The sequence below is a fragment of the Acinetobacter sp. SW-226 genome, from assembly GCF_055632855.1.
Window position 1 is genome coordinate 229,668 of record NZ_CM145752.1, and the last position, 227,999, is coordinate 457,666.

The window sequence follows — 227,999 nt, forward strand, 5'->3', positions numbered from 1 at the left end:
AAATTTTCTAATGGAGTTTAAGCAGGAGTTAGTTCGATACTTTTGGAATTTCCACCAGTATGGAATTAAGCCGCATAACCCTGAGATATTTGAAAGTCTTGGCTATCAGCAACAACAGATTCATCAATGGATTACTAAGATACATATAGATTTTGTACCTGAAATTAGGCCAAGAGTTCAGAACTCAAAGTGTTTTGAAGATCATTACAACATTTATTCTTTTTTAGTTCCGGATCAATTTGAACAGATTTTTTTTAAGTATTATGAAATTTTAAAATTGTTTGAGGACCCGTCTATCACAGAGGATAAATGTTTGATTGCACTTAAATGTTTGATTCGTTTAATCCCTTACTTTTCTCCGTTTAGTATGCAATCGTTTACTGAATTGGAAAGTTATAGCGGGGAGCAATTTGGTAAAAAACTTTTCACTGTATGCAAGCTTAGGCGCTTATTTAATGTCGAAATGACCCAATTTGACCCAGTTACTCAATCAGTCACGTATCTTTCACTTGAGCATCAACCGATTACTTTGATTGATACTATCTTGCAATTCTTATTTAAGCATTTACATCATTTGGTTCACTGGCATTTTTTAAAATATCAGATGACTGGTTTACACTCGGCAGAGAGAATTCATCAAATAATCCAAAATGGAGGAGGGGAAAAGTTAGAGCAGTTTGAGCAAGTTGCAAGCTTATTAGAAGCAATGTTTACTGCATTGCCCAAGAACCAAAAAACAATTTATGATGTTGTAAAAAATGGTAAATCTACTGCTAGTATAATGAACAGTTTAATGCTATTTGATTTTGAGGTTAGATTTATTAAACAGCAAAAAATTAAATTGAAACAAGGCCTCCAAGATAATGTTGTAGTTGCACCTAAGTTTTTAAGAAAAGATAAAATAAAATTTAATGACGAATTTTTCACCTATTTGATTGCTGGTTTTGGAAATATTGGACTTTTAAAGAGTTATAAAAAGAGTGGAAAATTTGATACGTGGCGGCTTGAATTACATTTAAAAGAACAGTTAAGTATTAATGGAGAACTTATTCTGATCAACTCTATCAATGGAGGAAAGATTCGAGTCAATGCTATCAATCATAGGGGATTGTTGAATAAAAATAATATGTTGGAATAATTTCCACATGCTTATTTTTACTGTTTAATAACCCTGTATTACGCAATGTTTAGTGCATGACCTGAAAAATCATGCACTACCTATTAGCTAAACTTGTAGGTATAGGTGCCCGAATTGGTATTCACGCTCACTTCCCGAATATGTGCTGCATTACAACGCGGATAAGCCAGAGCAACTGAACCATAGTGCATATTGTGATGATCGTACAAACTAATCACCCGGCAATTGCCTCGATTGACCACGACACTTTTAATGGTCGTTGGGTGATCATTGAGCGAGAGAATGTCAATCTTATCAATATAGCCTGTCATGGTTGATTCCGTCATTTCTCGATAGGCTTTGAGTTCAAACTCTTCCTTCGGCTGAGGTGCTGCTTCGACTAAGTCCTCATCCACGGGTTCAGTTTCTTCAGGCATCCAGTGCTCTACGCTTGCCGGATCTATTTCACTGACTGGCGTGTTACGTACTGCTTCTAACTCGGGGTCAGAGGCAGTATGAGTATTGTTTGCTGAGCTCGGTTCAGCAGGTTTATCCTGACAAGCGCATAATGTGAATATGAGGCTTGCCAATAGACATGTTTTAAAAAGATGCATAGGACTGTCCAATATTCAAAAGTGAAGCTTCAAGCCCCAGACCTTTAAAAAGGATGTTTGGTCCGAGGCTGAGCTAAGATTATTTACAAGCACCTTTCTTTACGGCATTGACCATTTGAGGCGCATTTGAATAAGCATCGAGTTCTAAGCAAATTTTCTGTTTTGATTTCGCTGATTGCTGAATGAAAGCTTCACCTTTGATCGGGCTTTCACCGCCAGCGTTGTACACCATGTAGCGCTTGCCTGATTGAGCTTTAAAGGTAAAGGCATCGCCTGATTCCCCAAAACCTTCAATCTTCTGAACGACGACGGTGACTTGGGTTGTTTTCGCTAACGTAAGTGGGGCGAAAGCTACAAGGCTAAGTGCCAGAATGATTTTTTTCATGTCGTGTCCTCTTATTTTTTATTTTCTAGATAAAGTAAAACCGCTAAGCCTTGCGCAAAGATGCGTTCGTCCGCTGCAGAGTTTCTCCCACCACTGTAAAACACTGCATCACCTGCCTCGGATAAGTCTATAGAACGGTTACTTTTCAGCGTAAAACCTTTCCAAAGTCCATAACCATCGCCTGATTTGGCATAAGGCTTGAGCTTGATCCCACTGATTTTGAAATTCTCAGGAATGGATTGCCATTGCTTAGAAAGGGCATAAAAGGCATTGCAGTTTTGATTGCCTTTACAGCGCTGAACTTTTGGAGCGCTTTGTGGGTGGTTATACATTTGCGTCATGCTTTTTACGTTGGCATGACTTAGGCTTGTGGTGAATAAGCAGACCGATATGGCACTGCTGTGTAAAACTGTTTTTATCAAAGTGTTCATATTAAAAAATCCCCAGATTGTTTTAAAAATAGTGGGTGGTGGATGACAACTTAAACTCAGTTGAACATCGAGATCGGCCAAACCACAGCCTTGCCTAAGTTGTAGGCATAGCTTTGATGTGCGGTGTCACTGCATCCTTTTAAGTAGAAAGAAAACAGCAGGGCAATCGCGATATAGCCCCCAATCACATAATGTTTAATTTGCATATTCTTTCCTTTAGCGAGATTGGCAGTACTGTGCAGCAAGCGCCATGTTTTCAATGAAGTCCTGTGGAAGATCAAAATTGCTGAGGTTTTGTTTGCCAAGCTTTTCCATGACCGCAGGTGAGTATTGGCCTTCGAGTTGGTCGTAGACACAGGAACAGGTTGAGCGATCTGTACCACCTGATTGGCAGCCAGCATTGAACTCACGTTTAGATTTGCTTTCACAACCTGCCAAGGAAACAGCAAGCAGCATGGCACTGCCCAGAATAGGCATTGCAGATAAAATAGACATGATGATTCTCGTATGAGTAGAGGATGATCAGTGCCTGATTCGCAACAAAAATTGGAGTGAAGTGATTTTTAGCGACGCGGTGGATTGTCCCAACCTGCGAATGAAACCAATAGCCAAAAGATCATCATGATCAAGACAAAGCCAATCACAGCAGGGCCTAGCCAGATCAATACTCCAAAGATAAGAATCAGACGTGCAAGAATCTTCATTGCTTAAGCAAAGAAGGATGATCCTTTAGCTCAGAGAGAGACGATGTGATGGGAATATGGTTTTTGATAAGAAAATTGAAAACAGTCATGATTGACTCCTTGGAATTATAAGAAGTTCTACCGAATCACTGTCAATTGATTATGGTGGCAGAACGAGAAGGGGTTGACAGACTGGGATCCAAGGAACCAGCACGCACAGGGCGTCCCCCTCCCGTCCTACCGCAACAAAAGGGGGACGCAAGGGTTCTAACGACTTATAGATGATCTATAACCCGCCATGGATCTATGGTCTGTCAAAACCAACCGGCAATGTAGGCCAGCACGCTCATCATAATGCGAAGTATGGATGGGGTCAATTTGATTTCAGTTCGACATAAGCTCAAAACTCTAAAAATTAATCAGCGATCAGATTGCAAATAATTTCAGATATATAACACCTGAATGAAGCAGAAACAGGGCATCCGTTTAATCAAGCGGATGCTCTGTATATGCACCTATATCTTTTCAGGAGTTTAGTTATGCCGTTTCGAGATTTTGATCAAGACGAAGATTTGATGTTCACACGACCTGAGGCGGTAAAGCCCATGATTCAGAACTTGGGTTTAAGTAACTCTCCAACGACTTTAGCAGTATTGGGCATGTCACTGGCTAAGTCATTGGGCTATTCACCGTTTATTGGTGGGGTCGCAGGCGCGATGCTCGGCGGAGTGATTCTGGTGATTGCTGATCAAACCCGACCACCTTTTAGTAAGTCGTAAACGTAGTCTTTACAACACTTTGTATATCAAAAACATATTCATGATTTAAATAAGGACATCTTTTATGGCACATCAAATTGAACACATGGCTTATGTCGGTGAAACCCCTTGGCATGGCTTAGGTAATCCGCTCACACAGAATCAACCGATTGAAGTCTGGGCACAGCAAGCGGGCATGGACTGGCGCATCGAATCTTCTAATGTCAGCTATATGGCTAAAAATGATCGTGGGCAAAGCATCATCATGCCCTATGAGGAACAGCGGGTATTATATCGCTCTGATACCCATGCACCTTTATCTGTGGTCAGTCAGCGTTATCAGGAAGTTCAACCCAAACAGATCTTAGAGTTTTATCGTGACTTAACTGAACAATCAGGATTTGAGTTAGAAACAGCAGGGGTACTGAAAGGTGGTAAGAAATTCTGGGCATTGGCACGAACAGGGCAGACTTCAGCACTCAAGGGTAAAGATGTCAGTAATGGCTACATCCTCTTAGCTACGGCTTGTGATGGCACCTTAGCCACCACCGCTCAATTCACCTCGATCCGTGTGGTGTGCAACAACACCTTGGCGATTGCCTTAAAAGGTCAGAATCAAAGTGCAGGCGTAGTCAAAGTGCCACACAGCACAAAGTTCGACGCACAGAATATTAAACAACAACTCGGTATTTCAGTGCGTACATGGGAGGATCACATGTATGAAATGAAGCAACTCAGCCAACGTAAAGTCACCCAGACTGAAGCAGCAGCTTACTTTGATGCGGTATTTAACAACACTAGCCTAAGCAATGTGGAGCAAGACGAGGGCATTATTCAGTTCTACCGTAATGTCGCCACCCAAGCCAACCACACAAATAGAGCTGAAAACAAGACCGAACCGAATGGACGAGCGATGTCTAAAGTCATGACTATGTTTAATGGGCATGGTTGTGGGGCAGAACTCAGTTCAGCCAAAGACACCGCTTATGGCTTACTGTGTTCGATTACTGAATTTGCAGATCACGAACGTCGTGCCATGAGTCAGGACCACCGTTTGGATTCTGCATGGTTCGGTGCAGGCGCGGGCTTAAAGCAACGTGGACTCGAACAAGCACTGCGTTTAGTTGTTTAAGCTTCAATTCAGATTCAGGTTTTAAGATCAGGACATGAGATCAAGATGATCCTGTCGGTCTTATTCAATTTGAACACCTCTTTGCCACATCACCAGATGTGGCTTTTTTTATGCCCAAAATTTAACAATGACAGGAATTCTCTATGAACTCAGCCGTGATTCATCCAAATAATAGCAAACCCAATATTCATGCCGACCGTCCAAAACTGTTTACCGCAAAGCGCTTTGTCGATACCAAAAACCTCAGTCAAGCTGAATGGTTGGAAGTCAGACGCAAGGGTATTGGTAGCAGTGATTGTGCTGCAGCCTGTGGTCTGAATCCATATATGTCGATGCTTGAACTGTGGATGATCAAGACAGGACGGATTCAACAAAACATTAAAGAGGAAAGCGAAGGTCATGCACCTTTGTACTGGGGCAAAAGACTTGAACCCTTAGTGGCTGAATACTACAGCATGCACACCCAGCATAAGGTCCGTCGCGTTAATGCAGTACTTCAGCACCCTGACCCTGATAAACATTTCATGTTAGCCAACTTGGATTACTCCGTAGTCGGTCATGCAGAGGTGCAAATACTGGAGTGTAAAACCGCAGGGGAATATGGGGCCAAGCTGTGGCGAGAGGGTGTGCCTCTTTATGTGCTGTGCCAAGTGCAACATCAATTGGCAGTCACAGGTAAACAAGCCGCGCATATTTGTGTGCTGATCTGTGGGCATGAAACCCGCATCTTTAAAGTCACCCGATCAGAGTCGGTGATTCAACATATCGTCAATGCGGAACGTTACTTCTGGGACTGTGTGGAAAAGGATACCCCACCAGAAGCGGATGCCAGTGAATCGGCAGCCAAAGCACTACAACTGCTTTATCCAGAACATGTACCACTCAGTACTACAGACCTGAGTGAAGACGAACAAGCCAATCAACAGTTTGAACAACTGATTCGAGTGCGTAACCAAGTTGAGAAATATCAACAGCAATTTGACCTGCTCAAACACCAATTGCAAGGCCAGATGCAAGAGGCCGAACGCGCCACCTTTAAAACGGGTTCAGTCACGTGGAAGAAGTCGAAAGACTCAATCAGTTTAGACACGAAGGCCTTGCTTAAGTCACACCCTGAATATCTCAGCCAGTATCCACAAAACAAGCAGGGTACACGGCGCTTCAATATTTACTGCAATGATGAATAAGCCTATTTATTCAATAAGTACATATCTGCAAAAAAGCGCAAAACAGCCCTCGTTCCCTGTAAGCACCGAAGTACTTACAGGGAACAAAATGGACTGATTTGCGAAGATTTTTATACATCTGAAAAATAAATGATTTCTACATATTAACCAGACAATAGTCAGAAATAACTTGAGGGCATTAACATGATTAAAGGTTTAGCAATTACACCACCGATATTAGGTCGCATTAGTATCGGAAAAATGGTTGAGAAGAATGGTAAACGTGTCCCTGAAAAAGATGATCAATTTACCTTAACTTCCCAAACCCAAAATAAAGAGGGTTGGGTGAAACATCCACTCGATGAACAGCTCCGTGCCAAAGCACCCAATCAAAAACTCCGTTCAATCCCAGTCCGTATGATCTTCAATGGTCCTGAACTGAATCTGCGTGCAGAGTACAGCTTATTTGATCGACAGACAGGGCGTCCAGTCTGCATCGGCAATGGTGCAACTTGTCAGCGTTTAACCAATCAAGGCGTTGAGCATCATCCATGTCCATCTCCTGATTTATGCCCATTGGCACAAGGTGGGCTATGTAAACCATATGGCAGGCTTTATGTGAATCTTGATGAGTCAGATGAGTTCGGGACTTTCGTTTTTAGAACCACGGGTTTTAACAGCATTCGCACCTTAGCCGCACGACTCAGCTACTACCATGCAGCATCGAATGGTTTACTGTCATGTCTGCCTTTACAGCTGACCTTAAGAGGCAAGAGTACCACTCAAAGCTATCGAACACCTGTGTACTACGTCGATTTAACGCTACGAGATGGAATTCATTTGCAAGAGGCCATACACACCGCCAAAGAAATTGATCAGAAGAGTAAGCTGTCGGGTTTTAATCAAGCTGCTTTGGATCAAACAGCTTTGCAGGGTTTTGCTAATGCACAATTTGAAGTGGATGGGGATGAAATTGTTGAGGAATTATATGCTGAGAGCAATCAACAGCAGGACCAAAAACAGATGCATGACTTCACGCAAGTGCAGAATGTGCAGAAAGATTTGAAACAGTCTGTTAGCGCATTGAATTGAAACTTAAGCAAGACCTGAAAGTTGATTTTTTCGAATCGCTCAATCATTTGAGCGAATTGCTACCTACATTAAAGATGAAAAGTAAAAAAATACGGATGTGGATACAAGTTATATGTCTTAGATAGATTGATGTATTAAATAGTTATGAAGCCTGAATGTTATTTATTTTTTTAGGCAGAATTGATACTATACACATTTGTTATAATACAGTATTTTGTCAAGTAGTTTATTAGTGCTTTTTGTATTATGTTTTTTAAATTAAAAGAATAGGGGGCATCATGGATTTGGTACAGTTTAATGTGTCTGCAAGGGCGGCGATACTTATTGGTCGTGAGAATATTGCTAACGCAGAAGGGGCGGTGATAGAGTTAGTTAAAAACTGTTATGATGCTGACTCCGACTTTGTTTTTATTTTAATTAATAATGATTTTACCTCTTTACCAGAAAAGATAAGCCTAAGTGATTATGAATACATAACGAATTTTGACTCCAACATAGAAGAAGATATTCTTTTAAAAATATATGAAAAGAAGGGATCTGACTATATATTTACTAATAAAAAATTAACTGATAAAGCTGAAATATTGGAGTTGGAAAAGGAGTTTATTAATAGATTGAAGGCACTATCGTCTATATACCTTATAGATAATGGTTCAGGTATGTCCATGAAAACTATTAAAGACAATTGGATGACAATAGGAACTGCAAATAAGCGTGATTATGCAATAACAGATAGTAAAAAACGTGTTAAATCTGGTGCTAAAGGGATAGGTCGCTTTGCTTTAGATAAGTTAGGCGGTAAATGTGAACTTATTAGTATTAATAGTGACGAAACTAATTCAGCAGTATATTGGTCAGTTGATTGGACACAGTTTGAAAATCCTAGTGCAACAATTGATCAAGTGAAAGCAGAGTTACTGAATATTCCTCTTCCAAGCTTAAAAGATGGGCTTGATTATCTTAGTCATAATACAATACACCCTATATCTTTCAATGAAATTATAAGTAAGATTAAATCTAGTTCCACAACAAAATTTTCATGGAAAAATTTAATTAATTTTTCAACTGGAACAATAATTAAAGTATCTAATTTACATGAGTTATGGAATAACAGAGCTGTAAGTAATCTTTTTAATAAGTTAGAAGTATTGGTTCCTCCAGCAGAAATTAATGATTTTAGCATACATATTTTGCCTGAAAAAAACAGCCAAGATTATGGTGAGGTTTTAACAAGTTATTGTGATGACTATGACTATAAAATGGTGGCGATTGGGGATGATAATGGGAAGGTAGAAGTAACCATCCATAGGGAGGAGTATGATATTGAAATTATTCCTGATGAATTCTTTACGCGACCAAGATTAATAGAATCAAAGTATCACAATAAAGAAATATGTTTAGAAAAAAATATACAAGAACTATTAATATTAAGGACCACTTAGGTAAAAAAGTAGATGATGAAACTTTAAAGAAATTAGGAAATTTTGAATTTATTTTATATTTTCAAAAAAAACAAGCAACCTCACAAAATGAAAAAATATTTTTCTACAAAAAATTTGACTCAAGAAGCCGGAAACAGTGGTTAGATAGTTTTGCTGGTATTAAAATTTATCGTGATGGATTTAGAGTTCGTCCGTATGGTGAAGTGTCTGGTCCAGCATTCGATTGGCTTGGTTTAGGGCAAAGAAAAGCATCAAGCCCAGCGAGTGTGGCAAAACCGGAAGGTGGATATAGAATTGAGCCTGAAAATATTTCAGGGGTAGTTAAAATTTCACGATTAAATAATCCAGACTTTCAGGATAAATCAAGCCGTGAAGGCTTACAAGAAAGTGAAAGTTTCACGATTTTTCAAAATTTACTTATTGAAATAATCTCGATACTTGAAAAAGATAGAGCTTTTATGTCATCTGAGTTAAAGAAATTTGATGATGATAGATTTAGAGAAAAAAGAGAGCTAGAAAAAGCTTGGAAACTTGCGGAAGAATTAAATAAGAAAAAAAGAGATCAAGATTCTTCAAAACAAAACATAGATGGAAGTAGTGGTTCTGAGAAAAATGTTAACCCTCAAGCACAGATTCTAGCCAGTTTGGTTGATAAGCAAAATGAGGAAATAGAACAGCTAAAAGATGAGCAAAAAATGTTGAGAGCAATGGCTAGTAGTGGAATTGTGTCAGCAGCTTTGAGTCATGATGTCGAAAAAATTAGAGGTAGATTAATACATTATGCTGATGATTTAAAAGAAAATATAGCAGATTTTGTTAGTGAAAATCATGATTTTATAGATAATGTATTTAATCCTTATTATACTTTAGAGAAATTAAAGAAAGATAATAATAAGATTTTTACTTGGCTGGGATTTTCTTTAGAATTTATAAAAAAAGATAAAAGAAAAAGAAAATTGTTAAATTTAAAAAGCTATTTTGAAAGGTTGAATGAAAGTTGGAGTTCTACATTTCAGTCAAGGAATATTAAATTTGTTTTAGATATATCTGATAGCTTGGAAATTAAAGCATTCGAAGTTGATTTTGATAGTATTTTTATTAATTTGTTTACAAACACAATAGAAGCATTTGATGGACCTAATTCTAATAATGTTAGAGAGATTCAAATTACAGCATCAGAAATATCATCGTCATTGCAAATAACTTATAAGGGGCGAATTCAAACATGAGGTGCGACAGTTTCAAAAGCCATATGATAATCAACAAGCTGAGCAAATTTCTCTAATGGTGTAAGCCAATCTAACGCCTTTCTAGGACGAGTATTCAGTGACATGGCAACTTGATTTAAATAATGCTGATCTGCCTGATTTAAATCAATCCCTTTAGGTAAATATTGCCTAATTAAACCATTCATATTTTCGCATGTGCCTTTTTGCCAGGGTGAATGTGGGTCACAGAAATATACATCTATGCCTAAATCTTCTTCGAGTATTTTATGTTCTGACATCTCACGTCCACGGTCATAGGTCAACGTTTTACGCAGTTCTGCAGGTAAATATTTCAGAGCTTCAGTTAAAGCCTTGCGCACTGATTCTGCCTTTGCATCAGGTAATGTTGCCAAGATACAGAGCCGTGTATTTCGTTCAATAAGTGTTGCTATCGAACTTTTATTGTCTTTACCTTTAATTAAATCAGCTTCCCAATGACCCGGTATTTTTCTTTCTTGAACTTCGGCTGGGCGCTCATGAATAGTTTTAATATCCTGTAATATAGAATCTTTTTTAGGTTCACCGTTAGCTTTTCGCTTTTTATTTTCATGACGTAGACAGGATAATAAGTCTTTTTTCAACTCACCCTTGGGTAATGCTCGTATCGTTGAATAAATCGTTGTATGGCTTACATTCATTGTTTGATCCAAATCAGGAAATGTCTTTAAACGCTTTGCTATTTGCTGAGGAGACCATAAACAACGGATCGCTTCAACAATAAATTTCCAGAGGATTGAATCGATTTTGAGTTTTCTGTGACCACGTCTACGTCTAGCAAAAGTGTTATCAGAAGCATATTGAGCTTGATAAACGTCATTGATGCTATTTCTTTTAAGCTCACGATAGATCGTACTAGGATGTCTTTTAATAAGTTCAGCAAATTTTCTGGCTGAAAAGCCTTCTTTTCTTGACTCAAGCATTAATGCAGTACGATCTTCAAAGTTAAGATGATGGTATGACAATTTTATATACTCCATAAACCCTTTAAATTAATTAGGTGGTTTATGTCGCACTTCAAGTTTTACTCTGCCAGGATACTGGACCTGGTTTAAGTTCATCTATTTTAGATCCAGAGGAAATATTTAACCCTCAAGTTACTACAAAAAAGGATGAATATGGTTCAGTTGTTGGTACAGGATTAGGTATGTGGATTATAAAGAAGACGATTGAAGAGTATAAGGGAAATATTGTTTTAATTAACAATCACAGCCATTCTGGATTCGGAATTCGTCTAAGTTTTCCATTAAAGTCTAAATAAGGGGGTCGGAAATGAAAATAGTTTATGTGGATGAAGAAAGTGATCAGCATGACGAGTTTAAAAGAAGGTTAAAACCTCATATTCGTGCAAGAGAAGTTGAGGTCATAGCTATATTTCCATGTGAGGATATAAATAAAACTATTGATGAAATTATTATTAAAATGCCTGATGTTTTGGTGTGTGATTGGCAGCTAAATGCTATTAAAGAAAATGTCAAGGTTTCAATACCATATTCTGGATCTGAACTAATAGACGAGTTTTTGAAAATTAGACCAGATTTTCCAGTATATCTAAATACTGCTTTAATTAATGATGGATTGGGTGATGAATATACTAAGGATGTGAATATAGTATTTCAAAAATCTGAAAGCATGTTTGATGAAACGAGTGGAAATAATATTTCTATGTTTAAGAAAATGCAAATACAATCAAGTAAGTATAAGAAGCAAATTCTACAATGGGAAAGTGAGCTTTTAGCATTAATCAAAAAAGATCAAAGTGGGGATACCTTAAGTTATCAGGAGGAAGATAAATTAATTGAGCTAGATAGCAAATTAGAGAGTGTATTAGATAATAGATCAAAAGCACCATCTAATCTTAAGTTGAAGAAGAATGCAGAATTATTAAATCAACTAATAGTGCGGACAGAAGAGCTGTTAACTAGGGTTAAGAAAAATGATGGATAATTTAAAAGTTGTTTATCCTTTTCGTAAGTTAGAGCCTAAAAGAACATGCACAAAAATTTATAGTGATTATAGGTCATACAAGCCATATATTGTTCAGGATTTTAATCAACGATGCGCATACACTGATTGTCCAGATAGCTTCTTTGGTGGTGCAAGAAACTTTCATATTGATCATATAAAGCCAAAGAAGAAATTTCCCAAATTAAGCAATGATTATAAAAATTTAGCTTATTCATGCTCTTATGTAAATATAAGAAAGTCAGATGCTGAGTTTGAGATGCTTGATCCATGTGATATTGATTGGAATCTTCACTTTGGTAGAGATTGTTATGGTAATATTTTGCCTATTCCAGAATCGAATCATGCAGAGCAAATTTATCAGTCTTTATCTTTGTATTTAAAAAGGTATGGAATTGTTTGGATGCTTGAGAAATTGAGAGAATTGAAAAAGCAAATCCATGACTATTGCAAGTCACAAGGTGGCTATGCCAATGTTGATAAGGATATTTTAATGTTATTAGCCGAATTAGATGGTGTTTATTGTGAATATGAAAGATATTTAGGGATTGAACTCTAAATATGAATATACGCTTAACTGGATCTTTTTATACTCCTTCAGTAATTTCAGATTTTATTTGTAAAATTATTTTTTCTAGAATTGAGTTTAATAGCGTCAAAGTATTAGAACCAAGTGCTGGCGATGGTAGTTTTGTTTTTTCAATGGAGAAGGTGAATGCTGAAAAGTTCAAAAAGCTTTCTGTAACAGCAGTTGATATTGATGGAAATGAGTTAAATAAAATCTCAGTTCAAGATAAGAATATTAGCTTAAAAATAGTTAAATCTGATTTTTTATCTTATCAAGTTAATGATAAGGAAAAATATGATCTTATTATTGGAAATCCTCCTTATATAAAAAGGAGTTTGTTGAGTGATTTTCAAATTAACCTATGTAATGAGCTGAATAAAGAGTTTGATCTAGATAATAAAACTATAAAAAATATTTGGCCATATTTTTTGCTATCAAGTATAAAATTGCTGAGTGATAAGGGAATATTTGCTTTCGTTTTGCCAGCTGAAATACTGCAGGTTAAATATGCACAGCCAATAAGGGAAATACTTACAAAATGTTTTGATAGAGTAGAAATAATAACTTTCAATGAGCTTCTTTTTAAGGCATGCAAGGGACAGGATACTGTCATTGTAATTGGGGAAAAAGTGATAAAAAACAAGGATAGACATGGTGTATATTTTTATAATGTAAATGATGTTCATTCTTTGAATAATGTTGAACCTTCTTTTGAGAAGCATAATGTTGATAGTAATTTAAAATGGACAAGCCATATACTTAATTCTGATGAGCTTGATTTTTTACAATTATTGGTAAAAAAAATCCCAATAATGTCTGATGTCTGTACATCAAAAACAGGAATTGTATCAGCAGCAAATAATTTTTTTATTATTCCAGAAGAGTTAAAACTTTTTTTAGATGTTCCTGATATGCTATTTAAGCCTATTATTCAAAAATCTTCTTTTTAAAAAAAGATATAATTATTGATGATGTTTTTTTTAGTGAATTAATTTCAAAAGGAATGAATTGCTATCTTTTGGATTTAAATGGTGTGGAAATACATTCTTACCCTAGATTGATGGAATATATAAAAAAAGGTGAGTTAGATAAACTGAATTTAAGATATAAGATGTTAAACAGACATATATGGTATAATATACCTCATATTGGTTTTCCTGCGCCTCTTCTTTTTTTTAAGCGTTCGCATCTTTACCCTAGACTAATAAAGAATGATGCACTAATTTATGCGACAGATAGTGCTTATTATGTTACTCCAAGAGCCTCTTTTTCAGAAAATGGTATTGTCTCATCATTTTATAACTCATTAACTCTAATTATGGCAGAAATCCAAGGTAGGTATTATGGTGGGGGTGTTTTAGAGTTAACTCCTAATGAGTTTAAGTCATTGCCAATACCTTATCTTGAAGCTGATGAAAGTGAATTATATTTATTAAATAAAATGTTTGTCGATAATTTAAATATAGAAGCAATATGCTCTTATAATGATAAAAGGCTTTTAGAGAAATATTTTTCAGATTTGTCAGATAGGGATTATAATAGGCTTGGGCTAATTAGGAAAAAACTTGTGGATAGAAGGCATAAGTTGTAGGTTTAACTTCTATTATCTGCAAATTTTAATAAATCAATATATTAATGTTTAATTTAAATTGCCTTTATGTTTTATAAAATAGTATTTTTATCTCGTAGACGATCAATAAAATCAGACCATTCCTGCATCATCTTGATTCGATATTCTAAGTGCTGGGCATGGTTGTACGCCTGAGATACAGCATTACCAACAGTGTGCGCTAGTTGTATTTCAATAGCATCATGCATATAGCCTTGCTCATGTAGAGTGGTAGATGCGAGTCCACGAAATCCATGTCCTGTCATTTTACCTGTATAGCCCATAGTACGAATGGCACTTAAAAGAGCATTGTTACTTAAAGGCTTTGCAGTACTGTGATTATAAAAAACAAATTGTTTGTTACCTGTAAGAGGTTTTAGGTCTTTGATGAGTGCAATAGCTTGTCTTGATAAAGGAACAATATGGGGTAGAGCCATTTTCATTTTATAGGCAGGGATACGCCATAATTTGTTTTCAAAATCAATTTCATCCCATTCCATGTTTATGAGTTCTGCCGTCCTCACAAAAGTTAAAGTCATAAACTGTAAGGCTGTTTTAACTAAGATATTACCGTGATAGTGATCCATCCGTTCTAGGAAAGGTGGAAATTCAGAAATATCTAGGCGAGCCATGTGCTTCACTTTACGAGGCTTTAGGGCTTCCTGAAGGTGGGGTGTTGGGTCATTCTCGATCAGACCTTTGCGAATCGCAAAACGAAAAATACGACCAGCTAAAGGAATTGAGCGTTTAGCCATTTCTTGAGCCCCACGGGCTTCAATCTGTTTAGCGCAAGCAAGGATATCTTTACCCTTAATTTGATCAATAGGCATATGTCCTAATGCAGGGAAAAGATCTTTTTCTAATACAGACAAGTCGCGTAAATATGTACCTTCTTTAATAACAGACTTTCGATCTTCCATCCATTCCATAGCTAAAGATTTGAAAAGAGTGCTTTCATCTATTTGTTGTAAGCGTTCATTTTTTATAACATTAGGGTCAATATTATTGTAAAGCTGAATACGTGCTTCATCTCGTGCACGGCGAGCTTGAGCAAGGGTGATCTCTGGATAGCTCCCAATAGTTAGGGTGCTTTCTCGGCTATTAAATCTATATTTTAAACGCCAGAACCTTCCACCTGAAGGTGTAACCTCCAGATATAGTCCTTTTTCGTCAGAATAGCGCTTTTTTTTATCAAGTGGCTTTATTTTTCTAACTTGAGCATCAGTAAGTATTTTTAATGATATCCGTGCAAATTGGGGGACGAAAAGTAACTCAGAAAGTCTGTCCCCCAATTATCCCCCACGATATGGGGGATTGCAATGGATGAGTTAGGATTTCACAAAACAATAAAAAAGGCTTAAACCATAGTGGTTTAAGCCTTTCAGCACCCTATTGGATGCTACAGGAAGTTAATTTGGCGGTGAAAGAGGGATTCGAACCCTCGAAACGCTATAAACGTTTACACACTTTCCAGGCGTGCTCCTTCAGCCACTCGGACACTTCACCATGGCGGAGGATAATATCGAAAAACAGGGCTATCGACAAGGTGAAACAATTGAATTCGAGCAAAAGTTTTAGCTCAATGATATGATTCGCAAAAATAGTGTCGATAATTGAAGACAAGATTATGCAAAGTACTGCAAAAAAAGCCGCACTGCCTGCGATTACCTTGGCAGCTTTAGGGGTTGTGTTTGGGGATATTGGAACCAGCCCACTCTATGCATTGAAAGAATCATTTCATGCTGCACATGGTCTAGGAATTAACCCAGAGAATGTTTTGGGTATTCTGTCGATTATTTTTTGGACTATGACGATGGTCATTACCATTAAATATGCTGCGATTGTGATGCGTGCAGACAACAATGGTGAGGGTGGCATCATGGCATTGCTTGCACTCAATTTACGCAATACGAATTTTAGTGATCGTAGAAAATTGCTTTTAATTTCGATTGGTTTTATTGGGGCTTCACTATTCTTTGGGGATGGTATTATCACCCCAGCTATTTCAGTCTTATCTGCTGTAGAAGGCTTATCCATCGCAACAGATGCTCTAGACCCTTATATTGTGCCGATTGCAATTAGTGTGGTCACAGCTTTGTTTGTGATGCAAAAATATGGAACCGCTTTTGTCGGTAAATTCTTTGGGCCTATCACTTTATTATGGTTTTTTTCCCTCGGCATACTTGGAATTTCGAGCATTATTCAAACGCCTTTGGTTTTAGGCATGCTCAGTCCGCATTGGGCCATTCAATTTATTGTGACCCATCCTTTAATGACGTTTTTTATTATGGGAGCCGTGGTACTGACAGTAACGGGTGGTGAAGCACTGTATGCAGATATGGGACATTTTGGACCAGTACCGATTCGCTTGGCATGGTTTATTGTGGTTTTACCTTGTTTATTGCTCAATTATGCAGGGCAAGGGGCTTTATTACTTCGCGATCCAACAGCAATTGAAAACCCGTTCTATCTTTTAGTGCCAGAGTGGGCTTTGTACCCTATGATCTTCTTGGCTACTATGGCTGCGGTCATTGCTTCTCAGGCCGTGATTTCAGGGGTATTCTCTTTGGCTCGTCAAGCGATTCAATTGGGTTATTTGCCACGTTTGAATATTAAACATACGTCAGATTTAGAGCAGGGGCAGATTTATGTTCCTTTGCTGAATTGGGTCTTGTTAGCGTCAATTATTATTCTGATTCTGATTTTCCAAACCAGCTCGCAGCTTTCTCATGCCTATGGTTTAGCCGTGACGATGACTATGTTGTGTGACACTTTGTTGATTGCTGTATTTATTCGTTATACATGGAAATGGAGCATGCCAAAATTGGTACTGCTGATTATTCCATTCTTAACTTTAGATTTGGTCTTGGTCAGTGCAACCTCACTTAAAGTGCTTTCAGGTGGTTGGGTCCCTTTGCTGATTGGTGGTATTGCTTTCTTATTATTAATGACGTGGAAGCAAGGTCGAGAATTAACTTTTGCTAAACTTCAGCAAGATACTCTACCGCTGGATTTATTTGTACAAAGTATTGGTGAACAGGCCAACTGGGTTGAAGGTGAGGCTGTTTTCCTAACTGGAACACCGACTGTTGTACCGCATGCGATGCTACACAATATGAAGCACAATAAAGTGTTACATCAAAAGAACATCATTTTGACAGTCAAAATTCAGGATGTGCCGTATGTAGAGGAACAAAATCGTTTCCATGTTGAAACCATGAATCCACATTTCTATCGCGTTGAATTGTATTATGGTTTTAAAGACGAAATGAACATTCCTTATGCACTTGAAGCCGTTTATCAAGCGATTGAGCTTGAATATAACCTGATGCAAATCAGTTTCTTCGTTTCACGTGAGCGGATCATCAGTACGGTGGGTGAGGGCATGATGCCGTGGCGTGAGAAATTATTTATTTCGATGCAAAGAAATACCAGTCCGGTGAGTGACTTCTACCAAATCCCGCCGAACCGTGTGGTTGAGTTAGGTAGTCAAATCGAGATTTAAACTTTAAAAAAACCAGCGTTTACGCTGGTTTTTTTGGAGGATAAATGAATTGTGATCTTAGTTCATTGGGTCATTGACTGGTGCTTCAGGCATCGCTTGCATGGGTTGTTCCATTGAAGCATCTGGCAAAGCTTGAGCGGGTGCATCAGGTGACGGCAATGAGTCAGATTCAACTTCATTTACAGGTGCTTCAGCCGAAGAATCGAGCTGAGGTGTAGCCGCTGGTGCAGTGTTCATATCTGCATTTGCTGCAGGTGCGACAGCATCATTAAGTGCTGCTTCAGCTTGTTGTACTGAGAGTGCGGCATTCGGTGCTAGAGGGTGTTGTTCAGTAGGCGTGGCGGCGATTTCTTGTGGAGCTGATGCATCAGGCATCACTTGTTGTACGGGCGCCTCAGTCTGAGTTGTAGTTGGCATCATAGCTTGGTCATTTGGCGTACCCTGAGTAGCTTGATTCACAGGAGCGGGAACATTTGCAACATTCGGTTTAAGTAATTTAATTTGCCCTGAATTTACGAGTTCTTGAATTGAGCCTGGTTGACCGTTCACTGTTGTGGTTATTTTGGCTTGAGATAGACTTTCCAAAGTATCGCCGGGTTGAATAGGTGGTTCAGCAAAAGCAGAAGCACTGACCAGTGTACCGATTAAACCAATTGACATTAAAATTTTAGAATGCATAAGAACTCCGTAAAAGGCATGTATTATTTGTTCGATTCCTTTTTACCTTGGCATATAATTTGAAGTGACAGCAATGAAAGATACGCAATCGCATCACGTTGCCGTAGAAAAACTCTACAAAAAAGACATTTTGTTACATGCAAAATCATCTAAATTTGCAGTTTTGTTTAATTGTTATGCGAATAGCTTTAGAGCGATATACTTCGTATACGCTGATTGTTAAGCTCGTGAAAAATAGATGTTTATGTAGTTGTGATGGCGAAGAAGAAAAGCGGTTCAGGTCAGTCTGTATCTAAAATGTTTAATCAAAATGGGCTGAAATTCATCTTGGGATTAGTGGCAACAGGAAGTTTTGCAATTGCCTTTGGTCAGGAAAAAATTCAGCAATACGTCTCTTTAAGTCCAAGTTCCAATGCAGCCTGTTTAGAGCAGTTTTACCGAGAAACTCCGCCCTATTTGTTGAAAGATAGTTTGAGCAAACACAGTTATGCACTGTGCTTTAATGGTTTTAATGTCATGTATTCGGGTGTTTCAAAAACACCACTGTGGGTAGCAGAAGCGTTGACGCCACAACGTCTGAGTCAGAAAATCCCGCGCGAGGATAATTTCCATGAGGAATCAAATGTTGCGGTAACCCATCGCGCGACATTGTCCGACTATCGAGGCTCAGGCTATGACCGTGGACACATGGCGCCTAATGCCGATATGCCGAATAAAGATGCACAATTTGACAGTTTTTCTTTGGCCAATATGGTACCGCAAGCCCCTAAAAATAATCAGCAGGTCTGGCGTGAACTAGAAGAGGCGACGCGCGCAATTGTGACCAAACAAAAGCTTGATGTTTTTGTAGTGACTGGACCTGTATTTCAGGGCAAGAAGCTTAAAACCATTGGACAGGGAGTGATTGTTCCGAGTGCGGTTTATAAGGCTGTGTATATGCCAAAAACAGGGGCGATTGGGGCGTATTATGCACCGAATGATAATTCACAGCAGGTAAAAGTTGTCAGTGTTTGCTATTTGGAAGAGCAGTTGGGAATGAATCTGTTTCCGCAACTGACAGAAGAACAAAAGCGCAATACCTACAAGCTCCCGCTGACAGCAAATGCTGTCAAAGCTCAACATGCCATTCAATATTCGCATTGGGATGCAGAAAGCCAGTGTGCGGAAGATGTTTCATCAGAGCAGCTCAAAGCGTTACAAAAAGATTTCAAGTCGGGGTCGAGTCAGTCGAGTGCAAAAAGCACAGATCAGACCAACAGTACAGGCATTGATTCGGCTACACAGGATGCTATTGTGAAGCAATTGATTGACGTATTGTTGCAATATATTTTGCAGCTGTTACGTTAAAGTTCTAAGCAGCTGGATGTGTATAGGTTCAGCTGCTTTATTCGATGACTGAAGCATAAATAAGAGTAAAAATAATATGTTTAAACCTTTTATACAGGGAGCGGAGTCACATGCCATTCATGACTTGACTCTTGATAATGACGTGGACTGTGTCAGTATTTATGGCAATTTACAACTCACCAAAGACCAAGTGGGTTTAGCCGCAGCCAAAGCATTACAGAGCTATATCAATGCCATCGTGCAACAGCTAGAAAGCGAGGTTCAACTTCCTGAAAAAATTCAGCGTTCAGAGACAGGGGAAATTGATAACCCTTTTTTATAAGTTCTAAGCATGTTCCATGTGGAACATTTAAAAAGCCCACATTCGTGGGCGTTATGCTGGTAGGGAATGGGAACAGCGTCTAAGCCTTTCTTTCCAAAATTTTATAAATGATGGCACCGATAATTGCGCCAATAATAGGTGCCACCCAAAATAACCAAAGTTGGCTTAACGCAGCGGTTTCGGCAAAGAGGGCAACACCTGTACTACGGGCTGGATTGACCGAAGTGTTGGTGACAGGAATACTAATCAAGTGAATAAGTGTCAGAGCCAGACCAATCGCGATTGGGGCAAAACCAGAAGGTGCAAGTTTATCGGTCGCACCCATAATGATAATTAAAAACATTGCTGTTAGGACAATTTCAATAATTAAAGCTGAGATTAAAGAATACTGACCAGGAGAGAGCTCGGCATAACCATTGCTGGCAAATCCTCCTGTGCCAACAAACCCGGCTTGCCCTTGTACAATCAAATACAAAACCCAAGCTGCTAAAATTGCACCAATAACTTGAGAAATAATATAGGGAATCAGATCTTTGCTCTCAAAGCGACCACCGACCCATAAACCGATACTGACGGCAGGGTTAAAGTGTCCACCTGAGATGTGTCCGAGTGCAAAAGCACCCGTTAAAACGGTTAAACCAAAGGCAAGAGCAACGCCTAGAAAGCCGATGCCCAATTCAGGGAAAGCTGCAGCAAAAATAGCACTGCCACAACCTCCGAAGACCAACCAAAATGTTCCGATGAACTCAGCAAGATATTTATTCATAATGCGCCTTTTGTAGTTATTGATGTTTTATTTGTTTACAACGTATATTTAACGAGAAAGCGATCGTTTTTCAATCAATTTTAACAAAAAAAGGGTGACATCTTGATGACCTTAGAAAATTCGAGGATTGTTAGTCAACGTGTTGTAGTCGCCATTGTTGCGGGGTGAGCTCAGTCCATTGTTTAAAGGCACGCTGAAAAGCACTTTGTTCAGAATAACTGAGCAAGAGGGCAATTTCCTGTAAGCTCAAGTGTGGATCTTTTAAATATTGTTCTGCCAAGACACGTCTTACTTCTTGCATTCTGTGTTGATAAGTCGTGCCTTGTTGTTGTAAGTGGCGCTGTAGTTGTCGTACTGAAAAGCTCAATTGCTTCGCAATATGCTCAATTTGATATTGGTTTTTTTGGAGTCCTGTCAAAATAGCATGTTGTAGCCGTTGGTCAATGTGAGTGGAATTGGGCAATTTTTCCAGTAGGGCTTCGGCTTGCTGTAACAGTAGTTTTTGTAAGGTTTGATCGCCTTGTTGAAAAGGCATAGATAATTCACGCAGTGGAATCATCATCATCGGTCGACTTTGGGAAAAGCGAACGCGACAATTAAAATATTGTTCATACTGTAGGGTATTTTTAGGGGTAGGATGCGTGAAGTGCACTTCATAAAGCTGAATATCTTCATGGGCGACAAAGTGCTTCATAAATTGAATCATCAGTGCCATTGCCACTTCATTACTCAGTTGTGTGGTGAGTTCAATCGGCATTTCCACCCAACCAAAACATAGGTTTTCACCTTCAACGGCAACATATAATGAGCTACCATCATAAATCAGCCGATGAAAGTCATGGTAACGGGTCAGTGCTTCACCAAGCGTCTCACAGGATAGTGCAATATAGGCCAAGATACCTAAATGCTTAGGTTGTACATATTGAGCAATGTCGAGTCCGAGAGCCGGCGTTTGTAGATGGCTGTCGAGATCATTCAACAACGCTAACCACAGAGCATAATCAAAACGTTCTAGATTCTGAACTTTCTCAAGTTTTTCAGAAATTGGATAGCCCACCGCTTGGCAATAGGCATAAAGTAAATGACCTAGTCCGCCGTATACTGAACCTGTGTAGTCTTTGAAATGTTGCATTTATTCGCTCTATTGTTCTTGTCGTGATTTGTCAATGAATTGGAATGCTAGGGTCAATATTTAGCATAGTTTCCACATTATATTCAATCTGAAAACAGGAGGGATTTGACATGTGGAAGGGTTTTGTCGCGGGATTGGTGGTGGCCAATGCCTTTGAGTGGGTGGCACATAAATATATTTTGCATGGTACACACCGTGCGGGTAAGCCACGCTACAGCCCTGTGCCTGACAGCATGAAGTCACATTGGGAGCATCACCGAGAAGTACGTAAAACGGCGTTTCACGACCACGGGTATGTTGAAGGCTGGAGTAACTGGCGTACTAAAAATGAGATCATTTCACTGGCTGTAGTCGCGGGTGTATTTGGAACATTATTTTATCCAGTGTCCAAAGGGATGACTTTATCTGTGCTGTATTCTGCTGGAAACTATTATTATATTCACCGCCGTGCGCACTTAGAACCTGACTGGGCAATGCGTAAAATTCCGTGGCACTATGACCACCACATGAACTCTAATCAGGATGCCAACTGGTGTGTGACTAAGCCGTGGTTTGACTATATTTTAGGGACTCGCGTGATTTCATCATTGGACTTGCAAGAACAAAATCCATTGGGCATTACCTTGCCTCAAGGCGTGTCTGAGCGTTTAACTCAATGGGTAAATCAGGTCTTTCCTGCAAAATGGGTTAAGGCACCAGAAGCTGTTGAGAGTAAGCCTAGGCAGATGACAGAAACTATCGCTGGATAATAGGGTTAATGTGAGAGTTGTCGTGATTTGTCAATAAAATTGGTATGTATTGTCAATATTTCATCATTTGAACATCTTATAGTAAAGCTGTTGATGAGGTGATTTCACTTCATGAGCTTAGTACGTCATTTTTCATTTTCCAGTTTAACAGAGCAATATAGTCGTTATTCTAGGTTTATAGGGAGTCGCAAGACTCCCTTTTTTTATCTCAAAAATTGAGAGTGTAGGTTCGAACAAGATCCAGAGAGCATTCTAAGCTTTAACATCTGCTGCATAATTGAGGCAATGGCACTAGCTGTGAATGAGTACAGTGGAATTGAGCTTTTTAATTTATCTGTTTTTTAAAGCCCGTTAAAATATAGCGATCCATTTCGTCCTTATACTGTGGAGAAAACTGGAAGCAAATGGGGTCATTCACTTTTAATGTGTTCAGCTCTGGAAAGCGTTGTCTGGCTTGTAGACTGTTGGTAAATATGAACCCTTGTCGATCATTTTGAAAATAAAAGGCTTTTTCAATGCTGACGTTGTGTCGGTTTTGCTGTCTGATTTCTACCCATTGATGAAAAGTTCCGCAATAACGAATTTGCTCAGGAGCGGTAAAGGCTTTTTTATAATACTGTGTGAGTTGGTATTCTGAGAACATTACATAACTAAACATGCACAAGCCTAAGAAGGGAATCATGGCGAACATGGTAAAAGGATGATCTGTGTATTTTCTTAATAGGTACAGTAATAGAAATAAGAAAGCGATGCCAAAGATAAGAAAAATAACCTGTAAGTCTTGCACTGTTTGATCTCTAATTGTTGTTCTAAATAGTTATAAAAAACTGAAGTCATAAAAAAAGAGCATCTTTCGATACTCTTTTAATCATTTCAGAATGATGTTGTCAATTATAAACGCATTTCAATGCCTTGTTCCGCAAGGTATTTCTTCGCTTCAGGAATGGTGTGTTGCCCAAAGTGGAAAATTGAAGCAGCCAGTACAGCGTCGGCTCCACCTTTTAAAATACCATCGGCCAAGTGCTGTAAGTTGCCAACACCACCCGAAGCAATGGTTGGAATAGTGACACGGTCATTGATTTGGCGCATCAGCTCGAGGTCATATCCTGCTTTGGTGCCATCGGCATCCATCGAGGTAATCAATAGTTCACCTGCGCCAAAGTTAGCCATTTTCACTGACCACTCAATGGCATCAATGCCTGTTGGTTTACGTCCACCATGAGTGAAAATTTCCCATTTATTTTCACCCGTTTTTTTTGCATCAATAGCAACCACAATACACTGTGCGCCAAAGCGTTGCGATGCTTCTTGGACAAATTCAGGATTAAATACCGCTGCTGAGTTAATGCTCACTTTGTCTGCACCAGCATTGAGTAAGAGACGAATGTCTTCAACTTTACGTACCCCACCACCGACGGTTAAGGGAACAAAAACCGTTTCAGCCATACGTTCAACGGTACGGTAGGTTGTGTCGCGGCCATTTGAGGTTGCTGTAATATCTAAGAAGGTAATTTCATCAGCACCTTGCTCGTTATATCGGCGTGCTACTTCTACTGGGTCACCTGCATCACGAATATCAAGGAATTGAACACCTTTCACTACACGACCGTTGTCTACGTCGAGGCAAGGAATAATACGTTTAGCTAGCATAATTTTTTCCAAAAATAACAGCCGATTATGAAACTTCGCGACTTAGATGCTACACCTTAATAGTCGGAGCAGGTATTCTATCAAACTTATGTAAGTTTTTTCGCAGGTTTTATATGTCGGTTTATACCACTTTGACTTTACAGGAAGTTCAGGCGTTTGCAGCACCTTATGGACTAGAGGTGATGGATCTGATCCCGATTCAAGGCGGTATTCAAAATACGAACTATTTTATTGTGTGTGAAAATGCTGTGCAGTACGTGTTAACTGTATTTGAAGAGATGGATGAACAAGGCGCAGGCGAGTTGGTTCCTGTACTTGAGCATTTGGGCCAAGCAGGTTTAACGGTACCCGTGCCATTAAGTCATTCAGGTAAAGCCATTCATAGCTTAAAAGAGAAGCCGGCACAAATTGCCCCACGGATGATGGGCAAACACCCTATGCCTGCGACCCTTGAGCAAACTGAGGCAATTGCCGTTGCACAAGCGAAAATGCATGTAGCACTGCAAGATTTTCCACTGAAACGTGCAGAATACCGTGACCATGATTACTGGCTGGCGGTGGCATTAGACATGAAACCGACTTTAACTGAAGCGGATCAAGCATTATTGAGCAAATTATTGGGTCTATACGATGCATTGTCGGCAGTTTATCCGAATCGTCCAAAAGGTTTTATTCATTCGGACTTATTTCGAGACAACACTTTGTTTGAGGGCAATCAGCTCAAGGGCATTTTAGACTTTTATGAACTGAATAAAGATGAGTTCTTGTTCGATATTGCGATTACGCTGAATGACTTCTGCACCGAATATCCAAGTGTACATTTAAATGAAGCCAAGGCCATCGCATTTTTAAACGCCTATGAAAGCATTCGTCCTTTAACTGCTGATGAAAAATCTTGCCTAGAGTTGTATCTCGCAATGGCTGCTGCACGTTTTTGGATGATGCGTTTACAAGTGGCACAAAAAAATGCAGAACAAGGCCGTACTGGGGAGGATATTTTGCAGAAAAATCCTGTCGAAATGCGTAATATGGTGATTGACCGCTTAAAGTTTGTAACTACTTAAATAGGAAAGAAAAATGCGTGACCAAGGACGACTCATTGAATGGTTTGATGATAAGGGCTACGGCTTTATTCAGCCTAACGATGACAGCAAAGATCGCGTGTTTTTACATATCAAGGACTTTGCGCGGCAAGGTCCTCGCCCCATAGTAGGATGTGCATTGGAATATAATGCGATTTTAGATGCGCAAGGGCGTTATCGTGCACAGCAAGTTAGCTATTTAAAAGCATCACAAACCCAAAATAATCGGACTCAAAAGAAGCCCCTGAAAAAGACCGTACAAGGCCAAAATTTGCGTCCAATGCAAATCGCTTCGGTGGCGTACATTGTTGTTTTAGCGCTGTTGGTGCTGCTGGGACGTTTAAGTGGGTTGGTGTTGCTCTTTATTAGTTTAATGAATGCAGCCAGTTATTGGTTCTATGCACAAGACAAAGAAGCGGCGCAAAATGGGCAGCACCGCGTACCTGAAAATACGTTGCATCTGCTTTCATTTTTAGGCGGATGGCCTGCCGCATGGCTGGCACAGCAAAAACTACGTCATAAAACACAAAAACAACCCTTTAGAAAGATTTACTTTTGTACAATCTTTTTCAATATTCTTTTAATTTTATGGCTTATTTCTCCTTTCAATAGTTTGCCTATTTAAAGTCAAAAGCCCACTTTATGAGGGACAATATGAATTATTCAGTCGATCAAGATCCGAATCGTAGCCTGACCTTTATTCTTTATATTTTGTATATTGTTGCGATTTTTTCCGCAGGAATTTTAGCAGTGATCGCTTTAGTCATTAATTACATCAAGCGCGATGCAGTCCGTGGTTCTATTTTTGAGAGCCATTTTACATGGCAGATTCGCACGTTTTGGTGGTATTTAATTTGGAACGTAATTGCCTTTGTGCCGTTTCTTTTCTTACTCTTTACAGGTGAAAATGCCACGGCATTTGCAGGTGTAGCACTAGGCGCTTCAACCTTCTGCGTCGCCGTGATTGTACTGTCATGGGTGTGGATTGTATATCGTGCCATTAAAGGCATCATTCGTTTAAATGATAATGAGCCGATGTATCAATAAGACCAGATGACTTTAAAAGGGCAGTTTGCCCTTTTTTTAGGTCTGTATCTTTTGAGATGGGATTTATGCACTGAGATGAAACCATATAATGCAGCAGTTTCACTATTTTTGCGCAGGCTTTAAAAAAGCACTGTACCAAATTAAATTTTATGTTTTACATTTTTGTTCAATAAATCTTACATTTTTAATATTTATAATTTACATTTTTATTTAATATATTTTACATATTTAATAATTTAAATTTACTTTTTTAATAAAATAACTATACATTAATGTACAGTTATTTATATAAAAATATGTTCGATATTGATTATAAAAAAATAGCATGATTCTGGCTAGGCATAGAATCTTCCACGACGACGACGCAAGCCTAAAACATGAATGGCACGAACCAGTACGGCATAAGAAACCGAATAGCCAAAGTGCTGTTCAAAAAGTGGAACTAAATCGCTAATATTTTGAAATTTTGTATTTTTAACAAATACTTGGAATTCATTCCAGTCTTTAATGTGGCTAGGTGCTCCACGATTACTAACTGCTTTTGGAGATAAATCTCCAGTTTCTTCCTCTAGCTTAATCCATGCATCGAGGGTCACACGTGAGATGTTGAATTCTTTGCAAACAGCAACCTTATAATCAGTGAGTTTATAGCGTTGAATTGCTGCTTTTCGAGTTTCTAAATCGTATTTAGGCATTTTATTAAATATTCTTAAAATACAGAAGATGCTATTATATGGCATAGTTGTTGCAAAAACCAAAATCACTAGATTGAAAAATGAAAGATGGTGATTTCGGTGAAAAATGCAGATTTTTCTTTAAAGAAAATGTCACTATGGCAAGTGGTCATTATTGGTGTGGCCTACATGACCCCAATGGTGGTGTTCGATACTTTTGGTATCGTGTCTGGGATCACCGATGGTCGTGTGCCATTGGCGTATATTCTGGCGTTGTTTGCAATGCTATTAACGGCATTTAGTTATGCACGTTTTAGTCGGGTCAGCGGTGACTCAGGCTCTGCTTATAACTACACCGCACAGTCCTGTGGAGCTAAAGCGGGCTTTTTTGTTGGTTGGTGTTCACTGCTCGATTATATTTTACTGCCTTTAGTTAATGCTTTACTGGCGGGTATTTATTTGGAAGCGGTCATTCCGAGCGTGCCGTATTGGGTCTGGGTGGTTTTATTTACAGGTTTAGTCACCCTAATCAACTGCTTCAGAATCAATATTTTAGCGAACTTGAGTTTGGTGTTTGTGCTTTTGCCCTTACTGTTGATGGTTCTGTTTATTTATTTGGTCATTCAAGGGGTGGGGTCAGAGCAAGGTTATGATCATGTACTGACTTTAGCGCCATTGTTTAATGGGGACAGCTCTGTTTTACCTTTGATTGCGGGCGCCTCCATTTTATGTTTTTCATTTTTGGGTTTTGATGCAGTTACGACCATGTCGCATGAGACCAAAGATCCGCAAAAGAACATTCCGCGCGCGGTTTTACTTACCACATTGGCTGGGGGGGCCATCTTTATCACAGCATCATGGTTTATTCAGTTGTACTTCCCAACGAATGTTCGTTTTAACAAACCTGATGAAGCTTTACCTGAGATTGTTCTCTATGTCGGAGGGGCATTGTTCCAAGCTGTATTTCTGTGTGCTCAAATCATGAATACCTTTGCTTCAGGTCTGGCGACTCATGCGAGTGCTTCACGCCTAATTCATATTATGGCGAAAGATGGCATTTTCCCCAAAGCAACCTTTGGGCAATTACATGCAAGACTGGGTACCCCCTTGTACGCGGTATTGAGCATTGGCTTGATCTCATTGTCTGCCATTTTCTTAGATCTTGCGACCGTGGTCAGCATGATTAGCTTTGGTGCATTGATTGCCTTTACGGCGGTGAACTTCTCGGTTTTTGTGAAGTTTTATCTGTTGGAAAAACAAACTCAAGGCGTCAAAAACAAATGTCTCAATTTGATCCTGCCTCTGTTATCCGTATTGGTGATGCTTTGCCTGTGGGTCAACTTAGAACGAAATGCCCTGATTTTTGGGTGCTCTTGGCTAGCAATTGGTATTGGGCTATTTATTTATAAGAAATTGAAAAAGCAAAACATTGTAATTGGAAATGCATACTAAACCCTGCATGAAAATGAAAGTAATATTGAGTGTAAATGAAATGAATATGAATAAACCGACATTTGTAGATGACGTTGAATACAAAGCCAGTTTTGCTGTACAAAGCGGCAAAGAGTGGAATTGGTTAAACCCGCAACATGGTGCGTTTGATCATCCTGCTAATTACTATGAAAGTTCAATGCATGTATGGCATGAGTTTGATGCTTTAAATGCAGATATCGAATGTGATGTCGTAGTGATAGGTGGTGGCTTACTGGGAACCTCGGCAGCACTGCATTTGTCGGAGCAGGGTGTAGATACGGTCTTGGTTGAAAAGAACCGAGTGGGCAGTGCTGCCTCAGGGCGCAATGGTGGGCAACTCACACCGGGATTGGCACGTTGGGAAGCCGAAACCATGATCGAGCACTTCAGCTTTGAAGAGGCAAAAAAGTTATGGCACTTTACCTCAACTGAAGCCATGACTTTGATTGATGACATTACTGAAAAATATGATTTAGATTTACAACGTAAACGTGGACATCTAACGGCCGCAGTACACCCAGGGCATTTAGATGCCTTGCGTGAAGGCATGCAAGCACGTCAGTACTTAGATGAAAAAAATACCTCAATGCTGACCCAAGAGGAATTACGAGAGCATGTGCAATCGGATAACTATTTTGGCGGCTTATTGGATCATCTAGGTGGACATATTCATCCTTTAGCATTGACACGTGGTTTGGCGTATGGCTTTTGCCAAAAGGGTGGTAGCATCTATGAGCAAACAGAAGTGCAGTCGATTCAGGAACGTGCCGATGGTATTTATGTGACCACAGCGCAAGGGGTGATTAAAGCACGTAAAAGCGTGGTGATGGCTGTACACCATGCTTCATTTAAACTATTAGAAGAACGTAATCAAACTACGATTCCTTTTTATACTTACGTGTGTACCACAGCACCTTTAGCATTAGATTTGAAAGAGCTATTGCCGACGGATCTGCCTGTATACGATACGCAATTTCAAATTGATTACTACCGTGGCGTTTCAAAAAACCGATTGTTATTTGGGGGCGAAGGCACTGGCTCGTGTTGGAGTCCTGAACAAACCCATGACTATTTGCTGGGACGTATTCAGCATGTATTTCCTCAGCTAGAGCAGGTGGCACTTGACTTTGTGTGGAGTGGAACGACAGATTTAACCGTTAATGGTGCGGCAGACAGTCGAAAATTTGGTCATCAATATCCCATTTATGCCGTACAGGGCTGGAGTGGGCATGGTGTTGCGCAAACGGTACGTATTGGTAAAGCCATTGCCGATGATTTCTGTGGTCAATGTGATGATTTTAATATGTTGACCCGAATTCAACATCAGAACATTCCTTTTGGTCGGGCATTGGCACCGTTAGTGATTCCAATTGCCAAAAGTATGTATGGTTTAGGAGCAATGATTAATCCGGGTAAGATGGTATCGTTCTAAACATGAACTTGTGCTGCTGAATCTATACAATTTATGTTTAGACTCAGCAGACACCGCATTTGAATGTTAAATTAGCGCTGTTCAGCTTCTTTTTTGATTTCAACAGTTTAGGTTTCCATTCACTCATCATAATGCCAAACACCACCAAGAGGCCGCCCAACAAAGCCAGTGGTGCTAAACGTTCTCCTGCAAGGCGCCCAAATAGTGCTGCCCACACAGGCTCTCCTGCGTAAATAATCGCTGCTTGTGATGGGTTGACTGAGCGCTGTGCCCAATTCATGACATATTGAATCACAGCACTGGCAAGCCCCAATCCAAAAGCAATGCCTAATAATGGCCATGAAAAAGCAGGTAGTTGTTGCTCACCAGCCAGTGGCATGGATGCAAAAGCGAGCACAGAGGCAACCGCCAGTTGAATGACCGTCACCCGACCAATATCAACTTTTGGGGCAAAATAACCAATCAGAATAATTTCCATTGCTATAGCAATTGCACCGAGCAGGGTTAAGGTCTGGCCAAAATTCAATGAGATTGAGTTCAGACTATTGCCTGTGAGCAGGACTAAGCCTATAAACGCACAGAGTGCACCAATCCAAATCATAAAATGGGGCACTTTACGAAAGATCAACCACAATAGTAGGGGGACTAGGGGGACATACAGTGCCGTTAAAAAGGCAGATTCACTGCTACTGACTGTTTGTAGTCCGACCGTTTGTGTGCCATAGCCAATCGTGACCATACAGCCAATGAGTGCACCTGCCCACAAGTCCTGTCGGGTGATGTGCTTTAAATGCTGATAGGAAAATAAGCCAATAATGGTCGCAGCGCAGGCGAAACGACAACCGACAAAGAACATGGGGGAGCTAAAATTTAAGGCATATTTCACGGCCAAGAAGGTGCCGCCCCAAATAAAAGTAATGAGAATCAGCGCAATCACAGGCGCTTTAGAACCGAGCTGAGTATTCAACATAAAAGAATTAATGTGCAATATATTGCACATAGCTTGTCATGCTTTGTTTTTGTGTGCAATATATTGCTCAATATTTTTTTTGATTTATCTGTATGAACTCTCCTGCGGTGCTACAACACGTCAGTCAAAATGTGCGTCATTATCGAAGTTTAAAAGGCCTGAGTCAGCAGCAACTCGCTGATTTAGCTGGATTAAGCCGTCGTATGGTAGCTGGGGTTGAATCTGGGCAGGACAATATTAGTCTGGCAAAGCTCAGCTTGATAGCCGATGTGCTTGAGGTCGATTTTGTACAAATTATTGCTGCGCCTGAACAGCAAGGGCAAGCGGTGGTGAACGTTTTGGCTTGGCAGGGCACACAAGCACACAGTGAAGCAAAATTAATGGCTTCAGCGGCAGCGACACAAAAAGTAGAGCTATGGACATGGGTACTTGCTCCAAATGAATACTATAGTGCTGAACCTGACCCAGAAGGCTGGCGTGAGATGCTCTATGTGATGGAGGGTGAACTAACTTTGGATTTGGCAGGCGACATGAAAGTCTTGGGTGTAGGAGAGTCGATCGTTTTTTCGAGTGCCATTGAATACCAATATATCAACCGTGGCAATGTATCGTTAAAGTTTATTCGTAATGCAATTTATTAAGAAGCAGATCTTCAAACTAATATTTAATGCATAAAAAAGAGGTCAATAGACCTCTTTTTTAAATTCTACAGTTAGAGCGATTGTTCATCTAATAGCAATTGTGCTTCACGTAGGTTTAAACTGCCTTCGTAAATCGCACGACCAGTAATTGCACCTAAAATACCAGGTTGACCTTTGAGGTTACGTACGTCATCAAGGTTGGTCACACCACCTGATGCAATCACAGGTAGGCCAGAGTATTGTGCCAGTTGAACAGTTTGTTCAACATTGACCCCTTGCATCATGCCGTCACGTGCAATGTCGGTATAGACAATGCTTGATACGCCTGCATCGGCAAAACGTTTGGCCAAATCAGTTGCCTTCACATCGGTCACATTGGCCCAACCATCGGTGGCCACCATGCCATTCATGGCATCAATCCCGACAATGATATGACCTGCAAATTTCTTACAAGCTTCTTCAACAAACTCAGGTTCTTGAACTGCTTTGGTGCCAATAATGACAAAAGATACACCCGCTTCTAGGTAGTGTTCGATGGTTTCTAGTGAGCGAATACCGCCGCCGATTTGAATGGGCAGTTCAGGTTGTGCGCGAGCAATCGCTTCAACCACAGGTTTATGAATTGGCGTACCCGCGAAAGCACCATTTAAATCGACCAAATGTAAGCGACGCGCGCCTTCATTTACCCAGTGCTGTGCAGTTGCAACAGGATCATCAGAAAAAACCGTATCGTCTTCCATACGACCTTGTTTTAAACGAACACATTTGCCATCTTTCAGGTCAATTGCAGGGATGATCAGCATGCTTTCGCTCCTAGCCAAATCTTAAATAAAATCAATGTCAGTCATCTTAGCAAAGTATTGGCAATTTTCTAAGCACCTGTTACAGCTTTTCATGACGAGGAGGTTTTATGATATTTTCCAGTTTTTGCAAAATCTCTTTCGGTAGTTGTTCCAAATGCCGCAATTCTTCAAAAACCAACAGGGCGGCGTAGGCATCGGCGGCAGCATAGTTAATTTGTTCAGGCGTAAGGACTTTCCTTGCCCAATTTGACGTGCTGACTTTTTTGCTTTTCGGGAAGTTGAGTTGAAACAGCAGGGCGATGGCATTTTTAATGCCAACAGGGTTGCTCAACCCAAAGCTTGCAAAGCATTTTGACAGCTCAACGATACCATTTAACTCAAAGCCTTTTTTACGGAACAGATGAGCATCATTTTTTAAACCAAAACCCACTTTGAGCTGGTCTGGATTCGCCAAAAATGGCGCAAGGAAGCTCCAAATGGGAGGGCTCATTTGAAACAAATAAGCACGCTCGACGCTGGCCAGTTGAATGAGATGTGGCCCAGTAGAGACTTCTCCCACTTGAAAGGTCGGTTTGGACTCGCTATCAAAACCGAAGATGGCAATCTGTTCCAGTTCAGTGCGAATGGCTTCACACTGTTCTACGTTCTGAATGACATGAATCGCTTGCATTGGCAAATTTTGAAAACGAGGCAAAATTTGAATGTGTTCTTTGTTGGGGATAGGGAGACTGGGTAGGGAATTATTCATGTTATATCTGAGGCATGCTTTTATCTCAGACTAGTGGTTTTTGATTTTAAAGGCAAAATAAAACCTGCAAGAAGCAGGTTTTAAGTACAATCCAAGATAACAGAATGCATTTTTATTGCTGTTGCATTTCGATCTGTGATTGATTGGCACGCAGTATATAGCTTTGATAAGAAGGCAAAGCAATTGCTGCTAAAATACCAACGACAAATAGCAGGATATAAATCCACGCTAGAATTGTTTCCCAACCTGCGGTTGGGCGTGGCGAACCATAGCTATTGCTACGATCATCACCTGGTGCAAAAATCAGGTAAAGCATTAAGATCACGTTAGCAAGAGGTACCAGCATTAACAGCGATAACCAGCCCGTATGGTTGCGGTCATGTAGGCGACGAATGGTAAATACGAAGGTGAAATAGAAAATTGCTATATAAATCACAGCAAGAAAAATCATGCCACCACCAAAGTTGCCTGTTTCCATGTTGATGAAAGTCGTTGGAAAAATCACGGCAAAAATACCAATGATAATCACAGCGACGATGGCAAGGAGGCAGTTCCATGCGAGATATGAAAAACGTCCGAAGCGACCTGCGGCGTTCAGCGCAGATTCTTGTACATATTGAGTCATAGTGACTTACCTTATCGTTGTAAATTAAATTTTTTATAAATAAAAATGTCTAAAAAGCAGGCAAATCATAATCAAATTTGGTGACAATGGAAAGGCATTGTAATTATTTGGTGTGTAGTAGTGTGCTGTAAAACAAAAACTTTCTATCAATATTAAATTAGTACCCGATTACTAGAATTCCTTTTAATGGAAGAATAATACGCTGTGACGTGTAAAGCGTATCTAAAAATTGATATACCTTTTGAAAATCATCTGATTGGCGGTAAGTATTTCGCACAGCTAAAACTAGATAGTCGATATTAACCATCATACTGGCTTGAAATACATCTTTTAAAAACTGGTTATTGGCGACTGCGCGTCCAGCTTCGACTTCAATAACGATTTTTTGCTCGAAATGAATGGCATCGGCTAAGAAACTTTTAGAAGCTTGGTTGTTATAACCGAATAGGACTGGAACAAGGATTTTATCTTCGGAAGATTTACTTTTTTCAACTTTGAACCCGATTTTTTCAAGCCCAGTTGCAATAGTAAGAAGAACTTCATTGCTGGAAAGTTGATGTGTTTGTGAACTTATACCAGTAATGTGCTGCTTGAAGACTTCAGTAACCTCTAAAAGTTTTGGTGGTGTGGGGCAAGAGCGAGGAAAGAATTGGAATTGGAGCATTTTGTATATTTCTAAACTGTTATTTGTAGATAATAAGAGAAAAGCTCAACCGAAGTTGAGCTTTTTAAAATCAAACAGAGGCTGGAATGAATTAAATTTTCCATTCCACAAAGTTTTTTAGCAGTTGCAAACCTGCGGTATGACTTTTTTCAGGGTGGAACTGTGTTGCAAATAAATTTTCTTGATGAATCACGGTACAGAACTCTAAACCATAGTCACAAGTTGCAGCCACAATGTCGCTATTCTTCGGTTCAACATAGAAGCTGTGAACAAAGTAAAAACGTGCATCTTGTTCAATGTCTTTCCACATTGGGTGGCTTGGGTCAGCTTGATGAACTTGGTTCCAGCCCATGTGTGGCACTTTTAAGCCATCTACATCTGGAAAACGTCTTACCGTTCCTTCAAAAATACCGAGAGCATCGACACCGCCGTTTTCTTCAGAGCGTTGCATCAGCGCTTGCATGCCGACACAGATCGCCAAGACTGGCTTATTAAATGCCGCATGACGAACGACTTCATCAATCCCGGCTTCATGCATGCCTTGCATACAGTCACGCATGGCGCCTACGCCAGGGAAGACAATTTTATCGGCCTGAGCAATCAGTTTAGGATCATTGGTCACATCGACTGTTGCACCGACATGTTCAAGCGCTTTTGCTGCTGAGTGTAGGTTACCCATACCATAGTCAAGAAGGGCAATACGGGTCATTACAAGCTACCTTTGGTTGAAGCAATGGTGTTGGTTGCACGTGGGTCAATTTCACATGCCATACGAAGCGCACGGGCAAAAGCCTTGAACACACTTTCAATTTGGTGGTGGCTATTTTTCCCTTTGAGATTATCAATGTGCACTGTCATTAAAGCATGGTTCACAAAGCCTTGGAAAAACTCAGAGAATAAATCCACATCAAAACGACCAATCATGGCGCGGGTAAATGGAATATCCATAAACAAACCCGGACGGCCCGATAAGTCCACCACAGCACGGCTCAAGGATTCATCCAACGGTGCATAAAAATGACCATAACGGCGTAAACCTTTTTTGTCACCTAAAGCTTTGGCAAAAGCCTGTCCAAGCGTGATACCACAATCTTCAACCGTGTGGTGATCATCAATTTCCAAGTCGCCATCACATTCAATATCAATATCAAATAAGCCATGTCGCTTGATTTGATCAATCATATGATCTAAAAAGGGAATACCTGTGTTGAGCGTGCCTTGACCCGTACCATCGAGGTTTACACGAACTCGAATTTTGGTTTCGTTGGTATTTCTTACCACTTCACTGATACGTTCTGTCATAGACACGTTCCTCAAAGACGTCAAATAATTGATGTAAAATGTTTCGCCGTAACGAAGTCACCGCATATTAGATTGCTCAGGAGGGTTTATCAATGCCTATTACCGTACACGCTTATACTTCACTGGAAAAAGAAGAGTTGCGCAGCCAGCTAGAGCGACTGTACGACACCAGTCCTGAATTTGGCGATGGGCATGATGCCGTAGAACAACTTGAGCAAAATCTAGCTCAGTATACCTTACTTTACACTGCAGAATTTAATACTAAAGTCATTGGTGCACTTTGGTGTAGCGGGCAGGGTGAAAATAAAACGCTTGAATATATCGTGGTACATCCAGCAAATCGTGGGCGAGGGGTTGCGGAGCGACTGGTTGAAGAAACGTGTCGCATGGAAGAAAGTAAAGGTGTGAAAGTGTTTGAGCCAGGCTGTGGCGCGATTCATCGTTGCTTAGAGCACATTGGCAAAATTTAAGTTTTTTGAGGTCGTTTTAAGCTGCTTTTCTTCATGGAAAGTGATTGAGCCTTAGTTTAAGTACACAGGGTGAATCAAAAAATGTGCAAAGGGTGTTGAATATTGCTGTAAAAGTAAGCATTCAAAAGATTTTTGTGAAAACACACTTGACGCTACACGGCTTAAACTGTTTAATACGCGACATCGGCGTGATAGCTCAGTAGGTAGAGCAACGGATTGAAAATCCGTGTGTCCCCAGTTCGATCCTGGGTCTCGCCACCATATTTTAAATCTAATTTAAAGATTTCAATCCCTGATCCCATCAGGGATTTTTTTTGCCTGAAATTTATTCGATCAAATAAAAAAGTGATGATTTTTATTGACTATTCATCCGAGATACGGCTTAATACACGGCATCGGCGTGATAGCTCAGTAGGTAGAGCAACGGATTGAAAATCCGTGTGTCCCCAGTTCGATCCTGGGTCTCGCCACCATATTCAAAAAAGCCTCAAACATTGTTTGGGGCTTTTTTTCGTTTGAATAAAAATTCCATCTGATTGGATGTTGGACAAAATTATGCTTTTCGTGCTGGAGGGTGTGTTAATTTCGAATCAAAAATAAGATTGAGGGTGGCTTATGAAAGATTTATTTTCATCAGGAAGTTCGCTTTATCAATTGGCACGTCCGAGTTATCCAGCGAGTTTGATTCAAGAAATACTCAAGTATGTAGTTACTCCGCAATTTGCATGGGATTGTGGTGCGGGGTCGGGACAGCTGACTCAACTGTTGGCACCTTATTTTGATGCCGTGGTGGCGACAGATATCAGTACCCAGCAGTTACAGCATGCGCCATATTTTGAAAATGTCAGTTATCAAGTTCAGTCCGCAGAGCACACCAGCTTTGCTGAGCAGAGTTTTGATTTAATTACAGTGGCACAAGCCATTCACTGGTTTAATTTTGATCGGTTTTATGCAGAGGTGAATCGCACATTAAAATCAGATGGAGTTCTCGCTGTCATTGGCTATGGCCTCATTCAACTGCAACATCCTGAGTTACAAGCTTGTATCGAAAGACTCTATTTTAAAACATTGAAAGGCTATTGGGATGCTGAGCGATGTTATATCGACGAGGCCTATCAAACGATTCCCTTTCCCTATGAAGAAATTCCCATGCCTGAATTGTCGATGTCGTTTCAGTGGTCTGCTGACCAATTGTTGGATTATTTCAATACTTGGTCTGCGTTGAAGCATTATCGACTGAAAAATGCCGATGACCCTTTATACGAGTTAAAAGTATTTTTTGCGCTTGATGATCATGTGAGCCAAATCTTTGAACTTACATTTCCAATTTTTGTAAGATTGGGGCGTCTAGCGGTATCGGTGCATTAAATGTCTATGCTTAATCGGTAATCAAGCGTTTCCCAAAACAGACCACATCAATTTCTTCATAGCCCAGTTGTTCATAGAAGCTCTGCACGTCGATATTTTCTTTACGTACAAGCAACTGTAGTTTGGGGCAGCCCAAAGCAATCAGGCGCTTCTCTAGCTGCTGTATGAGTGCGGTTGCGACCCCATTACGTTGGAAGTGTGGATGTACCGCCAAATAATTAATCCAACCACGGTGACCGTCATAACCCCCCATCAAGGTTGCGATCAGTTGCTCATCTTTGACGGCCAATAAAAACAGACCATCTTTTTGTGCAGTCTTTCTAAAAATATCAATTTCAGGGTTGTTCCACGGGCGAGTGAGGTCACACACTTCCCAGAGGGCAATGACGTCTTCTAAATCGGTTTCGAAATAGGGGCGAATAATGAACATGAGCTTGGCATTTTTATTTTTTGGATGCCTTTAGATTAATTGAGTTTTTTTATTTTGATAAGTGTTTTATTACACTTTTCATCAGATATAAAAAAACGCCCAACTGGGCGTTTTTTAAAGCTTTGAATTAAGCCGATTTTGCTTCTGCTTGTACAGGAAGCATGTGACCTGTTTCTTCAAAGTTAGAATGCCAAGACAATGCTTCACGAAGGATATGAGGGGTATGACCGCCTTTCTCACATGAACGTGTGAAGTAGTCATTTAATGCATCACGGTAAAGTGGGTGAGCACAGTTGTCGATAATCGCACGTGCACGCTCACGTGGTGCTAAACCACGAAGGTCAGCCAAACCTTGTTCAGTGACTAGGATATCAACGTCATGTTCAGCATGGTCTACGTGAGAGGCGAATGGAACGATTGATGAAATATCACCGCCTTTTGCAATTGATTTGGTCACGAAAATTGCCAAGTGTGCATTACGGGCGAAGTCACCTGAACCACCAATACCGTTCATCATTTTCGTACCGCAAACGTGAGTTGAGTTTACGTTACCGTAAATGTCGAACTCAAGTGCAGTATTGATGCCGATAATGCCAAGACGACGAACCAATTCAGGGTGGTTTGAAATCTCTTGTGGGCGCAGTACTAACTTATCTTTGTATGCTTCAAGGTTATTAAATACTTTCTCGCCATATTTAGCAGAAAGGGTAATTGAAGAACCTGATGCAAATTTCATTTTACCCGCATCAATCAATTCAAAGGTACAGTCTTGGAGTACTTCTGAGTACATGACCAGGTCTTCGAAGTTTGAATCTTTAAGGCCTGTAAGTACAGCATTGGCAATTGAGCCAATCCCTGCTTGTAATGGGCCTAAGTTTTTAGGTAAGCGATTTTCAGCTACTTCTTTTTCAAAGAAAGCAATGAGGTGATCTGCAATACCTTGAGTTTCATCATCTGGTGCCGTTACGGTAGATGGAGAGTCGTGTAAGTCGTTGTTGATGACGATACCGACAATTTTTGCAGGGTCGATATTGATTGCATGTGTACCAATACGCTCATCGACTTGAGTTAGTGGAATCGGTTGGCGTGTTGGACGGTAAGTTGGAATATAAATATCGTGTAAGCCTTCAAAAGCAGGGCTTAAGTTGGTGTTGATTTCAACAATGACTTTTTCAGCAAAAATGGCGAAGCTTGCAGAGTTGCCGACAGACGTTGTAGGAATGATGCCTCCATCTTCAGTAATTGCGACTGCTTCAATCACAGCAATATCAGGTTTTTTCAACTGAAGGTTACGCATTTGTTCAACAGTTTCAGACAAGTGTTGGTCAATGAACATCACTTCGCCTTTGTTGATTGCTTTACGTAAAGTGTTGTCTACTTGGAACGGTAAACGACGTGCCAATACACCTGCTTCAGTCAATTGCTTGTCTAGGTCATTGCCTAAAGAAGCGCCTGTAATTAGTGTGATTTTTAAAGGATTTGTGTGCGCACGTTTAACCAATGCCAAAGGTACAGCTTTCGCTTCGCCTGCACGAGTGAAGCCACTCATCCCTACAGTCATGCCATCTTCAATAAAAGCAGACGCTTCTTCTGCACTGATGACTTTATCGTGAAGTGAAGCTAAACGGATACGATCTAAAGACATGGTTTACTCTCGTTAATATTCTGGATCTGGCACCGATTGTACCGATCAAGAACGACATTGTGCATACCTGTTAGGCTAAGGTCTAATTTTTGAAAAAATGTGGGTATAAGCTTTTCTGATGATTTGTAAGTATTTGAAATATATTTGGTAAAATTAAATTGTTGAATAGTTGAACAAAATCATTTGCTCAACTATTGTTCAATATCAAAAATGCTCTACTAGTGTTTGCTTGAGTTTTTCGAGCGGATTGTTGTTTGAAATTTCAACATCTTGCTGAGTATTTAAGGGGAGAGAAATAATTGCTTCGAGTCCACCTTGTTCACGATTATGAATAATCAATTCGCCTTGATGAATATCCACAATTCGCTTCACAATCGCGAGACCTAAGCCACTACCTTGTACGGTTCGGGCTTCATTACCACGGACAAAAGGTTGCATGAGCTCTTCAATTTGGTCTTCTGGGATCCCTTCGCCATGATCCGCTACGCTAATTAAAATGTGTTCATTTTCAAGTGTTGCGGAGAGTTCAATAGGTTCAGCACCATAACGTTTTGAATTATTGATGAGATTACCGATTAGGCGTTTGAGAGATAAACTGCGTGCTTGAATAATGGGGAGTTCTGTTGCGTCAAAACGAATATCTAGAGGTTTGAACTGCACCACCAATTCTTGTAACAACATATTTAAATCGGTGTCTTGGATTTCCTCATCTGAACCGTCGCGCATATAGGAAATGAACTGATTTAAGATCGCATCCATGTCCTCGACATCATAAATCAGACCTTCTTTTAAAAAATCATCATCAGGCATCATTTCTGCACTGAGTCGGATGCGGGTCAATGGTGTACGTAAGTCGTGGGAAATCCCTGCCAACATAATTCGACGGTCACGTTCAGTTTGATCTAAGGTATAGATCATGTGGTTAAAAGCCTGATTGACCTCACGGATTTCTTGTGGCCCATGGTTGGTCTCGAGATAAGGGGCTTTTCCTGTCTTACTGTAATTATTGGCAGCATTTTGCAGTCGACGTAGCGGGCGGTTAAGTTGGCGAACAAGGGTTAAAATAATGGCCGCTGCAATCAGGGGAACACCAAGTAACCAGCCAAAAATCAGCTCTGGACTATAGTTGGCATAGGTTTTGAGTGGTTCACGTACCCAGTTACCATTCATTTCTGGGGTTTGAATCCAAATCCGCGGACTGGGCTTAAATTGAAAATAAACTGTAGCATGTTCTACATTCAGCTCTTTGGCGAGCTTGGCTTCAATTTGGTTGGTAAAGAATTCAGCAATCACCTTGTCTTTGACATTTGGATATTCTTTGGGGTTGGTAACGTATTCAATGCCCACCCGACTTCTTAGCCAGTCATCGACATCAACTTCCGCATCTTTATGATAAATACGCAAATCAGGGTTGTTTAGTATTTCTAATTCAACCGCAAGATAGCGGGCGTGTTGTTGAATTTCAGGTAGATATAAAGTTCGCCAAAAGAACCACAAGGACATAAATAAGCTAAAGAACACCACAAACAACACCAGCACAGTGGTGCGCATGGCAGCAGAGCGTGGCTTAATTTTGTCGAGAAACCGTTCCCAACGCGTGCGCTTTCTCTCTGAGTAAGCTTCGTAATCTGTAAATTTTTGAGGGTCGATGGGTTCGAGTTTCACGTGATTTCCTGTTTCTATGTAAGTGACATAGTTCAATGGTGACAGGTATGCGATACGCGAAAAGTCATCTGCAATTGTTCGAGGCAGGAGCTCTGAATGTTATAAAGTTTCTGCGAGTATGATGTTGAAATGCAGAAATATGCCGAGTTTTGCAGATGGCAATGGTTTTGCTTACTTTTGTCGAAACAAAAGTAAGGCGAACCGCAGGTTAATCGATAAAGTTGAGCTTAATTTTAGGACTCCGTCGTGCCTATTATTGCTACTCAGCTTTAAAAGACCAAAGCCGTATTTTTCAGTTTTGAATTATTCCGCACCATCTGGAACAAAGACATAACCTACACCCCAAACCGTTTGAATATAACGTGCACGAGCAGGGTTTTCTTCTACAAGACGGCGTAGGCGCGATACTTGAACATCAATCGAACGTTCCATTGCACCCCATTCACGGCCACGCGCAAGGTTCATCAATTTGTCGCGAGTCAAAGGCTCACGTGGGTGTTGTACCAAGGCTTTTAGTACCGCAAACTCACCTGTAGTTAGGGTTACGACTTGACCTTCACGTGTTAAGGTGCGTGTTGATAAATCAAGTGACCATGGACCAAAGCTGACTACTTCCATTTGTTGGCTTGGTGCACCTGGAACTTCACGGACTTGGCGGCGCAGTACGGCGCGAATACGTGCTAACAACTCATTTGGATTAAATGGTTTTGGTAAATAGTCATCTGCACCCGCTTCTAGACCTGCAATACGGTCTGAGTCACTGCCACGTGCGGTAAGCATAATAATAGGGGTATCAATATTTGATTGGCGTAGACGACGGCAGATACTTAAGCCATCTTCAACAGGGAGCATGAAGTCGAGCACAATCAGTGAAAACAGTTCGCGTTGTAAGAGACGATCCATTTGGGTTGCATCATGCGCTGTTTTCACTACAAAGCCTTTATCTTCTAAAAAGCGTTGGAGTAGCGTACGTAAACGCACATCGTCATCTACCACTAAAATGCGTTCAACGCGATCTGCGTCGTTATGTACGGCATCTGTTTTTTCAGCAGGTACAACTAAACTCATTGAAGTGCTCCTTTATTCTTTATTGTCATCGTAAACAAAAGTCGGGATAGTCTTGAGTATACGACTCATTTGTATGTCTTTACTATGCTCTAAAGCAACAAATATTGCAGGTAAAATCAAGACATAGATACCAAATGTATACATCTTAGCCCATAGAAAAAAATGGCAAAGAATACCTAAAAATAAGATTTAACACTGAAAATAAGATGGATTTATGAAATTTGCCTGAAATATGTCACATTTAAGCCATTAAATTAATAAAAACAGTTGTGGATTTTATAGTCTTGGTCTTTATAATCATGGCTTTTAGTACATATCCTTGTGGGATCACATACGATGACTGACTTAGTTCAGCAGTTGGCAAAAGAAATTGCCGTACGTCCAAATCAAATCGAGGCTGCCATCAAGTTGATTGATGAAGGTGCTAGCGTTCCATTTATTGCGCGTTACCGTAAAGAAGTCACGCAAGGCTTAGATGATGCGCAGTTACGTCAGCTCGATACACGTTTGGCTTATTTACGTGACTTATTTGAACGTCGCGAAAAGGTAATCGAATCATTAAAAGAACAAGACAAATTGTCTGATGATTTATTGGCACGTGTAAATGCTGCTGAAACTAAAAATGCCTTAGAAGAAATTTACGCACCATACCGTCCAAAACGAACCAGTAAATCATTTAAAGCCAAAGAAGCAGGCTTGGGCCCGATTGCAGAAAAAATCTTTGCAGAAGCGGTTGATCCTGCTGAAGCATTGGCAGGCTTTAGTCATGAAGATTATCCAGATTTAGAAAGTCAGTTGGATGCGATTCAACATATTTTAATTGATGACTGGGCGCAGAATATTGCACTGACAACTGAACTTAAGGCCACGTTTGCAAAAACGGCCACTTTAAAAAGTTTAGTGGCAAGTGACGAGAAAAAAGAAGTTGGCAAAAAATTCCGCGATTACTTCGACTTTTCTGAAAATTTAAACAAAGTCCCGTCACACCGTTTATTGGCGATGTTACGTGGTCGTCAAGAAAACGTTTTAGGTTTAAAAGTTGATGGCGAAGATGATGCACCATTGGCGCGTATTGAAACTGAATACAGCCTTGAAACTGCACAGCCGCAAGCACGTCAAGACTATTTAAAACAAACGGCTAAATTGTTCTGGTTAGGCAAGGTTCGTCCAAGTATCGAACATTCGTTGCTTACTGAAAAACGTCTTGCAGCTGAATCTGAAGCCATGGATGTTTTTGCTGAAAACTTACGTCATTTATTGTTGTCTGCACCCGCAGGTGCACGTACAACCTTAGGTGTAGACCCTGGCATCCGTACAGGGGTGAAATTGGCTGTGGTGAATGCATCGGGTGATGTACTTGCACATAGCACGATTTATCCATTTGCTCCCAAAGACGATAAAGCGGGTTCAATTGCAGAACTGGCTCGTTTATGCCGTGAATTCAATGTTGACCTGATTGCCATTGGCAATGGTACAGCAAGCCGTGAAACAGAAAGCGTTGTAGCTGAAATGATGGCTGCAAACAGTGATTTAAAACTGACCCGTGTTTCAGTATCAGAAGCGGGTGCATCAGTTTATTCAGCATCTGAATTGGCATCTGCGGAGCTACCAGAGCTAGATGTGTCGATTCGTGGTGCTGTGTCGATTGCACGTCGTTTACAAGACCCATTGGCTGAGCTAGTAAAAATTGATCCAAAGTCGATTGGTGTAGGTCAATACCAACATGATGTGAACCAAACTGGTTTAGCAAAAACGCTTGAAGCGGTGGTTGAAGACTGTGTGAACTCGGTGGGGGTGGATGTTAATACTGCATCATCTGCTATTTTGGGTTATATCGCAGGTTTGAATAAGTCGATTGCACAGCAAATTGTCGATTTCCGCAAAGAAAATGGTCGTTTTGACAACCGCCAAGATTTGAAGAAAGTACCACGTTTAGGCGAGCGTACTTTTGAACAAGCGGCAGGTTTCTTACGTATTCAAGATGGTTCAGAGCCATTGGATGCTTCTGCTGTTCACCCAGAGTCTTATGCATTGGTTGCTAAAATTGTTGAAGCGAAAGCGACAACAGTGAAAGACATCATTGGTAACTCTGAAATTATTCGCCAAGTGAATGCAGAAGAATTTACAGATGAGAAATTTGGTCTACCAACCATTCAAGATGTACTGTATGAACTGGAAAAACCAGGTCGTGATCCGCGTCCAGAGTTCCGTACCGCAAAATTCCGTGAAGACATTACGGAAGTAGCGCAGCTAGCAGAAGGCATGCAGCTTGAAGGTGTTGTGACCAATGTGACGAACTTCGGTGCTTTTGTGGATGTGGGTGTACACCAAGACGGTTTGGTCCATATTTCAGAATTGGCGAATGAATTTGTTGCAGATCCGCATAAAGTGGCGAAACCAGGTCAAATTGTGCAAGTGCGTGTACTCAGTGTAGATGCGGAGCGTAATCGTGTGAATTTGTCGATGCGCCCTGAAGGTGCTGATGCGCCTAAAGCTCCACGTCAACCACGCCGTGAAAATGCAGAGCGTAGTGAACGTAAACCACAAGGTAAACGTCCACAACAAGCACGTCCGCAAGGCGAGCGCACTCAAACAAACAAGAAGCCACAAGAGACTAAACCTCAAGAAAATAAAATTGGTGGTTTAGGTACATTGTTGCTTCAAGCGGGGATTAAAGGTTCTAAATAATCTTTAATGTTTAAATAAAAAAACCTCCCAATTGGGAGGTTTTTTTATGGTTTCTTTTATCCGTTGATGATTGGCACGATCCAACTGGTGATGATTAGCATAATGCCAAAATGCCCTAGCTTTCGACATACTTTGACAAAAGTCGGTGCAGGTTGTTCTAGTCTCGTCGCATAATCTTTCAGGCTCATAGCTTGCGTGCTACGACTATGCCAAAGGAAAACAGCAAGGTCGATACAGATCAGAATTGTGCCGACATTGGCCACGACATCCATCATCACATAATCTTGTAAATACAGGCTGCTGCCTACGCGGTAGCTGAGGTAAATCGCAAAGGCGATACATACGTATTGCAGGACGAAAGAAAAAGTGCGCATAGACTCACAAAACAAAAAATGACGGCTGTTTATAACACAAAATGTGAGATTGCATCGTCATCTTTATTTTTGTCTATAAAAAATAGTGGGTCTCTAGTTTATTACACTTTGAGCAAGTAGCCCTGAAAGCGTCGATATCAGCCCTATTTTTAATAAAATATTGCTATATAAACGAGACGGTGGGGGAGTTTTTACTGGTGTAGAGTCTGTGTGATTTTTATTGTTTAAATGAGAGCTTGAGCATTGGGCAGTGAGTCGGCTACTGAAAGCAAATTCGATCAAAATTATCATTAGCCCACCATAAACCATAACTTGCCAAATTGAATGATCAGGAAGGCGAAGTTCTATATATAGATTAAAAACCATAAGTGAGGCAAAAATGAAACAAAAGAGTTTGAAAATATAAAGTGCCTGCATTTTTATCTCCTTTTCTTCTTATTTTTATATTGGATTTTATTTCTTAACGATCTGTTAAAACTTACAAAATGTGTAAACCCAGCCGTTCAATGAAAAGCTGGGTCATGATCAGGAAACTTACCAGTGTTCACCTGGGAATAAGCGTGCATACGCTTTTTGTACCCAGTTGAGTTTTTGTGGCTCACCTACCGATGCGCTAGAGCTAGGGAATAAGTTATAGCCAATCGACATGAGTTTGTTGTTGATGTCTGGTGCAATTGAATAAGTGATAGATGCCAAACGACCGAGGTTGGTTGCGACTTTCTTCGGACGCTTCACAATCGCGTACGCGACTAAATCTGCTGCTTGTTCAGGTGAAAGCGTGGGTACGTACTTATAAATTTTTGTTGGTGCAATCATCGGCGTGCGGACTAAAGGCATATACACTGACGTAATCGCAATTTTATGTGAATGTACTTCGGCTGAGAGACAACGGCTGAACGCATCCAAAGCAGCTTTAGATGCTACATACGCTGAGAAACGGGTAGCATTTGCCAATACACCAATTGAGCTAATGTTAATAATATGACCATCACGACGAATCATCATTTGTGGCAAGATGTTCATCACTAAACGCACGGCACCAAAGTAGTTGAGCTGCATGGTGCGTTCAAAATCATGAAAGCGCTCTGTTGACTCATGTACCGCGCGGCGAATTGAGCGTCCTGCGTTGTTAATCAAAATATCAATATGATCTACTGAAGCTAAAATTTGTTTAGAAACTTCATCAATGGAATCTAAATCATTTAAGTCACAAGGGAAAACCGTAGCTGAACCACCTTTGGCTTCGATATCTGCTTTGACTTCTTCTAAGGTTTCTTTGGTGCGTGAAACTAATAGTACATGTGCGCCTGCATCAGCCAGTTTATGTGCAACTGTTAAACCAATACCACTTGAAGCACCTGTAATTAAGACGGTTTTTCCGTTTACACGTTCTTTAAAAAGTCTATCAATTCTTGAATTCACTTTATCTTTCCTGATCTAAATAGAATATTTGAGGGTTATGGCTGTTTTTGTATTCGATTATTTATGCTGGATTTTTGGACCAATGCAGCTGCTTTCCTTAACAATATGATACCTAAACTGCTTCAAAATATCACGGCATAAGTTATTGAATTAATAAATAATTTTAGAGTAAAAACTCTATTTTGCTTATTCTAATAATTAACTTTTATCACGAATCAAAATGAAATTAAAGGGCTATAAATATAAAAGACAGCTGTATAAAAAACCTCAATCATGTGATTGAGGCTTTTATTTTGTAGGATGCATTTCAGACTTGGGCTAAGGCTTGCTCTAAATCTGCAATTAAATCATCAATATGTTCAATCCCTATGGATAGGCGCACCATATCGGTACTCACGCCTGCTGATAGCAGTTCCGCTTCATTCAACTGACGATGCGTGGTCGTTGCAGGGTGGCACGCTAAACTTTTGGCATCCCCAATATTAACTAAGCGTGTAAACAGTTGTAGGGCATCAATAAAACGTGTCCCACCTTCAAGGCCATCTTGTACCCCAAAAGATAAAATTGCGGAAGGCTGCCCTTTGACATATTTTTGTGCCAAGCCATGCTGAGGGTGATCTTTCAATCCAGCATAGTTAACCCATTTTACTTTGGGATGGGCTTGTAAATATTCTGCGACTTTCTGCGCATTGAAGATGTGACGTTCCATACGCAAGTTGAGTGTTTCTAAGCCTTGCAGAATCAGGAACACACTGAGTGGGCTAATCGCAGCACCAGTATTGCGCAATGGAACGACACGAGCGCGAGCAATATAGGCTGCTTCGCCCAAAGCTTCAACATAGTTCACGCCGTGATAACTTGGGTCGGGTGTATTCAGCACTTTAAAGCGCTCAGGATATTTGCCCCAAGGAAACTTGCCACTATCAACAATCGCACCGCCAATCGAATTGCCATGTCCACCAATATATTTAGTGAGCGAGTGAATCACGATGTCAGCACCATATTCAAACGGTTTAAGCAAAGCAGGGGTTGCAACCGTATTATCGACCACTACAGGTACTCCATATTCGTGGGCGATTTTGGCAATTGCTTCTAGGTCGATAATATTGCCCAGTGGATTACCAATGGATTCAACAAAAACCAACTTGGTTTTTTCATCAATTAAGCCACGTAGGGCTTCTGGATCTTGATAATCAAAGAAGCGTACCTCAATGCCTTGTTTCGGCAGAGTGTGGGCAAACAGGTTATAAGTGCCACCGTACAAGGTCGATACTGAAGCAATGTTGTCACCTGCTTCAGCAATGGTTTGAATAGCATAAGTAATGGCAGCCATGCCCGAAGCCAAAGCCAAAGCTCCAATACCTCCCTCGAGTGCAGCTAAACGCTGTTCGAGCACCGCAGTGGTTGGATTCATAATACGGGTATAAATATTGCCTTGGACTTTCAGGTCAAATAGGTCAGCGCCGTGTTGCGTATTATCAAAGGCATACGAGGTCGTTTGGTAAATCGGCACAGCCACAGCTTTAGTGGTGGCCTCAGGGCTATAACCAGCATGGATAGCCAAAGTTTCGTCTTTATAGGTCATGTGACTTCATCTGCGTGAGTTAAATATTACACAGTCTACCATTAATGAATATAAGTGAAATTGCAAAAAATATGAATGTTTATCTAAAATTTTCATAATGAAGTGTAAGTTTTAACTTGGTAAGCATATAAAAACTGCTGAAAACAAGCGTTTAAAAAACACTCGAACTGAAAGTTGTAACATTGCATTGAAGATCAGTTTAATGCCTTATTTTTTCAGCGCATTCATCGTATAATGCCCCAAAATATTTTTCGCTGTTTTGCGATTTTTTGGTTTTCTATTGAGGAGTCCTGCGTGGCCCAATATATTTATACGATGAACCGAGTGTCTAAGATGGTTCCGCCTAAGCGCGAAATCTTGAAAGACATCTCTTTGTCATTTTTCCCGGGTGCAAAAATTGGTGTGCTTGGTTTAAACGGTGCAGGTAAATCGACCTTGCTTCGTATTATGGCTGGCGTAGACAAAGATTTCTCTGGTGAAGCTCGTGCGCAACCGGGTATCAAAATCGGCTATTTAGAGCAAGAACCACCACTCGATCCAAATAAAGATGTTCGCGGTAACGTTGAAGATGGTTTACGTGAACCATTAGATGCTTTGGCACGCTTGGATGAAGTATTTGCTGAATATGCGGTTGAAGACGCAGACTTTGACAAATTGGCAAAAGAGCAAGAAAAATTAGAAGCGATTATTCACTCATGGGATGCACATAACCTGAGTAACCAAATGGATCAAGCTGCTGCAGCATTGAACCTTCCAGCTTGGGATGCAGACGTAACTTTACTATCAGGTGGTGAGCGTCGTCGTGTTGCATTATGTCGTTTGCTTTTATCTAAGCCAGACATGTTGCTTCTAGACGAGCCGACGAACCACTTGGATGCAGAGTCTGTATCTTGGTTAGAGCGTTTCTTGAAAGACTTCGCGGGCACGATTGTGGCGATTACGCACGACCGTTATTTCTTGGATAACGTCGCTGAATGGATTCTTGAGCTTGACCGCGGTATGGGCATTCCATATCAAGGCAACTATTCTGCTTGGTTAGAGCAAAAGAATGCACGTTTAGAGCAAGAACAGAAGCAAGAAGAATCTTTTGCTAAAGCATTGAAAAAAGAACTGGAATGGGTTCGTTCAAATGCTAAAGGTCAACAAAAGAAAAACAAAGCACGTATGGAGCGTTTTGAAGAACTTAACTCACGTGAGTTCCAACAGCGTAACGAAACGTCTGAAATCTATATTCCACCTGGTCCGCGTCTAGGCAATAAAGTGGTTGAAGTAGAAGGCATCAGTAAATCATTTGATGGTCGCGTACTCTACGAAAACTTAAGCTTTACCGTACCACCTACAGCAATTGTGGGTATTGTGGGACCAAACGGTGCAGGTAAAACCACACTATTCCGTATGATGACGGGTGAACAACAGCCTGATACAGGTACGGTGACACTAGGTGAGTCGGTTAAAGTCGCTTATGTGGGTCAGATCCGTGATACTTTGGATAACAACAAAACCGTTTGGGAAGAAGTTTCTGGCGGTTTGGATATCCTAAGAATTGGCGAATACGAAATTGCATCACGTGCTTATATTGGCCGTTTTAACTTTAAAGGCCAAGATCAGCAAAAACGTGTAGGTGAATTGTCAGGTGGTGAGCGTAACCGTTTACAACTGGCGAAAATCCTGCAAATGGGCGCTAATGTCATCTTACTGGATGAGCCATCGAACGATTTGGATATCGAAACTTTACGTGCACTTGAGGATGCAATTCTTGTATTCCCAGGCACGGTAATGGTGGTATCGCATGACCGTTGGTTCCTTGACCGTATTGCAACACATATCTTGTCGTTTGAGAACGAACAGCCTGAGTTTTATGAAGGCAACTATGCCGAGTATGAAGCATACCGCTTGGCTCGTTTAGGTGAAGATGCTGTACAAAAACGTACTAAATACAAGAAAATTGGCGGTTAATACTGTCGTTAGCCAATAAAAAAACCAGCCTTCGGGCTGGTTTTTTTATGTTTGTTAATTGTTTTCTAAGGTGTTTTAGAGGCATTCACTTGTAAGCTGATAATGCTGTAATACTGATTTTTAGGTTTTGCTTTGGCATCGACCTTTTCGCTCACTTCAATCAAGTATTGTCCAGCCTGTTCAAAAGTGAGCGTGGCATTGCCTTGTGCATCAACAGGTGTGCTTTTTGCTTGCTGTTCAAGCTCACCTTGAGCGCGAACCATAAGCTCTGCATGCGCAAGAGCTTTGCCTGCTTGCGTAATTTGCAGTTGTACAGGTTGTTGTACATTGATTTGGTTGGGATGGGTTTTAAAGCTGACTTGAATTGGGGCTGGTGTTATAGCGACAGGTGAGGTGCTGTCCTTGCTGACATAGCTTTGAATGCTCCATTCACGAACCGTAGAGACCTTGCTTGGCACTTTACCTTTAAAGTCACTTGGAATGACATAGTCACGCTCACTCAGAGCAGGAACTTTGTCTGCTGCTACATCGGCAAAAATTTTCCACTGACGATTGTGCTGTACGTAATCAATTGGATACGAAGTCTTTGCGAAAATGGTATAGGTACCCTTTTCAGGAAGTTTGAGATCAAACGTTGCTGCTGAGTCTAAATTTTTTACGGGTTGAACGGTACTTTGAGTTTGGTTGGGCTGAAAAACAGTGAAGGATGTATCTTTTAAAGCGTATTCAGGATGAAAAGCTTGTTCTGCATAAGCACTGAGAACAGGAACTTGGGTATTCTCTGTGAGATAGGCTAAGGGTGCGACATAGGGTTCATGGGCTTGAGTCGCAGTGCTTAGAGCAAGCGCACAAAAGAGCATATTTCTCATGGCAATAAAGTTCCGAATAAAATCAAAAAGTGGGTTGATTATATCGAGAAAAAATACCATTTGATAATAATTATTATTTATAATTTGCCTGAAGAAAAAGGAGAGCTTGGCCTCTCCTTGATCTGCTGATATTAAGAGGGGATTTAAATTTCCCACTCATGGTCGCATTCGCGGCATTTCCATTTTTTTTGGGATTGCATAAAGCCTTGCATCGAAATTTTAAAATCTGGAAGATCTCGGTAAAACAAGAAACCCGCAACTACACATACGATAAACACGACAACCGTTGCAATTTGAAGTGTTGAGCCCGCACCATCCCCAAAGATCCACATTGCAATGCTAATTAACACCAGAAGTAATAACACAAAGATAGCAGGGATTAGAAAAACTAAACTTTTAGGCACAACTGGACGTGCTGCTGGAGCGCCTGCTTGAGCAACAGGCATAATTTTTGGACTTTGGCATTGAGGACAGCGGTATTGCATGACGACTCCGAAATTCTAATCTATGTTGTATTCTAATCGGATTAGTACAGAAAGCCAAAAAAAGCGTTGGAATGGATGGCTAAGAAATTTCAGGCAATAAAAAACCCAAGTCATTATGCTTGGGTTTTTTATCAGATGTTGCCATCTTAAATATGGCGTCCCTACGGGGATTCGAACCCCGGTTACCGCCGTGAAAGGGCGATGTCCTAGGCCTCTAGACGATAGGGACTTATTGAGGCATCACGTTGAGTGGTTAACACCGTCTCTCTGTGTGAGCGCTATATTAGGGATATAACGTTCATGCGTCAACTAAAAAATCAATTAAGCGTTATCAACTGCATCATTTTTCGGCAATTTTAAGCTTTCATTCAGTTTTTCCCATACTTTTGCTTCTTTTTTGCTTGGACCGCCTACAATTTCAAGCGCATGACGTAAGCGCGCGAAGGTTAAGTCAGGACCGATGGTGACCATGGTTTGCATCACAGGGGTTGAAGCAGTCGAACCTGCAATCGCAATAAAGAACGCTGGCATAAAGTCACGCAGCTTAATCTCCATCTGGGTGGCTAAGTCCATCAATGTTTGGCTTACTGTATCATTGTTCCACGTAAACATGCTTTCTAAGCGCCAAATCGCAAATTGAAGGCTCTGACGAACTTGCTCTTCGGTCAACTTTTTGCTTTCAAACTGTTCTTTGCTCAGTGCGGGGAACTGATTAAAGTAGTGCGCAGACCAGTTTACGGCTTCTGAAAGTAAGTTGATCCGCGGTTGAATCGCTGCTGCGATGTCTTCGAGCATCTTGCGGTCAGATTTCCATGCCAGTAGTGTATCTAATAGTTCAGCTGGGCTTAAGCCTTTGATCCATTGACCATTGAGCCAATTGAGTTTTTCTACATCAAAAATTGGGCCACCTAAAGAAACACGGTGAATATCAAAATGCTCAATCATCTCAGCCAGATTGAACTTTTCACGTTCATCTGGCATTGACCAGCCCATACGACCTAAATAGTTCAATAGGGCTTCTGGCAAGACACCAATGTTTTTATAGTACGTGATTGATGTTGGATTTTTACGTTTTGACAATTTTGACTTGTCTGGGTTACGTAGCAAAGGCATATGACCCAGTACAGGCATTTCCCAGCCAAAATATTGGTAAAGGAGCTGGTGTTTCGGTGCAGAAGGCAACCATTCTTCACCGCGGAACACGTGAGTAATTTGCATGAGATGGTCATCGACCACATTGGCAAGGTGATAGGTTGGCAAGCCATCTGTTTTCAATAAAACTTGCATGTCCACTTGTGCCCAAGGAATTTCTACTTCACCACGTAGCAAGTCATTGACTGTACAAATCCCTTCTTCAGGTACTTTCATTCGAATCACATGTGGCTCACCTGCAGCAAGTCTGCTTTGAACTTCTTCGGCAGATAGTTTTAAACCACGACCATCATACTTTGGTGTTTCACCACGGGCTTGCTGTTCAGCACGCATTTGATCAAGTTCTTCGCTTGTTGCAAAGCAGTAAAATGCATGACCTTTCTCAACCAAATCAAGAGCATATTGTTTATAGATATGCATTCGCTCAGACTGGCGATATGGTGCATGTGGACCACCGATGTCTGGACCTTCTGACCAATTCAGGCCTAACCAACGAAGAGAGTCTAAAATCATTTTTTCAGATTCAGGTGTTGAACGCAGTTGGTCGGTATCTTCGATACGTAGAATAAATTCACCACCGTGTTGCTTGGCATAGCATAAGTTAAATAATGCGATATACGCTGTGCCCACATGTGGGAAGCCTGTTGGAGAGGGAGCAATACGAGTACGAACAGTCATGGCCAATAATGATTCAGAATGTAAATTGAGGTCTATTATAACGAAAAAGCCCGACCACTTAATGCTTAATTCAACATTCCGTGATCAGACTTTTAATCGGCAACATCATCGCTTGAGAGAGGCGCTGATGTGATGCTTTTTTATTTAGAGGAAGAGCGATTGCACAAAACGACTGAAGCGTTGGTTTTGTGTAGCAAAGAAATTTTGTGTCGGTGCAACTTTAATTGAGGTCATGATTTTTAAATCAGTATCCGTCAATGTGTTTTTTTCACCACTTTTTTGTTGGCTGAGCGCTTTCTCAATCAACGATGTTTTTTCAGCAGGCATTGCAACTTTATCGTTGTTTTGAATTGCGGCACTGTGTCCTATTTGGCTCATACATGCCAAGCCGATACTTAAAGTAACGCTGTGTAAAAATGTTGCTTTCATGTCCTTATTCCCCCTCTCAACATGGTATTAGAACAGATTTTTATTAAAAGTCTTTTTCAATCTAGTTTCAATTTAACCAGTTTTACCAATAAAAAAGTGTAACTGTGTCACAAAATTTACAAAAATATAAAGAAAGTTTGGTTAAATTGACATTTCTAAATAGAAAATACAAATCGTTTGGCTTTTTGTACCAAACAAGTGTGGAGATAACATGAAGATTTCAAAATTTTAAGTGCGTAAATCAGTGTTTGCTCCGCGATGATTATGAGAAAAAGTATAGAGCTTAGTCATTCAAAAGATATCTTTTTATTCGATTTTGAAGTCATAATTAATTATAACTAGATGATTGTATTGATTTTTTGTTGTTTATATAGTGGGAAAATTCACTAAGAGTATAAAGCAATGAAAAAAATATTAGCGACATCTGTTTTTGTGTTACTGGGGGGCTGGGCTGCAACGACGTATGCAGCAAAAGATTTCTTAAATGTGTCTTATGATCCGACTCGTGAGTTCTATCAAGAATATAACCAAGCTTTTGGGCAATATTGGAAAACCCGAACAGGTCAGGAGGTAAACTTTAAGCAGTCGCATGGTGGTTCTGGCAAGCAAGCACGGGCGGTTGCAACCGGGCTACAAGCTGATGTAGTGACTTTAGCATTGGCCAATGATATTGATGAAATCGTCAATACGGGACAAATTGATAAAAACTGGCAAAAAGAATTTCCAAATAACTCTGCTCCTTATACTTCAACCATTGTGTTTTTGGTACGTAAAGGTAATCCAAAGCACATTAAAGATTGGAATGATTTAACCAAGCCAGATGTTGAAATTATTACCCCTAATCCCAAAACGGGAGGGGCTCCACGCTGGATTTATTTATCAGCTTGGGGTTATGCATTGAAACAGCCAGGTGGAAATGATGCCAAAGCCAAAGAGTTGGTCAAAAAGCTGTATCAAAATGTCAAAGTACTGGATTCAGGCGCACGCGGTTCATTAACCACATTCGCTGAGCGGGGGATTGGCGATGTGCTTTTGTCTTGGGAAAATGAGGCTTTACTGGCAACGCAAGGTTTGGGTAAAGACAAATATGATATTGTTTACCCGTCTATTTCGATTCTTGCTGAGCCATCAGTTGCGATTGTGGACAAAACCGTCGACAAAAATGGCAATCGGAATTTGGCCAAAGGCTATTTAAATTATTTGTATTCGCCTAAAGGGCAAGAGTTGGCTGCGAAGCATTTTTTCCGCCCGCGAAATAAACAGGTCGCGAATAAATATATTGCACAATTTCCAAAACAAAAAACATTTAATATTAATGATGTCTTTGGTGGATGGGCTAAAGCGCAAAAGACTCATTTTGTGAATGGTGCGATTTTTGATCAAATTTATACTGAAAAATAAGTAGCTTAGCTTAATAAATGAATGTTTGATCAGTGAAAGTGAATAGTTATATATTCACTTTCTGCATATTTAAAGCATAAAAATCTATTTAATTGGAAGAAATAAAGAGCGGATTATTATTTTGAATAAAAACAGTGGATTAATCCTGTTTAAATTAAAGGTCGCAACAATTTAATCATGAAACACGAATTGTGGTTTGTGATTTTGTTTCATATATTTAGCATAATTTTAGATATTTAATTTAATGTTGCTATGAAAACCCATTTAAAATTTATTCTGACTGCTGCTTTATTTGCATCAGGCCTGACATTGAGTGTTACTTCAGCACAAGCTGCGGATCGTACTATGCTCAATGTATCTTATGATGCAACACGTGAGTTTTATGATGAATTTAATCAGTCTTTTGCTGCTTACTGGCAAAGTCGTACAGGACAAACGGTCGAGTTTAAACAGTCACATGGTGGTTCAGGTAAGCAAGCACGTTCGGTGGTGGATGGTTTAAAAGGCGATGTAGTGACTTTGGCTTTGGCCAATGATATTGATGAAATCGTGAAGTCTGGTCAAATTCAACCAGGCTGGCAAAAAGAGTTTCCAAATAACTCGGCACCTTATACATCGACCATTGTATTTATGGTGCGTAAAGGTAACCCGAAAAAAATTAAAGACTGGTCTGATTTAACCAAACCGGGTGTACAAATTATTACGCCAAATCCAAAAACAGGCGGATTGCCACGGTGGGTGTATTTGTCCGCTTGGGGTTATGCATTGAAACAACCTGGTGGTAATGACACCAAAGCGAAAGAGTTTGTCAGTAAAATGTACCGTAATGTAAAAGTCATGGATTCTGCAGCACGTGCTTCAATGACGACATTTGCGGAACGTCGCATAGGTGATGTGTTATTGACGTGGGAAAATGAAGCCTTAGTGACACAAAAAACATTAGGTAAAGACCAATCCGAGATTATTTATCCTTCGATCTCGATTTTAACTGAGCCTTCTGTCGCAATCGTAGATAAGACCGTTGAGAAAAATGGCAATAAGTGGTTAGCCAAAGGTTATATTAACTATTTATATTCACCGATCGGTCAGGAAATGGCTGCGAAATATTTTTACCGTCCGCGTAATGCTGCGATTTTAGAAAAATATAAAGCGCAATTCCCACCCTTACAAACTTTCACCATTGATGAGGTCTTTGGGGGCTGGGCGAAAGCGCAACAGACTCACTTTGTGAATGGGGCAATTTACGATCAGATCTCAAATAACCGTAAATGAGTTAGGCTCGCTTTGCCGATGCTGTTTAAAAAGTCTCCTACGGGAGGCTTTTTTTATGACGGTGGCTGTTTTAAAACGGTTTTGTCTATGAAAAGTAATATTTCCGTACAAAAAGTCGTTTGGAGCTTTGTTAAAACAAGGTAATAATGTGCAGTTACATTTTTCCTTCCGATCGTATTGAGTCTTTATGTCGCATATTTCTGTATTACTTCACGAAACTGTTGATGCTTTGGTAGCAGATCGCAATACAGGAATTTTCATTGATGGCACGTTTGGTCGTGGCGGACATACCCGTTTATTGTTATCTAAACTGGATGAAAATGCGCGTGTCTATGGCTTTGATAAAGACCCACAAGCACTGGAAACAGCGGCTATTTTAGAACAAGAAGATCCACGTTTTAAAATTATTCATGCCAGCTTTGCTGACCTGAAATATGAGCTGGAAGCACGTGGGATTGGCTTGGTTGATGGAGTCATGGCAGATTTGGGTGTGTCTTCACCGCAGCTCGATCAGGCGGAGCGTGGCTTTAGTTTTATGAAAGATGGTCCGCTTGATATGCGTATGGACAACTCGCAAGGTCCAACGGCAGCGCAGTGGTTAGTGGATATTGAAGAAGAAGCCTTAGCCAATGTTATTTTCCAATATGGCGAAGAGCGTTATAGCCGGCGTATTGCGAAAGCTATCAAGGCTGCAGGGTTGATTGAAACCACAGCTCAACTGGCCGAGATTGTGAAAGTGGCACACCCGAAATGGGAAAAAAATAAACATGCTGCAACCCGAACTTTTCAGGCCATTCGTATTGCCATTAATAAAGAATTAGAAGATATTGAAGTTTTTCTACCACAGGCGGTAGATGTTTTAAAGCCGAATGGTCGTTTGGCGGTCATTAGCTTCCATTCACTAGAAGATCGCTTAATTAAACAATTTATTCAAAAAGAGTCGACACTTGAAGAAGATTTGGGCTGGGGCATGCCACAACAACGCGCAGATACGCGTCGTTTAAAGAAAGTATCACGTGTGAAAGCAAGTGATGCCGAAGTGAAAGCCAACCCACGTTCACGTAGTGCATGGCTTAGAGTTGCAGAACGCTTAGTAGCAAAAGGCGAATAATGAAAACTGAAGTCGTTGAAAAAACTCCAACAAAGTTAAAGTTTAAGAAGTTCATTGCTTATGCCATTTTATTGGTGCTGGTGTTTATCAGTGCCATGATGGTGGTCTTACAAGTTTTTGAATATCGACATGACTATCGTGAAATGAGCTCTTTTATGCGAGAGCGCGATGACCTGAATGCAGAATGGGGGCGTTTGTTGATTGAACAGCAAACCTTTGGCGCAACTGCACAAATTGGAACGCGCGCAGTGACACAACTTCGAATGTATTCACCTCCTGCGGCACAAACCGTAGTAATTTCTTTACCCACGACTTCAGAAAATAAAAAATAAGGCCGCTGCAACATGGTAGAAAAGCGTAAACCCACCCGTAAAAAACAGCAAGCGGTGACTGAAAAATCAGCGTTACAGGTTGAGATGTGGCGTTTTTATCTGATGTGGGCAGTGGTTTTAGCCTGCTTCTTTGCTTTGGTCGGACGTGCTTTTTATGTTCAGGTGATTAATACTGAATTTTTACAAAACAAAGCCAATGCCAATATTTTAAGAACTGAAAAAATTAAGGCCATGCGTGGCGTAATTTATGACCGTCATGGTGTACCTTTGGCGATCAGTACACCAATTATGAAAGTGGTGATTGATCCTCGTGATTATTTTGATAATAAAAAGTTATTTGATGAAATCACCGCTGAATTAGCCAATGATCCGCATAATCGTAAATTGAAACGTCAATTGCCTGATAAAAATTTAAATTTAGATGAGTTGGCTGATGCTGTTGGCATGGATCGGGCCGAGTTAAAGCAAAAGTTGAACGAGCGCCCTCGTTCACGGTATTTGGTTTTGCAAAAAGAAGTCCCGCCACAGCAGGCAGAGCTGATTATGAAGCGAGGCTTCCAAGGGGTGTATACCGAAAAGAACTACAAGCGCTATTATCCTCAGCCCCAGCCGAATGCACAGATTATTGGTTTGACCAACAGTGAAGGTTCAGGCATTGAAGGTCTGGAAATGCAGCTCAATCAACGTCTTTCAGGTATTGATGGTGAACAGCAAGTCGTTCGTGACAAAAAAGGCAATCGCTTTAAAGATCCAGAAGTAATCAAAGAAGTTGAGCCAGGGGAAAATATTACCCTCAGTATAGATTCGCGTTTGCAGTACATCATGTACCGTGAGTTGACTGCTGCGGGTGTAGCGAACAATGCCCGTTCTGCAACAGCCATCGCGGTGGATGTAAAAACGGGTGAAATTTTAGCGATGACATCATGGCCATCGTATAACCCGAATGATAAAAATAGTTTATCGAATAAAGATGCCATGCGTAACCGTGGAGCGGTTGACTCTTTTGAACCAGGTTCAACCATGAAACCTTTAACCATTTCTATGGCTTTGGAAAGTGGAAAATATCAACCTAATACCGTGGTGAATACTACTCCAGGTTCGATGCGGGTCGGCAACCATACCATTCGTGATACGCATAACTATGGCCCATTGACTTTGGGTGGCATTATTCAAAAGTCCTCGAACGTCGGTGTGGCAAAAATTGCGCTTTCACTCCCTTATTCAACTTTGCCAACGTTTTATAAGCGTTTGGGCTTTGGTCAACGTTCGGCAGTGAAATTTCCGGGTGAAAGTGGTGGTCTAATCTTACCACCAAGTAAATGGAATGTTTCTGAAGTTGCAACAATGGCTTATGGCTATGGCTTGAATGCCACTGTGCTGCAAATGGTGGATGCTTATGCCATGTTGGCAAACAAAGGGGTAAAAATGCCTTTGAGTTTGTATAAGTTGGATGCACCACCTCAAGGTGAGCAAATGATTGATCCAAAAATTGCGGATCAAGTCTTGCTGATGATGGAAACTGCAACCTTGCCAGGTGGTACAGCGACTCGTGCGACCATTCCGGGCTACCGTGTAGGTGGTAAAACAGGTACAGCACATAAATTACGTGCTGACCGTAAAGGTTACTCAACCAACGAATATCGTGCGCTTTTTGCTGGCGTTGCACCTGTGAGTGATCCGCGTTTGGCGATGGTGGTCGTGGTTGAAAACCCACAAGGCACTTACTATGGTGGTACTGTATCGGCACCTGTGTTTGCCCGTGTTATGCAAGAATCCTTGCGTTTAATGAACGTTCCTTTAGATAAACCCTTAGATTCTCCCGAAATCAAGAGATAGGTGATGAATGTCTATTACATTTCAACAACTCTACACCGTTAACTCAACTGCTGAATGGATGACGCAGCCATTTCAGGGTTTTGTTCTTGATAGTCGTAAAGTACAGGCAGGACAAATCTTTATTGCCCTGACCTCGTTCTCACAACCTGAAAAGACAGCTCAATTTGCACAAACGGCCTTAGACAAAGGTGCCTTGGCGGTGGTGAGTGAAATTGAACTCGGGCTTGAAAACAGCATTGTAGTGCCGAATGTGCGTCACCTCATGGGAGAGTGGCAGAAACGATATTTGTTGACGTGTCATCCTTTTACGCCTGCGCGGATTTTAGCGGTCACGGGAACCAATGGTAAAACCACGATTTCTCGTTTGGTTGCAGAACTGTTGATGCTCCAAGGCAAATCATGTGCGGTGATGGGAACCACAGGCAATGGTATTTTGCCGAATCTAGAAGCCTCTTCACATACCACATTAGATGCTGTGCATTTACAAAATGCGCTATATACCTATGCGACTCAAGGTGCGGAATTTGCTTCTATTGAGGCTTCTTCACATGGTTTAGAGCAAGGCCGTTTAGCGGGTTGTGAAATTGAAATTGCAGCCTATAGCAATTTAAGTCGTGACCATTTGGACTATCACGGCACACTTGAGGCTTATGCCGAAGCCAAATCTCGCTTGTTTCAATTTCCATCATTGAAGGTCGCTGTGATCAATCTGGATGATGAGCACGCTGGGGTCATGATGCAAGCCGCACAAAATAATCCAGCTCAACCAAAAATATTGACTTACTCAACTACCCAGCCTGCCGATTATCAGGTGAAGAATATTCAATATAGCCTGACAGGTGCAAATTTTAGCTTGTGTACGGAATATGCTGAATATCACATACAAAACTCATTACTCGGTCATTTTAATATTGAAAATTTGGTCGCAAGTTTAATTGTGGTGGAACAAGCAGGGTTCGATCTGACCACTGTTGTTGCAACAACAGCACAGCTCGAAGGTGCACCAGGCCGTATGCAAGTGATTCGAGATGATGAGCGTTTGTTCGTGGTTGATTATGCACATACGCCTGATGCTCTGGTGCAAGTTTTAAGCACGTTGAAGCGTCATGTAGAACACCAGCTTTGGGCCGTATTTGGCTGTGGTGGAGACCGTGATCGCGGTAAACGCCCACTCATGACCCAAGCTGCATTAAATGGGGCAGATGTGGTGATGTTAACTTCAGATAATCCACGTACCGAAGATCCTGAGCAAATTTTTTCAGATATGAAAGCAGGCATTGATTTTGCAGATCGCGTGGTGCATGAAATCCGTGATCGTCGTGAGGCAATTAAATTTGCCGTTCAGCATGCCAAAGCGGGTGATATTGTGGTTATTGCAGGCAAGGGTCATGAAAATTATCAAGAAATAGAGGGGGTACGCCATTGGTTTGATGATGTCGTTGAAGTCCAGTCAGCCATTGATACCCAAACCCACACTACAGATTCTGCTTACCCTGCACACTAAGGAAGTCGTATGCATACCTCTACAACAAGCACAGTGCCTTTAATGCCATGGACAGCAGCACAATTGGTCGAAGCAACCCAAGGTTATTGGTTGAACGACAAAGCACCCAATACGGAGATTAAGCGTATTTTGACGGATTCACGTCATGCAGAAGTGGGTGATGCATTTTTGGCACTCAAAGGTGAGCGTTTTGATGCGCATACTTTTATTGCACATGTTACTGAACAAGGTTGCCAAGTTGCCATTGTGAGCCAGCCTATTGATGCAGAGATTTGCCAGTTGGTGGTACCTGATACGCGTTTGGCACTGGGGCAGCTAGGAGCTTACCGCCGTGCACAGTATCCACAGTTAAAAGTGATTGCGCTGACGGGCAGTAGTGGTAAGACCACCACCAAAGAAATGCTAGGCAGTATTTTGTCACGTATAGCACCCACCTTGGTGACACGAGGCAATCTGAATAATGACTTGGGTGTACCAGTCATGTTGCTTGAGCTTCGCCCTGAACATCAATATGCGGTGATGGAGCTAGGGGCAAGTCATCAAGGTGAAATTGATTATACTTCGAACTTGGTCCAACCTTTGGTTGCAGGCATTATCAATATTGGTACAGCACACTTGGGTGAATTCGGTGGACGCGATGGTATCTGCCGTGCCAAGTCTGAGATTTATGCGCATATTACTGCAAATGGTACAGCGATTGTTCCTGCGGCCGATGACTTTGCCGATAGCATTCGCCAAGCTGTACAAACTGAACAGGTGCTCAGTTTTGGTCAAGGTGGTGACATTTTTGCCACTGAGATTGAATTACATGCACAATCGGCAACCTTTAGCCTAAACACACCTCAAGGGGTGCGTCAGGTGGATTTGCCGTTTGCTGGGGAACATAATGTTCAAAATGCAACTGCTGCGGCCGCTTTTGCCTTGGCAATTGGTATTGCTTTAGATGATATTGTACTGGGTTTAGAGCAAGCGGTCGGGGCGAAGGGGCGTTTAAACTTTATTCAACAGGGTGCGCATCTGTTTATTGATGATACCTATAATGCCAATCCAACCTCTATGCGTGCTGCTGCCGAAGTACTTGCACAGCAAGATGGTATTCGTGTGATGGTGACGGGTGATATCGGTGAGCTAGGCAGTGCTGCGGCACAGCAACACTATATGTTGGGACGTGATTTGGTTTCGGTGAAAGGGCTGAATTTCGTCGTTGCTGTAGGTGAGTTTGCACCTGCTGCACAAGAAGGTGCACGCAGCACTCAATATGGTAAAAAAATGCAGGCTTTTTTAACTCAAGAGCAGGCATTGCCTTTTTTACATAGTTTAATTGAAACACATCAACCCCAGTCAATGAGTTTCCTCTTTAAAGGTTCTCGTTATACCCATATGGAAACGTTGATGGCTGATTTGATGGAGAAACTCTAAATGTTGTTATGGTTATTTGAACAACTGGCGGGCTACCATAGCTCGTTTCAGGTGGTTCGTTATTTGACATTGCGTTCTTTGCTCAGTGTTTTAACCGCACTGACCATTGGTCTAGTGCTCGGTCCTGTGATGATTCGCAAGTTGCAAGCACTCAAATATGGTCAAGCCGTGAGTTCATATGCTCCTGAAAATCATGCCAAAAAAATGGGCACACCAACTATGGGTGGTGTGTTGATTTTAATGTCGATTGGTATTTCAACACTGTTGTGGGCAGATTTATCCAATCCGTATGTGTGGATCGTCTTGGCAGTGATGGTGATTTTTGGTGCCGTGGGTTGGGCCGATGACTGGATCAAGATTCGCTATAAAGACAATGCGGGTTTACCTGCACGTAAAAAATTCTTTTGGACATCAGTTGCGTCATTAGGGGCAGGTATTGCACTGTATGTGATTGCACAGCAACAGACCAATCCTGTGCATACTGCAAATATGCTGGATTTGCTGATCCCGTTTTTTAAAGATTTAAGTATTCCTTTGTCGGTGATTCCACTGGGGATTGGTTTTATCATTTTCACCTATTTGGTGATTAATGGTGCTTCTAATGCTGTAAACCTCACTGATGGTTTGGACGGTTTAGCAATTATGCCCGTGGTGTTGGTTGCTGCGGGTCTGGGGGTATTTGCTTATTTGGCTGGCGATGTGCGGTTTGCCAATTATTTACATATTCCTTATGTGCGCTTTGCTTCAGAGTTGGTAGTGATTTGTGCTGCGATGATTGGTGCAGGTTTAGCTTTCCTTTGGTTTAATGCACATCCTGCACAGGTCTTCATGGGTGATGTGGGTGCATTATCATTGGGTGCAATGCTCGGTACAATCGCTGTAATGGTTCGTCAGGAAATTGTCTTTGCCATTATGGCTGGTGTGTTCTTGGTGGAAGCCATTTCAGTCTTCTTACAAATTGGTTCACTCAGAATGCGCAATAAGCGGGTATTTCTGATGGCACCTTTACACCATCATTATGAGAAAAAAGGCTGGCGTGAAACTCAAGTGGTGATTCGCTTCTGGATTATCACAATTATGCTGGTAGTTTTAGGGCTAATGACCTTAAAATTGCGCTAAGCAAAAGGATGAAAACAGTCGGCATTTGCCGGCTTTTTTTATGCCTGAGGTAATGTCTTGGAGAAAATAATGAATCTGCTCATGTGTCCTGTGTGTCGTGAGGCTTTAACTTTAAACGAAAGAACATGGCGCTGTGCGAATTCACATAGTTATGATGTGGCAAAACAAGGCTACGTCAATCTGCATGTCGTACAACACAAGCACAGTAAGAACCCGGGGGATACACCAGCGTCTGTACAAGCACGCCGTGCATTTTTAAGTGCAGGGTATTATGCACCTTTACAGCAAGCCGTGGTGAACAAAGTACGCGAGCTTCGGATTGAAAACTTACTGGATATTGGTTGTGGTGAAGGTTATTACACAGACGCGATGCAGGCAGAAGTGCTGCAATGTGTTGGTGTTGATATTGCGAAAAATGCAGTGCAAGTGGCTGCGAAAATCAATAAAAATATCACGTGGGTGGTGGGTACTGGGGCGACCTTACCTGTACTGGATCAGTCAATTGATTTATGTAGCAGTTTATTTAGTCCGATTCCAAAACAGGAAATTTTAAGGGTGCTCAAGCCACAAGGATACTTGTTGGTGGTGACGCCTGCGTCTCAGCATCTATATGCAATGCGTGAGGCCTTGTTTGAAGAGGTCAAGCCGCATGAACCAAGCAAATTTGTAGAACAGTTGAGTGATGTGTTTGACTTGGTGAGTGATGATGTGGTTGATGCTGAATTTAAGCTTAATCAGCAGGACTTAAAAAACCTGATTGCGATGACGCCTTATGCCTATAAGGCAAAATCAGAGCGCCGTGAAGCTTTGGAGGCGCAAACAGCTTTTGAGTTACACGCCCAGTATCAAATTTTACTGTTTCAGAAAAAAGCATGAGTATAAAAAAGCCCGCAATCTAATCTGCGGGCATTTTTATTATTGGACTTGATCAATCAAATGATCGAGTGCATCGGCTTTCGGTTTGGGTTGTTCTTTGGGTGGCGTTTGCATGGTTGGCGGAGCACTGTTCTGTGGAACCAGTGTTTCCTCTTCACCCGGTAAATCATCAAAGTCTCGTTCAGGAGAACGCGGCACCACCACTGGTGCAGGTCGATACAAGGGCTGTGCTAAAGGCGGGGTCGGGCCTAAATTACTTTGAACAGCTCCTTTTTGATGGCGCTGAACTGGTGCTTTGGCTTTGGCGTCCAGTTGAACCCAAGAAGAAGGTGTACCTTGTAAGGCTTTAGCCATAAAGTCTGTCCAAATTGGCAAGGCAGCTACACCACCGTATTCACGGCGTCCTAAAGTCGTCGGTTGATCGAAACCGACCCATGCCACAGTTACCAATTTACTATTAAAGCCTGCAAACCAAGCATCTTTCGCATCATTGGTGGTTCCTGTTTTCCCCCTAAATCATCCCGCCCAATGCGTAGAGCAGCACGACCTGTACCATGTTGAATCACGTCTTTTAAAATATTGGCCATATCATAAGCAGAGCTGGATTTTAAAATACGTTGTGCTTGGCGATAGTCACTATTGATCTCCACTGGATTCGCTGATTTTTCAGCAGAGTTTAGATCTTGGTTGGTGACTTCAATCACTTCATCATCAGGTGTTATGGTCTCAGCAGATTGAGGGTTTGATTCTTGTTGAGAAATACAACTGATACATGCATATTCAGGGTTGTTCTGATAAATGATTTTGCCATAAGCATCTTCAATACGATTGATGAAGTGTGGTTGAATGCGATAACCACCATTGGCAAAGGTTGAGTAACCTGTAGCCATTTGAATTGGTAAAACCTGAGGTGTTCCGAGTGCAATTGTATAGTTGCGTGGAATCTGTTCATCGGTTAAGCCGAAGTCCATGAATAATTGGCGTGTCCGCTCAATCCCCACTGTTTGTAAGAGTCGAACAGAAACGGTATTCCGCGATAAATACAATGCACGACGCAGGGGAATCATACCCAAATAGCGACCATCAGCATTACGCGGTGACCATTTCCCGATAGTGATCGGACTGTCATTGACCATGCTATACGGTGTCATACCGCGTTCTAAAGCGAGTGCGTAAACAAAGGGTTTAATAATTGAACCGGGTTGGCGCCAACCTTGTGTGGTTCGGTTAAATTTAGACTGATAAAAGTTATAACCACCGACCAGCGCTTCTACAGCCCCATTGTTTGGGTTCAGTGCAATCAGCTGGCCCTGAACTTTAGGTAGTTGCACCAAAGCCCATGAGGTTTTGTTGTCATTGGGGCGCAGGCGTACAATGTCTTTCACTTGAACAATTTGGGATGCTCTTGATGGTGCACCACCTACCGCATTCGCATTGCGATAAGGGCGTGTCCAAGACATACCAGACCATGGCACTGTTACTGTTGAGCCATCTTGCATTAAGGCATCAAAACTATTTTGATTGACACGGGTGACTTCGGCAGGGAAGGTGTTGGCAAACGCACTAAAGTTACTTAAAGGTTTGTCATGAGCTTCTGCACCACGCCAGCCATGACGACGGTCATAGGCTTCTAAACCATCTTGCACCGCTTGTTCAGCATAGGCTTGGCGTTCACTGTTGATGGTGGTGTAAACCTTATAACCAGAGTCAATGGCATGCTCGCCAAACTTTTCAATCAGTTCGCTACGGACCATTTCACCGATGTAGGGAAATCGGTTACTTACCCCGCGATCAGGCATATCGAGGTTAATCGGTTCTGCAATGCCTTTTTCATATTGGCTTTGATTGATGTAGCCGAGTTGGAGCATGCGACCCAAAATCCAGTTACGACGTTCTAAAGCACGTTCTGGGTTGACCACTGGATTGTATTTCGAGGGCGCTTTAGGCAGACCTGCAATCATCGCCATTTGTGCGATGCTAAGCTCATCTAAGTTTTTGTTGTAGTAAATTTTAGCTGCCGCTGCGATACCGTAGGCATTTTTACCCAAGAAAATTTTGTTGACATAGAGGGTTAAGATTTCCTCTTTCGTCAAATTCTGTTCAATTTTTCGTGCCAGAAAAACCTCAGTCAATTTACGTTTTAATGTGCGCTCGGGACTGAGATAATAGTTTTTCGCTACTTGCATGGTGATGGTCGAACCACCCGTTTGTACATTTGAGCCTGTAATGCTCTCACTCACAGCACGGCCTAAACCTTTAAAGCTAATGCCACTATGTTCAAAAAAGGAAGAATCTTCCGCCGCTAAAAAGGCATGAATAAAACTTTGTGGGATCTGATCGTAATCAACGGGTACAGATAGCTTGCCACCATATTCCGAAATGAGTTGGTTATCCGCACTATAAACCTGTAAAGGTTTTAGTAATGGTGCCTTTTTTAGAGTTGTCATTTGCGGCAAAGATGGGGCAATATAGAGATACATGCCATAAAAACCCATTGGAATTGAGACCAACATTATAATAATGATCAAAAAAAATGGATGAACACGGCCCGAACAAGATAGCTTTTTCATAACAAGTAAGTTTTAATAAGAGCTAATGGCAAACTAATTAGCGGTCAGTATATCCTGTACACATACGGAATGTTAGATGAGTTATTGTATCCGTATAAAAATATAGACGTAGACTAATTAGTGGGTTACTTTTTTGGGGATAAAAAAATAATAGGAATGATATTGTGCTCAGGTTATATCGTAAGCCAAGTAAGGGGTTAATAGGAGTAGATATTAGTTCGACTTCTGTTAAGGTTTTGGAACTTTCTGTTAAAAACAATCGGTATTGGGTGGAGAGCTATGCGCTTGTCCCTTTACCAGAAGGAAGTGTGGTCGAAAAAAATATATTGAATCCAGAAGCAGTTGGTGATGCCCTTGAGCGTGCGGTAAATTTGGCCAATGTCCAATCCACTGATGTCGCGTTGGCTGTTCCGACCTCCATGGTGATTACTAAAATCATTGAAATGGATGCCGATATGAACGATGACGAACGTGAAATTCAGATTCGTGATGATGCTGAGCAATATATTCCATTCCCATTAGATGAAGCGAGTTTGGACTTTGAAGTTCTTCCAGACCGTTTGGCCAATCCCAATCGTGTCAATGTACTCCTTGTTGCAACACGCATTGAGAATGTTGAAGCACGTGCTGAAGCATTAGAGCTTGCGGGTTTGACACCGAAGATTGCCGATGTTGAAAGTTTTGCCATAGAAAATGCATTTAAGGTCTTTTCTGACACTCTACCGATGGGTGTGAATACAGTTGGTATTTTAGATATTGGTCACACCATGACCACTCTCTCTGTCATGCGAAACAATAAAGTGATTTATACACGTGAGCAGGTCTTCGGGGGGAAACAATTGACCCAAGAAATTCAAAACCGTTATGGTTTGTCTTTTGAAGAAGCTGGGCGCGCCAAAAAAAGTCGTACATTACCTGATGATTATGACATTGAAGTACTTGAGCCTTTTCTTGAGGCTGTGGTACAGCAAGCTGCACGTTCTTTACAGTTCTTCTTTTCATCTTCTCAATTCAATGAGATCGACCATATTTTATTGGCAGGGGGGAATGCCAATATCCCAGGACTGGCGAAATTATTACAACAAAAATTAGGTTATCGGGTCACCATTGCCAACCCATTTTTACGAGATGGGCTTTTCTCCACAAATCGACATTAAAAAAATTGAAAATGATGCTTCATCACTCATGGTGGCATGTGGATTGGCATTGAGGAGTTTTGATTAATGGCAAAAATAAATTTACTCCCTTGGCGTGATGCGTTAAGAGAGAAACGAAAAAAAGAATTTATTGCTTACTGTATTGGGGCCGCATTTGTTGGGGTTTTAGCCGTTGCCTTAGCTTGGTTTTATTATGGTCAAAAACTTGAAGACCAAGAGCAAGCCAATCAGTTGGTGATGAGTACTAATCAAAACTTAGATGTGCAATTAAAGTCATTGGAAGGTCTACAAGAACAGCGTAATGCAATTGTAGAGCGAATGAAGTTGATTCAAGGTTTACAAGGTCAACGCCCTGTAGCAGTTCGCTTAGTCGATGAAATGGTACGTGTCACCCCAAGTAATATGTATATTACTAAATTTTCTCGTACTGGGGATAAATTCACCATTGAGGGCAAGGCTGAAAGTCCAAATACGGTGGCTGAATTCTTACGTAACCTAGAGGCGTCTGCTTGGTATCGAAATGCATTCATGAATTCGTTCTTGGCTGTTGATGAGAAGAAAGATAAGGCGCCAAGTTCAATTGTGCCACGTGTGGAAGAGGGGTATGGCACATTTGTGGTTACAGCAGATTTGGGTGAGATTGCTCAGCCAGTTGCAACCGATGAAACCGCACCAGAACAGGCAAATGCAGTGAATAATTCAACAGCGGGGGCAGCACAATGAGTCGCGATGAATTTGAAGAATTAACACCAGAAAGCCATGCTGCGCCAAAGAAAAAGATGACTGTTGATAAGTTTTTTCAGCAGTTTAACACGCTGGATCCGAATAATTATGGAAGTTGGCCATTCTCAGTCAAGCTGACTTGCTGGATTTTTATTATTTTACTGATTTGTGCTTTTGGTTATTTTGTTGCGATCAAGCCTAAACTTGATGCAATATCTAATGCGCGAGCACAAGAGCAAAATTTACTGAATGAATTTCGCGAAAAAGATTCAAAATTACGTAATTTACAACAATATCAAGCACAGCTTCAGGAGATGGAAGCGAATTTCAATCAGCAGTTAGAACAACTGCCGAAAGAAACCGAAATCCCAGGTTTGGTTGAAGATATTAATGTCAGTGGTGTAAATTCAGGTCTTAAATTTAAAAATATTCGTTTAGAGCCTGAAGTTCGCCAAGAATTCTTTATAGAACAACCGATCTCAATTGAAGCGACGGGTGATTATCATTCCTTTGGCTCATTTGTTAGTGGGATCGCTGCTTTACCTCGTATTGTGACTTTGCATGATTTTGATATCTCGGCATCAAGTGTTAATGATAAAAAGACCGATATTCCGCAAATTTCATATAGTGTAAAAGCTAAAACCTATCGTTATGTAGGAGCGACAGAAACTACAGATGTAGATGTAAAGGCTAAAAAAAATGATAAGAAAGTAGCAAAGAATGATGCGAAAGCTGACGCAGGAGGTACTAAGTAATGAAATATCAAAAACTCTTCCTGAGTCTCTGCATAGGGCTATTTGTTGTTGGTTGTGACTCACGTATCGATGCGGTCAATATGCAAATGGCAGAAATTCGCAATCAACCTCCTTTAGCGATTGATCCTGCGCCAAGCTTTCCTCCAGTGCCTACGTTTAATTATGCTGCACATCAATTAAAGAGTCCATTTATGCCAAGCTCTTTGGCCGCTGAATTGAAAATTATGGCTGGAAAGCGGGTTTATCCAAATTTGTCTCGTCAATTACAGCCTTTAGAAAGTTATGCGATTGAAACGCTCAATATGAAGGGAAGTATGCGTGGTCAAAATGGACAAATTTTGGCGCTGATTCAAACGCCAGATGGGGAAATTGAGCGTGTACAACGTGGAAGTTATTTGGGGATGAATCATGGTCGCGTGATCAATATCACCGCAACGCAGATTGATTTGGTTGAAATTATTCCAGATGGGCGTGAGGGTTATGTCGAGCGCCCAAGAAGCCTAGTGTTAATTGGGCCGACGCCTTAAAAAAGGAAAAGGAATAAAAATGAAAAATAGTGTTAGAGATTCTATATTTGGGGATGGCAATACGATGAACCATATGTTCCGTCAGTTTTCAATGGGTGCAATTGCAATAGCGGTCATGCAGGTTGCAAATGCGCAAGTGAGTATTACCAATATTGTCCCGATGCAAATTCCAGGACAGGGAACCGAAATTCGTGTCATGTTTAACGGATTGCCACCCCAACCACAAGCATATCAACTAGAACAGCCATCTCGACTGGTATTAGACTTTGATAAAGCACAACAAAATTTGAAGCAAGGTAGCATTGCAGTTGCAACGACTGAGGCAAGTTCAGTAGATGTAACTTCAGATGCGCAACGTTCGCGTTTAACAGTGAACTTGGCAGATGCGGGTGCATTTACGACACGAGTTGAAGGTAATACTTTTATTTTAAAGATTAATTCGGCAAATCCGACTGCAGCAACGCCTATAGCAGCACCACGCTATGAACAAGGGATTTCAAATATTGGCTTTCAACGCGGTTCAGACGGTGAAGGTCAAGTTGTTATTGATTTAAAAGGTAATAACACTCCTGTCGATGTGAAGCAACAAGGCAGTAAAATTGTGGTGCGCGTTTTAGGGAATAAAATTCCTGCGCATTTATCACGTCGTTTGAATGTGAACGATTTTGCAACGCCTGTCTCAACGATTGATGCTCAAAATGATGGTTCAAATGGATTGATTACGATTCAATCTAATGGCAGTTTTGAATATATGGCTTATCAAGCAGAAGATAAGCTTACGATTAGTTTGAAGCGTCCTGAAGATAAGAACCCTCTGAAACCGAAAGCGCCAAGTGCATATACAGGTAAAAAGATCTCTTTAGATTTTCAAGATATTGAAGTGCGACGTGTGCTACAGCTATTGGCTGATTTTACGGGCATTAATATGGTGGCCTCGGATACGGTACAAGGCAATATTACCTTACGCCTGAAGGATGTACCTTGGGATCAGGCACTTGACATCATTATGAAAACCAAGAATTTGGATAAGCGACGTAATGGTAATGTAATTTGGATTGCGCCTGTAGCCGAATTGATTAAATCTGAGGAAGATGAAGCGAAAGCCATTGCACAGAACCTTAAACTTGCACCGATTCAAACAGATTATATTCAACTAAGCTATGCAAAAGCAGCAGATGTGTTGAAGCTGTTAGAAGATTCTCGTGATGGCAAAGGAAGCGTAGCAAACCATGCGGCAGGCACAGATTCTTTGGCGTTGGAAAGTTTGTTAAGTGCTCGTGGTAGTGCTGTTTCTGATTCTCGTACCAACACTTTAATTATCAATGATACGCAACAGAATATTGATAAAATTCGCCGTATGATTGATTTGCTTGATGTGGCGGTAAAGCAGGTGATGGTGGAAGCCCGTATTGTGACTGCGACTACAGATTTTTCTCGTGAGTTGGGGATTAAGTGGAGTGCAGAGAAGCTTGGTACTACAACTTGGGGCGGAGATTATCAGCCAAGTTTTGATTTAGGTGTAGATTTAACAACATCAACAGCTGGAACTTTTAGCTTTGGTCTATTAAAAATTTCTGATTATATGTTGAATCTCGAATTAACGGCACTACAGGCAGATGGACATGGTGAGGTTTTGTCTGCACCGAAAGTACTGACAGGGGATAAACAAAAAGCCTATATTTTAAGGGGTACAGAAATTCCATATCAAACGTGGAGTGCAACTGAAGGATTGGTAACTGAGTTCCGCGCAGCTAATTTAAAATTAGAAGTTACGCCAAGTATTACCCCTGATGGTAAAGTTCGAGATGGCATTGTTGGTGGAAAAAGACTCGGTTGGTGATATTACCAACGACGGTCTTGCAATTGACACCAGTGAATTGCAAACTAACGTACTTGTAGATGATGGCGAAACTGTAGTGCTTGGTGGTATTTTTGATGACACAAAGCGTAGTGACTATCAAAAAGTGCCATTCTTTGGGGATTTACCAGTAGTGGGTAATTTATTCAAGAGTAGTACTAAAACCACGATACAAACTGAGCTATTGATTTTTGTGACACCACGAATTGTTAATGACACTGTTTCAAGAAATCATTAATATATTTTCAATTTGAACAAATCTAAAAGGTGACTCCTTGCCAAGCAAAGAGTTTGAAACCCTACCAAATATTTATTTGGTAGGGCCTATGGGGGCAGGAAAAACAACTGTAGGACGACATTTAGCTGAACTGTTAGGGCGAGAGTTTCTTGATAGTGATCATGAGATTGAACGCAAAACAGGGGCAACGATTCCATGGATCTTTGAAAAAGAAGGTGAACTGGGTTTTCGTAGTCGTGAAACAGTTGTTATAGATGAGTTAACGTCTCGACCTAATTTGGTCTTGGCCACAGGGGGTGGGGCAGTAACTCAGGCTTCCAATCGCGCATTTTTAAAACAACGTGGTATTGTTGTTTATCTTTATACTCCTGTAGAAATTCAACTGCAACGAACCTATCGTGATAAAAATCGCCCACTGCTTCAAGTGGAGAATCCAGAACAAAAGTTACGTGACTTGTTGAACGTTCGTGATCCTTTATACCGTGAAGTTGCACACTATATTATAGAGACTAATCAAGGGGCTGCTCGTGATCTTGCGCAGCGTATTTTAAGCTTGATTCTTGTAAAGTAATTTTGATTCAGTTTTGAAGTGATTTGATCCATGCAAACCTTATATGTTGAACTTGGCGAACGCCGTTATCCGATTTTTATTGGTAGTGATCTAGATCCGAAAGCCTTGCTTGAGCCTTATATTCACGGTCGACAAGTGATGATTGTGAGTAATGAGACTGTTGCGCCGTTATATTTAGACCGTTATGTTACAGCGATTGAAGCGTTGGGAAAAACAGTAGCAACCTGTATTTTGCCTGATGGTGAAAAATATAAGAACATTGAGCACTTGAACCTGATTTTTGATGCATTACTAGAGTCAGGCTTTAATCGTGATTGTACGGTTTTAGCTTTGGGTGGCGGTGTGATCGGGGATATGGCTGGTTTTGCGTCGGCATGTTTTCAGCGCGGAGTTTACTTTATTCAGGTGCCAACCACACTTCTTTCGCAAGTCGATTCCAGTGTGGGTGGAAAAACAGGGATTAATCATCCACTCGGTAAAAATATGATTGGGGCTTTCCAACAGCCCCAAGTGGTTTTGGCAGATATGTCTCAGCTTAAAACATTACCACCACGTGAGTTATCTGCGGGTTTGGCTGAAGTCATTAAGTATGCGCTTTTAGGGGATGCTGATTTTCTCATCTGGCTAGAACAGCATATGGATGCGTTGGTGCAGGGCGATGAAGCTGCACTGGCAGAAGCTGTGTATCGTTCTTGCGCGCATAAAGCCCGTATCGTTGCAAATGATGAAAAAGAGCAAGGCGAAAGAGCTTTATTGAACCTAGGGCACACCTTTGGTCATGCGATTGAATCTTATCTGGGCTATGGTGAATGGTTACATGGTGAGGCGGTTGCGACAGGTATGGTGATGGCGGCGGATCTCTCTCAGCGTATGGGTTGGATCAGTGCTGAAGATGTACTACGTACAAAAAATATCATTCAACGTGCAAATTTACCGATAGTATGTCCGCAGATTCCCCTTGATGACTTCTTGGCATATATGGCACATGACAAAAAAGTACTTAATGGGCAACTTCGCTTAGTCTTGATGCAAGCTGTTGGACAGGCCATCATTACGAGAGCGTTTGATGTAGAATTGATGGAACAGGCGATTTTAGCCAACCAAGAACAGGCATAACCTTACTATGGCAACAACCCTTCGAACCAAGTGGCAGACAAAGCAAAATTATATTTGGCTTGCATTCGGAGGAGCGTGCTTGTTTGGCGCTTTGGTTTTTTGGGCAATCACAGATCAAAAAACTGTGGTTGAGGTGGAGAAGAAAGCAGAATCAGAAGTTGAGCTGCAAATTCAACCAGAGAAAGTCGCGACAACCGCACATTTAGGCTCATTCATTGATGAAGTAAAGCCTTTGGATATGACTACCCGTGTAGCCGTAGTTGCACAACATGAGGCTGAATTTCGTGGCAGCAAATTCATTCAGGAAAATAAAAAGAACAGCACAATTGAACTGTTTCGAGTATCAGAAGAAGCGATTATTAAGCGTTTTTTGCAAAGGCAATCTGATCGTCAAGCTTTTAGTTACTTAAGGTTGACGGGTGAAAACCAGATCGAACAATATGTTCTGCTCTATGGAGTTTATAAAAATGTGAGCGAAGCGAAAAATGCGCTGAGCGAATTAAAGCTAATTTTACCAAAATCGGTACAACCCAAAGTCGAAAAAATTGAAAGCTATGCAGAGTATGTCAATGACATGGGGGCTGATGAGCTTGGATTGAGTAATAAACTCTATGCAGTACAATTGAAACCAGCCGCTGTACCTGTAATTGATGAAGCAACCATAGCAGCACGTCAACAGGCAGCACGTGTTGCTACGCAAAATAACCAGTCTACCACCACAACGACGGTTACTCGTCGAGATGCAGAAGGCAATGTGGTTGATGTGCAGAAGTCGCAAAGTGCGGTGGATGGTGCGTCGCAAAATAAAACAATTGAGCCAGAAGTGACCGATCCATTTAATTAAAATTGGGTCATTATGGAGCAAAAAAGTTTCGCAACCCTTATATTGCATTAATTTGGTGCGATTAATTAGCCAAATCTTGAGCTTAATTTACAGTAAAAAACATAAACCTAAGAAAACTAAGGTGTTTAATGCTTGTATTAAATTATTGGCATAAAATTTGCTTTAATGGTGCATGAATTGAGTTGATGTCACTGTTTTGGCGCAAAAAAGATTCGATTTATGAGCGAAATAGTAGCGATCAAGCGCCTTAAAAAAGTGCGTGACTGTTGCATACATTTTTTCAATTAAGACATGCATAAAGATGAAAATCAGTCTATCTTGGGTATGAGGAAAAAATGCTGTACTTCAATCAGAATCTGAATATGAGTCAATTGAACGAATCGGCAAGAAGTAATTAGATTGTTAGACGCCCGACAGGGCCTGTAGAAAGAAGGGTACGCTATGCACATGCCATCGCCTAATACTGTAGCTCCCGCTCAAGGTTTATACCAACCGGATGAGTTTAAAGATAACTGTGGTTTTGGTTTAATTGCCCATATGCAGGGTGATGCAAGCCATGACCTTGTGAAGACTGCTATGCATAGTCTGAGCTGTATGACCCACCGTGGTGGTATTGCTGCAGATGGTAAGACAGGGGATGGTTGCGGTTTACTCTTAGCAATGCCAAAACAATTTTTCCGCGAAGAAGCGAAAAAACTCAGTGATATTACACTCAGTGAAGTTTTTGCTGTCGGTACGGTGTTTTTAAGCCTCGATCCAGCAATTGCAGCACATGCGAAACAAATTCTAAATAAAGAAATTGAATCTGAAGGCTGTCGAGTCTTGGCGTGGCGTGTAGTCCCGACCAATAACGATGCTTTGGGTTCGATTGCGATGCAGTCACTTCCTGCATTTGAACAAATTATTGTGAACTGCCCAATGGGTGTCTCTGAAGTTGAGTTTAACCGTAAACTCTTCTTGGCTCGTCGCCGTGCAGAACAGCAGCTAAGCAATGACCCATCATTTTATGTGACTACATTATGTTCAACAGTGATTAGCTATAAAGGCTTGATGATGCCTGAAGCGATTGCTGACTTCTATACAGATTTGGCAGATCCACGTCTTGAGTCGCATATTGTGGTGTTCCACCAACGTTTCTCGACCAATACTTTACCGCGTTGGCCTCTGGCTCAGCCATTCCGTTATCTGGCGCATAATGGTGAAATTAATACCATTACTGCGAACCGTAACTGGGCGATGGCGCGTACGCCGAAGTTTGAAAACCCATTATTGCCAGGTTTAACTGAACTCAACCCAATTGTGAACCGTACTGGTTCAGATTCTTCAAGCTTAGATAACATGCTTGAAATTCTTGTGGGTGGCGGTATGGACTTGTTCCGTGCATTGCGTATGTTGGTTCCGCCAGCATGGCAGAACGTTGAAACTTTAGATGCCGATTTACGTGCATTCTATGAGTTTAACTCGAAGCACATGGAAGCGTGGGATGGTCCTGCTGGTCTCGTGATCCAAGATGGTCGTCATGCAATTTGTATGTTGGACCGTAATGGTTTACGTCCAGCACGTTGGGTGATTACCAAAAATGGTTACATCACACTGGCATCTGAAATTGGTGTATGGGGTTACGAGCCTGAAGATGTGATTTCTAAAGGTCGTGTTGGTCCAGGTCAAATCTTAGTGATTGATACCTTCACAGGTAAAATGCTCGATACTAAAGATGTCAGCACGCATTTGAAAAAAATGCGTCCATATCGTGAATGGTTACGTGAAAACTCAGTTCGTGTACAAGGTAGTCCAGAGCTAGAAGAATATTTATGTGATCAAGGCTTAAAAGGTGATGACCTGAAAGCATCACAAAAAATGTTTATGGTGACCTTTGAAGAGCGTGACCAATTGCTTCGTCCAATCGCTGAAAGCGGTCAGGAAGCAGTGGGTTCAATGGGTGATGATACGCCAATGGCAGTTTTGTCTCGCCAAGTACGTCATGTGTCGGACTACTTCCGTCAACAGTTTGCTCAGGTCACCAACCCACCAATCGACCCATTGCGTGAATCAATTGTGATGTCATTGGAAACTTGTTTGGGGCGTGAACAGAACGTCTTTGAACAAGGTCCTGAGCATGCAGATCGTTTGATTATTTCAAGTCCAGTGTTGTCAAATTCGAAAATGCATCAAATCCGTACGTTAGGTCGTACAGGCTATGAAATTGCAGATATTGATTTAAATTATGCTGAATCTGAAGGTCTAGAAGCAGCGATTGCGCGTATCTGTGAAGAAGCAGCACAGGCAATTCGTGACGGTAAAACCTTATTGGTGTTGTCTGACAAGAAAATCCGCCAAGGTTTCTTACCTGCAAATGCGTTAATGGCAACAGGTGCTGTGCATCACTACTTAATTAATGTCGGTTTGCGTACGGATGCCAATATTATTGTTGAAACAGCATTGGCACGTGATCCGCATCAATTTGCGGTTATTCTAGGCTTTGGTGCGACAGCAATTTATCCTTACCTTGCTTATGATGTGATCAATGACTTGGTTGCAAAAGGTGAGCTATTGGGTGACCCAATCCAAGCACAAGTGAATTTCCGTAAAGGCATTGAAAAGGGCTTGTTAAAAGTGCTTTCAAAAATGGGGATTTCTACGGTTGCCTCTTACCGTGGTGGTCAACTATTTGAAGCGGTGGGTCTGTCTGAAGAAGTGGTTTCAAAATGCTTCACTGGTGTACCGAGCCGTATCAAAGGTGCAACCTTTGTTGATCTGGAAAATGATCAGAAGAAATTGGCTGAAACTGCATGGAAAACACGTAAACCAATTGATCAAGGTGGTTTGCTGAAATTTGTCTTTGACAAGGAATACCATGCATTCAACCCAGATGTGATCAATGCTTTGCATAAATCAGTGCGTTCTGGTCAATATGCAGATTTTAAAGAATATGCTGAATTGGTGAATAATCGCCCAGTGGCGACAATTCGCGATTTGTTAAAGTTAAAAACAGACAACTCGATTGCTCTAGATCAAGTCGAGTCTGTAGAAGCGATTTTACCGCGCTTTGACTCTGCTGGCATGTCTTTGGGGGCATTGTCTCCAGAAGCACACGAAGCGATAGCGATAGCGATGAATACCATTGGTGGTCGTTCAAACTCTGGTGAGGGCGGTGAAGATCCAGCGCGTTATGGCACCATTCGTAACTCGAAAATCAAACAGATTGCTTCAGGTCGTTTTGGTGTAACGCCTGCGTATTTAACCTCTGCTGAAGTCTTGCAGATTAAAGTAGCGCAAGGGGCGAAACCGGGTGAAGGTGGTCAATTGCCAGGGGGTAAAGTGAATGGCTTAATTGCACGTTTACGTTATTCGGTACCGGGTGTGACCTTAATTTCTCCTCCGCCGCACCATGATATTTATTCAATTGAAGATTTGTCGCAATTGATCTTTGACTTAAAACAAGTCAATCCTCAAGCGATGGTCTCAGTGAAATTAGTATCTGAGCCGGGTGTGGGTACTATTGCTGCAGGTGTGGCAAAAGCTTATGCCGACTTCATTACTATTTCAGGTTATGACGGTGGTACAGCAGCATCGCCATTGTCTTCAATTCACCATGCGGGTTCTCCTTGGGAGTTGGGGCTTTCTGAAGCGCATCAAGCACTTCGTGTCAATGACCTACGTGGTAAAGTCCGTGTTCAAACGGATGGTGGTTTGAAAACAGGTCTGGATGTGGTGAAAGCAGCTATTTTAGGTGCAGAAAGCTTTGGTTTTGGTTCAACGCCAATGATTGCTTTAGGTTGTAAATACCTGCGTATTTGTCACCTGAATAACTGTGCAACAGGTGTTGCAACTCAACAAGATCATTTACGCCAAGAACATTATATTGGTGAGCCACAAATGCTCATTAATTTCTTCACGTTTATTGCTGAAGAAACACGTGAGTGGTTGGCAGCGTTGGGTGTTTCGAGCTTAAAAGACTTGATTGGTCGTACAGATTTGCTTGAAATGCTTCCAGGTGAAACTGAAAAGCATGCACACCTTGATTTGAGCGCATTACTGGAGTCGCATCCTTCTGCACAAGGTAAGGCTCAGTACTGTGAAGTTGAAGGTAATGCACCGTTTGACAAAGGTTTACTGGCTGAGCAAATGATTGCTGAAATGTTGCCAGCCATTGAAGCAGGAACCACAGGTGAATATCATTTCAGCATTGGTAACTGTGATCGTTCAATTGGAGCACGTATTTCAGGTGAGATTGCGCGTCGTTATGGCAACCTCAGCATGGAAGCACATCCTGTTAAGCTGAATTTAGTGGGTACTGCGGGCCAATCTCTTGGCGTTTGGAATGCGGGTGGTTTGCACATTCGTTTAGAGGGTGATGCGAACGACTACGTGGGCAAAGGCATGGCGGGTGGTCGTGTGTCGATTTTCCCACCAAAAGGTTCACCTTTCCAAACCCAAGAAACAGCAATCATTGGTAATACCTGTTTGTATGGTGCAACGGGTGGTAAGTTGTTCGCGGCGGGTACGGCAGGTGAACGTTTCGCAGTGCGTAACTCAGGTGCCTTTGCTGTGATTGAAGGTGCGGGCGATCACTGCTGTGAATATATGACAGGTGGTATCGTGACTGTACTTGGTAAAGTAGGTCACAACTTCGGTGCAGGGATGACAGGTGGTTTTGCTTACGTTCTTGACCTTGATAATGACTTCGTTGATCATTACAACCACGAGCTGATTGAGCTGAATCGTATCTCGACTGAGTCGATGGAAGAACATAAAGAGTTCTTAAGCCGTATCTTAGATGAACACATTGCTGAGACTGGTAGTGCTTGGGCGTACAAGATCCGTAACGAGTTTGATTTCTACAGTCGTAAATTCTGGTTGGTGAAACCAAAAGCTGCCAACTTACAGACGTTGTTGAAAACGACTCAAGCTGATCCACAATAATTCCACTACTGCTGATACATAGGCAGGTGCAGACGATAGATAAACGGGCTGCACCTACCCACGGAGAGAGACATGGCAGAGCGCCTAAACAATGACTTTCAATTTCTGGATGTAGCACGCCAAGATCCAGAGAAAAAAGAGATTCAGGTCCGCAAAGCAGAGTTTGTGGAAATTTATAAACCTTTTACAGCGGAAGTGGCAGCAAACCAAACTCACCGTTGTTTAGGGTGTGGTAACCCGTATTGTGAATGGAAATGCCCAGTACATAACTACATTCCAAACTGGTTAAAGTTAATTGCTGAAGGTCGTATTTTCCAAGCTGCAGAATTGTGTCACCAAACCAACACGCTACCAGAAGTGTGTGGTCGCGTATGCCCGCAAGACCGTTTATGTGAAGGGGCTTGTACCTTAAATGATGGTTTTGGCGCAGTAACGATTGGTAATGCTGAAAAATACATCAATGACACCGCTTTTGCACTCGGCTGGCGTCCAGATATGTCAAATGTAAAGTGGACTGATAAAAAAGTCGCGATCATTGGCGCGGGCCCCGCGGGTCTAGGCTGTGCTGATATTTTGGTGCGTAACGGGGTGAAACCTGTTGTATTCGACAAACGCCCTGAAATTGGTGGTCTATTAACCTTTGGTATTCCAGAATTTAAAATGGAAAAAGATGTAATGAAGCGGCGCCGTGAAATTTTCACAGGCATGGGCGTGGAATTCCGCTTAAATACTGAAATTGGTACAGATGTCACTATTGATCAACTGCTTGCAGAATATGATGCGGTGTTCATGGGTATGGGTACTTATACCTACATGAAAGGTGGCTTCGCAGGTGAGGACCTTGATGGTGTTTACGATGCACTCGATTTCTTGATTGCCAATGTCAACCGTACTCAAGGTTGGGAAAAAGACCCAAGCGAGTACATCAGTGTTGAAGGTAAAAAGGTGATTGTTCTTGGTGGTGGTGACACTGCAATGGACTGTAACCGTACTTCGATCCGTCAGGGTGCAGAAGTGGTGAGCTGTGCATACCGTCGTGATGAAGAAAACATGCCAGGTTCACGTCGTGAAGTGCAAAATGCCAAAGAAGAAGGTGTAAACTTCTTGTTTAACCGCCAGCCGATTGAGGTTGTAGGCGAAAACGGTAAAGTTACAGGTGTTAAGGTGGTTACGACTCAACTTGGCGAGCCTGATAGCCGTGGTCGTCGCAGCCCAGAACCAATTCCAGGTTCAGAAGAAATTTTACCTGCAGATGCAGTTTTATTGGCATTTGGTTTCCGTACCAGCCCTGCGGATTGGTTTACAAATGTGAATATTAACCTTGATGGTTCGGGTCGTGTAGTTGCGGCTGAACAGCAAACCTATAAATTCCAAACCTCAAACCCGAAAATATTTGCAGGTGGTGATATGGTTCGCGGTTCAGACCTTGTTGTCACAGCGATTTGGGAAGGTCGTCAAGCGGCTGAAGGTATTTTGGATTATTTAGACGTTTAATCTAAATCGTTCAACATAAAAACCCGCTACGGCGGGTTTTATTATTATTACTAGTTGCCTGATATGATATGAATGAGGTGGTTCGGGATAAATCGAAAAAGATCTGGTCGAGAGTCCGATAAAAATGGATGAATTTGCAAATGTACTAAGCATTTTTGCCATATGTGTCGCATTGATAAATTCAGATACTGAAGATCGCTCGGTTAAATGTTAGGAAAGAGACATGACTCAAGTGACGACAGAAAAATTATATCAACATCGTCCAAAAGCTCAGGGTATTACAATTCGACGTTTGCAATTCAACCCCAAAGCCATTCGCCGACATTATTTTGCCAATTCACCAGTCATGTCGCATTTGCTGACAGCATTGTCTTCGACCTTTCCCATCGGTGAGCAGTTCTTTGTGCATAGTGTGCGCAATGTCCGTGATCAAGTGAAGGATGAAAATCTGCAAGCGCAGATTGCGGCATTTATTGGTCAAGAGGCGATGCATTCTCAAGCACACACGGCATTTAACGCTGCTTGGCGCCGTGATGATTATAATCTCGATCGTTTTCAGGCGTGGTTGGTGCGTAAAGATGATTATGTGAAAAACCTGCATCCTAAAATTCAGCTCGCGATCACCTGTGCTTTTGAGCATTTTACCGCACTTTTAGGTGGCTATATTTTAAGGCATCCTGAGGTATTGAGTACCTTGGATGATGATGCCGTTAAACTCTGGGTTTGGCATGCTATTGAAGAAATTGAGCATCGTGCGGTTGCATTTGATGTTTATCAAGATGTCTATGGCGATGACAAGATTCGTCGTTTAATCATGCGCAGTGTAACGACAGGTTTTGCCAGTTTAACGTTTTACTCGGCTAGTCGATTATTTTTACAAGACCGTAAAAAGAGTATGCCGAAATTGGGTGGGAATCTCTTTGGATTGTATTTATTGGTGAAGATGTTTGTGCAATTGCTGCCTGAATATCTGTCTTACTACAAAAGTAATTTTCATCCCTCTTACATTGATTACACCCAACTGTTGAAATACTGGAAAACCCGTTTGGCAGAAGACTATCAACTAGAAGGTTTTCAGCAGGAGTTGCATGCGGTTGTTTAGTTTAAGTTTAAAAAACGAATAATCAAAACCGAGTCAAGATCACTCGGTTTTTCATTTTTAAAAGCTTTAACTAAATGCAACAAAAGGATATTCAAATGTGTTTACAATCAGGTTATTGCAATAAATACAAAAGAAAGAGGATAGCTGAATGAATTTTATGAAAAAAACTGCTGTCGTTGTTGCCCTTGCGAGCACCTTAACCCTATCGGGCTGTGGTTATAATACCTTGCAGGTCAAAGATGAGGCAGTTACAGCAGCATGGTCAGAAGTACAAAACCAATATCAACGCCGTGCAGATTTGGTGCCGAACTTGGTGAATGTGGTAAAGGGCTATGCCAAACATGAAGAACAAGTCCTAACCGAAGTCACACAGGCTCGTGCCAATGTTGCAGGTTTAAAAGTCGATAAAGAGGTATTAGAAGACCCTGCATTATTCCAAAAATATCAAGAAGCGCAGGCGCAAATGACAGGCGCATTGTCGCGTTTAATTGCAGTCTCAGAAAACTATCCTGACTTAAAAGCCAATGAGCAATTCCGTGATTTACAGGTTCAACTCGAAGGTACCGAAAACCGTATTGCTGTCGCGCGTAATCGCTATATTACTACGGTGCAAGACTTTAACTCCTATTCACGCCAGTTCCCACAAGTCATGACCGCGAAGGTGATTGGTATGGACACCAAACCGAACTTTAGTGCGGAGCAAAGTGCACAAAAAGCACCAACGGTATCATTTAACTAAGTCGGGTTTCTTGTCGTTATGAATAGAGGGTGAATGAATGAAGGGAGCACAACAGGGGAAACGGTTTCCGTATCAATGGATGGTTGCATTCATTTTATCAGGACTGTTGTGTCTAAGTTCATTAACGTGGGCGGAGGTTGCGACTGCAACAGATAGTGCGACTGAAACAGTCATCGCTGGAAAGATGATTCAAGATCAGCAAGCAGAGACCTCTAATAACGTGACTTCTAAAAGCGCTGATGCTGTATCTCAACCTCAACCGCCTGTTGCGAATGATATGGCAGAGGGCGAGTCGATACGGGCCTTACCGACTTTAAATGCGCCAGTAATCGACCAAGCTCACGTCCTCAGTGTTGAAGAACAACAAGCGATTGGTCAAAAAATTCGTGCTTTACATGATACAGGAAAGGCACAAATAGGCGTAGTGATAGTTCCGAGCACAGGGCAAGAGGATATTTTCAGTTTTGCCATGCGTATTGCAGATCAATGGCAACTTGGTTCGGCCAAGCAGGACAATGGTTTATTGATTGCAATTGCTATTAATGATCGGCGCATTCAGATTCTTACAGGCTATGGCTTGGAAGGGGTCATTCCTGACATTATTGCGAACCGTATTATTAACCAACAAATCACCCCCTATTTTAAACAAGGTCAGTATGCCCAAGGGATTAACGCAGGACTGACTGAAATTGAACGTATTTTAAATCTTGACCCTGAAGTTGCAGCTCAAGCAGCGCAAGAGCTACAACAACGTCAAGACCAAGCCAATCGGGAACAAGAAGCCAAAAGTAAAACGTTGAGTACTGCTTTATTTATTCTCATTGCAGGGGCAATTGGATCTTTGGTGGTGGGGAAGCGTTTAAGTGCGTCAACTGCTGCAGTTGCAGGAATAGTTGCAGGTTTAGTGAATGGAGCAGGCTTAATCACCAGCTTACTGATTGGTGGAGGGATTTTCTTTCTACTCATCACCACCTTAGCCCAAACAATTTTTCAGCTTTTTCTCTCCTCTGGCGGTGGAGGTGGGCGTGGAGGTCGTGGTGGCGGTGGTTTTGGCGGAGGTGGATATAGTGGCGGGGGCGGCGGCTTCGGCGGTGGAGGAGCATCAGGGTCATGGTAACAACAACAGAAACGACGGAAATCGTCACTGAACCAAAGTTAGATGAAGCAATACAACCCAGTTTTAAACGGTGGTTAAAGCATTTATTGCATCTGCCTGCGAGTAAACGTTTTTTTAATCAGCAAGATCAACATGCAATTGCGCAAGCCGTGGTAAATGCTGAACAGGGCCATGTTGGGGAGATTCAAGTGGTGATCGAAGGGCACATGCCTGCTCGAGAGGCTTATTATCTAGACACACGTGGACGTGCCAAACAGCTTTTTGCTGAGCTTGGAGTGTGGGATACTGAGTTTAACAGTGGGATTTTGTTATACCTTAATTTGTGTGAGCGTAAGGTTGAAATTGTTATAGATCGTGGCATACAACAAGCCACGACACAGCTGGTATGGGATGAGGTTTGTCAGTCCATTATTGCGAAAATGGCACAACAGCAGTATCGACAGGCTTTGCTTGATGGTGTAATTCAAATTGGGGTAATTTTGGATCGGTTTTATGCCAACAAAATACAGGACCAAAACGATGAACTTGAGAACGCCCCAATCATGCTGAACTAAAATGTGATAAAGTTGACATTCTTTGTCACTTTGTCACATAAAAAAACAAAGCACAAAAAATAATTTTTTAAATAGTGAAATAAAGTGCTGTTTTTTATTTGAAAATAAATATAATAAAAGTTGGCATAATACATGCTAATTACAAAGTAGCCTTAAAAGCTTATAAGAAATTAACAAAACATTTGTGGAGAATGTTATGAAATCAGTTCAAAAGGGTTTCACCCTTATCGAATTAATGATCGTAGTTGCGATTATCGGTATTCTTGCTGCGATCGCGATTCCTGCGTATCAAAGCTATACAGTACGTACTAAAATTACTGAAGGTTTAACACTTGCAAATGCTGCAAAAACAGCGGTAGCGGAAACTTTCTCTACACGTAATAATGGTAAGATTGTTAAATATGATGGTACTGGTACATCTAAGGCAGGTTCGTATGGCTATGAATATACAGCTGGCGAAAATGTAAAATCTATTGCAATTGCTGCGATTGATGATGTAACTGCTCCAGTAATCAGTTCATCTGGCGTTATTACAATTACTTATGATGGTCAATTGGCAACATCATTAGGTTCAGCACTTCGTTTAGTGCCAGGTAGTGGTAAAGTTTTAAGTGACACAACTGGCTTACCTGATACAGCTTTAGCTCAAGGTGCACCAGTGGTTTGGGGCTGTACTTTAGCAAAAGGTGCTGAAGCAGCATTTAAATATGTACCTTCAAACTGCCGTTATGCTAATGACTAATATATAGTTCAATTATAAAAAACGCATCTTTAGATGCGTTTTTTATTTCTTGCTGCTTTATAAGCTGAGTCAATAAATTGTGAATTGTTGACAAAAAATGTTAGTTAAAACTTTATGTCTTACCTCAAGTTATTGTTATATATGTAAAAAAATAGTTGGCATTAAAATTGTAGTAATAGAATAAGAATATGAAGCTAAGGGAGAAATATCATGCGTAGAATGCAAGGTTTTACTTTGATTGAATTAATGATTGTTGTTGCAATCATTGGGGTTTTAGCCGCCATTGCTATCCCTGCATATCAAAATTACACAATACGAAGCAAGGTTTCAGAAGGGCTTGTTCTATCAAGTGAAGCAAAGTTGGCAGTAGTCGAAATGCTTGGTTATATGATCAGTGGAACTATTACACCCTATAGCGGTACAGGTCCCAATGTTGCTGGTTCGTATTCTTTTCAATTTACCCCAACTGAAAATGTTAGCAGTATGAGTATTGCTGGTATTGCGAATTTAGCTGCGCCAGTTATGGATGAGGGGCAAATTGAAATTGAGTATGATGGTGTAATTAATACAGTCTTGGAATCTAATATTGTTCTAACACCAGGTTCTGGGGATGTAAGTTCAGCCCGTCCAAGTGCTGCCATAATTCCTGGACAGCCTATAGTGTGGGGGTGTGGGGTAAGATCAACTGCAGCCTATAAGTACATACCTAGCAATTGCCGTTATATGCTTTAAAGCATAAAATAGGCGCTCTTAATTGGGGGCGGGATATACATATGTCGGCACGTATAAAAGCATTTTTGGTTCATGGTTTGGTCTCAATCATTATTGCTTTATTATCTATGGGCTTGGTTTATTTCATTTGGTATCCAGCACCTTTGGCGGTGGCCACAGGTGTAATGCATATCTTTCTTCTGATGCTCTGTATAGATGTGGTAATAGGTCCACTTTTAACATTACTCGTTTATAAAACAGGTAAAAAAACCCTAAAGCTTGACTTAACAATTATTTGCTTATTACAGTTAGCCGCATTAACTTATGGACTTTTTACAGTCTATCAAGGAAAGCCTGCATGGTTGGTTTATAATGCGGATCGCTTTGACCTTGTGCGTATTAATGAGATAGATTTGCGTAAGGTTGAAAAAGCTCTTCCTAAGTACCAAAATGTAAGTTTTTTATTTCCTAATTGGGTTGCAGCAGTTCCGCCTAAAAATGTGAATGAAAGAAATGCGATTACTTTTGAGGCTGTTTTTTCAGGTGTGGATGTTGCACAAAGGCCTGAGCTTTATGTGGACTTAGGGCAAGCAAAAAAGCAGATACAAAGTCATGTTATTGCGTTAAAAGAATTGGATAAATACAATGCAAAAATGGATGTAACGCAAATATTGGCTCAGTATCCTGAAGCAACGGGTTTTGTTCCGCTTAAAGCCAATGCTGTTGATATGGTTGTTTTGATTAATAAAGAGAAAGGTGAGGTGGTTAAAATTGTTGATCTCCGCCCTTGGAAATAAATTTTGAAAATAATAAAAAACCTGCGTGAAGCAGGTTTTTTTATTGATAAAAATTTACATCTGGCTCTGAATATAATTCTCAATACCCACAGTTTCAACCAAATCAAGCTGTGTGGTTGTCCAGTCTAACCATTCTTCTTCTTTTTCTAAGATTTCTTGCACAAGATCACGAGTGACATAGTCGAGCTGTTCCTCAGCGAGCTTCACAGCAGCTTGAATGGCTTCAATGTTCTCATTGACCTTACGTACATCACAGTTCAGTACTTCAACCGTGTGTTGCCCGATATAAAGTTTGCCTAAGTGTTGTAAGTTTGGTAAGCCTTCTAAAAAAAGAATACGCTCAATGATTTTATCGGCATGTTTCATTTGACGAATAGATTCTTTATATTCGGCAGAGCCAAGTTGCTCAATACCCCAGTCATTAAACATGCGCGAGTGAAGAAAATACTGGTTAATTGCAGTTAAATGATGATAAAGCACCTGATTTAACTGATTAATTACATCACGATTGCCTTTCATGAGGAAGCTCCATTCAAACTGCTGCTAAAAAAATAATATCAATAACTTATGAGAAATATCTTAAACAACAATGCGATCTTTGGCGAGTAATTTATAGAACAGCAAATGAAAATCGCAATCAAAAGCATGCGGAATGAGAGTTGAATTTTCTGGTTACTTCAAGAAAAGAAAACCCGCCTAGAGTCATAAGCGGGGGAGGAGTTACTCATAAAGAGTAATTTTATAATTATGATTATTCTAAAATATGAAACAAATACTTATTTATGCCGCAATCGCCAAACGTGAGGCAATCGCTGATACTTCAGCGCTAATGATCGAACGTGCTTCTGGTGCACAGCGCCCACAGCATGTGCCGAGGTCTAGCATCTCGCGGACTTCACGATAGCTTCCCGCACCATTTTCAACGGCATCTTTAATATCTTGATCTGTAATACCACGGCATAAGCACACGTACATTTCAGCAAGCCACATGAAATAAATAAGATAAGTGATATTATTGATAATTGTTATCGTTTGTCAATAAAAATCATTTGGAATTCCATTCGTTTTTATTGAGATTTTGGATAAAAAAAAGCCACTTGATCGGTGGCTTTTTTTTGAAATCATAACTTATTGATTAATAATTACAATGCCATCCATTTCAACGAGTGCATTTTTAGGTAAGCTCGCCACGCCGAGTGCAGCACGTGCAGGATAGGGCTGTGCAAAATATTCGCCCATAATTTGGTTAACGAGTTGGAAATTAGAGAGATCGGTTAAAAAAATATTTAATTTAGCGATATCAGCCAGAGTTCCACCTGCTGCTTCACATACGGCTTTTAGGTTGTCAAAAACACGACGAATTTGCGCTTCAATGCCTTCAACCAATTCCATACTATACGGATCTAAACCAATCTGACCAGAAAGATAAAGTGTATTGCCGACTAGAATCGCTTGTGAGTAAGTGCCGATTGCAGCAGGGGCATTTTCAGTATGAATTACTTGGCGGGACATCGTGTTCTCCTATTATCATTCACCATCAATCATAGCTTAGATTGGCATTAAAATGTGCAGATTTAAATAATTAACTCGCAACTGAGGTTTCAGAAAGGCTGACAGGTTGAGCCAGTCGACTGATGCGTGGGAAGCCAAAATGCATGCGTAAATCGCGGATAATTTTGGCAATTTGCTTGCGGTTATGCACGACCACATTGACATAGGTTTTATCATCTTGGTTGCGAACCATCTCTACCCCGATTTTTTCTTTACGACATTGGTAGATTAGATCGGAAATTTGCTCATCATCCATTGCCATATTAATGAGTAAATATGCAGTGAAACTAATTTCTTCTTCGTTTTCATTCGTCCATTGTAATGGCATGATGTTTTCAGGGTGCAGATGTTGTTCATGTAAGAGGTTGTGGCAACGTGCTCGATGGACAATCAGACCACGACGGGATAAGTGTCCTTGAATTGGGTCACCGAGTACAGGATTGCAGCAATGTGCATATTTAACATCGACTCCCTCAGTACCTTGGATCAGTCGATCAGACTCTTGTTGCCCTTGATCATGTGCAAATAAATGATTCGCAACTAGTTGTGGTAATAAATCACCTACGGCAATTTGCTCAAACAGTTGGTCTTTAGTTTCGATATGACGCCATTGTAGAAGCTCTAACCAGTCGGCTTCAGTTAAGTCTTTGATGGAGACATTAAATAGCTTTAAGGCACGATTTAAAGCTTGTTGACCCACCAAGCGTTGTTCTTCGATATCTTGATCGCGCAAAATATTTTGCAAAGCACGACGGGCTTTTTGCGTGTTGACAAAACTCAGCCAGTCAGGGTTTGGGGTGGCTAAGACATCGGTGATCACTTCAATCACCTGGCCACTGTGCAATGGTGTAGAAAGGGGCTTGGTTTCCCCATTAATTTTTGCACCTACTGCATGGTTACCTAAAAATAAGCTGGCAGAGTAAGCAAAATCGACTACTGTTGCTCCTTGTGGTAATTCATGTAAATGACCTTGTGGAGTGTAGACCCATATTTTCTCTTGATGTAGATAGTCGAGTAATTCACTAAAGGTGGTCTTGGCACAGGCACCATCAATTAAGACATTTAAGTTCTGCATTGAGGCTTGAATTGCAGAGCGGCAAGCTTGTGGTGCACTGTCACCAAGCACCACGCCAAAACGCGCAGCTTTACGCATCAGTTCTGTTTGAATGGTTACTGATAGTGTCGTATTTTCACCTTTCAAACGTAGTAGTAATGATTGGTTACCACCAGGGAGCGGTTTGCGAATATGGTCTGCAAAATGCAAAACTTGAAAACTCTCGCGTAATACCTCGGCTAAGCGGTCACAGTCTGCAATGCTATTTAAAATGATTTCAAAGGCATGGCTGTGGGTGAGTTCATGTAGATCAATGTCATTTTTGACAAAGTGGCGCAGTAGTTCAATATTGTTATTTTTCTTTTTAATACGACCTGAAATTTGATGGGTTTTCAGTAATTCGGTTAGATTATGTTCCCATTTACTTTGATATTCACAGCGTTTGGGTTTGGTTTGTAATAAAGCCTCTTGGACATTGTTATACATATCGAGATCGAGGTTTTGATAACACAAATGTTCAAGGTTATCGCCCATCTCATTCATACCAACAATACGTGCCATTGGAACAAAAATATCAAAGGTTTCTTGGGCAATACGTGCGCGTTTGTCGGGGCGCAGTGCATCCAAGGTGGTCATGTTATGATAACGGTCAGCCAGTTTAATAATAATGACACGAGGATCTTGTAGTGTTGCTTGCAGAATTTTACGGAATGAAGCTGCTTTATTATATTCTTTATCGCTCGACTGGCTGAGCTTAGTGACGCCATCGACAAGCTCTGAGACGGTTTTGCCGAATTTTTCAGCAATATCTTCTTTGCTAAAGTCAGTGTCTTCAATGACATCATGCAAAAGTGCGGCCATGAGTGTCTCTGCGTCTAGACGCATATGCGCTAAAATACAACTTACAGCTATCGGATGTAAAATATACGGTTCGCCACTTTTACGGGTAATACCATCATGGGCAATATCCGCATAATCACAGGCCGCAAGCACACGCTCGACATCGCTTTCAGTTAAGTAAGCATCGATAATAGTTTTGAGCTGTTGTTTAGCTTGGCTGACCATTGGGCCTGGCATAAAACACCTTTAAGACGTAGCAATTACAAGAAAATTTTACTGATCATCTAATGAAAAACATATTGCATGAGTTGTCAATTTTTTCATTGGAATAAAAGCAAAAAAGATACACCTAAACCACGATGAATCTTATCTTCTAGTTATAACGTGTATTGCAGAAATATAAAAGTTATCCAATAAAAAAGCCTAGTTAAAAACTAGGCTTTTAAACGATAAATTTTTCTTATTGGAAAGAAAAACCATCTAAATTCAAATTGTTTGCAGAAAGGGCAAGATCAAGACTCGAAGTTTGGTAGTCTTGCTCACGTTGTTTCAAAATATCTTTAGAAACATGACCTACTGCGATTTCACGTAATGCAACAACAGTCGGTTTGTCATTGTCCCACTCAACAGTAGGTTCAATGCCTTGACGTGCCAATTGACGCGCGCGTTTGCTTGCCACTAGTACAAGCTCAAAGCGGTTGTCTACATGGTCTAAACAATCTTCAACGGTTACGCGTGCCATAAGAGTTCTCGTTATGAATGGGAAAATAAAACAGACTGTGCAGTATAAGGCGCTTTGTCTGTAGACTCAAGTTTTAATCACTTCTCTACAGGGGTGATCAGTTCAGAAATCATTTTTTGATGACGATTGGCTTGCTGAGAAAGAACAAGACGATTGGCAATAATCACAGACTCAAGATCGTGCAAGGCTTTATTAAAGTCATCATTAATAATCACATAGTCGAAGTTGACATATTGTTGCATATCTTCAACCGCACAGCCTAAACGACGCTCAATCACTTCAACCGAGTCTGTGCCACGGTTCGATAGGCGTTGACGTAAGTCAAATTGGCTTGGTGGTAAAATGAAAATTTGTTTAGATTCAGGAAAAAGTTTACGAACTTGCTGTGCACCTTGCCAGTCAATTTCCAGTAGGACGTCATGACCTTTGGCCAATTGTTCTTTCACAGTGGCTTGTGCTGTGCCGTAGTAATTACCAAAGACTTCAGCGTATTCAATAAATCCACCTTGTTCAACCAATGCTAAAAAGTTGTCTTTTTCGGTAAAGTGGTAGTGAACACCATCAAGTTCGCCGGGACGTTGCCCACGTGTAGTATGAGAAACAGAAACGTGAAGATTCGTTACACGGTCAAGGAGGGCTTTTACGAGGGATGTTTTGCCTGTTCCTGAAGCTGCAGAAACGACAAACAAGAGACCCGACATGATATTTTTCCTGATATGATAAAATATCTTCTCTATTTTAGAGCAGACAAGGTTTAAACGAAATAGCTAGGCGTCACTTTGTTTGCATTTATTTTATTAGTTTCCGCTGATTGAAAAGTGGTATCGAGGAACATATGGAAATTGTATTGGCCAATCCACGTGGTTTTTGTGCAGGTGTTGACCGTGCGATTGCCATCGTCAATCGTGCACTTGAATGCTTTAATCCGCCCATTTATGTCCGTCATGAAGTGGTTCATAACAAATTCGTTGTGGATGATTTACGTCAACGTGGTGCAATTTTTGTTGATGAGCTAGATGAAGTACCAGACGACAATATTGTGATTTTTAGTGCGCATGGTGTTTCGAAAGCAGTACAGATTGAAGCTGAGCGCCGGGGTTTAAAAGTTTTTGATGCAACGTGCCCATTGGTGACCAAGGTTCATATTGAGGTGACCAAATATGCCCGTGAGGGTGTGGAGGCCATTTTAATCGGCCATGAAGGTCACCCTGAAGTTGAGGGAACCATGGGTCAATACGACCTAAAAAATGGTGGTGCAATTTATTTGGTGGAAGATGAAGAGGATGTCGCTGAGCTTCAAGTTAAACACCCTGAGCATGTGGCTTTTGTGACACAAACCACGCTGTCGATTGATGATACTGCTAAAGTGATTGATGCTTTGCGTAAAAAATTTCCTGAGATTCAAGGACCACGTAAAGATGATATTTGTTATGCGACTCAAAATCGCCAAGATGCGGTGCGTGATTTAGCGACCCAATGTGATGTGGTACTCGTGGTTGGCTCACCAAATTCGTCAAACTCGAACCGCCTGCGTGAGCTTGCAGAGCGTATGGGTAAATCGGCTTATTTGGTTGATAATGCAGACGAACTCCAACAAGCATGGTTTGAAAATATTGCTAAAGTTGGGGTTACAGCGGGCGCATCCGCACCTGAGATTTTAATTAAACAAGTCATCCAACGGTTACAGGATTGGGGTGCAACCCCACCGCAAGAGTTGGCTGGACGTGAAGAAAATATTACTTTTAGTTTGCCAAAAGAGTTACGTATTGCGGTAACTCAAGCTTAAAAGGTGTATTAGTTAACATTCTAATTTTATTGATAAATTGACAGATGATTGTAAATTGGCAATCATCTGTTTTTTTATGCCTTTTATCCTGTATTGTGTTGGTTGTGTAAAGAATTAGAATATGATTTTAAATAGGGTAAAGTTTTGTTGCCTTGGGGAGGGAGTATGCAAAAGAGATATAAAGGGTTCACCTTAATTGAATTGATGGTGACAATTGCGATTATGGTAATTATCGCGATGATGGCTGCACCTTCTTTTGCGGATATGCTTGCGAAACAAAGATTAAACTCTACGACAAAAGAATTAATGGAAACCCTAACGAAAGCTAGAAATCAGGCAGTGTTATTGAGAACAACAACAACAGTCAATCTAAATACAACGGGTACGAATACTTCAATTGTTTACTTCTGGTCTCCTGCGGAAAACACGAATTTGACAAGTCCGACCAGTCTCAGTTCTATTAATTTTAGGAGTGATGGGACAACGAGTAGTATTGCAAGCGACACATCATTTGTTGTTTGTAGTTCTAGTTCGCTTACCACGAAAACATTTTCACTTTCGGTTGTTGGAAATACCTATGTAACACCACAAAATGATGGGGATTGTTCATGAGAATAAGGAATCAAACTGGTGTTGGTATGATGGAAGTATTAGTCGCGTTACTTTTACTGTCTCTTGCTGTCTTAGGTTTTGCAGCTTTGCAATTACGTGCTGTTGAAGCAACGGCAGAAGGTGGAAATCGTATTCAAGCGATGAATATTGCCAGAGATTTGGCAGAAAAAATAAGAATGAACAGTAGCAATGCAGCATTAAGTGTATACCAAGCAAATTTGGCAGATGAAGATAAACAGTCAGCGAGTGTTTCAAGTTGTTATAGTGGTACGTGTACTCCTGCAACCAAAGCTGCCTTTGATGTAAATGAAGCTTATTTAAAGGCTCAAAGTGTAGGTATGGTTCTGAATATGATGGACTGCCCAGGTACAGCAAATGGTAGGACGTGTATTTATGTTGCTTGGAATAAGACTGATGCAACAGATAATACTACGTCTAAAGATGGACAAATTGCATGTACTGAAAGCCAAAATTCGACTTTTTCATATCAAGATAATTCCACATGTGTAGTGATGGAGGCATTTTAATATGAAAAGTTCTCAACAAACAGGTTTTACCTTAATCGAGTTGATGATTTCCTTAGTAATCGGTTTGATTATTGTTGCGGCAGCACTCGTATTATTCCTTGCGGGGCAAAAGAGTGTTGCTATACAACAAGGCGCATCAGATTTACAGGATAATTCTAATTTTGCTCTCAATTATATTACCAAAGACATTCGCTTTGCCCATTTAGGAAATGCGACGGCTGCTATGACTGGCAGTGTTGTACATGGTGGGATTGTACTTACAAGTACTAACCTATCGGCAACAGATAGTACTGAGACAAAATACTTTTCGAGAAGTGCTGTAGATGGAAGTTCGAATGTTGATATAGAGAGTGACCAATTGGTTATTCAGTATTTACCCATAGCGACAGGCGGTTTTGATTGTGAAGGGAATACCATCAACAGTACCTCTGAATATGTGATACAGCGGTATTTTGTGAGAAAAGATACTAACTTTAATGATTCAGAGACCGCTAATACGGCATTGGCATTGGCTTGTGATGCGGGTAGATATAGTGGGGATACGGCAACTAATTTTGGCGATGATGGTCAAATCATTATGAAACGCGTTGACTATTTTCATGTCTTGTTAGTGACAGAGAATAGTGCGGGGAATTTTCGAGATATGACGATAGCCAACTATTTAGCATCGGGAACTGAGCCAAGAATATTGGGTGTTAAAATTGGGGTTTTAGCTCGTTCTAGTCAAACGGTTGGTCCAGAATCTATTATTGATAATTCAAGAGAATTTGATGTTTTAGATAAAACTGTTTCTTTAAAAAGTTCAATTCAAAGTGCCTCATCAAGAAATCTGAGAGAAGTGATTACCCAAACTGTTGCGATTCGTAATGCACTTGGAGATCGCGCATCATGATAAATAAACAATCACAACAAGGTGCAACCTTAATCGTTGTTCTGGTAGTCGTATTGCTACTTATTGTTATTAGTACTCTAGCTATACGTCAAGGTGTCTTGTCTTTAAATATTGCAACAAATGCTCAGGCACAACAGTTAATGAATCAGAATTCTGATGCGGCAATCTTTAATGCAGAGGATGCGGATCAGCTTGCAGTGCAGTTAGCAGCAAATGGTATGTTTGGTTATATTCGAACCGCTAATAATAAAGGCAAAGAGTTGGTTTTTTGCTATAGAGGAACGAATACCAGTTTCTTTAGTTTAAACAATGCAAGTGTTTCAACCTGGGAAGATAGTAAAACGAAACCTACAAATAATGAGTTAGGGACCGCAGGGTATTGTTCTTTGAGTAATAGCAATGATTATACCAGTGGGCGAAGTGCTGTGATGACCCAAGTTACAGTCCAGTTTGTCGAGTCGTCCTCTAGTAGTGATGAGGCTTTTGTTGGTTATGTTACAGGTACAGATGTTGATGCGGCAAAAGTCATTAGCCCTGAGATGGCAATTATTACGGCTGTGTCGTTAATGCCAACATTATCAACAGCTTCGAATGCACAAATTAATTCATGTTTATCAACGCACATGACAAATCCAACGGCTTCAATTCCAACAGGTGTAACAGTTGCAACGGATAGTGTTACGAGTACATCTTTCAGAGCAAGTGTGTCTGAGTGCTTATCTAGCCTAAATGTGCCTTATACAACCTATGTCACCGTTTACAACTTGACGCAATCGGTTGTTGGTAGCTAAAAATAGAGGATAAAGTGATGAAAAGAAATACAACACAAAAATTGGTATTTTTAGCTTCCCTGCTGATGACAAATCTAGTTTGTACCAGTGTGACTCAAGCCAGTGATATTAGTATTTATCGTGCTGCACAGACTGGAAATATTACCCTGATGTTTATGTTAGATAACTCGGGCAGTATGGGAAGTACGGATAGCACAGGTGTCAGTCGACTTGAGCGAGTTCGTAGTGGGATGATTGATGTTTTGGCTGGTGGTAGCGGTGTTTCTGCGCTCAGTGATGATAAAATCATTGGTTTATCCTCTTTTTATAACAGCTCATCTGGTTATGTTCTGGTGCCTGCTCGAGCATTAAGTACAGGGATTACGGATGGTGGGGCTTATACAGCTAAAAAGCCAGTTTATAAGTCTTATTATGCAAGCAGTAAGGCCAATACTTTATCCTATAGTTCTTGTACAGCTTGGACTAGCTATGAAACTTGTACGACATGGGGCGCCGCAACAACAAGTCCGTCAAGTAGTGCAAGTTATTATGAAGCCTGTCCTTATGTAAATGGTCGTGCATGTAGACTATATTATAACAACGCTACCATTAGTGTTACTGACCAACGGACGTTGTTGCTGAAGGAGATGAGTACGTGGACGGGAAACTATAGTACGCCAACTGGTGAAGCCTATGCAGAAGTTGCTGCTTATATGTTGGGAACAAGTACCACAAGTACTGTTACTGCAGATATCCCGATGTATTTTAAATATTCAGTATCAACAACGACAAAAACATACTCTTATCGTAAGAATGGTTCTACATACTATAGTTGTACAGCTGGCACAACATCTGCATCTACAAGTAATTGTGCTACAAAATTAAGTACAGCTCCAACATTAACTGGTTATACCGCCGAGACTAGCGGAAACAATACATATTACTATCAAAGTAACACAACAAGCACAACAAATTATAAGAGTTGTACAGCATACACAGCAAGCGGCTGTACAACATGGGGAACAGCAAGTACAACCAACCCAACCACATCCAGCTATTCAACTTCATGTACGGTTAGTGGTACAAGTGGTGCATGTGTATATGAAACAAAACAAATAACGACTATACCATCGGGCAGTGGCTTTTCTTATTCGGTAAGTACCTCTAAAAATGATAGTCAAACAGCCTATACATCTCCTTTAACGACAGATAATGCTGAATGTAGCGGGCAAGGCATCTATCTTTTAACGGATGGTGAGCCAAATGGTGCGAGTAATTCCGTTGTGCAAACCTTGATGCAGAATGCGCTGACGAGTAGTTATAGTAGTAATTTGACTTGTTCAGGCACTTTATTTAATGGTACAGGTGCACGATACACAGGAAATGGCTGGAACTGTATTAGTGATCTTTCTCAATTATTGCTTAACAGAAGTATTGATGGGACGACGTCAACCTCACAGCTGAATCCTAAAAATTTAGTCATTAAAACAGCAGTGGTTGGGTTTGGTAGTGATTTTAATGGATTGACTTCATATAACAGCGCATTGTCACAGGCACAAAACTTAGCCAATATTGATTCATCTTCTGCAAGTGTCGATGTTAAAAATGCTGCGAAGTGGGGCGTATATGGACAAGGCGGTTGGTACTCGGGTTCAAGCTCTGCAGATGTCGTTGAGAGTGTGAACAGTTTTATTAGTTCACTGGCAACAGATATTCCTTCTGTCACAACGGGTTCATCTTATATTCCTGATGACCAACTAAATCCGACTGTAGTACAAAATTATACCTATTCATCACAATTCCAGCCAACACCAGATGCGACATATCAACTGTGGGCGGGTAACCTTAAAAAATATCAAGTTTTAGATGGTTATATTAAAGATGTGAACGGTGATGCTATTACCAACTCTAGCGGTAAAATTGTAGATAATTATGATTATTGGTCACAGTATGTTTCAAGTAGCGCAACGAATAGTGCTGCTTTAAAGTTAGTGGGTGGTGTAAAAGCAAATTTACCAATGGGAATGACGACAGCATTTGTTGCGAATCGTAAGCTGTTGATGAATCGAGACACTAGCGGGGCAGCAACAGCCACTCAATTAAACCAAATTAGTTCTAGTTATGTGACGAATACAACTGATAGTAGTCGTGGCTACTTATTGTCTTTACTTGGTTATATTATTAATACGCCTGCAGATACAACAAGTTTACCGACTACAACTACAGCATTGGGTCAATTAAACGAATTAAGGCAAGTTGGTGCAGTGATGCATTCAAGTCCAGTATTGTTGACACAATCGGGAACGATTGGAAGTTCTGATGGTACTGTGACGACATCGAATCGCGATGACTATATCTTGTTTGGTACGACTCAAGGGGTTTTATCTGTAGTAGATGCTACGACGGGGAAAGAGAAATTTGCTTTTGTACCAAATGAAATGGTTGCTTCGCAGAAAAAGGCTTTTCTTGAATACACGACTACAAGTGGTTTTAGTACCTCAACATATCAACCTTTCTACTATGGTGTTGATGCACCTTGGACACAATACTCGGAATATGTAGTGCAATCTGATGGGACTATGACTGTTGGTTCTGGGATTGGAACATCTACGGGTGTGCAAATGGCCTATGGTGGTTTGCGTATGGGGGGGCGGAGTTATTATGCCTTGAATTTACAAGATATGAATGCCCCTAAGTTAGCATTCCGTATCGACCCAAACACAAGTGCTGTTTACTATAATGGCAGTTCTACATCATACAATGAATTATCCTATATGGGGCAAAGTTGGTCTAAACCGACGATTGGCTTTGTTAAATGGAATGGTAAAAAAACGCGAGTGATGTTTGTTGGTGGTGGTTATGATGCTGGTGGCACTAATGGCGACGGATCATTTGATAGTACAACAGGCGAAAGAACTGGTTTTAGTGGCTATGAAGGAAGCAGTTATACACAAACCAATAATATTGGGGCCGGCGTATATATGTTTAATGCTGAAACAGGTGCTTTGCTATGGTGGACCGGTGCAAATGCGACGAATGCAAATACGACAAGTGGTGTAGGCTATAGTACAGCGTCAAATATGCAATTTAGTATCTCTAGTCAAATTAAGGGAATAGATAGAAACTCTGATGGTTTAATTGATCATCTTTACTTTGGTGATTTAGGTGGGCAATTTTGGCGAGTAGATTTAAACAATAACCTGTCATCTTTTGATAAGGATTCATTTTCTAAAACTCCAGTTCGTCTACTGAATTTGCATAATGGTATATATAGTCCTCGTTTTTATGAAATGCCAGCATTTTCAACCTATAGTAATAGCGGGACCACTTTTGGTGTAGCCTCTATTGGTAGTGGTAATAGAAGTTTACCTCGTTTTAATTCATCATCTACAAGTTATAAAAATGATGCTATTTATAATATTTATGACAAAGATGTAGCGCGTTCAGATTTGTACAGTATGACTAATGCGACCTATCAGGTTTGTGCAGCTCAGAATACTGGCTCTACTGTTGATTGTAAGGGGGCAGCTCTTAATACTCAAAATGCAACACTCTCAACCCTTGGTCAGCTCACAACAAATGCAAATACGACTGCAGTCGCGCCATATAGTACAACAAATGGTTGGTACTATTACTTCACTTCACAACTGATTCAGGATGCAAAAGTATTAAGTACGCCAATTGTTCTAGATTCAGACATGTACGTGACAACTTTTGATGGTAGTAAAGATGGTTTGTCGGGAGATTGTGGAGCGGGTGTGAAAGGCGAAAGTTATGTGTATCAATTCTGTATGCCTTATGGTGTATGTACGGCAGCACAAATTACTGCATCAACATTCTTAAATGGTTCTGGTTTAGGTGCTGGTATTGTTTCACCAGCGGTAGGGTCAAATAATAACAATGGCTCAAACCGTGCACTGATCTCAACTACAGGTTCTTTAGCTGGTGGTGCATCAAAAGATTATTCAACTCCGCTATCCCTTGTTCCAATTCGTTGGTATGAGACCGGAAAATAGACGGGATAAATAATGAAATACTCTTCTAAAATAAAAAGTAGTCAAGGTTTTACTTTGATTGAGGTTATGGTTGTTGTTGTGATTGTTGCAATTTTTGCAGCAATCGCAATTCCTTCATATCTAGAGTATGCGCGCCGTGCGACAGCGTCTCAGGCACAACAAGAAATTCAGCGATTAGCTGTGCTATTAGATCGTCATAAGGCGCGTAATTTTAATTACAGAGGTTTTTCGATATCATCGACAACAGTGGCTCAGGATTCTAGTTTTCCATATACCATTTCAATAGTTGATAATTCTACGAGTAATCCTGCATTGAATGCTAACTCCGCAATAGGACAAGGATGGGCGATTAAAGCTGAGACTTCTGACCCGAAAAATTATACTTTCTTGCAGACAAGTACTGGACTTAAATGTAAGAACAAAACATCAGCAGTCGTTACATTTGATTCTTGTAGCACAACAGACAATGGATCTGAAGAATGGTAATTCAAAAGTATAAGGGTTTTACTTTAATCGAACTCATGATTGTGGTTGCTATTATAGCTATATTAGCTGCGATAGCTTATCCTTCCTATACACAGTATAAAATTCGGACTAATCGTGCAGATTTGCAAGTAGAGTTGATTCGTATAGCACAACGTTTGCAAGCATATCAATTGGTCAATCACACTTATTCTGGTGCAACTTTAGCGGGTATCGGCGGTTCATCTACTTACCCAGTTACAGATGATGCAGTATATGCGATTGATTTAGCAATAGATGGTGATAATTTAGGTTACGTTTTGACCGCAACTCCTATTGCAACATCAATTCAAGCAGATAATGGTGTTCTTTGTTTAAATCAAGAAACCCAAAAATACTGGGAGAAAGGTGCGACGGCTTGTGCATTATCCTCAACGTCAAGTTGGGACGGTAGATAAAATCCAAATTCAAAATTGTGGATAAACAAATTTTGATCTTTCTTTCGCTCTAAAGATAACGTAAAATACTGCCCTCTATGAAAGGGGTTTGAAATGTATCGGTGGTCGATACAGGGATAATCCGTAAAAACTATAAGGTTGTATCATGGTAGTTATTCGCCTAGCACGCGGTGGTGCTAAAAAACGTCCGTTCTATCAAGTTATTGTAACTGATAGCCGTAATGCACGTGACGGTCGTTTCATCGAACGTATTGGTTTCTTCAACCCAACAGCTCAAGGTAAAGCAGAAAAACTTCGTTTAGATGCTGACCGTTTTGCGCACTGGGTTGCTCAAGGTGCTCAACCATCTGAACGTGTTGCTTCTTTAGCTGCTCAAGCTAAGAAAGCTGCAGCTACTGCATAATTTTTGATTAAGTAGTAGGTAGCCCATGACACCAACACAGAATGTTCCTGAAGATCGTATTCAGATTGGACAGTTGCGTTCAGCATATGGATTAAATGGGTGGCTCTGGATCTATTCCAATACAGAACCTATGAGCAACATTTTTGACTATCTTCCTTGGTATATTGAGACCAAAGAAGGTTGGCAAACAGTTGATGTAAAACGTTGGAAACCACATGGCAAAGGCTTGGTTGTTGCGTTGAAAGGTGTGATTGATCGCACTGCAGCAGATAACCTAGTTGGTGCAAATGTATGGATTTCAAAAGCGCAATTACCTCAAGCGGGTGTGGATGAGTTTTACTGGTCTGATTTGAAAGGCCTAACAGTGTTAGGTTTGGATGATGAGGAACAAGAAGTAAATCTCGGTAAAATCCATGAGCTGTTTGAGACTGGAGCGAATGATGTCATGGTGGTTCACGCAACACCAGACAGCATTGATCGCGAAGAGCGCATGATCCCATGGCATAAAGATGTGGTACAACGCGTTGATCTCGAAGCTGGTCGTATCTACGTTAATTGGGGCGTGGATTACTAACTATTTTTGGAAATACGGGGGTCTGCGATGTTTTTTGCAGTCATTACGCTTTTTCCTGAAATGTTTGAAGCGATTACAGCCTACGGTATTAGCGGGCGTGCAGCAAAAAGTGATTTAGTACAAGTGACTTGTATTAATCCTCGTGATTATGCTGAGGGCAACTACAAACGAGTGGATGAACGTCCCTTTGGTGGTGGTCCAGGTATGGTGATGATGGCTGAGCCTTTGGCGAAAGCGATTCAACATGCCAAAGAGCTTGCAGTGCAAGCAGGTGCAGTTCATGTTCCTGTGGTGTATATGTCACCGCAAGGAAACACCTTAAATGAGCATGCGGTACAACAGTTTGTCGACTATGATGGATTGATTGTGTTGTGTGGTCGTTACGAAGGGGTTGATGAGCGTCTGATCCAAAAATATGTAGATCAGGAATGGTCTATAGGGGATTACGTTTTGTCAGGTGGAGAGCTTCCTGCGATGGTTTTATTGGACAGTATTATTCGGAGACTTCCGGGTGCAATGTCTGATGAACAGTCTCATGTGCAAGACTCATTTGTGGATGGTCTTTTGGATTGCCCACAATATACCAAGCCAGACCATTTTGAAGGTTTGGATGTCCCTGAAGTCTTAAAGTCGGGACATCATGCCAATATTGAGAAATGGCGGTTTTTGCAGCGTTATCAACGAACCAAAGCACGCCGACCTGAGTTGGTGGAGAATGTTGAGTTGAGCAAGCAGCAAAAGAAATGGCTAAAAGATTTGGATACTCAATAAAAGTATCCTTTTAATAGGCTCTTTATGCATTGAAGTGGTCAGGCATAAAGAGAAAGCTAATCGGGTCTATGCGTTTTAGCCTCTATACCCAGTGGATCTCAGACCTCTTCTGACCCACACATATTGGAGATACCCCATGAGCGGTAAGCATCCTTTAGTACAAGCTGTAGAAAATGCACAGCTTAAACAAGACATCCCAGCTTTTGCACCAGGCGATACAGTAATCGTTCAGGTTAAAGTAAAAGAGGGTGACCGTGAGCGTCTTCAGGCATTTGAAGGTGTTGTAATTGCGAAGAAAAATCGTGGTTTGAACTCTGCGTTCACAGTACGTAAAATTTCAAGCGGTGTTGGTGTTGAGCGTGTATTCCAAACTCACTCTCCAATCGTTGCTAAAATCGAAGTGAAACGTCGTGGTGACGTTCGCCGTGCTAAACTTTACTACCTACGTGAGTTGTCTGGTAAAGCTGCACGTATTCGTGAAAAGTTACCAGCACGTAAACAAGGTTAATTTTAACTTTGCTTATTTGCTAAAAAATGCGCCATTAGGCGCATTTTTTATGTTTAAGTTTTACAGCCCTTGAAGTTTTAAGCGATTAGCATGTTGACGATAGACATCAACAGGGTCTGGAGCAAAAATAGAACGTAAACCAAAGAACTGGTTAATGACATCTAAATGGTTCCAGTTATAGTTATCGCGAACTGTTTTGCCATACTTTGCACTACAGCGTGAGACCAAGCCATCGTTATCATTTGGTGTTTGCATGAGTAAACCTGTTGCACCTAATAATGAGTCTGGATCAAGAATGTTGGTTAATGTTGAGTTCCCCGAAAAAGAATAGAAGTAAATTCCTTTCTCCATGGCCGTACCTTCGCCACAGCTTGTTTTTGGCATACCTAAAGCATATTTTTGTGAAAATGCTTTTGATCCTGCTTGACTTAAACTTTTTCCTGCACCAAGTGCGTCATGTGGTAGAGAGTTAGGGTCTTGCTGCTGTGCCCATACAATCGCCTTAGATCCAAAATTAATCAGCGCCACCAATGGCTGTTCCAATGGGGTTCCTTGTGCAGAAATAATCAGATCTGCAACAGGAGAGCCTTTTAAAGGGCTGGAAATAGCCGTTGCTGAAGCAATTTTATTGGAAGCAACATTGGAGACATAGGCAATGCTATGCCCACCATGGCTATGACCAAGCAAATTAACTTTAGCGGCGCCTGTAATGGCTAAAACTTCATCAACTTGTTGTAGTAGTTGCTCGCCACGAACCTCAGACGTGTTAAATGGAGAAACCCGTGTTGCCCATACATTTGCACCGTTACGGGCTAGGTCAGGCAAGATTTGATACCAATAATCCACACCCAGCTCATCCGTACCTGCACGAATCCAACCTCCCATGCCATGTGCAAAGACTAAAGGATATTTGGTCTTTGCGTAGCTAGAGGCAACATAGTTTGATTTAATTTGCGAAGCAGCCGCATGAGTTTGTGTTGCGGTCAGTGCGCAGGTCGATAGCAGTCCAGCTATCAATAGTCCATATTTCATTGATCATCCTCATTTTTTATTTTTTTGGCGACAATTTAAGTTGTCAAGATGAGTATAAAATGTGCGCTGTCACAGCGAGAAGAAATCCGATTAAATTAAGTACAATTTGTAACTGGATAATTCATAAAGCGCTTCTCTTCAAAACGCATGGGGTTTGAAGAGAAGCATATAATTAAAGCCCTTGAAGTTTTAAACGATTGGCATGTTGACGGTAAACATCGACAGGGTCGGAGCTAAATAGACCGCGTAAACCCATCACTTGGTTGACTTCATCTAAATGATTCCAATCATAATCATCACGAATGACTTTACCAAAGTGTGTATTACAACGGGATACCAGCCCATCATTGTCTAAATTACCATATGCTAAAGGTCCTAATAGTGAGATTGCACTATCTGCGACATCTAAAATATTGGTGACTTGTGAAGTACCAGTCCAAGAGTAGTAATACACGCCATTACTTGAAGTTGCACCACTCTTATTACAGTCTGAGGCAAGCGCTGTGGTTGGGTATGTTTGATTAAAAGTACTAGACCCTTGTTCACTAATAGATGTCAGTGATGCGGTTAAGTTGCTTTTTAATGATGGATTGTTTTGACCATAGGCAATTAATGGGCCAATAATATAATCCGCAGCAAGACTGAGCAGTTGTGTTCCACCTTCATTGGCAAGAAGTTTATCTGCTACTTTCGAACCACGGAAAGTTGCTCCAACACCTGTAAGAGATGCTACATATTGCGGTTTGACTGCCTCAACATAGCGGATGGTAGGCCCACCATGACTATGCCCAATCAAATTAACCTTGTCTTTTCCAGTAATGGCAATCACTTCTTCAACTTGTTGTAGCAGTTGTTCACCACGTACTTCAGTCGATTCAAGCGGTGAAATTTGTGCAGCAAAAGTCGTTGCGCCATTTCGAGCTAAATCGGGTAAAATTTGATACCAATAATCAAGCCCAAATTCTGCAACGCCCACACGACTAAAACCAAACATCCCGTGAGTAAACAGGAGGGGATATTTTGTTTGTGCATAGGTACTTTTTACGGTTGCCGTTACCGTTTGTAGACCTGCGTTTGCTGTTGTTGAGCCGAGTCCAATACCTGCAACCAAGCTGAGTAGTGTCATTGTTTGTTTCATTATTTTCGTTTTAAACATTTTTTTTCATCCTGAAAAAAGTCGTGCCGTACAGATTTATTCTGCGTAAGGGAGTTTTCCCCCTGAATCATGAGTGGTTTCAAATGCTCCTAGTCGAAGTTGTTCTTGGGAATTGCTAAATTCTTGATCTCGAAGTTGTTGGATGGCTTGCTGTTGAGCACTTTGGCTCATGTTACTTTTTAAAATACCATCACGTTTTTCTAAGTAACTATTGACCCGAGATTTCCAGTTACCGCGATCTTGGTCAAGTTGCTCAAGCCGTCCTGTAGCTTCCACACCGACCAGATTGATGCGCATTTGACGTAGCTCTTCTACAGACCCGCCACGGGCTTTAATCTCTGAAGTGAGTTTGCGCAAATCTTCGAGTTTAGAAAGTTGTTCTAAATTCTCTTTCCAATCTTCTGGCAGCTGAGCAAATAATTCCTTCAGTTTTTGTGCTTTTTGTACTTCGTTTAATGATTTATCTGCCATGATGCTCATGCGATTTAAGGTGTACTCATGGTAGATATTTTCAGCACCAAATAAGCCTTCAATTTCATAGTCTGAAAAAAACTGGCTACGCAAGTTTTTCATGAGACCAAAAATCTTACGGTAATATTCAGGGTCTTCTTTACTTAGACTTGGTTCTTTTAAGCTACCCAGTTGCACACGGTAGTTTAGATAGCGGTTCCAGAGGTCTAAGATCTGTTTTAAAGCAGGTTCCTTATAGCCTTGCTCTATATAGGCTTTAAAATCTTGTTTAATTTGGTCAATATTTTTTTCACCGTACTGGGTAATAAAATATTCAAAGCAATTTCGTGTTTGCTCATTCACAATCAAATGATTACTTGGATCGAGTGCAAGTTGGCAATTCACTTCAGTGTCTTGCTGGCTATTGCTTACAAAAGGGAGTGCTGTGGAGGATTGTAATCCTGATTTGGTCAATGCTGCACTCATATCATGTCCTGATGAGCGCATGGTGCTTTGCTCGTTGCTTGAGCCATCTGTAGCATTTGGCGCAAGCCAAATTAAAAAGCCAAGCACGACAATAACGATGACTGCGAAGAGCAACCATAATTTCTTTTTTTGCATATCCTATGCCTAAACGTCCATATTGTATTTTTTATGATGTTCATATGACTGAACATGTTTTATTTTGCAATGAGAATGCAAATAAACAACAGAAAAGTTGTAAAAACTGATGAACGGTTGATAGTATGACGACAGCTTTAAGACATGTGTATGTTATGAAATCATCTACTTCAAAAATCCAGCGCCGTGCAGTCAATGGGGTATTTTTATTGAATAAACCTCTGGGGCTGAGTTCAAATGCGGCACTGCAAAAAGTACGTTGGTTGTACCGTGCGCAAAAGGCAGGGCATACAGGAGCACTTGATCCATTAGCATCGGGACTGTTGCCGATTTGTTTGGGTGAAGCAACCAAGTTTTCGCACTTTTTGTTGGACTCTGTGAAGCGCTATCAAACTACAATCCAACTAGGTCACAGTACCACCACAGGTGATGTGGAGGGCGAACGGCTGTTAGAGCAGGTTGTACCTGAGTTAAGCGAAGAGCTGATTGAAGCCATTTTGGCTCAATTTATGGGCGATATTCAGCAAGTACCACCGATGTATTCCGCTTTGAAGAAAGATGGGCGTCCTTTATATGAGTTAGCTCGTAAAGGAATTGAGATTGAGCGTGAGTCACGCCCGATTACGATTTATGCGATTGAGTTGCTTTCATTCACAGCAGAAAGCTTAACCCTTGATATTACTTGTTCCAAAGGCACATATATTCGTGTTTTAGGCGAAGATATTGCGAAAGCATTGGGTACTTATGGTCATTTGACTTATTTACACCGCATTAAAACGGGTCATTTTGATCTGATTCCAAGCTATAGCATCGAGTATTTAGAAAGTTTGTCTGAACAAGAGCGTGAAGCACTGTTGTTACCTGCGTATGCTCCTGTAGATCATTTTCCGAAAGTACAAGTTCCAGCAGGGCGCAGTGAATACTTCAGTCGCGGTATGGAAAGTAATATTGAGCATACAGCAGAAGCACAGGTCTTGGTTTTCGATGGAGAAAAATGCTTAGGTTTGGCTGAAATTACCGAGAAGAAAAGATTGGTTCCTAAACGTGTTTTAAATCTATAATCAAAATATATCACTTGGTAAAAAGGAAAGGGTGTGGATATTGACATTATTATCAGTCTGATCTTTTTTGCCTTTTGTGCAGGGGCAATTGATGCTGCTGTTGGTGGTGGCGGGCTGATCCAAATTCCAGCCCTGATGAATGCTTTTCCTTCTATGGCGCCTGCAACTTTATTTGGCACTAACAAATTGGCGGCAGTCGTGGGAACAGCGACTTCTGCAGTCTCTTTTGCACGTAAAGTCCGCTTTGAATGGAAACTTTTAGCAGTAGTCGCAGTTTGCGCAGCGATCAGCTCATTTGGTGGTGCTGCCAGTGTTGCGATGATTCCGAAAGAAATTTTACAGCCTTTTGTCTTGGTCATGCTGATTGTGATGGCGGTATATACCCTCATGAAAAAGCAATTTGGACAAGTCCATATGGCACAACAGGTTACACCGAAAATTTTGCTTTTAGCAGGTGTTGGTAGCCTAGCCATCGGTTTTTATGATGGCCTGTTTGGCCCTGGTACGGGTAGCTTCTTTATTTTCTATTTTATCCGATATTTACGGGTCGACTTTTTACATGCAGCAGCACTGGCTAAAATTGGTAACGTAATGACCAATTTAGCTGCTTTGAGCTTCTTTATTCCCTCGGGTCATGTGCTCTTTGTCGTTGGTGGTTTCATGGCGGTGGCGAATATGATCGGGTCAATTTGTGGCGTAAGAATGGCGCTGAAATATGGTAGTGGCTTTATCCGTATTTTATTCCTCATCTTAGTTACGATTCTGATTTTAAGGCTCAGCTATCAAATGTTCTTTATGTAAAGACACAGTAGATTCATTCAAACTTTTATTACAAAAAGCGTGCAGACCATGACCTGACTTTTCATCTTTTTTGTTTAATATCAATAGAGCGTGCTTAACGCTGTGTAGAGATTCTTTGCAAAAAAAAGAGATGTTTTAGCTTGAATTGGACTGGAGCATAGAATGAATATATTTGAAGCTTTAAGAGAAAGTCATGTCATACAACGTAATTTGGCAGAACAATTGTTAAGTACCTCGGGCGATACGCCAGAACGCCGTGAGCTATTTGAGCGCCTCAAAAATGAATTATTTGCTCATGCTGTTGCAGAAGATCGTTATTTTTATATTCCTTTAATGATGACCGATTCAGGCCTCAACATTACCCGTCATGCTTTGGCAGAGCACCATAAAATGGATGAGCTATTGGAACAACTGACCGAGATAGCATTCTCAAATCCAAGTTGGTTGGCAATTGCAAAAAAACTATCGGAAACTGTACATCATCACTTACAAGAAGAGGAACATGGTTTCTTTCAGCAAGCCGGAAAAATTTTAGCTGACACGCAGAAGATAACACTTGCGGAGCAATATCAGCGTGAATATAGAAAATATAAAAAAATCGACAAAGACAGCTTGGCCTAAGGCTGTTTTCAAATAAAGTACGATTGTGATCTTTGCTGATTTAGACGCTTTCATCTGTGTCAGATTTAGCTCTAAATGTCACGCCGACAGAGGCCACCATAATGCAAAGCAACGCTAAGGTTTGCCACAGGCTAATTTGTTCTTTGAGTAACAACCAACCAGCCAAAGCGGCTAAGGCCGGGGATAAACTGGAAAGAGTACCGTAGCTGAGTTTACTCAAGCGTTTTAAGGCCATGAGGTCTAGGGCGTAGGGAATTGCGGTTGCCAATAGGGCAATCAATAAGGCTTTGGGCCAATATTCGGTTTGCATCAAGGCTGTTGGATTATGTGAGGCACTGATGGGTAACAGCAATAAAGCTGACATCACAATTGCAATACTGAGAGCATGCATGCCGATATTTTGACGGACGACTTTTTGCCCAAAATAGATATACAGTGCCCAGCAGGCTCCTGCCGACACTGCAAATACTGCGCCTAAAAAAGAAAAATTACTGGCGTTGGCCTGATGCCACGGCACCATGAGTGTAATGCCTAAAATGGCCAATCCGACCCAAATATAATCACGCCGTTGCTTGATCGAGAGTAGTGCCAAAGTCAGAGGACCTAAGAACTCTAAACCGACGGCAATACCTTGAGGAAGTCTACCTAGCGAAGCGTAAAATAAAATATTCATGAGGCATAAAGCTGCTGTATAGCTGAGTAAATCTTTCCATTTTAAATGCGGTAGGCGTTTGATAATGCTCCATGAGCGGAACATCAGCACAATTAAAATTGCGGCAAAGCACAGTCTAAGGGTCACCACGGTGAGGGGATCCAGCACTGCAATCAACTGCTTGGCAAAAGAAGCACTGATTTGATAGGACAGCATGGACAAGACCATGAACATCACTGCCATCAGTTGAGAATTAGGCATCATGCATGCATCAGGTCATGGTGACCTGTTATTTTTAGAAGGTGGATTAGTATAGCGATTTCGCTCTGCATGGGGATGCGAAATCAGCTGAATTTTTTTAAATGCAACAACATGAATTTAAAAATAATGTCTACGCAGGCATGATGCTAATTTTTAAATTCAAATATCACTAAAGATCTTCACTGTGGGATTTGACGTGCTTTTTGCGCGGTATAAGTACAACCAATGGATGCCATGATAATGACACTCAAGGCAAGCCACTGAGACCACAGCAGTTTCTCACCTAAAAATACAAAACCAGATAGTGCTGCAATCGCAGGCTCTAGGCTCATGAGCGTGCCGAAGCTTAAAGCGGTTAAATTGCGCAGTGCAATCATTTCCAGACTAAACGGTAAGGCGCTGGCTAAAACAGCTAAGGCAATAAAATAAATTAGATTTGAGGGTTCAAATACATTTGCAGATAGACCGCTGAACAGTGCGAGAGGCATTAATATCAGCATACCGACAAACATGCCTAAGCATACGGTATGGTTGCCTGAAATACCCGATGGGCGCTGTCCCGCCACGATATACAGTGCCCAACATGCACCTGCACCTAGTGCAAATACAATCCCAAGAAGGTCTAAAGGTTGAGCTGCTTGGTCGAAAGGAAACAGTAAAACCAAGCCTAAAATAGCCAGCCCGACCCAAACAAAGTCAAAGCGTTGTTTGGCATAAAACAGCGCGACACTGAGTGGGCCAATAAACTCAAACGATACTGCAATGCCGAGCGGCAGGCGAGCAATGGATAAATAAAACAATAGGTTCATGCCTGCCAAAGCAAAACCATAGCTGATGATGGCCTTGTATTTAACTTGCTTAAAGTCAATCTGCCAAATTTTAAACAGTACGGCCAAGATGATTGATCCCAACAGCAAGCGCATAGCTGAAACGGTTAAAATGGGAAATTGATCGAACAAGACTTTGGCCAGTGAACCACTACTTTGCAAGCTGAGCATTGCAATTAGCAATAAAAAGGTCGCTTGGAGGTGGGGAGTGCTTTTTAGATTTGGCATTATTAGAATACTAGATAGGGAAGTGAATACTTGGAAAAAGTAGCGGAGTATGTGCTCAGATTACACATAAAATTTTAACAAGTATTCAAAAATAAAAAAACCACAGCTTGGCAGCTGTGGTTTTTAAATACAGTTGAATTAGAACAATACGCGAACGCGGATTGTGCCTTCAACGTCTTGTAGAGTATCTAACGCTTCTTGAGATGCAGTTGCGTCTACATCCATCACCAAGTAACCGACATCACCTTTGGTCATGAGAGACTGACCTGAGATGTTGATGCCGTGCTCAGCAAACAAGTTGTTGATTTTTGACAACACGCCTGGCACGTTTTTGTGGATGTGAAGTAAACGGTGTTTACCTTCAGTCAATGGTAAAGCGATTTCTGGGAAGTTTACTGCAGATAAAGTCATGCCTTTATCTGAATAAGAAACAAATTTCTCAGCCACTTCTAAACCAATGTTCGCTTGCGCTTCCATGGTTGAACCACCCACGTGAGGGGTTAAGATCACGTTTGGAATGTTACGTAGTGGAGAAACGAACTCTTCACCATTGGCTTTTGGTTCTTTCGGGAATACGTCAACCGCAGCACCAGCCACATGACCTGATTTCAAGGCATCTGCTAAATCTTCGATAAGTACGCATGTACCACGTGCAGCATTGATGAAGATTGAACCTTCTTTCATTTGTGCAAATTGGTCTTTACCGAAGAAGTTGCGTGTAGACGGAACGTCTGGTACGTGTAAAGAAACCACGTCAGCATTTGCAAGAAGTTCACCCATAGAACCGACTTGACGCGCATTACCCAAAGGCAACTTGGTCACTGTGTCGAAATAGATCACTTTCATACCCATGCTTTCAGCAAGCACAGAAAGTTGTGAACCGATTGAACCGTAACCGACGATCCCTAAAGTTTTACCACGCGTTTCAAACGAACCAACAGCTGATTTGTTCCAACCGCCTGCATGTGTATCTGTTGATTTTTCAGGTACACGACGAAGAAGAAGAATTGCTTCAGCAAGTACAAGTTCAGCCACTGAACGTGTATTTGAGTAAGGTGCGTTAAATACTGGAATACCACGAACCATCGCAGCATTTAAGTTCACTTGGTTGGTACCAATACAGAAACAACCGACCGCGATTAATTTATTCGCAGCTTCAAACACTTCTTCAGTGAGTTGTGTACGGGAACGAATACCAATGAAATGTGCATCTTTAACCGCTTCTTTCAACGCTTCACCCTCAAGCGCAGTTTTACGATAGTCGATGTTGGTGTATCCGGCAGCATTTAGTGTGTCGATTGCGTTTTGGTGAACGCCTTCTAACAACAAGAAACGAATTTTATCTTTAGGAAGTGAAAGATGTTGGCTCATTACGGCTCCGCTACAAAGGCCAAATTTAGTGGCGATATAATAGCACGTACCGCGCTCGATATACATTTCCTTTATACAGACTCTATTGGGTATTTTTAGTCGCTATAGTGCGTAAAAAAGGCTTTTTGGTCTAATTAAATTAATCATTTCAAAGGTATCCTGAATAAAACAGCTTTTTCTGCGGGAAACAGAAAAAATGCCTTATAATATGACTCCGTGAAAATAACTCAGTTGCGCACTGCTACTGAAATCCTCACGAACTGCCTAAGCTTTAGGGTATGCAAAGACTGAAATCAAACACTTTCCCTGCATAGAACCCTAGCGCCACAAACAACTTGTTTACTTCTTGCAAGGTCTGAAAACGATGAATGCTCCAGTCGCTTTAACCCCAGAGTTATTGACCCAATTGACAGCAATTGTAGGTGAAAACCGCATTAAAACCGATGCGGATAGCCTTGAAAATTGGGGACGCGATCATACCAAACATTTTGATCCAAACCCGTCAGTCATCGTTTTTCCATCGAGCACAGAACAAGTGCAAGCGGTTGTAAAACTTGCAAATGAGTTTAATGTTGCAATTACACCATCGGGTGGTCGTACTGGCTTATCTGCCGGTGCAGTCGCTGCCAATGGTGAAATTGTGGTGAGCATGGACAAGATGAACCATATCTTGGAATTCTTCCCAGCAGACCGTATGGTTCGTGTCCAAGCAGGTGTGGTGACTGAACAGCTACAAAACTATGCGGAAGAGCAAGGCATGTACTACCCAGTGGATTTTGCTTCTGCGGGTTCGAGTCAAATTGGTGGAAACATTGGCACCAATGCTGGCGGTATCAAAGTCATTAAATACGGCATGACGCGTAACTGGGTACTCGGTTTAACTGTAGTCACAGGTAAGGGTGATGTGCTGCGTCTAAACAAAGGCATGATCAAAAACGCAACGGGTTATGCACTACAACATTTGTTCATCGGTGGTGAAGGGACACTGGGCTTAGTGACTGAAGCAGAAATCAAACTGGAACGCCAACCGCAAGACCTTCAAGTAATGGTATTGGGTGTACCTGATTTTGATGCTGTAATGCCTGTATTGCATGCTTTCCAAGCCAAAATTGACCTGACTGCATTTGAGTTCTTTGGTGAACTGGCAATGCAAAAAGTGTTGGCAAATGGTCATGTGCAACGTCCATTCGAAACCGAATGTCCATTCTATGTATTGTTAGAATTTGAAGCGCCATTTGAGCCAATTATGGACAAGGCGATGGAAATTTTTGAGCACTGTATGGAACAAGGTTGGGTACTAGATGGCGTGTTGAGCCAAAGCCTCGATCAAGTGGAAAGCTTATGGCGTTTACGTGAAGACATTTCTGAGTCAATTGCACCATTTACACCATACAAAAATGACATTTCAGTGTTGATTACGCATGTTCCTGCATTCATTAAAGAAATTGATGCGATTGTGGCAAGCAACTATCCAGACTTTGAAATCTGTTGGTTCGGTCATATTGGTGACGGGAACTTACACTTAAATATTTTAAAACCAGCTGACTTAAGCAAAGATGAGTTCTTTGCCAAATGTCAGGTGGTGAATAAATATGTCTTTGAAACCGTGAAAAAATACGACGGTTCAATTTCTGCTGAGCACGGTGTCGGTATGACTAAAAAGCCATACCTTGACTACACCCGTTCGGCGGAAGAGATTGAATATATGAAAGCCTTGAAGCAAGTTTTCGATCCAAACGGCATTATGAACCCGGGTAAATTATTCGACCTTTAAGTTCGAATTGGGTTTCAAAAGCGCATCCATGGTGATGCGCTTTTTTTATGGTTGATGGGACTGAATTACATTTACTAAATAGTGTAATAGACCTAAAAAAGGCATGATGGACTGATAAATAATGAATTTTGGGTGGGATTTATGTTGCGTCTTATTTTAGCTTCAGCCGTATGTGTGGGATTATTGTCAGGTTGTGCGACGACCAAAGAGTTAGTAAATAAAGTCGGTTCGTCAGATACACCGTTGGCTCAGGTACTTAAAGAGCGTCCAGATTTGCGTAATGAGTTGGCTACGGTTGAAATCCGCCAATACTTTAATACGGTGGAATCCCCAACTGCGGCAGAAGTCAAAGTGACAGAAACAGGTTTGTTGGATGACTCAGTGAAGTCGGTGCGTACTGTGTATAACTTTAAGTTGGTTGGTGGTGACTGGGAAAAAACTGCGACGAAAACCTCTTACCAATGTGCGCGTGGTAAAAACACCAAGAACTTCCAAACAATGAAGTGTGCATAATAAATCTTTGATTTATGGTTGAAATGTAGGCGAGTCTACCTCATAAAAAGCGTATCGTTTGATGCGCTTTTTTGTTTTTGGGATTTTATAAAAATGAATATTTTGATTGTTGGGAACGGTTTTGATTTGTCGCACTACTTGCCGACGAAGTACGATCATTTTATGTTGGTGATGAAGGCTATTGAGAAAAAAGATTTAAATAAACCAATCAATGATGTTTTGTATTCTCCATTTGAACATCCGATACATCTTATAACCAAGTACTTCAAAATTACTCATGCACTTGATCAGAAGTCATATCAAATGAATTTTGAGCAATTATTTTCTGAATTTAAGCAGTCTAGGGACATGGAGTTTATTCATAAAACGAAGGGAAATTATGATGTATCAAGTATTTATTTAACAGCAGTACAAATTTATGAAATTCAAAACAAATTAAAGAAAAATGGTTGGTATCAATATTTTAAAAATCATGTTGAGGAAATAAAAACTTGGATTGATTTTGAACAGAAAATTGAAGAAGTACTGATTGTATTAGCAAAAAGTATAGTTCAAATTGAAAAAGTAGAAATGAATATAAATGATCAATTTGACTTGTTAGATATTCTAAGTAAAAAACATATTGATACGTTAAATTTTTTTGGTTTTTCAAATAATGTCGGAGGTACAGTCAAAATTGGAGGAAGAGTTACAAATATACAAAGAGAAGCTTATATAAGTGCGAAGTTTTGTCATGGGGAAAATATTGATAATGGGTTTAGTGCGACGGCATTCCTTGATTTTTTACAGCAAGAATTGGAAGATTTTATTCAAGTATTTAACTTATATCTTGAATTGATTGTGGATAAATTATCATCAATCAATAGTATTTCTCTTGAAACTGATGGATGGACTTATCCTGATAAAATTTTTTCATTCAATTATACTGATACTTATCAGCGCCTTCATAATTCTGTGAATGTGGAATATTTACATGGTAGTCATGGAGAAAATCAAAATATTGTTTTAGGTATTTCTGATTTAGATGATGTGTCTTTGAAGAAGCTTAAGGCATATGGTTTTACCAAATATCATCAGAAACTTTTTAAAGATACAGATTACATATTCTTAGATGAGTTCAAAAGAATAATAGAAGATGGTAAAAAGGAGTTTGATGCTGATCTTAAATTGATGAGCGCAAATGCATTAAGTGATATAAGAACAAGATCTATAAAGAGAGGGTTAGGTAGTAATGCTACTACTTTAGATTTGAACTTTATAATTTGGGGACATTCACTAGATGTCTCGGACAAGGATTATATTGTAGATCTATTTAGCTTAAATGATGATATAGATCGAAATGTTCGCATTACAGTCTATTACTTTGGTAAAACTGGAAAGTTTTCATTACTCAATAATTTGCTGGCTATTTTGGGTAAAGGTAAAGTTGAGCAATGGATGAAAAATAAATGGCTTTGCTTTAGGCCTAACCCAGAAATTAAATTTCTCGCTCAAGAGAGCCCAGATGTAGATCAGGCATCCTAAATTTAAAACACAATAACTCATCTAGCCTATCGAACAGGGTTGTTTGCTAGGCTATGATCAAATTATTCAAATGATAAGCAGAATAAAATGAAAACCCTTGCTTTTATTCACTCAGAAAGTACACGTTCTGCTGTAGGCGACTTTGCTCCAGTCATCTCCGTGTTTTCACACTATGAACTAGGGAATTCGGTCTCACCTTTTCTATTGCTGGATCATATCGGCCCGAGTTATTTACAGCCGACCCAGTTAAAAAAAGGCGTGAGTGAACATCCGCATCGTGGATTTGAAACGGTGACCATCGTTTATCAAGGTGAGCTTACCCATCAGGACTCTACAGGCGGTGGCGGTGTGATTGGCGCAGGGGATGTACAGTGGATGACAGCAGGGGCTGGAGTACTGCACGAAGAAATATTTAGTGAGGCATTTTCTAAAACAGGCGGGGCATTTGAAATGATCCAACTGTGGGTCAATTTGCCTGCAAAAGACAAAATGAATCCTGCACGTTATCAGCACTTGAGTCGTACCATGATTCCAGAACTGGAACTCGCGCAAGCTCAAGGAAAGGTCAGGGTGATTGCAGGGACGTATGAAAACCAGACAGGGCCTGCTCAAACACATAGCCCTATGACCGTGTTGGATGTGCAACTCACAGCAGGGATGAAAACGGTTTTACCCGCATTGGAAGGCGAAACGACACTGCTGTATATCCGTAGGGGTCGTCTTCAGCTCAATAGCGGAGAAATGATAGAAGCACAGCAGATGGCGGTCATGTCTAATCATGACGAGCACCTTGAAATACAAGCGGTACAAGACAGCGCTTTTTTATTACTCAGTGGGCAGCCTTTAAATGAACCGATTTATGGACGAGGTTATTTTGTCATGAACACCTTCACCGAAGTTTTACAGGCGTATGAGGACTTAAAACAAGGGCATTTTATCGCACCTCGTATAAAATCCAATGTGACAGATGAAACTTAAAAAAGTAACAATACAAACTGATGCAACACTGCTAAAATAGCTTAACTGAGCTTTGTCGGTGTCACCGCTCAGTCTATTTTAATAACACCTTTTCTAAAAACGCTTTGTGAATACAGCGTAAAACCAGTGTGCATTTCTCGCACCCATTACATTTTTTATTCAATTTTACAGTGCTTGCCATTGGGCTTAGTCGTCTCTCCCGCCAACGGACTTCGCTCAGGCTTGTACGCATTTTATATGTAGATAACAATGCAAAACGTACAAACTTTAAAGTTAAGCCGTGCCACATTGATGTTTCCTTTGGCATTGGTTTTATTCGAATTTTCAGTCTATATCGGTAATGATTTAGTCCAACCTGCCATGCTCGCCATTACCCAAGATTTTGGGGTCAGCAGTGCATGGGCACCATCGTCCATGTCTTTTTATTTATTGGGCGGTGCCTGTGTCGCATGGTTGCTTGGGCCGCTTTCAGACCGTTTAGGCCGCAAAAAAGTGCTGCTCTCGGGTGTGGCATTTTTTGTGCTGACCTGCCTTGCAATTTTACTCACTCAAAATATTGAGTCTTTTTTGGCACTCCGCTTTTTACAAGGTGTGGGGCTGTCGATGATTTCTGCGGTGGGTTATGCCGCAGTACAGGAAAGTTTTGAAGAGCGTGATGCTATTAAAGTCATGGCTCTTATGGCGAATATTTCTTTGCTAGCACCGTTACTTGGTCCTGTGGTCGGGGCATTTATGATTGACCATGTGTCATGGCATTGGGGTTTTATTGGCATCGCCTTTTTGGCTTTTTTAAGTTGGTTTGGTTTAAAAGCCAAAATGCCTGCGACACAGCACAGTATTCCTAAAAAGCCACTACGTTATATATGGGATGATTATAAAACGGTCTATAAAAATAAGACTTTTTTGGCGCTCACCTTTGGTTTGCCTATGGTGGCCATGCCATTGATGTTGTGGATTGCACTGTCACCCGTAATCTTGGTCGAGGAACTTGGCTTAAGCAGTATGCAATATGGCTTGGCGCAGTTCCCTGTCTTGGGTGGTCTCATTCTAGGTAATATTGTGCTGATTAAAGTCATCGACAAAATGGCACTGGGTAAAACCGTGTTACTCGGTTTGCCCTTGATGTTCATCGGTACGCTGTTGGTGGTGCTCGGCACGATTTTCCAAAGCTATTTCTTACCGTTATTGATTGTGGGGATGACTTTGGTGAGCTTTGGCGAAGGTATTAGTTTTTCAGTGTTATACCGCTTTGCGTTGATGTCATCTGAAGTGTCCAAAGGGACAGTTGCCGCAGCCGTTTCGGTCCTGATGATGTTTACGTTTTTCTTTGTGATTGAACTGGTGCGTATGGCGTATGTGGAATTTGGTCTTTGGGCTTATAGTTTGGTCTGCCTCATTTTAATTACCCTGTGGTTTAGTTTTCCTCGTGTGACCGTGAAGAAGTTGATACAAAGCCGTCTTGAGAGTGGTGTCTACTAAGATTTTATTTGTTGCATTCAGCTAAGTTCACATAATAAAAAAGCGCACATTCATTTGAATGGGCGCTTTTTTATTATGGCTTTAAAACATCCTTTTAAAGCCAGTATTTAAAAATGGTATTAAAACTCAGGCTTCCGCTTGCTCAGGTTCTAGTTTTTTAATTTTGGCATCAAATACAAAAGGCCCAAAGGGTAGAATGGATGCGATCAAACCTAGAATAAACATCTTCAAAGACCATTTTTGCTTTTCACAGACTACAAACAGCACGATGAGAAACAGGATAAATAATACGCCATGCCCCATACCCACGTATTTGACTAGGATCGGGTTATCAAAGATGTATTTCATTGGCATCGCAATAAATAACAACAGTAAAAAAGAAATCCCTTCTAAAAATCCTACAACACGTAATGTCTGAATGTTCATGGTCAAAAATCTATGAGAATGAAGCTCGAGTGTACTCAAGAATGAAAGAAAAATGAACTATTTAAGATACATAGCCAAGCTGAGCCATTTGGGCCAAATTGAAACACTTTGAGGGCTTCGGATGACATGGATTATTTAATGACTCATTTAATATCTCGGGTGAGTAGTTCGGTTTTCAATTTGAGCAATTCTGGTAGGGTTTCCAGTAGTAGGCTGATTTGTTTGAGGACCAAGTGCAAGTGCTGACTCATTGTTTCTTGTGTATTTAAGTGTTTGATCTCTGCCAATTTCTGTTGAATCTCTCGCTCGGGTAAGGTCTTATGCTGAAGTAGTACGTCATTCAGCGTGCTTTTACACCAGAGCATGAGTTCCAGTACTTGGTTGTCTTGTACCAGTTCACGATGGCTGCCCAAAGCAGAAATATAGCTGAGTTGACTGTGGCTATATACCAAGTAGCGAAAAGCATGGTGTATCAGTTCTGGGTTTGGATTCGGTTCAGTACTGAGACTAGAAATCATGCTTGCAAGTTCAGTTTGGGCATTGTGTGCAGCACGCCGTGCTCCGCGATAAGCCATGCTATTGTTTTTGCCCTGTTGGTACTGTTCACAAATGGCATCAAAATAGTTGAGGGTGCTATCAGAAGCTTTTTTTATGGTGTTGGAAATATTACGAAAGTCCCAATCAGGCCAGATGAAACTGACCGCGAACCACGCAATGGCGCAACCCATTAGAGTATCCATGATCCTCGGTAAAATAATGGCATAGCCTGCACCTTTTAAATTAAAAATCAGCAGTACCATGAGTGTTGCCATCAGGGTTGCCATGGCATATTTCTTGGAACTGAGATAGAAAAAGCACACCCCAAAAATAATGGTCAGCAGTAACTGTCCTTCAATACTTGGGACGAAATACAGCAGTGGAATCCCTAAAACAACGCCCAAAATAGTGCCTAAGGTTCGCATTTTTAAGCGGCTTTTGGTGGCAAAGTAACGCATTTGGCAAACAAATAAGCTGGTGAGCAAAATCCAATAGCCATGTTGGGCAAAAGGCAGAAGAGAAATGCCATAACCCACAGCAAAGACAAAGGCGATACGTACCGCATGTCGAAACAGTGCCGACTGCGGGGTGAGATGTTGGCTGAGTTTGAGCCACAGATCGTGCCAACCATGAATATCATCATCGTATAAGTTGAGGTTGTCGATGTGTTCTTGATAGCGTTGCTCTTGGCGTAATTGCAGTTCATTTAAGTGTTGAAAGCGTTCATGCACATTGTCTAAGTTATTTAAAATCAGTTGTAGATTTTTGACTTCAATATTATGTGGATTGTCTCGAATCCAGTCTTGCATCGAACTGTGTAAATTCAGCAATGCTTGATTCGTATTGGGATCTGACACATAGATTTGATTGCTGAGAATACAGCGTGCCAATGCCTGACAGGCAAGGGCCTGCAGCCGAATATTTTTTTGAATACGGAAAATAAGATCTGTACGGCTGAAGTTCTGATGTAGCTGTTCATAGTGTAAATAATTAGAGCTGGCTTGCTCATGAATGTCTTGAGCCAGAAAGTATAAATTCAGCCAATAAATCGTCTTTTGGTTGGCACGTGAGGCCTTTAGTCGAGTGAGCAGCGAACTTTTGGTGCTATTAAAGCTTTGAATAATTGTGCTGTTTTGTAAGGATAAGTCGTAGAGTAATGCTTCAACATTGTTTTGATTATCAGGGTCAAACAAACGTGCTTTGGCATTGAGTAAATCTGCAATTTGCTTAAAACAGTGTGCTAGATTGTCCTGAACGGCCAAAGTTGGCTTTAGCAGATAAAACACAATGGCGGTACAGCCATACCACAATGCGCCCAAGACAAAACAACTGGGTTGAAAGTACCAAACTGAATATTCTCCTAAGCCAAACATGCTGTATAAGGAGAGTAAAATGGTGCCAAAGCTCATCGCTGCATAGCGTTGTCCAAGTGCCCCCAGTAAGATAAAACAAGCACTAGAAAGTGATAAGTAAATGATGAATATGAATTTATAGGGATGCAGGAAATCTAAAATACTGCTGACACTAAAGAACAGCACGCAGACATAGACTAGGTTTCTGAGACGAATACTAAGTCGGTCATCGAAGTCTGTTAAGGCAGTTGCAATCGCACCTAAAGTCGTCGGTACGATCAGTTGTTCCAGTCCTAAAAAGTAGAGCCCTAAGGTTGTACCACTCAGCACGATAAAAATTTGCAGGCAATACATAAAAATTGCATTGGACTGAAAAGATTGAAACCACTGGCGAAAATTATTCACGATGTCATTGTCTAGGCTTGATTTTATTTTGCTTTTAGCCTGAACGTTTTTTAGCATACTGTCAATTTAATGCGATTGAACATCACATGAAAAAGAGAGTAAAAAGCGATAAAAACACAGCAGAAAATTCATCCGCTGTGCTATGTGTATAAGTCAGAACTTATCCACAGAAACGAAGATGAAGCACTTTTTGTTTACATGCTAAGGATGCGATAGATTTATTGAATTACACCACAGGCGATACGATCGCCACCACCACCGAGTGGTTTAGGACTATCTGAGTAGTTGTCGCCACCTGCATGCACCATCACCGCTAAACCTTGTATGTTTGCTAAACTCAAACGAGGTGCAAGTAAATTGACTTTCGCATTACCTGCTGAGTCGACATTCAAGATGGGTAAATCACCCAGATGACCGTTGAGCGGTGTACCGTGGTTGGGTGCTTTTTCGGGGTTAAAATGTCCGCCAGCAGCTAAAGCTGCAACTGGTTTCCCTTCTTTTTCAGCCACATCACATGAGCCTTTTTCATGGATGTGAAAACCATGTGGGCCCGGCGGAAGCTGGCTTAAATTGGTTTGAATAACTAGGCCAGCAGGGCTGTCAGTAAAACGAATGGTACCAATTTTTTGTCCCACACCTGCAGTTGAAACCGCATGAACATCGACATTTTTGACCATCGTGTTACTTTCAGTTGGAGTCGTGCTACATGCCACAGTCCCTAAACCAATCAACGCCATGAGCGTACTTAGTTTTAAAGTAGAAGACAACATATTAGATCCTTTTTCCTTAAAATTCAGAACCATTCAAACAAAGGCAAGGCTTGGGTTCAATGTTCTCCGTACAGTGTTTTTGTATCTGACATAAAAAAACGCATGCTCTCGGTGAAAGCATGCGTTTAAGTTATTTCACTAAAGTTATTTTTTTGGCGTGTCCAATGGCTCTTCAGGTGGATCATAAGCCAATGTCGCTTTCGGCATCATCAAGGGTTCATTGACCTGCTCATGCAACCATTCACGCCAAATAGCTAACAGCACGGCTAGGATCACAGGGCCAATAAATAAACCGATCATACCAAAGCTGGCTAAACCACCTAGCACACCAAACATGATGAGCAAGAATGGAATTTGAGTTGCACCTGAGATCACCAATGGGCGAATCACATTGTCCGCTGTACTCACGACACAAACACCCCAAGCCATCACACCTATAGCCTCAATGGTTTGACCTTGTGAGAACAACCACAGTGATACGGCACTATAAGCGACAGGAGGGCCAAATGGAATCAACGCAAATAAGAAGGTAACAATGGTGAGTACCATTGGATTTGGAACACCTGCAACAAAGTAACTAATGCCTGCCAAGAGTGCTTGAGCAACAGCTGTAAGCCCTACACCATACAGCACGGCGCGTGTTGTTTCAGAAATGGTATCTAAATAGTGATGAATACGTGGTCCAATCACCATTTCAAGTGCCTTGCTAACCTGACTTAAAATGGTTTGTCCATCACGGTAGAAAAAGAATAAAGACATGACTGCAAAGCAGAGTTTGAAAATATTTTTACTGATTTCACTGAGAACTAAACGACCATAGCTTAAGTGGCTTTGGAACCAACCTGAAACATTTTGTACGATGCTATTGGGGTCAGTATTGATTTCTTTTAAGGTCCGTGTGACTTCCTTACCGATAAAAGGTAAGTCACGGATAAATTGAGGCACATCTAAGTGACCAGAAAAGACCTGTTTTTGTAATTCGTAAAATAAGCTCCGACCTTCGTGTTGCAGCATAAAGATTGCAAAGGTCAATGGAATTCCGACTACCAATATAACCATGCTGATCATAATGGTTGCACTTAAAGTCGGACGCGGTCCACAGAGCTTCTGCACGGAGTGATATAAAGGCCATGTGATATAGGCAATAATCGCAGCCCAAAGCACAGGTACAATAAAGTATTTCAGGACTTGAAAGCTCAAATAGAACAGAATAAAAATCAGTCCAAATAACAATACTTTTTGTAAGGCTGGTGCGTATCGTTGCACGGTATTCACTGCTATATCTCTAAGGTCAAAGTCATATTAACTGAAAAAAATGCGAACGAGAATCTACCCTTGGTAAGTTCTCGTGAATTACAGAACATAAAAGCAGAGTTCATTGGCTTATCTTTATCTTCAATGCCTTAGAACCATGCACTTGGATCATCGACAATTGCATTGAGCAAAGGTTGCCATTGGCTTTGGATGGTTAAATAATTTTTTTGTGTTTTATCAAATATGCTTAAGCCTTGCATTGCCAATTGACCATACGCGGTACGCTCAGAAATCCATGCGATCGGTTGCTGTTCAATCTTTTCAAAAAAGTCTTGAATGTCTTTGGCACTGGCGCTGTTGGCTTTGACCCGATTGGCTAAAAGGAGAATTTGAACTTTACCTTTACGGATACGTTTAATCTCTTGCAAGTGTTTTAAAAAACGTCGTGTACTGTCAATATCAAAAAATGAAGGTTGCAGTGGGGTCACAATAGCATGTGCTTCACTCACCAGTTGTTCCGCATGTTCACCAGACAGTGCGCCTGGTGCATCAATAATTAAATATTCAATATTTTTAGGGACTTCACCAATTGATTTTTCATGACGCCAATCCAAACTTTCAATATGTGCTACGTGGTCAGGGCGTTGTTTTAACCACTGACGGGCAGACTTTTGATTATCAGCATCGGCCAATGCGACCTTATAACCTTTCTGTGCAAGTGCTGACGCTAAATTAATTGCGGTTATCGTTTTGCCACAGCCACCTTTTTGGTTTGCAATTAATATCGTTTTCATGACCTTAAATGATTTTATTCTGCTCATCCCTAGCATATCATTCTTTTGTGTGCTGGATATGACACATGACCAAAGTTATAAGCTTAAATCTTGCTAGCAGTAGCACAAAATTAGGAAAAAACCATGTCCATATGGATGGCAATGTTGATCGGTGCAGTAATTGGTGTGGTCTTGACCACCCTTATTTTAAGTCACAGCCGAAATGGACGCATCAAAGCAGAATATGAGCGCTACATTGCCGAATTAGAATTAGAGCATCAGCAGGCTTTGGCTCAAGCACAAAAGCGCAGTGTCAATACCAGTCGTGCAGTGTTGAAAGGCAAAATGGCAGAGCAACTGGCACCGATTATGCCACAGTTTGAATACTTACCCAGTGATGCTAAATTTTTGGGAGATCCTGTCGACTATGTGGTGTTTGATGGTTATACCGACCTGCGTGATGGTGAGGGGAGAGCGGAAGATATTGAAATTGTGCTTATTGATATTAAAAGCGGTGGGGCGAGGCTGACCAAAGGACAAGTGGCCATTGCGCAAGCGATTCAAGCAGGGCGAGTTCGTTTTGAAACGGTACGCATCGACTTTGATACGACGGAATAAGCCAAGTAGCAACAAACATGTCCATTCAATTGAACAACTTCAAATACAGCATGATATGAATATTGCGATTATCTTAATTGGGTTTTTGCGCACGAGCAAAGTACATCAGTTGTCCGAGTTTCGGGATTCCCTCAGCATAAAAGTAGTGTTGTTCTATCACATTAAATCCTGCTGCTTTTAAGGACTGTTCAATATTTCGATTGAGATGGCAGCCATCCGCTAAACGCTTTTGCACAGGCGTGAGTAAGTGTTGTAGGCGCTGAATATACAGATTATTGGTGTTTAACACATGCTCCACTACATGTAAGGCACCGCCGGGTTTGAGCACGCGTAATATTTCTAGCAAAGCCTGTTCTAGCTCTGCAATACTACACAGCGTCCACGTACTGACTACATGTTCAAGGCTGTGGTCAGCAAAAGGCAACTTTTCCGCACGGGCTTGTACATGATGCACTTCAAATGCTGCTGCTTGTACCCGCTCTACAGCCAAATGATAAATTTCAGGACTGGGTTCAAGGGCATAGAGCGTATCGACATTTTGATAAAAAGGCAGATTCAGCCCTGTACCAAAACCAATTTCCAATACATCTCCCTGAATCGGTAAAAGTAGTTCGCGGCGCTTATCCATTAAACTGGGCACTTGCATGACCTGATTTAATATATGTGGAAAAATGTGTTGTTGATAATATTTATAAAGCATGATTATTTTGGGGTGCTGGTCTTCAGCTCTAGCCTAACTGAAAAATGCTCTAGCTAAAAGTAGACTGCATAATTCGTGCACAATGTTACTAAGTTCATAAGCTTCTTTTCAGGAAACTCGACTAAGATGAAAATTGATTCATATTTTCCTAGGTTGATGGGAATGAGGTTTGCAATGAAATCTAAATTTATCTTACTCAGTTTACTCTCAAGTTTACTGTTGCCGATTAGTGCCAGTGCCACTGTAGATTACAACATTGCTAAAGGTCTTGCACCAGCTTCAAAGGATCAATCTATTTCTGTGTTGAAACCGTTTAAAGGGGATTTTCGAATTTTGGGTTCAAAGACCTATTCGGAAGATGAGCAAGCCAAATTTTCACCGATAGACTATGCAGTGAGTTGGGGGTTATTTGCTGAGCCTGAAATTGCACGACATATTACTGTGAACCAATACGACCGTTATCTCAATTGGAAAATTGATCGCCTGCCTGTACCTGCTGAGCAAGCGATGCAGATGGTTTCGAATATGCACATCATTCCAGCCAACCCTGAAATTGCGAAACAAATTAAACATGTAAAACGTGGTGACTTGGTTCGTTTAAAAGGTGATTTGGTTGAAATCAAAGATAAAGATCTGGTCTGGACGTCTTCTTTAACCCCAACCGACACTGGCGATGGCGCTTGTGAAGTCTTTCGTGTCAGCTCAATCCAATGGATTGAACGGGTGAAAGGATAAGCCATAAATCAGGTTAAACGAGTTCTTCAGACTATGCTGTTTGACAGTATTGCAGGGCGGAACAAACCATATCGTCTTGCTCCACGTGAAACTTATTTAACCCGAATCCTGTTTAAGCCAATGATTCCACAACCCGAATGATTGGCTTGTTTTGATGACATAATTGGTAAGCACATAAAGAGGCATAAATACCAGCTAAATAGCCTTCAACACTTCTCGCGTTACTTGTTACCAAATTATATTTCCCTTTGAGCAAACTAAATAACGTTTCTATTTTGTTGCGCTGCTTTAGATAATATTCATCTTCTTTTGACAATTGAACTGCCTGCATGTTTTTACGATGATATGTAATTAAATCAATATCTTGTTCTTTAAGCCTAGCTTTTAGTTCATGACTAATATAGCCACGATCAGCATAAAGCTTTACTTTTAATCCTTCTACCAACGGTTTAACCATTTTGATGTCTGCTGTATGTCCATTAGATAAAACTGAGTTCGCAATCTCACCTGATTGATTCATCAGTAAATGTAGCTTACAACCAAAGAACCATCCCATTGAGCTTTTACCACGCGTTGCAATTGATGATATGGATTTATGTCGCTGAATACGCTGATTTTTACAGACTGGCAAAGTAGTTGAATCAATCCATAAATACGAACTTTGATGATCTTTCATCACAGCGAAATGCAAGGCATGTAAAGCGAGTTGATGTGTATTCACTAAATAAATCATGCGCTGATAACAGGGTAAACTTTTAAATAAATGGCTTTTGTCTTGTTTCAACGATGAGAAGAATGCTTTGAAGTTATTAAAATGAGAACATTTATACCAAATCGCAATGAAGATGATTTCTGAAATACTCAGTTGAGCGGTTCGAATTCTTAGACAATGGTTACATTCTTTAAGAAATTTCCAGTAAGTCGCTTCAAATTTTAAGAAGAAATCATCAATTACACAAAATAATTCTGTACTATCGAACATAAGGACTAGAGTTGTGAGTTTGGTGTGGTAACTCAACTGATAGCTCTAGTCCTCTTATTTTTCAAGTCAATTTCTTATCCGCGATTCGGGTTATTTAATATATGCTGTAAATGCTTATAGATACGTAATTTTAAACTATTTTATTGATAAACCACGTTCAAATTGTTTGAACGTGGTTTTTTATCTTTATTTTGCGGTTAATGCCGTACCATCAAACGCAATACCATCCCAACCATTCAACATGAACTGACGAATATTTTGATGATCCGTTGCATCAGGTGTCGCTAAAACAGAGGCATAGTGTTCTGCAAATAAGCTTAAGGTTTGTGCTTGATCGAGCCCTTGAAGCTGTGCAAACGAAAACACTTTGGCACTGCCTTGGTTTTCAGTTGCCGCATTGTGTTGTAAACCATTTTTAAACGCAGTTGGCGTATGTGTATAAGCAGCTTCAATAAAAGCCAGTACATCTGAAAATTTTGCTTCGCCCGTTGCAAGCTGAGCCAATAAGACCTGTGCCATGTGTATATGTCCGATTAAATTTATGCTCACATCATACCCAAAAAGTGTAGGTTTGTGAGTTTTGCATTTGAGAAAACTTTTGAGCTTATTTTAAGAATCGGCTCAAGCTTGAAAAGCCTTGATGTCGATAGATTGATTCGGGTTTAATAGGTCTAGTATTGATGAACTGTGGATAACTTTGGACTTATCCATACAGCTTTTGCGAAAAATAGGGCACTTAAATGAATTGGATCTTGGTGGCTTTGGGCGGTGGAATAGGGGCCTGTTTACGCTATGGTGCAGGCTTATTGCTCTTCAAACCGAATATGAGCTTTCCATGGCCGACGTGGTGGATCAATATTATCGGTTGTTTTACTGCGGGACTATTTTTTGCGCTCAGTCAAAAATATCCAGTGCTTCAACAAGAAGCACGTTTATTTTTAATGGTGGGTGTATTGGGCGGTTTTACCACTTTCTCAAGTTTTGGTCTCGAAACGTTTCAATTACTGAGACAGGGGCAAATGCTACTCGCTTTGAGTTATGCATTGTCAAGTTTAGTGGTGGGTGTGATTGTACTGGGAATAGGATTCTATTTACTCGACAGCCTTTTTAAGCCTTAAATATTTTAGAGCGTCATTGTCGCAATTGAAGACATAAAAAAAGAAGCCTAAGCTGGAGGAGGTCTTAGGCTTCTTGATATCTTTACTATAACGCGTATAGCTTAAAGAAAAATGAAATTATTGTGAGCGTTTGAAACGCGCGAAACGTTTGTTGAAACTTGCAACACGACCTTCATTACTGGTTTGACGTTGCTCACCCGTATAAAACGGATGTGACGCACTTGAAATATCCAAACTGACATAAGGATACGTTTTACCTTCATACTCACGGGTTTGGTTACTTTGTAATGTACTACCGATAATGAAAAATGCATCGGCATTGGTGTCGTGAAATAGCACTTCGCGATACTCTGGATGAATATTGGCACGCATACGGCATCTCCTTAAATCTATTATTTTTGAAATGTTATAATATAACAATATTAAAGTCAAAATAAACCCAGTGACTTTATGTAACTGGGTTTATTGGAGTTGAATTGGTTTTGTTCTCAGCTATCGTCATTATTTAAGCTGTGGGCGGTACCAACTCTTCAAACAGATCGTTGAGGTTGTCGTGGACTTTGAGATGAATCAGGTTCCAGTAATGTCCAGACACCGTACGATTGACCATCAGCGTATCGGGGGAGGGTTTAAACACATCCCAATATTTCAGCGATGGTTTGACCAGTTCAATGCCATCATGATGCGCGGAGTTCTCAGCAAAGTCATACATGGTCGTAAGGGGGCGCATCAGCACCTCTAACCATGCTTCATACAGTTCGGCAGGAAATTTTCCTTGTTCAGACATGGAGTGCAAAGCAGTCAGTTGTTGCTCCATGGCCAAGATATTACTGTCACGCGCTGCTTGAATCAGCTGCTTAAAATGCATCACGATTTCAGTCGATAGGGTTTTGACACCGCCGTAGTCATACACGATCACGCTACCATCTTCACGAAAGGCAAAGTTGCCCGGATGGGGGTCACAGTGAAAGCGCTTTAAAAAGAAAATCTCACGACCAATGGCACGGAATAAACGACGTCCCAGTTCATTACGCGTGTCTTGTGACCACGTACTGGCAGTTTCAATGCTTTCACCTTGTTCCACGCTTAAGGTCAAAATATGCCGACTCGAATAATCTTTATAGACTTGAGGAATAATAATCTTAGGGTCTAGGGCCTGATGAAAGGTTCGTGCGACCTCTAAGTTTTGGGCTTCTATTTGATAGTTCAGTTCGTTATCCAAACTGTCCTGAATTTCTTTAAAGAGTTGATCTTGTAGCTTACGGTCAATTTTGAGCACACCCATTAAGCGTAGCGCTAAACGGACTTGTTTTAAGTCACTTTCACAGGCTTCTTCTACACCCGGATACTGAACTTTAACCACGACCTGTTCACCACTCGGCAAAGTGGCCTTGTGTACTTGGCCTATTGAGGCTGCGGCAAAGGGTTGTTCTTCAAAGGCTGTAAAAATTTGATTGAGCGGTTTGCCTAGTTCTTTTTCTACCTGCGCTTTGATTTCGCTAAAAGGCATCGCTGGCGCTTGGCGTTGTAATTTACTAATCGCGCGTGCCACTTCAGGCGGGAAAATGTCTTTGTATTGAGATGCAATTTGCCCGACTTTCATTACGGCACCTTTCATTTCACCTAAGGTATCTGCAATTTGAAGTCCAATGTCCTGAAAAAGCTGACTGCGCGCCGCATTTTTTTTATCTTCATCGGCATTGAAGTTTTTAATTGAATTGGTCACAGTCTTGGTTGCGATACTTGCCGTCATGCTGGCAAGTTTCATAAAGCGACGACCGGGCGTACGAGTCGTATTTGCCATGCGATATTCCTCGGGGCATCTTCATTACATCTCAGATTTGATCATAGGCGACAAATGCAAAACTGCCTACTTTAAATTGTTAAGCTGATGTTTCTATTTAAATAATAGTGGTCAATTGAGTGAATTGCACGCTGGATTTCGCTGCATTTAAAAATCGCGTTACACTGTGCGAAAAATGTTGAGTATGAAATAAATGAAAGTTTATCGTTATTTTACAGGCAAGGATGATGTGCAGTTTTGTGCACGTGTTACCAAAGCACTGAATGAAGGCTATAGCCTGTATGGTTCACCGACCATGACCTTTAATGGCAATGAAGTGATCGTAGGGCAGGTGGTGGTCAAAGAAGTTGAGGATGAAAGCGAAGTACCACAGGGTCTGAAAGATGCTTTGGCACAACTGTAAGAGAGAAATAGGAGAGTATTTAACCCTCCTATTCACCGCAAAGTTTTAGTGATAGTCCTGACTGAGACGTTTATTGTTGTTATAAAGTCGAAGCAAGAGTAGGGCACATGCTACGCTTAAACCAACAATCAACCCAATCCACACGCCTGCTGCACCTATGTTGGTATAACGTGCCAAATAAATGCTGACTGGAAAAGCCACAATCCAATAGGCAATCATGGTGATCCACATTGGACCTTTGGTGTCTTGCATACCACGTAAACAACCTGCGGCGCTAATTTGCCAAGCATCCATCAGTTGGTAGGCGAGTGCAAACAGTAGTAAATACATCGCAACTTTTGATACTTCATGGTCAGAGGTATAAATTGCCACAATTTCAGGACGGAACAGCGCAATCAGCAACATGGTCATCAGCGCCAAAATCGTACCCGTAGCGAGCCCGAGTTTTTGCACCTTTCGCATTGCGATCCAGTTTTTCTCGCCATAGTAAGTCCCAACACGAATGGTGAGGGCGATGGCAAGGGACATCGGAATCATAAATAACTGAGAGGTGACCGACATTGCAATCTGATGTGCTGCCACAATGGTTTCCCCCAGTGGGCTGAGAATAATTGCAGCGGTACTAAAAATACTGACTTCGAAGAAAATAGCTAAACCAATGGGTAGACCAAGTTTTAAAATACGCTCGATCCAATAGCGATCCATCTTCTCCCAAGTACCAAACACTTGAGTTTTTTGATACGCCGAGGCTTTAAAAATATAAGTGGCCAAAGTGACAAACATGATCCACTGTAAAATTGCAGTGGCAAATCCACAGCCTGCTGAACCCAACGCTGGAATCGGGCCGAAACCATACATAAAGACAAAGTTTAGGGGAACCAAAAGGACCAAAGCCGCTAAGCTAATCACGGTAACAGGACGTGGGTGGCCGAGCGCTTCTGAATATCCACGCAGTGCTGCATACATCGTTACCGCAGGCATACCAAAGCCAATCGCATGTAAAAATAAACTGGCTTTAGGCAGTAAGTTTGCAGGTACACCCATGAGGGGCAATAACAGTGGCATGGCTTGTAAAATTAAACCCGCAATACTGCCCAAAATAAAGGCCACCCAAAGGGATTGACGGGCAATGGTGGCGATTTTTTCAGGGGTACGTGCACCATTGGCTTCTGCCACCAACGGCGTTGTCGCAATCATGATGCCGCTGAACAGCAACATCACAGGGATCCATAAACCGACCCCGACAGCAATTGAGGCCAAATCAGTAGGAGATAAATGCCCCGCCATGATGGTATCAATTAACCCGAGACCCGCTTGAGAAAACTGCGTGATCAGGATGGGGAGCATTAACACCAATAACTTTTTTAATTCGAAACGATGGGAGGTGATTTTATTTGTAGTCGACACAAAAATTACTCATATTCATCATGTGCTTGGTCTAAATAAATTCAGCGTTGTAAAGTGAGAAGCACACCAATAAAAATTACGACGCCACCAAGTAAACGCTGCCAATTGACAGGTGTTTTTTCGGTACCCAGTAGACCATAGTGGTCAAAAATCATCGAAGTCAGGATTTGTCCAAAAATAACCAAACCTGAAAACGTGAGAAAGCCTAATTGAGGCGCAGTATAGATGCTTATACTGATGGCATAAACCCCTAGGCATCCGCCGAGCCATAAGTACCACGGAATATTGGAAAAAGCATGTAACTGTGGTTTGTCGACAGGCTGAAACAAAACTAAAAGCGCTAACACACAGGTTCCAACGAAAAAGGATAACAGTGCAGCTTGCAGGGGTGAGTATAGATATTCTCGGAGTTGTGTATTCAGGGCAGTTTGAAAGGTCATAGCAATACCAATACCAAAGGCCAGTGGTAACATAAACAGCAATTGGTTCGATATTTTCATCATTTTAAACCATTCATTCTTCTTGTCTTTTTATCAGTCTAATCCAAATAGCCACAGATTTCATAAGTGTCTTGATGCAGTCATGTTAAAATGTGCAAGATTATCGCTGTGCTTTAGAGTCTCGTCCTTGACCGATTTACATCCTGCAAATATTCCGTTGTCTTTATATATCCACATGCCGTGGTGTGTGCGTAAGTGTCCTTATTGCGACTTTAACTCGCACGCAGTGCCAGATGGCAAACTGTCCCTAGATTTAGAGCAAGAATATTTACATGCTTTGGTTGAGGACTTTAAAACTCAGCTTGAGTTTGCTCAAGGGCGTCACATTCATAGTGTGTTCATTGGCGGCGGAACACCGTCCCTCATTTCAGCGCAGGGATATCAATGGTTATTTGCTCAGCTCAAAGCATTACTGCCCTTTGAGGCGGATTGTGAAATTACCTTAGAAGCCAATCCGGGTACAGTGGAACATGATCCTTTTGCCGATTATTTGGTGGCAGGTATTAATCGGCTTTCGATTGGGGTGCAAAGTTTTAACACGGAACATTTAAAAAAACTGGGGCGTATTCATAGCAATAGTGATGCGATTTCAGCCATTGGTTTAGCACGTGATGCAGGTTTTAAACGCATTAATGTCGACCTGATGCATGGCTTACCTGAGCAGACTTTGGAACAAGCCTTATTGGATTTAAAACTCGCTGTGGAAAATGGTGCCACGCATATTTCATGGTATCAACTGACCATTGAGCCGAATACGGTGTTTTTTAGAACCCAGCCGATTTTACCAGTGGATGATGTGCTTGAAGAGATTCAGGCGCAGGGTGAAGCTTATTTAAAAGCGCAGGGATTTATCAACTATGAAGTTTCGGCATGGCGTAAAGAGCAGCCTTCCGCACATAATTTGAATTACTGGCAGTTTGGCGACTATTTGGCGATTGGTGCTGGTGCACATGCTAAAGTGACCCAGCCAGATGGGGTCTATCGTTTCCAGAAAACTCGTTTACCGAAAGATTATTTGGCTAAAGTCCCTGCGGAGCATGTACAGTTTAAGCGGATTGAAGCCGACGAACTTCCATTTGAGTTTATGATGAATGCTTTGCGTTTAAATGATGGGGTTGCAGCTGAAAATTATGCGCAGCGTACAGGTTTGAATTTGGATAGTTTGGCCGAAACTTTGGACTCATTACGCAGTCGAAAATTAATGGTGGATGATGCGACGCGTTTAGCGTGCACCGAGCAGGGGCATGTATTTTTAAATTCAGTGCTGGAATCATTTCTCTGAGTTTTAGAACCATGATTGCGTGGGCAATCATGGTTCTAAATTTAAACGAAAGGGGATATCGGCTGTGCATGATGGAATCAAAACAGCTGTTCATTTTGCTTACACGATTAACGTGTTGTATACCCGCCATTGGCAAAAATAGTTTGTCCTGTAATCCACCAGCCATCTGTAACCAAGAAGCGTACTAATGGCTCTATATCTTCAATTTTGGTGAGTCCGCCCAGTGCTGAGGCAGATTGATGATATGCAACTGCTTCGGGGGCTTCCTGAGCATAGAAAAAAGGCGTATCCATTGGACCTGGTGCAACAGCAGTAACAGAAATACCACGACTTCCAAATTCCTTAGATGCTGCACGTGTATAGTGTTCTACAGGTGCTTTTAGTCCTTCATACGTTGAATAAAGACCCGTATATGCTGCGAGTAAACTCGTTACGATATTGCATATTTTCCCACCTTCATTCAGATGACGTCCTGCTGATTGAATAAAGAAATATGCAATTTTATTGTTGATGTCATTCATGTCATCAAACTCTTGTTCAGTCGTATCTAGATAGGTTTTTTTAAGGACGCGACCAACGGTATTAATTGCGATATCAATTCCACCAAACTCAGTTTTAGCTTGAACGAATAGTGCTTCAATGTTTTGAATATTTGTTAAATCAGCTTGTACCAAGATGGCTTTGACACCAAATGCTTGCACTAGATTGAATGTGTCTTCGGCATCTGCTTGTGTTGCTGTACTATTATAATGAATGACTAAATTTGCGCCGTGTTCTGCAAACTTACGTGAAATCAATCCACCTAAATTCTTAGCACCGCCAGTAATTAATACAGTTTTTCCTTTCAGGTCGTGTTGTGACATGGGCCTAGCCTCGGTTTGTATGTAGTTGTTTGAAATGATCTTAAAAGAATTTATTTGTATGAAATAGTTGTTAAAATTGCACTGATTGTCTGAAAAAGTTGCACAATAAAATGGATAAGATTGATCGACTAAGAATTTTTTGTTTAGTGGCAGAGAAGAAGTCTTTTGCGCAGGCTGCTGTACAATTGGGTTTGCCTCGATCGAATGTAACTTATGCGATTCAATCTCTTGAAAAAGAATATGAAGTGCTATTGTTTTATAGAACCACTCGCAAAGTCTCTTTGACCAATGAAGGCATTCTGTTTTATGACGAAGCAGTCCGTCTGGTTGCACAGTTAAAAGAGCTTAATCGCTTTAAAACCCATGTAAGAAGCCAAGAGGGAACAATTAGTATTGGCATGTCGAAACGATTAGCAACACAAATCCTGATCCCTCATTTGGCAGAGTTCTATGCGCAGTTTCCAAAAGTAAAAGTGTTGGTGAACGGCAGTGATGATTTTTCTAATTTGATTGAGCAACAATTAGATTGTGTGGTGCGTGTGGGAGAGGTGCAGGATAAATATTTGCTCATGAAACCAATTTGCCAAACAAAAATTTGGACATTAGCTTCACCTGAGTATTTAGCACAGTTTGGAGAACCTAAAACCTTGGCTGAGTTGAATCAACATTTTGCCGTTGATTATCATGTTGGGAAATATTATCGGGAATGGAGTGAATTAGTCTTTCGTGATCATCGAATGAAGATGCCTTATCGTTTACTCATTGACAATACTGAAGCATATATTCAAGCCAGCCTTGCAGGTATGGGAATAATCCAAATACCTGAATTTGATGCTGTGCAATATGTAGAACAAAGTCAGTTAAAGCGTTTATTTCTAGATATTCCAAGTCTTGAATTGCCCATCAATATTTTGTTGACTGACAGGCAGTATCGGCCAAAGTATTTTCAGGACTTTGTGGATTGGTTGGATGCTTTACTCAAAAAGAAACTTCTTATCTAGCGTTTCTTTCGCATCATAAAGCTTCATTACAATACAGGCCAAATCTCTGAATCGACATGCTTATTTTCGCTCATCCAGCAAAAGACGAATGGCTAGAACGGATAAAACCGTCCCCATCATCCACTTTTGAATTTGTGTCCAAATCGGCTTGCGGTTCATCAAGGCTGCTAATGAACCCGCAGAGTAGACAATCAATACATTCACAAAAACGCTGACCACAATTTGAATTAGGCCTAAAGTCATCGACTGTACAAAAACACTGCCGTGATTGGGCTGAATAAACTGAGGAAGTAAGGATAGATACATAATCGCAATTTTAGGATTTAACAGATTGGTGAGAAATCCCATCATAAAAAGTTTCATCGGACGATCAGGTTTTAAATCCACCGTTTGAAAGGCAGAAACCCCATTGGGTTTCACTGCATTCCAAGCCAACCAAAGTAAGTACAATGCACCTAATATTTTGATGGTGTCATAGGCAAAAGGCACGGCAAATAAGAAGGCGGTAATGCCGAGTGAAGCACAAGCCATATAGAAAATAAAGCCTAAAATGATACCTGCCAATGAAATTAAGCCTGCCGATTTTCCTTGAGAAATGGAGCGAGAAATCAAGTAAATCATATTTGGACCGGGCGTGAGTACCATGAGCAGCGCGACACCTGCAAAAGCAATCATCTGAGATAGGTCAATCATCATCTATACTCGCTAAAATCCGAGTTTTGAAGATATCAAACAATCATGAGTTTAGTGAACGTTATTTTTCACATATTCACATGAGTTGTTTCTTTGAGTTCCTTTCATCAAAAATGATCACTGCTTCTATGTGGAAATGTGTTCATTATTTTGTACGAATTGGCTTACATCAATTCCCGCTTTTTGCGCCTATACGTCTGCATGTGATTTTTCTACTATAGAACCATAGAGAGCAGGATGCTCCAATAGAATAACAATAAAGATCAGCACAGGGACGAAGGTAAGACAGGAGTCATGCCTCAGCAATTAATACGAAAAACCCCGACAGGATGTCGGGGTTTTTTATTGCTTTAATTTTATATACTTGCCATGAAAATGAATATTTACATGTTAAAAACAGAGACCTGTGTAAACTTTGCTATGCTGAATAAATGACCTGAAACACAGGGTTTGAGACTGAGAAAAATCGAAAATGAAAAAGTAATAACAAGGAGAATTAGAATGGCCCAGACACATCAAGATCGTAATCCAACCCCTGATTTAGCTGAAGACAATGCTTTTTTCCCTTCACCTTATTCACTTTCCCAGTATACCGCCAGTAAAACAGACTTTGATGGCACAGATTATCCCAATCCTTATATCGGGCATAAAAAAATCCTGATGGTTGCCAGTGATGAGCGTTATTTACTGATGAAGAACGGTAAGTTCTTCTCTACAGGGAATCATCCTGTGGAAACATTGCTACCGATGTATCATTTAGACCGTGCTGGTTTTGAAATTGATATCGCCACTTTATCGGGTAATCCTGTCAAATTGGAAATGTGGGCAATGCCACACGAAGACCCCGTTGTTCCAGCAACTTTTAAGAAGTATCTTGCTCAGTTTAAGAAGCCTTTAAAACTTGCAGAGGTATTGAAAAGCAGTTTAGGTGACGACTCGCCTTATTTGGCTGTTCTTATTCCCGGTGGGCATGGGGCTTTAATTGGGCTGCCTGAAAGTGAAGACCTAAAAACTTTACTGAAGTGGGCGGTAGCCAAAGATAAATTCGTTATTTCTTTGTGTCATGGACCAGCAGGCTTATTGGCTGCTGCGGTTAAAGAAGCGCCAGAAAACTACCTTTTCAAGGGCTATAAAATGTGTGTCTTCCCGGATGCCCTTGATCAGGGAGCTAATTTAGAGATTGGTTATATGCCAGGAGAGTTACCTTGGTTGTTGGCAGAACGACTTGAGCAACTAGGTGTAGAGGTCGTCAATAAAGAGATGTCAGGACAGTGTATTCAAGATCGTAAGTTAATTACGGGAGACAGTCCTTTGGCTTCTAATACTTTGGGGAAAATGGCTGCTCAGGCACTTTTAGCTGAAGTTCAGTAGATCAATAATATTCAATTAAAAAGACTGCAGTTGCAGTCTTTTTTGTATAGATCAGTTGATTCACGACCCTGTTACAAATGATCTCATCTTTTATGATCAATTTAGCCTGAGTGCATGATTTTGTCGGCCTTGCAAAGAAGAAATAGTCTATCACTTTAACCTTCTCTCTAAAAAATATCTCATTTTACGCCATTCGATAACAGCTTTAAGACCTACCTACGGAGCGTACCTAGAGACAGGCCATCATCACATCGTCTGAGTACATCAAACCATGTACTTTCACACTTTTTATCTAGTGTGGAAACCATAAGAAAGGCAAAGCATTCTATTTTATATAAAGCGTAATAATATTTAAATTTAGCCTGAAATGGTTTTATAAATAAGTCTAATTTATTTTTTTAAATTTAATTTTTTATTCTGTATTTTATTTTTAATGGTTTTATTTTTTAATATTTATTTTTTAAGTTTATGAAGTAAAAGAAAATGCAAATAAATGGTTATATGATGTTTTTATTTTATAGCTGTGTTTTAATATAAAAGTTTTTAATTTAAATATTTATTTTTGCTTTTTTATTTGTTCTTGTGTTTTATATTTATTATTTTAAATAATGCTGTAGGTTGGGTGGCAATAATCAAGACGATAAGAATTTTATTTTCTTTACTGAAGTAAAGGAAATGGATCATGAATTCAAGCAATGATGCGTCTTCATAGCAAGATCAAATGAGTGCAAGTGGAAAAGCGCAGTACATGGCTCTTGGCTATACAGCAGTTGAGTCTTAGCTTTTTAGCGCAAAATGTGAGCTGAGTAGGATACTAGAGATGCGAGAAATTCTGCTGAGTATTTTATTTAATGACTGAATTTAAACCGTTTAATGGGATAAAAATATAGAATTATAAATAATGTTTACATAATATGTTTTCTTCTTTTATTTATGTTTTTGATTTTTTATTAATATGTTTTTAATTTATTTTGAAATTTTTATTTACATTTTAAATGGCATACCAAGTTTCAGTCAATAAAAATTAAAACAATGGGATGGGTTGGTTTTTTTTGGCTGTCTGTTATTTTATTATTCTGCTTGGGTTATTTTAATTTTATATGTGGTTTAATGGGTTTTAATTTGTATTGAGTTTAATTTTATGAAGCAGAGAGTGTGAAAATAATATGGGTTAATAGGGAAGGTTAAGTTCATGAAAATAGTAGTAATTAATATAGGATTATGTTTTTTATTTTGCTTGAATAATGCCTATGCAACGTCCGATGAATGGAGTACGCGTTGGAAAGCTTCTACAGTACGTTCTACAGAGAATTTAGTCCAAGCGAATTTAATTGAGCTCATGGACTCAGATTATTATGAAGGTCTTGGAAAAACCACAATTTATAGCACATCGACCAGCTCAATTGGGACCGTAAATTCATCTACCAGTAACGTTAATGTGAATGGTTCTGAGAACAGCGTTGATATTTCTAGTGATGCTGTGAATGAAGCAGCAGTGAATTCAACCACAAATCAAAATAATCCAGCATGCCCTAATTTGAGCACCCAACAGGGGGTCTCATTATGCTGAGTTTTCAAATCAATAGAAGATTAATATCTTCAGCGAGCGTGTTGGTCGCCTTAAGTCAAGTGCTAACAGGTTGTACGGGACTCGCAGCATCTAATAAACAGCCTGTCACTTTAGTACAAGGCCCTCCAATTACAGATATCTTTACCCCTTTTGATATGGCTTTGTCTTGTTTAAAAGGACAATTACGCACCGATGTTAATTTTTCTGTAGGGGCCATTTTAGACCAGACAGGGAAAGACGTGGTCACCAATGGCGGAAGTGGAAAAATGGTGACCCAAGGCGCAGGGGATATGGTGCAATCAGCCCTGTTCCAAGCTGGTGTCAGCCTGTTAAACCGACGTGATCCGCGGATTATTGAAAGTGAAGCAAAGTGGGGGATTCGAGATCCTCGAAATATTCACGCTTCAGATTATTACGTCACAGGGAGTATCAATAGTTTGGATTTTATTCCTGGCGGGGGTTTTGACATGCAAGTCGGTGGTGTTGGGCCTAGCTATAGCCAAACCCGAATAATGGTTGGTCTGGACTTGTCTCTTACCGATACCCGTAGCAGTCGAGTGGTTGCAAACGTCTCTCTGCAAAAGCAAATCGTTTCACAGGATTATGGTCTGAATGCAGGTCGATTTGCTGGACACACTTTACTGAATATTCAAATCGGCAAAGGTGAGCGTGAGGCAACAAATTTTGCATTACGCCAAATGCTGAATTTGGCAACCTTTGAGCTGTTAAGCCAGGTCATTCCCCCGAGTACATTTGAGAGTTGCAGAGCGGCGATTCCCCCTGAATTTGGCAGTCTCAATTTAACGCGCAGTTCGGTTGCACTGCATAAATATAAAGAAAGTCAGCAAAACAGCACGATTGAAAACCCCAATAAGAGTCTATTGGATGCCCAACCATACAAGGGGGCAGCGCCCAATGAAAAAAATAAATTAACGGATACACCCAGTAAAGATACACGTCCTCCGAAACAAAGAGAGTCTGAGTTGATTCAGGATCCTGATGCAGAACCAGAAATGAGCAAGCAGGATTTAATTAAATATATCAGCAAGAAAAAAGCTATGCCGTCTAAGTCTGTAGAGAAAGACGATGTGAAAACAGAGGAACCTGCACAACTGCTTTGGGATATCAATCCAGCAGTCACTGAAAATTATTGGTCAACAACGAATCGAGATTAACTGAATTGAAAAGATAGGCTCGCTCCTATTATATAAAAAAGAAGTACTTAGCGAGGAGTACTTTAGAGTGTATAAGGAAATAACGATGAATAAGACTATCAAAACAATTGCCTTATCTGTATCTGTAGCTTTCTTATCAAGTGCTGCATTGGCTGGAGGAGGACACCATGTACAGGTGGATACTGGTTTGCAAGACACCCTAGCACTTTTAGCTCAAAATGCTGAAAATGGAAGTGCGTTAAATTTAGCTATTAATACCAATAGCATAGACGCAACGGTGAATACGGCGGGTGGAATCAATGACGTGGGCACAATTGAAACCTCAGCAATTGGTGCTGTAAATACGGGTGAGATCACCCTTGAACAAGGTAGTGTGTATCAAGTGAGTTCTGGTGCATTTAGTGGTGATCTGGAGGCCTCCATGAGTGCTTGGAAAAACATGGATGGTCATCATTATCAACAATTAGACTCAGGTGTTGAAGCTTCTGTGGCAGCAGGTGTGGATACTGAATATTATCAAGAGCTGAATAGCACATTGAGCAATTACGCTGCTGCAAATTTAGCCTTTAATTCAGGTTCTGTTGATGCTTCAGTCAATACCAAAGGCTTCAAAAACACTGTTGAAAGTATCAAAACCTCAGCGATTGGTGCTGCAAATACTGGCAGTATTACAGTCACTGTAAAGTAAGCTCATTCCACGACTTAAATAAAAAATCCAACTATCATCAGATAGTTGGATTTTTTTAATTTTGATGAAGGTCATCCGATGTTATGCAATGCATTTACAAGATGACATCTTCAATTTTAAGCTTAGTAATCAAAGCTAAAGTGTTCAGTTGCCAAGGAAGTCATGGTTTTTGAAGGATTGACCATTGCTTCAGCATGACCTTGGGTACGTGGAAGCATACGCTCAAAGTAGAAGTCAGCCACTTTGATTTTAGCTTTATAAAATTCAGCTGTTTCTTGGCCTTCACCTGATGCCAATTTCGCAGAAGCTACAGCTGCTTGTTGTGCCCAGAAATAAGCCATCATCACATAGCCAGAGAACATCAAGAAGTCTACAGATGCAGAAGACACGATGTCACGGTCTTTACGTGCTGCCAGCATAATACGAACAGTTAAAGCATTCCATTGTGCGCAAAGCTTAGTTAAGTCCCAAGCAAAACGGCGCATGTATTTGTTGCGAGCATGTTGACCACAGAATTTCAGGATTTCAGCGGTGTAGTCACGAATGACTTTACCTTTAGAGGTCAGCAGTACTTTACGACCGATTAAGTCAAGTGCTTGAACACCTGTTGTACCTTCATACAGTGTCGCAATACGTGCATCACGTGCAATTTGCTCCATACCCCATTCTTTAATGTAGCCATGACCACCATAAACTTGCATACCGTGGTTTGCAGCTTCCAAGCCTAATTCAGTTAAGAAGCCTTTTAAAATTGGAGTATAGAAACCTAAGTGATCATCATGTGCTTCAAATGCTGCAGTGTCACCACGCTCTAAGGCATCGGCCATTTTGTCTGCAATTTGCGCTGCATAATAAATCATTGAACGACCACCTTCAGCAATCGCTTTTTGAGTCAACAACATACGACGAACATCGGCATGGTGAATGATGGCATCAGCGACTTTTTCAGGGTCTTTCTTGCCAGACAGTGCACGCATTGACATACGTTCTTTGGCATATGGAAGTGCACCTTGGAAAGAAAGCTCAGCATGTGCAATGCCTTGAATTGCTGTACCGATACGTGCGGTGTTCATGAAAGTGAACATGGCATGTAAACCTTTGTTTGGTTCACCAATCAAGTAACCGACAGCATTGTCAAAGTTGAGAACGGCTGTTGCAGAAGCACGAATACCCATTTTATGTTCAATTGAACCACAGGTCACAGGGTTACGTTCACCGAGGCTACTGTCTGCATTGACCAAGAATTTAGGCACAATGAACAGTGAAATTCCTTTGGTGCCTGCAGGTGCATCTGGAAGACGCGCAAGTACGATGTGAATGATGTTTTCGGTTAAATCTTGTTCACCTGCTGAGATGAAAATTTTAGTGCCTGAGATGTTATACGTGCCATCAGCATTCGGTTCGGCTTTGGTTTTGACTTGACCTAGGTCGGTACCACATTGTGGTTCAGTCAAACACATAGTGCCTGACCATGTACCAGCCACTAAGTTCGGCATATATAGATTTTTTTGTTCGTCTGTACCAAACTGCAAAATGGTGTTCATACAGCCGATGCTTAAACCTGGGTACATTTGGAAAGACCAGTTTGCTGTACCCATCATTTCCGATTTAATCAGGTTTAATGATTGTGGCAGGTTCTGACCGCCAAATTCTTCAGGGAAAGACAAACCTTGCCAGCCACCTTGGACAAACTGGTCATACGCGTCTTTAAAGCCTTTTGGTGTTTTTACTTCACCATTGTCGAAGGTACAACCTTCTTCATCACCCGATTGGTTTAAAGGAGATAAAATATTTTCACAAAAATCTGCTGCACCTTCTAAGATCATATCTACCGTGTCAGCGTCGGCAGCTTCACCATTCGATAGGGTTTGATAATGTGCAGGATAGTCCAGCACTTCATTCATTAAGAAGCGAATATCATGTAAGGGAGCTTTATATGCAGGCATGTGTGTAATCCTAATTTAGAAATAGTATTGGATTATTTAAAACGATCATTTCATTATTCATACATCGTATCAAAATACATTGATAAATCAGACCTAAAAAAATGTCAGAAAGGCGAATTGGTAGATAAAATCATCAATCTAAAAAGACAGTTCTGTTACACTGACTCGATGGTCTTTTGATCATGTACTTTTTTAATAAACTATAATTAACTCAGGTTTTCAGCAAGTATTATGCGCTTAAAATATATAACACTTTGTTTATTGGGTTTGAGTATCAGTGGGTGTACTCAGCATGTCATTAAATCCAATGCCTCTTCAGATCAGCAGTTGGGGCAACAAGCCACGCATGGTCTAAATGCCATGTTTGAAAATGCCAGTTATGATTTTAAAGGGCAGTTCTCGATTCAGTCGGATTTTAATTTTAATGAGTCAAAGCCTAGGGCTCAGTCAAATTCCAAGTCCAATGCTCAATCAAATGCAACGAACTTAGATCCAGAGTTGAAAAAGCAATTAGATCAATTATTAAAAAATCAAAAGATTCCATTTACAGCTAAAGAGAAGCAGGCCTTGTATGATGCGCTTGCGCGTGAACAAAATCCGTATGCATCACTGTATAGCACGGGTGAGTCACGTTCAGCTCGCACGCAAATTGCAGAATCATTGGTGAATTTACTCAATGATTTGCAGTTTAGTTACAACGGTTCCGTACATTTTCGTCAAAAACTGGCTGCACTGACGTTGCAGTTGAGTTATCAAAAGCCAACCTTACAAGTGCAAGCGCAGTTGCCGATGGTGGTTGATTTTAATGACTATAAGTTTTACACCAACTATTTTGCCTTTATGCCATTCATGGTGAACCGTGAAAGTCAGGATCGTTTTGCATACATTGACTTTTCCAAGCATAAAGATGCATTTGGCCATATTGATTTTAAGAAATTTGCAGAATATTTAAAGCAAATTAATGCCTTACCTTATGCATTGGCAGAGCCAAATCAGGTGCATAGTGTGGGTTTGAGTAAACAAGAAAAAGATGCAGGATTGAGTAAGAAAATTCGCTATATCGGCGACTTAGAAACAGCACAAGTACAATTGGGCTTATTTGAATACGTCAACAAACTGCACTATACCCAGCAGATACAAGCTTTTGATGCCGAGCGTCTGATTCAAGACGCTGAAAAAACGCCAAGCGCAGCAGATGATGCGATGCAAGCAGCGAAAGAAGCGGAGATGGCTGCCGCAGGTGTAGCAACTGAAGACCCTGCTTATGCCTCACTTGAGCGTGTCACGAGTTTAGTGAATCAACAAATACATCACTTAGGTTCACATACAGATGGGGATGAGCAGGGCATCGCGGTAGATGCTGTCAGTGATGCGGTTACAGATGCGGCTGCTGATGTTGCCTATGCAGAGGATGAGACAGAGGATACAGAGGAAGTCTCTGCTTCTGCATCATCTAATACTCTCTCTGAAGAAGCTTGTGATGCGCTCATCAACACTAAGAATATTCCTATCGGCAAAGTGACGGCATGTCGGGACTATCAAGATATTGATGTGCTTGCGCCTAAAGCCGTGACTCAATCGGTAGATACAGAGAGTTTTGGTCAAGCCGCGATCAATGTTTTGGAAGAGCTAAAACCACTCTTTACGGCATATCAAACTGAGCAACTGGTCGATGCGCAAGGTTTTAAACAACTTTGGCAAAAACATCAGGCTGAAATTACACCGATCATGGCACAATTGGGAACAGAGCGTTCACCATTTGTGATGGATGTTGCACTCGACCAAAAAGGCCGTGCGCAAAATATGGATTACAACATTGTAATCAGCGATGAGCAAATTGGTAAGCTACAAATTAAGAGTACCAATCAGGTGTTTAATTATGGCAATGCCACAGCGATTGACCGTCAAGCTTTAAAAAACGCCAAATCTATTGAGGAAGTGTCTAAAGGTTCATTACTGGAAAACGTAGTGAAAGGCATGCTTGGACCATTAGGTGCAGATGCTAGCGCATCTCAAAGTGTTGAGACAACATTGTCAGATACGGCAGAGCAACCTAAAGACATTTCTGATTATTACCAGCAAGTTGCCAAACAAAGCTATGCACGTCATCATTCAGAGTTAAAAGCATATCAAGCAACCTTTGCCTTGGTATTCGCTGCGCAACGTCCAGAATATATTCGTTATTATAGCCCAGCGACCATCAATGAAATTTCAGAAGTGTATGCCTATGAGTTCATGGATATTGCAGAGCCGAAAGGTTCAGCACTGAAACGTTTGAATCAGTTACGTCAAAAACATGTCCTACAGCACCAACAAGACTTTGACGAATTGGGCGAACGTGTCGCGAATATTGTTGAAGATGTCTTAGACGAAGCACAAGAAAGTCAGCAATGGAAAGACTTGGTTAAAAAATACAAGACCAAGCAGGCACTCTTTGCACATGTCTATCAAGAAAAATTTACCGATAGCTATGAGATTGAGCCAGAGCAAAAAGCAGACTTAGCGCAGGCGGCACAAATTTTTGCTAAAGCATTTGCCGATGACTTAAAAGGTCAATTGACAGAAAAATCATTGCAAGGTTTGAAGCTTGAACATGACGACTTCTTTAGTGAGTCGACTTATTATGAGACGTATAAATCCGTACAAAAGCAGATGAAGTAATGTGAAAAAAGAACCTCTGCGGAGGTTCTTTTTTATTGAGTTTTATAAAAAATCTTTCAGGTTAGGTTTGACGCCATTCCAAATGGAAAAAGATTCAATCGCCTGACCAACAAGCATGCCATAGCCTTCTGAGGTGAGTACGCCACGTGCTTTGGCTTGGTCTAAAAAGGTCGAAGGTTTGCCATAGGTCATTTCATAGGCATGTTGAAACAGGAGTGTCTCGGGCAGAACGAGGGCGTCACCACTTAGGCTGGCGGAGGTTGCGTTAATCACTAGATCAAATTGACCATCGAGTGCATCTAAGCCGATAGCTTGGAGTTCAGCTTGAGGGACAGCTGTTTTTAAGTCACTCACCAGTTGCTCTGCACGTGCAAGGGTACGATTGGCAATCACAATTTTTTTTACCCCTGCTTGTACCAGTGGATAAATAACGCCGCGAGTTGCACCACCTGCACCGATGATTAGCACATCAGTCTGGTCTAAGTTCCAGTCCAAAGCATGAATGGCATCAACTAGCCCTTGACCATCGGTGTTGTCTCCATGCAGTTGACCATCGACCATCCATAAAGTATTCACTGCTTTTGCGATTTTGGCGCGTTCAGTGAGGACTGCGCAGGCAGAAAAAGCTTGCTCTTTAAATGGAACTGTGACGTTTAGACCTATGCCACCGTGGGCGAAAAATTCTTGGATGTTGGCGAGGAAGCCATCGAGCGGTGCAAGACGTTTACTATAGTTGAGGTCGAGCCCCATTTTTTGTGCAAACGCATGATGCAGTTCAGGTGAGCGAGACTGCTCAATCGGGTTGCCAATGACAGCGAATTGTTTGCTCATCGCACCAAGTCCATGTGAGAAATGCCGTTCAATATACGGCAAATTAGACTCAGGCTAAAGCGTTAGACTATTTTTTCTGAAGCAGAAGGGCTTATGGATTACAGATGTTGTGAATCGTATCAAACAATAGCTTTGCCGCAGTCAGGGTTAAGCCGATACCTGCAAATACGGTGATGCTGATGGAAGCATTATCATTGAATGCACTTTCAGAAAAAATAGTGGTACTGATCGAGCTTAGCAACACTATAGCAAAGCAGAAAAGAACCATGGTGGTCGAGCTAACTCTTTTTGCGAACATGTTTGGGACCTCAGAGAACAGCAAAGGAGGATACTAAATGTTGATGTCATTAAAATGAATACATTGAAAATGACTTAATTTAGCTTACGGTTTTTGCGAACTCAAAAGAACCCAATTGCTGTTTTAAACCTGTGACAATGCTTTAATAAATGCAAAGAAATGACGCTTTGTGTAGTGGTCATTCTACGGGGAATTGATCGGGAAATATATAAAATTTAATGTATAAGCTGCCCTAATCTAGTGAAAAGGGCATGCGTAGAGGGTATAGAATTGTAAGCCTGTGTGTCTATTTGAGCAGGTTGAGCCAATCTTGGGGTTTGAGGTAATAATCGGTGAGTTTTTTCTCAGCGGAATCAAGCTCCCATTCAGGTCGATATGACCAACCCGCCAAATTCGGCAAGCTCACTAAAATCGACTCAATCCGTCCCCCTGTTTGTAGACCAAAAAGCGTACCACGGTCATAGACCAGATTATATTCGACATAACGACCGCGACGATAGATTTGAAAGTCGCGTTGTGCTTCGCTATATGGCTTGTCTTGGTTGCGCTGGAAGATTGGAAGAATGGCATTCAGATAGCCATTGCCCACAGCTTGAATATATTGGAAACAGGTTTCAAAGTCCCATTGATTAAGATCGTCAAAGAACAGTCCGCCGACACCGCGCTGTTCATCACGATGTTTTAAGTAAAAATAGTCATCGCACCATTGTTTATGTTCGGCATAGACTTCAGCGCCAAAGGGAGCACATAAGTCATGCGCCATCTGATGCCATGACAGTACATCTTCATCGTTGGGATAAAATGGGGTGAGGTCAAAACCACCCCCAAACCACCAAATGGGGTCTTGCCCTTCTTTTTCAGCCACGAATAAGCGCACATTGGCATGTGAAGTCGGGACATTCGGGTTTTTCGGATGGATCACCAAGGACACACCCATGGCTTGTGCTTTAGCACCTGCAATTTGCGGATGGCGTTCAGTCGCTGAAGCGGGGAGTTTAGAAATGTTGATGTGTGAGAACATCACCCCGCCTTTTTCAATCACTGTGCCATTTTGTAAAACGCGTGAACGCCCCCCACCGCCTTCAGGACGTTCCCAGTCATCTATTTCAAATTGCGCTGTTCCACCGCCAGTATGTTCTTGCAGTTCAAGTGCAGAGCAAATACGTGCTTGTAAATCGAGGAGAAATTCGCGAACGCGTTGGATATCCGCAGACGTTGGGTGCTGCATGAAAAGCCTCAAGGGAAGAGATGAAAACTGCCTACATCAAAACATAAAATAGCAAAAAGATTAAGAATATTTTCCTTCGGACTGCTAATGAGAAGTCGGGCTAAAGATAAGGCAGTAAAAAAGAAATACAGCTATGTGAAAAATAATCTGACTAATTCGCTAGGTTGAATTCTGATTCCAAGCTCAGCAGAATAACCCAAGTACAGACCCGAGTTTGATGATGCAGAATGGGCTGCATCTTCTGAATGCGGAAGAACTGATGGTAAATATGCGCGATTCATTGATTCAAAAATACAATGTTCCTGGTCCACGTTATACCAGTTATCCAACGGTGCCGTATTGGGAAGAGGCGCAGTTTTCTTTAGAGCAATGGAAACAGACGCTGAAAACATCGTTTGCTGAATCGAATTCAGCTGAAGGCATCAGTCTGTATATTCATCTGCCTTTTTGCGAAAGCCTCTGTACTTTTTGTGGTTGCCACAAACGTGTGACTAAAAAGCATGAGATGGAGCAGCCCTATATTCGGGCGGTTTTAAAGGAATGGTCACTGTATTGTGACTTGCTTGAAGAAAAACCCCGCATTAAAGAAATTCACTTGGGTGGCGGAACGCCAACTTTCTTTTCGCCAATGCATTTAATTCAATTGATTGGAGGTATTCTTGCGCAAGCAGAGATTGCTGAACAGTATGAGTTTAGCTTTGAAGGGCATCCCAACAATACCACACGGGCGCATTTGCAAGCCTTGTATGACCTAGGCTTTCGCCGTGTCAGTTATGGGGTGCAGGATTATAATGAAACCGTACAAAAAGCCATTCATCGGATACAGCCTTTTGAACATGTCGAGCAAGTGACGCAGTGGGCACGTGAAATAGGCTATAGCTCAATTTCACATGATTTGGTCTTTGGTCTGCCTTTTCAGAACCTAGATGATGTCCTCAATACCATTAATCAAACCAATCGTTTACGCCCAGACCGTTTGGCATTTTATAGTTATGCGCATGTGCCTTGGATTAAGGGCAATGGACAGCGTGGTTTTAAAGACCATGATGTGCCGAAAGATGAAATAAAACGCCAGTGCTATGAAGAAGGAAAGAATAAATTACTGGCACAGGGATATCATGAAATTGGCATGGATCACTTTGCCTTAGAAAGTGATGCGATGTACCAATCATTTCAGGCAGGCACTCTGCATCGCAATTTTATGGGCTACACCGCTTCGAAAACCCAAGTGATGATTGGTTTAGGGCTTTCCTCAATCAGCGACAGTTGGTATAGCTTTGCGCAAAATGAAAAAAAACTCGAAGATTATTATGCGCGACTCGAAAACAATGAAATTCCTGTCTATCGTGGGCATATTTTAAGTGCCGAAGATTTGATGATTCGTCGTCACATTTTAAATTTGATGTGTGGCTTTCAAACGTCGTGGACAGAACCAGAGATGCAATTTCCAGAATTGGTTGAGGTCTTGGGACAACTAGAAGAAATGCAGGACGATGGTTTATTAGAGATTAAGCCACAAAGTATACGGGTGACTGAGCAAGGCAAAGCCTTTGTACGCAATATTTGTATGGCTTTTGATTTGCATTTAAAACGCCGCCGACCCGAGAGTCGTATTTTCTCCATGACCATCTAATATGATTGGAGTGCTCTAAGTCGCCCTTTAAAAAAGCAGGCTTAGAGCATGTTTTCAAAGTTTAAAAATCATCTTTCTTGTACAAGTGCGCCATGCGCTCATGTTTGGTCTTTAAATATTCTTCATTGAAGGGATTTAAACCAACCGTCAATGGTACACGATCCACCACATTGATCCCTTGCTCTTGCAGTGCTGCAATCTTCAGTGGATTATTGGTAATCAAGCGCACCTGTTGAATCTTCAGATGATTCAACATAATGCTGACCATGTCATAACGACGCGCATCGGCAGGTAAGTTGAGCATCAAGTTGGCATCAACGGTGTCATGCCCTTGGTCTTGCAGCGCATAAGCACGAATTTTATTGGTGAGACCAATGCCACGACCTTCTTGACGCAAATACAGAATCACCCCTTGTCCAGCTTCATTAATCAGTTTTTGCGTGGCTTGCAATTGTGGGCCACAGTCACACTTTAAAGACGCAAAGGCATCGCCTGTGAGACATTCTGAATGAACACGGACTAAAACGGGTTCTGTGATCGGCTGATCGAGACCTTTTGAGAGTGCAACATGTTCTTCACCGGTCTTAGGATCTTGAAATACGGTGATGTTAAACTCACCAAAAGCAGTCGGTAAACGGGATGTAGCAACAAATTCAATCGGCACAGCTAAACCTGTAAATAGTTCAGAAATTGGCTAAAGTATAGCGTAATGCATCGACATTGGTAGAATTGCATCCATGAATTTATGCAGAAGATTTTCTTTTTTGTATAAAGCGAACGATAATAGTTGATAAATAGTAAGATTATTCAGGATAATCACATCCACTAAACGAACACCCAGTGAGAGCACTGCTCAAAACTGCATCGCTAGAAATATGGCTGATTGAAGGTGATAGCATTCGACGATATGATCGAATTACCCATTTGACCTAGCTAGATTTGCCAGGCTTTAGAAGGCTTTGCCATATTATGTTGTATACAGAAATACCAGCTCATCGCCCTGTAACACCGTTGTTGGATACGATTGATCATCCTCAACAACTTCGCTTGCTTGAGCAAAGTCAATTAGCACAAGTGGCAGACGAGCTACGTCAATTTATTCTGTATGCCGCAGGACAAAGTGGGGGACACTTTGGTGCAAACCTTGGGGTGGTCGAGCTCACCGTGGCATTGCATTATTGTTTTAACACACCAAATGACCGCTTAATTTGGGATGTCGGTCATCAAGCCTATCCGCATAAAGCTTTGACTGGGCGTCGTGAACAGTTGACGACGATTCGTGCCAAAGATGGTTTAGCTGCCTTTCCTGCACGTGATGAATCGGTATTTGATACTTTTGGTGTTGGACATTCTTCGACTGCGATTTCAGCAGGTTTGGGGATGGCACTGGCACGTCGTTATCAAAACAATCCATGTGAAGTGGTCGCGATCATTGGCGATGGGGCGATGACTGCAGGTATGGCCTTTGAAGCCATGAACGATGCAGTTGCGCATGATGCGGACCTGATGGTGGTACTGAATGACAACGATATGTCGATTTCATGTAGTACTGGTGGTTTTGCAAAACATCTGGCTTCAATTTGGGAAAGTGGACAGTCCATTAATATTTCAGATGATGGCGAAGCCTATGTGCAGCCACATCCTGAATGGACTTATAACTCGCGCTTACATAGTGCAGCCACAGATGCGGCCGACAACGTTTTTAAAGCGATTGGTTTTGATTACTTTGGGCCTTTCGATGGGCACGATGTCGAGCAGTTGACACAAGTCTTTACCGCATTGAAAAAACGTAAAGGGCCACGTTTAATTCATGTCTATACCAAAAAAGGCAAAGGCTTTGCCCCAGCTGAAGCTGACCAAATTAAATATCATGCAATTACAAAAATAAATGCTACAGCATCTAGCAATACTGCACCGAAGTACTCAGATGTCTTTGGTCAATGGTTATGTGATGAAGCCGCACAAGATGAGCGTTTGTTAGCGATCACCCCTGCCATGTGTGAAGGCTCAGGTATGGTGGGTTTTGCCAAACAGTACCCACAGCGCTTTTTTGATGTCGCAATTGCAGAACAGCATGCAGTGACTTTGGCGGCGGGCATGGCGTGTGAAGGCTTAAAACCTGTGGTTGCAATCTACTCGACTTTCTTGCAACGTGGCTATGATCAATTGATTCATGATGTGGCCCTACAGAACCTAGATGTTACCTTTGGTATCGACCGTGCAGGCTTAGTGGGTGAAGATGGACCGACTCATGCTGGGGCCTATGACTATGCTTTCATGCGCACCGTACCGAATTTGGTGATTATGGCGCCAAAAGACGAAAATGAATGTCGTCAAATGTTGCATACTGCTTATTTATACAATGGTCCTGCCGCAGTGCGTTACCCGCGTGGCAATGGTCTCGGAGTTGAGATTCAACAACAGATGACCCCGATGGAAATTGGTCAGGCTGAAATTGTCGCGAGTTTTAATGATGCCCAAGATGACGTTATTAGCATTCTTGCCTTTGGTAGTCGTGTTCAGGCCGCAGTAGAAGCAGCACAGAAATTGGCTGAACAAGATTTGGCGGTTCGTGTGGTAAATATGCGCTTTGTGAAGCCGCTTGATGAAAAAATGATTACGACTTTAGCGCCCTCAACGGCTTTATTTGTGACGGTTGAAGAACATGCGGTGATGGCGGGTGCGGGTAGTGCAGTGAATGAATATTTGGCACAGGCTCAAATCGTGAAACCGATGTTAAATCTTGGTTTAGCAGATACCTTTATGCATCAAGCCACGCATGCGCAAATGTTGCATCAGGCCGGACTGGATGCCGAAGGCATTGAACGTTCAGTACGCCAAGCGTGGTTAAAACTTGTACATATGGTGTAAACGCCGTTTTTAAATTTTAGAAACATTTTTTCCCTAAAAGCCCCGATCTTTGCTAAGATATGCGGGCTTTTATGCATTATTCTTTATCAATATCTTCAGATTGTAGTGGGTGTTCAATGGAACCTATGGTGGTGATGGCTGCGCGTGCGGCTCAATTAGTCGGTCAAGAGCTTTTAAAAGCGCATCAAAATCGTCATAAGCTCGATCTACAAGTCGAAGAAAAAGGAATTGATGGTCCGGTAACGCGTGTAGACCGTTATTTGGAACAATTGGCGATAGATACCCTACGTAAAAGTTATAAAAATCACAGCTTCCTTGGTGAAGAGTTTGGTCTTCAAGAAGGTAAAGGTCACGACGCAGATTGGTGTTGGATCATTGACCCACTTGATGGCACGCTAAACTTCATTAACGGTGTTCCTCACTTCTGTATCTCTATTGCAGTTCAACATAAAGGCATTACTCAACACGGTGTAATTTATGACCCTGTGAAAGATGAGTTGTTCTCTGCAAGTCGTGGTCGTGGTGCCATGATGAATCAACGCCGTATCCGTGTAAATGTAAAAGACAGCCTTGAAAATACATTCATGTCTGTGGGTCATGCTTACCGTGCAAAACGTAATGGTGAAGTGATTTCTTATGCAAAAAATCACTTTGATTCATTATTAAATGTGACTGAAGCTGGCGCGCAATACCGTCGTACAGGTTCAGCAGCATTAGATTTGGCGTATGTGGCAGCAGGTCGTTTCGATGCGTATTTCGAACTCGGCTTAAAGCCTTGGGACATCGCAGCTGGCGAGTTGATTGTGAAAGAAGCGGGCGGAACAGTGGTTGATGCACGTGGTGGTAGCGAATCTATGGAAAATGGCCAAGTACTGGCATGTTCTATGAAGCTGTTGAAACCTCTAATGAAAGCAGTTGTACCTGCTTGGGGTGAAGCTGCTAAGTAATAGCATGTAGATTGAGTTTAAGACATTGAAAAAGCCCTCACAAGAGGGCTTTTTCTTTTATGATGCGGAAAATAAAAACAAGTAAAGGTATTTATGCTCTTTCATTTTATCGGTCCTGGTGGAGCAGGAAAAACAACGGTTGCTAAACTACTTTCAGTACAAATGGAGGTAGAGAGCCATGATTTAGATGAATACTTCATGCATAGAGAGGGGGATATTTCCGATTATATTGAATATTATGGTTACGATGCTTACGTACTTCGGAACATTGAATTATATATACAACTTGGAAAATCACTTAGTCCGCAGCAACATCATATTTTGGTGTGTTCATCTGGATTTATGACCTATACACATCCGCTTAGTGATACATATATAAGGCTTAAACAACAGATCATTTTAGACCCTTATACTTTTTTATTTTTGCCATCATTAGACAAGCAATGCTGTATTCAAGAAATTGTGAAACGACAAATGGGGCGCAGTTATTTAAAGGCAAATAAAGAAAAAGAGAGCACTAAAATCAATAAGCGTATAGATCACTATTTAAGTTTGCCGTGTAGGACCGTCATCACCGATCAATTGCCGTGTCAAATCGTGGCAGCATTAGAGCAAGAGCTAGTACAATTAATTGCGTTTTATGGTTGATAGTGGAGGGGGAGAACGAAGAATGCTATTTAATTTTTTCCTAGATGGTCAAAAAAATTGAAGTGAAAACCTGTATTTATTCAATGTTTGATAAAAATATTGTATCAATTTTAAGAAAAGAGGTGACTTTTGAAAATATCCTGCTATACTCCGCCCACGCACTAAATTTCGTTCATTACCTGAACATTCTCTTCTATCATTGTGTATGCGCGTCCGGTCCAAAGAGAGGACATTATTTCGCGCCCCACCCAATCGCTTAAGCGATTCCTTCAGGTTGCGGCTGTAATCAAATGTGCGTTATACGCATCGTCGTTCTCGGATCGCCGCTGATTCTATATTTTCAGCGATTATTGCTGTGCCGCTTTTTGCCGATGTCCATCTGATTTTATTTTTAATGGAGCACCCATTTTTCGGGTGAAATACTCTATGAGCAAGACTTTTGCTGAATTTCCTTTACACGAATCGTTACAACAAGCTCTACAAAGCCTAGGATTTACGTCTCCTACGCCAGTTCAGGAACAATCTATTCCTGCAGCTTTAGACGGTAAAGACCTTTTAGTATCGAGCCAAACTGGTTCAGGTAAAACTGCAGCGTTTTTATTACCAACGTTAAACGCACTTGCAGGCCAAGAAACTTTCGTTCCGTTCAAAGAACGTATGAAAGCAATTACTCAACCGAATATCTTAGTTCTTTGCCCAACACGTGAGTTGGCGCAACAGGTGAGCCAAGATGCAATTGCATTTGTTCGCCACATGAAAGGTGCACGTATTGCTGCAATCATGGGTGGTATGCCATTTGGTAAACAAATCCAACAGTTAAAAGGTGCGCAAGTTGTTGTTGCAACACCAGGTCGTTTACTTGACCTTGTGAACCGTCGTCAAATCAAATTAGACAAAGTTGATGCTCTAATTGTTGACGAAGCAGACCGTATGCTTGATCTAGGTTTCTCTGAAGACTTAGAAGCGATTAGCGACCTTGCTGCAAACCGTAAACAAACTTTAATGTTCTCTGCAACATTTGCACCACGTATCATCACACTTGCTGAACGCATGATGAATGATCCTGAACGTATTGCAATTGAGACAGGTCATTCTACCAATACAGATATCACTCAGACTTTACACTGGACTGATGGTTTCGAGCACAAGAAAAAACTTTTAACTCACTGGTTGAGCGAAGAAGATCTTGATCAAGCAGTTGTTTTCGCGTCTACACAAGAAGACACAGACATGCTTGCTGAAGAATTGGCTGAAGCGGGTCACTCAGTAGTTGCACTTCACGGTGCAATGCCACAAACCGTTCGTAACCGTCGTTTACGTAGCATCCGCGAAGGTCGTGCAAAAATCTTGGTTGCAACTGACGTTGCTGCACGTGGTTTAGACGTACCAACAATTTCACACGTTATTAACTTTGGTCTTCCTATGAAGAACGAAGACTATGTACACCGTATTGGTCGTACAGGTCGTGCGGGTCGTACTGGTAAAGCAATTACTTTAGCAACTTACCGTGAACGCGGTAAAATCCGTGCTTTAGAAGACTACTTAGATGCACGTTTAGAAGTATCTGAAATTGAAGGTTTAGAGCCATCTCCACCTCCAGCACGTTCTGGTCGTGATGGTGGTCGTGGTCGCAATGGCGGTGGTCGTCGTGATGGCGGTCGTGGCGGTTTTGGTGGCGGTCGTCGTTTTGAAGGCGAAAGCAACTTTAAACGTCGTGAAGGTGGTCGTGATGGCGAACGCCGTTCATTCGGTGGTGAAGACCGTCCACGTCGCGAATTTAACAATGATCGTCCACGTCGTGAAGGTGGTTTTGAAGACCGTCCACGTCGCGAATTTAACAACGATCGTCCACGTCGTGAAGGTGGTTTCGAAGACCGTCCACGTCGCGAATTTAACAATGATCGTCCACGTCGTGAAGGTGGTTTTGAAGACCGTCCACGTCGCGAATTTAACAACGATCGCCCGCGTCGCGAAGGTGGTTTCAACGACAAGCCGCGTTTTGACTCGAATGATGATAACCGTGGTAACCGTGTAGACTATAAACCACGTCGTGAAGGTTCTTTTGGTGACCGTCCTAAACGTGATTTTGGTGATCGTCCACAACGCCGTGAAGGTGGTTTTGGTGACCGTCCACAACGTTCTTTTGGTGAAGATCGTCCTAAGCGTTCGTTTGGTGGTGATGACCGCCCTAAGCGTACATTTGGTGAAGATCGTCCAAAGCGTGAATTTAACTCAGATCGTCCACGCACTGAAGGTGGTTTTGACCGCCCACGTCGTAAGTTCAATGACTAATTTGAACTAAAATTAAAAAAACCAGTGGAAACACTGGTTTTTTTTATGTCTATTGCTTTCAATCCGAAAATTAAAATGTATACTGAGTCATATTTTAATTACATTGATAATAATGATGCACAATAATGAGGTTGAATCAATCGCCACTCACTCTGACGCGAAAGAGGTCAATATGGCACATTATCTTGGATTTTTTTTACTGATTTGCAATATCCTTTTCTTTGTCTATAGTCGCTATGGATGAAGTGATCCGCTTTATTTAGGTTGTTTTCTTCCATTAAATAAATATAAATACAACCAATTGAAATCAATTCGTGCACAAAATTAGGCATGGAATACGCTAACATATCGTTTTTTAATCCTTTATAGTATGCATGCTGAAAAAATGCAGGAAAACGCACAGCTATGAATAATCAAGCGCCTCTGACTGCTCAAGCCCTCATTGAGGTCAAAAACCTGAGCTTTAAGCGAGGGGAACGTGTTATTTATGACAATGTCGGTATTACAATACGACAGGGTCAAATCACGGCCATCATGGGACCATCGGGAACAGGTAAAACCACTTTACTGCGTCTGATTGGGGGACAATTGACACCAGATCAGGGCGAAGTGCTTCTAGATGGACAAAACATTGCGAAAATGTCACGCAAAGAGTTATTTGCTGCGCGTGCACGTATGGGCATGTTGTTTCAAAGTGGAGCGCTGTTTACTGACATGTCAGTCTATGAAAATGTAGCTTTTCCAATTCGCGCACACACGGCATTGCCTGAACATTTGATTGCAGAGATTGTGTCTTTAAAACTGGAATCTGTCGGCCTGCGCGGCGCAGAGCTGATGATGCCTTCTGAGCTTTCAGGCGGGATGAACCGTCGTGTGGCTTTGGCGCGTGCGATTGCACTGGATCCTGAACTGATTATGTACGATGAACCCTTTGCAGGACAAGATCCGATTGTGAAGGGTGTACTCACACGTCTGATTCGATCATTGCGAGAAGCTCTTGATTTAACAACAATTATTGTCTCACATGATGTGGCTGAAACTTTGTCGATAGCAGATTATATCTATGTTGTCGCTGAGGGCAAAGTGCAAGGTGAGGGGACGCCTGAACAGTTACAGGCGAATGCATCTCCATTCGTGAAACAATTTTTAACAGGTTCAGTTGAAGGACCTGTCGATTATCAATTTAGCCAAAAGGCATATCTAAGTACTGAGGTGCAAGCATGAATGCGATAGCACTCTTAGGTCGACGTGTGATTGAACGGGTTCGCGGCATAGGTGTTGCGAGCTTAATGTTATTGCAAATCTTATTTTCGATGCCAACGGTACAGGGCGTTCGGTTATTTGTATACCAAATGTACCGTGTTGGCGTATTGTCGCTACTCATTATTGTGGTGTCGGGGCTATTTATTGGTGCGGTCTTGGGTCTACAGATGTATAGCATCTTGGTGACCTTTGGTAGCGAAGCGATGCTAGGTACTGCGGTTGCATTGACTTTACTCCGTGAGTTAGCACCTGTGGTTGCTGCACTGTTGTTTGCAGGCCGTGCAGGTTCGGCATTAACAGCTGAGATTGGCTTAATGAAAGCCACAGAGCAGTTGTCCAGTATGGAAATGATCGGGGTTGATCCACTCAAACGTGTGATTTCACCGCGACTTTGGGCGGGTATTTTTAGTTTACCGATGCTGTCTGTCATCTTTGCTGCGGTTGGGATTATGGGCGGTAAAATGGTGGGTGTGGACTTCTTGGGTGCAGATGAAGGTTCTTACTGGAGTGGCATTCAAAGTAGCGTAGAGTTCTATAAAGATGTCCTGAATGGCACCATCATTAAAAGTTTTGTTTTTGCTTTAATTTGTACATGGATTGCGGTGTATCAAGGCTATGCCTGTGAACCGACATCTGAAGGTATTGCGACATCAACCACACGCACTGTGGTGTATTCATCGCTCTGTGTTTTAGGTTTTGATTTTGTGTTGACTGCGGTCATGTTTGGAGGTGTTTAATGAAATCACGTGCAAGTGAGCTGGCAGTCGGCATATTTGTCATTCTCTTCGGTATCGCTTTGTTTTTTATTGCGATGCGAGTAAGTGGCTTGGTGGGCTCAAATCTCAGTGATCGCTATGAAATGAGTGCAACCTTCGATAACGTGAATGGTTTAAAACCACGTGCGAAAGTGACGATGAGTGGGGTGAAAATTGGTCAAGTTGATCAAATTAGCTTAGACCCTGTGACACGTTTAGCCACGGTTTCTTTTTCTTTAGATGGGAAGTTGACATCTTTCAATGCAACACAGCTCAAAGAAGTTGAAAAGAATGCACTTGAAGAGCTTCGTTACAGTAGCGACTATACCGCTGCGGATGCTGCGCAACAAAAAGAAATGGAAAAGCAACTTATTGCGAACATGAAGTCCATTACCAGCATAGATGAAGATGCTTATATTATGGTGGCAACCAATGGTCTGCTTGGTGAAAAGTACTTGAAAATTGTTCCAGGGGGTGGCTTGAACTACGTGAAACGTGGTGAAAGCATTGGCAATACCCAAGGTACAATGGATCTAGAAGACTTAATTACTAAATTTATTACGGGTGGGGCAGGTAAATCGCAAGATGCTACAGCAAAGACTGAGCAACCTGAAACCGCTGAAACAACAGATGCCAATGTGTCATTTGTTGAATGATTTGAAGAGGAACAATTGTAGTGAATACTTTATTGAAACAAACACTAACAGCTAGCATTTTATCAACCTTGCTTGCAGGTACTGCTTTTGCAGCGCCAAGTGAAGCACCACCTGCTTTTGTTAAAAAAGTGGCAGATGGCCTGATTGCGCGTTTAAAAGCAGATCATGCCAAGCTACAAAACAACCCAGCTGCTGTGAAAACGATTGTTCGTCAAAATCTAGATCCGTATGTCGATTCACAAGCGTTTTCACGTATCGTGATGGGGACTTATGCGACCAATCAATACAGTACTGCTGCACAGCGTGCGAAGTTTGAAAATAACTTTCGTGAAACTTTGATCGAGAACTACGGTACTGCATTCGCGAAGTTTAGTAATCAGACATATACCATCCGTCCGTATAAAGAAACGAACAGCAAGAACCCTGTGGTGACGATCGACTTTAATAACAAAGGCGAAAAAATCCCAGTGTCTTTCCAGTTAGCGGATAAAGGCAACCAATGGAAAATCCGTAATATTAATGTGTCGGGTATCGACCTTGGTTTACAGTTCCGTAATCAGTTCGCGGCAACGGTTAAACGTAATGGTGGCGACCTAGATAAAGCGATTGCAAACTTCCAACCTGATGCAGAAGCCGCGGTTGAAAAGAAAAAATAAGTAGGTGAAAGGTGATTAACTTTAGCAATCAGGAAATGCAGCTTTCAGGTCAGATTACCTATGACAATGCTGAAAGTTACTATCAGCAAGGTTTGAAGGTGATGCAGTCACAGTCTTATCCTGTGGTGGTGAATTTGGCCCAGCTTGAGCATGGCAGTACATTGGCACTGGCGGTTTTAGTACGTTGGGTGCGTCAAACACCAAATGCGCACAGTTTACATTTTAAAGCGGTGCCTGAAAAAATGATGAAAATCATTCAAGCCTGTCATTTACAGGATGACCTCAAGTTAATCCCTTAAATAAAAAAAGCACCGTGAGGTGCTTTTTTTATTTATTGCATTTCTTAAATCTATGAGGAAAAGCAGTGTCTTAAGGTGTACTCAAATCCATTTTTTCCAGCGGAAGTAAATCAGTGGGCCAATCAAGAAAGCCACCAAAATTAAGCTGACAATCACAAAACTGGTCGTTCCTCTTGCAAAAGGCAATACATCGGTGTTCATCCCATAAATACTGGCAATCAGCATCGGTGGAGCGAGCATACTCGGTAAGATGGAGAAGCGACGGATTGTGTCATTCTGCTCGGTGTTAATGAAGCCTGAGGTGGTATCGAGCAAGAATCGTACTTTTTGGAACAAGAAGGCATCGTGTTCAACCAGTGAGCGGACGTCTTCGCTGAGCTCTCGAATATCCGCATCATAAATATGACTGCCTAAAGCACGTGGACGTGATAAAAAAGTCAGTACACGACGTAAGTCAATCAAACACAGCTGTGCTTTTCCAAGCATATCTTCCAAGTGGGCCAGACGCGTAATCATGTCATCCAAGTCGAGAATCATCTCACGGTGTCGGTTATTCAGCACTTCTGTGGAATACTTTTCCAAGTCCTTGTGGATATCTTCTAAGATATCCGCAAGCTCGTCCAGCTTCGCCTCGAGTAAACCGAGTAAGATCCACGTTGGATCCTTATAGTCGATTTCGTAGTCATTGCGACGTGCACGCGCACGAAAAGCCCGAAATGCGACTAATTTTTCACCACGAAGAGTGAAGAGTCGTTCTTTATGCAAAATGAAAGCCACGGTTTGTACCGTGGCAAGCGCTCCGTTGCTTTCTTCAGTTTCGCCATCGACTTGGTAATTTTTATTTTTCGTTAAAAAATACGTACTGATATGCAAAATACCATCATCATCACGGTAGAATCGAGCTGAAGATGAAATGTCTTCGAGTGATTTTAACGTAGGTAAATTTTGTTCATATGCATCTAAAATCCACTGTTGTTCTTCTTGTGAGGGAGCAATGAGGTCAAGCCAGACCAAATCGGGCTGAAGATCGAAATCGCCATTAATGGTGATGTCTTCTAAGCTACCGCGCTCTGTGGCGTAAAAGGCTTCAAGCATGCCGTCTTTCTCCTTTGCGCAGTAATGGTTGAGGTGGATGGGTGTATTTTAGACAAGGATTGCAATAAAAACACTGATCGAATGGTTAAATTGCTAAAAAATATCCATTCATTTTAGTGAAGTTGCATGACAATTAAATATCAGAGTAAAAAATGACAAATTCAATTGCGATCTTTTGTGGTTCCGCATTAGGTTCAGATCAAATCTTTTCAGAAACAGCTCGTCAGGTTGGACACACCATCGCTGAACAAGGCAAAACCTTGGTCTATGGTGGGGGTCGCTCAGGTTTAATGGGTATCGTGGCTGACAGTGCTTTAGAAGCGGGTGGTCAAGTGATTGGTGTGATTCCACACGTGCTGGTGGATCGTGAATTGGCACATCAAGGCCTCACCGAGTTATATGTCGTCAAAGATATGCAAGAGCGTAAACTGAAAATGTCAGCCTTGTCGGATGGATTTATTGCAATGCCAGGCGGTGCTGGGACTTTAGAAGAAATCTTTGAACAATGGACATGGGCTCAACTCGGCATTCACCTCAAGCCAAATGCCTTTTTGAATGTAAATGGCTTTTATGATGATTTAATCAAGTTTCTAAAAATGACAACCAGCAAAGGTTTTACCCATACACGTTTTACCGACAGCCTGATTGTATCGGACTCAGTGAAAACAATTTTAAAGCAAATGGATCAATTCCAAGCACCTGAACCGAAGTGGGGCATGGTTGATCCTGAGTTGTTGGATGTCAAAGCATGAAGGTGATTACGGTTGCTGCAGCCATTATTGTAAATGCACAACAGCAGCTTTTATTGGTGCGCAAGCAAAACACCACGTGTTTTATGCAAGTTGGCGGTAAGCTTGAGCCAAATGAAGCACCTGAGCAAACCATGCTGCGTGAGATTCAGGAAGAAATAGGCACAGATGCGATTATTAAACAGTTTGTCGGTCGTTTTGAAACAGCCACAGCTAACGAGCCTGATTTTAAATTGGTCAGCTACGTTTACCATGTTCAGCTTCAGCAAGCGCCACAGATTGCGGCTGAAATTGCGGAAATGAAGTGGCTGAACTTGGATGATCAACAAACTGCACTTGCACCGTTAACCACAGAGGTGGTCATCCCTTGGGTGCGGGAACATTTGCTGATTGAAGTCGTTTAACTATTCCAGTGCGTAGGCAATACACGCGGCGCTGACTTTATGACAACCTAATTGTTCAAGTTGTAAAGTCAGGGCCTGAATGGAGCTGCCTGTGGTCACGACATCATCCAAAATCAAAACACGTCGGTAACGTTTTGCATATTGGCGTTGCTGTGGATCAATTTTAAATTGCTGCTGAATGTGATCTAAGCGTTCTAGTCGACTGAGTCCTTTTTGCGAATGTTGATGCAGCCGAATCACAGGTTGCCAAATGGGAACATTTAGCTGCTTGGCTAAGTCTTTGGCGAGGATCATTGATTGGTTATAGCCACGTTCCGCTAAACGTTGGCTCGAAATCGGCATCGGAACAATTGCTTGCACTTTAGGTAAGCGAATTTGCTGAAGAATGCCTGAAAGTAAAGGTTGCCAATGCAGTTGTTGTTCATATTTGAACTGCTGAATCAAATGATCTAAAGGATATTGATACTGTCCTGCGACATGAATACTCAGCGCTTGCTTTTCAATGGTTTGTGGATGCAGAGGAAGCTGTTGCCAGCAGTCCAGACAGACCGAGTGCAGATCTGCACGTACAATGCCACACAACTGACAAGGCTGTGTTTTGTGTAAAAACTGTTTGGCGGTGTGCAGTAAATGCCTAAACATAGGCATAGCGTGGTGCTTCAGGCAGCCAGCGTTTCAGTAAGGCTTCGGCATTTCTAGGATAGTCTTTTAAAATCTGAGCTGCGACAAAGTGGGCTTGATTGAGCAAATGATCATCGCGTTCTAGTTTGGCTACACGAAAGCCCATATCCCCGGTTTGTTTGGTGCCGAGTAATTCACCCGGGCCACGAATTTCCAAATCTTTTTCGGCAATTAAAAAGCCATCATTGGTTTCACGCATGATGCGTAGGCGTTCTTGCCCATTTTGAGATAGCGGGTTTTTATACAATAGTGCACAAAAACTGGCTTTGGCACCTCGACCGACACGGCCACGTAATTGGTGCAATTGAGACAGTCCTAAACGTTCCGCATTTTCAATCACCATGATCGAGGCATTTGGTACATCGACCCCCACTTCAATCACTGTCGTAGCAATCAACAGTTGTAATTGATTGGCTTTAAACTGTTGCATCACGGCTTGTTTTTCATCGGCTTTCATTTTGCCATGTACGAGGCCAATGTTGAGCTCGGGGAAGCGTTCTTTAATTTCTAAATAGGTCGCTTCAGCGGCTTGGGCATCTAAGGTTTCAGACTCTTCAACCAAGGTGCAGACCCAGTAAGCTTGTTTTCCTTCTAGACAGTTACTGGCAATACGTTGCAGGACTTCTTCACGGCGGTCGAGTGGAATGGTCACGGTTTGAATCGGCGTTCGTCCGGGTGGAAGTTCATCAATCACGGACGTATCTAAGTCTCCATAGGCGGACATGGCTAAAGTTCGTGGAATCGGCGTTGCGGTCATGACCAATTGATGTGGGGTCATATTCTGCGCACCTTTATTACGCAGGGCTAAGCGCTGATCGACCCCGAAGCGGTGCTGCTCATCAATAATCACCAGCCCGAGTTTGGCAAAGCGGACATTGTCTTGAAACAAGGCATGCGTACCCACCACCAGATGCGCCGTGCCGTCAACAATGGCTTGTTCGGCTGTGGCACGGGCTTTGCCTTTTTGTTTACCTGAAAGCCAAGATACACTGAGTCCCAAAGGCTCAAACCATTTTTTAAAATTGAGATAATGTTGTTCCGCCAAAATTTCAGTCGGTGCCATTAACGCCACTTGCCAACCTTCTTCTAAGGCATGACAGGCTGCGACGCCTGCGACCAAGGTTTTGCCTGCACCGACATCGCCTTGAACCAAACGTAACATCGGTTTATTGAGTTTTAAGTCGTGTACAATTTCTTTGGAGACGCGCTTTTGTGCATTGGTCATTTCAAAAGGCAGGCTACTGAGCAGTTGTTTGGCAAACTGACGACTGGCAGAAATACGTGGGGCTTCAATCTGTTGGATATAGGCACGACGGCTTAATAGACTGACCTGATGCGCAACCAACTCTTCAAAAATCAAACGTTGCTGGGCAGGATGTGAGCCTTGGCTCAGTTGCAGCATATTGGCATCTACAGGAGGGTGGTGGATGTAGTCCAATGCCTGTTTAAGGGCATAGCCATTGGTAAATTTTGCGGGCAGTAGTTCAGGTAAATCATCACTGTGCTTGGCGAGAGCCTGTTTGATGTATTCACGAAACTTCGGTTGAGTCAGCCCTTCTGTACTGGGATAAATCGCAGTCAGTTGAGTTTGTGGAAGTGGCGTATGCTCTGTAATGAGTTGAATTTCAGGATGATACATTTCCAAGCCACGCGCGCCCACGCGGACTTCACCAAAAATACGCAGACGATTACCGATCTTTGCGCGGTCCGTTAAGCCTTTATAAATATGGTAAAAGCGTAAAGTCACTTTGCCAAAGTCGTCTTGCAGTCCAATCGCCATTGATTTTCGTTTACCCGGCGGAAAGTCCACACCTTGAATCGTGCCTTCGAGTAAGTAGCTACGCCCAACCGTCAATTGGTTCATGGGGATGATCGTGCTACGATCTTCATAGTCTCGTGGCAGATGAAACAACAGATCATCTGTAGTGAAGAGATTCAACTTTTCAAGTAGTGCAGCAGAGGCAGATCCGACCCCCTGCAACTGATGGACTGCAGCCATGTCCCCTCAACTTTGTCTGTGATTTGGTGCTAAATGCATATTTTATTTATAGGTTATGGTAAAACATCTCAGCGTGTTGCTAAACAGTTATTTCAGCAAGGCCACCAAATTACCACAATTAGCCGAAGTCCGAAATCCGATGATTGGGCTGAGCATTTAACTCAAGATATTCATCAGTTGGATCTGTCCCAAGTCGTACCGGTTGATGCTGTGTATGTCTTACTCTCGCCTGAGGGCAGTACGGTGGAGGCGTATCAGCGAACTTTTGTAGACTCGATTGCACCCATGCTACATGCCTTAAAAAGCCATCCTTTAAAAAAAGTGATCGTGGTTTCTTCCTCGCGTGTATATGGTGAAAGTGCGGGCGAGCGAGTTGATGATGACACTTGTCCCCAACCGAGCGATGTGCAAGGGCAGGTACTATTAAACATGGAGGCAGCATGGCAACAGGCTTATCCATCTGAATGTGTGATTGTGCGTCCAACAGGAATTTATGGAACCTCAGTTAGTCGTATGATTAAACTTGCAGAAACTACAAAGTCTTATCCAAAACTGCATTGGTCGAACCGAATTCATATTGAGGATTTGGCTGCTTTTCTAGCGCATTTGCTTCACGTGGAACATACTGAAAAGTCTTACATTTGTAGCAATAACCAACCGCTACCTTTACATGAAATCATTCAATGGTTTCAACAGCAGTTAGGGCTACCAACTTTGGTGTTAGAAAGTGATGTGCCTTCAGGCAAGCAAATTTATGCTACGCGGATGCAGCTGATGAATTTTGGATTACGGCATCCACATTGTATTGATGATTATTTGGCATTGTTAGAAGAGCGTGAGTCAAAATAATTTTTAACTTTGACTAATGAAAAATGGCTGTGGAACGTGAAGAATCATGACAAATCCGTTCTAGTGTGCTGAACCTTAGAGTGGATTTAATTAAGATTCTGATACTTATAAGAAAATTTTAATAATTTGTATGATGTTGATTTTAGATAATTTAAAAATGGGGGGATGATATATGTGGTTTCTAATAATATCTGTAAGTTTAATTTGTATTAGTGAATTTTGGATTAAAAGTCGAAAACCAGATGTAGCAAAAGATGATAAAAAGATGCAACTTATAAGAGCAACATTATTAGCCATAACTTCTCCTCTCTTAGCTATAGGACTACTTTCATTAAGAGGAGATGATATAGGTGAAAATGTATGGTTCATGATTTTATTAACTATAGCTTTTATGGGCATAGCAATAAAAAAAGCAATTGACTTAAGAAAATAATGCCTAGAGTAATTTTATGTTGAGAATACATATAGGCTACGCCCATTTAACATAATGGCGCTTATACGCAATAGAACTTAATTTTTATTCATAGACTTACAGTATAGGCACCTACCTTTTGTAGATACCTATGCTTTTAAAAAGAAGTTACTTCTTCTTACGTTTCAAACGTTTCTTCGCTTGTTCAGCAGCGACTTTGTCTAGCGTGTCTTTTAGCTCTTCATCGCTGAAAGTGGTGATGTGTTGCAACATTTGTAGCGTGACATCATCTAACACTAAGTTGGCATATTGCGCAACGTTTTGGAAGTTCTCATCAAACACAATCGCGTTGTCCGAGTTAGTGCTGATATAACCTTGTTGCGTGAGCACTTTAATAAAGCTCTGGAACAGGGCTTTATCAAAGAATTCAGGTGAATTGAACTCATATAAGACAGACAGACGTTGACCCACCAAATGACTGAGCTCTTCAACCTGACGTGCTGAAATGTTCCCAGAACCGCGCTGTGTAATCAGCGCAAGCGTCATGTAGTAACGCTCAAGACTCTGCATGACTGGCGCTGCCAAAACTACCAATTGGTTATGGTCTTCGCTGTTTGGAGCAGGGGAAATCAAGTGACCTTCGGCATCTTCAGAAATCAGCTTGGCTTGAATCAAACCATCTACATAGGCACAAATTTGGTCTTTGAGCTCAGCATCTTCCCATTTTAAAAACAGTTCTGCTTTTAAAAATGGATAGAGCGTGCGAATCACATTGATTAAATCACCACGGCCAATGGTTCCATTGTGTTCAACCAAAGCGGCAACGAGTGATGGCAATACAAAGGCATGCAAAATGTTATTACGGAAGTAGGTCAGCAGTACCGCTTGATTGTCCGCAATCGCAATGATGTCGCCCAGTACGTGATTGACGCGTTTGATCAGTTTCAGCTTTAAACCATAAGCAATGATTTCTTTACCTGATAATGGCGTGACCAAGAGGCGCTCATCATAAGGAAGTGTGGTTAACAACTTGCGATAGGTATCAAGCTGTTTGATACAGATTTCTTCATCAAGCGTATGCTTCTCAGTAGCCAACAGAACCAAAGACAGTAATGAAACAGGGTTCACCACAGCGGCACGGTTAATATTTTCTAAAATCGCATGTGCAGAACTATTCACAGCATCAGAGACTTCTTGCGGAATCGGATCATCATTTTTAGCAATGTGTACATTCTCAGCGCCATGCTTTTTCAGCATGTCATCTAAGAAGACTGGTTCGCCAAAGTTGAGATGGACTTTACCGAAAATACGTTCAATTTTGCGTAAAGTTTGCAGAATTCCAAAGACAGACTCTGCTTCTTTCGGTTTACCGTTCATCTCACCGACGTAGGTTGCACCTTCCATCAAGCGTTCATAACCGATATAGGTCGGAACAAAGACAATCGGTTTGGCACGACCACGCAAGTGACTGTGCACCGTCATCGCCAACATGCCTGTCTTTGGTGGTAGCAGACGACCTGTACGTGAACGACCACCTTCGATGAAGTATTCTAAAGGCGTGTTACGCGACAAAATACTGTATAGGTATTCTTTAAAGACCGAAGTATAGAGCGCGTTACCGCGGAAGGTACGGCGAATAAAGAATGCACCGCCACCACGTAAAATTTGCCCAACAAATGGCATATTCAGGTTATCGCCTGCGGCAATATAAGGCACCATCAAACCACGGTTATACACCACATAAGACAGCAGTAAATAGTCGATATGGCTACGGTGACATGGGGTATACACAATTTCATAATCTTTTGCCAACTCACGAACCGTATTGAAGTTATGGACTTCAACCCCGTCATAGAGCTGCGTCCATAAACGTGCTAGCGCCATTTCAGCAAAACGGATGGTGGAATGTGAATAGTCCGATACGATTTCATTGACATAACCAATGGCACGACGCTCTGCATCCAACATGCTAATTTTGCCGCGGATACTTTCACGACGAATGGCATCTTGTACATCATTAGCTTTAATCAATGAATGCATCACGTTGCGGCGGTCTGAAAGGTCAGGGCCGAGTACTGCTTCACGGTGTGCATCGAGCTGATTATTTAGGGTGTTTAGAATATACGTTGCAGGCGATAAGTTCGGATAGGTGGTTTTTGCAAAGTCAATTAAAGCACGTAAAGACTGACTTTCATGGAACTCTAAAAATGACTGGCGACCATGTAAACCGATATTCATCAGCTGTTTCACTGTACTTGGTGTCGCCCAAGTGTCAGTAAATAACAATTTAAACCAAGAGTCTTCTTTATCTGGTGAACGCCCCCACAGTACCGTCACAGGCACCAGCTCTACGTCTAAGTCGGGTTGTTTTTCTAAAGCTTCAACCAAACGTAAAAGACGTGGTGGAAAGGTGTGGGATAGAGCGTTAAGTAAATTATTTTCATCGTTATGTTGTAGAAACACGATTGATGCTTTTTCTTGATGTGTACCCAAGACTAAAGGGTCTAGTGCAGGGGAAAGCTTTAAGCGACGTGTTTCACCATCCACCAACAGCGCATTACTGCGAGAGTGGTTTTGGAGTACATAACAGACAATTTTTTTGGGATGGTCTGAAGCTGCTGAGTCAGCATCGTTTGCTGTCGGTTCTGTTGGAACCTCACCCAATACATGTGGGGTTACGATTAGGTCAAGAAGCTTACTTGAAAGCTTTCTATACATTTGACCAAAGCCACTTTTGGACATATACACTCCTGCTTAAATGACCATTCCCGCAGTTTGCCTGAAGGGGTATTTATTTTGCGTAATTGTAAACATAAACCGTATGTCATTTCCTGACAAATTTGTTTTATATGGTGAATTTTATCGTTAAAAATCGTATTTTTAGTCAAAAATAACGAAAAAAAGTTGTGACATCTCAGTCAAGCAATCTCTAGGGTTTTAGTCAGAATTTATGGCAAAATAGGTTTTATACTCTATATATGATACCTATTACTTTACAGAAATATTGGGTATCTCACCATTAAGTAGGTTGTTTATGAATGCTTTAACCCAAGAGTTGGTTGAATTACTGAGCCTCGAAAAAATTGAGGAAAACATCTTTCGTGGACAAAGCCGTAATTTGGTTGGGAAGCGTGTTTTTGGTGGGCAAGTCTTAGGTCAGGCACTGCGTGCAGCATCATATACCACAGATCGTCCTGCACACTCTTTACATGCGTACTTTTTATTTGGTGGTGACGTAAACGCACCGATTATCTATGAAGTCGATCGGATTCGTGATGGGCGTAGTTTCGTCAGCCGTCAAGTGCGTGCCATTCAACATGGTAAAACTATCTTTATGTGTATGGTGTCTTTTGCTGACAATGAAGAAGGGCTGAACTATCAAATTAGCGAACCTGAATACCCAGCACCAGAGTCGCTAAAGTCTGAGGCTGAACTGAAAAAGATGATGGTAGAATTTGTGCCTGAAAATGTACGTGCAAGTTTTATGCGAGATCGGCATGTGGAGATTCGTCCCATCAATCCACAAAACCCATATCAACCGCAGCCAGAAGCGCCTGTCTATGCACACTATATTCGTACGCATGACCGCATTGCAATTGAGGTGGATGAGGTTTCGTTACATCAAGCGATTGCGGCATTCTATTCAGACTTTACCTTAATGACTACGGCACTGCGTCCACATGGTTTAAGCTATTTGTCTCCAAGTTTGCAGTGTGCGAGTATCGACCATGCTATGTATTTCCATAAACCCTTTCGCGTAGATGAGTTTATGCTATATGACATGGACGCCACAGTGAGTGCCAGTTCACGTGGTTTAAACTTTGGTCGGATGTGGCAAAATGGTGAGCTGGTGTGTAGTACTACGCAAGAAGGTTTGATTCGGCTCCGTGAAATCGAAGCCCAATAAAGCCTGAGTATAGAAAAAGCTGAGTGATATGACTCAGCTTTTTTTATGACTGAAAGGTGGTTAGAGTTGAGCTTGAATTGTCATGGTCTCGCCTTTTGAGCAGAGGCATATAGAGAAATGTGCAGTACTTGTGACAAAAAAATCCTCGATTCTAGCCGATTCACATGGCATAGTTTCCCAAAGAAATCTTTGAAAAGCATGAAGCTATGAGCTTAAATACGCAAATTCTAATTGCAGCGATCTTTGGGGTCATCTTCGGGTTTGTTTTAAATCTATTTCCTGAAACCGCTTTTTTAGAAATGAGTTTGTATGGAATTGGAGTGGTCAGTAGTATTTTTATCGGTTTATTAAAAATGCTTCTGATTCCCCTCATTTTTAGCTCAATTGTGGTGGGGGTATCCAACTTACAGGCGGGCGGACAGCTCTCCCGTGTTTGGAAAATTACGGTGGCATGCTGTGTCACTACCACGACATTGGCCTTGATATTGGGTTTAAGCTGCGCGCATTTATTTGAAGTCGGCAAAGGTGTCGATATTGCCATGTTCCAAGATGCCATCGCGAATCATCAAACTCCAGATACCCTCACTCCATCTTCGTTCTTCACCAACTTTATTCAAAATACGTTGATTAACCCGTTTAAAGCTTTTGCCGAAGGCAATGTTTTGGCGGTGGTGGTTTTTGCGTTGTTCATAGGTGTGGCACTGGTTAAAGGTGGAGAGCAATTCCGTACCGTGCGTAAGCTGAGTCAACAGTTCTTTGACATCATGATGCTGATGATTGGGTGGGTGATGAAACTGGCACCACTGGGAATTTTTGCCTTACTCGCCAAATTGATTGCCACTGAAGACATTTCGGTATTGAGCCGTTTGGCTGAGTTTGCGGCTGTGGTAACGGGCACCACCATTTTTCATGGTCTGGTGGTTTTGCCACTATTGCTGTGGATTTTTGGCAAGATGAATCCGATCACCTTTTTTAAAGGCACGCGTGTGGCCTTAATTACTGCTTTTGCCACCAGTTCAAGCTCGGCGACTATGCCTTTATCACTGAAATGTGCGCAAGAAAATCTCGGTGTACGTCCGCAAACGGCGGGCTTTGTGATTCCATTGGGGACGCAGCTCAATATGGATGGTACTGCACTGTATGAGGCGGCGGCAGCTTTGTTTATTGCCAACTTGATGGGACTCGATTTGACCTTGAGTCAACAGTTGGTGGTGTGTCTGACCGCGATGATTGCTTCTTTAGGAGCTCCCGGGATTCCGAGTGCAGGTATGGTCACCATGATTATGGTCTTGCAGTCTGTCGGGCTTCCTGCGGAAGCGATTGCGATTTTATTGCCGATTGATCGCTTACTGGATACTGTGCGTACCGTGGTCAATGTACAAGGCGACATGATGATTAGTGTGGTGGTCGATCGACATACCCAAGATCTGGATGCACCTTTACCGAATTTATCAAATTCATCTTAAGTCTTGCTCTAGAATAAAAAAGCAGCCGATTGAGCTGCTTTTTTTATTTTGGATTTAAGCGACTTTGAGCATGGCACGTTTTGCCGCAGGGGATTGGTCTAAGTAGGTAATCGCATCTTCTGTTTTGGCTTCGTGTACAGGGTCATACCATGGCACCAAATAGCCGAACTGTTGTGACACTAACCAGAGCGGGCTTGGTAGTACTTGATGATTCCGCTTGGAAATAGAGAACCATTCACGCCAAATCCAAGGTTTAAACAGACTGGGTTGAATCGACTTAAAGCGGTCATCTTGTTTCATAATATGGGCTGCACCATCGACCCATAAACCCAGAACGGCAGCAATCACGACGAGACTCAAATAATAACGTGCAATATAGCCACCGCCTAAATGTCGGTACAAATCAAATGCGACGGTACGGTGTTCAATTTCTTCTGCGCCGTGCCATTTCACTAAGTCCAGCATGGAAGGGTCTGCACCCATTTTCTCCCATTCAGTGTTATACAGTGCATATTTTCCAAGGACACAGGTCATGTGTTCCACCGTTGCAATAATGCCAAGTCGAAACAAATCCCACTGGTGTTCAAGTGCTTTGGGTACAGTTAGATCAAGGGGTTTATCGGCCAGTAATTTTCCAAATAAGAAATCCATCAACTCTAGATTACGGGAGACATCAATCTTTCTTTGGCTGAGATACTCTTTATTGGCTGAGTTGTGTGCTTGCGCATGCATGGCTTCTTGGCGGATAAAGGCTTGTACATCTTGCTTCAGCTTTTCATCGCTAATTTGCGGTAAGACTTTGTTGTAGAGGCGGCAGAACCAGAACTCACCTGCGGGTAGGATCATATTAATTTCATTGATGAAATAGCTGGCAAAAGGTTGGTTGGGAATCCAATCAATCGGGCTGTCTTGCCATTCAAATTTAACTTTGCGGGGCTTAATGGTGTAGGCAATCGAGGAGCGAATTTTGTTTTTTTTCAATCGAGACCATAATTTCATATGCTGACCTATTTTTATATGTGTTGAACTTTTTCACGAGTTGAATAAATTCAGTATAAAAAAAAGTCCCCGATTGTGATTAGCAATAGGGGACACAGATACAGCAATAGATGATGCTTTTATTGAATGGCGTTTAAAACTTAAGCCTCAGACTGTGGTTTGGTTTCAACATCGCCTTTGGTTTCAATACGATCTTCAGCGTCAATATCCATAGCTACTTCAGTATCTTCATCGAATTCGTCTGCATCCAGCTCATCGGCTGTCGCATCTGGAATGCTGCTTAAGTCAAAGTGTTGGGCTTGGTCTAACGTAAAATTGAGTCGTCCGCCCATCACACTCGCCAGTTCTTCTAGGCCTTGTTTGTTGAGGGAAGAGAACAATTGAATCGAGAAATCAAGTTTCATCTTTTTCAATTGGGCTTTAACTTCTTGTAATGCTTTAGAGGCAGGGCCACGGTTGAGTTTGTCGGACTTGGTGAGTAGTACATGCACAAACAATTTACGCGAATAAGCCCATTCCAACATCATCACGTCAAAGTGCTGTAGCGGATGACGAATATCCATCAACAAGACTAAACCTTGTAAGCTTTTACGTTGAATTAGGTAGTTTTCTAACTCTTTTTGCCATACGATTTTCATCGCTTCAGGCACAGCTGCATAACCATAGCCAGGTAAGTCGACCAGACGTTGGTCAGGATTACCTAGACTGAAAAAGTTAATCATCTGCGTACGACCTGGTCTTTTCGAGGCACGAGCTAATTGCTTTTGGTTGGTTAAGGCATTGATAGCACTAGACTTACCTGCATTTGAACGACCTGCAAAGGCAATTTCATAACCTGTATCTTCAACACACAGGTTGAGCTTCGGGGCACTCATTAAAAACTCTGCTTTACGCAGCCAGTTGAGAGCGCGCACAGCATATTCAGTAACTGCAGAATCTACCTTTTTTTCATAGCTAATTTTTTGCTTTGGGGCAGCAGCAATCTTACTGTTTTTGGATTTTCCTCGGCTGTGGTGCATAACTCAACTTCAATTTATGATCTACAATCAGCCATTATAATAGAAGTCGGGCAGGCAATCGACCTTTGCAACATAAAGTCGGCAATCTTGTCGAGAAAAGACTTCAGTCTACAAGATTGATCAAGCTAATCGGGGAGTGTGTTGCAAACTTATTCTGCGAAGGGGTACCAAGCACATCAGCTAGGGTGTATTGGTCTAAGCTGTTGTAAAACTCATCTAAGGCATTATCTAAAATACCTTTCAGACCACAGTTAGAGCGGAGTACACAGGGCGGGGTATTGCATTCAACTATGTTTTGATCGGCTTGTAAAACCCGCACAATCTGCCCTAGTCTTAAATGTAGGGTTTCTGGGTTGAGTCGAATCCCACCACCACGACCGCGTGCGGTAATAATCCATTGCTGCTTTGCCATAAAATGCACGATTTTCATCAAGTGATTTTCAGACACTTGAAGTGCTTGAGCCAGTTCTGCAATGGTATGTGGCAGCGCTTTCGGCTGAGAGACATACATCAGAATTCGCAAAGCATAATCTGTAAATTTATTGAGCTGCATGAGGGTATTAATCGTCGATACGCAAAAAACAAAGGGCTAGTCTAGCATAACCTGACTAACCCACTCTATTTTATGCCGATGGCATCAGTTAGTGATGAACACCACCTGTACCAAAAGCTTCACTGTGGATATTTTCGGCAGGAACACCACGGGCAATCAGAGCTTTTTGTTGCTCAGCCATAAATGGCATTGGACCACATAAATAATAATCTGCTTGCGTTGGTAGAATCGCACTATCAATGGTACTCAAATCAAGACGACCTTTCGCATCAAAGTCTTGACCTAAAATATCACTTTGATGTGGAAACTCGTAAGCAGTAAAGGTACTTAGGCGAGGGTACTTCGCTTTTAAGTCATGAATGTGCTGTTTCATGGCATGCACTTGTTTACTACGACATGCATGAATGAAGGTTACAGGCTCAGGCATATCTAAAGTCACCAATTGATTCAGCATTGCCACCATTGGGGTGAGACCCACACCACCACTAATAAAGACATTACGTTTGTTTGGATCAATCAGGTAGAAGTTACCTGTTGGTGCAGAGACTTCAATTTCGGCACCAACGTCCAGACCATGTAGAGTATTTGAAACCCAGCCTGCAACCAAGTCGCCTTTTTCATCTTCACGTTTAACTGAGATGCGTAAATAATCTGCTTGAGGACTCGTTGAAAGGGTGTATTGGCGTGGTTGTTTTAGGCCAAGTTCTTCAACAAATACACGTACTGAAATGTACTGACCCGCTTCATATTGTGGTAAATCACCACCGTCTACAGGGGCAAGATAGAAAGACGTGATTTCTTCACTTTCAACCACTTTTTTCGCGATTTTAAAGTTGCGCCAGCCTAACCAACTTCCTTTGGTTTGTTGATGCTGTTCATAAATTGCTTTTTCGGTGCTAATGAATAAGTCAGCCAACTGACCATAAGCAGCAGCCCACGCACCAATTAAAGGGTCTTCCATTGAAATACTTAAAACTTCGCTGATGGAATGTAGCAGATTTTCCCCAACAATATTGTAATCAGGAGCTTGAATATTCAAGCTCACATGTTTATGTGCAATCAGCTCAACCACTGGAAGCAATACAGAAGGATCTTCAATGTTTTCGGCATAAGCTAACACTGCGCCAGCCAAAGCTTGAGCTTGAGCACCGCTGCGTTGGTGACCCATATTAAAGGTTTCTTTTAAAGCAGGGTTATTACCTAACATGCGGTTATAAAAATAACCTGTGAGCGCGACACCGTTTTCACGGAGGACAGGAACAGTTGCTTTTACAAGGTCAATTTGCTGCGGAGTCATGGTTGATCTCTCTTGGCTATCATTTATAAGATGTATTAAAAATATACCTTTAAAGATGTAATGTAAATACATCTTTATGCTAAAAGGATAAAATATTTTCAGGCGTATAGGAAAGTTTTTGATGTGATGGTGAATTCTTTAACATTTTTAATATCTTAGTTTGCTCTTTTGGGATGTTTATTATTGCGCCTATAGGAATGTTTTATATTTCTATGAAACATTATATGGAATTGATGTTTCATTTAGCGTTTCTTCAACTGATTACGTAGATTTTCTTTAGTGTTCAATGGTGACAAGGCGTGAGGTATTAATTCATCAAGAGGTCTTTTTATTATTTGATTATGAATAGCGATGTCGAAAAGCATAGGGAGTTTCGCCTGTCCATTTTTTAAAGGCGCGAGCAAAAGAGTTCACTTCTTGAAAACCGAGTAGATAAGAGACCTCACTAGGGCTAATTGAGGAGCAGGTGAGATAGTGTTCGGCTAGAGCTTGGCGCGTGTTATCCAAAATGCTTTGGAAGTTGGTCTGCTCTTCCTCTAAAAGTCGTTGTAAGCTACGCTTACTGAGCGCCAGTTTTTCTGCGACATCCTCAATTCGGCTAAATCCAGCAGGTAAATTTTCTAGTAAAATTGTTTTTACTTTTTCTTGGGTTTGCACCGCATTGTTTAAATTCAGCAGATTTTGTCTGAGATTGGGCTCAAAAAATGCCCACATGGTTGGGTTTGCTGTCAAGAAGGGTTTGGTGCAGTCTACGTGTGAAAAACTGATCGAAATTTTTGAGCCTTTCTTTGGGGTGACACCAAAGTAGTCTCGATAGGGCGCGAGTTGTTCGGGGAGCTCAGGTAAAGTGATTGCTAGTGGTATAATATGGCTACGCAGGCATAATCGTGCCAACTGCGTAAAAAAGACCAATTCTGTCAGTATCAGACTTTGGGGAATGGCTGCGCCGACTTGATAGAACTCAATGTCTAAGCGCATTTGCTGAGCATCGGTCGCTGTATTTAGATGAATAGGACCAATCAATTTTTTAAACAGCGCTATGCGTTCCAAAGCAACGCTTAAATTGGGGCTGCATATACACGCAAAAATGGCGGGATCGAAAAGTTCTACTGAGAGCATTTGCCCGATTTTAAGCGGTAAATGCTCAATATTTGCAATATGCTCAACAGCTTCCCAAAATTGAAAATAATGTTGTGGTGTGAGTTCCATTTTTTCACGGTTAAACGCATCTAATGGCAGGGCAGCTTGTCGAACTACATCTTCAGGTCGGATGCCTAAATCGATCAAAAAAAGCCTCCAATTAGGTTGCAGTACAAACTTTGTTGCATATTTCATGGCGGCAACCCCTGCATTAGATATTGCGATTTCATGTGAATGAGTCGCTGGCTTTATTTAACGACTGACATGACCATCATATCGAAAATACGATCCCCAAACCATTTGCGCACAAAAATCATGAGTTTGGCATACTTGCCACCCACATATCGGGTCTTTGGTTGCTTTGCATTAACGGCTTTTATCAACATATCGACCACGACTTGTACATCTGAGAGCTCACCTTTACGCACCGATTCATTGGTAGCATGGGCAACCGATTGCGCCATGTGGGCATAAGCACCTGTACCTGAACGTGAGAGCATGGGTTGGAGCATGACGTCGGCAAATTCAGTATTAATCGCACCGGGTTCGATCACAACCACATCAATATTAAAAGCTTTCAGCTCTAGACGTAGGCAATCTGACCAGCCTTCAACAGCATGTTTACTGGCATGATACCAACTGCCGAGCGGCGTATAAATTTTGCCACCCATAGAGGAGATGTTGATGATGCGCCCTTTATTTTTTTGGCGCATGGCGGGCAAAACTTGTTGGGTCAATTCAGCCATGCCAAACAGATTCACTTCAAATTGATAGCGGGCGTCTGCAATCGACGTATCTTCCATGGCACCGTATAAGCCAAATCCTGCACAGTTAATCAGGATATCGACACCTTGGGTTTCTCGTTCAATCTGTTGGATGACTTGATGAATATCTTCAGATCGGCTGATGTCCATTTTTAATGTACGAGCGCCGAGTATTTTTAGCTCATTCATTGCTTCAAGACGACGTGCTACAGCATATACGAGGGCGCCTTGTTGTAATAAGGCGCGTGTAAATGCTCTACCCATGCCTGATGATGCGCCTGTAATTAATACCACTTGTTCTTGGGCTTTATTCATTTCACTATCCTCAATACTTTGTTGATCTAACTTGATGATTGAATTTTAGTGATTGAGTCCAGCTTTCTGACATCCGATCATGCCAAGTTATATGCAGATGACGTCATGTTGTAATGGAGTATTTAATCGTCGTACATAAAAAACGTCACCAAAAATTGGTGACGTTGAATGAAGGTTGTAAGCAGTTAGGCGCGCATTACTTACCAAAAATAGACCCTAAAATACCACGCATAATTTTCTGTCCAGTACTGCCACCCAGACTACGTGCTGCACTTTTGGCAAAGGTTCCGACTGTGTCTTGAATTAGCTTCTCACGCTGTTTAGCTGAGCGCTCAGCTTCTTTTTGCTGTTCTTTGGCAACACGCTCCTGTTCACGCGCTTGTTGTTTGGCAATTGCTTCCGCTTCTTTGGCTTGTTGTTTTGCGAGCTGCTCTTGTTCTTTGGCTTGTTGTTTTTCTTGCTCTATCTGTACCGCTTGTTGTTGGCGTTCAGCGACTTTGTTTTGTAACAATTCAAAGGCACTTTCGCGGTCTAATGTTTTCTCATAAATGCCAGCGACAATACTTTGTGAGATTAAGACCTGACGTTGTTCAGGGCTAATCGGGCTGAACGATGAGTAGGGAGGCATGACCCATGCACGTTCTACAATTTGCGGTGTACCTTGCTCATCAAGGCAGCTAATCAGCGCTTCCCCGACAGCTAGTTCGGTAATGGCTTGTTCAACCTTAAATTCAGGATTGGCACGGAAGGTATCTGCTGCTGTTTTTACAGCCTTTTGGTCTTTTGGGGTGAAAGCACGCAACGCATGCTGAATACGGTTACCCAACTGCCCCAAAACGCTTTCGGGTAAATCAAGAGGATTTTGGGTGACAAAGTAGATCCCCACACCTTTAGATCGAATTAGACGGACCACCTGTTCAATTTTTTCTTGTAGTGCTGCACTGGCATTATCAAACAATAAATGCGCTTCATCAAAGAAGAACACCAGTTTAGGCTTGTCCATATCACCCACTTCAGGGAGCTGTTCAAACAGTTCGGAGAGCATCCACAATAAAAAGGTTGCATACAACTTCGGCGTATTCATCAGCTTGTCTGCAGCTAAAATATTGATATAGCCGTGTCCATTACTGTCGGTTTGAATAAAGTCGAGAATATTTAAGCTAGGTTCACCAAAGAATTGATCACCACCTTGGTCGGCTAGAGCCAGTAAATTGCGCTGAATGGCACCAAGACTAGCAGGCGATAGATTGCCATATTCTGCTTTAAACTCAGCAGCATGTTCGCTGACATAGCTAATCATGGCTTTTAAGTCTTTAAAGTCGATCAATAGTAGACCTTGATCATCCGCAATACGAAACACCGCAGAAAGGACACCTTCCTGAGTATCATTTAAATTCAGCATGCGCGCTAGAAGTAATGGGCCAATTTCTGTAATTGTTGTACGAATAGGATGACCTTGTTCAGCAAATAAATCCCAAAACACTACAGGGGATGCGGCAAACGGAATACTATCAATACCTAAGCTTTTGATGCGTTCATCAAACTTAGCATTGGCTGTTCCTGCTTGGGCTAAGCTTGAAACATCACCTTTGGCATCAGCGAGAAACACGGGTACACCGAGTCGTGAAAAACTTTCAGCTAATACTTTTAAAGTGATGGTTTTGCCTGTCCCTGTTGCACCAGCAATTAAGCCATGGCGGTTAGCAAATTTTGAATGTAGAACCACGTCTTGTTGGGTATCACTGGTTTTTTTTGCAATGATAATCGGTGTACTCATATTTCTTCCTATTCGGTTTTCTTGTGATGGCTATTCAATTGTTTTAGTGCGTTTTCTATATCTTGAATTAAATCGTTAGGATGTTCCAGTCCTATACAAAAGCGAACCAATAAACCTTGTTGTAAATGTGTATGTTCAAGCAGACGCATGTCTTTGAGATCATAGAGCATCACTAAACTGACGGGACCACCCCAGCTAAAACCCAGTTTAAACAAAGACAAGGCATCACAAAAATGACGAACATCTTGTAAGTTAAACTCTGGTTTAAAAATCACACTGACCAAACCTGCACTGTGTTGTTCTATGCAAATATCTTTCCAGAAGGAGTGACCTGCAGTATTCGGATCTGCTGGGTGTAAAACTTGTACAAATTCAGGTCGTTGCTTTAGCCAAGTGAGGAGTTGTATTGCACTTTGAGACTGTGCGGCATAGCGAACACGCATCGAGGCCAGACTGCGCTGCACTTGAGCAACATCATCTCCCGATACACAAATACCTTGAATGGCATGCATTCGAAATAATTGATGGTGCAAATGTTGCTTACGTGTGACCACAGAACCCATCAAGATATCACCGCCACCGCTGGGGTACTTGGTTAGGGCATGTACGGTCATATCGACACTTAAATGTGCATCACTAAAATCAAAAGCATTAAAGGCAAGACCTGCTCCCCAAGTATTATCCAAAGCGGTGAGTATGTTATGTGCTTCTGCCTTTTTAACAAGTCCAACTAAATCGGGAAACTCTAAGGTGACTGAGCCTGCTGCCTCTAACCAGATTAGTTTTGTTTTTTCCGTTGGTTGAAATGAGTTCACATCAATGGCGTTATAGACTTTGACCGTAATGTCATAGCGCTTTTCCAGATTGCGCAGATGCTCCATGTTCGGACCATAAATATTGTCTGCCACCCAAACTTCATCACCCTGACTGAGAAAACATGAATTGACTAGATTAATGGCGGATAAACCACTGGGTGCCAGTAAGCAATATTTACCCCCTTCAATTTGTGCAATGTTATCGCCCAATGTGAATGTGGTAGGAGTGCCATGGGTGCCATAACTGTAATCATATTCATCTGTCCAATGGCGATTAAATAGTGCATCGGTATTTTTAAAAATGATCGTTGATGCACGATAGAGGGGAGGTTGAATGGTTGAAATGGATTGCGGGGCTTGTCTTGGTGCATGGATTAAAGCGGTTTGCGGATTTTTCTTCACGAATCGACTCAACATAAAGCGCTAAATTGTTTTAGCTTAAGAGAAAGTGATGAAATAGGCTAGAAAATTGAGTAAATGTAAGTAAAGCTCAGCAAAATAAAAAAGTTGGCTTCAATTTTGCTAAACCATCTGAAGAGATAGCATAAAAGAAGGCTTAAGCGCATGAAGTCGCATTTAAAAGTACATTATTTTCAGCATATTGCTGGTGAAGGGTTCGGTAGTTGTTATGAATATTTGAAAAAGCAAGGTGCTGTTATAAGTGCAACGGAGTTTTTTGCATTACCCGTTGATCAGGCTCTGGAAATTGAAGCTTTACCCAACATTGAAGATGTGGATTTACTTATCATTATGGGGGGAACAATGAGCGTTAATGATGAAGTAAATTATCCATGGCTAAAGATAGAAAAACGTTGGTTACGTCGGTATTTGGCATCAGGTAAACCTGTCATTGGGCTATGCTTAGGGGGGCAGTTGATTGCAAATGCACTTGGGGCTGCTGTGAGTCGAAATGAACAACAGGAACTAGGTTGGACAACAGTACGGAAAATTCAACATGTGCCAATAGAATGTTTTGAGCTACCCGAACAATTTAATGTAATGCAATGGCATAGCGAAACGTTTGAAATTCCTAAAGGAGCTATTCATTTGGCAGAAAATACCATCTGTCGTAATCAAATGTACCAAATTGGCAAAAACGTATTGGGTTTTCAGTTTCACCCAGAAATCACACCTGAAACATTAGACTTATTTTTAGAGAATGATGATGAGTTGAGTAAATTTTCAGGGCGTTATGTCACCGCAGAAACAGAATTGAAAAAAACACCTAAATTAAATTTTATTGAAGGAAATCAGATTCTTAATAGGGCTATTGAATATGTGCTCCGACAAACAATATATTGATGATTTTTTAAGCTACTGAAAATGCAAACAAATTGAAAATATTGTAAAAACTCGAAAATCAATTTGCTTATGCATTAAACAATGGCTATAATGAGCGACCCTTTAATGAAAGGGGGTTGGCTACGAATAAAGTAGTTAACATCGTGACAGTCGTGGCATCGATCATGACCTTAGTGATATTTCACTGCTCTTGACACTTACCTTAAATAGTGGGGTGAGATGCGTCAAGAGTGATTCTTTATATATTTGGCTTGGAGTTTACTGGTATGTCTAACCAGAGAATTCGTATCCGTCTTAAGTCTTTTGATCACCGTCTAATTGATCAATCAGCTCAAGAAATCGTAGAAACAGCAAAACGTACTGGCGCACAGGTTTGTGGTCCAATTCCAATGCCTACACGCATTGAACGTTTTAACGTTTTAACATCACCACACGTTAATAAAGATGCGCGTGACCAATACGAGATCCGCACTTACAAACGTTTGATCGACATCGTTCAACCTACAGACAAAACTGTAGATGCATTGATGAAGTTGGATCTTGCAGCTGGTGTTGATGTTCAGATCGCATTGGGTTAAGGCTTTCGGGTTAATTAACGCTCTAAGTTAATTAGGCCGCTTTTTTAGAGGTTTATGCACATGGCTATTGGTTTAGTCGGTCGCAAGTGCGGTATGACACGTATCTTTACAGATGCTGGTGTTTCTGTGCCTGTTACAGTGATTGAGGTTGATCCTAACCGCATCACTCAAATCAAAACGCTTGAAACTGATGGTTATCAAGCGATTCAAATCACTACTGGTGAACGTCGCGAATCTCGCGTAACTAACGCTCAGAAAGGTCACTTCGCTAAAGCGGGTGTTGCTGCTGGTCGTTTAGTTCAAGAATTCCGTGCAACAGAAGCTGATCTTGAAGGTCGTGAAGTTGGTGGAACTATCGGTGTAGACTTGTTTACAGTGGGTCAAGTTGTTGACGTAACTGGTCAGTCGAAAGGTAAAGGTTTCCAAGGTGGTGTTAAGCGTTGGAACTTCCGTACGCAAGACGCAACTCACGGTAACTCAGTTTCTCACCGTGTTCTAGGTTCTACAGGTCAAAACCAGACTCCTGGTCGCGTATTCAAAGGCAAAAAAATGGCTGGCCATTTAGGTGCTGAACGCGTAACTGTACAGGGTCTAGAAATTGTATCTATCGACGCAGAACGTTCAGTTTTAGTAGTAAAAGGTGCGATTCCTGGCGCTACTGGCGGTGACGTAACTGTTCGTCCTACGATCAAGGCCTGAGGGGAAATAACGTGAATTTAAATACTGTTTCCGGCTCTGCTGTTGAATTATCAGAAGTTGCGTTCGGTCGTGAATTCAATGAAGCTCTTGTACACCAAGTTGTTACCGCTTATTTAGCTGGTGGCCGTCAAGGTTCAAAAGCTCAGAAATCACGCGCAGACGTTTCTGGCGGTGGTAAAAAGCCATTCCGTCAAAAAGGTACTGGTCGCGCTCGTGCGGGTTCTATTCGTAGCCCAATCTGGGTAGGTGGTGGTAAAACTTTTGCTGCTCGCCCACAAGATTGGTCTCAAAAAGTTAACCGCAAAATGTACCGCGGTGCAATGCAATGTATCTTAGCTGAACTTGTTCGCCAAGATCGTCTAGTATTAGTTGAAGAGTTTGCTGTTGCTGCTCCAAAAACTAAAGAGTTGCTTGCAAAACTTAACGACTTGAATGCTACTCGCGCATTGATCGTTACAGAAGCTGTAGATGAGAATCTATACCTTGCAGCGCGCAACATTCCACACGTTGATGTGGTTGATGCTGCTGCTATCGATCCTGTTAGCTTGATCGCGTTCGATAAAGTTGTTATGTCTGTAGCTGCTGCTAAGAAAATTGAGGTAGAACTCGGATGAACAACGAACGTATCTATCAAGTCCTACAAGGACCTGTATTCTCAGAAAAAGCACAAGTTTTAGGCGAAACTGCTGGTGTTCAAGTTTTTAAAGTTGCACTTGATGCAAACAAACTTGAAATCAAAAAAGCGGTTGAGCAATTGTTTGGTGTTCAAGTTGTTAAAGTTAACACAACGATCACTAAAGGTAAGACTAAACGCTTTGGTAAAACATTAGGACGTCGTTCTGATGTTAAAAAAGCATACGTCACCCTGAAAGCTGGCCAAGATGTTGAAATGGCTGACTTGGGCGATACCGCTGAAAGCGCAGCGGAATAAGGACGAGAATTATGCCAATTCAAAAATGTAAGCCAACGTCTCCTGGACGTCGCTTTGTAGAGAAAGTCGTTCACGACCATCTTCACAAAGGCGCGCCTTATGCTCCGTTGGTTGAAGCTAAAAAACGTACTGGTGGTCGTAATAACAACGGTCACATCACGACTCGTCACGTTGGTGGCGGTCACAAGCAGCACTATCGTCTAGTTGACTTCAAACGTAACAAAGATGGTATTCCTGCAACTGTAGAGCGTATTGAATACGATCCTAACCGTACAGCACACATTGCACTAGTATTGTATGCTGATGGTGAGCGTCGCTACATCATCGCGCCTAAAGGCCTTCGCGCTGGCGATAAAGTTCAATCTGGTAACGATGCACCAATTCGTCCAGGTAACTGTTTACCGCTTCGCAACATGCCTATCGGTTCTACTCTTCACAACATTGAACTTAAAATTGGTAAAGGCGCGCAATTAGCTCGTTCTGCTGGTACTTCAGTTCAGTTGTTGGGTCGTGACGGTTCTTACGCCATCGTTCGTTTACGTTCTGGTGAAATGCGTAAAATTCACGTTGAGTGCCGTGCAGTTCTTGGTGAAGTTTCTAACCAAGAAAGCAACCTTCGTTCACTTGGTAAAGCAGGTGCAGCACGCTGGCGTGGCGTTCGTCCTACCGTTCGTGGTATGGCGATGAACCCAGTAGATCACCCGCACGGTGGTGGTGAAGGTCGTAGCAAAGGTATTCAACCTGTAAGCCCATGGGGTCAAAAAGCTAAAGGGTACAAAACACGTACCAATAAGCGTACGACTAAGATGATTATTCGCGACCGTCGCGTTAAGTAACAAGTAAAGGAATCTGACAATGCCTCGTTCTCTGAAAAAAGGCCCATTCGTCGATGCGCACTTGTTCGCTAAGGTTGAAGCGGCTATCGCGGCTAATAACCGTAAGCCGATCAAAACTTGGTCGCGTCGTTCGATGATCCTCCCAGATTTTGTTGGTTTAACAATTTCTGTACATAATGGCCGTAACCATGTTCCAGTGATCGTATCTGAACATATGGTTGGTCACAAACTTGGTGAATTCGCGCCAACTCGTACCTATCGTGGTCACGGTGTTGACAAGAAATCTAAACGTTAAGGTGCTATGATGGAAGTTACTGCTAAATTACGCGGTGCCGCTATCTCGGCACAAAAAACTCGTTTGGTTGCAGACCTAATCCGTGGCAAATCTGTTGCTCACGCGCTTAATATTCTTAACTTTAGCAACAAAAAAGCTGCAGTTTTGGTTAAAAAAGCATTGGAATCTGCGATTGCAAACGCTGAACACAATAACAGTTTAGATGTAGACGACCTTAAGGTTACTACGATTTACGTTGATGAAGGCACTAGCCTTAAGCGTATTATGCCACGTGCTAAAGGCCGTGCAGATCGTATTACTAAGCGTACTTGTCACATTACCGTTAAGGTAGGGGTTTGATATGGGTCAGAAGGTTCATCCAATCGGTATCCGCCTTGGTGTTGTAAAACGTCATAACGCCAACTGGTATGCGAGTCCGAAACAATACGCTGAATACTTGCTTAAAGATCTTCAAGTTCGTGAGTTTTTAACTAAAAAACTTAAGAATGCGATGATCAGCAATATTCTTATCGAACGTCCTACGGGCGCTGCTAAAGTAACAATTAGCACTGCACGTCCTGGTATCGTGATCGGTAAAAAAGGCGAAGATATTGAGAAATTACAGCGTGAACTTACTCAGATTATGGGTATTCCAGCGCAAGTAAGTATCAATGAAATTGATCGCCCAGACTTAGACGCTCGTTTAGTTGCTGAAGCAATCGCTTCTCAATTAGAAAAACGTGTAATGTTCCGTCGTGCTATGAAGCGTGCGGTTCAAAACACAATGCGTGCTGGTGCTAAAGGTATTAAAGTTGAAGTATCAGGCCGTTTAGGTGGTGCTGAGATTGCTCGTACTGAATGGTATCGTGAGGGTCGTGTACCTTTGCATACACTTCGTGCAGACATCGACTATGCAACTATGCGTGCTGAAACGACTTACGGTACCATTGGTGTTAAAGTTTGGATCTTCCGTGGTGAGATCTTGGGTGGCATGAAACAAGTCATGAACCCAGCTCCAGCTGAAGAACGTCCAGCTAAACGCGGTCGTGGTCGTGGTGAAGGTCAAGAGCGTCGTGGTCGTCGCAATGATCGTTCTGCTGAAAAAGGAGAATAATCCATGTTACAACCTAAACGTACTAAATTCCGTAAAGTGCAGAAAGGCCGTAACACTGGTCTAGCTCACCGCGGTAGCTCAGTATCTTTTGGTACAATCGCACTTAAATCTGTTGAGCGTGGTCAAATGACTGCTCGTCAAATTGAAGCAGCGCGTCGTACAATCAGCCGTCGTATTAAACGTGGTGGTAAGATCTTTATCCGTGTTTTCCCAGACAAGCCGATTACTTCTAAGCCTCTTGAAGTGCGTATGGGTAAAGGTAAAGGTTCTGTGGAATACTGGGTTTGCCAAATCAAACCAGGTAAAGTCTTGTACGAAATTGATGGTGTTAACGAAGAATTGGCTCGCGAAGCGTTTACGCTTGCAGCTGCTAAACTTCCGTTTAAAACCACTATCGTGACTCGGACGGTAATGTAATGAAAACTAAAGATCTACGTGAAAAGTCGGTAGAAGAGTTGACAGCTTTGCTTGATGAGCAACAGCTAAACCAATTCCGTCTTCGTATGGCAAAAGCAACTGGTCAATTGGGTAAATCGCATGAAGTTGCGCTTACTCGTAAGACAATTGCTCGTATCAAGACACTCCTTACCGAAAAACAGGGGAACGGACAATGAGTGAACAAACAGTTCGCACGTTAACCGGCAAAGTAGTAAGCGACAAGATGGACAAGTCTATCGTAGTACTTATCGAACGCCGCGTTCAACACCCGTTGTATGGCAAATCAATCCGCCGTTCAACTAAATTACACGCTCACGATGAGAACAACACAGCTAAAACTGGCGACGTTGTGACTATCAAAGAAAGCCGCCCAATTTCTAAAACTAAGTCTTGGACTCTAGTTGAAGTTGTTGAAGCTGCTGCTGAGTAATTAGACGTATCTGTTGCATCATCGGTTAATTTCGAGTACTCTTTGAGCCTTTCGAAATTGTGACCGGTGATGCTCGGTTTTGGAGTAGGGCAATGATTCAAACCGAAAGTATGCTAGACGTAGCAGACAATAGTGGTGCTCGCCGCGTACAATGTATTAAAGTACTTGGTGGTTCACATCGTCGTTATGCTTCTGTTGGCGACATTATTAAAGTTACTGTAAAAGAAGCTATTCCACGCGCACGTGTTAAAAAAGGTGACGTGATGAATGCTGTAGTTGTACGTACAAAATTCGGTATCCGTCGTCCAGACGGTTCAGTGATTCGTTTCGACGATAACGCTGCTGTTATTTTGAACAACAACAAAGCGCCGATTGCAACTCGTATTTTCGGACCAGTGACTCGTGAACTTCGTACTGAACAGTTCATGAAAATTATTTCACTGGCTCCTGAAGTTCTATAAGAGGCAATCATGGCTAAGATTAAAAAAGGCGATCAAGTAATTGTGATCGCAGGTAAAGAAAAAGGCAAACAGGGTACTGTTCTGTCTGTTTCAAATGACCGTGTTATGGTTGAAGGCCTTAACTTGGTTAAGAAGCATCAAAAGCCAAACCGTGCAACAGGTGCTGAAGGCGCTGTCGTTACACAGGAAGCTTCGCTTCATATTTCTAACGTGGCAATTTTTAATGCTACAACCCAAAAGGCTGACCGTGTTGGTTACCAAGTGATTGATGGCGCGAAAACTCGTGTTTATAAATCAAATGGTGAATCAGTGGCGGTAGCGAAGTAATAGGTTGAAAAGGCAATGGCCAGACTTAAAACGCGTTACAACGACGAACTTAAGGCTCAATTACAAGAGACTTTAGGCGTTAAAAATGTGATGGATATTCCTCGCATTACTAAAATCACGATCAACATGGGTGTTGGCGCAGCTGCTGCTGACAAAAAACTCCTTGATGGTGCTCTTGCTGATATGCAAGCTATCGCTGGTCAAAAACCAGTTCTTACATTAGCTCGTAAATCAATCGCGGGTTTCAAAATCCGTGATGGTTGGCCGATTGGTTGTAAAGTTACTTTACGCGGCGAACGTATGTACGAATTCTTAGACCGTTTGATCTCGATTGCGATCCCTCGTATCCGTGACTTCCGTGGTTTCTCTTCGAAATCATTTGATGGTCGTGGTAACTACTCAATGGGTCTTAAGGAACAAATTATGTTCCCTGAAATCGATTTTGATAAGATTGATCGTATTCGTGGTATGGATATTACCATCACTACGACTGCTCGCACCGATGACGAAGGCCGTGCGCTTATGCGTGCATTCGGCTTCCCGTTCAAATAAGAGGTCGATATGGCTAAGAAAAGTATGATTAATCGCGAATTGAAACGCGAAGCTACTGTTGCTAAATACGCTGCAAAACGTGCTGAATTAAAAGCTGTTATTGCAAACGTAAATGCAAGCGACGAAGAGCGTTTCGAAGCGATGATGAAATTACAAGCATTACCACGTAATGCATCTCCAGTACGTTTACGTAACCGTTGTGGTTTAACTGGTCGTCCTCATGGTTACTTCCGTAAGTTCGGTTTAAGCCGTAACAAATTACGCGATACAGTAATGCAAGGTGATGTACCGGGCGTTGTTAAGGCAAGCTGGTAAGGAGCACTATAGATGAGTATGCAAGATACCGTTGCCGACATGTTAACTCGTGTTCGTAACGCACAAATGGCGAAGAAGCAAACTGTTTCTATGCCAAACTCTAAGTTGAAGGTTGCGATTGCAAATGTTCTTCAACAAGAGGGTTACATTTCAAATGTAGAAGTTGCTGATGCTGAAGGCAAAGCGACGCTTACTTTGACTTTAAAGTATTTCGAAGGCAAACCAGTTATCGAAACTGTGAAACGCGTAAGCCGTCCTGGTCTACGTCAGTATCGCGGTAAAGATGCACTTCCAAGCGTTAAGCAAGGTTTAGGTATTGCAATTGTTTCTACAAGCAAAGGCATCATGACTGATCGCGCTGCACGTGCTGCAGGTATCGGTGGTGAAGTTATTGCTTTTGTTTCTTAATAGGTGATTCCTCATGTCTCGTGTGGCTAAAGCCCCAGTAACTGTACCTAACGGTGTAACAGTTACTCAGAACGGCCGGCAGGTCGAAGTGAAAGGTAGCAAAGGTACTTTGTCTTTCACCCTGCATGCGCTGGTCGAGCTTAAACAGGAAGACGGTATTCTAGCGATTGCTCCAAAAGCTGAGTCGAAAGACGCTTGGATGCAAGCTGGTACTGCTCGCGCTGTGCTTAACAACCTTGTAAAAGGTGTGAGCGAAGGCTTCGAACGTAAGTTACAACTTATCGGTGTTGGTTATAAAGCTGCGGTTAAAGGTAACATTGTTAACCTTAACCTTGGTTTCTCTCACCCGATCGACTATACGCTTCCTGAAGGTGTAACTGCTGAAACTCCTACAGCAACTGAAATTATTCTTAAATCTGCTGATAAAGCACGTTTAGGTCAAGTTGCTGCAGATATCCGTGGTTACCGTCCACCAGAGCCTTATAAAGGTAAAGGTGTTCGTTATTCTGACGAAGTTGTACTTCGTAAAGAAGCTAAGAAGAAATAAGGCGCGAGGTTCTTATGAACGAAAAGAAACAATCCCGTTTGCGTCGTGCGAAAAGCACACGCTTGCACATTCGTGCATTGGGTGCGACTCGTTTGTGTGTAAACCGCACTCCGCGTCACATCTATGCTCAAGTTATCTCAGCAGATGGTGGCAAAGTTTTAGCGCAAGCTTCAACTTTAGATGCTACTTTACGTGCTGGTACAACTGGTAACGTTGAAGCAGCTACTAAAGTAGGTGCTTTAATCGCAGAACGCGCTAAAGCAGCTGGTGTTACTAAGGTTGCATTTGACCGTTCTGGTTTCAAATATCATGGTCGTATCAAAGCCTTGGCTGATGCTGCTCGTGAAAACGGCTTGGAGTTCTAATCATGGCTAAAGTTGAACAAAACGAAGGTCTTGTTGAAAAGCTGGTTGCCGTTGATCGTGTAGCCAAAGTTGTTAAGGGTGGTCGTATCTTCTCTTTCACAGCACTAACTGTGGTAGGTGATGGTAATGGTCGTGTAGGTTTTGGTCGTGGTAAAGCACGTGAAGTTCCAGCTGCTATTTCTAAAGCACTTGAAGCTGCTCGTCGCAACATGATTACTGTTGACCTTGTTAACGGTACTGTACAACACCCTATTAACGCGCGTCACGGTGCAAGCCGTGTTTACATGCAGCCTGCTTCTGAAGGTACTGGTGTAATCGCTGGTGGTGCTATGCGTGCAGTTCTAGAAGCTGTTGGCGTACGTAACGTATTAACAAAATGTTATGGTTCTACTAACGCTGCGAACGTAGTAAACGCGACTTTTAATGGTCTGCGTGATATGACTTCTCCTGAGAAGGTTGCTGCGAAACGTGGTCTTACAGTAGAACAAATTCAAGGGTAATCAATCATGAAAACGATTAAAGTTACCCAGACTAAATCTTCATCGCATCGCTTGAAAAATCACAAGCTTAGCCTTAAAGGTTTAGGTCTGCGTCGTATTGGTCATACTGTAGAAGTGCAAGATACGCCTTCTAACCGTGGTATGATCAACCAAGTCTACTATATGGTTAGTGTAGAGGAATAAGCCATGACTCTGCGTTTAAATGAGCTTGCACCTGCTGAAGGTGCAAAACGTGAAAATCGTCGTCTAGGCCGTGGTATCGGTTCTGGCGTTGGTAAGACTGGTGGCCGTGGTGTCAAAGGTCAAAATTCACGTAAGAGCGGTGGTACTCGTCCGGGCTTTGAAGGTGGTCAAACTGCGTTATATCGTCGTTTACCTAAATTCGGTTTCACTAGCCAAATCGCTTTAAAAACTGCTGAAGTACGTTTATCTGAGCTTACTAAAGTTGAAGGCGACATCGTTAGCCTAGAAACTTTAAAAGCTGCAAACGTTGTACGTAAAGATATGTTACGTGCTCGTATCGTACTTTCTGGTGAAATTACTCGTGCATTCACTGTTCAAGGTGTTGCTGTGACTAAAGGCGCTAAAGCTGCTGTTGAAGCTGCTGGCGGTAAAGTCGAGGAGTAATCGCTAGTGTCTATGTCTCCTAGTTCTTCAGGTCATGTCAATATGATGAAAGGCCAGCCATTTCATGTGAAATACCGTGAAATTATACGCCGTATGATGTTTCTCATCGGTGCATTATTGGTTTTTCGACTAGGAGCACATATTCCAGTACCAGGCATTAATAATGCCGCACTTGAAAATCTTTTTAATGCAAACCAAGGCACGATCCTTGGTTTGTTTAACATGTTTTCAGGTGGTGCATTAGAGCGTATGTCCATTCTTGCTCTTGGGATCATGCCGTACATTTCTGCATCGATTATCGTGCAGTTAATGTCTACAGTTATTCCTTCGCTGGAAGCTTTAAAAAAAGAAGGCGAACAAGGCAAGCGTAAGATTAATCAGTATACGCGACAAGGTACATTGTTCCTTGCACTTGTGCAGGCAATTGGGATGTGTGCTGGTCTGATCAGTCAAGGCATTACCTTAACTGCAGGTCTGGCTTTCTACGTACCAGCTGTAACCTCTTTGGTTGCAGGTACAATGTTCTTGATGTGGTTGGGTGAGCAAATTACCGAACGTGGGGTGGGGAATGGTATTTCCATGATCATCTTCGCCGGTATTGTTGCAGGATTGCCGAATTTGATTCTGCAATCACTATCATCAGTAGATAATGGTCAAACCAGTCTAATCGGCTTGGTTATTTTTGGTGTGTTATCTCTGGCTGTATTAGCTGCAATTGTGTTTATTGAGAAGGCGCAACGTCGTATTCCAGTAAACTATGCTCAAAAACAACAAGGACGTCGTGTGTTTACTGCACAACAGTCGCATTTGCCATTAAAAATTAATATGGCGGGTGTGATCCCAGCGATTTTCGCAAGTTCATTGCTTTTGTTCCCTGCGAGCTTAGGGCAATGGGTGGGTAGTGCAGATCCGAATGCGGGTATTATCAAACGTAGTTTGCAAGATTTGGCATTGGTGCTTTCGCCTGGTCAGCCGTTGTATTTGGTGCTCTTTGGTGCGTTAATTATCTTTTTCTGTTACTTTTATACAGCGCTTGTATTTAGCCCGAAAGAAGTATCGGAAAACTTGAAACGCAGCGGGGCTTATGTACCTGGTATTCGTCCAGGTGAGCAAACTGCTCGTTACTTAGATCATATTCTTAACCGTTTGACATTTATTGGTGCGATTTATATCACCATCATTTGCTTAATGCCGATGATTTTACAAAGCTCATTTGGTATTCCATTTTCTTTAGGTGGAACATCTTTGCTGATTGTTGTGGTGGTAGTGATGGACTTTATGGCTCAGCTGCAAGCACATCTCACCTCGCATCAGTACGATAATCAAACGTTAATGAGAAAAACGACTGCTCATCCTAAGGGATAAGCGCACTTGAGGTTTCATCATGAAAGTACAAGCTTCTGTAAAGAAAATTTGTGGTAGCTGTAAAGTTATCCGTCGTAATGGGGTTATTCGCGTAATTTGTAGCGCAGAACCTCGTCATAAGCAGCGTCAAGGTTAATCTGATCAAGACCTGTTGATTTCAGTAGGCTAATTAGGTTATTATCCGCCCCTCAAGATTTTTGTGGGGCGGTTGATTGTCTTAACTGCCTTTTTGGAGAAAATTGAATGGCTCGTATTGCCGGTGTAAACATTCCGGATAACAAGCATGCTGTTATCTCTCTAACGTACATCTTTGGTATTGGTCGCCACACTGCTAAGAACATCTTAGCTGCTGCAGGCATCGCTACTACTACTAAGATCCGTGAATTAGATGACGCTCAGCTTGATGCGATTCGTGCAGAAGTTGCTAAGGTTCCAACCGAAGGTGATTTACGTCGCGAAATTTCCATGAACATTAAACGTTTAATGGATTTAGGCTGCTACCGCGGTCTTCGTCATCGTCGCAGCTTGCCTGTCCGTGGTCAACGCACCAAAACTAACGCACGTACCCGTAAAGGTCCGCGCAAACCTATTAAGAAATAAGATTTCTGGAAGCTAAAAGATGGCTAAAGATACTCGCGCACGCAAGAAGGTCACTCGTACCGTCTCTGAAGGTGTTGCACACATTCACGCTTCTTTTAATAACACCATTGTGACTATTACCGATCGTCAAGGTAATGCACTGGCTTGGGCTACCTCTGGTGGACAAGGCTTCCGTGGATCACGTAAATCAACTCCGTTTGCTGCTCAGGTAGCTGCTGAAGTTGCTGGTAAAGCTGCTTTAGATTACGGTTTGAAAAACTTGGACGTCCTTGTAAAAGGTCCTGGTCCTGGTCGTGAGTCTGCGGTTCGTGCTTTAGGTGCAGTGGGTTATAAAATTAACAGCATTACCGATGTGACGCCAATCCCGCACAACGGTTGCCGTCCACCTAAAAAACGTCGCGTGTAAGGAGAAACATTCATGGCTCGTTATATTGGTCCAAAATGCAAACTCTCTCGCCGCGAAGGGACAGACCTGCAATTAAAATCTGGCGTTAAACCATTTGACGTCAAAACTAAAAAAGCTGCTAAAGCTCCTGGCCAACATGGCGGAGCTCGTGGTGGTAAACAATCTGAGTATTCACTACAATTACGTGAAAAACAAAAAGTACGTCGTATGTACGGTGTTTTAGAGCGTCAATTTAGTAATTACTATAAAGAAGCTGCTCGTGTTAAAGGCGCAACAGGTGAAAACTTGTTGAAATTGCTTGAAAGCCGTCTTGATAACGTCGTTTATCGCATGGGTTTTGGTTCTACACGCGCAGAAGCTCGTCAGTTAGTATCTCACCGCTCAATCACTTTGAATGGCCGTCGTGTTAACATCGCGTCAATCCAAGTTAAAGCTGGTGATGTAATTGCTGTACATGAAGGTGCTAAACAACAATTGCGTATCAAAAACGCAGTTGAATTAGCTGCACAACGTGGTATCCCTGCTTGGATGGAAATTGACCATTCTAAGTTGGAAGGTACGTTCAAAGCTGCACCAGATCGTTCAGATTTACCTGCTGAAATCAACGAAAGCTTGATTGTAGAATTGTATTCTAAATAATCCTTGAGGTAGCAATAATGACGCGTACTGCAAATGAGTTTCTAACTCCGCAAGCGATCAAGGTCGAAGCGGTTAGCGGGACCTCGGCAAAAGTTATTCTAGAACCCTTAGAGCGTGGCTTTGGTCATACTCTGGGCAATGCTTTACGTCGCATCCTTCTTTCTTCTTTGCCTGGCGCTGCTGTGGTTGAAGTTGAGATTGAAGGTGTCGAGCACGAGTACAGTACTTTGGAAGGCTTGCAGCAGGACATCGTCGAGCTCTTGCTGAACCTAAAAGGATTGTCTATTAAGCTGTTCGATCAAAATGAAGCTTATTTGACATTAGAGAAACAAGGTCCTGGCGACGTAACTGCCGCTGACCTTCGTTTACCTCATAATGTTGAAGTGGTTAACCCTGAACATTTGATCGGTACTTTAAGTGCTTCAGGCTCATTAAAAATGCGCTTGAAAGTTTCTCAAGGTCGTGGTTATGAAACTTCTGACTCGCGTTTCCCGGAAGGCGAAACTCGCCCTGTAGGTCGCTTACAGTTAGATGCTTCTTATAGCCCAATCAAACGTGTGTCTTACACAGTGGAAAACGCTCGTGTAGAACAACGTACAGACCTTGATAAATTGGTCATTGATCTTGAGACCAATGGTACAGTTGATCCAGAAGAAGCGATCCGCAAAGCGGCAACAATCTTGCAACAACAAATTGCAATTTTTGTTGATCTTCAGAAAGATCAAGCTCCTGTTGCTCAAGAACCTCGTGAAGAAGTTGATCCAATTTTGCTTCGTCCAGTAGATGATCTAGAGCTTACTGTTCGTTCTGCTAACTGTTTGAAAGCAGAAAACATTTACTACATTGGTGATCTAGTACAGCGCACTGAGGTTGAGTTACTCAAAACTCCTAACCTTGGTAAAAAATCGCTTACTGAGATCAAAGATGTTCTGGCTTCAAAAGGCTTACAACTCGGCATGCGTTTAGAGAACTGGCCACCAGCTAGTCTCCGTATGGACGATCGTTTCGCCTATCGTAGCCGTTAATTAAGTAGGACTATCACCATGCGTCATCGTAATAGTGGTGTGAAATTAGGCCGTACCAGCAGCCATCGTAAAGCGATGTTTCAAAACATGGCTAACTCTTTGTTTGAGCACGAGTTGATCAAAACAACTGTGCCTAAAGCAAAAGAGTTACGTCGTGTAGCTGAGCCTTTAATCACTTTAGCTAAAAACGATACTGTTGCAAACCGTCGCTTAGCGTTTGCTCGTACTCGTTCAGCAGCAACTGTTGGTAAATTATTTACCGTTCTTGGCCCTCGTTACAAAGAACGTAACGGCGGTTATCTACGTGTTCTTAAAGCGGGCTTCCGTGCAGGTGATGCTGCGCCGATGGCTTACGTTGAACTAGTAGATCGCGAAGTTAAATAATTTCGTAGAACTATTCAGTTGTTCTTAAAAAAAGACCGGTGTTTCACCGGTCTTTTTTATGTCTTATTGTTTAACAATTTGTTTATTTTGACCCGTATTGACACATTTTGTGGGAAATATGCTTAAACTTGACATTGTGTATTGTCAGCTTTGTGGTTTAATAGGAACAGAATATAAGACAGGATAAAAACAACATGGATAAGCACGTCGATTTACTGATTGTAGGTGCTGGTATTTCTGGTATTGGTCTTGCAGCACATTTAACCAAGCATTGCCCACAACGTTCTTTTGAGATTATTGAACGTCGCGATAGCTTTGGTGGTACTTGGGATCTATTTAAGTACCCCGGAATTCGTTCTGATTCTGATATGTCGACCTTTGGTTTTAATTTTAAACCATGGCAGCAGGCGAGTGTACTGGCTGATGGTTCGTCGATTAAAGGCTATTTATCCGAAGTGATAGATGAACAAAAGCTCAAAGAAAAAATTCATTTTAAGCATCGTGTTTTAAGCGCCAATTATGATTCTGCACTAAAGAAATGGCAGGTGGTGATTGAGAATGCGAAAGGTAAAAAAGAGAACTGGATTGCAAACTTTGTGTTTGGTTGCACAGGCTATTATAACTATGATCATGGTTTCCAACCTGAGTTTCCAAATCAACAGGCATTCAAAGGGCAGTTTATTCATCCACAGTTATGGCCTGAAAACTTAGATTATCGCGGCAAAAAAGTAGTGATCATCGGTAGTGGCGCAACAGCAATTACGCTAGTACCTGCGATGGCCAAGGGTGGGGCTAGTCATGTGACCATGTTACAGCGTTCGCCAACCTATATTGCTTCAGTGCCATCTATTGATTTTGTATATGACAAAATGCGTAAAGTGTTACCTGAAGATGTAGCGTATAAACTGACTCGTGCGCGTAACATTGGGATGCAACGTGGAATTTATGCACTCGCGCAGAAACAACCGAAACTGCTACGCCGACTGCTGTTACAGTCGATTAAGATGCAGCTCAAAGGTAAAGTGGATATGAAACATTTTACCCCTGACTATAATCCGTGGGATCAGCGCTTATGTGTGGTGCCAGACGGTGATTTATTTAAAATTCTTCGTTCAGGTCAAGCCAGTGTTGAAACAGATCAGATTGAGCGCTTTACTGAAACGGGTATTCAATTAAAGTCTGGTCAGCATTTAGAGGCGGATATTGTTGTCTCAGCGACAGGTTTAGAAATTCAAATCTTGGGCGGCATTCAAGCAACGATTGATGGCGAACCTTTAGACACATCTAAACATATGTTGTATCAAGGCGTGATGGTCAGTGATGTGCCGAATATGGCGATGATTATTGGTTATATCAATGCCTCTTGGACTTTAAAGGTGGATATTGCCGCAGAATACATTTGTCGTTTACTCAACTATATGGATCAAAAACAATGGACTGAAGTGATTCCTCAAGGGGATGCGACTGAGCTAATGCAAGATACGGTGATGGGAAGTTTAAGTTCTGGTTATATCGCACGTGCAGCAGGTGTTATGCCAAAACAAGGCAAGCATGCACCTTGGAAAGTGTCGAATAACTATTTAGCTGATCGTAAAGCATTAAAGAATGCTTCTTTTGAGGATGGTATACTGAAATTTGCTAAACGTGAGCTAGCATTGGATCAGAAACCCAAACTAGTGTCCTAACTTGCAAAACGACATAGATATGAAAGGAGCTTAGGCTCCTTTTTTAATGACTTGAGCAGTTCTCTTTTGGGGCTTTCTTTCAGGTTTGAACTATTAGATGATTTTGAACACTGAGAAAACAAAGAATAGGAAATGCGTTGAAAATCTTAGAAGAAGTCCATCAAATTCAATATACAGAATATAGGATTCACGCCAAAAAGTGGCAAACTGATTCGGGCGATCTATCTTTGGCACCCATAATTTTAATGCATGATTCATTAGGCTCAGTGAGCTTATGGCGAGATTTTCCTGCACAGCTGGCTCAGGCAACAGGCCGTGTGATTTATGCTTATGATCGACTGGGTTTTGGTTTATCCGATGCTCATCCGACTTCACTGGCATATAGTTTTGTATCCACGGAAGCCACACAGTGCTTTAAAGCAGTTTTGGATTATTTCTCGATACAGGATTTTATTATCCTTGGGCACAGTGTCGGAGGTGGGATGTCGATTGCGATTGCAGCAATTTATGCAGAATGTTGCCACGCCTTAATTACTATCTCTGCACAGTATACCGTTGAAGAGCTGACTCTAGCAGGCATTCGAGAGGCAAAACTAGGCTTTCAACAAGCAGGGCAAATAGAGCGTTTAGCCAAATACCACCCGAACAAAGCACAGTGGGTGCTTGATGCATGGACTGAAACATGGTTGGCCCCCGCTTTTCAGGATTGGAGTCTGGCTGAGATAATAGGCGGTGTCTGTTGTCCGACGTTGGTTATTCATGGTGAACTAGATGAATATGCAACCACGGCACAACCACAACAAATTTTTTCAGGGGTCACAGGACAAGCCGAATTACAAATTTTAGAGGGACTGCATCATATGCCGCATAAAGAGCAACCCGATTTGGTGGTTGCGTTGATTGCGGACTTTCTTGAAGCAAATATATAAATGCAATAGCCCATCTAGAGATGGGCTATTTGAGTTAAAGAGAACGTGAGATGAGTTCTTTCATGATTTCATTGGTGCCTGCGTAAATACGATTGGCGCGATTATCTAAATAGGCACGTGCAATTGGATATTCCAACATATAGCCATAGCCGCCATGTAGTTGCAGACATTCATCCACAACTTTAGAAAACATCTCTGAAATTTTATATTTAGCTGCTGCTGCTGCGTCAACCCCCAAATTATCTTCGAGTTGTAATTGCATACAACGATCCAGATAAGCCCGGCAAAAGTCAATTTCTGTACGCAACTCTGCCAGTTTAAAGCGGGTATTTTGAAAGCTAGAGATACTTTTTCCAAAGGCTTTACGCTCTTTGGTGTACTGAACAGTATGTGCCAGTGCTGCTTCTGCACCCGCTTGGCAAATAATCGCCACTAGCATACGCTCCCAAGCCAATTCCTTCATTAACATCATAAAGCCCATGCCTTCCAAACCGAGCAGGTTCTCTTTAGGGACTCGGACATGATCAAAAAATAATTCGCAGGTGTCTTGTCCTTTCATTCCAATTTTATTGAGAGGTTTGCCTTTACTGAAACCTACACGATCAGCTTCAACGATGATTAATGAGAGATTAGCTGAACCTTTCTCACTGTCACCCGTCTTACAGACCACAATCGCCATATCGCAGAGATAGCCATTGGTAATGAAGATTTTAGAGCCATTGATAATATAGTCATCTCCCTCTAAAACAGCCGTTGTTCGTACCGCTTGTAAGTCTGAGCCTGTGCCAGGTTCAGTCATCGCGATGGCTGTGACGGTTTCACCCGAAGCCATCCGCGTTAACCAATAGTGTTTTTGTGCTTCACTGCCAAAGTTATTGATATAGTTCGCGACAATGTCAGAGTGTAGTGAAAACCCTGTCGAGGAATCCATGGCATAGGCTTGTTCTTCAATCAAAATCATACTGTATAAACGGTCTACACCCGAACCACCATAAGCTTCAGGCATGGTGGCACACAGTAGTCCCATGGCGCCTGCTTTATTCCATAGCTCACGATCGACATGTTGTTGTTGTTCATATTTTTCAATATTGGGAACAACTTCTTTGGCATAAAACTTTCGCACAGTTTCTCGAAATGCCTCATGTTCAGCATTAAATAAATTACGCGGCAGCATATTGGTTAACGGGCGAATCGCGCCTGATTGCATGGAAGCTCATCCTGATGTTGTTATTTTGCTAGAAGATTAGTGAAAAGCAGGACATGCGACAATGGACTGAATGCTCAAATGCGGTTGATTTTTTGATGGGTTTTGCCAGTTGAAAAAATTGCGACATTTAACTAGTGGCGAGGGAGGTGTGATCGGTTAAACTAAGCCGTTGTAATTCATCTGGGGAATGTAATGACTGAAGAAATGAGCTTGGAAGAGCGTAAAGTAATCTACCGTGCACGTCGTGGTTTAAAAGAAATTGATGTGTACTTTGATCCTTATGTGAAAAATTATTATCTTCAGGCGGATCCTGCGGAAAAGGCCATGTTTGCAGCATTGGTTGAACAAGAAGACCCAGATTTATTGGACTGGTTCATGGAAGTGTCTGAACCACCGCACCCTGAAATGAAAACCTTGATTCAAAAGTTAAAGCATTATGTACATGGATAAGTGTAATGGATAATCGTCATTTTCAACTGAAACCTAGCCGTTTGGCTTATGTATTTCAGTTGTCAATTTATGCCATTTTAATGTTTGTACTCTATCAGCTATTGCCTTTGTGGTTATGGCTGATTGCTTTGGTCGCAGGTTTTATCTTATATCTGTTTTTTCTACGTGGGCCGCAACACTTTCAATTACAGTATTTGGATGGTCGAGATTGGTCCTTGTCGCATAAAACGCAAAGCGATGTGCAGCGTGTGCAGATCAGTCATATTATCGACCATCGTGCGTATATCGTGATCTATTTTCAACATTTCCGTGCCAAACCGATGTTGGTCTGGTGTGATCAGTTATCCTTGAGACAGTGGAAAGCGTTGAAAATACTCACCAAAATGCAGTAATTGTTGGACAATATTAGCTTTTATACTCTAACCAAACTATTGAAAAATAATAAATATAAACTGATTTCATCTCTCTTTGTCTGACAGTTCGGAACAAATTTAACGCTATTTTCAAATTGTCAGACAACATTCTTATAGTTTGTTGTTCTTAAAATGTACATTCAAATCACCAACAGCAAACAAGGATAATCTTATGATGATTCCAACTTGGATGTTTCTAGTGGTAGCAATTGTGTTAGCGATTGTTATAGGACGATTAGGAACAGTGCTGAAGGAACGATTTGCACCAAACAAAGCCTAGCTAGGCTTCTCAGTTCATAAGTAGCATGTGCCGAACCGTCGCTATGCTACTTTTTTTTGCCTGAAAAAAAATATGGGTGTCATTTAAGTCAATTTTCCGCTTTTTATTTCATGGCAGAGTAGTAGTCGGATTTAGAGTAAATACTCTTTTCTTCGGAAATTGCTTCTGCTATGTTTGTCAGCACGGACGCATACAATTATACAAATAGAGGACAGGAAAATGTCGCAAGTCCAAAAAATAGGCCAAGGTATGGCTGTTGTAGCGATTACAAGTTTATTATTTTCGGGTTGTTCACAAGTGGTTAAAACAGGTGCTAATGTTGCACTTGGGTTTAGTGAAAAACATATTGTTCCGCCTATATTGGCTATGGAAGATGCAGAGATGGTCTGCAATTCAGGCAATGCTTTGACGCCTGCGATTATGTCGACCAAAGATATGGGCGCAGACCCAACACGTATTGCGGTTTTACTCTATTCGGCTTCAGGTATTTGTGCGGAGAATCAGGCGCTAGAGTCTGAGCTTCGTTATTTACGTGCCTCTAAAGCAGGTAATGTTTCTGAAGCACAGGATGCGCGTATTGAACAAAAACGTTGGGCTGCTATTGCTGCACAGCGTCAATATACAGGCTATCAATTGTTCCAAAACCGTTGGGAAAAAAAGTATAAAAAGCAACTGGGCGAAGGTTGCCCAAAAATGAACAGCGATTTGGATCAAACTGTATATATGCTGGGAATGTTGAGCGGTCTACAAGCGATGACCAATGATATTAACTCAGGTGGTGCAGTCAATGTTCCTAAAGACATTGCGGCTATTGTCGAGCGTGGCATGGTGTGTCTAGACAATGAAAAGTTTTGGGGTGCACCGAATGCAACACGTGCGGTGATTTGGACCTTATTGCCAGGTGCGGGTGAAGGTAAGCCTGATCCATATCAGACTTTAAAACAATCTATGCAAATCGGCGAGCAAAAAGGGGTGCGTTTAGCCCATGCGATGTATGCTATTGCAGCGCAAGCCAGTGGTGATGATGCGAAAATTCGTGATGCCTTGAAAAGTTATGCGGCTGCACATAGTGATGAAAAACAGACTAATCCACAGTTTAAGCTGATTGATAGTATGGCTTCGAGTATGGTACAAGGCATTTCTGATCGTTATTGGACTGAACATACAGGGACACGAACAGGTGATGGTGGTATGGCGCATTTCTGGGATGAAAAAGAAGATCGTTCAGAGTTGGATGAACTGTTTAATGAAAGTTAACCAATTTTAAACTGAGCCATGTAGTCAAAAAAATAACAATAAATAAATGAGTCACAGCATAAGGGCATGCGATGCAAGATCAATTTCTATATAGAAAAATCATTTTGATTGCGTTCGTCGTATCAATTTCGGCATGCCTACAGATTTTTAAAGATCAATTTATTTATTGGCGTGTGGATATTTTTCCTGAAGTTTGGCGTTTGTGGACTGCGCACTGGGTGCATGTGGGATGGATTCATTTTGCCCTTAATATGTTGGCATTTATGTGTCTGCCTTTTATTTTCCCACGCGTGCGTGTCTGGCATTTTGTGGCGTTATTGCTGATTTTACCGCCATTAATTAGTCTCAGTTTTTATTATTTTTTGGCCGATATTGAAGCCTATGCTGGGCTGTCAGGTGTATTGCATGGGATGTTCACTGCGATTGCCATCGTCCATTTGCTTTACCGTAAAGAGCGGATGTTTGCGAGTTTGGTGTTGTTTCTCATTTTAGGCAAACTGATTTGGGAAAATACCCTTGGGGCGAGTGCTACGGCTGAACTGATCGGGAGTCCAGTCTTAGTCGAAGCACATTTATTGGGTGTGATCTGGGGGATTGTGATTGCAGCTATGTATTTAATCGGGGTGAATCTATTTGATGAGTAATCTATTGACCTAAATTCTAAAAAGAAAATCCAGATTGTCATATTCAAAAATATAAATTTGATGCAAAGATAAACAAAACAAAAATCTAAAGGCATCGAGAAAGGACAAGCTCAAGCCGACAAAACGACAGGTTCTACAGCGTATTACGCCGAATAGAACTGCAAATAAAAATAGGAAACAACATGCAGAATCATGGACAGAGCAGATCAGGACTCGATCTGCTGAAGTATATATGGACGGAGTGGATTTCCACTTTCTTAATTCTGATTTTACTGTTACTTACGCTATTAATAGGTACAGGTGAAATGATTCATGGTCAGTTACTCCGTATGGGAGAGCGCCTGTATGGTGACCCTGCCACAGGCATGCAGTACTCTTTTTTAAGGGCTGAACCGACCAAACCCGAATGTAATCGTCACCCTAATGTGGATGCAATGGTCAAAACTCAAATGCAAGCCAATGCTGCCGATGAGTTTGCAGACTTTTTTGGTACTGCTTCAGAAGCGGATGTGCGTGCGTCTATTTTGGCAGGTGTGCAACAGTGTGAGGAAAAGTATCAATTTTACGATAAAGCCATGCTACACATGGAGGCACATCCAAGTATTCGTGCCTATCGTAATTTTGAAACGACCTTTTTCGGTATTTTTAAATTTGGGACAGAAAATCGTGCCATTCTGTTGATTTTTATGGTGGTCTTAGCTGCAATTAGCGCGACATTAAAAATCCATCATATTGGTTTACGTGGACCTGCAACCAAGTTGGATTATCGTGTTTATAGTCTACTGATGACACTGGGTAATGGGTTATTAACCTACTCAAGCATTAGTCAATTTAACTCAGTCAAAGACTCGGGTGTGCCAATGAATGGCGAAACCCAGCTGATTTATTGGCTGTGGATGATTTTGTTTTCAGTACTCACATTGATCAGTGTTTGGCAGTTGTTTATCCCACCGAAAGAGGCTAAAGCAGGTGGGCGTCTTGGTTTTGCTTTTCTGAGTGTGCCTTTATATGCCTACATGGCGGTGATCACGGGTGTTGCTTTTATCTTCTTTATGGACTACCCAATGGGGCAAGGGATTTATCTTGGTCAGTTGGTTGAGTTCTCGAGTATTTTTCTTAATTTAGCGCTGTTCATTTGGGCGGGTATGTTACTGAAACAGACACGCGTTGTGGATCTGTTTTTAAATATCTTACGCCCATGGAACTTGGCACCTGAAACACTCACATGGTTGATTTTAATCGCTGCAGCTTTACCGACTGCATATACAGGTGCTTCAGGGATCTTTGTGATTGCAGCAGGGGCGATTATTTATAAAGAAGTCTGGAATGCGGGTGGTCGTCGCCAGTTTGCTCTAGCTGCAACGGCAATGTCTGGTTCGCTAGGTGTCGTGCTACGTCCGTGTTTATTGATTGTTGTCGTAGCATCATTAAATAAAGAAGTAACTACAGATCTGCTTTATCAATATGGTGTCTATACGTTCTTACTGACTTCAACTTTATTCTTGGTTGTGTCTTTGTTCTTTGCTGAAAGTAAATTCCGCATCGCATCACCGAGTGTGGCAGCGCCAAAATCAGGGCGTGCTTTCCTTGCTGTGGTTCCGTATATAGCAATTTTTGTTCTGATCTGGATGTTCTATAAGTATCTATTAGACACTGATCTGAATGAATTTACAGCGCCAGTGATGATGCCTGTCATTTTATTGATGATCGTGTTATTTGATAAATTACGTCATCAACCTGCGCCACTGCCTGCGGTTGGGCACTGGGATGAAACGCTGACTGCAAATTATAATTCCAATAATGAGCCTGCTTTAGCGGGTGCGCAAGTTGCTCATGCAGAATATCGTGAAGGGCTACATGGCAATGCAGCAGATGATGGACAAGTGGTGAATCATGGCGTGGTTCAATCGAGCTCTATGGATGTATTGCGCCAAGTTGGTTTTTGGAAGTCGATGCATATCTCGACCAGTGAAACGGTTGGGCATATTGGTGCTTTGGTCATTTTAATGGCACTTTCAGTCAGTGTAGGTGGATTGCTTGAACGTACGGAGGTGATGAGTTTCTTCCCAACCGATATTAGCAGTACATTCTTGGTCATTACTCTGATTGTGGGATTGATGGTCTTTGTTGGGATGATTATGGATCCGTTTGGCGCCGTGATTTTGATTTCTGCGACGGTTGCCCCTGTGGCCTATCAATATGGTATTCATCCTGTACATTTCTGGATGATCACCTTGATTGGTTTTGAGTTGGGCTATGTGACACCACCTGTTGCACTTAATCATCTCTTGGCAAGGCAATCTATAGGTGATGCAGAGGTGAATGAGGCCGATGCAGAGGTTCGTCATCTGTCTTTCTATTATCGTTATGAGCGCTGGATTTTGCCTTTAATTGTACTATTCCCAGCAATGTTGATCATTGCCTATGTGCCTTACTTCTTTAAGTTATTCGGTTGGTATCACTAAGATTTAAATAAACTTGGAACATTAAAAAAGCATCTTCGGATGCTTTTTTATGCTTTGGATTTATTGGAGAGCTTGCTAGGGACGTAGTCGTCTTTGCAACAGAGGGCTACAAACCACAATTGCCAATAAAATCAGGGCAAAGCCAATCAAACTATAAAAATCAGGAGTTTCTCGCCAAAATAAATAACCCCAGAGGCCTGCAAAAATAATTGCGACATAATTTACAGGCCCAATTTGACCTGCAGGCGCCAGTCGATAGGCATGAGACATCACCAGTTGGCTGATATTGGCAAGTAGGCCCGCTCCAATCAGGAAGCTTAGTTCTGTCCATGTGTAAGGACGGATATGCCAAAACATGGGAATCATGGAAATCAGGGTACCAATAGAGCAGAAATAAAAGACAATGCGCTCAGGCGGTTCGGTTGCAGTAAGTGCACGTACTGTGACAAAAGCCATGGCCGCTAAAAAACTAGCACTGAGGCCAATGAAGGACAACTGATTCCATAAGCCAGCATCAGGTTTCGCCACACATAGGACGCCTAAAAGCCCAATCAACGCGGCAATCAGCATTGATCTCGTGATTTTTTCTTTTAAAAATAGCCAAGCAATCAAAGGAATAAAAATAGGAGACGAATAAGTAAAGACCATGGCATTTGACAGTTTTAAGTGAGCAATCGCGTAGAAAAAACCATACATCGCGACAAGCCCAACCATGGAGCGCCAAGTGTGCATCCACAAACGTTCTGTTTTAAAAAAGCCCAGTCCTCGCTGTAAAATCAGCGGTAAAAAAATAAATAAACCCACGAAGTTTCTGAAAAAAACAATGCTGGCATTATCCACTGTATGTGAAGCATAGCGAATACACACCCCCATCAAAGAAAACAGCAGCGCTGAAACAATGAGTAGGGCTATGGCTTTAAGCACGCTAGATGAGGTGGTCTGAGTAGACATGATAAAAATACACTAGAGTATCGGTTGATATTCTAGCGTATTTAAAAAGTGCAAAGGGGGATTACTGTGTTGCCAGTTGGGCTTCTAACAGTTTAATTTGTTCTTCTTTGAGTTTCATTAATTCATCAGCATCTTTATGCTGCGCTTGCAAGGTAGTTTCTTGTTCTTTGAGTTGAGTTTGAATGTCGTCCAGTTTGGCTACTTCTTCTTTGGCTAAAGATGAATTTTCAGGCACAGGGGATGTTAAAATATCCTCTTCAACCAATTTCACCGTATTTTCTGCTGCTGCCTTTGATGCCGCATTTTGCACTTCTGGAATGGCTTTCACAGTGGGTTGAAGCAATTCTGCTTGATGAGGGGGTGTTTCAGGTTCTTGTGAGGCAAAAATCCATTGATACAGCGCAAAAATCGCAATGATTGCGACCAGACCTGCTGTAATTCCCCAGAGCAATTTAGGATTGTTGTGTTGTACGGGTGACATTCGACTCGACCTTTTATTCTTTGGATTGACGCGGTTTAAATTGAATGACCCCAACTTCGTCTGGGGTAGCTGGGATCTGAGGCTCGTCTACATGGGTAGGTCGGTTCTCAGAATAACCACAGTCGATACATTCAATCCATTCATCGTCATTCGAGGTAAGCATAACGACACGATCCATTGCCTGACATTTAGGACATTTTGCACCTGCAATGAAACGGCGTTTAAGAGTCATTAGACTTACCTTCTGAACAATTTAGGCGCTTAGTTTACTCACATTTTTAGCGGTTCGTCCAACCTTGATGACGAAGTAAAGCATCTATTTTTGGCTCACGTCCACGGAAATTGATAAATGCATCAAGTGCAGTATCTTTTCCGCCAACTGCTAGAATAAATTGGCGAAATTCTTTGCCAGTGGCAGTATTAAAAATTCCTTCATTTTCGAAACGATCGAAGGCATCACTCGCCAAAACTTCCGCCCATTTATAAGAATAATAACCCGCCGCGTAGCCACCTGCGAAAATATGGCTGAAACTATGTTGAAAGCGGTTATAAGGCGTGGTTTCTAAAACAGCATACTGTGCACGGATCTCATTTAAGGTGGCTTGGATTTGATCCGCTTTTAAAGCAGGGGCTGTTTTATGAATGCTGAGGTCGAACAGGGCAAACTCAATTTGACGTAGACTTTGCATGCCAGACTGGAAGAAACGTGCATCCAGCAAGGCTTTGAGTAGATTTTCTGGTAAGGTTTCTTGGGTGTCAATATGAGCACTGAGTAAGTCTAAGCTTTCGGTGTCCCATGCCCAAAACTCCATGAATTGGCTTGGTAGTTCAATTGCATCCCATGCTACGCCGTGTGTGCCCGCAACAGCAATATTGTCGACTTCGGTTAACATATGATGTAAACCATGTCCAAATTCATGGAACAAGGTAATGACTTCATCATGAGTCAATAGTGCGGCTTGATTACCGACAGGTGGGGTAAAGTTACACACCATATAGCAAATCGGTTTTTGTAGGCCTTGCGTTGTTTGGGTACGTGAACGGAAACCACTCATCCATGCGCCACCACGTTTGCCCTGACGTGCATAAAGGTCAAAATAGAATCCACCAACCACAGTACCTTGATCTTCGAGTTCAAAATAGCGTGCATCCGGATGCCATACGGGAGCTTCACGCTCGACAATTTGAATCCCATAAAGACGGTTCACAATACTAAATAAGCCCTGCAAAATTTTAGGTGCAGGGAAGTAGGGCTTGAGCGCTTCTTGAGATAAATTAAACTGTTGGACTTTCAGTTTTTCTGAATAATACGTACTGTCCCACGGTTTTAACTCTTCAATGCCATCTTCAGCGGCAATCGCTTTTAGCTCAGCTACTTCTTTGAGCGCAGGGGCACGTGAATGTTCAGCCAAATCACGTAAGAATTGATCCACCGTGGCTACATTTGGCGCCATTTTGCTGGCCAATGAAAGCTCGGCATAATTGTTGAAACCTAACAGTGCTGCCATTTCCTGACGTAGGCTTAAAATATCTTCCATCACCGCGGTATTATCAAACTCAGCATGTTCAGACTGGTCAGATGCACGTGTAGTATAGGCACGATACAACTCTTCGCGTAAAGGGCGGTTTTCTGCGTAGGTCATAATCGCCAAATACGACGGAAAGTCTAAAGTGGCGACGGGTTGATCCAGTTCACGTTGTTGACCATATTGTTTTAACAGCTCAACACTGCTTTGGGGGAGGCCTGCCAGTTCATCTTTCGTTAATGGTTTGAAGTAGGCTTGGGTTGCATCCAAAACATGGTTGGAAAAGTCCGATGACAGTTGTGATAAGCGTGCCGAGATTTCTGCATAACGTTTTTTGGCTTCACCTTCTAAAGCCACCCCAGACAGTTTGAAGTCGCGCAGCGCAAGTTTAATCGCACTTTGTTGGGCTTCAGGGAGGTGATCAAATTGCGCAGCATCATGAATGTGTTGATAGGTTTGATACAGTGCTGTGTGTTGACCCAGTTCGGTATAGTACTCACTTAATGCAGGTAATAAAGACTGATAGACCTCGCGGGTTTCAGTATTGTTCATCACGGCATTGAGGTGAGACAGTACGCCCCACGCTTCGCTCATATTGTTTTCTAGAGTATCGACTTGCGCTAAGACGGCGAGTTGTTCTTCATTCGACTCCGGAACCAAGGTCAGATCTTTTAAGAAATGTTGACCCTGTTGAATGGCTTGTTCAATCTGTTGTTGGAGTTGTACTAAGGTGATTTGATCAAACTGTGGAACAGGCAAAGTTGCTTTTTCTAATGTCATGCTGTTAAGCCAAATAAAATGTTGAGTTATCACTAGATGTAAGGGTGATGCCGTGGGAAATCAAGTTTTAATTGGTTTTGATGTTTTGCGCCGTTTGAAATTCAGTCCATGATGCATAGTGCAGGTCAATGTGTGAGGGTTGATAAAGCACTTTGGCAAAGTTACGGGTCATACACTCGGTTGCTAAGATTTCACCACTTTTATATTTTTCTTTACGGTGTCGCCATATTTCGTTTTGACGATAGTAATCCGTCCCGATTTTAAGAAAAGCATGCTGTTGTTCAAACACATGGTAGACATAGTCTAAATCGGCGGAACAGCGCAGTTCACCTTCTAGGCATTTCTCACTAAACCAAAGCCGAATTTGAAAGCTATGCGGAGTGGGGTTGTAAAATTGATAATCAATATAGTTATAAAAAATTGCAGCGCCGCTCCCAAAAGGGAGCACTCGACCATGATCTGGAAAAGGGTCAAAGGAATGCTGTGAACGTTGTACCACTTGTAACGGGCTATGCAAGACAAGCCAGTGGATGAGGTTGGCAATTTGGCAAATACCACCACCAATACCACCACGAGCCTGCCCAAAGCTGAGTTCCATTCCCTCGACATAGCCTTTTTGAGTTGTTGGTTGTCCCACCAACTGACAAAAAGAAAACGTTTGTTGTGGATGGACTAAAATCCCAGAAATACATGGACTGGCAATTTTGAGATTGATGACTTTATTGTGTTGCCAGTGTTGATCGCTATCGCCTAATTTACGAATTAGAACGGACTGATGCTTTTTGACGCGAAAAGCCAAAGGGACGTTAGAAAATGAATGTGCATAGTCTTTCCCATCTGTTTTCCACTGCCAATAGCGCATCATACGTCGGCTACGTGTAGCCATGAAATAAAGCAAGGGATGATATTGGCTGATGGGTTTGTTTAAAAATAAACGCAAAAAATTCATGTTGGTCCTATGAAAAAAGGTGCTAGAACATGAAGCCCTAGCACCTTTTACATCATTTACTCAGTTTTCGCTTTTGCGTTGGATTTTTTCTTTTTAGGTTTCGACTTTTTCTTCACTTTATCTTTAACCTTTGTTTCAGACTTTGATGAAGATTTTTTACCAGGCTTCTTGCTGTAGGAGCTAGGTTGGGATTTATCTTTTTTGCGTCGTATGGGCTGGTCTCCGCTGTTACTGGGAGAGGCGTTTGTCGACTCGCTAAAGACTTCTTCTTTACTTTCGCTTCGTGCTGTTTTGGCTTTGCCAACACGGGGCGCTCGACTTCGTATGGGCCGACCACCATGTGAGAGTTGTTGCAATAATTCAAAATCAATTTTTCGATCTTCTAAATTCACTGCTGCAACTTTGATTTTTACTTCATCGCCCAAGCTAAAGCTTTGACCGCGTGCCTGCCCAATCAAGCTCTGACTTGGTTGGTCATAGACAAAATAGTCATCGCCCAGTTGGCTGACATGGATCATGCCATCAACATATAAGTCTTTGAGCGTTACAAACAGACCAAATTCTGCTACGGCAGAAATGATGCCGACAAACTCTTCACCCAAATGCTGCTGCATATAATGACATTTCAACCATGTGGTGACAGAACGAGACGCTTCATCTGCACGACGTTCAGTTGCGGAGAAATGTTGACCCGCATCATCCAAAGCAGCCCCTGAAAGAGGTGCAGGTTTATGTTTTAACTTGGCTTTAATGGCACGGTGTAACAACAAGTCTGGGTAACGACGAATTGGAGAGGTGAAGTGCGTATACGCTTCATAAGCCAAACCAAAGTGACCTGCGTTATTCGCGCCGTAGTAGGCTTGCATCATCGAACGTAACAGTACTGCATGGATACTAGGAGCATCAATCCGGTCTTTAGTTGCATCAATTACGGCCTGATAGTCTTTCTGAGTCGGCTGTTCTGGAAACGGTAGACCTAGTAGTTTGACAAAGTCACGTACCTTTTGAATGCGTGAGAACTCAGGTGGCTCATGAATACGGTATAGCATTGGCACGTCATGTTCGAGTGCATATTCAGCCGCGGCCACATTTGCCAATAACATACATTCTTCAATCAGCTTGTGCGCATCATTACGCGTACGCGGTAAAATTTCCTTAATCCCACCTAGCTCATCAAAGGTCATGTAGGTTTCAACGGTTTCAAATTCCATAGCATGACGTTCTGCACGTAAACCTTTGAGGACTTGATAAAGTTGGAACAGGGTGTTTAAGGATTTGCGCACATCACGGTCTTCTGGGATGGCACTGCTGTCACCTTCAAAGTATTGAGCAACGTTGGTATAGGTTAAACGTGCCTTTGAATGCATGACTGATGGATAGAACTCAAACTTGGTGACGCGACCTGCACGGGACAGGTTTAAATCACAGACCATACACAGACGGTCCACATGTGGATTGAGTGAACATAAGCCATTCGACAGGGCTTCAGGTAACATAGGTAAAACAAAGTGCGGGAAATACACCGATGTACCGCGTTCCTGGGCTTCATCATCCAACGGTTTGCCCGAACGGACATAATGGCTGACGTCCGCAATGGCTACCACGACACGATAACCTCCACCTGGACGTTTTTCTGCATAAACAGCATCGTCAAAGTCGCGAGCATCTTCACCATCAATAGTGACTAAGGCTAAATCACGTAGGTCAATACGACCTTCACGGTCTTGCTCTGATGGCTCTTTAAAACTTTCTGCTTCTTTAAGTACCTCTTCAGGAAACTCATACGGCAGACCAAACTCTAAAATGGTTTGTGGGATGATGATTTCGGTGTCGGCCTTATCAGCCATAGATTGTACAATATGACCAGTGGCGAGCTCTTCTTTGGTTGGGTAGTCATCAATTGCCACACGAACCGAATCGCCCACTTTGACTTGTGCGTGTTCGATTAACTCTTTTTCTAAGGTAATTGGTTGGTGCGCATTGGGATTTGCTGGCTGAATAAAGTATTCACCGTCATGTATCGACACTTTACCAATGATTTGCTTCACACGGTGTTGCACTACCTTGGTAATAAAGCCCCAAGCTTTACCTTTACGATCTACTGAGGTTTGGCGCACTTTAACACGATCACCATTAAAGACTTGACGAAGTTCACGCTCAGGGAGAAGAAGGTCTTCATGCCCTGTGATATTCGCCGTACCAAAGCCTTTACTATTAATGTAGACCGTTGCTTCATGTTCAGGTTGTTCTTCCGCAAGAAGGAACTTGAAACCATCTTTCATGAGTTGGCCATCACGAACCATTGCAATCAGGCGGTGGCTGAGCGCATCAATACTTTTTTGATCTGCAATTTCAAAAATCTCAACCAGATCCGCATGTGAAAGCGCCGTCTTTTTTTCTTCGATGGTTTCTAAAATGAGCGTGCGACTCGGAATAGGATTGTCATAACGTTCAGCTTCAGCTTTTGCTTCAGGATCGACCCAATTTTTCATAATGTCTTTGGCTGTATCTCAGTAGATAGGATTAGCATAAGTCATGCGAAGACAGACTGCACGCAAATGATTGCAATATTGTGTTTTATGTCGGCAATTTAGGATATTTGCTGTTTTATTCAGCACAGCGATGCGTTGAAAAGAAGAAATTGTGATGAATCAGCACTAAATTGTTTAAAAAGTATTTAATTGAACGAAAATATGCAAAAAAGGCAGCGTCTGTGCTTGCAGTGCTAGCATGAAGTTTGTATTATGGCGGCACGTTACGGTGAGATGGGTGAGTGGCTGAAACCACATCCCTGCTAAGGATGCGTACGGGTAACTGTACCGAGGGTTCGAATCCCTCTCTCACCGCCAACTTTACTTATGTCGCGCTCATAGCTCAGCTGGATAGAGCACTTGGCTACGAACTAAGGGGTCGGGAGTTCGAATCTCTCTGAGCGCACCAATAAGTAAACTGTATGTAACGTAACGCCTGAATTGGCACACAAGTAATGCGCTCATAGCTCAGCTGGATAGAGCACTTGGCTACGAACTAAGGGGTCGGGAGTTCGAATCTCTCTGAGCGCACCAACTTGAACAATCAACCGCACATGTTGCGGTTTTTTTGTGTCTGTAAAAAGTGAAATGCTTTGCTTGAGAAAGTGATTCATCAAGAAAGATTTGATATCAATAAAGCTTTAGTCTTGCATGATTGCCTATCTATTCTGCTATGGAACCTCAATTTGTTGATTTATACAGCATCTCGCACCTTTTGTGCTTAATAAGTGGGCGGTTGATCGACTTTTATGGAAATAAGACTTAACAAAAAATAGGATTCACGTATAATGCACCCCATCAAGACGTCGCGCTCATAGCTCAGCTGGATAGAGCACTTGGCTACGAACTAAGGGGTCGGGAGTTCGAATCTCTCTGAGCGCACCAACTTGATCAATATTGAAAAAACCGCTTAATTGCGGTTTTTTTGTGCCTATTGTTTTTGTTCACTTTGATATGCAAAACATAGGTTTCATTTCGCAGCATTTTCTCTATTGTACGTGTGCGTATTGGCGCTTTTTATATTCATTCAGATTCTTTTTTAGAGTTAACCGCGTACTGCATGTGTACAACCAGCTCATTCAGCTGCGTGTATGAAAGTCCTAAGAAAATACCAAATAGTGTTGTAGTATTGAGATCAATATTTTTAGTAATTTGATCTAGCCTTATGTCAGAGAACAAACCTGCATTATCGACACGTTATTTTCTCACTTTAGAAGAGTCGCAAGATGGTTTTGCTTTAGCGACCTTTGGTAAAAAGCAAATTACGCGCTTTATTACACCTCTGATTAGTATCGGGATTATTGTGTGGGGCTTTATGCTCGGCTTTACAGGTGTCGGGCGTTATTATGTGGCATTGGGTGTATTCTTCTTGGTTTTACAAATTCTCATGCGTTATTGGTTTCTTCCAATGATGTTTAAGCGTCAGTTTGTGAAATATCAGTTTGGTAAAAGTGAGCAGGGCATAGATTTATATCAAGATTATGCGGAAATTTATGCCAATGGCCGCAAGCAGGTGGTCCATTATAATGAAGTACAGAAATTTGCCATCGGCAAGTTAACTTATATGTTAGAGCTGAAAAACCGTACTGTGGTGATTGTGCCTAAGCGCGCACTCATAGAGAGTGCAGATCAAACGAAGTTTGAGAATACCTTTAAAAAATAAGAGTATTGACCGTAACACGATAAAATTATTCGCCAAGCAAGAGGAAGATCATGAGTACACGTCCATCTAAAATTGTCTGTGTCGGTCGTAGTTATGCAGACCATGCCAAAGAATTAGGCAATGCGATTCCTGATCGTCCCGTTTTATTTATCAAACCACCAAGTAGTCTGCTCAGTTTAGATGCGGGTATTTCTTGGAATCCTGCGTGGGGCAGTTGTCACTATGAATGTGAACTGGTTTTACGTATAGATCAACGTTTAACTCAAGAAGCTGACCCTCTCAAGGCTATTCAAGTGGTAGGTGCAGTGACCTTAGGCTTAGACTTAACCTTACGTGATTTACAAGATGATTTGAAAGGCAAAGGTCAGCCGTGGGAGCGTGCTAAAGCCTTTGATGGTTCGTGTGTACTGGCAGATTGGGTTGCTGTTTCCGATGTGGTACAAGATTGGAATGATGTGCACTATACCTTTCATGTCAATAATGAGCTGCGTCAAGCAGGTAATACGGCACATCTAATTTTTGATATTGGTACCTTGTTGGCTGATATTAGCCAAGTCTTCACTTTGGAAGCAGGCGATGTGGTTATGACGGGCACACCAGCAGGGGTTGCAGCATTGCAGCCGGGTGAACAGTTACAAATGACCTTGAACGGTAAATCTCAAGATTATACATGGACAACTTTTGTCAAAGCCTAATTGGTTTTAACTGCAATATCTTAAAAAAAGATCACCATGGTGGTCTTTTTTTAGCGTTGTTGGTGACTATGATACAGTTTTCGAAATTGATCGGGTGTATACACCATCCAGCGCTTAAACATGTTGATAAAGGCCGATGCATTGGCATAGCCCAAATCTAATGCAATACTTTCCACTTTTTTCCCTTCGGTTAGCATGCTCATGGCTTTCATGACTTTTAAGCGCTGCCGCCATTCATTCAAAGACATGCCGAGTTCTTTTTGGCTATAACGCGCAAGTGTGCGTTCAGTCATATTGTGTTGTACTGCCAGTTGTTGCAAAGCGCTGTTGTCGGCAGGGTGTAAATGTAAAAAATCTAAAATACTCTTGAGTACAGGATGTTCGGAGTGTGGTAAATAACTACTCACCAATTCTGCATGGTGTAGTTGGTCAAGTAAGACATAAAGTAAGCGCAAATGCTCAGCTGAATCATCTGCCAAGTGGTGCTGTTTTAAATGTTTAAAGAGCGCGGTGACTAAAGGTGAGCTCAGCATAATACCGGCTTGCTGTGGTAAGTGGCTACATAAGCTTTCATGGATATAGAGCGTACCGTGAGAAACATCGGTACGGTTTAAACCGCTATGTGCGACATGGGGTGGTAGCCAAATTCCGTAGGGCGGTGGAGTGAGATAGTCAACTTGATTAATATGGACTTCCATGACTCCATTAAATGCATAGACAAATTCACCCCATGCATGTCCATGTACGGGATAAACCGACTGAGCGGGATCATCGCGAAAATGAATCCACAATAATTTATCAATATGATCATTGGTCGGTAGTTGTTTGAGTGGTGCACTGTTTTTTTGTTGTTTGTAGGGCATGGCTGAAATTGCCTGAATAAGAAGATCTCTTGTCTGTTTTAGATTATATATTTTATTTCAGACAAATTTATAGTATGGGTTCATCTTTTTTAGTGGAGCAGATCGTGAGCAGTCGTCAGGCGCTAGACGGAAAAGCCTCAGGTATTATGCTGGGGCTTTGCGTGTTATGGGGCTTACAACAAGTGGTGTTAAAACTTGCAGCCCCTGATATTTCTACAGTGATGCAAATTGCGCTTCGATCAGGTCTATCTGCATTGATGGTTTATCCCATGATTAAGCTAGCAAAGGGGGCTTCATTATGGGGGAGTGATTATTTGCCTGCAGGTATTTTGGTGGGGGTATTATTTGCAGCCGAATTTTTTTTAGTGGCACAGGCTTTACGTTTTACCCTCTGCTTCGCATACCGTGGTTTTATTGTATACCGCCCCTATTTTTGTGGCATTGGGTTTACACTGGAAACTGCCGTCTGAGCGTTTGTCGGTCATACAGTGGTTAGGAATTGGATTGGCATTTTTTGGAATTGTAATCGCCTTTTTATTTCATCCTTCTGATTCTCAAGCTTTAGTGACATCGGCTTTATGGGGGGATGTATTGGCACTTTTAGCAGGGATTTTATGGGCAGCCACCACGATCGCTGTTCGGCTGACCAAATTGGCTGAAGCACCTGCGACACAGACCTTGTTTTATCAGTTGTTTATCGCATTTTTATTGCTCTTGCCACTTTCTTTCTTTATGGGGCAGGCCACCATTCACTGGTCCGCACTGTCGATCAGTAGTTTACTGTTTCATACCGTGGTGGTGTCATTTGGTAGTTATCTGATTTGGTTTTGGCTATTAAGAAAGTATTTGGCTTCACAGTTGGGCGTATTTTCTTTTCTAACCCCGATTTTTGGGATGTGCTTTGGGGTGATGTTCTTAAAAGAACAGTTGGAGCTGAATTTCTTATTGGGTACGGGTTTTGTCTTGATGGGGGTAATGGTGGTGAGTCTACATCACAAGATTAAACAATACTTACAGGCCTTTAAAGCGGCTTTGCAGTAAAAAAATCATGTATGTTTTGGACTAAGGTTAGGCTTTACCTGTGATGTATAAAAACCGTGTCTTATCTATATAGAAGAGATAAGACACGGTTTTATTAGGATTTATCATCAAAAATTTTGGAAAGTGGAATGGCGAGTTTGGCCGCCAAGTAATCATCTGACTCCACCAAGGCAGGACCAATTTTTTGCATCCAGACATCGTCAGGATGTACATTGCCTAAGTCCTGACGCTGTGGCAGTGGATAGGGAAGCCTGCTATAAAAACTCCAAAAATCAACGTGAGACAGATTGCGTACAAGAACATATTGATTGTCATCAGTACGTTTAACTAAATTCTGTGTTTCAAGCATGAGGACGTAACTTGGCCAGCGACCCAATTCATCTCGCCCCAAGATATCAAGCGCTTCATCGTCTGAAACACTTAAGCCTTGTTGCTGCTTTTTATAAAATAGTTCCAGTAAATCCATCAACATAATAACAGGATGGCGCTTTTGTTCTTTATGAGAGGTAAATGCAGTAAGTGCATAACTAATTTCAACCCCAATCAGGACGATATTCCATGATAGAAAAATCCACAGCAGGAAAATGGGAATTGCGGCAAACGCACCATAAATAATTTCATAACTGGTAAAGTTCGACATAATAAAACCGAACAAATGTTTCAGTAATTCAAAGACAATAGCACTAAATAAACCAGCAATGAGAGCCGATTTAATCGGCACACTTCGGTTTGGAATGGTCCAATTTAAAATAAAAAAACCAAGTACCGTTAAGGCGAATGAAATTAACCAAAATATAAAAGCACCATCTAACTCATAGCCTGCAAAATTATTGCTTAAGACATTTAAAGAGGCGACAGTAGAAGAAATAACAAAGGCACTACCGAGGAGAATTGGTCCTAAAGAAATAATGGTCCAGTAGCGCATAAAGCCAATAATGCCACCACGGGTTTCGCGCACTCGCCAAATTCGGTTAAAGACAGTTTCAATACTGGTCAGCATCATGACCGTTGTAACGAAGAGAAATAAGATTCCGATAATGGTCAAATTACTCGATTTATCGGTAAAAGCATTGAGAGCCTTATCAAAAGCAATGGTGGTTTTAGGTAAGAAATTACTATAAATCAATTGCTGTAATTGCTGACGTGCAGGTTCCAGTGCTTTGATGGACGAGATGATGACCAAGAAAACTGTCAGCATTGGTACGACCGCAAACAAGGTAGTGTAGGTCAGTGAACCTGCTTGTTCACGACAACGGTCGGCCTCAAAGCGCCGTACTACAAATAAGACGAACTGAAACCAAGTTTTCTTATAGAAAGGAAGTTTTTTTAAGTACTGTTCTAACATAGGCAAAGTATCTCTTTGTTTTCTTCATCTTTTCTACATTTTTCACTCTAAGCTTAACCAAAAAATAGAAAAAATACCGTATAGTTTTATTTTTTCTGTCACCGAACTCTATTCATGCAAACCTATGTTTTAGTTTTATATTACAGCAAATATGGCAGTACCCGTGAAATGGCGCATTTGATTGCAAATGGAATTGAGGCGAGTGGTATAGCTGTAAAAATTCGAACTGTTCCAAATATTTCAACTGTGGTGAAAGAAGCAGAAGCCAGTATTCCTGCCGATGGTGATATTTATTGTAGCGTAGAGGATTTGGAAAACTGTGCAGGTTTGGCACTAGGCTCACCCACGCGTTTTGGCAATATGGCGTCTGAAATGAAATATTTTCTCGATCAAACCACCAGTCTTTGGCTCAATGGTGCTTTGCATGGCAAGCCTGCTTGTGTATTTACCTCATCAGGTTCGATGCATGGTGGGCAAGAAAGCACCTTGTTGACCATGCTTCCCCCATTATTTCATCACGGCATGATGATTCTTGGTTTAAACAATGCTATTCCAGCACTGTCGAATACAAAAACAGGCGGGACGCCTTATGGGGCGAGTCATGTCAGTGGTCCTCGGCATGACCAGAGTTTAAGCCAAGATGAAAAAGTGTTGTGCGAAGCACAAGGAAAACGTCTTGGCGAAGTTGTAAAGAAATTGCAAGCCTAGTTATTGCGACATGAAAAAGTCCATGAATGATGGGCTTTTTTATTATTCAATTGGTGTTAGGTGTTGTTCTTTAAATTTGGCACCACAGTTTAGGCATTTATAGTCGAGAAACACATTTTTATCGACAATCACACCTGCTTTTTTACCAAAGCGATGTCCTAAAAAACCACCTGTGACCCCAATACTGACTGCACCGACGAAGGTGCCAATGGTACCGCCCATAATGACTCCTAAAGGCCCAGCCGCTGCACCGATCGCTGCGCCTATAGAGGCTCCAGATGCTGCTCCCCCAACAGTACCTGCGGTTGCACCTGCAGAACTGAGCAATACACCTCCAATTTTTGTCAGTTGTTGCTCATGATTTCTTTTTTCGATATCACTTGAGCCACACTTTGGGCAGAGAATTGTTTTTTCCATAGCTTATTTGACCTATAAGGGCTAGCTGTACTTAAAATATATAGCCTGATTATGGTGTTCATGACGCATGACAACCGTGTTACCTCAGATCTAAGATTTCTAAACATCTGAATCTAGAGTAAATACTAGCTGAATTTGAGTTGAGAATATTTATTAGACTTGTAATTTTCTGGGAATATCTACGCTGTTTCTGTAGAGTCTTACTCCATTGTTCTCGGCATTCAAGTTCATGGCTTAACTTAGTTGGCAAAGTGAATCCGATTTCGTCCCGCTTCTTTTGCACAGTAGAGGGCTTTATCTGCTCGTTTAAATACATCTTCGGCATCGGTATCTTGTTTGCCGACCTCTGCAACGCCTATGCTAACTGTAAAACATAGTATTTCCTGTTCATAACTGACTTCCATCGCTTCGATGGTTGAACAAATCCGTCGAAAGATTCGCATAGCCTCATCACCTAAGCAGGCAGGTAGAATAATGGCAAACTCTTCGCCACCAATACGGGCTAAAAAGTCTTCATCACGCAGTATGCTTCGTATTTTTTTCACCATTTTTTTGAGCACATAGTCACCTGCAGTATGCCCATAGCAATCATTTAGCTGTTTAAAGTGATCAATATCTAAAATGCCAATGCTAAACGGTACGCGGGATTTGCTAAAATGCAGCATGGTTTGATGGCTTTCTTGTACAAATACTCTTCGGTTAAAAGTGCCTGTCAGTTCATCGGTAGAGGCTAAAATAGCCATCTCTTGAACTTGTAAATGTAGTTTGATGTTTAACGCTAACCATTTTGCAAGGGTTTGTAACAGGATGGCTTGCTGTAGGGTGTAATGATGTTTACGCACATCGGCCACATTGAGTGTACCAATACAAATATCATTATGAATCATTGGGGCATCCATACAGCTACCCATACCGTGTTCAGAAAGCATTTGACAGTCGAGTTCATCCGACAGGCTTAAGTCATCGCAAATGATCAGTTGTGACTCAGCAAAAACTCGGCCTACAAAAGTTTGTCCAATTGGAATTTTAAAATCCATCGGAATTGCATGATTGCCCGAAATTGAGTATAGCTTGAGATAATCTTCAGTATCTTGCAGGGTGATGCTGGCCCGATCTGCATCGAAAACGTATGAAATCCAGTAGGCAATTGTATCTAATACTACCTGTAAAGAGCTGGCTTTACTTAGGTCGTGAATAAAGTCGACGGGAAGTTGAATGGAGTGAGCTCCATCAAATCCTGATAATTGATTTGGATCAAACGATCGTTCACTCGTTTCTTTCTTCTTTATCATTTGTGTGGCTTTCTCAATAAAAAAGTATTTCGTTTAATCGCTGTTTATTTTTAGTCTTAGAAAGTGGTTATGACCATTTAAATTTGATCATGCTATATAAATCATGTTTCTCCAACTTAAAAATGTAATTAAATTGATAAAAGACGATATATTTTTTACTTTAAATTAAAAGTAATCTACCGCGCAAATATGGCGCTTGTGTGTGGATGACCTGCGGGTCATGAATGTCATAAAAAAAGAGCATTTTAAAATGCTCTTTTTTTATGGAGGGTGCTGTGATTAGTCTCGTACAAATTCTACAGTGCCTTTTGCTAGTGACTTAACTCGAGCTAGAGATTCGATGCGATATCCCTTTTCAAGCAAAATATCGCGACCAGGCTGAAATGATTTTTCAATCACAATACCTACACCCACGACTTCTGCTTTGGCTTGATGAATTAGATCTATTAGACCAAGAGCAGCCTGACCATTGGCCAGAAAGTCATCAATCACAAGTACTTTGTCTAATGAGCTGATGTGTTTATTTGAAATGGCAATGGTGCTTTCTGTTTGCTTGGTAAATGAAAATACCTTTGAACGATAAAGCTCATCTTTTAAGGTTAAAGATTGGTATTTCCGCGCAAAAATAACAGATACGCCTAGTTCTAAACCTGTCATGATTGCAGGTGCAATCCCTGATGCTTCAATCGTGATGATTTTTGTGATGCCAGCATCTTTGAAACGGCGAGCAAATTCTTTGCCGATCAATTGCATCATCACTGGATCAATTTGGTGGTTTAAGAAAGCATCAACTTTCAGAACTTCATCAGATAGAACGATACCTTCGCTTAAGATTTTCTGTTCTAGTGCGTACACGGGAGAATCCTCTAAGGGCAGGTGCTTTTTCAAGCAAATGCGTATTTTAGGAAGCACCTGAAAAAATGCAAGTAAAATTCGTCAAAATGACTAATTGCTTGCACCTTTATAGCTCGTTAAGAGCAATCCATAAGATGTTTTCTTATCAACATGGCTGACTTTAACAGGAAGATAGTCTAATTTCGGAGCTAGCCAGAAAATGGTTTCACGGCCGGGCTTATCATGTTTCATGACTACTTTAATGGTCTCGAAAGTTCCATAATCTGTTTTGATAGATTCAGTACCTTGCTTCACAAATTTACGTGCTTCAACCTCTTTAGCATCGGCCAAATAGTAAGTTGATTTTAAACCACCATTTTTAATGTCTTCACGAATTTGCAATTCTGCATTGAGCTCATCTAAGACACCCGCTTTCCATGCAAATGAACGCGTTTCGTTGTCTTTCTTGGTATTGATGGTTTTTGCTGCTGGATTGAAGTTAATACTCATGGTGTTGTTATGCACCAAAATTTTACTGCTACGGCTAAAGCTATTGGACTGAATTTGTTTGCCATTTAAACTAAAGCGGCTACTTTCGGTTGCTGAGGCAATACCGCCTGCTTTGGCTGCAAAAACATAGTTCCAGTTATTACCTGACTTTGATAAAGTCCGAGTTGCAGAGCCTAAATTTTTGCCATTATAGTTAAATTGATAACTGGCCTGAAATGGACTCATGGCAAAGGTTTGGCTTGAGAACCCGACAAATAGCAAAGCGCTCATACTTGTCGCGATTGTGGCTGTTTTCAATTTTGATTTAGCCATAAGAAAAAGTTTCCTATTTAGTTGTAGGCACAAAATTTTTGCATATAACTATTATGCACATTGATTATGAAGAAAAAATTCGAAACATAAGGGGAACTGTAGTTTTATGTTTCATTTACATATTTGAAATTACGGTTTTGTCACCAAATGATCAGCTATTTTTGTCGAATGGGAGAGACTGTACTTTCATCCAAATTGGGTTCAATCAAATCATCAATCGAGGTTTGAGAGAATTTATTAAATAGTGCAGTTAAATTGACGTTACCAATCACGACCAATTCGGCTTCACGTAGCACAGCATGATTAACATGGACTTTGCCTAGCGTGTCGATGATTGAACGGTTTTTGCCTAACCAACGGTTCAAATTTAAATGTAGTAACTCATCTTTAACCTTAATCACATTCAGCTTTTCTAAAATCATACCTAAAGGATCTTGGTTTAGGATTTTTTGATAAAAAAACAGGGCACAGCGCACGCCCATTTTATGAAATACCGTTGGGTATTCAGCATCTAGCACACTGGTATCACTGATTTGTTCGAACACAATCAATTGCGTTTTTTTATTCAATTCCATTTGTACCAATTTCAAGTCAACAGAGAGCGTCAGTTTGAGACCGTTATAATCGAGTGTGGCATATAAGCGTAACCAGTCATCATGTAAGTCTGCATGTAAGTCTTTTAACATTCTCACATTGTCGGTCACAAATCGTTGAAATGTGGCGTTTAAAAAGACTTGAGACATTGGAAACTCGCGCTCATCCTCAATAAATCCTTCCGCCTTTTGATAAACTTGGCGTAAACGATTAGAAATATTGGAAATAAGCGTTTGCATAAGAGGCGTCCTAGCTAATCAGTGTTTTTGAGCGATCAGATCTCTGGTTGAAATGTTTGAAAAATACTGCTCATGAAGCTTGCAGTTTAGCAAAATTAATTGCACCATTTTCATGATTTTATGAAACAGTGAATCTACAGGGTACAGTGCCTCATTCTAAGCAATAAAATGAAAACTGTGTCTATTTTATACTGCGTACATACGCTTAGGGGAACAAGACAAATTGTCGGTTTGAAGTGATGTTCAAAAAAATAAATGTAATGCCTTTGGCGCATAATTGGTGGAAAGACCCAATTTTTACAGCAACCGTTGTGCTTGCAGCTTTTTTGCATCTGGTGATTTTGACTGTACAGTTTGCCATGCCTCAAGAAAATGATGCCGCAGTGAAAGAAATTGCAGTGACTTTACGCCCTTCAGATCAAAAAATTGAAGATGCGGATTTCTTGGCGCAAGCGGATCAACAGGGTTCTGGCACCTTTCGCGAGTCCCACCGGATGTCGAGTGATATGCCCGTGCCGATGCTTGAGCAAAGTGCTGGGGAACAACAGCGAGAAGCTTTAGAACAGGTCCAGCAAAAGCGTGAATTAAATTTTGAAGAAAAGTTGTTAATGACGACACTTAGCTGGCAAAAACAAGCGGAAGATAATCAGCGCAAAAAAGCCATGGAAGAAATGAACAGCCAGTTTCAGGCCAAAGCAGCCATGGTGGCAAGCCTTGAAGCGCAATATTTGCAACGTCAACAAAACTTTAGCCGTCAGCAAAAAATCAAAACAGTTGATGGTATTCAAGCCAAGCAAGATATTTCGGCAGCCTATCTTGAAAAGTTTCGTCAGAAAGTAGAATTTTATGGCAACCGTTACTACCCAGAAGCAGCTAAACAACAACGACTGGCGGGTGAAGTACGTTTAATGGTGATTTTAAATGCTTCAGGTGGTATCCGCGCCATTCGCCTGATTGATAGCTCAGGGCATGAGATGTTGGATGAAGCAGCAAAGGCATCAGTACGTAAAGCAGCCCCGTTCGGCGCTTTCGATACCAAAATGAAGGATATTTCTGAGTTACGCATTGTACGCACATGGCGTTTTGACCCAGCAGAGGCAGAGTTTGAAGTTCATTGATATTCTTGCTTCTTTATGGGAAATTATAATGATTAAATTAATTTATAAAAAAACATGTAAAACAATATCTTAAATTTTTATTCCGAGGTTTATTTATTTTTTCTCAATAAAAACATAATCTTATATTTAAAGGTGAAAACTTGAATTGATAATAAAAATAATTATCATTTGCAGTATGTTTTTTGTTAAATATTTTAAAGCATTCGTGAATCTTTCTTAAAGCAAGTTAATGGGGGAGGATGCATGCATGTTTTTTAATATTTGATCCCTGTTATAAGGATATAGTTTCATGTATTACTCCCCAACTTTAAAGCGCTTCAAAGTTAGTCCACTGATATTGGCTATGGCAGCAGCCACAGTACTTCTCCCAACTTTGGGGTCTGCAGCACCCACTACGAGCGATGAAAGTGCACAACTTGAAACGATTACGAGTCAAGCCGAGGAAGAGAATCCATCTGTAACGGAAGGGACAAAGAGTTATACGGCGAAGAGTGCCAGTACCTCTACCAAATTAAATTTGTCACTTCGCGAAACACCGCAGTCGGTTAAAGTTTTAACCCGTGAATATTTAGATGATACCAATACAAATTCTTTGCAAGAAATGCTCAATAACGTGACTGGTATTACCACCAACCGTTGGGATGAGCGTCAATATCCGACAGCACGCGGGTTTGATGTGGATTATTATTTATTTGATGGTGTACCAAGTACAGCCGAAGCAGATATTGCTAACGATCCAGACCTGAGCATGTATGATCGCGTGGAAGTGGTCAAAGGCGCTAATGGGCTAATGACGGGGGCGGGCAATCCTGCAGTTGCTATCAATATGGTACGTAAACATGCAAATTCTAAAGAATTAACAGGGACATTAAGCAGTTCTTATGGTTCGTGGAATGCATGGAACAGCATGGCAGATATTTCTGCACCCTTAAATGCTGATGGGAGTGTACGTGGACGAATTGTTGTCAAACATGAAAGTACAGACTCTTTTGCCGATTTGTATGAAAAAGAAAATAACTTATTTTATGGTGTGCTTGATGCAGATTTAACGGACAGCACTTATCTGTCAGTGGGTGCTAGTTATCAGAATTTAGAACGTTCTGGTATCAAATGGGGAGGCTTGCCAGCATTTTATACTGATGGTTCGTTAACGCATTTTGATCGTGATTTAACAGTGACCAGTGATTGGACATATTGGAATACTAATACAACTACTGCCTTTGCTCAGCTTAAGCAGAAGTTATTTAATGATATCACGCTGAATGTTAATTATGATTACCGCCAAATAGATGCAGAGACAGCATTGTTGTACTTATGGTCAGGATCAGTAGATAAAGCGACCAATAGTAGTGCTGGTTTATACCCATATACCGATACGTCAAAAACCACTCAAAATAATGCGGATATTTATTTTTCTGCGCCTTTTACTTTGGCTGGCTTACAACAAGAAGTTGTCGCTGGGTTTATGTATAATCAGAGCGAAAAAACTGATCGCTATTATGGAACGCCTACTCTAGATAACTATACGATTGATTTTGACAATTTCACACCATCAAAACTTCTCGGCTCTATTAATAATAATGTTGCAAGCCCATCTAATAAAACTACACAAACAGGTGCGTATCTAGCAGGTAAGTTCACTTTATTAGATCCCCTAAAACTTGTAGCAGGTGTACGAGTATCTAACTGGGAGTATGAAAGTGCTGATGGAGATGGTAATCGTAAGTTTAATAATAAAGTGACACCTTATGCTGGATTAATCTATGATTTCTTAGAAGATTATTCATGGTATGCCAGCTATACTGGCATTTTTAAACCAGAAGATAAGCAGAATGCGGATGGTCAATATCTTGATCCACGTGAGGGTAAAAGTTATGAAACTGGCCTGAAAGGAGAGTTTTTTGATAAACAACTTAATGCGTCTATGTCGGTATTTTTAACCAAGCAAGATAATGTAGCCGAGATCATAGGCACAGTTATGGATGGTGATGAAGTCAAAAATATTTATGGCAGCGCAGATGGTGTTGAGAGTAAAGGCTTCGAAATAGAATTAGATGGTAAATTGACTGACAAGTGGGATATGAGCTTCGGACTTGCTCATTTTAATGCAAAAGATGCTGACGGTAACAAAGTACAGACAACTGCAGCGAGAACGTCGGCCAATCTATTTACAAAATATACAATAAATAAGTGGAGCGTGGGTGGTGGTTTAAACTATAAGAGCAAAGCATATAAAGACGAGACTGCAGGGCGTATTACTCAAGATGCTTATGTGTTGGCGAATTTAATGGCAGCTTATCAAGTTGATCAAAATATTAAACTTCAACTGAATGTGAACAATTTATTTGATGAAAAATATTACGAAGGTTTAGGTGTGAATAGTATGGTGTATGGCGCACCACGCAATGCAACGTTAACTTTCCGCTATCAATTCTAAAAATCTTGAGAAATAAAAAACGGCTTATTAAAAGCCGTTTTTTGTTGGAAATGTGGATAAGTATAGGCTTATTCACATGCAATCTTGACTTGAGTAAGCGCGTTCAAAGTTTCAGATTTCAACTTTAAATGGCTGTATCATTGTTTTTCAGTTGTTATGCCATGTGGTCTGTGACCCAGCAGAGGCAGAGTTTGAAGTGCGTTGAGCTGTGCATTTCTAATCAGGCTTTGATTATGTGGGTGAACTCAGTTTATTGAGTTGCACGGACATAGGCGCCGTCTTGATGTCCACCCATCCAAGTTACGCTTAAATGAGACTCCTCTTCATCTAAGCGGATAGGAAAAATTTCTAAATGCTTGCTATATTTAGGCAAAGCTTTTAAACCAATACAGTTGCCATTTTTCCACCATGACCCTTCGGCATATTGGTCTAAAGAGCCAACAGCTAAATACCATTTAAATTTGCCGTTGGGCTCTAGTAAAAGTTCGGAACCGACCTCCATAACGCCCTGCAAATAATAATGTCCAGCCCATGCCTGAGCTGAATCTAGAAACTTTACTTCCTGACAGGATGTTTGATTTTTATCATTGCTCTTGGCATAAAGAGAGGTAGTGCAGGATAGGGCGATCATGCAGAGTAGTTTTGAAATTGGTGTATGCATTTTTATAATCTCTTCATTTATTTTTTCATCTTGCTTTATTTTTAGCATAAATAAACCCGATACATCGAAATGAATCGGGTAAGTTGTTTCAAATCTAATAGTTACTGTTCTAAATAAGGGTTTTCGAAACCGAGTTTAGCCAAAATTTCAATTTCGATGCCTTCCATTTCTTCAGCATCTGCTTCTGATGTTTCATGGTCATAGCCCATAAGGTGCAAAGTGCCATGGACCAGCATATGAGTGAAATGCGTCAGTGGCGCTTTGTTTTGTTCTTTTGCTTCCGACAACACCACAGGAATACAAATGACCAAATCGCCAATGGGAAATGAGTCAAGAATCTGTGCCATTTCATCGGGCAAATCACTAGGGAAAGACAACACATTGGTTGATTTATCTTTGCCACGATATTCCAAATTCAATTTATGACTTTCATCATGGTCAACACAAGCAATACCAATTTCACAGTTACTCTGTGTGCCAATATGACGTAAAACAGTTTCTACAACTTTTTTGAGATAGCCACGTTTCAAGACCAATTCAGGGGCTTGAAAGTCCTGTTGTAGAGAAAGACTCAGTTTCAAAATAGATCCTTAGATAATAAAGCCTACTGACAGGGTTTAGCTGTCAGTAGGCTGTAATTTAATGCTGAGCATCAGCAGCAGCATCATTTTCAGCCACTAAGGCTTCTTGACGCGCTTTGCGTTCAGCACGCGCTTCAGCGGTTAAGCGATGTTGTTCTGCATCCCATCCCTCATAAGCTTCAACAATTTTTTGCACCAGTTGGTGACGTACCACGTCACGTGAGTGGAAACGGGTGATGTGAATTTCTTTGATCTTGTCGATGATGCGCAAAGCATGTGCTAGACCAGATTGCTGGCCACGTGGTAAGTCGACCTGTGTGATATCTCCAGTAATCACTGCACGTGAACCAAAGCCTAAACGTGTGAGGAACATTTTCATTTGTTCAGGTGTGGTATTTTGCGCTTCGTCTAAAATCACAAAAGAGTGGTTTAAGGTTCGACCACGCATATAAGCCAGTGGTGCGACTTCAATCACCTGACGTTCAATCAGTTTGGCCACTTTTTCAAAGCCAAGCATTTCAT

General features: G+C 41.5%; 230 protein-coding genes, 8 tRNA genes and 5 pseudogenes (2 of these 243 cut by a window edge). 147 read left to right on the plus strand and 96 right to left on the minus strand.

Annotated features, from left to right (window positions below):
• Positions 1-1,138 carry the 3' portion of a hypothetical protein gene (locus tag ACZ8ZH_RS01005; protein WP_470247803.1) on the plus strand. It extends 233 nt beyond the left edge of the window, so the window shows 1,138 of its 1,371 coding nt (coding positions 234-1,371); its start codon lies off the left edge, out of view; the stop codon is at positions 1,136-1,138.
• Positions 1,139-1,221: 83 nt separating this feature from the next.
• Here ACZ8ZH_RS01005 and ACZ8ZH_RS01010 read toward each other — a convergent pair whose 3' ends face one another.
• From ACZ8ZH_RS01010 to ACZ8ZH_RS01035, 6 genes are all read right to left on the minus strand, one after another.
• Complete coding sequence (locus tag ACZ8ZH_RS01010) at positions 1,222-1,731, minus strand: hypothetical protein (protein WP_470247804.1); 510 nt, start codon at positions 1,729-1,731, stop codon at positions 1,222-1,224.
• A gap of 79 nt (positions 1,732-1,810) precedes the next feature.
• A complete protein-coding gene (locus ACZ8ZH_RS01015; RefSeq protein ID WP_470247805.1) occupies positions 1,811-2,116 on the minus strand; it encodes a hypothetical protein in 306 nt (101 codons plus the stop codon).
• An 11-nt stretch (positions 2,117-2,127) separates the two neighbouring features.
• Positions 2,128-2,547, minus strand: a complete 420-nt coding sequence (locus ACZ8ZH_RS01020) for a hypothetical protein (protein WP_470247806.1) — start codon at positions 2,545-2,547, stop codon at positions 2,128-2,130.
• Positions 2,548-2,603: 56 nt separating this feature from the next.
• Positions 2,604-2,753: a hypothetical protein gene (locus ACZ8ZH_RS01025; RefSeq protein WP_171264474.1), complete on the minus strand. Its 150-nt coding sequence runs from the start codon at positions 2,751-2,753 to the stop codon at positions 2,604-2,606.
• A gap of 10 nt (positions 2,754-2,763) precedes the next feature.
• Positions 2,764-3,042 carry a hypothetical protein gene (locus ACZ8ZH_RS01030; protein ID WP_470247807.1) on the minus strand — a complete coding sequence of 93 codons (279 nt, stop codon included), beginning with the start codon at positions 3,040-3,042 and terminating at the stop codon, positions 2,764-2,766.
• Positions 3,043-3,110: 68 nt separating this feature from the next.
• Positions 3,111-3,251 (minus strand): hypothetical protein, encoded by a 141-nt coding sequence (locus tag ACZ8ZH_RS01035; protein ID WP_470247808.1) that lies wholly within the window; start codon positions 3,249-3,251, stop codon positions 3,111-3,113.
• Between the two features lie 554 nt (positions 3,252-3,805).
• Here ACZ8ZH_RS01035 and ACZ8ZH_RS01040 point away from each other — a divergent pair.
• The 6 genes from ACZ8ZH_RS01040 (at position 3,806) to ACZ8ZH_RS01065 (ending at position 10,049) form a co-directional block, all read left to right on the plus strand.
• A complete protein-coding gene (locus ACZ8ZH_RS01040) occupies positions 3,806-4,009 on the plus strand; it encodes a hypothetical protein (protein WP_470247921.1) in 204 nt (67 codons plus the stop codon).
• Between the two features lie 64 nt (positions 4,010-4,073).
• Positions 4,074-5,120: a DUF932 domain-containing protein gene (locus tag ACZ8ZH_RS01045; RefSeq protein ID WP_470247809.1), complete on the plus strand. Its 1,047-nt coding sequence runs from the start codon at positions 4,074-4,076 to the stop codon at positions 5,118-5,120.
• 143 nt (positions 5,121-5,263) lie between these two features.
• Positions 5,264-6,307 carry a YqaJ viral recombinase family nuclease gene (locus ACZ8ZH_RS01050; RefSeq protein WP_470247810.1) on the plus strand — a complete coding sequence of 348 codons (1,044 nt, stop codon included), beginning with the start codon at positions 5,264-5,266 and terminating at the stop codon, positions 6,305-6,307.
• 183 nt (positions 6,308-6,490) lie between these two features.
• Positions 6,491-7,378 (plus strand): recombination directionality factor, encoded by an 888-nt coding sequence (locus ACZ8ZH_RS01055; protein ID WP_470247811.1) that lies wholly within the window; start codon positions 6,491-6,493, stop codon positions 7,376-7,378.
• Positions 7,379-7,656: 278 nt separating this feature from the next.
• A complete protein-coding gene (locus tag ACZ8ZH_RS01060) occupies positions 7,657-8,820 on the plus strand; it encodes an ATP-binding protein (RefSeq protein ID WP_470247812.1) in 1,164 nt (387 codons plus the stop codon).
• Positions 8,772-10,049, plus strand: coding sequence for a hypothetical protein (locus ACZ8ZH_RS01065; RefSeq protein ID WP_470247813.1), 1,278 nt, complete (start codon positions 8,772-8,774; stop codon positions 10,047-10,049). Before ACZ8ZH_RS01060 ends, ACZ8ZH_RS01065 begins: the two co-directional genes overlap by 49 nt.
• On the opposite strand, the gene ACZ8ZH_RS01070 is transcribed toward ACZ8ZH_RS01065, so the two are convergent.
• Entirely contained in the window at positions 10,040-11,065 is a 1,026-nt protein-coding gene (locus ACZ8ZH_RS01070) for an IS30-like element ISAba125 family transposase (RefSeq protein ID WP_001988464.1), read from the minus strand. The genes ACZ8ZH_RS01065 and ACZ8ZH_RS01070 overlap by 10 nt on opposite strands.
• A 20-nt stretch (positions 11,066-11,085) precedes the next feature.
• On the opposite strand from ACZ8ZH_RS01070, the gene ACZ8ZH_RS01075 reads away from it, so the two are divergent.
• Genes ACZ8ZH_RS01075 through ACZ8ZH_RS01095 form a run of 5 tightly spaced genes read left to right on the plus strand, consistent with a single transcriptional unit; the run spans position 11,086 to position 14,209 of the window.
• Complete coding sequence (locus tag ACZ8ZH_RS01075; protein ID WP_470247814.1) at positions 11,086-11,346, plus strand: ATP-binding protein; 261 nt, start codon at positions 11,086-11,088, stop codon at positions 11,344-11,346.
• Between the two features lie 11 nt (positions 11,347-11,357).
• Positions 11,358-12,032, plus strand: coding sequence for a hypothetical protein (locus tag ACZ8ZH_RS01080; RefSeq protein WP_470247815.1), 675 nt, complete (start codon positions 11,358-11,360; stop codon positions 12,030-12,032).
• Complete coding sequence (locus tag ACZ8ZH_RS01085) at positions 12,022-12,609, plus strand: HNH endonuclease (RefSeq protein WP_470247816.1); 588 nt, start codon at positions 12,022-12,024, stop codon at positions 12,607-12,609. The genes ACZ8ZH_RS01080 and ACZ8ZH_RS01085 overlap by 11 nt, the downstream gene beginning before the upstream one ends.
• A 2-nt stretch (positions 12,610-12,611) precedes the next feature.
• Positions 12,612-13,568 carry an Eco57I restriction-modification methylase domain-containing protein gene (locus ACZ8ZH_RS01090; protein ID WP_470247817.1) on the plus strand — a complete coding sequence of 319 codons (957 nt, stop codon included), beginning with the start codon at positions 12,612-12,614 and terminating at the stop codon, positions 13,566-13,568.
• A 14-nt stretch (positions 13,569-13,582) separates the two neighbouring features.
• Entirely contained in the window at positions 13,583-14,209 is a 627-nt protein-coding gene (locus ACZ8ZH_RS01095; RefSeq protein ID WP_470247922.1) for a hypothetical protein, read from the plus strand.
• A gap of 71 nt (positions 14,210-14,280) precedes the next feature.
• Here ACZ8ZH_RS01095 and ACZ8ZH_RS01100 read toward each other — a convergent pair whose 3' ends face one another.
• Both ACZ8ZH_RS01100 and ACZ8ZH_RS01105 read right to left on the minus strand, forming a co-directional pair.
• Positions 14,281-15,459 (minus strand): tyrosine-type recombinase/integrase, encoded by a 1,179-nt coding sequence (locus ACZ8ZH_RS01100; RefSeq protein WP_470247923.1) that lies wholly within the window; start codon positions 15,457-15,459, stop codon positions 14,281-14,283.
• Between the two features lie 183 nt (positions 15,460-15,642).
• Positions 15,643-15,733, minus strand: a tRNA-Ser gene (locus ACZ8ZH_RS01105).
• A gap of 121 nt (positions 15,734-15,854) precedes the next feature.
• Between ACZ8ZH_RS01105 and ACZ8ZH_RS01110 the strand changes: the two genes are divergently transcribed.
• Entirely contained in the window at positions 15,855-17,732 is a 1,878-nt protein-coding gene (locus tag ACZ8ZH_RS01110) for a potassium transporter Kup (RefSeq protein WP_086209092.1), read from the plus strand.
• A 57-nt stretch (positions 17,733-17,789) separates the two neighbouring features.
• On the opposite strand, the gene ACZ8ZH_RS01115 is transcribed toward ACZ8ZH_RS01110, so the two are convergent.
• Positions 17,790-18,410, minus strand: coding sequence for a hypothetical protein (locus ACZ8ZH_RS01115; RefSeq protein WP_119063257.1), 621 nt, complete (start codon positions 18,408-18,410; stop codon positions 17,790-17,792).
• 255 nt (positions 18,411-18,665) lie between these two features.
• Between ACZ8ZH_RS01115 and ACZ8ZH_RS01120 the strand changes: the two genes are divergently transcribed.
• Positions 18,666-19,757, plus strand: coding sequence for a DNA/RNA non-specific endonuclease (locus ACZ8ZH_RS01120; protein WP_086209090.1), 1,092 nt, complete (start codon positions 18,666-18,668; stop codon positions 19,755-19,757).
• Between the two features lie 76 nt (positions 19,758-19,833).
• Entirely contained in the window at positions 19,834-20,079 is a 246-nt protein-coding gene (locus ACZ8ZH_RS01125) for a hypothetical protein (RefSeq protein WP_086209089.1), read from the plus strand.
• 79 nt (positions 20,080-20,158) lie between these two features.
• Here ACZ8ZH_RS01125 and aqpZ read toward each other — a convergent pair whose 3' ends face one another.
• Entirely contained in the window at positions 20,159-20,845 is a 687-nt protein-coding gene (gene aqpZ, locus ACZ8ZH_RS01130; RefSeq protein ID WP_086209088.1) for an aquaporin Z, read from the minus strand.
• Between the two features lie 130 nt (positions 20,846-20,975).
• The gene (locus ACZ8ZH_RS01135) at positions 20,976-21,977 is read right to left on the minus strand and encodes an AraC family transcriptional regulator (protein WP_086209087.1); all 1,002 of its coding nucleotides are present in this window, start codon (positions 21,975-21,977) and stop codon (positions 20,976-20,978) included.
• A gap of 110 nt (positions 21,978-22,087) precedes the next feature.
• Here ACZ8ZH_RS01135 and ACZ8ZH_RS01140 point away from each other — a divergent pair, with 110 nt between their 5' ends.
• Entirely contained in the window at positions 22,088-22,726 is a 639-nt protein-coding gene (locus ACZ8ZH_RS01140) for a hypothetical protein (protein ID WP_086209086.1), read from the plus strand.
• A 325-nt stretch (positions 22,727-23,051) separates the two neighbouring features.
• On the opposite strand, the gene ACZ8ZH_RS01145 is transcribed toward ACZ8ZH_RS01140, so the two are convergent.
• Positions 23,052-23,513 carry a hypothetical protein gene (locus ACZ8ZH_RS01145; protein ID WP_119063256.1) on the minus strand — a complete coding sequence of 154 codons (462 nt, stop codon included), beginning with the start codon at positions 23,511-23,513 and terminating at the stop codon, positions 23,052-23,054.
• A gap of 104 nt (positions 23,514-23,617) precedes the next feature.
• Entirely contained in the window at positions 23,618-24,376 is a 759-nt protein-coding gene (gene hisF / locus ACZ8ZH_RS01150) for an imidazole glycerol phosphate synthase subunit HisF (protein WP_086209084.1), read from the minus strand.
• Between the two features lie 113 nt (positions 24,377-24,489).
• Here hisF and ACZ8ZH_RS01155 point away from each other — a divergent pair, with 113 nt between their 5' ends.
• The 3 genes from ACZ8ZH_RS01155 to ACZ8ZH_RS01165 are packed head-to-tail and all read left to right on the plus strand — an operon-like array spanning position 24,490 to position 26,505.
• The gene (locus ACZ8ZH_RS01155) at positions 24,490-25,440 is read left to right on the plus strand and encodes a homoserine kinase (protein WP_119063255.1); all 951 of its coding nucleotides are present in this window, start codon (positions 24,490-24,492) and stop codon (positions 25,438-25,440) included.
• A 13-nt stretch (positions 25,441-25,453) separates the two neighbouring features.
• The gene (locus tag ACZ8ZH_RS01160; RefSeq protein ID WP_086209082.1) at positions 25,454-26,083 is read left to right on the plus strand and encodes a DUF1294 domain-containing protein; all 630 of its coding nucleotides are present in this window, start codon (positions 25,454-25,456) and stop codon (positions 26,081-26,083) included.
• Between the two features lie 29 nt (positions 26,084-26,112).
• Positions 26,113-26,505: a DUF4870 family protein gene (locus tag ACZ8ZH_RS01165; RefSeq protein WP_119063254.1), complete on the plus strand. Its 393-nt coding sequence runs from the start codon at positions 26,113-26,115 to the stop codon at positions 26,503-26,505.
• A gap of 335 nt (positions 26,506-26,840) precedes the next feature.
• On the opposite strand, the gene ACZ8ZH_RS01170 is transcribed toward ACZ8ZH_RS01165, so the two are convergent.
• Positions 26,841-27,200 carry a transposase gene (locus ACZ8ZH_RS01170; protein WP_119063253.1) on the minus strand — a complete coding sequence of 120 codons (360 nt, stop codon included), beginning with the start codon at positions 27,198-27,200 and terminating at the stop codon, positions 26,841-26,843.
• An 87-nt stretch (positions 27,201-27,287) separates the two neighbouring features.
• Between ACZ8ZH_RS01170 and ACZ8ZH_RS01175 the strand changes: the two genes are divergently transcribed.
• Both ACZ8ZH_RS01175 and ACZ8ZH_RS01180 read left to right on the plus strand, forming a co-directional pair.
• Complete coding sequence (locus tag ACZ8ZH_RS01175) at positions 27,288-28,631, plus strand: APC family permease (protein WP_119063252.1); 1,344 nt, start codon at positions 27,288-27,290, stop codon at positions 28,629-28,631.
• A 13-nt stretch (positions 28,632-28,644) separates the two neighbouring features.
• Entirely contained in the window at positions 28,645-30,084 is a 1,440-nt protein-coding gene (locus tag ACZ8ZH_RS01180) for an NAD(P)/FAD-dependent oxidoreductase (protein ID WP_404814595.1), read from the plus strand.
• Between the two features lie 43 nt (positions 30,085-30,127).
• On the opposite strand, the gene ACZ8ZH_RS01185 is transcribed toward ACZ8ZH_RS01180, so the two are convergent.
• Positions 30,128-31,054, minus strand: coding sequence for a DMT family transporter (locus ACZ8ZH_RS01185; RefSeq protein ID WP_470247818.1), 927 nt, complete (start codon positions 31,052-31,054; stop codon positions 30,128-30,130).
• A gap of 92 nt (positions 31,055-31,146) precedes the next feature.
• On the opposite strand from ACZ8ZH_RS01185, the gene ACZ8ZH_RS01190 reads away from it, so the two are divergent.
• Positions 31,147-31,695, plus strand: coding sequence for a helix-turn-helix domain-containing protein (locus tag ACZ8ZH_RS01190; protein ID WP_086209076.1), 549 nt, complete (start codon positions 31,147-31,149; stop codon positions 31,693-31,695).
• Positions 31,696-31,766: 71 nt separating this feature from the next.
• On the opposite strand, the gene hisA is transcribed toward ACZ8ZH_RS01190, so the two are convergent.
• From hisA to hisB, 6 genes are all read right to left on the minus strand, one after another.
• Positions 31,767-32,498, minus strand: coding sequence for a 1-(5-phosphoribosyl)-5-[(5-phosphoribosylamino)methylideneamino]imidazole-4-carboxamide isomerase (hisA, locus tag ACZ8ZH_RS01195; RefSeq protein WP_086209075.1), 732 nt, complete (start codon positions 32,496-32,498; stop codon positions 31,767-31,769).
• 79 nt (positions 32,499-32,577) lie between these two features.
• Positions 32,578-33,246 (minus strand): 3'-5' exonuclease, encoded by a 669-nt coding sequence (locus ACZ8ZH_RS01200; RefSeq protein WP_086209074.1) that lies wholly within the window; start codon positions 33,244-33,246, stop codon positions 32,578-32,580.
• 112 nt (positions 33,247-33,358) lie between these two features.
• A complete protein-coding gene (locus ACZ8ZH_RS01205) occupies positions 33,359-33,871 on the minus strand; it encodes a DUF805 domain-containing protein (RefSeq protein ID WP_086209073.1) in 513 nt (170 codons plus the stop codon).
• A gap of 157 nt (positions 33,872-34,028) precedes the next feature.
• Entirely contained in the window at positions 34,029-34,535 is a 507-nt protein-coding gene (locus ACZ8ZH_RS01210; protein WP_119063251.1) for a hypothetical protein, read from the minus strand.
• Positions 34,536-34,626: 91 nt separating this feature from the next.
• Complete coding sequence (hisH, locus tag ACZ8ZH_RS01215; RefSeq protein WP_086209071.1) at positions 34,627-35,244, minus strand: imidazole glycerol phosphate synthase subunit HisH; 618 nt, start codon at positions 35,242-35,244, stop codon at positions 34,627-34,629.
• Positions 35,244-35,837, minus strand: coding sequence for an imidazoleglycerol-phosphate dehydratase HisB (hisB, locus tag ACZ8ZH_RS01220; protein WP_004691554.1), 594 nt, complete (start codon positions 35,835-35,837; stop codon positions 35,244-35,246). The genes hisH and hisB overlap by 1 nt, the downstream gene beginning before the upstream one ends.
• Positions 35,838-35,929: 92 nt before the next feature.
• On the opposite strand from hisB, the gene ACZ8ZH_RS01225 reads away from it, so the two are divergent.
• The 4 genes from ACZ8ZH_RS01225 (at position 35,930) to ACZ8ZH_RS01240 (ending at position 37,675) form a co-directional block, all read left to right on the plus strand.
• Positions 35,930-36,307: a GNAT family N-acetyltransferase gene (locus ACZ8ZH_RS01225; protein WP_086209070.1), complete on the plus strand. Its 378-nt coding sequence runs from the start codon at positions 35,930-35,932 to the stop codon at positions 36,305-36,307.
• Between the two features lie 185 nt (positions 36,308-36,492).
• Positions 36,493-36,568 (plus strand) — tRNA-Phe (locus ACZ8ZH_RS01230).
• A gap of 136 nt (positions 36,569-36,704) precedes the next feature.
• Positions 36,705-36,780 (plus strand) — tRNA-Phe (locus tag ACZ8ZH_RS01235).
• A gap of 142 nt (positions 36,781-36,922) precedes the next feature.
• The gene (locus ACZ8ZH_RS01240) at positions 36,923-37,675 is read left to right on the plus strand and encodes a class I SAM-dependent methyltransferase (protein WP_086209069.1); all 753 of its coding nucleotides are present in this window, start codon (positions 36,923-36,925) and stop codon (positions 37,673-37,675) included.
• A 10-nt stretch (positions 37,676-37,685) separates the two neighbouring features.
• Here the strand turns inward: ACZ8ZH_RS01240 and ACZ8ZH_RS01245 are convergent, their stop codons facing one another.
• From ACZ8ZH_RS01245 to ACZ8ZH_RS01265, 5 genes are all read right to left on the minus strand, one after another.
• The gene (locus ACZ8ZH_RS01245; protein WP_086209068.1) at positions 37,686-38,105 is read right to left on the minus strand and encodes a GNAT family acetyltransferase; all 420 of its coding nucleotides are present in this window, start codon (positions 38,103-38,105) and stop codon (positions 37,686-37,688) included.
• 127 nt (positions 38,106-38,232) lie between these two features.
• Positions 38,233-39,750 (minus strand): acetyl-CoA hydrolase/transferase family protein, encoded by a 1,518-nt coding sequence (locus ACZ8ZH_RS01250; RefSeq protein WP_086209067.1) that lies wholly within the window; start codon positions 39,748-39,750, stop codon positions 38,233-38,235.
• 204 nt (positions 39,751-39,954) lie between these two features.
• Positions 39,955-41,415 carry an ATP-binding protein gene (locus tag ACZ8ZH_RS01255; RefSeq protein WP_086209066.1) on the minus strand — a complete coding sequence of 487 codons (1,461 nt, stop codon included), beginning with the start codon at positions 41,413-41,415 and terminating at the stop codon, positions 39,955-39,957.
• 303 nt (positions 41,416-41,718) lie between these two features.
• A complete protein-coding gene (gene ompR / locus ACZ8ZH_RS01260; protein WP_086209065.1) occupies positions 41,719-42,483 on the minus strand; it encodes an osmolarity response regulator transcription factor OmpR in 765 nt (254 codons plus the stop codon).
• Positions 42,484-42,495: 12 nt separating this feature from the next.
• Positions 42,496-42,627 carry a hypothetical protein gene (locus tag ACZ8ZH_RS01265; protein WP_470247819.1) on the minus strand — a complete coding sequence of 44 codons (132 nt, stop codon included), beginning with the start codon at positions 42,625-42,627 and terminating at the stop codon, positions 42,496-42,498.
• A 192-nt stretch (positions 42,628-42,819) separates the two neighbouring features.
• On the opposite strand from ACZ8ZH_RS01265, the gene ACZ8ZH_RS01270 reads away from it, so the two are divergent.
• The gene (locus ACZ8ZH_RS01270; protein ID WP_119063250.1) at positions 42,820-45,171 is read left to right on the plus strand and encodes a Tex family protein; all 2,352 of its coding nucleotides are present in this window, start codon (positions 42,820-42,822) and stop codon (positions 45,169-45,171) included.
• Between the two features lie 56 nt (positions 45,172-45,227).
• On the opposite strand, the gene ACZ8ZH_RS01275 is transcribed toward ACZ8ZH_RS01270, so the two are convergent.
• The 3 genes from ACZ8ZH_RS01275 to ACZ8ZH_RS01285 form a co-directional block, all read right to left on the minus strand.
• Positions 45,228-45,545 carry a hypothetical protein gene (locus ACZ8ZH_RS01275; protein ID WP_086209063.1) on the minus strand — a complete coding sequence of 106 codons (318 nt, stop codon included), beginning with the start codon at positions 45,543-45,545 and terminating at the stop codon, positions 45,228-45,230.
• A 534-nt stretch (positions 45,546-46,079) separates the two neighbouring features.
• Positions 46,080-46,967 carry an SDR family NAD(P)-dependent oxidoreductase gene (locus ACZ8ZH_RS01280; protein ID WP_086209061.1) on the minus strand — a complete coding sequence of 296 codons (888 nt, stop codon included), beginning with the start codon at positions 46,965-46,967 and terminating at the stop codon, positions 46,080-46,082.
• Between the two features lie 307 nt (positions 46,968-47,274).
• Positions 47,275-48,552 carry an O-acetylhomoserine aminocarboxypropyltransferase/cysteine synthase family protein gene (locus ACZ8ZH_RS01285; RefSeq protein WP_119063248.1) on the minus strand — a complete coding sequence of 426 codons (1,278 nt, stop codon included), beginning with the start codon at positions 48,550-48,552 and terminating at the stop codon, positions 47,275-47,277.
• Between the two features lie 294 nt (positions 48,553-48,846).
• On the opposite strand from ACZ8ZH_RS01285, the gene ettA reads away from it, so the two are divergent.
• Positions 48,847-50,508, plus strand: a complete 1,662-nt coding sequence (gene ettA / locus ACZ8ZH_RS01290) for an energy-dependent translational throttle protein EttA (RefSeq protein ID WP_470247820.1) — start codon at positions 48,847-48,849, stop codon at positions 50,506-50,508.
• Between the two features lie 65 nt (positions 50,509-50,573).
• On the opposite strand, the gene ACZ8ZH_RS01295 is transcribed toward ettA, so the two are convergent.
• From ACZ8ZH_RS01295 to ACZ8ZH_RS01315, 5 genes are all read right to left on the minus strand, one after another.
• Positions 50,574-51,377 (minus strand): DUF4198 domain-containing protein, encoded by an 804-nt coding sequence (locus tag ACZ8ZH_RS01295; protein WP_119063361.1) that lies wholly within the window; start codon positions 51,375-51,377, stop codon positions 50,574-50,576.
• A gap of 143 nt (positions 51,378-51,520) precedes the next feature.
• Positions 51,521-51,862: a hypothetical protein gene (locus tag ACZ8ZH_RS01300; RefSeq protein WP_086209059.1), complete on the minus strand. Its 342-nt coding sequence runs from the start codon at positions 51,860-51,862 to the stop codon at positions 51,521-51,523.
• A gap of 153 nt (positions 51,863-52,015) precedes the next feature.
• Positions 52,016-52,091 (minus strand) — tRNA-Glu (locus tag ACZ8ZH_RS01305).
• 92 nt (positions 52,092-52,183) lie between these two features.
• Complete coding sequence (gltX, locus tag ACZ8ZH_RS01310; protein WP_086209058.1) at positions 52,184-53,692, minus strand: glutamate--tRNA ligase; 1,509 nt, start codon at positions 53,690-53,692, stop codon at positions 52,184-52,186.
• 144 nt (positions 53,693-53,836) lie between these two features.
• Positions 53,837-54,121: a hypothetical protein gene (locus ACZ8ZH_RS01315; protein ID WP_086209057.1), complete on the minus strand. Its 285-nt coding sequence runs from the start codon at positions 54,119-54,121 to the stop codon at positions 53,837-53,839.
• A gap of 402 nt (positions 54,122-54,523) precedes the next feature.
• On the opposite strand from ACZ8ZH_RS01315, the gene ACZ8ZH_RS01320 reads away from it, so the two are divergent.
• The 9 genes from ACZ8ZH_RS01320 (at position 54,524) to ACZ8ZH_RS01360 (ending at position 64,991) form a co-directional block, all read left to right on the plus strand.
• Entirely contained in the window at positions 54,524-55,522 is a 999-nt protein-coding gene (locus tag ACZ8ZH_RS01320; protein WP_086209056.1) for a sulfate ABC transporter substrate-binding protein, read from the plus strand.
• A gap of 252 nt (positions 55,523-55,774) precedes the next feature.
• A complete protein-coding gene (locus tag ACZ8ZH_RS01325; protein ID WP_470247821.1) occupies positions 55,775-56,794 on the plus strand; it encodes a sulfate ABC transporter substrate-binding protein in 1,020 nt (339 codons plus the stop codon).
• Positions 56,795-56,981: 187 nt separating this feature from the next.
• Positions 56,982-57,905, plus strand: a complete 924-nt coding sequence (gene rsmH, locus ACZ8ZH_RS01330; RefSeq protein WP_119063247.1) for a 16S rRNA (cytosine(1402)-N(4))-methyltransferase RsmH — start codon at positions 56,982-56,984, stop codon at positions 57,903-57,905.
• Positions 57,905-58,237, plus strand: coding sequence for a cell division protein FtsL (ftsL, locus tag ACZ8ZH_RS01335; protein WP_086209053.1), 333 nt, complete (start codon positions 57,905-57,907; stop codon positions 58,235-58,237). Before rsmH ends, ftsL begins: the two co-directional genes overlap by 1 nt.
• 12 nt (positions 58,238-58,249) lie before the next feature.
• On the plus strand, positions 58,250-60,073 hold the full coding sequence (ftsI, locus tag ACZ8ZH_RS01340) for a penicillin-binding protein PBP3 (protein WP_086209052.1): 1,824 nt from the start codon (positions 58,250-58,252) through the stop codon (positions 60,071-60,073).
• 7 nt (positions 60,074-60,080) lie between these two features.
• Entirely contained in the window at positions 60,081-61,577 is a 1,497-nt protein-coding gene (locus tag ACZ8ZH_RS01345) for a UDP-N-acetylmuramoyl-L-alanyl-D-glutamate--2,6-diaminopimelate ligase (protein ID WP_119063246.1), read from the plus strand.
• A gap of 9 nt (positions 61,578-61,586) precedes the next feature.
• Positions 61,587-62,996, plus strand: coding sequence for a UDP-N-acetylmuramoyl-tripeptide--D-alanyl-D-alanine ligase (locus ACZ8ZH_RS01350; protein WP_119063245.1), 1,410 nt, complete (start codon positions 61,587-61,589; stop codon positions 62,994-62,996).
• Positions 62,997-64,115: a phospho-N-acetylmuramoyl-pentapeptide-transferase gene (mraY, locus tag ACZ8ZH_RS01355; protein ID WP_058870423.1), complete on the plus strand. Its 1,119-nt coding sequence runs from the start codon at positions 62,997-62,999 to the stop codon at positions 64,113-64,115. It begins immediately after the preceding gene.
• A 69-nt stretch (positions 64,116-64,184) separates the two neighbouring features.
• Entirely contained in the window at positions 64,185-64,991 is an 807-nt protein-coding gene (locus tag ACZ8ZH_RS01360) for a putative RNA methyltransferase (RefSeq protein WP_086209049.1), read from the plus strand.
• 39 nt (positions 64,992-65,030) lie between these two features.
• Here the strand turns inward: ACZ8ZH_RS01360 and ponA are convergent.
• Positions 65,031-67,561, minus strand: a pseudogene (ponA, locus tag ACZ8ZH_RS01365) (penicillin-binding protein PBP1a).
• A 164-nt stretch (positions 67,562-67,725) separates the two neighbouring features.
• Here ponA and ACZ8ZH_RS01370 point away from each other — a divergent pair.
• From ACZ8ZH_RS01370 to tfpZ, 17 genes and pseudogenes are all read left to right on the plus strand, one after another.
• Positions 67,726-68,785: pseudogene (locus ACZ8ZH_RS01370) on the plus strand (pilus assembly protein PilM).
• Positions 68,785-69,441: a PilN domain-containing protein gene (locus ACZ8ZH_RS01375; RefSeq protein ID WP_086209046.1), complete on the plus strand. Its 657-nt coding sequence runs from the start codon at positions 68,785-68,787 to the stop codon at positions 69,439-69,441. The pseudogene ACZ8ZH_RS01370 and the gene ACZ8ZH_RS01375 overlap by 1 nt, the downstream one beginning before the upstream one ends.
• Complete coding sequence (locus ACZ8ZH_RS01380; RefSeq protein ID WP_086209045.1) at positions 69,438-70,196, plus strand: type IV pilus inner membrane component PilO; 759 nt, start codon at positions 69,438-69,440, stop codon at positions 70,194-70,196. Before ACZ8ZH_RS01375 ends, ACZ8ZH_RS01380 begins: the two co-directional genes overlap by 4 nt.
• Positions 70,196-70,723, plus strand: coding sequence for a pilus assembly protein PilP (locus tag ACZ8ZH_RS01385; protein ID WP_086209044.1), 528 nt, complete (start codon positions 70,196-70,198; stop codon positions 70,721-70,723). Before ACZ8ZH_RS01380 ends, ACZ8ZH_RS01385 begins: the two co-directional genes overlap by 1 nt.
• Positions 70,724-70,742: 19 nt before the next feature.
• Positions 70,743-72,819: pseudogene (gene pilQ / locus ACZ8ZH_RS01390) on the plus strand (type IV pilus secretin PilQ).
• A gap of 37 nt (positions 72,820-72,856) precedes the next feature.
• Positions 72,857-73,390 (plus strand): shikimate kinase AroK, encoded by a 534-nt coding sequence (aroK, locus tag ACZ8ZH_RS01395; protein WP_086209042.1) that lies wholly within the window; start codon positions 72,857-72,859, stop codon positions 73,388-73,390.
• Between the two features lie 30 nt (positions 73,391-73,420).
• On the plus strand, positions 73,421-74,506 hold the full coding sequence (gene aroB, locus ACZ8ZH_RS01400; RefSeq protein ID WP_119063243.1) for a 3-dehydroquinate synthase: 1,086 nt from the start codon (positions 73,421-73,423) through the stop codon (positions 74,504-74,506).
• A 7-nt stretch (positions 74,507-74,513) separates the two neighbouring features.
• Entirely contained in the window at positions 74,514-75,350 is an 837-nt protein-coding gene (locus ACZ8ZH_RS01405) for a hypothetical protein (RefSeq protein WP_110974171.1), read from the plus strand.
• A gap of 447 nt (positions 75,351-75,797) precedes the next feature.
• Entirely contained in the window at positions 75,798-80,273 is a 4,476-nt protein-coding gene (gltB, locus tag ACZ8ZH_RS01410) for a glutamate synthase large subunit (RefSeq protein ID WP_171405787.1), read from the plus strand.
• Between the two features lie 72 nt (positions 80,274-80,345).
• Positions 80,346-81,767, plus strand: coding sequence for an FAD-dependent oxidoreductase (locus ACZ8ZH_RS01415; RefSeq protein WP_119063241.1), 1,422 nt, complete (start codon positions 80,346-80,348; stop codon positions 81,765-81,767).
• A 223-nt stretch (positions 81,768-81,990) separates the two neighbouring features.
• Complete coding sequence (locus ACZ8ZH_RS01420; RefSeq protein WP_470247822.1) at positions 81,991-82,869, plus strand: metal-dependent hydrolase; 879 nt, start codon at positions 81,991-81,993, stop codon at positions 82,867-82,869.
• A 148-nt stretch (positions 82,870-83,017) separates the two neighbouring features.
• Entirely contained in the window at positions 83,018-83,608 is a 591-nt protein-coding gene (locus tag ACZ8ZH_RS01425) for a LemA family protein (RefSeq protein ID WP_058870410.1), read from the plus strand.
• Between the two features lie 37 nt (positions 83,609-83,645).
• Entirely contained in the window at positions 83,646-84,725 is a 1,080-nt protein-coding gene (locus ACZ8ZH_RS01430) for a TPM domain-containing protein (protein WP_470247823.1), read from the plus strand.
• Positions 84,719-85,279, plus strand: a complete 561-nt coding sequence (locus ACZ8ZH_RS01435; protein WP_470247824.1) for a TPM domain-containing protein — start codon at positions 84,719-84,721, stop codon at positions 85,277-85,279. Before ACZ8ZH_RS01430 ends, ACZ8ZH_RS01435 begins: the two co-directional genes overlap by 7 nt.
• Positions 85,280-85,475: 196 nt before the next feature.
• A complete protein-coding gene (locus tag ACZ8ZH_RS01440; protein ID WP_470247825.1) occupies positions 85,476-86,021 on the plus strand; it encodes a pilin in 546 nt (181 codons plus the stop codon).
• 210 nt (positions 86,022-86,231) lie between these two features.
• Positions 86,232-86,753, plus strand: a complete 522-nt coding sequence (locus ACZ8ZH_RS01445) for a pilin (RefSeq protein WP_470247826.1) — start codon at positions 86,232-86,234, stop codon at positions 86,751-86,753.
• 41 nt (positions 86,754-86,794) lie between these two features.
• Positions 86,795-87,529: a TfpX/TfpZ family type IV pilin accessory protein gene (gene tfpZ / locus ACZ8ZH_RS01450; RefSeq protein WP_470247924.1), complete on the plus strand. Its 735-nt coding sequence runs from the start codon at positions 86,795-86,797 to the stop codon at positions 87,527-87,529.
• A 54-nt stretch (positions 87,530-87,583) separates the two neighbouring features.
• On the opposite strand, the gene bfr is transcribed toward tfpZ, so the two are convergent.
• The 6 genes from bfr to gmk all read right to left on the minus strand — a co-directional run bounded on the left by bfr (position 87,584) and on the right by gmk (position 92,417).
• On the minus strand, positions 87,584-88,048 hold the full coding sequence (gene bfr, locus ACZ8ZH_RS01455) for a heteropolymeric bacterioferritin subunit Bfr (RefSeq protein ID WP_110974031.1): 465 nt from the start codon (positions 88,046-88,048) through the stop codon (positions 87,584-87,586).
• Between the two features lie 261 nt (positions 88,049-88,309).
• The gene (locus ACZ8ZH_RS01460) at positions 88,310-88,504 is read right to left on the minus strand and encodes a bacterioferritin-associated ferredoxin (protein ID WP_010327639.1); all 195 of its coding nucleotides are present in this window, start codon (positions 88,502-88,504) and stop codon (positions 88,310-88,312) included.
• Positions 88,505-88,657: 153 nt separating this feature from the next.
• A complete protein-coding gene (locus tag ACZ8ZH_RS01465) occupies positions 88,658-89,041 on the minus strand; it encodes a RidA family protein (protein ID WP_004691470.1) in 384 nt (127 codons plus the stop codon).
• Positions 89,042-89,111: 70 nt separating this feature from the next.
• Entirely contained in the window at positions 89,112-91,211 is a 2,100-nt protein-coding gene (locus ACZ8ZH_RS01470) for a RelA/SpoT family protein (protein WP_086209030.1), read from the minus strand.
• A gap of 223 nt (positions 91,212-91,434) precedes the next feature.
• A complete protein-coding gene (gene rpoZ, locus ACZ8ZH_RS01475) occupies positions 91,435-91,716 on the minus strand; it encodes a DNA-directed RNA polymerase subunit omega (protein ID WP_086209029.1) in 282 nt (93 codons plus the stop codon).
• Positions 91,717-91,793: 77 nt separating this feature from the next.
• On the minus strand, positions 91,794-92,417 hold the full coding sequence (gene gmk / locus ACZ8ZH_RS01480; RefSeq protein WP_086209028.1) for a guanylate kinase: 624 nt from the start codon (positions 92,415-92,417) through the stop codon (positions 91,794-91,796).
• 134 nt (positions 92,418-92,551) lie between these two features.
• On the opposite strand from gmk, the gene ispH reads away from it, so the two are divergent.
• The 12 genes from ispH (at position 92,552) to rplS (ending at position 103,495) form a co-directional block, all read left to right on the plus strand.
• Positions 92,552-93,502: a 4-hydroxy-3-methylbut-2-enyl diphosphate reductase gene (ispH, locus tag ACZ8ZH_RS01485; RefSeq protein ID WP_086209027.1), complete on the plus strand. Its 951-nt coding sequence runs from the start codon at positions 92,552-92,554 to the stop codon at positions 93,500-93,502.
• Positions 93,503-93,667: 165 nt separating this feature from the next.
• Positions 93,668-94,114, plus strand: coding sequence for a prepilin-type N-terminal cleavage/methylation domain-containing protein (locus ACZ8ZH_RS01490; protein WP_470247827.1), 447 nt, complete (start codon positions 93,668-93,670; stop codon positions 94,112-94,114).
• Complete coding sequence (gene pilV / locus ACZ8ZH_RS01495; RefSeq protein WP_086209025.1) at positions 94,111-94,641, plus strand: type IV pilus modification protein PilV; 531 nt, start codon at positions 94,111-94,113, stop codon at positions 94,639-94,641. The genes ACZ8ZH_RS01490 and pilV overlap by 4 nt, the downstream gene beginning before the upstream one ends.
• A gap of 1 nt (position 94,642) precedes the next feature.
• Positions 94,643-95,533 carry a prepilin-type N-terminal cleavage/methylation domain-containing protein gene (locus tag ACZ8ZH_RS01500; protein ID WP_470247828.1) on the plus strand — a complete coding sequence of 297 codons (891 nt, stop codon included), beginning with the start codon at positions 94,643-94,645 and terminating at the stop codon, positions 95,531-95,533.
• On the plus strand, positions 95,530-96,324 hold the full coding sequence (locus ACZ8ZH_RS01505; RefSeq protein WP_470247829.1) for a pilus assembly protein PilX: 795 nt from the start codon (positions 95,530-95,532) through the stop codon (positions 96,322-96,324). Before ACZ8ZH_RS01500 ends, ACZ8ZH_RS01505 begins: the two co-directional genes overlap by 4 nt.
• A 17-nt stretch (positions 96,325-96,341) precedes the next feature.
• The gene (locus ACZ8ZH_RS01510) at positions 96,342-100,319 is read left to right on the plus strand and encodes a pilus assembly protein PilY (RefSeq protein WP_470247830.1); all 3,978 of its coding nucleotides are present in this window, start codon (positions 96,342-96,344) and stop codon (positions 100,317-100,319) included.
• Positions 100,320-100,331: 12 nt separating this feature from the next.
• Positions 100,332-100,805 carry a type IV pilin protein gene (locus ACZ8ZH_RS01515; RefSeq protein ID WP_086209021.1) on the plus strand — a complete coding sequence of 158 codons (474 nt, stop codon included), beginning with the start codon at positions 100,332-100,334 and terminating at the stop codon, positions 100,803-100,805.
• A complete protein-coding gene (locus ACZ8ZH_RS01520; RefSeq protein WP_162900245.1) occupies positions 100,799-101,239 on the plus strand; it encodes a type IV pilin protein in 441 nt (146 codons plus the stop codon). The genes ACZ8ZH_RS01515 and ACZ8ZH_RS01520 overlap by 7 nt, the downstream gene beginning before the upstream one ends.
• Before the next feature lie 145 nt (positions 101,240-101,384).
• The gene (rpsP, locus tag ACZ8ZH_RS01525) at positions 101,385-101,642 is read left to right on the plus strand and encodes a 30S ribosomal protein S16 (RefSeq protein ID WP_004718284.1); all 258 of its coding nucleotides are present in this window, start codon (positions 101,385-101,387) and stop codon (positions 101,640-101,642) included.
• Positions 101,643-101,667: 25 nt separating this feature from the next.
• Positions 101,668-102,216 carry a ribosome maturation factor RimM gene (rimM, locus tag ACZ8ZH_RS01530; RefSeq protein WP_086209020.1) on the plus strand — a complete coding sequence of 183 codons (549 nt, stop codon included), beginning with the start codon at positions 101,668-101,670 and terminating at the stop codon, positions 102,214-102,216.
• A 27-nt stretch (positions 102,217-102,243) separates the two neighbouring features.
• Positions 102,244-102,987 carry a tRNA (guanosine(37)-N1)-methyltransferase TrmD gene (trmD, locus tag ACZ8ZH_RS01535; RefSeq protein ID WP_086209019.1) on the plus strand — a complete coding sequence of 248 codons (744 nt, stop codon included), beginning with the start codon at positions 102,244-102,246 and terminating at the stop codon, positions 102,985-102,987.
• 136 nt (positions 102,988-103,123) lie between these two features.
• Positions 103,124-103,495, plus strand: a complete 372-nt coding sequence (gene rplS / locus ACZ8ZH_RS01540; protein WP_004974529.1) for a 50S ribosomal protein L19 — start codon at positions 103,124-103,126, stop codon at positions 103,493-103,495.
• Positions 103,496-103,555: 60 nt separating this feature from the next.
• On the opposite strand, the gene ACZ8ZH_RS01545 is transcribed toward rplS, so the two are convergent.
• The 3 genes from ACZ8ZH_RS01545 to ACZ8ZH_RS01555 all read right to left on the minus strand — a co-directional run bounded on the left by ACZ8ZH_RS01545 (position 103,556) and on the right by ACZ8ZH_RS01555 (position 106,754).
• Positions 103,556-104,527: an esterase/lipase family protein gene (locus ACZ8ZH_RS01545; RefSeq protein ID WP_119063234.1), complete on the minus strand. Its 972-nt coding sequence runs from the start codon at positions 104,525-104,527 to the stop codon at positions 103,556-103,558.
• 172 nt (positions 104,528-104,699) lie between these two features.
• A complete protein-coding gene (locus tag ACZ8ZH_RS01550) occupies positions 104,700-105,683 on the minus strand; it encodes an esterase/lipase family protein (RefSeq protein ID WP_404814577.1) in 984 nt (327 codons plus the stop codon).
• A gap of 36 nt (positions 105,684-105,719) precedes the next feature.
• A complete protein-coding gene (locus ACZ8ZH_RS01555) occupies positions 105,720-106,754 on the minus strand; it encodes a lipase secretion chaperone (RefSeq protein WP_470247831.1) in 1,035 nt (344 codons plus the stop codon).
• A gap of 155 nt (positions 106,755-106,909) precedes the next feature.
• Between ACZ8ZH_RS01555 and truB the strand changes: the two genes are divergently transcribed.
• The 3 genes from truB (at position 106,910) to ACZ8ZH_RS01570 (ending at position 109,237) form a co-directional block, all read left to right on the plus strand.
• Positions 106,910-107,815 carry a tRNA pseudouridine(55) synthase TruB gene (gene truB / locus ACZ8ZH_RS01560; RefSeq protein ID WP_119063360.1) on the plus strand — a complete coding sequence of 302 codons (906 nt, stop codon included), beginning with the start codon at positions 106,910-106,912 and terminating at the stop codon, positions 107,813-107,815.
• Positions 107,816-107,848: 33 nt separating this feature from the next.
• Complete coding sequence (locus ACZ8ZH_RS01565) at positions 107,849-108,616, plus strand: sulfite exporter TauE/SafE family protein (protein WP_119063232.1); 768 nt, start codon at positions 107,849-107,851, stop codon at positions 108,614-108,616.
• Positions 108,617-108,778: 162 nt separating this feature from the next.
• Positions 108,779-109,237 (plus strand): hemerythrin domain-containing protein, encoded by a 459-nt coding sequence (locus ACZ8ZH_RS01570; protein WP_119063231.1) that lies wholly within the window; start codon positions 108,779-108,781, stop codon positions 109,235-109,237.
• A gap of 40 nt (positions 109,238-109,277) precedes the next feature.
• Here ACZ8ZH_RS01570 and ACZ8ZH_RS01575 read toward each other — a convergent pair whose 3' ends face one another.
• The 3 genes from ACZ8ZH_RS01575 to serA form a co-directional block, all read right to left on the minus strand.
• On the minus strand, positions 109,278-110,150 hold the full coding sequence (locus ACZ8ZH_RS01575) for an EamA family transporter (protein ID WP_119063230.1): 873 nt from the start codon (positions 110,148-110,150) through the stop codon (positions 109,278-109,280).
• Between the two features lie 179 nt (positions 110,151-110,329).
• Positions 110,330-111,205, minus strand: a complete 876-nt coding sequence (locus tag ACZ8ZH_RS01580; RefSeq protein WP_119063229.1) for an EamA family transporter — start codon at positions 111,203-111,205, stop codon at positions 110,330-110,332.
• Positions 111,206-111,343: 138 nt separating this feature from the next.
• The gene (serA, locus tag ACZ8ZH_RS01585; RefSeq protein ID WP_086209011.1) at positions 111,344-112,576 is read right to left on the minus strand and encodes a phosphoglycerate dehydrogenase; all 1,233 of its coding nucleotides are present in this window, start codon (positions 112,574-112,576) and stop codon (positions 111,344-111,346) included.
• 364 nt (positions 112,577-112,940) lie between these two features.
• Between serA and ACZ8ZH_RS01590 the strand changes: the two genes are divergently transcribed.
• The 5 genes from ACZ8ZH_RS01590 (at position 112,941) to craA (ending at position 118,844) form a co-directional block, all read left to right on the plus strand.
• Positions 112,941-114,350 (plus strand): FAD-binding oxidoreductase, encoded by a 1,410-nt coding sequence (locus ACZ8ZH_RS01590; RefSeq protein WP_470247832.1) that lies wholly within the window; start codon positions 112,941-112,943, stop codon positions 114,348-114,350.
• 141 nt (positions 114,351-114,491) lie between these two features.
• Complete coding sequence (locus ACZ8ZH_RS01595) at positions 114,492-114,863, plus strand: hypothetical protein (RefSeq protein WP_119063228.1); 372 nt, start codon at positions 114,492-114,494, stop codon at positions 114,861-114,863.
• 93 nt (positions 114,864-114,956) lie between these two features.
• On the plus strand, positions 114,957-116,387 hold the full coding sequence (locus ACZ8ZH_RS01600) for an AbiH family protein (RefSeq protein ID WP_119063227.1): 1,431 nt from the start codon (positions 114,957-114,959) through the stop codon (positions 116,385-116,387).
• Positions 116,388-116,474: 87 nt separating this feature from the next.
• Positions 116,475-117,365: a pirin family protein gene (locus ACZ8ZH_RS01605; RefSeq protein ID WP_119063226.1), complete on the plus strand. Its 891-nt coding sequence runs from the start codon at positions 116,475-116,477 to the stop codon at positions 117,363-117,365.
• Between the two features lie 249 nt (positions 117,366-117,614).
• Positions 117,615-118,844, plus strand: coding sequence for a chloramphenicol efflux MFS transporter CraA (craA, locus tag ACZ8ZH_RS01610; protein ID WP_119063225.1), 1,230 nt, complete (start codon positions 117,615-117,617; stop codon positions 118,842-118,844).
• A 126-nt stretch (positions 118,845-118,970) separates the two neighbouring features.
• On the opposite strand, the gene ACZ8ZH_RS01615 is transcribed toward craA, so the two are convergent.
• The 5 genes from ACZ8ZH_RS01615 to ACZ8ZH_RS01635 all read right to left on the minus strand — a co-directional run bounded on the left by ACZ8ZH_RS01615 (position 118,971) and on the right by ACZ8ZH_RS01635 (position 124,382).
• Positions 118,971-119,270 (minus strand): DUF3817 domain-containing protein, encoded by a 300-nt coding sequence (locus tag ACZ8ZH_RS01615; RefSeq protein ID WP_087527333.1) that lies wholly within the window; start codon positions 119,268-119,270, stop codon positions 118,971-118,973.
• 143 nt (positions 119,271-119,413) lie between these two features.
• Positions 119,414-121,564 carry a YccS family putative transporter gene (yccS, locus tag ACZ8ZH_RS01620; RefSeq protein ID WP_119063359.1) on the minus strand — a complete coding sequence of 717 codons (2,151 nt, stop codon included), beginning with the start codon at positions 121,562-121,564 and terminating at the stop codon, positions 119,414-119,416.
• A gap of 218 nt (positions 121,565-121,782) precedes the next feature.
• A complete protein-coding gene (gene sodC / locus ACZ8ZH_RS01625; protein WP_119063224.1) occupies positions 121,783-122,334 on the minus strand; it encodes a superoxide dismutase family protein in 552 nt (183 codons plus the stop codon).
• 144 nt (positions 122,335-122,478) lie between these two features.
• A complete protein-coding gene (locus ACZ8ZH_RS01630; protein WP_162900251.1) occupies positions 122,479-123,600 on the minus strand; it encodes an AI-2E family transporter in 1,122 nt (373 codons plus the stop codon).
• Positions 123,601-123,737: 137 nt separating this feature from the next.
• Positions 123,738-124,382 carry a ParA family protein gene (locus ACZ8ZH_RS01635; protein ID WP_086209004.1) on the minus strand — a complete coding sequence of 215 codons (645 nt, stop codon included), beginning with the start codon at positions 124,380-124,382 and terminating at the stop codon, positions 123,738-123,740.
• Between the two features lie 123 nt (positions 124,383-124,505).
• Between ACZ8ZH_RS01635 and ACZ8ZH_RS01640 the strand changes: the two genes are divergently transcribed.
• A complete protein-coding gene (locus ACZ8ZH_RS01640; RefSeq protein WP_119063223.1) occupies positions 124,506-124,979 on the plus strand; it encodes a Holliday junction resolvase-like protein in 474 nt (157 codons plus the stop codon).
• Positions 124,980-125,052: 73 nt separating this feature from the next.
• Here the strand turns inward: ACZ8ZH_RS01640 and ACZ8ZH_RS01645 are convergent, their stop codons facing one another.
• Positions 125,053-125,679 carry a class I SAM-dependent methyltransferase gene (locus ACZ8ZH_RS01645; protein ID WP_119063222.1) on the minus strand — a complete coding sequence of 209 codons (627 nt, stop codon included), beginning with the start codon at positions 125,677-125,679 and terminating at the stop codon, positions 125,053-125,055.
• Positions 125,680-125,853: 174 nt separating this feature from the next.
• Between ACZ8ZH_RS01645 and ACZ8ZH_RS01650 the strand changes: the two genes are divergently transcribed.
• Positions 125,854-126,414, plus strand: coding sequence for a hypothetical protein (locus ACZ8ZH_RS01650; protein WP_086209001.1), 561 nt, complete (start codon positions 125,854-125,856; stop codon positions 126,412-126,414).
• A gap of 112 nt (positions 126,415-126,526) precedes the next feature.
• Here the strand turns inward: ACZ8ZH_RS01650 and ACZ8ZH_RS01655 are convergent, their stop codons facing one another.
• Together ACZ8ZH_RS01655 and ACZ8ZH_RS01660 are read right to left on the minus strand one after the other, a co-directional pair.
• The gene (locus tag ACZ8ZH_RS01655) at positions 126,527-127,396 is read right to left on the minus strand and encodes an IS982 family transposase (protein WP_470247925.1); all 870 of its coding nucleotides are present in this window, start codon (positions 127,394-127,396) and stop codon (positions 126,527-126,529) included.
• Between the two features lie 186 nt (positions 127,397-127,582).
• A complete protein-coding gene (locus tag ACZ8ZH_RS01660) occupies positions 127,583-127,915 on the minus strand; it encodes a HopJ type III effector protein (RefSeq protein ID WP_086209000.1) in 333 nt (110 codons plus the stop codon).
• Between the two features lie 221 nt (positions 127,916-128,136).
• On the opposite strand from ACZ8ZH_RS01660, the gene crcB reads away from it, so the two are divergent.
• Positions 128,137-128,514, plus strand: a complete 378-nt coding sequence (gene crcB / locus ACZ8ZH_RS01665; RefSeq protein ID WP_086208999.1) for a fluoride efflux transporter CrcB — start codon at positions 128,137-128,139, stop codon at positions 128,512-128,514.
• A gap of 117 nt (positions 128,515-128,631) precedes the next feature.
• Here crcB and ACZ8ZH_RS01670 read toward each other — a convergent pair whose 3' ends face one another.
• Complete coding sequence (locus tag ACZ8ZH_RS01670) at positions 128,632-128,886, minus strand: type B 50S ribosomal protein L31 (RefSeq protein WP_119064750.1); 255 nt, start codon at positions 128,884-128,886, stop codon at positions 128,632-128,634.
• Between the two features lie 133 nt (positions 128,887-129,019).
• Positions 129,020-130,318 carry an ABC1 kinase family protein gene (locus tag ACZ8ZH_RS01675; RefSeq protein ID WP_119064752.1) on the minus strand — a complete coding sequence of 433 codons (1,299 nt, stop codon included), beginning with the start codon at positions 130,316-130,318 and terminating at the stop codon, positions 129,020-129,022.
• Positions 130,319-130,511: 193 nt separating this feature from the next.
• Here ACZ8ZH_RS01675 and ACZ8ZH_RS01680 point away from each other — a divergent pair, with 193 nt between their 5' ends.
• Positions 130,512-130,721, plus strand: coding sequence for a DUF1737 domain-containing protein (locus tag ACZ8ZH_RS01680; protein ID WP_086208996.1), 210 nt, complete (start codon positions 130,512-130,514; stop codon positions 130,719-130,721).
• A gap of 45 nt (positions 130,722-130,766) precedes the next feature.
• Here ACZ8ZH_RS01680 and ACZ8ZH_RS01685 read toward each other — a convergent pair whose 3' ends face one another.
• Positions 130,767-132,068 carry an MATE family efflux transporter gene (locus tag ACZ8ZH_RS01685; protein WP_119064822.1) on the minus strand — a complete coding sequence of 434 codons (1,302 nt, stop codon included), beginning with the start codon at positions 132,066-132,068 and terminating at the stop codon, positions 130,767-130,769.
• 101 nt (positions 132,069-132,169) lie between these two features.
• Complete coding sequence (locus ACZ8ZH_RS01690) at positions 132,170-132,631, minus strand: DMT family transporter (RefSeq protein ID WP_119064754.1); 462 nt, start codon at positions 132,629-132,631, stop codon at positions 132,170-132,172.
• Between the two features lie 124 nt (positions 132,632-132,755).
• On the opposite strand from ACZ8ZH_RS01690, the gene hemW reads away from it, so the two are divergent.
• Positions 132,756-133,910, plus strand: coding sequence for a radical SAM family heme chaperone HemW (gene hemW, locus ACZ8ZH_RS01695; protein WP_119064756.1), 1,155 nt, complete (start codon positions 132,756-132,758; stop codon positions 133,908-133,910).
• A 107-nt stretch (positions 133,911-134,017) separates the two neighbouring features.
• Here the strand turns inward: hemW and ACZ8ZH_RS01700 are convergent, their stop codons facing one another.
• Positions 134,018-134,773 carry an SDR family oxidoreductase gene (locus ACZ8ZH_RS01700; protein ID WP_119064758.1) on the minus strand — a complete coding sequence of 252 codons (756 nt, stop codon included), beginning with the start codon at positions 134,771-134,773 and terminating at the stop codon, positions 134,018-134,020.
• Positions 134,774-134,883: 110 nt separating this feature from the next.
• On the opposite strand from ACZ8ZH_RS01700, the gene ACZ8ZH_RS01705 reads away from it, so the two are divergent.
• Positions 134,884-135,774 carry a LysR family transcriptional regulator gene (locus ACZ8ZH_RS01705; RefSeq protein WP_086208992.1) on the plus strand — a complete coding sequence of 297 codons (891 nt, stop codon included), beginning with the start codon at positions 134,884-134,886 and terminating at the stop codon, positions 135,772-135,774.
• Between the two features lie 60 nt (positions 135,775-135,834).
• On the opposite strand, the gene ACZ8ZH_RS01710 is transcribed toward ACZ8ZH_RS01705, so the two are convergent.
• Complete coding sequence (locus ACZ8ZH_RS01710) at positions 135,835-136,467, minus strand: LysE family translocator (protein ID WP_119064824.1); 633 nt, start codon at positions 136,465-136,467, stop codon at positions 135,835-135,837.
• 501 nt (positions 136,468-136,968) lie between these two features.
• On the opposite strand from ACZ8ZH_RS01710, the gene hchA reads away from it, so the two are divergent.
• The 4 genes from hchA to ACZ8ZH_RS01730 all read left to right on the plus strand — a co-directional run bounded on the left by hchA (position 136,969) and on the right by ACZ8ZH_RS01730 (position 141,271).
• Entirely contained in the window at positions 136,969-137,838 is an 870-nt protein-coding gene (hchA, locus tag ACZ8ZH_RS01715) for a glyoxalase III HchA (RefSeq protein ID WP_470247833.1), read from the plus strand.
• A 1,192-nt stretch (positions 137,839-139,030) separates the two neighbouring features.
• Positions 139,031-139,408, plus strand: coding sequence for a hypothetical protein (locus ACZ8ZH_RS01720; RefSeq protein WP_086208990.1), 378 nt, complete (start codon positions 139,031-139,033; stop codon positions 139,406-139,408).
• Positions 139,402-140,583, plus strand: coding sequence for a CsgG/HfaB family protein (locus ACZ8ZH_RS01725; protein WP_119064762.1), 1,182 nt, complete (start codon positions 139,402-139,404; stop codon positions 140,581-140,583). The genes ACZ8ZH_RS01720 and ACZ8ZH_RS01725 overlap by 7 nt, the downstream gene beginning before the upstream one ends.
• 85 nt (positions 140,584-140,668) lie before the next feature.
• A complete protein-coding gene (locus ACZ8ZH_RS01730; RefSeq protein ID WP_086208988.1) occupies positions 140,669-141,271 on the plus strand; it encodes a hypothetical protein in 603 nt (200 codons plus the stop codon).
• Positions 141,272-141,393: 122 nt separating this feature from the next.
• On the opposite strand, the gene ACZ8ZH_RS01735 is transcribed toward ACZ8ZH_RS01730, so the two are convergent.
• Positions 141,394-143,217: an acyl-CoA dehydrogenase C-terminal domain-containing protein gene (locus ACZ8ZH_RS01735; protein WP_086208987.1), complete on the minus strand. Its 1,824-nt coding sequence runs from the start codon at positions 143,215-143,217 to the stop codon at positions 141,394-141,396.
• A gap of 231 nt (positions 143,218-143,448) precedes the next feature.
• On the opposite strand from ACZ8ZH_RS01735, the gene ACZ8ZH_RS01740 reads away from it, so the two are divergent.
• Positions 143,449-145,878 carry a hypothetical protein gene (locus ACZ8ZH_RS01740; RefSeq protein WP_119064764.1) on the plus strand — a complete coding sequence of 810 codons (2,430 nt, stop codon included), beginning with the start codon at positions 143,449-143,451 and terminating at the stop codon, positions 145,876-145,878.
• A 42-nt stretch (positions 145,879-145,920) separates the two neighbouring features.
• On the opposite strand, the gene aroE is transcribed toward ACZ8ZH_RS01740, so the two are convergent.
• The 3 genes from aroE to hemF form a co-directional block, all read right to left on the minus strand.
• Complete coding sequence (aroE, locus tag ACZ8ZH_RS01745) at positions 145,921-146,709, minus strand: shikimate dehydrogenase (RefSeq protein WP_119064766.1); 789 nt, start codon at positions 146,707-146,709, stop codon at positions 145,921-145,923.
• Positions 146,710-146,800: 91 nt separating this feature from the next.
• Positions 146,801-147,007 carry a hypothetical protein gene (locus ACZ8ZH_RS01750; protein WP_086208984.1) on the minus strand — a complete coding sequence of 69 codons (207 nt, stop codon included), beginning with the start codon at positions 147,005-147,007 and terminating at the stop codon, positions 146,801-146,803.
• A 286-nt stretch (positions 147,008-147,293) separates the two neighbouring features.
• Complete coding sequence (gene hemF / locus ACZ8ZH_RS01755; protein ID WP_119064768.1) at positions 147,294-148,235, minus strand: oxygen-dependent coproporphyrinogen oxidase; 942 nt, start codon at positions 148,233-148,235, stop codon at positions 147,294-147,296.
• A 268-nt stretch (positions 148,236-148,503) separates the two neighbouring features.
• On the opposite strand from hemF, the gene hemN reads away from it, so the two are divergent.
• Positions 148,504-149,868, plus strand: a complete 1,365-nt coding sequence (hemN, locus tag ACZ8ZH_RS01760) for an oxygen-independent coproporphyrinogen III oxidase (RefSeq protein ID WP_119064826.1) — start codon at positions 148,504-148,506, stop codon at positions 149,866-149,868.
• 61 nt (positions 149,869-149,929) lie between these two features.
• Here the strand turns inward: hemN and ribA are convergent, their stop codons facing one another.
• The gene (ribA, locus tag ACZ8ZH_RS01765) at positions 149,930-150,532 is read right to left on the minus strand and encodes a GTP cyclohydrolase II (protein ID WP_086208982.1); all 603 of its coding nucleotides are present in this window, start codon (positions 150,530-150,532) and stop codon (positions 149,930-149,932) included.
• A gap of 305 nt (positions 150,533-150,837) precedes the next feature.
• Between ribA and dxs the strand changes: the two genes are divergently transcribed.
• The 9 genes from dxs to ACZ8ZH_RS01810 all read left to right on the plus strand — a co-directional run bounded on the left by dxs (position 150,838) and on the right by ACZ8ZH_RS01810 (position 160,255).
• Positions 150,838-152,739: a 1-deoxy-D-xylulose-5-phosphate synthase gene (dxs, locus tag ACZ8ZH_RS01770; protein ID WP_119064770.1), complete on the plus strand. Its 1,902-nt coding sequence runs from the start codon at positions 150,838-150,840 to the stop codon at positions 152,737-152,739.
• A gap of 116 nt (positions 152,740-152,855) precedes the next feature.
• Positions 152,856-153,686 (plus strand): inositol monophosphatase family protein, encoded by an 831-nt coding sequence (locus tag ACZ8ZH_RS01775; protein WP_086208980.1) that lies wholly within the window; start codon positions 152,856-152,858, stop codon positions 153,684-153,686.
• A 93-nt stretch (positions 153,687-153,779) separates the two neighbouring features.
• Positions 153,780-154,334, plus strand: coding sequence for a shikimate kinase (locus ACZ8ZH_RS01780; RefSeq protein ID WP_110974057.1), 555 nt, complete (start codon positions 153,780-153,782; stop codon positions 154,332-154,334).
• Between the two features lie 426 nt (positions 154,335-154,760).
• On the plus strand, positions 154,761-156,626 hold the full coding sequence (locus ACZ8ZH_RS01785) for a DEAD/DEAH box helicase (RefSeq protein WP_110974058.1): 1,866 nt from the start codon (positions 154,761-154,763) through the stop codon (positions 156,624-156,626).
• 405 nt (positions 156,627-157,031) lie between these two features.
• A complete protein-coding gene (locus tag ACZ8ZH_RS01790; RefSeq protein WP_086208978.1) occupies positions 157,032-157,850 on the plus strand; it encodes an ABC transporter ATP-binding protein in 819 nt (272 codons plus the stop codon).
• A complete protein-coding gene (mlaE, locus tag ACZ8ZH_RS01795) occupies positions 157,847-158,626 on the plus strand; it encodes a lipid asymmetry maintenance ABC transporter permease subunit MlaE (RefSeq protein ID WP_086208977.1) in 780 nt (259 codons plus the stop codon). The genes ACZ8ZH_RS01790 and mlaE overlap by 4 nt, the downstream gene beginning before the upstream one ends.
• The gene (gene mlaD / locus ACZ8ZH_RS01800) at positions 158,626-159,300 is read left to right on the plus strand and encodes an outer membrane lipid asymmetry maintenance protein MlaD (RefSeq protein WP_086208976.1); all 675 of its coding nucleotides are present in this window, start codon (positions 158,626-158,628) and stop codon (positions 159,298-159,300) included. The genes mlaE and mlaD overlap by 1 nt, the downstream gene beginning before the upstream one ends.
• A gap of 20 nt (positions 159,301-159,320) precedes the next feature.
• A complete protein-coding gene (locus ACZ8ZH_RS01805; RefSeq protein WP_086208975.1) occupies positions 159,321-159,956 on the plus strand; it encodes an MlaC/ttg2D family ABC transporter substrate-binding protein in 636 nt (211 codons plus the stop codon).
• Positions 159,957-159,967: 11 nt separating this feature from the next.
• Positions 159,968-160,255 (plus strand): STAS domain-containing protein, encoded by a 288-nt coding sequence (locus ACZ8ZH_RS01810; RefSeq protein WP_086208974.1) that lies wholly within the window; start codon positions 159,968-159,970, stop codon positions 160,253-160,255.
• Between the two features lie 81 nt (positions 160,256-160,336).
• Here ACZ8ZH_RS01810 and ACZ8ZH_RS01815 read toward each other — a convergent pair whose 3' ends face one another.
• Positions 160,337-161,350 carry a CorA family divalent cation transporter gene (locus ACZ8ZH_RS01815; RefSeq protein WP_086208973.1) on the minus strand — a complete coding sequence of 338 codons (1,014 nt, stop codon included), beginning with the start codon at positions 161,348-161,350 and terminating at the stop codon, positions 160,337-160,339.
• A 152-nt stretch (positions 161,351-161,502) separates the two neighbouring features.
• On the opposite strand from ACZ8ZH_RS01815, the gene ACZ8ZH_RS01820 reads away from it, so the two are divergent.
• Both ACZ8ZH_RS01820 and ACZ8ZH_RS01825 read left to right on the plus strand, forming a co-directional pair.
• Positions 161,503-162,102, plus strand: a complete 600-nt coding sequence (locus tag ACZ8ZH_RS01820) for an LOG family protein (RefSeq protein ID WP_087527366.1) — start codon at positions 161,503-161,505, stop codon at positions 162,100-162,102.
• Complete coding sequence (locus ACZ8ZH_RS01825) at positions 162,099-162,503, plus strand: NUDIX hydrolase (RefSeq protein WP_086208971.1); 405 nt, start codon at positions 162,099-162,101, stop codon at positions 162,501-162,503. Before ACZ8ZH_RS01820 ends, ACZ8ZH_RS01825 begins: the two co-directional genes overlap by 4 nt.
• On the opposite strand, the gene ACZ8ZH_RS01830 is transcribed toward ACZ8ZH_RS01825, so the two are convergent.
• Positions 162,504-163,151, minus strand: coding sequence for a ComF family protein (locus tag ACZ8ZH_RS01830; RefSeq protein ID WP_119064772.1), 648 nt, complete (start codon positions 163,149-163,151; stop codon positions 162,504-162,506).
• Complete coding sequence (gene recG / locus ACZ8ZH_RS01835; RefSeq protein WP_119064774.1) at positions 163,138-165,183, minus strand: ATP-dependent DNA helicase RecG; 2,046 nt, start codon at positions 165,181-165,183, stop codon at positions 163,138-163,140. Before recG ends, ACZ8ZH_RS01830 begins: the two co-directional genes overlap by 14 nt.
• Before the next feature lie 33 nt (positions 165,184-165,216).
• On the opposite strand from recG, the gene ACZ8ZH_RS01840 reads away from it, so the two are divergent.
• On the plus strand, positions 165,217-166,032 hold the full coding sequence (locus tag ACZ8ZH_RS01840; protein ID WP_119064776.1) for an NAD-dependent epimerase/dehydratase family protein: 816 nt from the start codon (positions 165,217-165,219) through the stop codon (positions 166,030-166,032).
• 172 nt (positions 166,033-166,204) lie between these two features.
• Positions 166,205-166,465, plus strand: coding sequence for a hypothetical protein (locus ACZ8ZH_RS01845; protein WP_119064778.1), 261 nt, complete (start codon positions 166,205-166,207; stop codon positions 166,463-166,465).
• 147 nt (positions 166,466-166,612) lie between these two features.
• On the opposite strand, the gene plsB is transcribed toward ACZ8ZH_RS01845, so the two are convergent.
• The gene (gene plsB, locus ACZ8ZH_RS01850) at positions 166,613-169,186 is read right to left on the minus strand and encodes a glycerol-3-phosphate 1-O-acyltransferase PlsB (protein WP_470247834.1); all 2,574 of its coding nucleotides are present in this window, start codon (positions 169,184-169,186) and stop codon (positions 166,613-166,615) included.
• A gap of 292 nt (positions 169,187-169,478) precedes the next feature.
• On the opposite strand from plsB, the gene ACZ8ZH_RS01855 reads away from it, so the two are divergent.
• Positions 169,479-170,351, plus strand: coding sequence for an acyl-CoA thioesterase (locus tag ACZ8ZH_RS01855; RefSeq protein ID WP_119064780.1), 873 nt, complete (start codon positions 169,479-169,481; stop codon positions 170,349-170,351).
• Positions 170,352-170,557: 206 nt separating this feature from the next.
• Positions 170,558-171,817 carry a dicarboxylate/amino acid:cation symporter gene (locus ACZ8ZH_RS01860; RefSeq protein ID WP_119064782.1) on the plus strand — a complete coding sequence of 420 codons (1,260 nt, stop codon included), beginning with the start codon at positions 170,558-170,560 and terminating at the stop codon, positions 171,815-171,817.
• A 54-nt stretch (positions 171,818-171,871) separates the two neighbouring features.
• Here the strand turns inward: ACZ8ZH_RS01860 and ACZ8ZH_RS01865 are convergent, their stop codons facing one another.
• The 8 genes from ACZ8ZH_RS01865 to ACZ8ZH_RS01900 form a co-directional block, all read right to left on the minus strand.
• Positions 171,872-172,816: a metal-dependent hydrolase gene (locus ACZ8ZH_RS01865; protein WP_119064784.1), complete on the minus strand. Its 945-nt coding sequence runs from the start codon at positions 172,814-172,816 to the stop codon at positions 171,872-171,874.
• A gap of 140 nt (positions 172,817-172,956) precedes the next feature.
• Positions 172,957-173,835, minus strand: coding sequence for a ribosome biogenesis GTP-binding protein YihA/YsxC (gene yihA, locus ACZ8ZH_RS01870; protein ID WP_119064786.1), 879 nt, complete (start codon positions 173,833-173,835; stop codon positions 172,957-172,959).
• Between the two features lie 103 nt (positions 173,836-173,938).
• The gene (locus ACZ8ZH_RS01875; protein WP_086208961.1) at positions 173,939-174,388 is read right to left on the minus strand and encodes an RrF2 family transcriptional regulator; all 450 of its coding nucleotides are present in this window, start codon (positions 174,386-174,388) and stop codon (positions 173,939-173,941) included.
• 88 nt (positions 174,389-174,476) lie between these two features.
• Positions 174,477-175,685 carry an NO-inducible flavohemoprotein gene (gene hmpA / locus ACZ8ZH_RS01880; protein WP_086208960.1) on the minus strand — a complete coding sequence of 403 codons (1,209 nt, stop codon included), beginning with the start codon at positions 175,683-175,685 and terminating at the stop codon, positions 174,477-174,479.
• 339 nt (positions 175,686-176,024) lie between these two features.
• The gene (locus ACZ8ZH_RS01885) at positions 176,025-176,972 is read right to left on the minus strand and encodes an AraC family transcriptional regulator (RefSeq protein WP_228146986.1); all 948 of its coding nucleotides are present in this window, start codon (positions 176,970-176,972) and stop codon (positions 176,025-176,027) included.
• Between the two features lie 101 nt (positions 176,973-177,073).
• Entirely contained in the window at positions 177,074-177,904 is an 831-nt protein-coding gene (locus ACZ8ZH_RS01890) for an oxidoreductase (protein ID WP_086208958.1), read from the minus strand.
• Between the two features lie 196 nt (positions 177,905-178,100).
• Positions 178,101-179,681 (minus strand): helicase HerA-like domain-containing protein, encoded by a 1,581-nt coding sequence (locus tag ACZ8ZH_RS01895; protein WP_119064788.1) that lies wholly within the window; start codon positions 179,679-179,681, stop codon positions 178,101-178,103.
• 8 nt (positions 179,682-179,689) lie between these two features.
• Positions 179,690-180,898, minus strand: a complete 1,209-nt coding sequence (locus ACZ8ZH_RS01900; RefSeq protein ID WP_119064790.1) for a PLP-dependent transferase — start codon at positions 180,896-180,898, stop codon at positions 179,690-179,692.
• 162 nt (positions 180,899-181,060) lie between these two features.
• Here ACZ8ZH_RS01900 and ACZ8ZH_RS01905 point away from each other — a divergent pair, with 162 nt between their 5' ends.
• From ACZ8ZH_RS01905 to ACZ8ZH_RS02055, 31 genes and pseudogenes are all read left to right on the plus strand, one after another.
• On the plus strand, positions 181,061-181,798 hold the full coding sequence (locus tag ACZ8ZH_RS01905) for a type 1 glutamine amidotransferase (RefSeq protein ID WP_086208955.1): 738 nt from the start codon (positions 181,061-181,063) through the stop codon (positions 181,796-181,798).
• Positions 181,799-182,064: 266 nt separating this feature from the next.
• Positions 182,065-182,376, plus strand: coding sequence for a 30S ribosomal protein S10 (gene rpsJ / locus ACZ8ZH_RS01910; RefSeq protein ID WP_000070912.1), 312 nt, complete (start codon positions 182,065-182,067; stop codon positions 182,374-182,376).
• A 60-nt stretch (positions 182,377-182,436) separates the two neighbouring features.
• On the plus strand, positions 182,437-183,075 hold the full coding sequence (rplC, locus tag ACZ8ZH_RS01915; RefSeq protein WP_086208954.1) for a 50S ribosomal protein L3: 639 nt from the start codon (positions 182,437-182,439) through the stop codon (positions 183,073-183,075).
• 11 nt (positions 183,076-183,086) lie between these two features.
• Complete coding sequence (gene rplD / locus ACZ8ZH_RS01920; protein WP_086208953.1) at positions 183,087-183,689, plus strand: 50S ribosomal protein L4; 603 nt, start codon at positions 183,087-183,089, stop codon at positions 183,687-183,689.
• Positions 183,686-184,006: a 50S ribosomal protein L23 gene (gene rplW, locus ACZ8ZH_RS01925; RefSeq protein WP_004691323.1), complete on the plus strand. Its 321-nt coding sequence runs from the start codon at positions 183,686-183,688 to the stop codon at positions 184,004-184,006. The genes rplD and rplW overlap by 4 nt, the downstream gene beginning before the upstream one ends.
• Before the next feature lie 11 nt (positions 184,007-184,017).
• Positions 184,018-184,842, plus strand: a complete 825-nt coding sequence (rplB, locus tag ACZ8ZH_RS01930; protein WP_004691322.1) for a 50S ribosomal protein L2 — start codon at positions 184,018-184,020, stop codon at positions 184,840-184,842.
• 19 nt (positions 184,843-184,861) lie between these two features.
• Positions 184,862-185,137, plus strand: a complete 276-nt coding sequence (rpsS, locus tag ACZ8ZH_RS01935; RefSeq protein ID WP_004281508.1) for a 30S ribosomal protein S19 — start codon at positions 184,862-184,864, stop codon at positions 185,135-185,137.
• Positions 185,138-185,146: 9 nt separating this feature from the next.
• Positions 185,147-185,476, plus strand: coding sequence for a 50S ribosomal protein L22 (rplV, locus tag ACZ8ZH_RS01940; RefSeq protein WP_004691320.1), 330 nt, complete (start codon positions 185,147-185,149; stop codon positions 185,474-185,476).
• Between the two features lies 1 nt (position 185,477).
• Positions 185,478-186,294: pseudogene (gene rpsC / locus ACZ8ZH_RS01945) on the plus strand (30S ribosomal protein S3).
• A complete protein-coding gene (rplP, locus tag ACZ8ZH_RS01950) occupies positions 186,234-186,647 on the plus strand; it encodes a 50S ribosomal protein L16 (RefSeq protein WP_004691317.1) in 414 nt (137 codons plus the stop codon). The pseudogene rpsC and the gene rplP overlap by 61 nt, the downstream one beginning before the upstream one ends.
• Positions 186,647-186,844 (plus strand): 50S ribosomal protein L29, encoded by a 198-nt coding sequence (gene rpmC / locus ACZ8ZH_RS01955; protein WP_004650482.1) that lies wholly within the window; start codon positions 186,647-186,649, stop codon positions 186,842-186,844. Before rplP ends, rpmC begins: the two co-directional genes overlap by 1 nt.
• Positions 186,841-187,098 carry a 30S ribosomal protein S17 gene (rpsQ, locus tag ACZ8ZH_RS01960; protein ID WP_004691314.1) on the plus strand — a complete coding sequence of 86 codons (258 nt, stop codon included), beginning with the start codon at positions 186,841-186,843 and terminating at the stop codon, positions 187,096-187,098. The genes rpmC and rpsQ overlap by 4 nt, the downstream gene beginning before the upstream one ends.
• 92 nt (positions 187,099-187,190) lie before the next feature.
• Positions 187,191-187,559 carry a 50S ribosomal protein L14 gene (gene rplN, locus ACZ8ZH_RS01965; protein WP_004657680.1) on the plus strand — a complete coding sequence of 123 codons (369 nt, stop codon included), beginning with the start codon at positions 187,191-187,193 and terminating at the stop codon, positions 187,557-187,559.
• A gap of 9 nt (positions 187,560-187,568) precedes the next feature.
• On the plus strand, positions 187,569-187,886 hold the full coding sequence (rplX, locus tag ACZ8ZH_RS01970) for a 50S ribosomal protein L24 (protein ID WP_086208951.1): 318 nt from the start codon (positions 187,569-187,571) through the stop codon (positions 187,884-187,886).
• A 15-nt stretch (positions 187,887-187,901) separates the two neighbouring features.
• Positions 187,902-188,438, plus strand: a complete 537-nt coding sequence (gene rplE, locus ACZ8ZH_RS01975) for a 50S ribosomal protein L5 (protein ID WP_086208950.1) — start codon at positions 187,902-187,904, stop codon at positions 188,436-188,438.
• Between the two features lie 9 nt (positions 188,439-188,447).
• Positions 188,448-188,753 carry a 30S ribosomal protein S14 gene (rpsN, locus tag ACZ8ZH_RS01980; protein WP_005180266.1) on the plus strand — a complete coding sequence of 102 codons (306 nt, stop codon included), beginning with the start codon at positions 188,448-188,450 and terminating at the stop codon, positions 188,751-188,753.
• A 12-nt stretch (positions 188,754-188,765) separates the two neighbouring features.
• On the plus strand, positions 188,766-189,161 hold the full coding sequence (gene rpsH / locus ACZ8ZH_RS01985) for a 30S ribosomal protein S8 (protein ID WP_004691308.1): 396 nt from the start codon (positions 188,766-188,768) through the stop codon (positions 189,159-189,161).
• A gap of 13 nt (positions 189,162-189,174) precedes the next feature.
• Positions 189,175-189,708 (plus strand): 50S ribosomal protein L6, encoded by a 534-nt coding sequence (rplF, locus tag ACZ8ZH_RS01990; RefSeq protein WP_086208949.1) that lies wholly within the window; start codon positions 189,175-189,177, stop codon positions 189,706-189,708.
• A gap of 14 nt (positions 189,709-189,722) precedes the next feature.
• On the plus strand, positions 189,723-190,073 hold the full coding sequence (rplR, locus tag ACZ8ZH_RS01995; RefSeq protein WP_004650473.1) for a 50S ribosomal protein L18: 351 nt from the start codon (positions 189,723-189,725) through the stop codon (positions 190,071-190,073).
• 2 nt (positions 190,074-190,075) lie between these two features.
• Positions 190,076-190,573, plus strand: a complete 498-nt coding sequence (gene rpsE, locus ACZ8ZH_RS02000; protein WP_004691304.1) for a 30S ribosomal protein S5 — start codon at positions 190,076-190,078, stop codon at positions 190,571-190,573.
• A 6-nt stretch (positions 190,574-190,579) separates the two neighbouring features.
• The gene (rpmD, locus tag ACZ8ZH_RS02005) at positions 190,580-190,756 is read left to right on the plus strand and encodes a 50S ribosomal protein L30 (RefSeq protein ID WP_005012961.1); all 177 of its coding nucleotides are present in this window, start codon (positions 190,580-190,582) and stop codon (positions 190,754-190,756) included.
• Positions 190,757-190,759: 3 nt separating this feature from the next.
• On the plus strand, positions 190,760-191,200 hold the full coding sequence (gene rplO / locus ACZ8ZH_RS02010; RefSeq protein ID WP_004691300.1) for a 50S ribosomal protein L15: 441 nt from the start codon (positions 190,760-190,762) through the stop codon (positions 191,198-191,200).
• 45 nt (positions 191,201-191,245) lie between these two features.
• The gene (secY, locus tag ACZ8ZH_RS02015) at positions 191,246-192,565 is read left to right on the plus strand and encodes a preprotein translocase subunit SecY (protein WP_171264445.1); all 1,320 of its coding nucleotides are present in this window, start codon (positions 191,246-191,248) and stop codon (positions 192,563-192,565) included.
• A gap of 19 nt (positions 192,566-192,584) precedes the next feature.
• Positions 192,585-192,701 (plus strand): 50S ribosomal protein L36, encoded by a 117-nt coding sequence (gene rpmJ / locus ACZ8ZH_RS02020; protein ID WP_000867907.1) that lies wholly within the window; start codon positions 192,585-192,587, stop codon positions 192,699-192,701.
• 107 nt (positions 192,702-192,808) lie between these two features.
• Positions 192,809-193,165 carry a 30S ribosomal protein S13 gene (gene rpsM, locus ACZ8ZH_RS02025; RefSeq protein ID WP_005012957.1) on the plus strand — a complete coding sequence of 119 codons (357 nt, stop codon included), beginning with the start codon at positions 192,809-192,811 and terminating at the stop codon, positions 193,163-193,165.
• Between the two features lie 19 nt (positions 193,166-193,184).
• Positions 193,185-193,571, plus strand: a complete 387-nt coding sequence (rpsK, locus tag ACZ8ZH_RS02030) for a 30S ribosomal protein S11 (protein ID WP_004281491.1) — start codon at positions 193,185-193,187, stop codon at positions 193,569-193,571.
• A 12-nt stretch (positions 193,572-193,583) separates the two neighbouring features.
• Positions 193,584-194,210: a 30S ribosomal protein S4 gene (rpsD, locus tag ACZ8ZH_RS02035; RefSeq protein ID WP_086208947.1), complete on the plus strand. Its 627-nt coding sequence runs from the start codon at positions 193,584-193,586 to the stop codon at positions 194,208-194,210.
• A gap of 17 nt (positions 194,211-194,227) precedes the next feature.
• On the plus strand, positions 194,228-195,235 hold the full coding sequence (locus tag ACZ8ZH_RS02040) for a DNA-directed RNA polymerase subunit alpha (RefSeq protein ID WP_004691292.1): 1,008 nt from the start codon (positions 194,228-194,230) through the stop codon (positions 195,233-195,235).
• 18 nt (positions 195,236-195,253) lie between these two features.
• Positions 195,254-195,619, plus strand: a complete 366-nt coding sequence (rplQ, locus tag ACZ8ZH_RS02045) for a 50S ribosomal protein L17 (RefSeq protein ID WP_004691290.1) — start codon at positions 195,254-195,256, stop codon at positions 195,617-195,619.
• A gap of 194 nt (positions 195,620-195,813) precedes the next feature.
• On the plus strand, positions 195,814-197,304 hold the full coding sequence (locus ACZ8ZH_RS02050; RefSeq protein WP_086208946.1) for a flavin-containing monooxygenase: 1,491 nt from the start codon (positions 195,814-195,816) through the stop codon (positions 197,302-197,304).
• 137 nt (positions 197,305-197,441) lie between these two features.
• Complete coding sequence (locus tag ACZ8ZH_RS02055; RefSeq protein ID WP_086208945.1) at positions 197,442-198,233, plus strand: alpha/beta fold hydrolase; 792 nt, start codon at positions 197,442-197,444, stop codon at positions 198,231-198,233.
• Positions 198,234-198,267: 34 nt separating this feature from the next.
• Here the strand turns inward: ACZ8ZH_RS02055 and ACZ8ZH_RS02060 are convergent, their stop codons facing one another.
• Positions 198,268-199,440: an acyl-CoA dehydrogenase family protein gene (locus ACZ8ZH_RS02060; protein ID WP_086208944.1), complete on the minus strand. Its 1,173-nt coding sequence runs from the start codon at positions 199,438-199,440 to the stop codon at positions 198,268-198,270.
• Positions 199,441-199,632: 192 nt separating this feature from the next.
• Between ACZ8ZH_RS02060 and ACZ8ZH_RS02065 the strand changes: the two genes are divergently transcribed.
• From ACZ8ZH_RS02065 to ACZ8ZH_RS02085, 5 genes are all read left to right on the plus strand, one after another.
• Positions 199,633-199,890: an FAD assembly factor SdhE gene (locus tag ACZ8ZH_RS02065; protein WP_005401275.1), complete on the plus strand. Its 258-nt coding sequence runs from the start codon at positions 199,633-199,635 to the stop codon at positions 199,888-199,890.
• 5 nt (positions 199,891-199,895) lie between these two features.
• Positions 199,896-200,282, plus strand: a complete 387-nt coding sequence (locus ACZ8ZH_RS02070) for a protein YgfX (protein WP_086208942.1) — start codon at positions 199,896-199,898, stop codon at positions 200,280-200,282.
• 520 nt (positions 200,283-200,802) lie between these two features.
• A complete protein-coding gene (locus ACZ8ZH_RS02075; RefSeq protein WP_119064794.1) occupies positions 200,803-201,840 on the plus strand; it encodes a hypothetical protein in 1,038 nt (345 codons plus the stop codon).
• A gap of 71 nt (positions 201,841-201,911) precedes the next feature.
• On the plus strand, positions 201,912-202,484 hold the full coding sequence (rrtA, locus tag ACZ8ZH_RS02080; RefSeq protein WP_086208940.1) for a rhombosortase: 573 nt from the start codon (positions 201,912-201,914) through the stop codon (positions 202,482-202,484).
• A gap of 182 nt (positions 202,485-202,666) precedes the next feature.
• Positions 202,667-204,949, plus strand: coding sequence for a TRAP transporter large permease subunit (locus ACZ8ZH_RS02085; protein WP_119064796.1), 2,283 nt, complete (start codon positions 202,667-202,669; stop codon positions 204,947-204,949).
• A 75-nt stretch (positions 204,950-205,024) separates the two neighbouring features.
• On the opposite strand, the gene ACZ8ZH_RS02090 is transcribed toward ACZ8ZH_RS02085, so the two are convergent.
• From ACZ8ZH_RS02090 to rnr, 6 genes are all read right to left on the minus strand, one after another.
• Complete coding sequence (locus tag ACZ8ZH_RS02090; RefSeq protein WP_119064798.1) at positions 205,025-205,900, minus strand: DMT family transporter; 876 nt, start codon at positions 205,898-205,900, stop codon at positions 205,025-205,027.
• 61 nt (positions 205,901-205,961) lie between these two features.
• Complete coding sequence (locus tag ACZ8ZH_RS02095; RefSeq protein ID WP_119064800.1) at positions 205,962-206,381, minus strand: hypothetical protein; 420 nt, start codon at positions 206,379-206,381, stop codon at positions 205,962-205,964.
• Positions 206,382-206,394: 13 nt separating this feature from the next.
• The gene (locus tag ACZ8ZH_RS02100; protein ID WP_086208936.1) at positions 206,395-206,613 is read right to left on the minus strand and encodes a YheV family putative zinc ribbon protein; all 219 of its coding nucleotides are present in this window, start codon (positions 206,611-206,613) and stop codon (positions 206,395-206,397) included.
• Positions 206,614-206,659: 46 nt separating this feature from the next.
• A complete protein-coding gene (locus ACZ8ZH_RS02105) occupies positions 206,660-208,702 on the minus strand; it encodes a M3 family metallopeptidase (protein WP_171405812.1) in 2,043 nt (680 codons plus the stop codon).
• 52 nt (positions 208,703-208,754) lie between these two features.
• A complete protein-coding gene (locus ACZ8ZH_RS02110; protein WP_119064804.1) occupies positions 208,755-209,636 on the minus strand; it encodes a VanW family protein in 882 nt (293 codons plus the stop codon).
• 56 nt (positions 209,637-209,692) lie between these two features.
• Entirely contained in the window at positions 209,693-212,131 is a 2,439-nt protein-coding gene (gene rnr, locus ACZ8ZH_RS02115; protein ID WP_213069997.1) for a ribonuclease R, read from the minus strand.
• A 264-nt stretch (positions 212,132-212,395) separates the two neighbouring features.
• Between rnr and ACZ8ZH_RS02120 the strand changes: the two genes are divergently transcribed.
• The 6 genes from ACZ8ZH_RS02120 (at position 212,396) to ACZ8ZH_RS02145 (ending at position 214,525) form a co-directional block, all read left to right on the plus strand.
• Positions 212,396-212,485, plus strand: a tRNA-Ser gene (locus ACZ8ZH_RS02120).
• Between the two features lie 14 nt (positions 212,486-212,499).
• Positions 212,500-212,576 (plus strand) — tRNA-Arg (locus tag ACZ8ZH_RS02125).
• Positions 212,577-212,624: 48 nt separating this feature from the next.
• Positions 212,625-212,701 (plus strand) — tRNA-Arg (locus ACZ8ZH_RS02130).
• A 274-nt stretch (positions 212,702-212,975) separates the two neighbouring features.
• A tRNA-Arg gene (locus ACZ8ZH_RS02135) sits at positions 212,976-213,052 on the plus strand.
• 280 nt (positions 213,053-213,332) lie between these two features.
• On the plus strand, positions 213,333-213,830 hold the full coding sequence (locus ACZ8ZH_RS02140; RefSeq protein ID WP_086208932.1) for a YcxB family protein: 498 nt from the start codon (positions 213,333-213,335) through the stop codon (positions 213,828-213,830).
• 50 nt (positions 213,831-213,880) lie between these two features.
• Positions 213,881-214,525: a fumarylacetoacetate hydrolase family protein gene (locus tag ACZ8ZH_RS02145; RefSeq protein ID WP_119064808.1), complete on the plus strand. Its 645-nt coding sequence runs from the start codon at positions 213,881-213,883 to the stop codon at positions 214,523-214,525.
• A 50-nt stretch (positions 214,526-214,575) separates the two neighbouring features.
• Here the strand turns inward: ACZ8ZH_RS02145 and ACZ8ZH_RS02150 are convergent, their stop codons facing one another.
• Entirely contained in the window at positions 214,576-215,388 is an 813-nt protein-coding gene (locus ACZ8ZH_RS02150; RefSeq protein ID WP_119064810.1) for an AraC family transcriptional regulator, read from the minus strand.
• 104 nt (positions 215,389-215,492) lie between these two features.
• Between ACZ8ZH_RS02150 and ACZ8ZH_RS02155 the strand changes: the two are divergent.
• Positions 215,493-216,429 (plus strand): annotated as a pseudogene (locus tag ACZ8ZH_RS02155) (DMT family transporter).
• A gap of 94 nt (positions 216,430-216,523) precedes the next feature.
• Here the strand turns inward: ACZ8ZH_RS02155 and ACZ8ZH_RS02160 are convergent.
• Positions 216,524-217,774, minus strand: a complete 1,251-nt coding sequence (locus tag ACZ8ZH_RS02160) for a YihY family inner membrane protein (protein ID WP_086208929.1) — start codon at positions 217,772-217,774, stop codon at positions 216,524-216,526.
• A 114-nt stretch (positions 217,775-217,888) separates the two neighbouring features.
• Here ACZ8ZH_RS02160 and wrbA point away from each other — a divergent pair, with 114 nt between their 5' ends.
• Positions 217,889-218,482 carry an NAD(P)H:quinone oxidoreductase gene (gene wrbA, locus ACZ8ZH_RS02165; protein ID WP_119064812.1) on the plus strand — a complete coding sequence of 198 codons (594 nt, stop codon included), beginning with the start codon at positions 217,889-217,891 and terminating at the stop codon, positions 218,480-218,482.
• Between the two features lie 42 nt (positions 218,483-218,524).
• Here wrbA and ACZ8ZH_RS02170 read toward each other — a convergent pair whose 3' ends face one another.
• The 5 genes from ACZ8ZH_RS02170 to ACZ8ZH_RS02190 form a co-directional block, all read right to left on the minus strand.
• Positions 218,525-218,899, minus strand: a complete 375-nt coding sequence (locus ACZ8ZH_RS02170) for a hypothetical protein (protein ID WP_086208927.1) — start codon at positions 218,897-218,899, stop codon at positions 218,525-218,527.
• 239 nt (positions 218,900-219,138) lie between these two features.
• Positions 219,139-220,191 carry a sensor domain-containing diguanylate cyclase gene (locus tag ACZ8ZH_RS02175; RefSeq protein ID WP_086208926.1) on the minus strand — a complete coding sequence of 351 codons (1,053 nt, stop codon included), beginning with the start codon at positions 220,189-220,191 and terminating at the stop codon, positions 219,139-219,141.
• Positions 220,192-220,470: 279 nt separating this feature from the next.
• Positions 220,471-221,046 carry a xanthine phosphoribosyltransferase gene (locus ACZ8ZH_RS02180; RefSeq protein ID WP_086208925.1) on the minus strand — a complete coding sequence of 192 codons (576 nt, stop codon included), beginning with the start codon at positions 221,044-221,046 and terminating at the stop codon, positions 220,471-220,473.
• 90 nt (positions 221,047-221,136) lie between these two features.
• On the minus strand, positions 221,137-221,847 hold the full coding sequence (locus ACZ8ZH_RS02185; RefSeq protein ID WP_086208924.1) for a DUF3108 domain-containing protein: 711 nt from the start codon (positions 221,845-221,847) through the stop codon (positions 221,137-221,139).
• Positions 221,848-222,002: 155 nt separating this feature from the next.
• On the minus strand, positions 222,003-222,680 hold the full coding sequence (locus tag ACZ8ZH_RS02190) for a hypothetical protein (protein WP_110974084.1): 678 nt from the start codon (positions 222,678-222,680) through the stop codon (positions 222,003-222,005).
• Between the two features lie 260 nt (positions 222,681-222,940).
• Between ACZ8ZH_RS02190 and ACZ8ZH_RS02195 the strand changes: the two genes are divergently transcribed.
• Both ACZ8ZH_RS02195 and ACZ8ZH_RS02200 read left to right on the plus strand, forming a co-directional pair.
• Positions 222,941-223,798 (plus strand): energy transducer TonB, encoded by an 858-nt coding sequence (locus ACZ8ZH_RS02195; RefSeq protein ID WP_110974098.1) that lies wholly within the window; start codon positions 222,941-222,943, stop codon positions 223,796-223,798.
• 289 nt (positions 223,799-224,087) lie between these two features.
• Positions 224,088-226,235, plus strand: a complete 2,148-nt coding sequence (locus ACZ8ZH_RS02200; protein ID WP_119064814.1) for a TonB-dependent siderophore receptor — start codon at positions 224,088-224,090, stop codon at positions 226,233-226,235.
• A gap of 250 nt (positions 226,236-226,485) precedes the next feature.
• Here ACZ8ZH_RS02200 and ACZ8ZH_RS02205 read toward each other — a convergent pair whose 3' ends face one another.
• From ACZ8ZH_RS02205 to ACZ8ZH_RS02215, 3 genes are all read right to left on the minus strand, one after another.
• Positions 226,486-226,896, minus strand: a complete 411-nt coding sequence (locus tag ACZ8ZH_RS02205; protein WP_119064828.1) for a hypothetical protein — start codon at positions 226,894-226,896, stop codon at positions 226,486-226,488.
• Between the two features lie 101 nt (positions 226,897-226,997).
• Complete coding sequence (gene ybeY, locus ACZ8ZH_RS02210) at positions 226,998-227,477, minus strand: rRNA maturation RNase YbeY (protein ID WP_062032462.1); 480 nt, start codon at positions 227,475-227,477, stop codon at positions 226,998-227,000.
• A 58-nt stretch (positions 227,478-227,535) separates the two neighbouring features.
• Positions 227,536-227,999 carry the final stretch of a PhoH family protein gene (locus ACZ8ZH_RS02215; RefSeq protein ID WP_062032459.1) on the minus strand. Its footprint extends 613 nt past the window's final position, so the window shows 464 of its 1,077 coding nt (coding positions 614-1,077); its start codon lies off the right edge, out of view — the gene reads right to left on this strand; it ends in the stop codon at positions 227,536-227,538.

Excerpts from the sequence above, each read along its gene's own strand:
- ACZ8ZH_RS01010 (WP_470247804.1), bottom strand. The coding sequence starts at position 1,731 with ATGCATCTTTTTAAAACATGTCTATTGGCAAGCCTCATATTCACATTA.
- ACZ8ZH_RS01015 (WP_470247805.1), bottom strand. The coding sequence starts at position 2,116 with ATGAAAAAAATCATTCTGGCACTTAGCCTTGTAGCTTTCGCCCCACTT.
- ACZ8ZH_RS01020 (WP_470247806.1), bottom strand. The coding sequence starts at position 2,547 with ATGAACACTTTGATAAAAACAGTTTTACACAGCAGTGCCATATCGGTC.
- ACZ8ZH_RS01025 (WP_171264474.1), bottom strand. The coding sequence starts at position 2,753 with ATGCAAATTAAACATTATGTGATTGGGGGCTATATCGCGATTGCCCTG.
- ACZ8ZH_RS01030 (WP_470247807.1), bottom strand. The coding sequence starts at position 3,042 with ATGTCTATTTTATCTGCAATGCCTATTCTGGGCAGTGCCATGCTGCTT.
- ACZ8ZH_RS01035 (WP_470247808.1), bottom strand. The coding sequence starts at position 3,251 with ATGAAGATTCTTGCACGTCTGATTCTTATCTTTGGAGTATTGATCTGG.
- ACZ8ZH_RS01040 (WP_470247921.1), top strand. The coding sequence starts at position 3,806 with ATGTTCACACGACCTGAGGCGGTAAAGCCCATGATTCAGAACTTGGGT.
- ACZ8ZH_RS01045 (WP_470247809.1), top strand. The coding sequence starts at position 4,074 with ATGGCACATCAAATTGAACACATGGCTTATGTCGGTGAAACCCCTTGG.
- ACZ8ZH_RS01050 (WP_470247810.1), top strand. The coding sequence starts at position 5,264 with ATGAACTCAGCCGTGATTCATCCAAATAATAGCAAACCCAATATTCAT.
- ACZ8ZH_RS01055 (WP_470247811.1), top strand. The coding sequence starts at position 6,491 with ATGATTAAAGGTTTAGCAATTACACCACCGATATTAGGTCGCATTAGT.
- ACZ8ZH_RS01060 (WP_470247812.1), top strand. The coding sequence starts at position 7,657 with ATGGATTTGGTACAGTTTAATGTGTCTGCAAGGGCGGCGATACTTATT.
- ACZ8ZH_RS01065 (WP_470247813.1), top strand. The coding sequence starts at position 8,772 with ATGTTTAGAAAAAAATATACAAGAACTATTAATATTAAGGACCACTTA.
- ACZ8ZH_RS01070 (WP_001988464.1), bottom strand. The coding sequence starts at position 11,065 with ATGGAGTATATAAAATTGTCATACCATCATCTTAACTTTGAAGATCGT.
- ACZ8ZH_RS01080 (WP_470247815.1), top strand. The coding sequence starts at position 11,358 with ATGAAAATAGTTTATGTGGATGAAGAAAGTGATCAGCATGACGAGTTT.
- ACZ8ZH_RS01085 (WP_470247816.1), top strand. The coding sequence starts at position 12,022 with ATGATGGATAATTTAAAAGTTGTTTATCCTTTTCGTAAGTTAGAGCCT.
- ACZ8ZH_RS01090 (WP_470247817.1), top strand. The coding sequence starts at position 12,612 with ATGAATATACGCTTAACTGGATCTTTTTATACTCCTTCAGTAATTTCA.
- ACZ8ZH_RS01110 (WP_086209092.1), top strand. The coding sequence starts at position 15,855 with ATGCAAAGTACTGCAAAAAAAGCCGCACTGCCTGCGATTACCTTGGCA.
- ACZ8ZH_RS01115 (WP_119063257.1), bottom strand. The coding sequence starts at position 18,410 with ATGCATTCTAAAATTTTAATGTCAATTGGTTTAATCGGTACACTGGTC.
- ACZ8ZH_RS01120 (WP_086209090.1), top strand. The coding sequence starts at position 18,666 with ATGGCGAAGAAGAAAAGCGGTTCAGGTCAGTCTGTATCTAAAATGTTT.
- ACZ8ZH_RS01125 (WP_086209089.1), top strand. The coding sequence starts at position 19,834 with ATGTTTAAACCTTTTATACAGGGAGCGGAGTCACATGCCATTCATGAC.
- aqpZ (WP_086209088.1), bottom strand. The coding sequence starts at position 20,845 with ATGAATAAATATCTTGCTGAGTTCATCGGAACATTTTGGTTGGTCTTC.
- ACZ8ZH_RS01135 (WP_086209087.1), bottom strand. The coding sequence starts at position 21,977 with ATGCAACATTTCAAAGACTACACAGGTTCAGTATACGGCGGACTAGGT.
- ACZ8ZH_RS01140 (WP_086209086.1), top strand. The coding sequence starts at position 22,088 with ATGTGGAAGGGTTTTGTCGCGGGATTGGTGGTGGCCAATGCCTTTGAG.
- hisF (WP_086209084.1), bottom strand. The coding sequence starts at position 24,376 with ATGCTAGCTAAACGTATTATTCCTTGCCTCGACGTAGACAACGGTCGT.
- ACZ8ZH_RS01155 (WP_119063255.1), top strand. The coding sequence starts at position 24,490 with ATGTCGGTTTATACCACTTTGACTTTACAGGAAGTTCAGGCGTTTGCA.
- ACZ8ZH_RS01160 (WP_086209082.1), top strand. The coding sequence starts at position 25,454 with ATGCGTGACCAAGGACGACTCATTGAATGGTTTGATGATAAGGGCTAC.
- ACZ8ZH_RS01165 (WP_119063254.1), top strand. The coding sequence starts at position 26,113 with ATGAATTATTCAGTCGATCAAGATCCGAATCGTAGCCTGACCTTTATT.
- ACZ8ZH_RS01170 (WP_119063253.1), bottom strand. The coding sequence starts at position 27,200 with ATGCCTAAATACGATTTAGAAACTCGAAAAGCAGCAATTCAACGCTAT.
- ACZ8ZH_RS01175 (WP_119063252.1), top strand. The coding sequence starts at position 27,288 with ATGGTGATTTCGGTGAAAAATGCAGATTTTTCTTTAAAGAAAATGTCA.
- ACZ8ZH_RS01180 (WP_404814595.1), top strand. The coding sequence starts at position 28,645 with ATGAAAGTAATATTGAGTGTAAATGAAATGAATATGAATAAACCGACA.
- ACZ8ZH_RS01185 (WP_470247818.1), bottom strand. The coding sequence starts at position 31,054 with ATGTTGAATACTCAGCTCGGTTCTAAAGCGCCTGTGATTGCGCTGATT.
- ACZ8ZH_RS01190 (WP_086209076.1), top strand. The coding sequence starts at position 31,147 with ATGAACTCTCCTGCGGTGCTACAACACGTCAGTCAAAATGTGCGTCAT.
- hisA (WP_086209075.1), bottom strand. The coding sequence starts at position 32,498 with ATGCTGATCATCCCTGCAATTGACCTGAAAGATGGCAAATGTGTTCGT.
- ACZ8ZH_RS01200 (WP_086209074.1), bottom strand. The coding sequence starts at position 33,246 with ATGAATAATTCCCTACCCAGTCTCCCTATCCCCAACAAAGAACACATT.
- ACZ8ZH_RS01205 (WP_086209073.1), bottom strand. The coding sequence starts at position 33,871 with ATGACTCAATATGTACAAGAATCTGCGCTGAACGCCGCAGGTCGCTTC.
- ACZ8ZH_RS01210 (WP_119063251.1), bottom strand. The coding sequence starts at position 34,535 with ATGCTCCAATTCCAATTCTTTCCTCGCTCTTGCCCCACACCACCAAAA.
- hisH (WP_086209071.1), bottom strand. The coding sequence starts at position 35,244 with ATGACCCGTATTGCCCTTCTTGACTATGGTATGGGTAACCTACACTCA.
- hisB (WP_004691554.1), bottom strand. The coding sequence starts at position 35,837 with ATGACAGAACGTATCAGTGAAGTGGTAAGAAATACCAACGAAACCAAA.
- ACZ8ZH_RS01225 (WP_086209070.1), top strand. The coding sequence starts at position 35,930 with ATGCCTATTACCGTACACGCTTATACTTCACTGGAAAAAGAAGAGTTG.
- ACZ8ZH_RS01240 (WP_086209069.1), top strand. The coding sequence starts at position 36,923 with ATGAAAGATTTATTTTCATCAGGAAGTTCGCTTTATCAATTGGCACGT.
- ACZ8ZH_RS01245 (WP_086209068.1), bottom strand. The coding sequence starts at position 38,105 with ATGTTCATTATTCGCCCCTATTTCGAAACCGATTTAGAAGACGTCATT.
- ACZ8ZH_RS01250 (WP_086209067.1), bottom strand. The coding sequence starts at position 39,750 with ATGTCTTTAGATCGTATCCGTTTAGCTTCACTTCACGATAAAGTCATC.
- ompR (WP_086209065.1), bottom strand. The coding sequence starts at position 42,483 with ATGAGTTTAGTTGTACCTGCTGAAAAAACAGATGCCGTACATAACGAC.
- ACZ8ZH_RS01265 (WP_470247819.1), bottom strand. The coding sequence starts at position 42,627 with ATGTATACATTTGGTATCTATGTCTTGATTTTACCTGCAATATTTGTT.
- ACZ8ZH_RS01270 (WP_119063250.1), top strand. The coding sequence starts at position 42,820 with ATGACTGACTTAGTTCAGCAGTTGGCAAAAGAAATTGCCGTACGTCCA.
- ACZ8ZH_RS01275 (WP_086209063.1), bottom strand. The coding sequence starts at position 45,545 with ATGCGCACTTTTTCTTTCGTCCTGCAATACGTATGTATCGCCTTTGCG.
- ACZ8ZH_RS01285 (WP_119063248.1), bottom strand. The coding sequence starts at position 48,552 with ATGACCTATAAAGACGAAACTTTGGCTATCCATGCTGGTTATAGCCCT.
- ACZ8ZH_RS01295 (WP_119063361.1), bottom strand. The coding sequence starts at position 51,377 with ATGAGAAATATGCTCTTTTGTGCGCTTGCTCTAAGCACTGCGACTCAA.
- ACZ8ZH_RS01300 (WP_086209059.1), bottom strand. The coding sequence starts at position 51,862 with ATGCAATACCGCTGTCCTCAATGCCAAAGTCCAAAAATTATGCCTGTT.
- gltX (WP_086209058.1), bottom strand. The coding sequence starts at position 53,692 with ATGACTGTTCGTACTCGTATTGCTCCCTCTCCAACAGGCTTCCCACAT.
- ACZ8ZH_RS01315 (WP_086209057.1), bottom strand. The coding sequence starts at position 54,121 with ATGAAAGCAACATTTTTACACAGCGTTACTTTAAGTATCGGCTTGGCA.
- ACZ8ZH_RS01320 (WP_086209056.1), top strand. The coding sequence starts at position 54,524 with ATGAAAAAAATATTAGCGACATCTGTTTTTGTGTTACTGGGGGGCTGG.
- ACZ8ZH_RS01325 (WP_470247821.1), top strand. The coding sequence starts at position 55,775 with ATGAAAACCCATTTAAAATTTATTCTGACTGCTGCTTTATTTGCATCA.
- rsmH (WP_119063247.1), top strand. The coding sequence starts at position 56,982 with ATGTCGCATATTTCTGTATTACTTCACGAAACTGTTGATGCTTTGGTA.
- ftsL (WP_086209053.1), top strand. The coding sequence starts at position 57,905 with ATGAAAACTGAAGTCGTTGAAAAAACTCCAACAAAGTTAAAGTTTAAG.
- ftsI (WP_086209052.1), top strand. The coding sequence starts at position 58,250 with ATGGTAGAAAAGCGTAAACCCACCCGTAAAAAACAGCAAGCGGTGACT.
- ACZ8ZH_RS01345 (WP_119063246.1), top strand. The coding sequence starts at position 60,081 with ATGTCTATTACATTTCAACAACTCTACACCGTTAACTCAACTGCTGAA.
- ACZ8ZH_RS01350 (WP_119063245.1), top strand. The coding sequence starts at position 61,587 with ATGCATACCTCTACAACAAGCACAGTGCCTTTAATGCCATGGACAGCA.
- mraY (WP_058870423.1), top strand. The coding sequence starts at position 62,997 with ATGTTGTTATGGTTATTTGAACAACTGGCGGGCTACCATAGCTCGTTT.
- ACZ8ZH_RS01360 (WP_086209049.1), top strand. The coding sequence starts at position 64,185 with ATGAATCTGCTCATGTGTCCTGTGTGTCGTGAGGCTTTAACTTTAAAC.
- ACZ8ZH_RS01375 (WP_086209046.1), top strand. The coding sequence starts at position 68,785 with ATGGCAAAAATAAATTTACTCCCTTGGCGTGATGCGTTAAGAGAGAAA.
- ACZ8ZH_RS01380 (WP_086209045.1), top strand. The coding sequence starts at position 69,438 with ATGAGTCGCGATGAATTTGAAGAATTAACACCAGAAAGCCATGCTGCG.
- ACZ8ZH_RS01385 (WP_086209044.1), top strand. The coding sequence starts at position 70,196 with ATGAAATATCAAAAACTCTTCCTGAGTCTCTGCATAGGGCTATTTGTT.
- aroB (WP_119063243.1), top strand. The coding sequence starts at position 73,421 with ATGCAAACCTTATATGTTGAACTTGGCGAACGCCGTTATCCGATTTTT.
- ACZ8ZH_RS01405 (WP_110974171.1), top strand. The coding sequence starts at position 74,514 with ATGGCAACAACCCTTCGAACCAAGTGGCAGACAAAGCAAAATTATATT.
- gltB (WP_171405787.1), top strand. The coding sequence starts at position 75,798 with ATGCCATCGCCTAATACTGTAGCTCCCGCTCAAGGTTTATACCAACCG.
- ACZ8ZH_RS01415 (WP_119063241.1), top strand. The coding sequence starts at position 80,346 with ATGGCAGAGCGCCTAAACAATGACTTTCAATTTCTGGATGTAGCACGC.
- ACZ8ZH_RS01420 (WP_470247822.1), top strand. The coding sequence starts at position 81,991 with ATGACTCAAGTGACGACAGAAAAATTATATCAACATCGTCCAAAAGCT.
- ACZ8ZH_RS01425 (WP_058870410.1), top strand. The coding sequence starts at position 83,018 with ATGAATTTTATGAAAAAAACTGCTGTCGTTGTTGCCCTTGCGAGCACC.
- ACZ8ZH_RS01430 (WP_470247823.1), top strand. The coding sequence starts at position 83,646 with ATGAAGGGAGCACAACAGGGGAAACGGTTTCCGTATCAATGGATGGTT.
- ACZ8ZH_RS01435 (WP_470247824.1), top strand. The coding sequence starts at position 84,719 with ATGGTAACAACAACAGAAACGACGGAAATCGTCACTGAACCAAAGTTA.
- ACZ8ZH_RS01440 (WP_470247825.1), top strand. The coding sequence starts at position 85,476 with ATGAAATCAGTTCAAAAGGGTTTCACCCTTATCGAATTAATGATCGTA.
- ACZ8ZH_RS01445 (WP_470247826.1), top strand. The coding sequence starts at position 86,232 with ATGCGTAGAATGCAAGGTTTTACTTTGATTGAATTAATGATTGTTGTT.
- tfpZ (WP_470247924.1), top strand. The coding sequence starts at position 86,795 with ATGTCGGCACGTATAAAAGCATTTTTGGTTCATGGTTTGGTCTCAATC.
- bfr (WP_110974031.1), bottom strand. The coding sequence starts at position 88,048 with ATGAAAGGCAATCGTGATGTAATTAATCAGTTAAATCAGGTGCTTTAT.
- ACZ8ZH_RS01460 (WP_010327639.1), bottom strand. The coding sequence starts at position 88,504 with ATGTACGTGTGCTTATGCCGTGGTATTACAGATCAAGATATTAAAGAT.
- ACZ8ZH_RS01465 (WP_004691470.1), bottom strand. The coding sequence starts at position 89,041 with ATGTCCCGCCAAGTAATTCATACTGAAAATGCCCCTGCTGCAATCGGC.
- ACZ8ZH_RS01470 (WP_086209030.1), bottom strand. The coding sequence starts at position 91,211 with ATGCCAGGCCCAATGGTCAGCCAAGCTAAACAACAGCTCAAAACTATT.
- rpoZ (WP_086209029.1), bottom strand. The coding sequence starts at position 91,716 with ATGGCACGCGTAACCGTTGAAGATTGTTTAGACCATGTAGACAACCGC.
- gmk (WP_086209028.1), bottom strand. The coding sequence starts at position 92,417 with ATGTCGGGTCTCTTGTTTGTCGTTTCTGCAGCTTCAGGAACAGGCAAA.
- ispH (WP_086209027.1), top strand. The coding sequence starts at position 92,552 with ATGGAAATTGTATTGGCCAATCCACGTGGTTTTTGTGCAGGTGTTGAC.
- ACZ8ZH_RS01490 (WP_470247827.1), top strand. The coding sequence starts at position 93,668 with ATGCAAAAGAGATATAAAGGGTTCACCTTAATTGAATTGATGGTGACA.
- pilV (WP_086209025.1), top strand. The coding sequence starts at position 94,111 with ATGAGAATAAGGAATCAAACTGGTGTTGGTATGATGGAAGTATTAGTC.
- ACZ8ZH_RS01500 (WP_470247828.1), top strand. The coding sequence starts at position 94,643 with ATGAAAAGTTCTCAACAAACAGGTTTTACCTTAATCGAGTTGATGATT.
- ACZ8ZH_RS01505 (WP_470247829.1), top strand. The coding sequence starts at position 95,530 with ATGATAAATAAACAATCACAACAAGGTGCAACCTTAATCGTTGTTCTG.
- ACZ8ZH_RS01510 (WP_470247830.1), top strand. The coding sequence starts at position 96,342 with ATGAAAAGAAATACAACACAAAAATTGGTATTTTTAGCTTCCCTGCTG.
- ACZ8ZH_RS01515 (WP_086209021.1), top strand. The coding sequence starts at position 100,332 with ATGAAATACTCTTCTAAAATAAAAAGTAGTCAAGGTTTTACTTTGATT.
- ACZ8ZH_RS01520 (WP_162900245.1), top strand. The coding sequence starts at position 100,799 with ATGGTAATTCAAAAGTATAAGGGTTTTACTTTAATCGAACTCATGATT.
- rpsP (WP_004718284.1), top strand. The coding sequence starts at position 101,385 with ATGGTAGTTATTCGCCTAGCACGCGGTGGTGCTAAAAAACGTCCGTTC.
- rimM (WP_086209020.1), top strand. The coding sequence starts at position 101,668 with ATGACACCAACACAGAATGTTCCTGAAGATCGTATTCAGATTGGACAG.
- trmD (WP_086209019.1), top strand. The coding sequence starts at position 102,244 with ATGTTTTTTGCAGTCATTACGCTTTTTCCTGAAATGTTTGAAGCGATT.
- rplS (WP_004974529.1), top strand. The coding sequence starts at position 103,124 with ATGAGCGGTAAGCATCCTTTAGTACAAGCTGTAGAAAATGCACAGCTT.
- ACZ8ZH_RS01545 (WP_119063234.1), bottom strand. The coding sequence starts at position 104,527 with ATGAAATATGGACTATTGATAGCTGGACTGCTATCGACCTGCGCACTG.
- ACZ8ZH_RS01550 (WP_404814577.1), bottom strand. The coding sequence starts at position 105,683 with ATGTTTAAAACGAAAATAATGAAACAAACAATGACACTACTCAGCTTG.
- ACZ8ZH_RS01555 (WP_470247831.1), bottom strand. The coding sequence starts at position 106,754 with ATGCAAAAAAAGAAATTATGGTTGCTCTTCGCAGTCATCGTTATTGTC.
- truB (WP_119063360.1), top strand. The coding sequence starts at position 106,910 with ATGAAATCATCTACTTCAAAAATCCAGCGCCGTGCAGTCAATGGGGTA.
- ACZ8ZH_RS01570 (WP_119063231.1), top strand. The coding sequence starts at position 108,779 with ATGAATATATTTGAAGCTTTAAGAGAAAGTCATGTCATACAACGTAAT.
- ACZ8ZH_RS01575 (WP_119063230.1), bottom strand. The coding sequence starts at position 110,150 with ATGCCTAATTCTCAACTGATGGCAGTGATGTTCATGGTCTTGTCCATG.
- ACZ8ZH_RS01580 (WP_119063229.1), bottom strand. The coding sequence starts at position 111,205 with ATGCCAAATCTAAAAAGCACTCCCCACCTCCAAGCGACCTTTTTATTG.
- serA (WP_086209011.1), bottom strand. The coding sequence starts at position 112,576 with ATGAGCCAACATCTTTCACTTCCTAAAGATAAAATTCGTTTCTTGTTG.
- ACZ8ZH_RS01590 (WP_470247832.1), top strand. The coding sequence starts at position 112,941 with ATGAATGCTCCAGTCGCTTTAACCCCAGAGTTATTGACCCAATTGACA.
- ACZ8ZH_RS01595 (WP_119063228.1), top strand. The coding sequence starts at position 114,492 with ATGTTGCGTCTTATTTTAGCTTCAGCCGTATGTGTGGGATTATTGTCA.
- ACZ8ZH_RS01600 (WP_119063227.1), top strand. The coding sequence starts at position 114,957 with ATGAATATTTTGATTGTTGGGAACGGTTTTGATTTGTCGCACTACTTG.
- ACZ8ZH_RS01605 (WP_119063226.1), top strand. The coding sequence starts at position 116,475 with ATGAAAACCCTTGCTTTTATTCACTCAGAAAGTACACGTTCTGCTGTA.
- craA (WP_119063225.1), top strand. The coding sequence starts at position 117,615 with ATGCAAAACGTACAAACTTTAAAGTTAAGCCGTGCCACATTGATGTTT.
- ACZ8ZH_RS01615 (WP_087527333.1), bottom strand. The coding sequence starts at position 119,270 with ATGAACATTCAGACATTACGTGTTGTAGGATTTTTAGAAGGGATTTCT.
- sodC (WP_119063224.1), bottom strand. The coding sequence starts at position 122,334 with ATGTTGTCTTCTACTTTAAAACTAAGTACGCTCATGGCGTTGATTGGT.
- ACZ8ZH_RS01635 (WP_086209004.1), bottom strand. The coding sequence starts at position 124,382 with ATGAAAACGATATTAATTGCAAACCAAAAAGGTGGCTGTGGCAAAACG.
- ACZ8ZH_RS01640 (WP_119063223.1), top strand. The coding sequence starts at position 124,506 with ATGTCCATATGGATGGCAATGTTGATCGGTGCAGTAATTGGTGTGGTC.
- ACZ8ZH_RS01645 (WP_119063222.1), bottom strand. The coding sequence starts at position 125,679 with ATGCTTTATAAATATTATCAACAACACATTTTTCCACATATATTAAAT.
- ACZ8ZH_RS01650 (WP_086209001.1), top strand. The coding sequence starts at position 125,854 with ATGAAATCTAAATTTATCTTACTCAGTTTACTCTCAAGTTTACTGTTG.
- ACZ8ZH_RS01655 (WP_470247925.1), bottom strand. The coding sequence starts at position 127,396 with ATGTTCGATAGTACAGAATTATTTTGTGTAATTGATGATTTCTTCTTA.
- ACZ8ZH_RS01660 (WP_086209000.1), bottom strand. The coding sequence starts at position 127,915 with ATGGCACAGGTCTTATTGGCTCAGCTTGCAACGGGCGAAGCAAAATTT.
- crcB (WP_086208999.1), top strand. The coding sequence starts at position 128,137 with ATGAATTGGATCTTGGTGGCTTTGGGCGGTGGAATAGGGGCCTGTTTA.
- ACZ8ZH_RS01670 (WP_119064750.1), bottom strand. The coding sequence starts at position 128,886 with ATGCGTGCCAATATTCATCCAGAGTATCGCGAAGTGCTATTTCACGAC.
- ACZ8ZH_RS01675 (WP_119064752.1), bottom strand. The coding sequence starts at position 130,318 with ATGGCAAATACGACTCGTACGCCCGGTCGTCGCTTTATGAAACTTGCC.
- ACZ8ZH_RS01680 (WP_086208996.1), top strand. The coding sequence starts at position 130,512 with ATGAAAGTTTATCGTTATTTTACAGGCAAGGATGATGTGCAGTTTTGT.
- ACZ8ZH_RS01685 (WP_119064822.1), bottom strand. The coding sequence starts at position 132,068 with ATGCTCCCCATCCTGATCACGCAGTTTTCTCAAGCGGGTCTCGGGTTA.
- ACZ8ZH_RS01690 (WP_119064754.1), bottom strand. The coding sequence starts at position 132,631 with ATGATGAAAATATCGAACCAATTGCTGTTTATGTTACCACTGGCCTTT.
- ACZ8ZH_RS01700 (WP_119064758.1), bottom strand. The coding sequence starts at position 134,773 with ATGTCACAACACGACCTGAAAGGAAAAACTGTATTAATTACTGGCGGT.
- ACZ8ZH_RS01705 (WP_086208992.1), top strand. The coding sequence starts at position 134,884 with ATGGATAAGATTGATCGACTAAGAATTTTTTGTTTAGTGGCAGAGAAG.
- ACZ8ZH_RS01710 (WP_119064824.1), bottom strand. The coding sequence starts at position 136,467 with ATGATTGACCTATCTCAGATGATTGCTTTTGCAGGTGTCGCGCTGCTC.
- hchA (WP_470247833.1), top strand. The coding sequence starts at position 136,969 with ATGGCCCAGACACATCAAGATCGTAATCCAACCCCTGATTTAGCTGAA.
- ACZ8ZH_RS01720 (WP_086208990.1), top strand. The coding sequence starts at position 139,031 with ATGAAAATAGTAGTAATTAATATAGGATTATGTTTTTTATTTTGCTTG.
- ACZ8ZH_RS01725 (WP_119064762.1), top strand. The coding sequence starts at position 139,402 with ATGCTGAGTTTTCAAATCAATAGAAGATTAATATCTTCAGCGAGCGTG.
- ACZ8ZH_RS01730 (WP_086208988.1), top strand. The coding sequence starts at position 140,669 with ATGAATAAGACTATCAAAACAATTGCCTTATCTGTATCTGTAGCTTTC.
- ACZ8ZH_RS01735 (WP_086208987.1), bottom strand. The coding sequence starts at position 143,217 with ATGCCTGCATATAAAGCTCCCTTACATGATATTCGCTTCTTAATGAAT.
- ACZ8ZH_RS01740 (WP_119064764.1), top strand. The coding sequence starts at position 143,449 with ATGCGCTTAAAATATATAACACTTTGTTTATTGGGTTTGAGTATCAGT.
- aroE (WP_119064766.1), bottom strand. The coding sequence starts at position 146,709 with ATGAGCAAACAATTCGCTGTCATTGGCAACCCGATTGAGCAGTCTCGC.
- ACZ8ZH_RS01750 (WP_086208984.1), bottom strand. The coding sequence starts at position 147,007 with ATGTTCGCAAAAAGAGTTAGCTCGACCACCATGGTTCTTTTCTGCTTT.
- hemF (WP_119064768.1), bottom strand. The coding sequence starts at position 148,235 with ATGCAGCACCCAACGTCTGCGGATATCCAACGCGTTCGCGAATTTCTC.
- hemN (WP_119064826.1), top strand. The coding sequence starts at position 148,504 with ATGCGCGATTCATTGATTCAAAAATACAATGTTCCTGGTCCACGTTAT.
- dxs (WP_119064770.1), top strand. The coding sequence starts at position 150,838 with ATGTTGTATACAGAAATACCAGCTCATCGCCCTGTAACACCGTTGTTG.
- ACZ8ZH_RS01775 (WP_086208980.1), top strand. The coding sequence starts at position 152,856 with ATGGAACCTATGGTGGTGATGGCTGCGCGTGCGGCTCAATTAGTCGGT.
- ACZ8ZH_RS01780 (WP_110974057.1), top strand. The coding sequence starts at position 153,780 with ATGCTCTTTCATTTTATCGGTCCTGGTGGAGCAGGAAAAACAACGGTT.
- ACZ8ZH_RS01785 (WP_110974058.1), top strand. The coding sequence starts at position 154,761 with ATGAGCAAGACTTTTGCTGAATTTCCTTTACACGAATCGTTACAACAA.
- ACZ8ZH_RS01790 (WP_086208978.1), top strand. The coding sequence starts at position 157,032 with ATGAATAATCAAGCGCCTCTGACTGCTCAAGCCCTCATTGAGGTCAAA.
- mlaE (WP_086208977.1), top strand. The coding sequence starts at position 157,847 with ATGAATGCGATAGCACTCTTAGGTCGACGTGTGATTGAACGGGTTCGC.
- mlaD (WP_086208976.1), top strand. The coding sequence starts at position 158,626 with ATGAAATCACGTGCAAGTGAGCTGGCAGTCGGCATATTTGTCATTCTC.
- ACZ8ZH_RS01815 (WP_086208973.1), bottom strand. The coding sequence starts at position 161,350 with ATGCTTGAAGCCTTTTACGCCACAGAGCGCGGTAGCTTAGAAGACATC.
- ACZ8ZH_RS01820 (WP_087527366.1), top strand. The coding sequence starts at position 161,503 with ATGACAAATTCAATTGCGATCTTTTGTGGTTCCGCATTAGGTTCAGAT.
- ACZ8ZH_RS01825 (WP_086208971.1), top strand. The coding sequence starts at position 162,099 with ATGAAGGTGATTACGGTTGCTGCAGCCATTATTGTAAATGCACAACAG.
- ACZ8ZH_RS01830 (WP_119064772.1), bottom strand. The coding sequence starts at position 163,151 with ATGCCTATGTTTAGGCATTTACTGCACACCGCCAAACAGTTTTTACAC.
- recG (WP_119064774.1), bottom strand. The coding sequence starts at position 165,183 with ATGGCTGCAGTCCATCAGTTGCAGGGGGTCGGATCTGCCTCTGCTGCA.
- ACZ8ZH_RS01840 (WP_119064776.1), top strand. The coding sequence starts at position 165,217 with ATGCATATTTTATTTATAGGTTATGGTAAAACATCTCAGCGTGTTGCT.
- ACZ8ZH_RS01845 (WP_119064778.1), top strand. The coding sequence starts at position 166,205 with ATGTGGTTTCTAATAATATCTGTAAGTTTAATTTGTATTAGTGAATTT.
- plsB (WP_470247834.1), bottom strand. The coding sequence starts at position 169,186 with ATGTCCAAAAGTGGCTTTGGTCAAATGTATAGAAAGCTTTCAAGTAAG.
- ACZ8ZH_RS01855 (WP_119064780.1), top strand. The coding sequence starts at position 169,479 with ATGAATGCTTTAACCCAAGAGTTGGTTGAATTACTGAGCCTCGAAAAA.
- ACZ8ZH_RS01860 (WP_119064782.1), top strand. The coding sequence starts at position 170,558 with ATGAGCTTAAATACGCAAATTCTAATTGCAGCGATCTTTGGGGTCATC.
- ACZ8ZH_RS01865 (WP_119064784.1), bottom strand. The coding sequence starts at position 172,816 with ATGAAATTATGGTCTCGATTGAAAAAAAACAAAATTCGCTCCTCGATT.
- yihA (WP_119064786.1), bottom strand. The coding sequence starts at position 173,835 with ATGCACCACAGCCGAGGAAAATCCAAAAACAGTAAGATTGCTGCTGCC.
- ACZ8ZH_RS01875 (WP_086208961.1), bottom strand. The coding sequence starts at position 174,388 with ATGCAGCTCAATAAATTTACAGATTATGCTTTGCGAATTCTGATGTAT.
- hmpA (WP_086208960.1), bottom strand. The coding sequence starts at position 175,685 with ATGACTCCGCAGCAAATTGACCTTGTAAAAGCAACTGTTCCTGTCCTC.
- ACZ8ZH_RS01890 (WP_086208958.1), bottom strand. The coding sequence starts at position 177,904 with ATGAATAAAGCCCAAGAACAAGTGGTATTAATTACAGGCGCATCATCA.
- ACZ8ZH_RS01895 (WP_119064788.1), bottom strand. The coding sequence starts at position 179,681 with ATGAGTACACCGATTATCATTGCAAAAAAAACCAGTGATACCCAACAA.
- ACZ8ZH_RS01905 (WP_086208955.1), top strand. The coding sequence starts at position 181,061 with ATGAAGTCGCATTTAAAAGTACATTATTTTCAGCATATTGCTGGTGAA.
- rpsJ (WP_000070912.1), top strand. The coding sequence starts at position 182,065 with ATGTCTAACCAGAGAATTCGTATCCGTCTTAAGTCTTTTGATCACCGT.
- rplC (WP_086208954.1), top strand. The coding sequence starts at position 182,437 with ATGGCTATTGGTTTAGTCGGTCGCAAGTGCGGTATGACACGTATCTTT.
- rplW (WP_004691323.1), top strand. The coding sequence starts at position 183,686 with ATGAACAACGAACGTATCTATCAAGTCCTACAAGGACCTGTATTCTCA.
- rplB (WP_004691322.1), top strand. The coding sequence starts at position 184,018 with ATGCCAATTCAAAAATGTAAGCCAACGTCTCCTGGACGTCGCTTTGTA.
- rpsS (WP_004281508.1), top strand. The coding sequence starts at position 184,862 with ATGCCTCGTTCTCTGAAAAAAGGCCCATTCGTCGATGCGCACTTGTTC.
- rplV (WP_004691320.1), top strand. The coding sequence starts at position 185,147 with ATGGAAGTTACTGCTAAATTACGCGGTGCCGCTATCTCGGCACAAAAA.
- rplP (WP_004691317.1), top strand. The coding sequence starts at position 186,234 with ATGTTACAACCTAAACGTACTAAATTCCGTAAAGTGCAGAAAGGCCGT.
- rpmC (WP_004650482.1), top strand. The coding sequence starts at position 186,647 with ATGAAAACTAAAGATCTACGTGAAAAGTCGGTAGAAGAGTTGACAGCT.
- rpsQ (WP_004691314.1), top strand. The coding sequence starts at position 186,841 with ATGAGTGAACAAACAGTTCGCACGTTAACCGGCAAAGTAGTAAGCGAC.
- rplN (WP_004657680.1), top strand. The coding sequence starts at position 187,191 with ATGATTCAAACCGAAAGTATGCTAGACGTAGCAGACAATAGTGGTGCT.
- rplX (WP_086208951.1), top strand. The coding sequence starts at position 187,569 with ATGGCTAAGATTAAAAAAGGCGATCAAGTAATTGTGATCGCAGGTAAA.
- rplE (WP_086208950.1), top strand. The coding sequence starts at position 187,902 with ATGGCCAGACTTAAAACGCGTTACAACGACGAACTTAAGGCTCAATTA.
- rpsN (WP_005180266.1), top strand. The coding sequence starts at position 188,448 with ATGGCTAAGAAAAGTATGATTAATCGCGAATTGAAACGCGAAGCTACT.
- rpsH (WP_004691308.1), top strand. The coding sequence starts at position 188,766 with ATGAGTATGCAAGATACCGTTGCCGACATGTTAACTCGTGTTCGTAAC.
- rplF (WP_086208949.1), top strand. The coding sequence starts at position 189,175 with ATGTCTCGTGTGGCTAAAGCCCCAGTAACTGTACCTAACGGTGTAACA.
- rplR (WP_004650473.1), top strand. The coding sequence starts at position 189,723 with ATGAACGAAAAGAAACAATCCCGTTTGCGTCGTGCGAAAAGCACACGC.
- rpsE (WP_004691304.1), top strand. The coding sequence starts at position 190,076 with ATGGCTAAAGTTGAACAAAACGAAGGTCTTGTTGAAAAGCTGGTTGCC.
- rpmD (WP_005012961.1), top strand. The coding sequence starts at position 190,580 with ATGAAAACGATTAAAGTTACCCAGACTAAATCTTCATCGCATCGCTTG.
- rplO (WP_004691300.1), top strand. The coding sequence starts at position 190,760 with ATGACTCTGCGTTTAAATGAGCTTGCACCTGCTGAAGGTGCAAAACGT.
- secY (WP_171264445.1), top strand. The coding sequence starts at position 191,246 with ATGAAAGGCCAGCCATTTCATGTGAAATACCGTGAAATTATACGCCGT.
- rpmJ (WP_000867907.1), top strand. The coding sequence starts at position 192,585 with ATGAAAGTACAAGCTTCTGTAAAGAAAATTTGTGGTAGCTGTAAAGTT.
- rpsM (WP_005012957.1), top strand. The coding sequence starts at position 192,809 with ATGGCTCGTATTGCCGGTGTAAACATTCCGGATAACAAGCATGCTGTT.
- rpsK (WP_004281491.1), top strand. The coding sequence starts at position 193,185 with ATGGCTAAAGATACTCGCGCACGCAAGAAGGTCACTCGTACCGTCTCT.
- rpsD (WP_086208947.1), top strand. The coding sequence starts at position 193,584 with ATGGCTCGTTATATTGGTCCAAAATGCAAACTCTCTCGCCGCGAAGGG.
- ACZ8ZH_RS02040 (WP_004691292.1), top strand. The coding sequence starts at position 194,228 with ATGACGCGTACTGCAAATGAGTTTCTAACTCCGCAAGCGATCAAGGTC.
- rplQ (WP_004691290.1), top strand. The coding sequence starts at position 195,254 with ATGCGTCATCGTAATAGTGGTGTGAAATTAGGCCGTACCAGCAGCCAT.
- ACZ8ZH_RS02050 (WP_086208946.1), top strand. The coding sequence starts at position 195,814 with ATGGATAAGCACGTCGATTTACTGATTGTAGGTGCTGGTATTTCTGGT.
- ACZ8ZH_RS02060 (WP_086208944.1), bottom strand. The coding sequence starts at position 199,440 with ATGCAATCAGGCGCGATTCGCCCGTTAACCAATATGCTGCCGCGTAAT.
- ACZ8ZH_RS02065 (WP_005401275.1), top strand. The coding sequence starts at position 199,633 with ATGACTGAAGAAATGAGCTTGGAAGAGCGTAAAGTAATCTACCGTGCA.
- ACZ8ZH_RS02070 (WP_086208942.1), top strand. The coding sequence starts at position 199,896 with ATGGATAATCGTCATTTTCAACTGAAACCTAGCCGTTTGGCTTATGTA.
- ACZ8ZH_RS02075 (WP_119064794.1), top strand. The coding sequence starts at position 200,803 with ATGTCGCAAGTCCAAAAAATAGGCCAAGGTATGGCTGTTGTAGCGATT.
- rrtA (WP_086208940.1), top strand. The coding sequence starts at position 201,912 with ATGCAAGATCAATTTCTATATAGAAAAATCATTTTGATTGCGTTCGTC.
- ACZ8ZH_RS02085 (WP_119064796.1), top strand. The coding sequence starts at position 202,667 with ATGCAGAATCATGGACAGAGCAGATCAGGACTCGATCTGCTGAAGTAT.
- ACZ8ZH_RS02090 (WP_119064798.1), bottom strand. The coding sequence starts at position 205,900 with ATGTCTACTCAGACCACCTCATCTAGCGTGCTTAAAGCCATAGCCCTA.
- ACZ8ZH_RS02095 (WP_119064800.1), bottom strand. The coding sequence starts at position 206,381 with ATGTCACCCGTACAACACAACAATCCTAAATTGCTCTGGGGAATTACA.
- ACZ8ZH_RS02100 (WP_086208936.1), bottom strand. The coding sequence starts at position 206,613 with ATGACTCTTAAACGCCGTTTCATTGCAGGTGCAAAATGTCCTAAATGT.
- ACZ8ZH_RS02110 (WP_119064804.1), bottom strand. The coding sequence starts at position 209,636 with ATGAATTTTTTGCGTTTATTTTTAAACAAACCCATCAGCCAATATCAT.
- ACZ8ZH_RS02140 (WP_086208932.1), top strand. The coding sequence starts at position 213,333 with ATGTCAGAGAACAAACCTGCATTATCGACACGTTATTTTCTCACTTTA.
- ACZ8ZH_RS02145 (WP_119064808.1), top strand. The coding sequence starts at position 213,881 with ATGAGTACACGTCCATCTAAAATTGTCTGTGTCGGTCGTAGTTATGCA.
- ACZ8ZH_RS02150 (WP_119064810.1), bottom strand. The coding sequence starts at position 215,388 with ATGCCCTACAAACAACAAAAAAACAGTGCACCACTCAAACAACTACCG.
- ACZ8ZH_RS02160 (WP_086208929.1), bottom strand. The coding sequence starts at position 217,774 with ATGTTAGAACAGTACTTAAAAAAACTTCCTTTCTATAAGAAAACTTGG.
- wrbA (WP_119064812.1), top strand. The coding sequence starts at position 217,889 with ATGCAAACCTATGTTTTAGTTTTATATTACAGCAAATATGGCAGTACC.
- ACZ8ZH_RS02170 (WP_086208927.1), bottom strand. The coding sequence starts at position 218,899 with ATGGAAAAAACAATTCTCTGCCCAAAGTGTGGCTCAAGTGATATCGAA.
- ACZ8ZH_RS02175 (WP_086208926.1), bottom strand. The coding sequence starts at position 220,191 with ATGATAAAGAAGAAAGAAACGAGTGAACGATCGTTTGATCCAAATCAA.
- ACZ8ZH_RS02185 (WP_086208924.1), bottom strand. The coding sequence starts at position 221,847 with ATGGCTAAATCAAAATTGAAAACAGCCACAATCGCGACAAGTATGAGC.
- ACZ8ZH_RS02190 (WP_110974084.1), bottom strand. The coding sequence starts at position 222,680 with ATGCAAACGCTTATTTCCAATATTTCTAATCGTTTACGCCAAGTTTAT.
- ACZ8ZH_RS02195 (WP_110974098.1), top strand. The coding sequence starts at position 222,941 with ATGCCTTTGGCGCATAATTGGTGGAAAGACCCAATTTTTACAGCAACC.
- ACZ8ZH_RS02200 (WP_119064814.1), top strand. The coding sequence starts at position 224,088 with ATGTATTACTCCCCAACTTTAAAGCGCTTCAAAGTTAGTCCACTGATA.
- ACZ8ZH_RS02205 (WP_119064828.1), bottom strand. The coding sequence starts at position 226,896 with ATGCATACACCAATTTCAAAACTACTCTGCATGATCGCCCTATCCTGC.